The 230,686-nt window shown below is 40.5% G+C and carries 229 protein-coding genes, 1 other RNA gene, 5 pseudogenes and 1 riboswitch (2 of these 236 only partly in view); of the genes and pseudogenes, 27 read left to right on the plus strand and 208 right to left on the minus strand.

What is annotated here, in order from left to right; genetic code table 11:
- Positions 1 to 655, minus strand: partial view of a DNA topoisomerase IV subunit B gene (gene parE / locus ACFPZG_RS08395; protein ID WP_317939998.1) — the start only. 1,319 nt of this gene lie to the left of the window's left edge; 655 of the gene's 1,974 nt are visible here — the first part of the coding sequence; it begins with the start codon at positions 653 to 655; its stop codon lies beyond the left edge, outside the window.
- A gap of 276 nt (positions 656 to 931) precedes the next feature.
- On the opposite strand from parE, the gene plsY reads away from it, so the two are divergent.
- The 3 genes from plsY to ACFPZG_RS08410 all read left to right on the plus strand — a co-directional run bounded on the left by plsY (position 932) and on the right by ACFPZG_RS08410 (position 3,461).
- A complete protein-coding gene (gene plsY / locus ACFPZG_RS08400) occupies positions 932 to 1,534 on the plus strand; it encodes a glycerol-3-phosphate 1-O-acyltransferase PlsY (protein WP_283731914.1) in 603 nt (200 codons plus the stop codon).
- 37 nt (positions 1,535 to 1,571) lie between these two features.
- The gene (locus ACFPZG_RS08405) at positions 1,572 to 1,865 is read left to right on the plus strand and encodes a HesB/YadR/YfhF family protein (RefSeq protein ID WP_283731913.1); all 294 of its coding nucleotides are present in this window, start codon (positions 1,572 to 1,574) and stop codon (positions 1,863 to 1,865) included.
- A gap of 213 nt (positions 1,866 to 2,078) precedes the next feature.
- A complete protein-coding gene (locus ACFPZG_RS08410) occupies positions 2,079 to 3,461 on the plus strand; it encodes a C40 family peptidase (protein ID WP_317939999.1) in 1,383 nt (460 codons plus the stop codon).
- A gap of 48 nt (positions 3,462 to 3,509) precedes the next feature.
- On the opposite strand, the gene ACFPZG_RS08415 is transcribed toward ACFPZG_RS08410, so the two are convergent.
- The 4 genes from ACFPZG_RS08415 to ACFPZG_RS08430 all read right to left on the minus strand — a co-directional run bounded on the left by ACFPZG_RS08415 (position 3,510) and on the right by ACFPZG_RS08430 (position 8,228).
- Positions 3,510 to 4,889, minus strand: coding sequence for a UDP-N-acetylmuramoyl-tripeptide--D-alanyl-D-alanine ligase (locus ACFPZG_RS08415; protein WP_283731910.1), 1,380 nt, complete (start codon positions 4,887 to 4,889; stop codon positions 3,510 to 3,512).
- A complete protein-coding gene (locus ACFPZG_RS08420; protein ID WP_317940000.1) occupies positions 4,886 to 6,217 on the minus strand; it encodes a YheC/YheD family protein in 1,332 nt (443 codons plus the stop codon). Before ACFPZG_RS08420 ends, ACFPZG_RS08415 begins: the two co-directional genes overlap by 4 nt.
- A 50-nt stretch (positions 6,218 to 6,267) precedes the next feature.
- Entirely contained in the window at positions 6,268 to 6,705 is a 438-nt protein-coding gene (locus ACFPZG_RS08425) for a hypothetical protein (protein WP_283731908.1), read from the minus strand.
- Between the two features lie 101 nt (positions 6,706 to 6,806).
- The gene (locus tag ACFPZG_RS08430; RefSeq protein ID WP_381426704.1) at positions 6,807 to 8,228 is read right to left on the minus strand and encodes a Mur ligase family protein; all 1,422 of its coding nucleotides are present in this window, start codon (positions 8,226 to 8,228) and stop codon (positions 6,807 to 6,809) included.
- 126 nt (positions 8,229 to 8,354) lie between these two features.
- Here ACFPZG_RS08430 and ACFPZG_RS08435 point away from each other — a divergent pair, with 126 nt between their 5' ends.
- Positions 8,355 to 9,584, plus strand: coding sequence for an ATP-grasp domain-containing protein (locus ACFPZG_RS08435; protein ID WP_283731906.1), 1,230 nt, complete (start codon positions 8,355 to 8,357; stop codon positions 9,582 to 9,584).
- A 47-nt stretch (positions 9,585 to 9,631) separates the two neighbouring features.
- On the opposite strand, the gene ACFPZG_RS08440 is transcribed toward ACFPZG_RS08435, so the two are convergent.
- The 5 genes from ACFPZG_RS08440 to ACFPZG_RS08460 all read right to left on the minus strand — a co-directional run bounded on the left by ACFPZG_RS08440 (position 9,632) and on the right by ACFPZG_RS08460 (position 14,373).
- Positions 9,632 to 11,803, minus strand: a complete 2,172-nt coding sequence (locus tag ACFPZG_RS08440) for a YheC/YheD family protein (RefSeq protein WP_317940002.1) — start codon at positions 11,801 to 11,803, stop codon at positions 9,632 to 9,634.
- An 89-nt stretch (positions 11,804 to 11,892) separates the two neighbouring features.
- The gene (locus ACFPZG_RS08445) at positions 11,893 to 12,303 is read right to left on the minus strand and encodes a CotY/CotZ family spore coat protein (RefSeq protein WP_283731902.1); all 411 of its coding nucleotides are present in this window, start codon (positions 12,301 to 12,303) and stop codon (positions 11,893 to 11,895) included.
- Between the two features lie 36 nt (positions 12,304 to 12,339).
- Positions 12,340 to 13,536 carry an ATP-grasp domain-containing protein gene (locus ACFPZG_RS08450; RefSeq protein WP_283731901.1) on the minus strand — a complete coding sequence of 399 codons (1,197 nt, stop codon included), beginning with the start codon at positions 13,534 to 13,536 and terminating at the stop codon, positions 12,340 to 12,342.
- Positions 13,537 to 13,630: 94 nt separating this feature from the next.
- Positions 13,631 to 13,948, minus strand: coding sequence for a hypothetical protein (locus tag ACFPZG_RS08455; protein ID WP_283731900.1), 318 nt, complete (start codon positions 13,946 to 13,948; stop codon positions 13,631 to 13,633).
- Positions 13,948 to 14,373, minus strand: coding sequence for an acyl-CoA thioesterase (locus tag ACFPZG_RS08460; protein WP_283731899.1), 426 nt, complete (start codon positions 14,371 to 14,373; stop codon positions 13,948 to 13,950). Before ACFPZG_RS08460 ends, ACFPZG_RS08455 begins: the two co-directional genes overlap by 1 nt.
- A 553-nt stretch (positions 14,374 to 14,926) precedes the next feature.
- Here ACFPZG_RS08460 and ACFPZG_RS08465 point away from each other — a divergent pair.
- On the plus strand, positions 14,927 to 15,352 hold the full coding sequence (locus tag ACFPZG_RS08465) for a DUF4183 domain-containing protein (protein WP_317940003.1): 426 nt from the start codon (positions 14,927 to 14,929) through the stop codon (positions 15,350 to 15,352).
- 499 nt (positions 15,353 to 15,851) lie between these two features.
- Here the strand turns inward: ACFPZG_RS08465 and ACFPZG_RS08470 are convergent, their stop codons facing one another.
- The 11 genes and pseudogenes from ACFPZG_RS08470 to acnA all read right to left on the minus strand — a co-directional run bounded on the left by ACFPZG_RS08470 (position 15,852) and on the right by acnA (position 31,449).
- Positions 15,852 to 16,073, minus strand: a complete 222-nt coding sequence (locus ACFPZG_RS08470; RefSeq protein WP_283731897.1) for a hypothetical protein — start codon at positions 16,071 to 16,073, stop codon at positions 15,852 to 15,854.
- A 435-nt stretch (positions 16,074 to 16,508) separates the two neighbouring features.
- Entirely contained in the window at positions 16,509 to 17,705 is a 1,197-nt protein-coding gene (thrS, locus tag ACFPZG_RS08475) for a threonine--tRNA ligase (protein WP_317940004.1), read from the minus strand.
- A gap of 753 nt (positions 17,706 to 18,458) precedes the next feature.
- Positions 18,459 to 18,830: pseudogene (locus tag ACFPZG_RS08480) on the minus strand (aconitate hydratase); the annotation flags it as partial.
- 32 nt (positions 18,831 to 18,862) lie between these two features.
- Positions 18,863 to 19,864 (minus strand): hypothetical protein, encoded by a 1,002-nt coding sequence (locus ACFPZG_RS08485; RefSeq protein ID WP_317940005.1) that lies wholly within the window; start codon positions 19,862 to 19,864, stop codon positions 18,863 to 18,865.
- Positions 19,861 to 20,547, minus strand: coding sequence for an ABC transporter ATP-binding protein (locus ACFPZG_RS08490; protein WP_317940006.1), 687 nt, complete (start codon positions 20,545 to 20,547; stop codon positions 19,861 to 19,863). Before ACFPZG_RS08490 ends, ACFPZG_RS08485 begins: the two co-directional genes overlap by 4 nt.
- 22 nt (positions 20,548 to 20,569) lie before the next feature.
- Entirely contained in the window at positions 20,570 to 23,128 is a 2,559-nt protein-coding gene (locus ACFPZG_RS08495) for an FtsX-like permease family protein (protein WP_317940007.1), read from the minus strand.
- Between the two features lie 296 nt (positions 23,129 to 23,424).
- Positions 23,425 to 23,907 (minus strand): annotated as a pseudogene (locus ACFPZG_RS08500) (aconitate hydratase); the annotation flags it as partial.
- A gap of 118 nt (positions 23,908 to 24,025) precedes the next feature.
- Positions 24,026 to 25,009 (minus strand): hypothetical protein, encoded by a 984-nt coding sequence (locus tag ACFPZG_RS08505; RefSeq protein WP_317940008.1) that lies wholly within the window; start codon positions 25,007 to 25,009, stop codon positions 24,026 to 24,028.
- Positions 25,009 to 25,695, minus strand: coding sequence for an ABC transporter ATP-binding protein (locus tag ACFPZG_RS08510; protein ID WP_317940009.1), 687 nt, complete (start codon positions 25,693 to 25,695; stop codon positions 25,009 to 25,011). The genes ACFPZG_RS08505 and ACFPZG_RS08510 overlap by 1 nt, the downstream gene beginning before the upstream one ends.
- 30 nt (positions 25,696 to 25,725) lie before the next feature.
- Positions 25,726 to 28,299: an ABC transporter permease gene (locus ACFPZG_RS08515; RefSeq protein ID WP_317940010.1), complete on the minus strand. Its 2,574-nt coding sequence runs from the start codon at positions 28,297 to 28,299 to the stop codon at positions 25,726 to 25,728.
- 435 nt (positions 28,300 to 28,734) lie between these two features.
- Positions 28,735 to 31,449 carry an aconitate hydratase AcnA gene (gene acnA, locus ACFPZG_RS08520; RefSeq protein WP_317940011.1) on the minus strand — a complete coding sequence of 905 codons (2,715 nt, stop codon included), beginning with the start codon at positions 31,447 to 31,449 and terminating at the stop codon, positions 28,735 to 28,737.
- A gap of 221 nt (positions 31,450 to 31,670) precedes the next feature.
- Between acnA and ACFPZG_RS08525 the strand changes: the two genes are divergently transcribed.
- Both ACFPZG_RS08525 and ACFPZG_RS08530 read left to right on the plus strand, forming a co-directional pair.
- The gene (locus tag ACFPZG_RS08525) at positions 31,671 to 32,216 is read left to right on the plus strand and encodes a cysteine hydrolase family protein (RefSeq protein WP_283734638.1); all 546 of its coding nucleotides are present in this window, start codon (positions 31,671 to 31,673) and stop codon (positions 32,214 to 32,216) included.
- A 112-nt stretch (positions 32,217 to 32,328) separates the two neighbouring features.
- Complete coding sequence (locus tag ACFPZG_RS08530; protein WP_283731886.1) at positions 32,329 to 32,583, plus strand: GlsB/YeaQ/YmgE family stress response membrane protein; 255 nt, start codon at positions 32,329 to 32,331, stop codon at positions 32,581 to 32,583.
- Between the two features lie 161 nt (positions 32,584 to 32,744).
- Here the strand turns inward: ACFPZG_RS08530 and ACFPZG_RS08535 are convergent, their stop codons facing one another.
- Both ACFPZG_RS08535 and ACFPZG_RS08540 read right to left on the minus strand, forming a co-directional pair.
- Positions 32,745 to 33,404, minus strand: coding sequence for a lytic transglycosylase domain-containing protein (locus tag ACFPZG_RS08535; protein WP_283731885.1), 660 nt, complete (start codon positions 33,402 to 33,404; stop codon positions 32,745 to 32,747).
- Between the two features lie 25 nt (positions 33,405 to 33,429).
- The gene (locus tag ACFPZG_RS08540) at positions 33,430 to 34,023 is read right to left on the minus strand and encodes an SCO family protein (protein ID WP_283731884.1); all 594 of its coding nucleotides are present in this window, start codon (positions 34,021 to 34,023) and stop codon (positions 33,430 to 33,432) included.
- A gap of 239 nt (positions 34,024 to 34,262) precedes the next feature.
- On the opposite strand from ACFPZG_RS08540, the gene ACFPZG_RS08545 reads away from it, so the two are divergent.
- Positions 34,263 to 34,673, plus strand: coding sequence for a DUF2621 domain-containing protein (locus ACFPZG_RS08545; RefSeq protein ID WP_283734637.1), 411 nt, complete (start codon positions 34,263 to 34,265; stop codon positions 34,671 to 34,673).
- 42 nt (positions 34,674 to 34,715) lie between these two features.
- On the opposite strand, the gene ACFPZG_RS08550 is transcribed toward ACFPZG_RS08545, so the two are convergent.
- The 8 genes from ACFPZG_RS08550 to ACFPZG_RS08585 all read right to left on the minus strand — a co-directional run bounded on the left by ACFPZG_RS08550 (position 34,716) and on the right by ACFPZG_RS08585 (position 41,913).
- Entirely contained in the window at positions 34,716 to 35,231 is a 516-nt protein-coding gene (locus ACFPZG_RS08550; protein WP_317940012.1) for a CcdC family protein, read from the minus strand.
- Positions 35,224 to 35,553, minus strand: coding sequence for a thioredoxin family protein (locus tag ACFPZG_RS08555; protein ID WP_283731883.1), 330 nt, complete (start codon positions 35,551 to 35,553; stop codon positions 35,224 to 35,226). The genes ACFPZG_RS08550 and ACFPZG_RS08555 overlap by 8 nt, the downstream gene beginning before the upstream one ends.
- Positions 35,554 to 35,645: 92 nt before the next feature.
- Positions 35,646 to 36,356 (minus strand): cytochrome c biogenesis CcdA family protein, encoded by a 711-nt coding sequence (locus ACFPZG_RS08560; RefSeq protein WP_283734636.1) that lies wholly within the window; start codon positions 36,354 to 36,356, stop codon positions 35,646 to 35,648.
- Positions 36,357 to 36,478: 122 nt separating this feature from the next.
- A complete protein-coding gene (locus ACFPZG_RS08565) occupies positions 36,479 to 36,676 on the minus strand; it encodes a hypothetical protein (protein WP_381426723.1) in 198 nt (65 codons plus the stop codon).
- Positions 36,677 to 36,685: 9 nt separating this feature from the next.
- Positions 36,686 to 38,467 carry an ABC transporter ATP-binding protein gene (locus ACFPZG_RS08570; protein WP_317940239.1) on the minus strand — a complete coding sequence of 594 codons (1,782 nt, stop codon included), beginning with the start codon at positions 38,465 to 38,467 and terminating at the stop codon, positions 36,686 to 36,688.
- 5 nt (positions 38,468 to 38,472) lie between these two features.
- On the minus strand, positions 38,473 to 40,227 hold the full coding sequence (locus ACFPZG_RS08575) for an ABC transporter ATP-binding protein (protein WP_317940013.1): 1,755 nt from the start codon (positions 40,225 to 40,227) through the stop codon (positions 38,473 to 38,475).
- Positions 40,228 to 40,306: 79 nt separating this feature from the next.
- Positions 40,307 to 40,639 (minus strand): YolD-like family protein, encoded by a 333-nt coding sequence (locus ACFPZG_RS08580; protein ID WP_283731881.1) that lies wholly within the window; start codon positions 40,637 to 40,639, stop codon positions 40,307 to 40,309.
- 20 nt (positions 40,640 to 40,659) lie between these two features.
- Positions 40,660 to 41,913: a Y-family DNA polymerase gene (locus tag ACFPZG_RS08585; RefSeq protein ID WP_317940014.1), complete on the minus strand. Its 1,254-nt coding sequence runs from the start codon at positions 41,911 to 41,913 to the stop codon at positions 40,660 to 40,662.
- 373 nt (positions 41,914 to 42,286) lie between these two features.
- Between ACFPZG_RS08585 and ACFPZG_RS08590 the strand changes: the two genes are divergently transcribed.
- Complete coding sequence (locus ACFPZG_RS08590; RefSeq protein WP_283731880.1) at positions 42,287 to 42,862, plus strand: Uma2 family endonuclease; 576 nt, start codon at positions 42,287 to 42,289, stop codon at positions 42,860 to 42,862.
- Positions 42,863 to 42,967: 105 nt separating this feature from the next.
- Here the strand turns inward: ACFPZG_RS08590 and ACFPZG_RS08595 are convergent, their stop codons facing one another.
- Together ACFPZG_RS08595 and menC are read right to left on the minus strand one after the other, a co-directional pair.
- The gene (locus ACFPZG_RS08595) at positions 42,968 to 43,768 is read right to left on the minus strand and encodes a DUF6612 family protein (RefSeq protein WP_283731879.1); all 801 of its coding nucleotides are present in this window, start codon (positions 43,766 to 43,768) and stop codon (positions 42,968 to 42,970) included.
- 62 nt (positions 43,769 to 43,830) lie between these two features.
- A complete protein-coding gene (gene menC, locus ACFPZG_RS08600; RefSeq protein ID WP_317940015.1) occupies positions 43,831 to 44,937 on the minus strand; it encodes an o-succinylbenzoate synthase in 1,107 nt (368 codons plus the stop codon).
- Positions 44,938 to 45,036: 99 nt separating this feature from the next.
- Here menC and ACFPZG_RS08605 point away from each other — a divergent pair, with 99 nt between their 5' ends.
- Positions 45,037 to 45,576 (plus strand): transcription repressor NadR, encoded by a 540-nt coding sequence (locus ACFPZG_RS08605; RefSeq protein WP_283731878.1) that lies wholly within the window; start codon positions 45,037 to 45,039, stop codon positions 45,574 to 45,576.
- A gap of 80 nt (positions 45,577 to 45,656) precedes the next feature.
- Here ACFPZG_RS08605 and ACFPZG_RS08610 read toward each other — a convergent pair whose 3' ends face one another.
- Complete coding sequence (locus ACFPZG_RS08610; protein ID WP_283731877.1) at positions 45,657 to 47,261, minus strand: ABC transporter permease; 1,605 nt, start codon at positions 47,259 to 47,261, stop codon at positions 45,657 to 45,659.
- Between the two features lies 1 nt (position 47,262).
- Positions 47,263 to 48,165 carry an ABC transporter ATP-binding protein gene (locus ACFPZG_RS08615; protein ID WP_317940016.1) on the minus strand — a complete coding sequence of 301 codons (903 nt, stop codon included), beginning with the start codon at positions 48,163 to 48,165 and terminating at the stop codon, positions 47,263 to 47,265.
- 175 nt (positions 48,166 to 48,340) lie between these two features.
- Between ACFPZG_RS08615 and ACFPZG_RS08620 the strand changes: the two genes are divergently transcribed.
- On the plus strand, positions 48,341 to 48,922 hold the full coding sequence (locus tag ACFPZG_RS08620; protein WP_317940017.1) for a TetR/AcrR family transcriptional regulator: 582 nt from the start codon (positions 48,341 to 48,343) through the stop codon (positions 48,920 to 48,922).
- 376 nt (positions 48,923 to 49,298) lie between these two features.
- On the opposite strand, the gene ACFPZG_RS08625 is transcribed toward ACFPZG_RS08620, so the two are convergent.
- Positions 49,299 to 49,850 (minus strand): DUF4829 domain-containing protein, encoded by a 552-nt coding sequence (locus tag ACFPZG_RS08625; RefSeq protein ID WP_283731876.1) that lies wholly within the window; start codon positions 49,848 to 49,850, stop codon positions 49,299 to 49,301.
- Positions 49,851 to 49,945: 95 nt separating this feature from the next.
- The gene (locus ACFPZG_RS08630; protein ID WP_283731875.1) at positions 49,946 to 50,578 is read right to left on the minus strand and encodes an HD domain-containing protein; all 633 of its coding nucleotides are present in this window, start codon (positions 50,576 to 50,578) and stop codon (positions 49,946 to 49,948) included.
- A 348-nt stretch (positions 50,579 to 50,926) separates the two neighbouring features.
- Here ACFPZG_RS08630 and ACFPZG_RS08635 point away from each other — a divergent pair, with 348 nt between their 5' ends.
- Positions 50,927 to 51,130 carry a cold-shock protein gene (locus ACFPZG_RS08635; RefSeq protein ID WP_283731874.1) on the plus strand — a complete coding sequence of 68 codons (204 nt, stop codon included), beginning with the start codon at positions 50,927 to 50,929 and terminating at the stop codon, positions 51,128 to 51,130.
- Positions 51,131 to 51,179: 49 nt separating this feature from the next.
- On the opposite strand, the gene ACFPZG_RS08640 is transcribed toward ACFPZG_RS08635, so the two are convergent.
- Positions 51,180 to 51,368, minus strand: coding sequence for a zinc-finger domain-containing protein (locus tag ACFPZG_RS08640; protein WP_283731873.1), 189 nt, complete (start codon positions 51,366 to 51,368; stop codon positions 51,180 to 51,182).
- Positions 51,369 to 51,448: 80 nt separating this feature from the next.
- Between ACFPZG_RS08640 and ACFPZG_RS08645 the strand changes: the two genes are divergently transcribed.
- Positions 51,449 to 51,844 carry a ribonuclease HI family protein gene (locus ACFPZG_RS08645; protein ID WP_283731872.1) on the plus strand — a complete coding sequence of 132 codons (396 nt, stop codon included), beginning with the start codon at positions 51,449 to 51,451 and terminating at the stop codon, positions 51,842 to 51,844.
- Positions 51,845 to 51,888: 44 nt separating this feature from the next.
- Here the strand turns inward: ACFPZG_RS08645 and ACFPZG_RS08650 are convergent, their stop codons facing one another.
- From ACFPZG_RS08650 to ACFPZG_RS08705, 12 genes are all read right to left on the minus strand, one after another.
- Positions 51,889 to 52,482, minus strand: a complete 594-nt coding sequence (locus ACFPZG_RS08650) for a metallophosphoesterase family protein (protein WP_283731871.1) — start codon at positions 52,480 to 52,482, stop codon at positions 51,889 to 51,891.
- 20 nt (positions 52,483 to 52,502) lie between these two features.
- Positions 52,503 to 53,324: a sulfurtransferase gene (locus ACFPZG_RS08655; RefSeq protein ID WP_317940018.1), complete on the minus strand. Its 822-nt coding sequence runs from the start codon at positions 53,322 to 53,324 to the stop codon at positions 52,503 to 52,505.
- A gap of 15 nt (positions 53,325 to 53,339) precedes the next feature.
- Positions 53,340 to 56,939: a dynamin family protein gene (locus ACFPZG_RS08660; protein WP_317940019.1), complete on the minus strand. Its 3,600-nt coding sequence runs from the start codon at positions 56,937 to 56,939 to the stop codon at positions 53,340 to 53,342.
- A gap of 152 nt (positions 56,940 to 57,091) precedes the next feature.
- A complete protein-coding gene (locus tag ACFPZG_RS08665) occupies positions 57,092 to 59,005 on the minus strand; it encodes an ATP-dependent DNA helicase (RefSeq protein ID WP_317940020.1) in 1,914 nt (637 codons plus the stop codon).
- A gap of 65 nt (positions 59,006 to 59,070) precedes the next feature.
- Entirely contained in the window at positions 59,071 to 60,198 is a 1,128-nt protein-coding gene (locus tag ACFPZG_RS08670; RefSeq protein WP_317940021.1) for a THUMP domain-containing class I SAM-dependent RNA methyltransferase, read from the minus strand.
- A 151-nt stretch (positions 60,199 to 60,349) separates the two neighbouring features.
- Positions 60,350 to 60,745, minus strand: an RNA gene (rnpB, locus tag ACFPZG_RS08675) — RNase P RNA component class B.
- 78 nt (positions 60,746 to 60,823) lie between these two features.
- A complete protein-coding gene (gene gpsB, locus ACFPZG_RS08680; RefSeq protein ID WP_283731870.1) occupies positions 60,824 to 61,120 on the minus strand; it encodes a cell division regulator GpsB in 297 nt (98 codons plus the stop codon).
- Between the two features lie 78 nt (positions 61,121 to 61,198).
- A complete protein-coding gene (locus ACFPZG_RS08685; protein ID WP_317940022.1) occupies positions 61,199 to 62,485 on the minus strand; it encodes a ribonuclease H-like domain-containing protein in 1,287 nt (428 codons plus the stop codon).
- Positions 62,486 to 62,684: 199 nt separating this feature from the next.
- Positions 62,685 to 63,143 carry a GNAT family N-acetyltransferase gene (locus ACFPZG_RS08690; RefSeq protein WP_283731868.1) on the minus strand — a complete coding sequence of 153 codons (459 nt, stop codon included), beginning with the start codon at positions 63,141 to 63,143 and terminating at the stop codon, positions 62,685 to 62,687.
- 67 nt (positions 63,144 to 63,210) lie between these two features.
- Positions 63,211 to 63,447, minus strand: a complete 237-nt coding sequence (locus ACFPZG_RS08695; RefSeq protein WP_283734635.1) for a DUF3977 family protein — start codon at positions 63,445 to 63,447, stop codon at positions 63,211 to 63,213.
- 195 nt (positions 63,448 to 63,642) lie between these two features.
- Entirely contained in the window at positions 63,643 to 65,907 is a 2,265-nt protein-coding gene (locus tag ACFPZG_RS08700) for a DEAD/DEAH box helicase (RefSeq protein WP_317940023.1), read from the minus strand.
- Positions 65,904 to 66,272, minus strand: a complete 369-nt coding sequence (locus tag ACFPZG_RS08705) for a YppE family protein (RefSeq protein ID WP_283731867.1) — start codon at positions 66,270 to 66,272, stop codon at positions 65,904 to 65,906. Before ACFPZG_RS08705 ends, ACFPZG_RS08700 begins: the two co-directional genes overlap by 4 nt.
- A 163-nt stretch (positions 66,273 to 66,435) precedes the next feature.
- Between ACFPZG_RS08705 and recU the strand changes: the two genes are divergently transcribed.
- Together recU and ACFPZG_RS08715 are read left to right on the plus strand one after the other, a co-directional pair.
- Complete coding sequence (gene recU, locus ACFPZG_RS08710) at positions 66,436 to 67,047, plus strand: Holliday junction resolvase RecU (protein WP_317940024.1); 612 nt, start codon at positions 66,436 to 66,438, stop codon at positions 67,045 to 67,047.
- Positions 67,048 to 67,066: 19 nt separating this feature from the next.
- Complete coding sequence (locus ACFPZG_RS08715) at positions 67,067 to 69,706, plus strand: transglycosylase domain-containing protein (RefSeq protein WP_317940025.1); 2,640 nt, start codon at positions 67,067 to 67,069, stop codon at positions 69,704 to 69,706.
- 29 nt (positions 69,707 to 69,735) lie between these two features.
- Here ACFPZG_RS08715 and ACFPZG_RS08720 read toward each other — a convergent pair whose 3' ends face one another.
- From ACFPZG_RS08720 to ACFPZG_RS08795, 16 genes are all read right to left on the minus strand, one after another.
- Complete coding sequence (locus ACFPZG_RS08720; protein WP_283731864.1) at positions 69,736 to 70,092, minus strand: YpoC family protein; 357 nt, start codon at positions 70,090 to 70,092, stop codon at positions 69,736 to 69,738.
- Positions 70,085 to 70,735, minus strand: a complete 651-nt coding sequence (gene nth / locus ACFPZG_RS08725; RefSeq protein ID WP_283731863.1) for an endonuclease III — start codon at positions 70,733 to 70,735, stop codon at positions 70,085 to 70,087. Before nth ends, ACFPZG_RS08720 begins: the two co-directional genes overlap by 8 nt.
- A gap of 10 nt (positions 70,736 to 70,745) precedes the next feature.
- Positions 70,746 to 71,456, minus strand: a complete 711-nt coding sequence (locus ACFPZG_RS08730; protein ID WP_283731862.1) for a DnaD domain-containing protein — start codon at positions 71,454 to 71,456, stop codon at positions 70,746 to 70,748.
- Positions 71,457 to 71,487: 31 nt separating this feature from the next.
- Positions 71,488 to 72,783, minus strand: a complete 1,296-nt coding sequence (asnS, locus tag ACFPZG_RS08735) for an asparagine--tRNA ligase (protein ID WP_283731861.1) — start codon at positions 72,781 to 72,783, stop codon at positions 71,488 to 71,490.
- A 24-nt stretch (positions 72,784 to 72,807) separates the two neighbouring features.
- The gene (locus ACFPZG_RS08740) at positions 72,808 to 74,001 is read right to left on the minus strand and encodes a pyridoxal phosphate-dependent aminotransferase (RefSeq protein ID WP_283731860.1); all 1,194 of its coding nucleotides are present in this window, start codon (positions 73,999 to 74,001) and stop codon (positions 72,808 to 72,810) included.
- Between the two features lie 41 nt (positions 74,002 to 74,042).
- Positions 74,043 to 74,522, minus strand: a complete 480-nt coding sequence (locus ACFPZG_RS08745; RefSeq protein WP_317940026.1) for a cell wall elongation regulator TseB-like domain-containing protein — start codon at positions 74,520 to 74,522, stop codon at positions 74,043 to 74,045.
- Between the two features lie 68 nt (positions 74,523 to 74,590).
- Positions 74,591 to 77,365, minus strand: a complete 2,775-nt coding sequence (gene dinG / locus ACFPZG_RS08750) for an ATP-dependent DNA helicase DinG (RefSeq protein ID WP_317940027.1) — start codon at positions 77,363 to 77,365, stop codon at positions 74,591 to 74,593.
- Positions 77,366 to 77,520: 155 nt separating this feature from the next.
- The gene (gene panD / locus ACFPZG_RS08755) at positions 77,521 to 77,901 is read right to left on the minus strand and encodes an aspartate 1-decarboxylase (RefSeq protein ID WP_283731855.1); all 381 of its coding nucleotides are present in this window, start codon (positions 77,899 to 77,901) and stop codon (positions 77,521 to 77,523) included.
- A 16-nt stretch (positions 77,902 to 77,917) separates the two neighbouring features.
- On the minus strand, positions 77,918 to 78,772 hold the full coding sequence (panC, locus tag ACFPZG_RS08760) for a pantoate--beta-alanine ligase (protein WP_381426756.1): 855 nt from the start codon (positions 78,770 to 78,772) through the stop codon (positions 77,918 to 77,920).
- Entirely contained in the window at positions 78,759 to 79,607 is an 849-nt protein-coding gene (panB, locus tag ACFPZG_RS08765) for a 3-methyl-2-oxobutanoate hydroxymethyltransferase (RefSeq protein ID WP_317940028.1), read from the minus strand. Before panB ends, panC begins: the two co-directional genes overlap by 14 nt.
- A gap of 310 nt (positions 79,608 to 79,917) precedes the next feature.
- Positions 79,918 to 80,541 (minus strand): hypothetical protein, encoded by a 624-nt coding sequence (locus ACFPZG_RS08770; protein WP_317940029.1) that lies wholly within the window; start codon positions 80,539 to 80,541, stop codon positions 79,918 to 79,920.
- A 497-nt stretch (positions 80,542 to 81,038) separates the two neighbouring features.
- A complete protein-coding gene (locus ACFPZG_RS08775; protein ID WP_317940030.1) occupies positions 81,039 to 82,019 on the minus strand; it encodes a biotin--[acetyl-CoA-carboxylase] ligase in 981 nt (326 codons plus the stop codon).
- Entirely contained in the window at positions 81,997 to 83,184 is a 1,188-nt protein-coding gene (locus ACFPZG_RS08780) for a CCA tRNA nucleotidyltransferase (RefSeq protein ID WP_317940031.1), read from the minus strand. Before ACFPZG_RS08780 ends, ACFPZG_RS08775 begins: the two co-directional genes overlap by 23 nt.
- A complete protein-coding gene (gene bshA / locus ACFPZG_RS08785) occupies positions 83,181 to 84,317 on the minus strand; it encodes an N-acetyl-alpha-D-glucosaminyl L-malate synthase BshA (RefSeq protein WP_283731851.1) in 1,137 nt (378 codons plus the stop codon). Before bshA ends, ACFPZG_RS08780 begins: the two co-directional genes overlap by 4 nt.
- Positions 84,318 to 84,339: 22 nt before the next feature.
- The gene (gene dapB / locus ACFPZG_RS08790) at positions 84,340 to 85,140 is read right to left on the minus strand and encodes a 4-hydroxy-tetrahydrodipicolinate reductase (RefSeq protein ID WP_317940241.1); all 801 of its coding nucleotides are present in this window, start codon (positions 85,138 to 85,140) and stop codon (positions 84,340 to 84,342) included.
- The gene (locus ACFPZG_RS08795) at positions 85,140 to 85,478 is read right to left on the minus strand and encodes a nucleotide pyrophosphohydrolase (RefSeq protein ID WP_317940032.1); all 339 of its coding nucleotides are present in this window, start codon (positions 85,476 to 85,478) and stop codon (positions 85,140 to 85,142) included. Before ACFPZG_RS08795 ends, dapB begins: the two co-directional genes overlap by 1 nt.
- A 105-nt stretch (positions 85,479 to 85,583) precedes the next feature.
- On the opposite strand from ACFPZG_RS08795, the gene ACFPZG_RS08800 reads away from it, so the two are divergent.
- On the plus strand, positions 85,584 to 86,456 hold the full coding sequence (locus ACFPZG_RS08800) for a YitT family protein (protein ID WP_317940033.1): 873 nt from the start codon (positions 85,584 to 85,586) through the stop codon (positions 86,454 to 86,456).
- 52 nt (positions 86,457 to 86,508) lie between these two features.
- On the opposite strand, the gene ACFPZG_RS08805 is transcribed toward ACFPZG_RS08800, so the two are convergent.
- The 39 genes from ACFPZG_RS08805 to ACFPZG_RS08995 form a co-directional block, all read right to left on the minus strand.
- Positions 86,509 to 87,177 (minus strand): zinc metallopeptidase, encoded by a 669-nt coding sequence (locus ACFPZG_RS08805; RefSeq protein WP_317940034.1) that lies wholly within the window; start codon positions 87,175 to 87,177, stop codon positions 86,509 to 86,511.
- Between the two features lie 69 nt (positions 87,178 to 87,246).
- Complete coding sequence (lhaT, locus tag ACFPZG_RS08810; RefSeq protein ID WP_381427191.1) at positions 87,247 to 87,858, minus strand: lipoprotein heptaprenylglyceryl N-acetyltransferase LhaT; 612 nt, start codon at positions 87,856 to 87,858, stop codon at positions 87,247 to 87,249.
- A gap of 112 nt (positions 87,859 to 87,970) precedes the next feature.
- Complete coding sequence (locus ACFPZG_RS08815; protein ID WP_317940035.1) at positions 87,971 to 88,738, minus strand: menaquinol-cytochrome c reductase cytochrome b/c subunit; 768 nt, start codon at positions 88,736 to 88,738, stop codon at positions 87,971 to 87,973.
- Between the two features lie 55 nt (positions 88,739 to 88,793).
- A complete protein-coding gene (gene qcrB / locus ACFPZG_RS08820) occupies positions 88,794 to 89,468 on the minus strand; it encodes a menaquinol-cytochrome c reductase cytochrome b subunit (protein WP_060208191.1) in 675 nt (224 codons plus the stop codon).
- Positions 89,469 to 89,490: 22 nt separating this feature from the next.
- On the minus strand, positions 89,491 to 89,997 hold the full coding sequence (locus ACFPZG_RS08825; RefSeq protein ID WP_283734632.1) for a QcrA and Rieske domain-containing protein: 507 nt from the start codon (positions 89,995 to 89,997) through the stop codon (positions 89,491 to 89,493).
- Between the two features lie 213 nt (positions 89,998 to 90,210).
- Positions 90,211 to 90,657 (minus strand): DUF2487 family protein, encoded by a 447-nt coding sequence (locus ACFPZG_RS08830; RefSeq protein ID WP_283731850.1) that lies wholly within the window; start codon positions 90,655 to 90,657, stop codon positions 90,211 to 90,213.
- Between the two features lie 54 nt (positions 90,658 to 90,711).
- Positions 90,712 to 91,263 (minus strand): ReoY family proteolytic degradation factor, encoded by a 552-nt coding sequence (locus ACFPZG_RS08835; protein WP_317940036.1) that lies wholly within the window; start codon positions 91,261 to 91,263, stop codon positions 90,712 to 90,714.
- A 1-nt stretch (position 91,264) separates the two neighbouring features.
- Complete coding sequence (locus ACFPZG_RS08840) at positions 91,265 to 92,530, minus strand: tetratricopeptide repeat protein (protein WP_317940037.1); 1,266 nt, start codon at positions 92,528 to 92,530, stop codon at positions 91,265 to 91,267.
- 39 nt (positions 92,531 to 92,569) lie between these two features.
- Positions 92,570 to 93,877, minus strand: a complete 1,308-nt coding sequence (gene aroA / locus ACFPZG_RS08845) for a 3-phosphoshikimate 1-carboxyvinyltransferase (RefSeq protein WP_381426765.1) — start codon at positions 93,875 to 93,877, stop codon at positions 92,570 to 92,572.
- A 15-nt stretch (positions 93,878 to 93,892) separates the two neighbouring features.
- Complete coding sequence (locus ACFPZG_RS08850; protein WP_283731847.1) at positions 93,893 to 95,008, minus strand: prephenate dehydrogenase; 1,116 nt, start codon at positions 95,006 to 95,008, stop codon at positions 93,893 to 93,895.
- Positions 95,009 to 95,010: 2 nt separating this feature from the next.
- The gene (hisC, locus tag ACFPZG_RS08855) at positions 95,011 to 96,105 is read right to left on the minus strand and encodes a histidinol-phosphate transaminase (RefSeq protein ID WP_317940039.1); all 1,095 of its coding nucleotides are present in this window, start codon (positions 96,103 to 96,105) and stop codon (positions 95,011 to 95,013) included.
- A gap of 25 nt (positions 96,106 to 96,130) precedes the next feature.
- The gene (gene aroH / locus ACFPZG_RS08860) at positions 96,131 to 96,496 is read right to left on the minus strand and encodes a chorismate mutase (protein WP_317940040.1); all 366 of its coding nucleotides are present in this window, start codon (positions 96,494 to 96,496) and stop codon (positions 96,131 to 96,133) included.
- A gap of 12 nt (positions 96,497 to 96,508) precedes the next feature.
- Positions 96,509 to 97,600 carry a 3-dehydroquinate synthase gene (aroB, locus tag ACFPZG_RS08865; RefSeq protein WP_283731846.1) on the minus strand — a complete coding sequence of 364 codons (1,092 nt, stop codon included), beginning with the start codon at positions 97,598 to 97,600 and terminating at the stop codon, positions 96,509 to 96,511.
- Between the two features lies 1 nt (position 97,601).
- Positions 97,602 to 98,783 carry a chorismate synthase gene (gene aroC / locus ACFPZG_RS08870; protein ID WP_317940041.1) on the minus strand — a complete coding sequence of 394 codons (1,182 nt, stop codon included), beginning with the start codon at positions 98,781 to 98,783 and terminating at the stop codon, positions 97,602 to 97,604.
- A gap of 130 nt (positions 98,784 to 98,913) precedes the next feature.
- On the minus strand, positions 98,914 to 99,684 hold the full coding sequence (locus ACFPZG_RS08875; RefSeq protein WP_283734630.1) for a CheR family methyltransferase: 771 nt from the start codon (positions 99,682 to 99,684) through the stop codon (positions 98,914 to 98,916).
- A gap of 122 nt (positions 99,685 to 99,806) precedes the next feature.
- Positions 99,807 to 100,253, minus strand: a complete 447-nt coding sequence (gene ndk, locus ACFPZG_RS08880; RefSeq protein WP_283731845.1) for a nucleoside-diphosphate kinase — start codon at positions 100,251 to 100,253, stop codon at positions 99,807 to 99,809.
- Between the two features lie 87 nt (positions 100,254 to 100,340).
- Positions 100,341 to 101,315 carry a polyprenyl synthetase family protein gene (locus tag ACFPZG_RS08885; RefSeq protein ID WP_283731844.1) on the minus strand — a complete coding sequence of 325 codons (975 nt, stop codon included), beginning with the start codon at positions 101,313 to 101,315 and terminating at the stop codon, positions 100,341 to 100,343.
- Between the two features lie 25 nt (positions 101,316 to 101,340).
- Positions 101,341 to 102,036, minus strand: a complete 696-nt coding sequence (locus tag ACFPZG_RS08890; RefSeq protein WP_317940042.1) for a demethylmenaquinone methyltransferase — start codon at positions 102,034 to 102,036, stop codon at positions 101,341 to 101,343.
- Between the two features lie 18 nt (positions 102,037 to 102,054).
- Positions 102,055 to 102,789 carry a heptaprenyl diphosphate synthase component 1 gene (locus tag ACFPZG_RS08895; protein ID WP_317940043.1) on the minus strand — a complete coding sequence of 245 codons (735 nt, stop codon included), beginning with the start codon at positions 102,787 to 102,789 and terminating at the stop codon, positions 102,055 to 102,057.
- 48 nt (positions 102,790 to 102,837) lie between these two features.
- Positions 102,838 to 103,059, minus strand: a complete 222-nt coding sequence (mtrB, locus tag ACFPZG_RS08900; RefSeq protein WP_283731840.1) for a trp RNA-binding attenuation protein MtrB — start codon at positions 103,057 to 103,059, stop codon at positions 102,838 to 102,840.
- A gap of 72 nt (positions 103,060 to 103,131) precedes the next feature.
- Positions 103,132 to 103,695 (minus strand): GTP cyclohydrolase I FolE, encoded by a 564-nt coding sequence (folE, locus tag ACFPZG_RS08905; RefSeq protein WP_317940044.1) that lies wholly within the window; start codon positions 103,693 to 103,695, stop codon positions 103,132 to 103,134.
- Positions 103,696 to 104,021: 326 nt separating this feature from the next.
- Positions 104,022 to 104,294, minus strand: a complete 273-nt coding sequence (locus ACFPZG_RS08910; RefSeq protein WP_301245008.1) for an HU family DNA-binding protein — start codon at positions 104,292 to 104,294, stop codon at positions 104,022 to 104,024.
- Positions 104,295 to 104,477: 183 nt separating this feature from the next.
- Entirely contained in the window at positions 104,478 to 105,956 is a 1,479-nt protein-coding gene (spoIVA, locus tag ACFPZG_RS08915) for a stage IV sporulation protein A (RefSeq protein WP_283731838.1), read from the minus strand.
- A gap of 93 nt (positions 105,957 to 106,049) precedes the next feature.
- Complete coding sequence (locus ACFPZG_RS08920) at positions 106,050 to 106,769, minus strand: hypothetical protein (protein WP_317940046.1); 720 nt, start codon at positions 106,767 to 106,769, stop codon at positions 106,050 to 106,052.
- The gene (locus tag ACFPZG_RS08925) at positions 106,766 to 106,972 is read right to left on the minus strand and encodes a DUF2768 domain-containing protein (protein WP_283731837.1); all 207 of its coding nucleotides are present in this window, start codon (positions 106,970 to 106,972) and stop codon (positions 106,766 to 106,768) included. The genes ACFPZG_RS08920 and ACFPZG_RS08925 overlap by 4 nt, the downstream gene beginning before the upstream one ends.
- A 34-nt stretch (positions 106,973 to 107,006) precedes the next feature.
- Positions 107,007 to 108,026, minus strand: a complete 1,020-nt coding sequence (locus ACFPZG_RS08930; protein WP_283731836.1) for an NAD(P)H-dependent glycerol-3-phosphate dehydrogenase — start codon at positions 108,024 to 108,026, stop codon at positions 107,007 to 107,009.
- A 19-nt stretch (positions 108,027 to 108,045) separates the two neighbouring features.
- Positions 108,046 to 109,356: a ribosome biogenesis GTPase Der gene (gene der / locus ACFPZG_RS08935; RefSeq protein ID WP_283731835.1), complete on the minus strand. Its 1,311-nt coding sequence runs from the start codon at positions 109,354 to 109,356 to the stop codon at positions 108,046 to 108,048.
- A 120-nt stretch (positions 109,357 to 109,476) separates the two neighbouring features.
- Entirely contained in the window at positions 109,477 to 110,619 is a 1,143-nt protein-coding gene (gene rpsA / locus ACFPZG_RS08940; RefSeq protein WP_317940047.1) for a 30S ribosomal protein S1, read from the minus strand.
- Positions 110,620 to 110,699: 80 nt separating this feature from the next.
- Positions 110,700 to 111,281 carry a lysophospholipid acyltransferase family protein gene (locus ACFPZG_RS08945; RefSeq protein ID WP_317940048.1) on the minus strand — a complete coding sequence of 194 codons (582 nt, stop codon included), beginning with the start codon at positions 111,279 to 111,281 and terminating at the stop codon, positions 110,700 to 110,702.
- Positions 111,278 to 111,955: a (d)CMP kinase gene (gene cmk / locus ACFPZG_RS08950; RefSeq protein WP_283731834.1), complete on the minus strand. Its 678-nt coding sequence runs from the start codon at positions 111,953 to 111,955 to the stop codon at positions 111,278 to 111,280. The genes ACFPZG_RS08945 and cmk overlap by 4 nt, the downstream gene beginning before the upstream one ends.
- Before the next feature lie 272 nt (positions 111,956 to 112,227).
- Positions 112,228 to 112,878: a flagellar brake protein gene (locus tag ACFPZG_RS08955; protein WP_381426783.1), complete on the minus strand. Its 651-nt coding sequence runs from the start codon at positions 112,876 to 112,878 to the stop codon at positions 112,228 to 112,230.
- Positions 112,879 to 112,962: 84 nt separating this feature from the next.
- Positions 112,963 to 114,249: a PepSY1/2 domain-containing protein gene (locus ACFPZG_RS08960; protein WP_317940051.1), complete on the minus strand. Its 1,287-nt coding sequence runs from the start codon at positions 114,247 to 114,249 to the stop codon at positions 112,963 to 112,965.
- Between the two features lie 45 nt (positions 114,250 to 114,294).
- The gene (gene sleB / locus ACFPZG_RS08965; RefSeq protein ID WP_317940053.1) at positions 114,295 to 115,080 is read right to left on the minus strand and encodes a spore cortex-lytic enzyme; all 786 of its coding nucleotides are present in this window, start codon (positions 115,078 to 115,080) and stop codon (positions 114,295 to 114,297) included.
- Positions 115,081 to 115,200: 120 nt separating this feature from the next.
- Positions 115,201 to 115,878 carry a glutamic-type intramembrane protease PrsW gene (gene prsW / locus ACFPZG_RS08970; RefSeq protein ID WP_283731830.1) on the minus strand — a complete coding sequence of 226 codons (678 nt, stop codon included), beginning with the start codon at positions 115,876 to 115,878 and terminating at the stop codon, positions 115,201 to 115,203.
- 36 nt (positions 115,879 to 115,914) lie between these two features.
- Positions 115,915 to 116,886: a YpdA family putative bacillithiol disulfide reductase gene (locus ACFPZG_RS08975; RefSeq protein WP_317940054.1), complete on the minus strand. Its 972-nt coding sequence runs from the start codon at positions 116,884 to 116,886 to the stop codon at positions 115,915 to 115,917.
- A 71-nt stretch (positions 116,887 to 116,957) separates the two neighbouring features.
- Positions 116,958 to 117,731, minus strand: a complete 774-nt coding sequence (locus ACFPZG_RS08980) for a metallophosphoesterase (protein ID WP_283731829.1) — start codon at positions 117,729 to 117,731, stop codon at positions 116,958 to 116,960.
- A 60-nt stretch (positions 117,732 to 117,791) separates the two neighbouring features.
- Positions 117,792 to 118,448 (minus strand): LysM peptidoglycan-binding domain-containing protein, encoded by a 657-nt coding sequence (locus tag ACFPZG_RS08985; RefSeq protein WP_317940055.1) that lies wholly within the window; start codon positions 118,446 to 118,448, stop codon positions 117,792 to 117,794.
- Between the two features lie 80 nt (positions 118,449 to 118,528).
- On the minus strand, positions 118,529 to 119,962 hold the full coding sequence (locus tag ACFPZG_RS08990; protein ID WP_317940056.1) for a RecQ family ATP-dependent DNA helicase: 1,434 nt from the start codon (positions 119,960 to 119,962) through the stop codon (positions 118,529 to 118,531).
- Positions 119,962 to 120,999, minus strand: a complete 1,038-nt coding sequence (locus ACFPZG_RS08995) for a helix-turn-helix domain-containing protein (RefSeq protein ID WP_283731825.1) — start codon at positions 120,997 to 120,999, stop codon at positions 119,962 to 119,964. The genes ACFPZG_RS08990 and ACFPZG_RS08995 overlap by 1 nt, the downstream gene beginning before the upstream one ends.
- A 119-nt stretch (positions 121,000 to 121,118) precedes the next feature.
- Here ACFPZG_RS08995 and ACFPZG_RS09000 point away from each other — a divergent pair, with 119 nt between their 5' ends.
- Positions 121,119 to 121,376, plus strand: coding sequence for a ferredoxin (locus ACFPZG_RS09000; RefSeq protein ID WP_283731824.1), 258 nt, complete (start codon positions 121,119 to 121,121; stop codon positions 121,374 to 121,376).
- Positions 121,377 to 121,511: 135 nt separating this feature from the next.
- Here ACFPZG_RS09000 and ACFPZG_RS09005 read toward each other — a convergent pair whose 3' ends face one another.
- The 25 genes and pseudogenes from ACFPZG_RS09005 to ACFPZG_RS09125 all read right to left on the minus strand — a co-directional run bounded on the left by ACFPZG_RS09005 (position 121,512) and on the right by ACFPZG_RS09125 (position 141,528).
- Positions 121,512 to 121,670, minus strand: coding sequence for a DUF4083 family protein (locus ACFPZG_RS09005; RefSeq protein WP_381426793.1), 159 nt, complete (start codon positions 121,668 to 121,670; stop codon positions 121,512 to 121,514).
- Between the two features lie 97 nt (positions 121,671 to 121,767).
- A complete protein-coding gene (locus tag ACFPZG_RS09010) occupies positions 121,768 to 121,968 on the minus strand; it encodes a hypothetical protein (RefSeq protein ID WP_283731823.1) in 201 nt (66 codons plus the stop codon).
- 106 nt (positions 121,969 to 122,074) lie between these two features.
- Positions 122,075 to 122,464, minus strand: coding sequence for an NUDIX hydrolase (locus ACFPZG_RS09015; protein WP_283731822.1), 390 nt, complete (start codon positions 122,462 to 122,464; stop codon positions 122,075 to 122,077).
- Between the two features lie 223 nt (positions 122,465 to 122,687).
- Positions 122,688 to 122,927: pseudogene (locus tag ACFPZG_RS09020) on the minus strand (DUF1646 family protein); the annotation flags it as partial.
- Positions 122,928 to 123,125: 198 nt separating this feature from the next.
- Positions 123,126 to 123,542: a VOC family protein gene (locus ACFPZG_RS09025; protein ID WP_283731821.1), complete on the minus strand. Its 417-nt coding sequence runs from the start codon at positions 123,540 to 123,542 to the stop codon at positions 123,126 to 123,128.
- A 188-nt stretch (positions 123,543 to 123,730) separates the two neighbouring features.
- Complete coding sequence (locus ACFPZG_RS09030; protein ID WP_283731820.1) at positions 123,731 to 124,276, minus strand: DoxX family membrane protein; 546 nt, start codon at positions 124,274 to 124,276, stop codon at positions 123,731 to 123,733.
- Positions 124,277 to 124,494: 218 nt separating this feature from the next.
- Entirely contained in the window at positions 124,495 to 124,758 is a 264-nt protein-coding gene (locus ACFPZG_RS09035; protein ID WP_283731819.1) for a hypothetical protein, read from the minus strand.
- A 271-nt stretch (positions 124,759 to 125,029) separates the two neighbouring features.
- Positions 125,030 to 125,542, minus strand: coding sequence for an RDD family protein (locus ACFPZG_RS09040; protein ID WP_283731818.1), 513 nt, complete (start codon positions 125,540 to 125,542; stop codon positions 125,030 to 125,032).
- A gap of 25 nt (positions 125,543 to 125,567) precedes the next feature.
- Positions 125,568 to 126,188, minus strand: a complete 621-nt coding sequence (locus tag ACFPZG_RS09045) for a hypothetical protein (RefSeq protein WP_283731817.1) — start codon at positions 126,186 to 126,188, stop codon at positions 125,568 to 125,570.
- 2 nt (positions 126,189 to 126,190) lie between these two features.
- Positions 126,191 to 127,225, minus strand: a complete 1,035-nt coding sequence (locus tag ACFPZG_RS09050; RefSeq protein WP_283731816.1) for a protein kinase family protein — start codon at positions 127,223 to 127,225, stop codon at positions 126,191 to 126,193.
- Positions 127,222 to 128,190 carry a hypothetical protein gene (locus ACFPZG_RS09055; protein WP_283731815.1) on the minus strand — a complete coding sequence of 323 codons (969 nt, stop codon included), beginning with the start codon at positions 128,188 to 128,190 and terminating at the stop codon, positions 127,222 to 127,224. The genes ACFPZG_RS09050 and ACFPZG_RS09055 overlap by 4 nt, the downstream gene beginning before the upstream one ends.
- A pseudogene (locus ACFPZG_RS09060) lies at positions 128,190 to 128,312 on the minus strand (hypothetical protein); the annotation flags it as partial. The gene ACFPZG_RS09055 and the pseudogene ACFPZG_RS09060, both read right to left, overlap by 1 nt.
- Before the next feature lie 195 nt (positions 128,313 to 128,507).
- The gene (locus tag ACFPZG_RS09065) at positions 128,508 to 128,984 is read right to left on the minus strand and encodes a hypothetical protein (protein ID WP_283731813.1); all 477 of its coding nucleotides are present in this window, start codon (positions 128,982 to 128,984) and stop codon (positions 128,508 to 128,510) included.
- Positions 128,985 to 129,320: 336 nt separating this feature from the next.
- Entirely contained in the window at positions 129,321 to 129,902 is a 582-nt protein-coding gene (locus ACFPZG_RS09070; protein WP_317940057.1) for an ECF transporter S component, read from the minus strand.
- A 250-nt stretch (positions 129,903 to 130,152) separates the two neighbouring features.
- A riboswitch (FMN riboswitch) is annotated at positions 130,153 to 130,284 on the minus strand.
- A gap of 75 nt (positions 130,285 to 130,359) precedes the next feature.
- Positions 130,360 to 131,556 (minus strand): hypothetical protein, encoded by a 1,197-nt coding sequence (locus ACFPZG_RS09075; protein WP_283731811.1) that lies wholly within the window; start codon positions 131,554 to 131,556, stop codon positions 130,360 to 130,362.
- A complete protein-coding gene (gene sigX / locus ACFPZG_RS09080; RefSeq protein WP_283731810.1) occupies positions 131,557 to 132,084 on the minus strand; it encodes an RNA polymerase sigma factor SigX in 528 nt (175 codons plus the stop codon). It abuts the gene before it with no gap.
- 78 nt (positions 132,085 to 132,162) lie between these two features.
- Positions 132,163 to 133,962 carry an ATP-binding protein gene (locus tag ACFPZG_RS09085; protein WP_283731809.1) on the minus strand — a complete coding sequence of 600 codons (1,800 nt, stop codon included), beginning with the start codon at positions 133,960 to 133,962 and terminating at the stop codon, positions 132,163 to 132,165.
- Positions 133,955 to 134,674, minus strand: a complete 720-nt coding sequence (locus ACFPZG_RS09090) for a response regulator transcription factor (protein WP_317940058.1) — start codon at positions 134,672 to 134,674, stop codon at positions 133,955 to 133,957. Before ACFPZG_RS09090 ends, ACFPZG_RS09085 begins: the two co-directional genes overlap by 8 nt.
- A gap of 102 nt (positions 134,675 to 134,776) precedes the next feature.
- Positions 134,777 to 135,961, minus strand: coding sequence for a c-type cytochrome biogenesis protein CcsB (ccsB, locus tag ACFPZG_RS09095; protein ID WP_283731807.1), 1,185 nt, complete (start codon positions 135,959 to 135,961; stop codon positions 134,777 to 134,779).
- Positions 135,962 to 135,963: 2 nt separating this feature from the next.
- Positions 135,964 to 137,604, minus strand: coding sequence for a cytochrome c biogenesis protein ResB (gene resB, locus ACFPZG_RS09100; RefSeq protein WP_317940059.1), 1,641 nt, complete (start codon positions 137,602 to 137,604; stop codon positions 135,964 to 135,966).
- 16 nt (positions 137,605 to 137,620) lie between these two features.
- The gene (resA, locus tag ACFPZG_RS09105; protein WP_283731806.1) at positions 137,621 to 138,151 is read right to left on the minus strand and encodes a thiol-disulfide oxidoreductase ResA; all 531 of its coding nucleotides are present in this window, start codon (positions 138,149 to 138,151) and stop codon (positions 137,621 to 137,623) included.
- 137 nt (positions 138,152 to 138,288) lie between these two features.
- Positions 138,289 to 139,020: a pseudouridine synthase gene (locus ACFPZG_RS09110; RefSeq protein WP_283731805.1), complete on the minus strand. Its 732-nt coding sequence runs from the start codon at positions 139,018 to 139,020 to the stop codon at positions 138,289 to 138,291.
- 138 nt (positions 139,021 to 139,158) lie between these two features.
- Positions 139,159 to 140,172, minus strand: coding sequence for a D-alanyl-D-alanine carboxypeptidase family protein (locus tag ACFPZG_RS09115; protein WP_317940060.1), 1,014 nt, complete (start codon positions 140,170 to 140,172; stop codon positions 139,159 to 139,161).
- The gene (scpB, locus tag ACFPZG_RS09120; protein WP_283731802.1) at positions 140,169 to 140,780 is read right to left on the minus strand and encodes an SMC-Scp complex subunit ScpB; all 612 of its coding nucleotides are present in this window, start codon (positions 140,778 to 140,780) and stop codon (positions 140,169 to 140,171) included. Before scpB ends, ACFPZG_RS09115 begins: the two co-directional genes overlap by 4 nt.
- The gene (locus tag ACFPZG_RS09125; protein WP_317940061.1) at positions 140,764 to 141,528 is read right to left on the minus strand and encodes a segregation/condensation protein A; all 765 of its coding nucleotides are present in this window, start codon (positions 141,526 to 141,528) and stop codon (positions 140,764 to 140,766) included. The genes scpB and ACFPZG_RS09125 overlap by 17 nt, the downstream gene beginning before the upstream one ends.
- Before the next feature lie 92 nt (positions 141,529 to 141,620).
- Here ACFPZG_RS09125 and ACFPZG_RS09130 point away from each other — a divergent pair, with 92 nt between their 5' ends.
- Positions 141,621 to 142,127 carry a DUF309 domain-containing protein gene (locus tag ACFPZG_RS09130; protein WP_317940062.1) on the plus strand — a complete coding sequence of 169 codons (507 nt, stop codon included), beginning with the start codon at positions 141,621 to 141,623 and terminating at the stop codon, positions 142,125 to 142,127.
- Positions 142,128 to 142,141: 14 nt separating this feature from the next.
- On the opposite strand, the gene ACFPZG_RS09135 is transcribed toward ACFPZG_RS09130, so the two are convergent.
- The 12 genes from ACFPZG_RS09135 to ACFPZG_RS09190 all read right to left on the minus strand — a co-directional run bounded on the left by ACFPZG_RS09135 (position 142,142) and on the right by ACFPZG_RS09190 (position 152,587).
- The gene (locus ACFPZG_RS09135) at positions 142,142 to 142,504 is read right to left on the minus strand and encodes a GNAT family N-acetyltransferase (RefSeq protein WP_283734628.1); all 363 of its coding nucleotides are present in this window, start codon (positions 142,502 to 142,504) and stop codon (positions 142,142 to 142,144) included.
- Between the two features lie 228 nt (positions 142,505 to 142,732).
- Complete coding sequence (gene lysA / locus ACFPZG_RS09140) at positions 142,733 to 144,061, minus strand: diaminopimelate decarboxylase (protein WP_283731800.1); 1,329 nt, start codon at positions 144,059 to 144,061, stop codon at positions 142,733 to 142,735.
- A gap of 63 nt (positions 144,062 to 144,124) precedes the next feature.
- A complete protein-coding gene (locus ACFPZG_RS09145; RefSeq protein ID WP_317940063.1) occupies positions 144,125 to 145,573 on the minus strand; it encodes a spore germination protein in 1,449 nt (482 codons plus the stop codon).
- A 2-nt stretch (positions 145,574 to 145,575) separates the two neighbouring features.
- Positions 145,576 to 146,364, minus strand: coding sequence for a SigF/SigG family RNA polymerase sporulation sigma factor (locus ACFPZG_RS09150; RefSeq protein WP_317940064.1), 789 nt, complete (start codon positions 146,362 to 146,364; stop codon positions 145,576 to 145,578).
- Between the two features lie 3 nt (positions 146,365 to 146,367).
- A complete protein-coding gene (spoIIAB, locus tag ACFPZG_RS09155; protein WP_283734627.1) occupies positions 146,368 to 146,814 on the minus strand; it encodes an anti-sigma F factor in 447 nt (148 codons plus the stop codon).
- Positions 146,804 to 147,154: an anti-sigma factor antagonist gene (locus ACFPZG_RS09160; protein ID WP_317940065.1), complete on the minus strand. Its 351-nt coding sequence runs from the start codon at positions 147,152 to 147,154 to the stop codon at positions 146,804 to 146,806. Before ACFPZG_RS09160 ends, spoIIAB begins: the two co-directional genes overlap by 11 nt.
- A 245-nt stretch (positions 147,155 to 147,399) precedes the next feature.
- A complete protein-coding gene (locus ACFPZG_RS09165) occupies positions 147,400 to 148,713 on the minus strand; it encodes a pyrimidine-nucleoside phosphorylase (RefSeq protein WP_381426816.1) in 1,314 nt (437 codons plus the stop codon).
- Complete coding sequence (gene deoB / locus ACFPZG_RS09170; protein WP_283731799.1) at positions 148,713 to 149,906, minus strand: phosphopentomutase; 1,194 nt, start codon at positions 149,904 to 149,906, stop codon at positions 148,713 to 148,715. Before deoB ends, ACFPZG_RS09165 begins: the two co-directional genes overlap by 1 nt.
- A gap of 39 nt (positions 149,907 to 149,945) precedes the next feature.
- Entirely contained in the window at positions 149,946 to 150,845 is a 900-nt protein-coding gene (xerD, locus tag ACFPZG_RS09175) for a site-specific tyrosine recombinase XerD (RefSeq protein WP_283731798.1), read from the minus strand.
- Between the two features lie 81 nt (positions 150,846 to 150,926).
- Complete coding sequence (gene fur, locus ACFPZG_RS09180; protein WP_283731797.1) at positions 150,927 to 151,385, minus strand: ferric iron uptake transcriptional regulator; 459 nt, start codon at positions 151,383 to 151,385, stop codon at positions 150,927 to 150,929.
- Between the two features lie 86 nt (positions 151,386 to 151,471).
- Positions 151,472 to 151,984 carry a hypothetical protein gene (locus ACFPZG_RS09185; RefSeq protein WP_317940066.1) on the minus strand — a complete coding sequence of 171 codons (513 nt, stop codon included), beginning with the start codon at positions 151,982 to 151,984 and terminating at the stop codon, positions 151,472 to 151,474.
- Positions 151,985 to 152,038: 54 nt separating this feature from the next.
- A complete protein-coding gene (locus tag ACFPZG_RS09190; RefSeq protein ID WP_283731795.1) occupies positions 152,039 to 152,587 on the minus strand; it encodes an NUDIX hydrolase in 549 nt (182 codons plus the stop codon).
- A gap of 104 nt (positions 152,588 to 152,691) precedes the next feature.
- On the opposite strand from ACFPZG_RS09190, the gene ACFPZG_RS09195 reads away from it, so the two are divergent.
- From ACFPZG_RS09195 to ACFPZG_RS09205, 3 genes are all read left to right on the plus strand, one after another.
- A complete protein-coding gene (locus ACFPZG_RS09195; protein WP_283731794.1) occupies positions 152,692 to 153,594 on the plus strand; it encodes an aldo/keto reductase in 903 nt (300 codons plus the stop codon).
- A gap of 103 nt (positions 153,595 to 153,697) precedes the next feature.
- Entirely contained in the window at positions 153,698 to 153,913 is a 216-nt protein-coding gene (locus ACFPZG_RS09200) for a hypothetical protein (RefSeq protein WP_283731793.1), read from the plus strand.
- 215 nt (positions 153,914 to 154,128) lie between these two features.
- Complete coding sequence (locus ACFPZG_RS09205) at positions 154,129 to 154,425, plus strand: KGG domain-containing protein (RefSeq protein ID WP_283731792.1); 297 nt, start codon at positions 154,129 to 154,131, stop codon at positions 154,423 to 154,425.
- A gap of 81 nt (positions 154,426 to 154,506) precedes the next feature.
- Here ACFPZG_RS09205 and ACFPZG_RS09210 read toward each other — a convergent pair whose 3' ends face one another.
- From ACFPZG_RS09210 to ACFPZG_RS09225, 4 genes are all read right to left on the minus strand, one after another.
- Entirely contained in the window at positions 154,507 to 155,277 is a 771-nt protein-coding gene (locus ACFPZG_RS09210) for an exodeoxyribonuclease III (RefSeq protein WP_317940067.1), read from the minus strand.
- A gap of 280 nt (positions 155,278 to 155,557) precedes the next feature.
- Entirely contained in the window at positions 155,558 to 156,469 is a 912-nt protein-coding gene (locus ACFPZG_RS09215; RefSeq protein WP_283731791.1) for a pseudouridine-5'-phosphate glycosidase, read from the minus strand.
- Positions 156,466 to 157,563 (minus strand): PfkB family carbohydrate kinase, encoded by a 1,098-nt coding sequence (locus ACFPZG_RS09220; protein ID WP_317940068.1) that lies wholly within the window; start codon positions 157,561 to 157,563, stop codon positions 156,466 to 156,468. The genes ACFPZG_RS09215 and ACFPZG_RS09220 overlap by 4 nt, the downstream gene beginning before the upstream one ends.
- A gap of 53 nt (positions 157,564 to 157,616) precedes the next feature.
- Entirely contained in the window at positions 157,617 to 158,732 is a 1,116-nt protein-coding gene (locus ACFPZG_RS09225; protein WP_317940069.1) for an NAD(P)/FAD-dependent oxidoreductase, read from the minus strand.
- A 197-nt stretch (positions 158,733 to 158,929) separates the two neighbouring features.
- On the opposite strand from ACFPZG_RS09225, the gene ACFPZG_RS09230 reads away from it, so the two are divergent.
- Entirely contained in the window at positions 158,930 to 160,024 is a 1,095-nt protein-coding gene (locus tag ACFPZG_RS09230) for a branched-chain amino acid aminotransferase (protein ID WP_317940070.1), read from the plus strand.
- Between the two features lie 57 nt (positions 160,025 to 160,081).
- On the opposite strand, the gene ACFPZG_RS09235 is transcribed toward ACFPZG_RS09230, so the two are convergent.
- The 4 genes from ACFPZG_RS09235 to ACFPZG_RS09250 form a co-directional block, all read right to left on the minus strand.
- Positions 160,082 to 160,240: an aspartyl-phosphate phosphatase Spo0E family protein gene (locus ACFPZG_RS09235; RefSeq protein WP_283731790.1), complete on the minus strand. Its 159-nt coding sequence runs from the start codon at positions 160,238 to 160,240 to the stop codon at positions 160,082 to 160,084.
- A 191-nt stretch (positions 160,241 to 160,431) separates the two neighbouring features.
- Positions 160,432 to 160,983, minus strand: coding sequence for a YhcN/YlaJ family sporulation lipoprotein (locus ACFPZG_RS09240; RefSeq protein ID WP_283731789.1), 552 nt, complete (start codon positions 160,981 to 160,983; stop codon positions 160,432 to 160,434).
- Positions 160,984 to 161,094: 111 nt separating this feature from the next.
- Positions 161,095 to 161,346 (minus strand): YqkE family protein, encoded by a 252-nt coding sequence (locus tag ACFPZG_RS09245; protein WP_283731788.1) that lies wholly within the window; start codon positions 161,344 to 161,346, stop codon positions 161,095 to 161,097.
- Between the two features lie 18 nt (positions 161,347 to 161,364).
- Positions 161,365 to 162,567 carry an acetyl-CoA C-acetyltransferase gene (locus tag ACFPZG_RS09250; protein ID WP_317940071.1) on the minus strand — a complete coding sequence of 401 codons (1,203 nt, stop codon included), beginning with the start codon at positions 162,565 to 162,567 and terminating at the stop codon, positions 161,365 to 161,367.
- A 90-nt stretch (positions 162,568 to 162,657) separates the two neighbouring features.
- Between ACFPZG_RS09250 and ACFPZG_RS09255 the strand changes: the two genes are divergently transcribed.
- Positions 162,658 to 163,563 (plus strand): hydroxymethylglutaryl-CoA lyase, encoded by a 906-nt coding sequence (locus tag ACFPZG_RS09255; protein ID WP_283731787.1) that lies wholly within the window; start codon positions 162,658 to 162,660, stop codon positions 163,561 to 163,563.
- 15 nt (positions 163,564 to 163,578) lie between these two features.
- On the plus strand, positions 163,579 to 164,505 hold the full coding sequence (locus ACFPZG_RS09260) for an alpha/beta hydrolase (RefSeq protein ID WP_283731786.1): 927 nt from the start codon (positions 163,579 to 163,581) through the stop codon (positions 164,503 to 164,505).
- Positions 164,506 to 164,576: 71 nt separating this feature from the next.
- On the opposite strand, the gene ACFPZG_RS09265 is transcribed toward ACFPZG_RS09260, so the two are convergent.
- The 4 genes from ACFPZG_RS09265 to ACFPZG_RS09280 form a co-directional block, all read right to left on the minus strand.
- Positions 164,577 to 165,164, minus strand: coding sequence for a kinase (locus ACFPZG_RS09265; protein WP_381426833.1), 588 nt, complete (start codon positions 165,162 to 165,164; stop codon positions 164,577 to 164,579).
- Positions 165,165 to 165,231: 67 nt separating this feature from the next.
- A complete protein-coding gene (locus ACFPZG_RS09270; protein ID WP_283731784.1) occupies positions 165,232 to 165,786 on the minus strand; it encodes an AAA family ATPase in 555 nt (184 codons plus the stop codon).
- Positions 165,787 to 165,978: 192 nt separating this feature from the next.
- Positions 165,979 to 167,313 (minus strand): vWA domain-containing protein, encoded by a 1,335-nt coding sequence (locus ACFPZG_RS09275; protein WP_283731783.1) that lies wholly within the window; start codon positions 167,311 to 167,313, stop codon positions 165,979 to 165,981.
- A gap of 94 nt (positions 167,314 to 167,407) precedes the next feature.
- A complete protein-coding gene (locus ACFPZG_RS09280) occupies positions 167,408 to 168,589 on the minus strand; it encodes an AAA family ATPase (RefSeq protein WP_283731782.1) in 1,182 nt (393 codons plus the stop codon).
- A gap of 156 nt (positions 168,590 to 168,745) precedes the next feature.
- On the opposite strand from ACFPZG_RS09280, the gene ACFPZG_RS09285 reads away from it, so the two are divergent.
- Together ACFPZG_RS09285 and ACFPZG_RS09290 are read left to right on the plus strand one after the other, a co-directional pair.
- On the plus strand, positions 168,746 to 169,222 hold the full coding sequence (locus ACFPZG_RS09285) for a pyridoxamine 5'-phosphate oxidase family protein (RefSeq protein WP_283731781.1): 477 nt from the start codon (positions 168,746 to 168,748) through the stop codon (positions 169,220 to 169,222).
- A gap of 115 nt (positions 169,223 to 169,337) precedes the next feature.
- A complete protein-coding gene (locus tag ACFPZG_RS09290) occupies positions 169,338 to 169,706 on the plus strand; it encodes a TIGR02328 family protein (RefSeq protein WP_283731780.1) in 369 nt (122 codons plus the stop codon).
- 127 nt (positions 169,707 to 169,833) lie between these two features.
- On the opposite strand, the pseudogene ACFPZG_RS09295 reads toward ACFPZG_RS09290, so the two are convergent.
- From ACFPZG_RS09295 to yneA, 13 genes and pseudogenes are all read right to left on the minus strand, one after another.
- Positions 169,834 to 169,920 (minus strand): annotated as a pseudogene (locus ACFPZG_RS09295) (YneF family protein); the annotation flags it as partial.
- A gap of 646 nt (positions 169,921 to 170,566) precedes the next feature.
- The gene (locus ACFPZG_RS09300; RefSeq protein WP_283731779.1) at positions 170,567 to 171,868 is read right to left on the minus strand and encodes an MBL fold metallo-hydrolase; all 1,302 of its coding nucleotides are present in this window, start codon (positions 171,866 to 171,868) and stop codon (positions 170,567 to 170,569) included.
- On the minus strand, positions 171,865 to 173,178 hold the full coding sequence (locus ACFPZG_RS09305) for an ABC transporter substrate-binding protein (protein ID WP_317940072.1): 1,314 nt from the start codon (positions 173,176 to 173,178) through the stop codon (positions 171,865 to 171,867). The genes ACFPZG_RS09300 and ACFPZG_RS09305 overlap by 4 nt, the downstream gene beginning before the upstream one ends.
- Positions 173,179 to 173,281: 103 nt before the next feature.
- The gene (locus ACFPZG_RS09310) at positions 173,282 to 174,106 is read right to left on the minus strand and encodes a carbohydrate ABC transporter permease (protein WP_317940073.1); all 825 of its coding nucleotides are present in this window, start codon (positions 174,104 to 174,106) and stop codon (positions 173,282 to 173,284) included.
- A gap of 12 nt (positions 174,107 to 174,118) precedes the next feature.
- Complete coding sequence (locus ACFPZG_RS09315; RefSeq protein WP_283731774.1) at positions 174,119 to 174,997, minus strand: carbohydrate ABC transporter permease; 879 nt, start codon at positions 174,995 to 174,997, stop codon at positions 174,119 to 174,121.
- 7 nt (positions 174,998 to 175,004) lie between these two features.
- Positions 175,005 to 176,048: an ABC transporter ATP-binding protein gene (locus tag ACFPZG_RS09320; protein ID WP_317940074.1), complete on the minus strand. Its 1,044-nt coding sequence runs from the start codon at positions 176,046 to 176,048 to the stop codon at positions 175,005 to 175,007.
- A gap of 160 nt (positions 176,049 to 176,208) precedes the next feature.
- Complete coding sequence (locus ACFPZG_RS09325; RefSeq protein WP_317940075.1) at positions 176,209 to 177,762, minus strand: bifunctional metallophosphatase/5'-nucleotidase; 1,554 nt, start codon at positions 177,760 to 177,762, stop codon at positions 176,209 to 176,211.
- Positions 177,763 to 178,698: 936 nt separating this feature from the next.
- Complete coding sequence (locus ACFPZG_RS09330; RefSeq protein WP_283731772.1) at positions 178,699 to 178,923, minus strand: YneF family protein; 225 nt, start codon at positions 178,921 to 178,923, stop codon at positions 178,699 to 178,701.
- Between the two features lie 125 nt (positions 178,924 to 179,048).
- Positions 179,049 to 179,495 carry a sporulation inhibitor of replication protein SirA gene (gene sirA, locus ACFPZG_RS09335; RefSeq protein WP_283731771.1) on the minus strand — a complete coding sequence of 149 codons (447 nt, stop codon included), beginning with the start codon at positions 179,493 to 179,495 and terminating at the stop codon, positions 179,049 to 179,051.
- Between the two features lie 165 nt (positions 179,496 to 179,660).
- The gene (gene tkt / locus ACFPZG_RS09340) at positions 179,661 to 181,667 is read right to left on the minus strand and encodes a transketolase (protein ID WP_317940076.1); all 2,007 of its coding nucleotides are present in this window, start codon (positions 181,665 to 181,667) and stop codon (positions 179,661 to 179,663) included.
- Positions 181,668 to 181,774: 107 nt separating this feature from the next.
- Positions 181,775 to 182,008, minus strand: a complete 234-nt coding sequence (locus ACFPZG_RS09345) for a DUF896 domain-containing protein (RefSeq protein ID WP_283731770.1) — start codon at positions 182,006 to 182,008, stop codon at positions 181,775 to 181,777.
- A gap of 90 nt (positions 182,009 to 182,098) precedes the next feature.
- Entirely contained in the window at positions 182,099 to 182,761 is a 663-nt protein-coding gene (locus ACFPZG_RS09350; RefSeq protein WP_283731769.1) for a YneB family resolvase-like protein, read from the minus strand.
- Positions 182,761 to 183,072 (minus strand): cell division suppressor protein YneA, encoded by a 312-nt coding sequence (yneA, locus tag ACFPZG_RS09355; RefSeq protein ID WP_283731768.1) that lies wholly within the window; start codon positions 183,070 to 183,072, stop codon positions 182,761 to 182,763. Before yneA ends, ACFPZG_RS09350 begins: the two co-directional genes overlap by 1 nt.
- A 196-nt stretch (positions 183,073 to 183,268) precedes the next feature.
- On the opposite strand from yneA, the gene lexA reads away from it, so the two are divergent.
- Positions 183,269 to 183,889 carry a transcriptional repressor LexA gene (gene lexA, locus ACFPZG_RS09360; protein ID WP_283731767.1) on the plus strand — a complete coding sequence of 207 codons (621 nt, stop codon included), beginning with the start codon at positions 183,269 to 183,271 and terminating at the stop codon, positions 183,887 to 183,889.
- Between the two features lie 49 nt (positions 183,890 to 183,938).
- On the opposite strand, the gene ACFPZG_RS09365 is transcribed toward lexA, so the two are convergent.
- The 41 genes from ACFPZG_RS09365 to infB form a co-directional block, all read right to left on the minus strand.
- Positions 183,939 to 185,207, minus strand: coding sequence for a methionine gamma-lyase family protein (locus ACFPZG_RS09365; RefSeq protein ID WP_317940077.1), 1,269 nt, complete (start codon positions 185,205 to 185,207; stop codon positions 183,939 to 183,941).
- A 115-nt stretch (positions 185,208 to 185,322) separates the two neighbouring features.
- Positions 185,323 to 185,547 (minus strand): RNA chaperone Hfq, encoded by a 225-nt coding sequence (gene hfq, locus ACFPZG_RS09370; RefSeq protein ID WP_283731766.1) that lies wholly within the window; start codon positions 185,545 to 185,547, stop codon positions 185,323 to 185,325.
- Positions 185,548 to 185,588: 41 nt separating this feature from the next.
- Positions 185,589 to 186,539 (minus strand): tRNA (adenosine(37)-N6)-dimethylallyltransferase MiaA, encoded by a 951-nt coding sequence (gene miaA / locus ACFPZG_RS09375; protein WP_283731765.1) that lies wholly within the window; start codon positions 186,537 to 186,539, stop codon positions 185,589 to 185,591.
- Positions 186,529 to 187,449, minus strand: a complete 921-nt coding sequence (locus ACFPZG_RS09380; RefSeq protein ID WP_317940078.1) for an alpha/beta fold hydrolase — start codon at positions 187,447 to 187,449, stop codon at positions 186,529 to 186,531. The genes miaA and ACFPZG_RS09380 overlap by 11 nt, the downstream gene beginning before the upstream one ends.
- Positions 187,450 to 187,466: 17 nt before the next feature.
- Positions 187,467 to 188,960 (minus strand): glycerol kinase GlpK, encoded by a 1,494-nt coding sequence (gene glpK / locus ACFPZG_RS09385; RefSeq protein ID WP_317940079.1) that lies wholly within the window; start codon positions 188,958 to 188,960, stop codon positions 187,467 to 187,469.
- A gap of 33 nt (positions 188,961 to 188,993) precedes the next feature.
- On the minus strand, positions 188,994 to 190,832 hold the full coding sequence (gene mutL, locus ACFPZG_RS09390) for a DNA mismatch repair endonuclease MutL (RefSeq protein ID WP_283731764.1): 1,839 nt from the start codon (positions 190,830 to 190,832) through the stop codon (positions 188,994 to 188,996).
- A gap of 35 nt (positions 190,833 to 190,867) precedes the next feature.
- Positions 190,868 to 193,423 carry a DNA mismatch repair protein MutS gene (gene mutS, locus ACFPZG_RS09395; RefSeq protein ID WP_317940080.1) on the minus strand — a complete coding sequence of 852 codons (2,556 nt, stop codon included), beginning with the start codon at positions 193,421 to 193,423 and terminating at the stop codon, positions 190,868 to 190,870.
- Between the two features lie 121 nt (positions 193,424 to 193,544).
- Positions 193,545 to 194,096, minus strand: a complete 552-nt coding sequence (gene cotE / locus ACFPZG_RS09400) for an outer spore coat protein CotE (protein ID WP_283731763.1) — start codon at positions 194,094 to 194,096, stop codon at positions 193,545 to 193,547.
- Between the two features lie 577 nt (positions 194,097 to 194,673).
- Positions 194,674 to 195,108, minus strand: coding sequence for a RicAFT regulatory complex protein RicA family protein (locus ACFPZG_RS09405; RefSeq protein WP_283731762.1), 435 nt, complete (start codon positions 195,106 to 195,108; stop codon positions 194,674 to 194,676).
- Complete coding sequence (gene miaB, locus ACFPZG_RS09410; RefSeq protein WP_283731761.1) at positions 195,108 to 196,643, minus strand: tRNA (N6-isopentenyl adenosine(37)-C2)-methylthiotransferase MiaB; 1,536 nt, start codon at positions 196,641 to 196,643, stop codon at positions 195,108 to 195,110. Before miaB ends, ACFPZG_RS09405 begins: the two co-directional genes overlap by 1 nt.
- 202 nt (positions 196,644 to 196,845) lie before the next feature.
- Positions 196,846 to 197,112 carry a stage V sporulation protein S gene (locus tag ACFPZG_RS09415; RefSeq protein ID WP_283734624.1) on the minus strand — a complete coding sequence of 89 codons (267 nt, stop codon included), beginning with the start codon at positions 197,110 to 197,112 and terminating at the stop codon, positions 196,846 to 196,848.
- A gap of 87 nt (positions 197,113 to 197,199) precedes the next feature.
- Positions 197,200 to 197,997, minus strand: coding sequence for a TIGR00282 family metallophosphoesterase (locus ACFPZG_RS09420; RefSeq protein WP_317940081.1), 798 nt, complete (start codon positions 197,995 to 197,997; stop codon positions 197,200 to 197,202).
- A 75-nt stretch (positions 197,998 to 198,072) separates the two neighbouring features.
- Entirely contained in the window at positions 198,073 to 199,638 is a 1,566-nt protein-coding gene (rny, locus tag ACFPZG_RS09425; protein ID WP_283731760.1) for a ribonuclease Y, read from the minus strand.
- Between the two features lie 828 nt (positions 199,639 to 200,466).
- Positions 200,467 to 201,528 carry a recombinase RecA gene (gene recA, locus ACFPZG_RS09430; RefSeq protein ID WP_317940082.1) on the minus strand — a complete coding sequence of 354 codons (1,062 nt, stop codon included), beginning with the start codon at positions 201,526 to 201,528 and terminating at the stop codon, positions 200,467 to 200,469.
- A gap of 172 nt (positions 201,529 to 201,700) precedes the next feature.
- Positions 201,701 to 202,966 (minus strand): competence/damage-inducible protein A, encoded by a 1,266-nt coding sequence (locus ACFPZG_RS09435; RefSeq protein ID WP_317940083.1) that lies wholly within the window; start codon positions 202,964 to 202,966, stop codon positions 201,701 to 201,703.
- Positions 202,967 to 202,978: 12 nt separating this feature from the next.
- Positions 202,979 to 203,557 (minus strand): CDP-diacylglycerol--glycerol-3-phosphate 3-phosphatidyltransferase, encoded by a 579-nt coding sequence (pgsA, locus tag ACFPZG_RS09440; RefSeq protein ID WP_283731759.1) that lies wholly within the window; start codon positions 203,555 to 203,557, stop codon positions 202,979 to 202,981.
- A 74-nt stretch (positions 203,558 to 203,631) separates the two neighbouring features.
- Positions 203,632 to 204,492, minus strand: a complete 861-nt coding sequence (locus ACFPZG_RS09445; protein WP_283731758.1) for a helix-turn-helix domain-containing protein — start codon at positions 204,490 to 204,492, stop codon at positions 203,632 to 203,634.
- An 18-nt stretch (positions 204,493 to 204,510) separates the two neighbouring features.
- The gene (locus tag ACFPZG_RS09450; protein ID WP_317940084.1) at positions 204,511 to 205,308 is read right to left on the minus strand and encodes a YmfK family protein; all 798 of its coding nucleotides are present in this window, start codon (positions 205,306 to 205,308) and stop codon (positions 204,511 to 204,513) included.
- A gap of 191 nt (positions 205,309 to 205,499) precedes the next feature.
- Positions 205,500 to 206,228, minus strand: a complete 729-nt coding sequence (ymfI, locus tag ACFPZG_RS09455) for an elongation factor P 5-aminopentanone reductase (protein ID WP_317940085.1) — start codon at positions 206,226 to 206,228, stop codon at positions 205,500 to 205,502.
- 2 nt (positions 206,229 to 206,230) lie between these two features.
- Entirely contained in the window at positions 206,231 to 207,529 is a 1,299-nt protein-coding gene (gene yfmH / locus ACFPZG_RS09460; RefSeq protein ID WP_317940086.1) for an EF-P 5-aminopentanol modification-associated protein YfmH, read from the minus strand.
- A 2-nt stretch (positions 207,530 to 207,531) separates the two neighbouring features.
- Positions 207,532 to 208,797 carry an EF-P 5-aminopentanol modification-associated protein YfmF gene (gene yfmF / locus ACFPZG_RS09465; RefSeq protein WP_317940087.1) on the minus strand — a complete coding sequence of 422 codons (1,266 nt, stop codon included), beginning with the start codon at positions 208,795 to 208,797 and terminating at the stop codon, positions 207,532 to 207,534.
- 150 nt (positions 208,798 to 208,947) lie between these two features.
- On the minus strand, positions 208,948 to 209,913 hold the full coding sequence (locus tag ACFPZG_RS09470) for an ABC transporter permease (RefSeq protein ID WP_317940088.1): 966 nt from the start codon (positions 209,911 to 209,913) through the stop codon (positions 208,948 to 208,950).
- Position 209,914: 1 nt separating this feature from the next.
- Positions 209,915 to 210,961 (minus strand): ABC transporter permease, encoded by a 1,047-nt coding sequence (locus ACFPZG_RS09475; protein WP_317940089.1) that lies wholly within the window; start codon positions 210,959 to 210,961, stop codon positions 209,915 to 209,917.
- Positions 210,951 to 212,504: an ABC transporter ATP-binding protein gene (locus ACFPZG_RS09480; RefSeq protein ID WP_283731757.1), complete on the minus strand. Its 1,554-nt coding sequence runs from the start codon at positions 212,502 to 212,504 to the stop codon at positions 210,951 to 210,953. The genes ACFPZG_RS09475 and ACFPZG_RS09480 overlap by 11 nt, the downstream gene beginning before the upstream one ends.
- 263 nt (positions 212,505 to 212,767) lie before the next feature.
- Entirely contained in the window at positions 212,768 to 213,829 is a 1,062-nt protein-coding gene (locus ACFPZG_RS09485; RefSeq protein ID WP_283731756.1) for a BMP family lipoprotein, read from the minus strand.
- 160 nt (positions 213,830 to 213,989) lie between these two features.
- Positions 213,990 to 214,718: a GntR family transcriptional regulator gene (locus ACFPZG_RS09490; RefSeq protein ID WP_317940090.1), complete on the minus strand. Its 729-nt coding sequence runs from the start codon at positions 214,716 to 214,718 to the stop codon at positions 213,990 to 213,992.
- A 160-nt stretch (positions 214,719 to 214,878) separates the two neighbouring features.
- Positions 214,879 to 217,257, minus strand: a complete 2,379-nt coding sequence (locus ACFPZG_RS09495; RefSeq protein ID WP_317940091.1) for a DNA translocase FtsK — start codon at positions 217,255 to 217,257, stop codon at positions 214,879 to 214,881.
- 75 nt (positions 217,258 to 217,332) lie between these two features.
- Complete coding sequence (locus ACFPZG_RS09500; protein WP_317940092.1) at positions 217,333 to 219,000, minus strand: ribonuclease J; 1,668 nt, start codon at positions 218,998 to 219,000, stop codon at positions 217,333 to 217,335.
- Between the two features lie 244 nt (positions 219,001 to 219,244).
- Positions 219,245 to 220,135, minus strand: a complete 891-nt coding sequence (dapA, locus tag ACFPZG_RS09505; protein WP_317940093.1) for a 4-hydroxy-tetrahydrodipicolinate synthase — start codon at positions 220,133 to 220,135, stop codon at positions 219,245 to 219,247.
- A gap of 67 nt (positions 220,136 to 220,202) precedes the next feature.
- On the minus strand, positions 220,203 to 221,231 hold the full coding sequence (locus ACFPZG_RS09510) for an aspartate-semialdehyde dehydrogenase (protein ID WP_283731755.1): 1,029 nt from the start codon (positions 221,229 to 221,231) through the stop codon (positions 220,203 to 220,205).
- 98 nt (positions 221,232 to 221,329) lie between these two features.
- A complete protein-coding gene (locus ACFPZG_RS09515) occupies positions 221,330 to 221,917 on the minus strand; it encodes a dipicolinate synthase subunit B (protein ID WP_283731754.1) in 588 nt (195 codons plus the stop codon).
- A 13-nt stretch (positions 221,918 to 221,930) separates the two neighbouring features.
- A complete protein-coding gene (locus ACFPZG_RS09520; protein ID WP_283731753.1) occupies positions 221,931 to 222,710 on the minus strand; it encodes a hypothetical protein in 780 nt (259 codons plus the stop codon).
- Positions 222,697 to 222,972, minus strand: coding sequence for a YlmC/YmxH family sporulation protein (locus tag ACFPZG_RS09525; RefSeq protein WP_283731752.1), 276 nt, complete (start codon positions 222,970 to 222,972; stop codon positions 222,697 to 222,699). The genes ACFPZG_RS09520 and ACFPZG_RS09525 overlap by 14 nt, the downstream gene beginning before the upstream one ends.
- 40 nt (positions 222,973 to 223,012) lie before the next feature.
- A complete protein-coding gene (locus ACFPZG_RS09530; RefSeq protein WP_283731751.1) occupies positions 223,013 to 224,251 on the minus strand; it encodes a M16 family metallopeptidase in 1,239 nt (412 codons plus the stop codon).
- A 124-nt stretch (positions 224,252 to 224,375) separates the two neighbouring features.
- Complete coding sequence (gene pnp, locus ACFPZG_RS09535; protein ID WP_283731750.1) at positions 224,376 to 226,499, minus strand: polyribonucleotide nucleotidyltransferase; 2,124 nt, start codon at positions 226,497 to 226,499, stop codon at positions 224,376 to 224,378.
- Positions 226,500 to 226,800: 301 nt separating this feature from the next.
- Positions 226,801 to 227,070: a 30S ribosomal protein S15 gene (gene rpsO / locus ACFPZG_RS09540; protein ID WP_283731749.1), complete on the minus strand. Its 270-nt coding sequence runs from the start codon at positions 227,068 to 227,070 to the stop codon at positions 226,801 to 226,803.
- Between the two features lie 313 nt (positions 227,071 to 227,383).
- Positions 227,384 to 228,331, minus strand: a complete 948-nt coding sequence (locus tag ACFPZG_RS09545) for a bifunctional riboflavin kinase/FAD synthetase (RefSeq protein WP_283731748.1) — start codon at positions 228,329 to 228,331, stop codon at positions 227,384 to 227,386.
- An 11-nt stretch (positions 228,332 to 228,342) separates the two neighbouring features.
- Positions 228,343 to 229,254, minus strand: a complete 912-nt coding sequence (gene truB, locus ACFPZG_RS09550; protein ID WP_283731747.1) for a tRNA pseudouridine(55) synthase TruB — start codon at positions 229,252 to 229,254, stop codon at positions 228,343 to 228,345.
- 64 nt (positions 229,255 to 229,318) lie between these two features.
- Positions 229,319 to 229,666, minus strand: coding sequence for a 30S ribosome-binding factor RbfA (gene rbfA, locus ACFPZG_RS09555; RefSeq protein WP_283731746.1), 348 nt, complete (start codon positions 229,664 to 229,666; stop codon positions 229,319 to 229,321).
- A 22-nt stretch (positions 229,667 to 229,688) separates the two neighbouring features.
- Positions 229,689 to 229,967, minus strand: coding sequence for a DUF503 domain-containing protein (locus ACFPZG_RS09560; RefSeq protein WP_317940094.1), 279 nt, complete (start codon positions 229,965 to 229,967; stop codon positions 229,689 to 229,691).
- Positions 229,964 to 230,686: the 3' end of a translation initiation factor IF-2 gene (gene infB, locus ACFPZG_RS09565; RefSeq protein WP_317940095.1), read on the minus strand. The gene runs 1,899 nt beyond the window's last position; 723 of the gene's 2,622 nt are visible here — the last part of the coding sequence; the start codon falls outside the window, past its right edge; the stop codon is at positions 229,964 to 229,966. Before infB ends, ACFPZG_RS09560 begins: the two co-directional genes overlap by 4 nt.

Raw genomic sequence — 230,686 nt, forward strand, 5'->3', positions numbered from 1 at the left:
AGATATCGTTTTTTTCCGTTCCTTCTTCCTTTAAAACGATTTTCAAACCTTTCAAAAGGAATGCAGATTCCCGTAAACGCTCTGAAAGAATCTCATATTGATATTTAATCGTAGAGAAAATCACTGGGTCTGGCTTGAAATGTAACAAAGTACCTTTCTCACGCGTCGTGCCGATCTCTTCCAATGTAGTAACTGGTTTTCCCCCGTGTTCAAAGCGTTGGCGGAATTTTTTACCGTCACGAAAAATCGTCACTTCAAGCCATTCCGATAACGCATTAACGACAGATGCGCCAACCCCGTGCAAGCCACCGCTTGTCTTATATCCGCCTTGTCCAAACTTGCCTCCCGCATGGAGGACTGTCAGAATGACTTCAGTTGTCGGCTTTCCAGTCTTGTGCATCCCTGTTGGCATTCCGCGTCCATAATCCCGAACGCCAATACTTCCATCCGCATGGATTGTTACATCTATTTCGGTACCAAATCCTGCAAGTGCCTCATCCACCGCGTTATCTACAATTTCATAAACAAGGTGATGAAGTCCCCGTGAATCGGTTGAACCAATATACATCCCCGGTCTTTTTCGAACTGCATCAAGGCCCTCAAGGACTTGGATGGAGTCATCATCATATGCATATACTTCTTGCTCTTTCGTCAAATTGCAACCCCCATCAAACGAATGTTCTCTTTTTTATATATATTATCGTATCGCTTCCTGTAAAGCTTGTCAAATCAACGTTTCAGGAAGCTTGCTCAATTAATTGTATAGAAGAAAGCCATTTATTGCAATTAGATAAGGAAAAACTTAGTTTTAGAAGATCATAACAAACCGCCTATCATGCTAAATTATTTCAGTGGAACCTTGAATCCTTCCATTGTAGGAGTCTTCAGGTTCTGTTAGACTTGAACCAAAGAAACTAAAAGGGGATTTATTATGGAAATTTTCATTTTAATACTATGCGCTTATTTACTTGGCTCCATCCCTTCGGCATTATGGGTGGGCAAGCTCTTCTACAAAACAGATGTGCGGGAACACGGCAGTGGGAATCTTGGTGGTACAAATACATTTCGCGTACTTGGTAAGACTGCGGGACTTGTCGTTACCATTCTTGATATCCTGAAAGGTACAGCTGCTGTCCTTCTTGTACTGATACCTATATTCAGTAATTCAGGAATCCATCCACTTGTTCTTGGCTTTTGTGCTGTACTCGGCCATATCTTCCCTATCTTTGCGGGATTCAAAGGCGGCAAGGCCGTTGCCACTTCGGGCGGAGTACTGCTTGGCTATAACTGGCCGATTTTCATCATCGTACTACTTACTTTCTTACTCGCATTAAAAATCACTAAGATGGTTTCATTATCTTCAATGATTGTGGCAGTTGTAGCATTTATATATTGTATTGCTTTTTACGTTTGGTCCGGCGATTTCTCGTTGATGATTATCGTGGGTCTTATGGGAATCTTCATTTTCTATAGGCACCGTGCAAATATTACAAGAATCAAAGCAGGAACTGAGCCTAAAGTGAAGTGGTTGTAAACAAAAAGAGGTATCTACCGAAAGGCGTGATGATCAATTGAAAATCATATTATCAGATGATGCATTACATTGGTTTAGAGATGAGATGGAAGCGAAATCTGGCGAATACATTAAATTTTTCGCAAGATATGGCGGTTCAAGCCCATTGCATGACGGCTTTTCCCTCGGCGTTACAAAAGAACATCCCGACGAGGCAGAAGCAGAGACAATAAAAGAAGACATTCACTTTTATATCGAAAGAAGAGACTACTGGTTTTTCGACAAACATGATCTCCATGTCAATGTCGATTCATCGATTAATGAATTAGTTTACTCCTACAAAAAAGCGTGATGGCATAAAGCCACACGCTTTTTATATTATTTCCTTCCTTAATTCCCCTTTTTTCGCTTGTAATCTATTTGTAAAGAAGAGGGACGAGACCAGAATGCGCAGGCATTTCGGAAACATGTTTCGTTTGTTGGTGAATATTCCCTTCAAATACCCCACTTTTACTATGCTACTATCAGTGCGTAGATAAAGAAAACTATTTTAGGAGGATTCATAATGAAACGTAAACTGTTATCCGCTGCATTAATCACATGCGTCACTGCAACATCACTAACAATGCCAACATTTGAGCATAACTATAATAATGTCTCAGCAGCCACTATTACTACGCAGCAATCACAACAAGTAGTAGATGCTAAAGCCGATCAATTGATCCAATTAGCGAAAAGCCTGATTGGAAAGGCAACATATAGTACAGCTGAGTACAAGCAAACTTACCCGTATAAATTCTCTTGCGCAACATTTCTTATGTACATTTTCGAAAAAAGTGGTGTAGACCTAGCAACATACAATGAAAACTATATGATGCAACAAGGTACCCCTGTTGCCAAAGGGCAATGGAAAAAGGGAGATTTGCTATTCTTTAAAAGCAAAAAAACGGGAACGGATCCTGACCACGTCGCAATGTATATTGGTGACAATAAAGTAATCCATATGGCCGATCCCAAGCAAAACATCGTTATTTCCGACTTGAACAGCAAACCGTATTACACAGATAATTATTACGGTGCAACACGTGTCATTCCAAGCCTACTTTCATCTAATCCCCCGACAACAGGAGATAAGATTACAGAATTAGCGTATGAGTTAAAGGACCAAGCTACTATTGGTTCAGTAAACAATGAAACTACCAAGAAGTTTACAAGTACCGGTTTTGTGAATTATGTTTACAAACAAAACGGTACAACGTTAAATGCTAAAAGCATAAAAGATTTACAAAGTAAAGGAACAACTGTATCCCGTTCCAATTTAAAGAAAGGGGATCTTGTTTTCTTTAACAGTGTAACAGGTTCAACAACCGCAAGCTTAGTCGGAATTTATGCCGGTGAACATCGCGTTGTAATACCAACTTCTGGCGGTGTTATTACAAGGGTTCTGCTCGCAGATTATTATAATGACCATTATATCACTGCAAAACGGGTGTTTAATGAGTCTGTTTCATCTACACCATCTACACCATCTACACCGACTGCACCTTCAACTCCAAGTGCATCTTCGGCAGATAAACTTGTCGATTTCGCAGAAGGTCTAACGAGTAAAGCAAAATTCGGATATGTATATAATGAAAAAACATTAACATTCACCGGTGCTGGTTTCACGTATTATGTCTATAAACAACACGGTATCGATTTAAAATACAAACTCGCAGCCCAACAGGCGCAAGTTGGTAAGTCCGTATTAAAATCAAATCTACAAAAAGGAGATCTTCTATTCTTCTCCACTGATAATAAAGGTACTCGAATTACACAAACTGGGATTTACATGGGCAACAATCAATTCATCAGCCTATCTACAACAGGCAAAGTGGAAAAACAAAGTCTTTCCTCTACATGGGCATCCAAAAACTACGTACAAGCCCGTCGTGTAATTACTAACTAAGAAAAAGAAGCATCTTCGCATTTGCGATCGATGCTTCTTTTTTAGCATTTACTTTTTTAGTCTTTTAGCAAATTCAATCATTCCACGGCTTGACATCGGTCCTTTAATAAGGACAATCGATTTTTCATCAAATAGATGATCCACTTTATCACCGATCTCATTTACATTTTCAAAACTCATGATATTTGCGGTGCTGCCATCCCTACTTGCCTGTCTTGCGATTTCTACAGCTTTTTTCCCGATTGTGATTAATGCACTAATATTTCTTTTTGCAATCATACTACCAATTTCCCTGTGGTATCGTCTCTCGAAGTTTCCTAATCGATTAATATCTCCTAATATCAAAATAACGTTTTTATCTTTCCCAACTGAATCGAGCACCTTTAATGCAGCCTCTACTGATGTTGGATTATTCGTCCACGTATCATCAATGATTGTGCTACCTTGGATGCCTTTAGAAAACTCCAAATGGCGATTCATATTTTTGAAAGTCTTCAACCTTGAAATCGCTGTATTCACATCCATTCCCATTTCGTGGACAGCTGCGAGTGCCGCGAGTGCATTGCTAACTTGATGCTCCCCGTATCCCGGGATGAAAGCCCTATGTGTTCGATTACCTGTATGGAGGATAAAATCCATTCCCCCAATACCATATTTAATTTGTGATGCCTTAAAATGAGATTTATCAGCGGTCCCAAAATAGATGATTTTTCCCTTGAAATTACTGATCCGTAATTTCTTTGTGTTTTGATCATCAGCATTCAATATTAAAGTTCCGCCTTCTCTAATGCCACCCACAATTTCTTCCTTCGCTCGAATATACCCTTCCAAGTCTCCACAACCGTCCAAATGATGGACCCCTATCGTCGTTATGATCCCGATTGTCGGCTGATAAATCATGCATTGATGTTTGATATTGCCCGTATTGCCGAGTCCATGTTCAAAAACAGCTGCTTCTGTATGATCATCAATCCCCATCAAATATGGGAGTGAGCGTCTTGGTTCATTTTGACTGCTGACAGATGAATGGACATTCCATGTTGACTGAAGAATATGTCTGATCATGTCTTTTACTGTTGTTTTTCCACAAGTTCCTGTTATTGTCACAACAGGAATTTGAAAAAGATTTCGATAGTAGTTCATAAACTTCCAATACGACTGCACCAAGCTATCTACTTGCATGACAGTGACATTCGGATAGACGCCAGTTAGTTTAACCACTTTATCAGTAACAATTAGAGAAGGTCCCTTTTTATTCATCATAGCCCAGTTTATTTCATCTGACCGGCTTACGAAGAGTAAAGTGTTTCGATTGACATGCTCATGACGTTTGTAATAAATGACGTCTTTCACTTCCCAGTCAACGGCGCCAGTAATAATTCTGCCTTTTAACACTTTGAGAATTTCACTTACAACTAATGGTCTCAATTTTTTTCCTCCTCTCGATCGGACAGCAATAATTTCCTTTTTTTATTTAAAACGATATATTTATTAATGGTTTCATACATTTTGTTCCCAGCAAATTTGTAAAACATTGAAGTGGAAGGAACATAGTTTCCTTCGATAATCCAAATCGCCCCATACCTATCTATTGCAATATCAAATCCGATAATCGTTATACCGTTGTAATTCTTCATTAGGATCATAGATGCGTCCTTACAAATTTTATCTATTAAAAATACACATTTATCAATATAAATGTGACTATCTATCTCGTTAAAAGCTTCTTCCAAAGTAAGTAACCTACTTGCCCGATTTGAGATGAAATATTCTCTTGCCGCTACTTTTACTAACTTGCCCGTTATGATCCATTCATCCTCATGCAATTGCGACATGACACGCACATCAAAAAAACGACCATCGATTTTGTTTATATTAATAAATTGTTGAACGATATAATCATTTCCATTTAGATACTGTTCATGAATATAACTGAATAGGTCAGAAAAACTGTTTTTGACTATTTTTGTTCTTTTCTCATGTATCTCAAAAGTGTTATCGTCTAACACTGTTATTTTTATAATTCCTTTCCCTTGTTGCCCAATACAAGGTTTCAAAACAACTTGTTGAAATGAGTTTAAAAGTTTTTTCATAGTTTCCTTCGTACAAAGTTCTGTTCGGGGAATGTAACTGCGTAATACTCTACTGCTATATAAAGAATGGTATTGGCTCCATTTACTATTTTTTTCATGTAGAACCGAATCGGTAATCCAAAGTTCTCCCATCTTATTTTGCATGACCTCTATTACAGTCGTATTGCAACTGGAGTAGAAGTTTCCTAATACGTTAGCTGCATGTACCACTAATTTAAAAGCTTTCCAAATAGGAATAGATTTTAGTGTCTTTCCAAATCCATAGTCGCCTGACATCGTATGATGGACGACTTTCCAATTAGAGGAAGGAGATATTCTATGAAGGGTAAATCGGTGAACATGAAGGACGGAGTGTTTCGGTACAGGAATCGTTTGTAGGACATAATGCTTTTTAATCAATACATGCTCAGCAAGATATTCATATATTTCTTCTTTGGTTGAATATTGGATATGTGTATCAGCTAACTCGACGATTTGATTAACAGGATCCACCTTGATTTCTTGAGGACCCATTACTGGCATGATGGTAATAACTTGATTGCGGGTTAAGGCTTTGAAAAAATTGTCTTTCGAAAACCTTGTGATTTCAGCTAAGTTAACTGTTGCATCAAGTTCCGCCTTTAACATTTTCATCTGACCAAAACGGCCTCTTATCCCCTTCATAGTCTTACCTCCCTCTTGAAGAATGATGAATAGCTTTCGTTTATTAATGATTAAACACAGCCAACTGCTACGATTGACCCTTGTGGAACTGTTGCAGGCCCGTTTTGATCAAAGAATCGAGTGATTACAAAGCTTTGAACGGTATCTTTGTTTGAGGTTGCAACCTGATCCCGGAAAACGGCTACAAATGGATATATGTTTTCCCCAACAGTACCAGTTCCAGTTACAGTCACTTCACAGTTCTGGCAAATCTCTCTGCACTCAACTGAAGTGATTGTCCGAGCGACAAATTCGAAGCTCCGATTTACCGCGTTTCCTGACCTGTCAGTAAAATGTAACGTTAAAAAGGATGCTGATAAATTATTATCACAAGCATTTGCCATGTACTGTAAATCACCTTTAATTTTGCATTTTACACCTGCAAATTTGACATTATTATCTTTGGACAAGCCGTCGACGACCACACGGCAATTACAAATTAACCCCATTATTCTTCCCCCCCTCAAATTGATCTACATTACTATATTACTTAGTGAATGATTGAGCTTGGTGTTTGTCCCATTTTCTTAAAATTAAAGATCTGTCGATACTATTTATTTTTTTTTCGTAATAGCATTGATATTTTTTTAATGGGTTCGCTATACATATCCCCTTTGATAAGTACAATTGATGTTGGGTCAACAATATTTTTTAGGAAGGGAAACGCTTGGATATGATTCATAAATGAATATACCTCCAATGTATGATTTAGGATTTTTGCGGTTTCTCCCATGATCTTTGCATGCATTCCAATCGTAATAAGAACGTCTACATCACTTGAGGCAATTATCTCACCTGCAAGTTCATGGATTACATATCCCCAAGAGCCTAAATCAGTAATTGTTCCGATCACCGCTATTTTCCTTTTGCTTTTTCCTACGTTTTCCAAAACTTTTAATGCAGCTTTTAGAGAAGTAGTTGTAATACTCCAAGAATCATCGATGAGAGTCGATCCATTAGGCCCGTTATATACTTTCATTTGTCTGTTAAATGTTTCAAATGACATCAAACGTTCCTTAATGGCAAGAAAGCCCATGCCAATCTGGTGAACCGCTACAATTGCTGCAAGCGCATTGTATACTTGATGTTCACCAAGCCCAGGTACGTACATTTGGTGCTTCTTTTGATCATGTTCAAGTGTAAACTTCATACCGTTTGTTGAATATTCAAGATTGCTTGCCCGATAATCACATGTTTTGTGAATCCCGAATGTAAGAATTTTTCCTGAAAACTGTTTAAAATCAAGTTTAGTTGTTTTTTCATCATCTGCATTGATGATGAGAATTCCATTCGGTTGAAGAGAAGAAATCATCTCTCCCTTTGCTGCGATATAGGCTTCCAATGTCTTACAGTGGTTAAGATGATGTTCTCCTATGTTCGTAATAATTCCGATTGTCGGCTTTAAATAAGCAGCTGCTTTTACTATGTCGTTAGGCGCTCCCACAGCTGTTTCGAATACTGCCGCTTCAGTAGTTCCATCGATACTAAGCAGATTCGCTAAATGGACTGTGCGGGAATTGTTCGTGCTAATTGTAAAAGCGATATTTCTGTTGGCCATCAAAAAGTGCTTGATCATCTCTTTCGTTGTTGTTTTGCCGGAAGTACCGGTAACAGCAATGATTGGAATATCAATGCTATCCCGGTAATCATTGATGAATTTCCAGTATGCCTCATCTAAATTTTCGACTTTAATAATTGTTATGTCTTCAGCATATTCGGGCGATTGCATGAATTTTTCTGCTACAATTGCAATCGGAAAAAATGGCTTTAAATGATCCCATTTAATGATTTTTCCTTTTAGAAAAAGGATTGTATGTGAATGTCGAACTTGTTTAAGGCGATAGGCACCATAATGAATTTGTAAATCATCAGATCCTTGGAGCTTTTCTCCGTTTATAACATGCCTAATGTATCCTGTCGTTAATGGTTTCAATAGTTTCACTCCCTTCTCCTCTACCATTTTATGCAGCAATTATCATGCAGCTTGTACGAAATACATGAGTAACGGAGAAATGTTTATCAAAACCCATATGATGTATAACCATGTATCGGTAAAATTCCTTCATAACCTATAAAGAGTCGTCTTAATTATGAAGGAGTGGGCTTTTTGAAAACAATCATTTTTATCGGTACAAATAAATCGGGTTCAAGTCGGGAAGCAATTAGAGCGGCTGTTCTGCTTGGTTATTTTACTGTGCTATTTACAAGCAACGAAAAGCAGATTCAACAACGGAAAGAGTATTTGGACGTTCATGAAATGGTGTACGTCGATGTAACTAACTTATTAGAGATGAAGAAAGAGATTCTGACATTGAAATCCAAGGGAAATGAAATTATGACAATTGCAAGCTTTGTTGACTCCAATGTTGCTCGGGCTCTGAAATTATGCGAAGAATTTTGCCCGAATGGTACATCTTCAAACGCAGCACTTATTATGGAAAATAAGGCAGGGACAAGAGATAAACTAAAAGGCCTTCCTTACTCCCCAAAATACTTGACAATCGACCCAGGAGGTAAACTGGATACAAAAAGTATTGAAGAGTTACCCGATTTCCCGCTGATTGTGAAAACAGCTTCATCCACTGGTTCAAAGGACGTAATACGCGCAACCAATCTACAACAATTGGAGCGCCATGTCCTTAAATTCCAAGAGAGGAACCCCCTGGAAGCTGTAATTATCGAGGAATTTATTGAAGGGGATCAATATTTGGTGGAAGCGATTGTCCACAATAAAGAAATAAAGATTGCGGGAGTTATCAAACAAGAAATAACGTTCGTGAAGAGGTTCATAATTACAGGATATGGGGTTCTCGCCGTCGTTCCGAGACAGGTGAACGATGGCGTTAAGGAAGTTTTGAAATCAATTATTGGAGAGTTAGAGATTCAAAACGGTGCTCTCCATGTAGAGATGCGGTTGACAGCAAATGGCTGGCGCTTAATCGAAATAAACCCCCGAATTTCGGGTGGTGCGATGAATAATATGCTGAAAGCGGCTTTCGGCTATGACCTAACTGAAGAAACCTTAAAATTATACTTAGGTGAACGACCTTCACTTGTTGTAACACAGCGGAATTTTGTATTTACTCAATACGTTATCGTCGAACAGAAAGGGGTTTTGGAAAAAGTTACTGGTAAAAATAGAGCCCGTAAATCGCCTGGAATTGTAGAAGTGTATATTAAGCCTAAAAAAGGGACTTTACTTATACCGCCACTATCGATGGGACACAGATACGCCTATGTCATCGCGCAAGGAAGAACACTTGAAGAAGCAAAAAGTTTTGCCAAAAAGGCTGTGGAGGAAATAGAATTTCATGTGAAAGAACAATAACAAAGAGGACTTCCATAAAAGGAGTCCTCTTTTGTTATTCAGCCATATTAATTATCACCATACTTTTTATCGATGAATTTTACCGTTTCGAACATATTCGTTTTACTTGCCCCTTTGATGAGTATTGTGTCATCTTTCTTAATCAGATTAGACAATAAATCATGCAATTTCTCTCGGTCTGTAAAATGATAGATATTCTGAGCGGGCATTCCTTGCCTTTTCGTTTGTTCCCCGATTTCCTCAGTTCTAAAACCGTATGTGATTAACAAGTCAATCCCTTGCTGCTGGATATAGTCCCCTAATTTCCGGTATTCCCTCTCCCGAATATCACCTAACTCCCTCATTTGGCCGATAATGGCGATTGTTCGATGCTTTGCAAGGTTCGTCAAAACGTCTAATGCTGCTCGAACTCCTTCAGGATGCGAATGGACAGTATCGTCGATCATCGTAATATTGTCCTTGCAATTATAAATCGTCAGCCTTCTTGGTGGTTTTTTGAATAGAAGACCGGTCTTGATTTCCATCGGTGAAAAGCCTAAATGATCTGCAATCGCAATTGCAGATAGGGCGTTATACACATGATGCTCCCCAAATATTGGGATGAACAATTCAATTTCTTCATTTTGCAGTTTCATCTTAAAGTTCATGCCTTGGTCAGTATATTTGATATCGTATGCCCGATAGTCCGCAGGTTTCTTTATGCCGATTGTTATCGTTTTTCCTTTGAAATTCTGTGTCTCCAAAAATCGTGAATTATCATTATCTCGGTTAAGGCACAGCACTCCCGATTGATCCATCCCGTGTATCAATTCGGATTTTGCTTTTGCCACTCCTCGTGGATCACCATTAAAGTTTCCGACGTGTGCAAGTCCAACGTTTGTTACAATGGACATATTCGGCTGGATAATTTGGCAATGTTCTGTAATGACACCAGGATAGGCCATCCCATACTCAAGAACGACTGCTTGATGTGAGGAATTGATTTCCGCAGCATGCTTTTTTGTATGCTCCGTCGTATTCCAATAATCTTTTGACTCAAAGACATTCCACTTTTTTGAGAGAATGGATGATAAAAATGCTTTTGTCGTCGTTTTACCTGCACTTCCTGTAATGGCGATAATAGGGGTACCTTGCTCCTTCTTTGCCCCTCTACGTTTTGCTGCCCTAATTTTCTGTTGGATGGCTTGTTGATTATTGGCGATATACATTGCATACTTTATCGTGTTTTTTACAACATCCAATTCCAAATAGAATGCAGGAGGGCACCCTGGACGCCAGTTCACTTCATAAATCCATAGCTTCAGGTCTTGATCCATTCCGATATCAATACCTATTTCGTCAATCACTTCTCCATATTTCTCTATTTGAAGTTCATCTAAATGTTTTGCGAGTGACAGAGAGAAATACTCCAATTTCTTTTTAATATTAAATGCATCATCCTTAAATTCCTGTTCCAAGAAAGGCTCCAAATAATTCGTATAGCCGCCACTATTTATATTTGCAATAATTGAACCTTTCGGAGCAACACGTGGATAAATTGTCGTAATTACCCATTCACCTTCGCCATTTTTTTGAACATGCAATCTGAAGTCAAACACTTGCCCAGATTTTGTGACCGATTCGATATAGGGCTGGATGATGAAAGTACCTTGTGACAATTTCTGTTTGATGAATGCATTTAATTGTGCAACTGTATAATTCTTATTCGACCCATCCCCTCGCACTGAAAAACGGTTGACTTCCTGTATGATGAAAAAGATACCTTTCCCTTTTCGCCCATCAATCGGTTTTATGACGACTTTTTCAAATGCTGCAATGAATGTCATGAAGTGATCTGAATCTTTGATGACTTCGGTTGGTATTAGATAACTGGCGAAGTCCTTCGCCTCTTTTAGACGACGATTGACACTCCATTTATTTCCGATTGAATAGGTTGTAAAAGGGATTTCTTTTCTTAATTGATTGATGATTTCTTTTGATTTAGATAGTTTTTCGGGGCTACCCGCATTGTAGATGACATTCGGAAATGGCATTATTTTCGTTTGCCATTTTCCTTTTTCATACACTTGTCCTCTGATTGTTCGATTTACTAAGTTTACTTCCCCCGGAGAAAAGTAAAAAAACTTCGCACCCTCGGCTTCAGCTACCGCAGCAAATGCATACGCCTTCATAACAGTTTCCGGCTCTTTCCGATGATGTAACATTCCTATTGTTATCATAGTCTATCTCCTTTTTAGTGGCTCTATATAATACATTCATTTGAATGTAGAACGATAAGGACAGGAGTTTACAAAACAGGATTTAGTTTTCAGGTTTTTGATTCGATAATTGGTAGAGGTCTGTCAAGTAGGTCTGTGGAAAGTGGAGTGAATGCGCAGAAGCAGCAAAGATCTACGTGGATGCAGTGGGATGTTTTTTTCAATGCGTAAAGATCTTTTTCAGTTAATGCGAGCCTGCCTTTAAAATCGACTGGTTTGAGCAATCTCAATTGAGCGCAGCAACTTGATTCATCAATTTTTTCTAATCTAAAATAAGGAGTCGTCCCGCTGTCAATAATCGCTGTAAAATAGTCGAAATTGTCCGACGACTGTAACGTAAATGGAATCGTATCCTTACATTTGGGCATATGAACAAACTTGAAGCCTTTCCAAAATTCAGATAGCAACTTCTGCTCCTCCCAAAGTGCCTTCATAACATTGCAAATACAGCATTTCGTCATCTTTTTCCCCTCCCTTTATGTAGATTGTCTAAGGCTTCATATCAGTTCAACATAGAATTTTATATACCTAACAGCCAATTCCGCCCTTTCCTTTGCTTCAACTGAAGTATCACCTATTGCCATTACATAGCCATACCGCTGCCCCATCGATATAGGCGGCATCATCATAGTTCCGATTACCGGCCTTAGATGGATGTCGACAACTCCGGAAGATGAAACTGCTTCTTTTTCCCCTTCAATCTCGAGTAAAATCCCATAGCTATTAATCGTAATAAAAGATGTATAGACCGGCTGGCATTTTATTCTAAGGAGATCCGGTTCCTTTCCAAGATAAAGTTTGATCGTCTCCTGAACGAGATTGATGCCAAACGCTTCAAAGATCATTCGGTTCATAGCACCACCAGAGATCCTTGGATTAATCTCTATCAACTTCCATCCCTTTCTTGAATGACGCATTTCAAGATGGCAAGCACCATGGTCTAACCCAATTTCTCCAAGGATTGAAATGACGGATTTCCGTAAATCACGGTAGATTGTTTCGTCCATTTTGATGACTACTTCATAACCCGTTACGATGAATGTATACTCCATTGTTATTTCCTGCTTTATAATCGCGGCAATCATTGGAAAACCTTTACAAACAAGGAGTTCAATGACGTATTGGTCTCCATCTACAAATTCTTCAATGATTACTGGATTTTGTGTTGCCAATTTTTTAAACGCAATATCAAAGTACTCTTCACTTTCAATTAAATAAACGTCTTTTGAACCATTGGAAACTGGTTTTTTCAACACGAAAGGATATTTCATGGATGAATGGATTAACTGTTTTCCATTTATTATTTCAAATTCACAAGTTGCAGGATGATCTTTTAAAACTTCGCGTGTACTGGATTTATCTTCAATTATTTGTAGAGCATCGGATGAGATGGAGGAATTGCAAAACTCATTGGAAAGTCTTGCAGCTAACGAGGTATATGGATCTATAAAGCTGATGATCGCTTGGAGGGTATATTCTATATTTATGGACTCAATAATTTGTTTCCGTATAGTATTTTCATCCATAACATTCAAGTGAATTACTTTATTAAGGAAAGGAAAATCGTTTTGGTTATAGATAAATGTCTTGCGATTTGTCATTAATAGGGTTCGATAGCCTAATCGATTGGCAGCTTCAATCGCATCCATACTTGAACCGGAAGTCGCGGATCCGATAAATAGAATTGTTTCCATCTCTACGGCACCCTCTTCCTCAAGACATTCCCCTACTATTAGTTGTATGCAATTGCAGGAGTTCGCTTTAGGCAAAGTAAATAAGCATGAAGGGCTATCCCTCATGCTTATCCATTAGATTAAATCGATTTACTTGTTCAAATAACCCAGCATCGAGTAATGCTTTCAGTTCAATTTTGCCGAATAAATCATAATGGGGATAGTCTTCCCGGTAGTCGATCCATTCAGGCTTTAACCCATATGTTTTTCCCCATTCAATCAATTTATCAAGATCCGTACAACCCGCTTTTGTCACGGTTTTACAGCCCGGAAATCGATCATCAAGCCAATAATGGGTAAGAAAAGCAATCTCGCCTTTCCGGACTTTTTCCTTCCAAGCTTTCAACTCAGCACGATTGATACCGAACGCCATCAGTCTGTCACCCGGCAGATTTCCATATACTTAGCATCCCATGCAGGATCAATTTTTCGCAATGAAACCGGTCTGAAACTTTCCCTTTTCACTAAAATATGTTCGGAAGTGGCGGTTGCCGCAACAGTTCCATCTTCATGAAGAATTTCATAGCCGTATACCGTCCGGAGCTTTCCATGCGACTCAACCCATGTACGCACGGTCGCCTTTTGTCCATACCGCATAGCAGCCTTATATTGGATTGATAAGTCAATAACTGGAGAAAGATAGCCTTCCGCTTCAAGACCCGCATATGTAAAGCCTAAATCCTGTATCAGGCTTGTTCGCCCGATTTCCATCCAGACTAAGTAATTCGCGTGATAGACGACCCCCATCTGGTCGGTTTCAGCATACCTGATTTCTATTTCTTTTTCACTGATAAACATGTAATCACCTCTCTTGAACATTATACAAAAGAGAGGTAATTATTGCTGACCTTGGAACTTACTAATAACGGAATTTGGCAGACACTACCATATACATTTGCTACATACTCAAAAATGTGTTCTGCGCCCATAAAAGCGTATTCCTCATCACAGTTGCACATCCCGCGCTCAAGGAAGAATGTATATGGTAATATAGAGATAGATTGTCAAGGGGGCTGTTGGAAGTGTTGATATGACAAGGTTTTGAAGTGCATTGCCAATATTTCAGTTTCAAGTTGGCAGTATGAGGGCATCGGCTCGAACCCGGAATGCTCCATTCGAGGAAACCTCATCAAATAATACTTGATAAGGTTTTTTTTTATTTCGGCCGTGTTCCGGATCTTTTCAGTAACTTTTGTTTGAAAAATCAGTAGATTTTCTATGACCTATAGACATACCTCCATCTCATTCCAATTTCAATTCATATGTTAGTAGTGGAGGAGCTATTAAGACAATCAAAATGAAACGACTTTGGTTTAGGTCAGAGTAATTCTAGAGGTGGTGACAAATTACCATGAATAAAATAAATCCCAGAAAATTTAATTGCAACTATTGTTGTGAAAACAGAAGATTTTATTGGCCACGTATAATAGCTAGTACTACACCTTCTGTTCCTTTTCCACCTGTCATTGTCCCTGATCAGGCGATTATTCCAACAATAAATAGGTATTTCTATATTGTTACAGAAGATATAAATCTAACAAACGGAGCAACCCTCCCAGCCAATTTGTTTACTGATGATAATAGTAATCCAATAACAGAATTTACAATCTACAATCCTAATGGATACGTTAATATTTACATCAATGCTATGATGCAAGAAGGTGGGATATATTCTGTAACTCCAGATGCACTGACTATTGAACCGGTAGCTGCAACAATATTTGCTGGAACGCCAATCATTATAGAATCTTTGGGATTCTCTACTGCTGCAATATAAAATAGTACACCAACTGGGTTTGTCACACAGTTGTATTTGAACCTTATCAAATCAAATTTGATGGGTTTCTTTTTTACTTACCTGGTAAAGGAGCAGGGCTCGTATACATACAGATGAATATCTTTTAGGCGAAGTCATTATAATTACGGAGGATCGTTATTGGAAATTTTGTCAATGTAGAACCGGGCGTCAATCTATATATGGAAGATATATAACTCGCCAATTCTCGGATTGGTTTTTTCAAATGTAAATGCAGGTGTAGGGTGGTCTACTGCGGTCTTCAATTTATTAAGAGTAAAGAATCCGTATCCAAAACTTCTGAAAATAGTTACCCCTTGTTGTGAGCCGCATTGGGAAATTGGTCTCCCACATCAGTTCCGACTTTTACTAGAATCTGTTTAGCCATACGAGTGGCAATATCGGGAATAGAATCCAACCTTTCAATATCTTCCTGATGGGAGGATGGTCTAGTAGCCACCTCTTGGTTTAGCAACGCAACCTAATCAGTTTGAAAATCAATATGAGTGAGAATGGTTTTTATCATTAACCGTTTATGTTGATTGATATACCCACGAAGAACGAGTTCAAGTTCAGCCCTTTTTTTTTCATTGTTCGGCGAGTGAACCCCGCTAACTTTTTCTAGATTTTCTACGCCAGCGGCGATGGTACGAAGCATATCAAGAGCAGAGACGCCCATGACGTCGGAGACAACAGAGCCCAATTTGACTTTCGCTCCTTCTTAAACCTTTTGAATCCGATTATGTTTTCTAACACGCTCTTCTATGGTATCGAATTTCGTTAACGCACCGTAGTCGTTGGAGTCAGACTAACGGATAGGCTCTATGGCACCATAGGTGATCAAACTTTCCTCTCCCAGCTGTAGTATCCAATACCCGTTCTGCACACATTTTCATCTTGCGTGGCGCTGATTTTGCGCTACATGGATGTCAAACGGGTTTAAATGAATTAGGATACCCGCCAATTACCGTATGCAACATACCCGTCTGTTATATTTCCAGGCACGAGCCGAAAGCTATTATAAAAATTATACACTGATTGAAAAAGTTTCCAAGACTGTTTAATCGGTGCGTTAGCGGAACAATTGTGCATTGCACGAGGTTAATAAGGAAAGGGTGCTCATGTCAGCACTCTTTTATTATTCCACTTTTAATAAATTCAAGACTTCATCAATGAGCAGCTGACCAAGGTCCCCTTCTTTCCGCTTCCGAACAGAAACCATTTGTTTTTCAACTTCCTGATCTCCAACAATCATCATATAAGGAACCTTCTGTTTCTCCGATTCCCTGATTTTCAACCCCATCTTTTCAGCTCGATCATCCACTTTTACTCGGTACCCATTTGCAGCAAGCGCCTTCTTTACTTCTTCAGCATAAGCAACATGCTTATCGGCAATCGGAATGATTCTTACTTGCTCCGGTGCGAGCCATAATGGGAACTCTCCCGCATAGTGCTCAACCAAAATTGCAAGGAACCTCTCTACGGAGCCGAAAATCGCCCTATGGATAATGATTGGAAATTCAAGTTCATTCTGTTCATTAATATATCGGCAATTGAACTTCTCCGGCATTTGGAAATCCAGTTGCACAGTTCCGCATTGCCAGCTCCGTCCTAACGAATCCAAAATGTGAAAATCGATTTTCGGACCATAAAATGCTCCATCCCCTTCGTTAATACGATAAGCCATTCCCCGCTGTTTCAACACCTCTTCCAATGACTGTTCCGCTTTATCCCATAAATCAATGGAGCCCATATAATTTTCCGGTCTTGTCGATAATTCGACTTCATAACTGAAACCGAATTTCGAATAGATGTCGTCAATCAAATTCAATACATGATCTACTTCCCGTTGAATTTGATCTTTCCGAACGAATAAATGTGCATCGTCTTGTGTAAATGCACGTACTCGCAATAGTCCATTCAAGGAGCCTGATAATTCGTGGCGGTGTACCAATCCTAATTCTGCGTATCGAATTGGAAGTTCTCGATAACTTCTCCGTTTATGATTAAATACAAGCATCGCACCCGGACAATTCATCGGTTTCAATGCATACTGCTGTTCATCCACATCCGAAAAATACATGTTCTCATGATAATGATCCCAATGGCCGGATTGTTCCCATAATCCTTGCTTCATCATGATTGGTGTTTTAATCTCTTCATAGCCCGCTTCCTGATGCTTCCGTTTCCAAAATTGCTCCAACTCATTCCTCAAAACCATCCCTTTTGGTAAATAAAACGGCATGCCCGGCGCTTCCTCTGACGCCATAAACAATTCAAGTTCTTGACCTAATTTTCGATGATTCCTTTTTTCGATCTCCAGTTGTACTGACATTGTAATTCCTCCTTTTTTTATATAAAAAGCTAAGGGCGCTTGCTCAGCTGCGACAGGCATAAGACGGACATGCGAAACGGCGCTTTTTGCCGTGAAGCAGGGCTGGCTTATGACCCGAGCAGTTAGCGCCCGCAGCTGGATTAAAATAAAAAAACCGCATTCTTCCCCTAATAAAGGGACGAATGCGGTCGTGGTACCACCCAAATTTCGCCGTGCTTAAAAAGCGCAGCGCTCTACTGATAACGGTCTCCCGATCATAGTTTCCTACATATGCAGTCCCCTACGATAGCTCAAAGGTGGTAAATCACATCTTCCGCTACAGGACTTCCAGCCAAGGTCCCGCTCTCTGGTAAAGCTTCCAAAATGATTCATGTCCTCTCAACGCTTCATATAAAATAAAAAAAACCGCATTCTTCCCCTATAAAGGGACGAATGCGGTCGTGGTGCCACCCAAATTTCGCCATGTCTAAAAAGCACAGCGCTTCAAATGATAACGGTCTCCCGATCATAGTTTCCTGCCTAATGCAGTCCTCTATGATAGCTCGAAGGTGGTAAATCAATTTTTCCGCTACAAGGCTTCCAGCCATGGCCCTGTTCTCTGGTAAAGCTTCCGAAATGATTCATAGCCTTCTCAACGCTCGTTTATAGAACCTTAATTGTATTGTATTATATGTGAGTATTCTTAATCCGTCAACAATGAAAATAAGTATGTAAAAAAGCGCCCGATTTAATCGGACGCTTTTTAGGTACAAATTAGTTATTTTTCATTTTATCACGAAGAACCATTTGAAGGATTCCACCGTGACGGTAGTAATCTACTTCCACGTCAGAGTCGAAACGTGCAAGCACGTCAAATTCTTTAACAGAACCGTCTTTCGCAGTTGCAGTTACTTTTAGGATGTCGCGTGGTTTTACGCCTTCCGCGATGTTTACGCTAATTGCTTCTTCGCCTGTAAGGCCAAGTGTTTCAGCGCTTTCTCCCTTCATGTATTGAAGAGGAAGAACACCCATCATGACAAGGTTTGAACGGTGAATACGCTCGTAGCTTTCCGCGATAACTGTTTTGATACCTAATAGTGAAGTACCTTTTGCAGCCCAGTCACGTGAAGAGCCCATCCGGATGTCGGCACAACTTGAAGGGCGTAGAATAAAAATTGCTACATGTTGTTTTCTCGATCTAATCTCTTTTGCAGCATTTCCTTAGCCTCTTCCACCTTGTCTAGAAAGCCAAATTGAGTACCTTTCTCAATAATTACATGGAATGTCTCGTCTTGATAAAATGGAAGGATTTGCAATTGAGATAATATGGATTTCATTTTCGGCTCGTCTTGATTGGAATTAGCTATAATAAGTGCTATTTCCAAATGAGGAGGAGTAGTTAAAGTTTGCATTTCTTCGGATAGAAGAGGCTCAACGATGTCTAGTTGACGGTCAAAAAAAGTATAATAGTAACATTTTGTGTAATTGTAAGCATTTACTTCACTTTCCAATTGTTTCTCATCAATGATGTTAAGATAAGTACGTAAACGTTCCCCGTCATTCCCGTAATAGGCGTCACTAGAAAACATTTCCAAATAGCGTACTGAGCTTTCTAATTCTTTTTCTGTTACTTCACCAACATTATAAGGAATGAATGCATCAAAGACATTTACAGTAGATAATCGATTTCTATTCAACACTCGATCCTTACCTGTCGTCAAGTCCATCATCATTAATTCATCATCTGAATAGCCGTAAAATATCACATTAAAACTATTATTTCCAATCAGATTAAATTTAGCATATACCGGTTTTCCCGCAAAAACAGCAGTTTCAATGTCATCGTATGATGCATATTTTGGATAAACAATTAATCCTTTCGCCCGATAAATATCAAACACATCCATGACAGAATAATGTCCATCTAAATATCTAATTCCGATCTCCGGTAATTCATTTTGTGTAACTTCGACATCATAATAACGCGCCAATTGATTTACCGCACTTATCCATAAGTCTGACTTAAATACATTATCAAATTCGAACATTTTCTCCGGCTGATCTAAAATCGTAAAAGTCTTTTCTACTTCCACGTTCGGCTCTACTACTTCCGGCTTCGGGTTGCATGCAGAAAGTAGTAGAAGTCCAGACAAGATTACCGTAAGACATAATCGAATCATCGTATTGCAACCTTATAAGGTTTCAGTTCGACTCGACCATCCAATACATGTATCGATTCTTCTGCACGCTGTGCCAATTCCGGATCATGAGTAATTAGAATGACCGTGACACCGTCTTCATCATGGATTTTCTCTAACAGATTGATAATTGTCTTCCCTGTTTCTGAATCTAGATTTCCAGTCGGTTCATCAGCAAGGATGATTTCAGGTTTCGTGACGAGTGCACGTGCAAGTGCCACTCGTTGTTGCTCCCCTCCAGATAACTTGGATGGGAGATGATTTAATCGATGTGCGAGACCGACACGTGTCAACGCTTCTTCTGCGTCTTTTTTAATTTGTGGAGAAGAAAACATCGTTAATAAAGGCATCATTACATTTTCAAGAGCAGTTGCAGTCGACAGCAACTGGAATTGCTGAAAAACATACCCGATTTTTTTAAGTCGAAGTTTTGCCAAGGCATTATCTTTCATCGTGTGAACCGGTTGTCCATCAACCCAAACCTCACCCGAATTAATCGGTTCAAGTCCACCGATAATATGCAATAAAGTAGACTTTCCCGATCCGGAAGGACCTGTTATTGAGACGTATTTTCCTTTGTCGATTTCTAACGAGACATCTTTCAAGATTTCCGTCTCTTCTCCTCCCGTTCTATAGCTTTTTGATACAGATTTGAGTTTTATCATTGCCAATGACCTCCGGTTTCTATCAAGCGTAATGGTTATTCACAATCCGTTTCATATTTAATGAGCGCACGATTAACAAGGAAAAAATGAGCATTAGGATTGGCGGTGCCAAGATTATCAGAACTAACAACCAAACCGGAAGCCAAATGGTCGAATAATATGTTAGCAAAGCATAGGCGCCGATTCCTCCTATTACGGAACCGATGGCGGCAACCAATAACACTTCGGATCCGATGTAAAGTTGGATTCGCTTAAGTGACCAACCGATGGAGCGAAGAACAAAGAACTCTCTTTTCCTTTCCGTTATATTCAAAAAAAGGAGCAAGAAGACAATGGAAGCTGTCAAGAGGACACCCGCAACTAAAAATACTGTCTGAAATCCCTTCAAATTCAAATCGATTGTTTCGCCTAAAAAACTGAGAAACAGAAAATCGGACAGGCTTTTTTGGGTAGCAAGAAACAGAATGACCATAAAAGAGGTCATTGCGAGCACAATAGATAACAAACCGAAACGCAATGGTCGTCTTATTAGTTGATGAATGACATAACTGAACAGACCTTTAATCGAAAACACCCGCATGAACTTCCATTCAGTACCTTCCCCTTCAAGACCTGCGCGTGGTGAAAGTTTCAATGCCTTTCTGCTACCAGTGACGTAACCAATCGCAATTAAGCAGAAGGAAAACAGAATAACTAAAAGTACTTGTTCCCATATGAGTGTTTGGACAAAAATGTTCATAATGACGACAGGTACAATTGAAAGTAGACATAAGGTTATTATTTCAAGGAACAAAGAAGCGATAATTTTTCTACGAGACCAGCCAATCGCTCGCAGCATTGCAAAGTCTGTCGATCTGGCCAATAAACTATGTGTAATTACGGTATAGCAAAAGATAAAACTGACTATTGATAAGTAGATAAATAAAATGATGTTCGATTTTTCAATCTGCTCTTGTATTGACCAGCTAACACCGGTTTGTTGCCAACCTTCTTCAACTACACCAGCAGCTTCGGCATTATTGGAGTCAAGATCGATATGGACTTTGGAAGAGGAGGAACCGAGCATAATTTGAACTTGATGTCCAGTACGGTCCATAATCTCTTTTGCTATCTTCTCTACTTTCAATTGACTTGCATCAGTTCTCTCTTCAACGCCATCTACTACGACACGAATGGATGATATAATGTCTTCATCCTCAAAAAATATGGATGCTGCTTCAATTGTAGTAATTGCATCAGGTGAACCGGTATAATATGTGTCTTTATAAGGCAATGGGAGCAACGGTGTAGGATCAATATTTTCTCCAAAACCATTTTTAAGGATCATGCTGTGATGCGGTGTGTAAATTTCCGTAGGATCACCATGTTGCCATGAACCTTTGTAGACTGGAGTAATTTTGGTAGAATCATAGAAATCAATGATTGTATAATTGAAGCCTAGAGGTCCGTCTTTTTCAGGCTGACTTCGATAAATTGGAAGTTCTCTATTATCCCAAGAACTCTTTTCAACTATATTCGCTTTCATTACCGGTATACCAGCATCTTCTCCCATCGAAGTGAAGGTAATCGGTGTCAAACGAGAAACCCACGTTTCTGTACTTAGACCTGGAATTTCACTGAAATTATAATTACTGCCACCTGTTAAATTCATTTCGCCTGTTGCGTAGCGCCATTTCTCTGAAAACGTATTCAGTGATAAATCCACGAGGGTTGTTCTGGGTAATCGTAATAGGAACTCTGTAGCACTTTCTTTATATTCATCTTCACTTACAAATTCGGGAACATGAATTCGCTCAATCGTTATTTTTTCATTTAATTGAGATTGATTATTTCCAAGGGCAAGAAACGGCAAAGTCGGTACACCTATTTTATTGCTAACTTCCGCTTCACTTAGTGAATTTCCGAGCAACAGACTGTCATCTAATGAATATAACTGATTTTCACTTATCGGATCTACGGCAATGACCATTAGACTATTCGGTTGCCTTATATGAAATCCTGCGGGCATGTAGGTTCTCCAGCCTTCGTTTTCCCCAGCAAGTTTGTTGGATAACCCACCGTAATTTGTTGGATCCCATTCATACGGATTGCGTCCATAATTTACACTATATTCCCGGATACCCTTATAATCATAAACAACGATTTCAGAAAGCCCGTCAAAAGTAGTCGTCAGTTGTTTGGAATATGAATAAGCCTCTTTTTCATCTGCATTATAATAAGCTCCAATTCCATTTACTTCTACATACCCTAACAGGGAAAGCGGGGCTGCAACCCTTACACCTGGGATATCCCTTATGCTTTGCAAGTCGACCAATGATATTCCACCATAGCTTGCAATGCTTGATTGTGGAGCAAGCCAACCATCTTCAAGTCCTTTTGTTGGGTCTACCTCTTTAGGTATAACTAATAAATCATATTGATATCGCCAATTTTTGTCTAAATCTTCTTTCGCCTGAATGACGATTTTATCAGATATTGTTAGTGAACCCATATAACCTAAACCAATTGTGCTAAGTATAAGTAGGATAGTTAAAAACAACCGCCATCGTTCACGAAATGATGATTTCGCATATTGGAACATTTAGATCCTCCCTCTATAAGAATTGGAAAGTGAGCCAACTTTCCTTTCACTCGATATTTGGTATTTCCGTTCATATGTCTATGCTGAAAAAGTGCTAGTGCTAACAAACCAGCGGAATGTTTTTTCAATTTGCCTTCTTCAATTAGTGAAATGATATTTGGCTTCTATTGTAAACTTTAGCATAATATCATATTTAATCAATGCGATATTCATAAGTTTCTAATATTATCGAAAATGGTGATTTTTTGAATGAAAAAAAAGACGTCCAATGTAAATGGACGTCTTTTTAATCTTTATTATTCAGTTTTCATTTTATCACGTAGAACCATTTGAAGGATTCCGCCGTGACGGTAGTAGTCTACTTCTACGTCAGAGTCGAAACGTGCAAGTACGTCAAATTCTTTAACAGAACCGTCTTTCGCAGTTGCATTTACTTTTAGGATGTCGCGTGGTTTTACGCCTTCCGCGATGTTTACGCTGATTGCTTCTTCGCCTGTAAGGCCAAGTGTTTCAGCGCTTTCTCCCTTCATGAATTGAAGAGGAAGAACACCCATCATGACAAGGTTTGAACGGTGGATACGCTTGTAGCTTTCTGCGATGACTGTTTTGATACCTAGTAGTGAAGTACCTTTTGCAGCCCAGTCACGTGAAGAGCCCATTCCATAGTCCTTACCTGTAATAATTGCAAGACCTGTGCCATCTTCTTGATACTTCATAGCTGCATCATAGATTGGCATGATTTCTTTTGTAGGCCAGTAAGTTGTGAATCCGCCTTCAGTATTATCTGTTCAAAACGTCATCCGGATAATAACTTCAATGATTGTTCCATCACGACCGAAAAATGCTCCTTAGGCTTATCCATTACCATCGGAATTGCTTATATTTTTTGATTAACTTCTATTTTGTTTTATTTTTCAACATTTCTTCAGCATCAGTGACAAGCTTTGTAAAGCCGAATTCCGTCCCTTTTTTCACGATAAGTTCAAGCGTTTCCGTGCGATGGGAAGCTAATAATTGAAGGTTTGCTAATTCGGATTTCAGTTTATCTTCGTCCTCATTATAATTGGCCAATGCGATTGAAATTTCCATATTTGCTGGGTTTTTCATTGATGCAAGTTCTTTTTCCAGAATCGGTTCAACGATTTCAGGCTGGAAATCATAAAAAGTGTAGTAATACATGAACAAATAATTATAGAAAAAGATTTCTTCTGTTAAGTTTTCGTTTTCTATTGCAGTTAACGCATTCAAAATCAGTTCCCCATCATCTTCATAATATGCATCGCTAGCAATGATTTCTAAGTAATAAGCGGATTGTTCAAGGTCTGATGCCGCTAGCGTTTCTCCTTTATATGGAATGAGTGTCGTAAATTTGTCTACAGTGGATAGTCTCGTTCGGTCGACTGATTTCTTTTCACCTGTTTCAAAATCCATGTAAGCCAATTGCTCATCGGAATACCCGTAAAATATGACTTTCCACATATTATTGCTTATTAATGCAAATTCAGCATATACGGGTTTCCCTTTTAGCACCGCTTCTTCTATAACATCATAATCTGTATATAAAGGTAGAATGGGAACCCCTTTATCTTGAACAAGATTTAAGACATCCAAGACTGATTCCTTGCCGTACATTTTTGTTTTACGGACTTTTTGCAACTCAGCATCGGTTAACGGGGCATCATAATATTTCATGATTTTGTCTACCGCTTCAAGTATCGGTGAATCGGTAAATTTGTTTTCCCCTTCAAACATTTTTTCGGGGGTTTCAATCTCAATGAATTCCTCATCAACTTCCACGACTACATCTTCTTCTGGCTTCGGATTGCAAGCGTTTACGATAAGTAATAATCCCGCGGCCAACAGCAACCATTTAAAGCGCATTAAACCGTTGCTGCCTTTTGCAATGATTGCTCGACTTTTCCGTCAAGGACGTGAATTGTTTCCACTGCCCGTTTTGCAAGATCCGGATCATGTGTGATGAGAACGACAGTAACACCATCTTCCTCATGAACTTTTTCTATCAAGTCTATGATTGCCATGCCTGTTTCAGAGTCCAAGTTTCCAGTCGGTTCGTCTGCTAGAATGATTTCAGGCTTCGTGACGAGTGCACGTGCAATTGCAACACGTTGTTGTTCCCCGCCTGAGAGCCTTGAAGGTAAATGGTGAAGCCGATGGGCAAGCCCGACACGCGTTAATGCTTCCTCGGCGTCTTTTTTAATTTGCGCGGATGAAAACATAGTAAGTAGCGGCATCATCACATTTTCAAGCGCAGTAGCGGTCGACAGCAATTGAAATTGTTGAAAAACGTATCCGATTTTTTCAAGCCGAAGTTTTGCTAACGCATTATCTTTCATTTTATGGACAGGTTGCCCGTCGACCCATACTTCTCCTTCATCAATGGGCTCTAATCCCCCGATTAAATGAAGAAGCGTTGATTTACCCGAACCCGAAGGTCCAGTGATCGACACGTACTTTCCTTTATCTATATCAATCGAAACATCTTTCAATACTTCTGTGTGCTCTGCCCCTGTTTTATAACTCTTTTTTACGGATACAAGTTTAATCATGATAGTATTTCCCCCTCTTGATTTCTTAAATTAAGCAGAATAATGATTGTTTACAATTCCTTTCATTCTCATGGACTGGACAATCGCCATGGAAAAAAGAAGCATCAGAATAGGCGGTGTAATAACGATTGTGATCAACAACCATATCGGCAACCAAATCGCCGAGAAGTAGGTCAATAATGCATATGCGGCAATCCCCCCAATAATCGATCCCACAACCGCGACTAATAGAACTTCAATCCCCATATAAAGTTGGATTCGCTGCAGAGACCAACCAATCGAACGCAAGATAAAGAACTCGCCTCGTCGTTCCGTAATGTTTAAATAGAGTAAAAGGAACACTATTGACACTGTCAAGATGATTCCTGCAACTAAAAACACAGTTTGGAACCCTTTCAAATTAAGGTCTATTGTTTCACCCAAAAAGCTGAGTAATAGAAAATCCGATAGACTCTTCTGTGTGGCGATGAACAGAATAACCATAAATGAAGTAAGCGCTAACACAATCGATAATAAACCAAAACGTAAGGGGCGTCGCATGAGTTGATGCGTTACGTAAGTGAATAAACCTTTAATGGAAAAGAATCGCATAAATTTCCACTGCGTTCCTTCCCCTTCAAGCCCGGCACGTGGAGAAAGTTTGAGTGCTTTACGGCTTCCAGTGAAATAGCCAATTCCGATAACGGGCAGGATGATGAGAAACACAAACCCTAGTTGATACCAGGCCAATATATCTAATTTTGCATTCGCAATAACAATTGGAATGAACGCCAACAAGCTTAACGCGAAGATTTCAACAATAAGTGAGCCAATGATTTTTCTTCTAGACCAGCCAATTGCCCGTAGCATCGCAAATTCCGTAGAACGTCGGAGCAAACTATGTGTTATAACCGTATAGCAGAATACGAAACTAACTAGAAGTAAATAGATGAAGAGAACGACATTTGACTTCTCAATTTGTTCTTGAATAGACCAGCTAACGCCTGTTTGTTGCCAGCCTTCTTCGACGACTCCCGGTTCATTATCGCTTTCTGCCGCTAAATCTATATGAACTTTTGATGCACTTGATCCAAGTAAAATCTCAACATGAAGACCTGTTTTGTCGATAATCTCTTTCGCAATCATTTCGACCTTTTGTTGACTTGCGTTCGTGCGCTCTTCCACCCCATTGACTACAACACGGACAGAAGATAAAAAGTTTTGGTCACCTTCGTAAAATATCTTTGCAGCGTCCAAAATTGTAATCATATCCGGTGATCCCGTGTAATAAGTATCCTTGTAAGGAAGTGGGATTAACGGTGTAGGATCGACCTCATTTCCTGTACCATCTGCTATAATCATGCTATGTTGTGGCGTATAAACATCCGTCGGTTCTCCAACATTCCACGAGCCTTTATAAATCGGTTCAATTTCATCTGGAACATAATAATCGACAACATTCAAACCAAAATCCGCAAACTTTAAATCCCCAGACACTCTTTCTCGATAGAGTGTTAAATTTCGTGTGTCATGCTCATTCTTTTTTACAGGTATCGCTTTAAGTTGAGGGATTCCTGTACTATTGGTCGTATCCCCCGACTCAAATTTGATTGGTGAATAATGATAGTACACCCCAAAAAATGAATCGAGATATGGTTGTTCTTCATATTTATCTTCCCCAGTTAAATTAATACTTACATTCTTATACTTCCATTCCGGAGAAAAAGGTTCCAATGTAATATCTGCATACAAACTTCTTGGTAAATTCATTAAATAATCAGTTGCACTTTTTCCAAAATCAGATTCACTTACATTTTCCGGTACTTGAATATCATAAACTTTTAGGGATTCCGTCATTTGTACTTTTGAATCTGCAAGCGCTAATACGGGGATCAAATCAAACTGATCAACTTTAGATATTGCTAAATCATTCAAAGGATTTCCCAATACTAAACTATCATTTAATGAATATAACTTATTTTCCTCAATAGGATCGATTGCAATCAACATGAGATGATTGGGTTGTCTCATTGATACTGTCGCGGGTCCATACATCCGATACAAATTTTCCTCTTCATTCTCGTAAGCTAACTTATTCGATAGCTCAGAGTAGTTTTCAGGATTCCACTCATCTCCACCGAAATGCAAGGAATGCTCTAAAACTACTTCAGATTCATAAATTGTATAATGTGCAAGCCCATTAAAGGCGCTGGATTTTCTTTCACTATACGTGTAAGTTCCCGGAGGTTGGTTGTTATTACTGACGCTCAATATATCTCCTTCAGGATAAGCGAGTATGGATATTGGTGCAGCTACTTCCACTCCCGAAATCTCCCGGATTGTCTCTACATCCTTTAAAGATATACCTCCGTAATTAGAAATACTTGCCTGTGGAGCTAGCCAACCATCGCCTAGAACAGTAGAAGTTTCATCCTTATTTGGCAATACTAAAATATCATATTGATATCTCCAGTTTTTATCTAAATCACCTTTTGCTTGAATGACCATTCGTTCTGATACCGATAGAGCCCCCATATAGCCGAGTCCAATCGTACTTAAAATAATCAACACAACTAAAAATAACGGCCATCTTTCCCTTAACGTTGTTTTCAAATAATAAAACATCAGTTAATTCCCCCTTTCTTGAGAAGATTAAGTCTATTCAATCATAGCATTATCGGATAAGAACGGTTCACAATTTCAAGTTTTCGAGTTTTTATTCTAAATAAGGTGCTCAATTTATAGAGCACCTCAGAGTGTAGACAAAAGGGTTGGAAATCAAAATGATTTCCAACCCTTTTGCTAACATCAAACATTTTCTTAAGTTGACGTGTATGGAGCGGCGACTCCTGCGGGAACAGCACGAGCTGAAGACCCTGGACTGAGCGCAGCGAGGGAAGCGGCTGAAGCCGTGCCCGCGGAAAGCGTCCGCTCGCAGTGGAATTCAACATTTATAGCTTTATCTCTATTTTAAAAGAAAAAAGACTGTAGGCAACACCAAAAATCAGGCTGTTTGTCTACAGTCTGAGGTGCTCAATTTATTGAGCACCTTTTGATAAATTAGTTAGTTTTCATTTTATCACGAAGAACCATTTGAAGGATTCCGCCGTGACGGTAGTAGTCTACTTCTACGTCAGAGTCGAAACGTGCAAGTACGTCGAATTCTTTAACAGAACCGTCTTTCGCAGTTGCAGTTACTTTTAGGATGTCGCGTGGTTTTACGCCTTCCGCGATGTTCACGCTGATTGCTTCTTCGCCTGTAAGGCCAAGTGTTTCAGCGCTGTCCCCATTCAAGTATTGAAGTGGAAGAACACCCATCATGACAAGGTTAGAACGGTGAATACGCTCATAGCTTTCAGCGATAACTGTTTTGATACCTAATAGTGAAGTACCTTTTGCAGCCCAGTCACGTGAAGAGCCCATTCCGTAATCTTTACCTGCAAGAATTGCAAGACCTGTTCCGTCAGCTTGGTATTTCATCGCTGCATCATAGATTGGCATGATTTCTTTTGTTGGCCAGTAAGTAGTGAAGCCACCTTCTGTGCCTTTTGCAATTTGGTTACGGATACGGATGTTCGCGAATGTACCGCGCATCATCACTTCATGGTTACCACGGCGGGAACCGTAAGAGTTGAAGTAACGTGGCTCTACGCCGCGTTCACGCAAGTATTTACCAGCTGGCGTATCTTTACCGATTGCACCTGCAGGTGAGATATGGTCAGTCGTGATTGAATCTCCGAATTTACCTACAACACGAAGTCCAGATAGAGCTTCGATATCAGCAGGCTCTTTTGATAGACCTTCGAAGAACGGTGGGTTTTGGATATAAGTCGAGTTTTCATCGAAATCATATAATGAATCGTCAGTTGTCTCGATTGCATTCCAAGCTTCGTTCTCTGTGAATACGCGAGCATATTCTTTACGGAATAGGTCAGGTGTTACAGTAGCTTTAACAACTTCCTTCACTTCTTCCGATGTTGGCCAGATATCTTTAAAGTATACATCTGTGCCGTCTTTTGCTTTACCAATTGGATCTTTTTCGAAGTCAATATCGACCGTTCCAGCAAGCGCATAAGCAACAACAAGTGGCGGTGAAGCCAAGTAGTTCGCTTTCACAAGTGGGTGGATACGCCCTTCAAAGTTACGGTTACCGGAAAGCACTGAAGAAACTAAAAGGTCGTTTTCCGTAATCGTTTTTTCGATTTCAGGAAGAAGTGGACCGGAGTTTCCGATACATGTCGTACATCCGTAACCAACTGTGTTGAATCCGATTTGATCCAAGTATTGATTAAGACCGGAGTCTTCCAAATAGCCAGTGACGACTTTTGAACCTGGTGCCAGTGAAGTTTTCACGTATGCAGGAGGTGTAAGTCCTTTTTCAACAGCTTTCTTCGCAACAAGTCCAGCACCTAACATAACGTATGGGTTGGAAGTGTTTGTACAAGAAGTGATTGCTGCAATTGCAAGGTCACCTGTTTTCATGCCAACAGTGCGGCCGTCTGCAAACTCAACTGTTCCTTGCTTTTCGAATTCCTTCGGAGTAAGACCGAAGCCTTGGTTTCCTTCAGGAGCTACAACGGAATCTTTGAAAGAATGTTGTAGTTCTGTAAGAGGGATCATATCTTGCGGACGCTTAGGACCAGCTAGATTCGCTTCGATTTTAGTTAGATCAATTTCAATCACTTCTGTGTAAGTAGGATCTTCGTTATCTGGTGTGAAGAACATATCGTTTTCCTCAAGATATTTCTTAACGACTTGGATATGGTCTTCTTCACGGCCAGTTAGGCGCATGTAGTCAAGGGACTCTTCGTCAACTGGGAAGAAACCACAAGTTGCACCGTATTCAGGAGCCATGTTTGCGATTGTTGCACGGTCCGCAAGTGGTAATTTAGATACGCCAGGTCCGAAGAACTCGACGAATTTACCAACAACACCATGTGCACGAAGTGTTTGAGTCACTTTAAGCGCAAGGTCAGTTGCAGTTGTACCGTTCGGAAGCTCACCAACAAGTTTTACACCGATAACTTCTGGAATTGGGAAGTATGAAGGTTGGCCAAGCATTCCTGCTTCAGCTTCGATACCACCTACACCCCATCCAAGAACACCGATACCATTGATCATTGTTGTATGAGAGTCTGTACCAACAAGTGTATCTGGATATGTTTCGAATGTGCCATCTTCGTTTTCAATTGCATGGACTACGCTTGCAAGATACTCCAGGTTAACTTGGTGAACGATACCTGTAGCTGGAGGAACAGCACGGTAGTTATCATATGCTTTTTGTGCCCAGCTTAGGAATTGATAACGCTCAGCGTTACGTTCGAATTCAAGTTCCATGTTCAAACGAAGTGCATCTGCTGAACCGTAACGGTCAACTTGTACGGAGTGGTCGATAACAAGGTCGACTGGAATTTCAGGATTGATTTTGTTCGGGTCTCCACCCATTTCAGCCATAGCTGAACGTAGAGATGCAAGGTCAACGACAACTGGAACTCCAGTGAAGTCTTGTAGGATGACGCGGGAAGGTTTGAAAGGAACTTCAGCGTCCTTATCAGCATCCTTGCCCCATTTTGCCAAGTTTTCAACGTGTTCGTCTTTGATTACATAACCGTCATGTTGGCGCAAGACGGACTCTAAAAGTACTTTTACTGAATAAGGTAGTTTGGAAACGTTCGCAACGCCTGCTTCTTCAAGAGCTTTTAGTTGGTAATAATTATATGTCTTACCATTCAGCTCGAAAGATTTACGGCTGTTGTGCAAATTGCTTTTTGCCATTTGTAATTCCTCCTTTTTCGACAGAAAAGGCTGTAAATAAGCATCTTTTCTCTACTCCATCATAGTACACCTACGTTCATAAGTAAAATACTTAAAATTTATAGTCTTACATAAGAAAATGTAATGACCTTGTCGTCAAGAATGAATTTAATCTTTTTTACTGAAATATCTCCTTGCGTGTGTCATGATAGCAGTATAGACATTTGGAAAGGGTGGGAATGATGAACAAAGCTTTGTTAGTAATTGATTATACGTATGATTTTGTTTCGGAAGATGGTGCCCTTACATGCGGTCAGCCGGGTATTGATTTAGGGGGCTATATTACAGAATTGACAAGAAAATTTTTGGATGATGGAGAGCTTGTCATCATACCTGTGGATATACATGAGAAGGATGATCCGTTTCATCCGGAAACTAAATTATTTCCTCCACATAATATTAAAGGAAGCCAAGGGCGAGATCTATTCGGTACTCTCCACACATTGTATGAGGAAAGAAAAGATGAGATTTTAATGATGGACAAGACACGCTACAGTGCCTTTGCCGGTACTGATCTTGAACTGCAATTGCGCGCTCGCGGCATTAATGAATTGCATTTGGTCGGTGTGTGTACGGATATATGCATCCTTCATACATCGGTTGATGCTTACAATAAAGGGTTCGACATTGTGATCCATGAAAAAGGGGTTGCAAGCTTTAATCCTGCGGGTCATGAGTGGGCACTTGGCCATTTTGAAAACTCCCTGGGTGCTACAGTCATCCGATAATTCATCCCTTTTTTTAGTATTTTTTTCGCCTTAAATGTTTGATGTATCGAAATAACGGATATTCATATACTACAGAGGCAATCATGAATTACTAAAAAGGAGATGAAGTAATATGAGCTTTATATGGTTTTTAATTATCGGTGGAGTTATCGGTTGGCTTGCGGGCCTAATTTTAGGAAAAGATATTCCAGGCGGTATTATTGGTAATATTATTGCAGGTATCGTCGGTGCTTGGGTTGGTGGAATGCTTCTTGGTAAATGGGGACCACGGATTTCTGATTTTTATATCATCCCTGCCTTATTAGGTGCGCTAATCCTTGTATTTATTGTGAGCCTGATTATGAAATCGATGCGTAGAGCATCGTAAAATTAAAAGCGAAGGGCGCCTGCCTTGTCCCGACAAACGCTGGAAGACATGACGGAAAGGCGCTCTTTGCCTTTTTGGCATGTCTGAAGCGTCTCGAGGGACTGGCGCCCGAAGTCTAGACGAATAAAAAGAGCGTCGAGGATTCCCCCTCGACGCTCTTTTTATTTTCCATCTTGTCGTTGATTTTCAAATTCATTGTAAAACCACATTACATCTTCAACGTATTTATCACTACGGTTATAAAGGAAAATTGCTTCTTTAATCTTACCGTCGGCTGCCCCGCTTCTTGATAAATAATTGGCGGCACTGAAAATTGCATCTTCAATATCAAAAGGATCTGCTTTCCCATCGCCATTTGCATCTACGCCATACCCACCGTGCTTTTTGATAATTGCTGGATTGGTCTTTTCTTTTTCAGGGATATCGCCTTTACCAAGACCTTCACATCCCGGATAGCTCCAACCGACAAATGTGCATGGCATGAATTGCATATGGCCTTCGGCTCCCACTGGCGATAATAATGGGTCCATCGTTGAGAAGCGGGTCTCGATTCGATGATGTGCTGCAAGTAGCGTCCACGGAACACCGTATTCCTCAGCCGCTGCCTTATAGATTGGAATGTATTCTTCAGGAATTACAGTTGCCGTATGCCTATCTTGAAATTCAAGCAAAGTACTCGCAGATTTCTTTAAAACGTCTGGATTTTGAATACCTGTCCAAATAATTGCTGACAGGGTGAAGGTGACTACAGCTATAGGGATCAGTAAAACGATCATGAATAGCTTCGTTTTTATAGACAATCCCTTTTTCTTCTTCTTCACTGCATCACCCTTTTCTGTTTATCAGTTATGATTTTGCTTCTTCTTTAATAAGCGCCTTTATATCTTTTACCATTTGATCGTACGGCACATCTTCTGCACCGTTATATGTTTTTACAGATACTCCATCTTTGTTGACCAAACTAAATCCAGAACCGTGGATGACATCATTAGGTGTCTTCGTTACGAATGTCTTGAAAGATCCAATTGCAAGGTTTTCGATTGTTTCCTGGCTATATCCAGTCAACATTTCCCATTTGCTTGGATCTACTGGGTCGAACGCCTCTAAGTAGTCCTGTAACACTTCCGGTGAATCGAACTCAGGATCAACACTGAAAGAAACGATTTTATAATCTTCAATTCCCTCGTCTTGCAGTTGCTTTTGAAGATCCGCCATATTCGCCATCATTGGCAAGCAAACATTATCACAATTTGTAAAGACAAATTGTGCAATCCATACTGTCCCTTTGAGATCGTCCAAGGAAACTTGTTCATTATGTTGGTTTGTCGAGTCGAATGACTCAATCTTATACTTGTGATCAGGCTTGAATCCGCCCATTGAACACGCACTCAATAGTAACATGAGTGGTAAAAATAATGAAAGTAAAATTTTTTTAGGCATAATCAGACTCCTCCACTTTCCATACTTACTTTATCATAGTAGAAGGGTCTATTTCAAACAACCGCACTACACTATCCTTCTTGTCCAATTTTTGACTTTTAAGTGAAGTTCACTTCACTTTTAATGAAATAAGTGCATGATGAATGATGAAAAGGATACTTTCTTCGTGTGTTTTTTCGAAAAAGCTTTTATAATGGGGAGTAGAATGGAAGAGGTGAAGATAGTTGCAAGATTTCTTTATGTGGTTCATCGTTTTCTGGTGTTTCGTTCTTATCGGTCTTTTCGGTATAGGTGGCTTTTTCATGTTCCGTAAATTCCTCAAGGTATTCCCAAAGGCTGACGGCAAATCTACACTTGATTGGGAAGAACATTATGTAAATGAATCCCTTCATCTCTGGAATGATGAAGCAAAAGCTATGTTAAATGAACTTGTCAGCCCCGTTCCGGAACTGTTCCGAGATGTTGCCAAACAGAAAATAGGTGCTAAAATTGGTCAAATCGCGTTAGAGGACCGTGCGAAGACAATCAGCTTCGACCATATTATCCGTGGGTATATCGTCGCTACACCAAAGCGCGACCATAAATTTCTGCGCAAGAAATTGGATTCGATGAAGGTTGATATGAGCCCTTATGAGCATTTATTTGAATAATAAAAGAGGCCTTCCTATTTATAAGTAGAAGGCCTCTTTTGTCTATTTCCTTGTATTTTTAAGTTTATAGTATTTCACAAGCATACCTATTCGCCATGGAAGGATCATTGCGAAAGCCAAAATCCAAAATATCCCCGCAAGCTCCCCGACATTAATCGTACTGCTCAATATCAACTTTGCAATGACACGAAAAACCAGTAATCCCCCTAATATGAACAGGAAAGTCTTTGATTTCTTCAAATATAGCTTTTCCTCTACAACTTCAAAATTTGTTGTTTTGATCAAAACCAAAGAAAACAATAGACCGACGAACACTGATTCTATCACTTGAGGCAACGGCACCCAAAACTCTTCAAATACAAACATCAATGCCCCAGTTGACATAAATAATGGTGGCAAGATGATCCTTTTTGGAGATATTGGCTTTTTAGCTGCCTTCGCGCGTATGAAAAACGCCAACGTTCCCATGAATAAGAAGACTAGGGTTGAACCGACTATTAGGTAAACAGAAGGGATTTCTGTAAAAACATATTCAATGATTTCACGTAACTTAAGCATCGCCCTTTCCCCACTCGACCAATTCAGCCATTCGATGTTTCAGTTCTTCCATCGGAACAAATCTTGCGAATCGTGCTGTTTCTTTCTCTTGATGGAATAAAAGAATAACAGGTGCCGTAAATAGGGATAATTGTCCCGCCATCTCAGGTACTTGTGCTACATTCACTTTATAAAAAGGAAATGAATAGTCATCTTCAAGTTCTGCCACTTGTGGATACAGCCCGTCACAAACTGAGCAATGATCCGTTTTTACAAACAGCAGCAATTGAGGTTCCATTGTCATAATATCCAACCACTGTTCAAATGATCCGACCTCTTTCATCGGCAATTCCTCCACTTCAATGTAGAACCCAATTTGCCCCCATCTACATTATTATAATGGATGGAGGCAAGTGTGGTGAGCGTTTGTATTAATTAAAAACCTTGGAAATCTCCAAAAATCGGGCTTAGCAAGCTTGTTAGGTATGTGATGCCGTCGAAAAATAAAACAAGACCGAATACAATCATGATATAGCCACCGATTTTCATAATGAGATTGCTGTTTCTGCGGATCCATCCAAGTCTTGTGATGAAAAATGACAAGACGAAAAATGGAATCGCAAAACCTAATACATACAGCATCATGTAAAGCATGCTGGACCCTGGATTTGCTGCAGCCAATCCAATAATTGCCCCGATAATTGGCCCCATACATGGTTGCCAGCCTGCGGAAAAAGCAAGACCGATTAGAGCTGTACCTAGAAAGCCCGCCGGACGATTTTTGAATTGCAGCCTATGTTCTTTCATTAAAAACTTTGGTGTGAACAAACCGATGACCATAAGTCCAAATATAACTATGAAAATGGCACCAATCTGTCTAAGCATATCTTTGTATTGTATGAAAAAAGTGCCAACAAACGAAGTACTGAACCCTAAAAATACGAACACAACTGAAAACCCAAGTAAAAAGAAAAGTGTGTGAAGCATACCGTTTCGGTTCATCCGTTTAGAATCCGATTTCAGCTCTTCAATCGACATCCCGGTAATGTATGATATGAATGCTGGATACAATGGCAGGACGCAAGGTGATATGAAGCTTAGGAAACCCGCCCCGAATGCAAGAAAAATATTCAAATCAGTGCCCATCATTCTCTCCCCTTCATTTTTCTAACTCCATCGTAACAAATCCCGAACCAAATTTCGCTGATTTGAACTGTGAAATGTTTATGACAATATAGAAAAGCGGAGGGCACCTGGAGCTGGACAAGTTATTTCGGGTAAGTTAAAGGTCCCAAGACGAGCAAAACTTGTTCAAACTCGAGCATAACTCCCCCAAACTCGAGCAAATCGACATCAAACTCGAGCAAAACTACGCCCAACTCAAGCATATCCCCGCCTAACTCGAGCAAAACTTTTGCTTCCAAAGAAAAAACGGCTTGCAACGCATTGTTTTGCCATGCGTGCAAGCCATTTTTTTAAATTGCGTCATCCATAATTCCATTTTGAAGCTGGTACATCATATAATACAAACCTTTTTGAGCAAGGAGATGCTGATGGTTTCCACGTTCAACGATTTCACCTTGGTGTAATACAAGGATGAGCTCAGCATCTTGAATTGTACTCAATCGGTGAGCAATCGCAATCGTTGTTCTGCCTTTACGCATTTTCTCCAAGCTTGCCTGGATGGCGACTTCTGTTTCAGTATCGATATTGGCTGTCGCTTCGTCCAGGACAAGAATTTTCGGGTTCGTCGCGATTGTCCTTGCGAATGCAACAAGTTGGCGCTGCCCGCTGGAGAATGTTGAACCACGTTCCGTTACTTTTTGTGCATATTTATCTGGCAGCTTTTCGATGAATTCATTCGCTTGAACAAATTCAGCCGCGGCACGTACCTCTTCCGAAGACATCTCTTTATTATGGAGACGGATATTACTTTCGATATCCCCGTAGAACAGGAACGGATCTTGAAGGACCAGACCAATTTTCTTTCGAAGTTCCTCTTTCGGCAAATCCTTCAAAGAAACCCCATCGATCAGGATTTCCCCTTTATTGTATTCATAGAAACGCATAAGCAAGTTGATGATGGAACTCTTTCCGCTTCCCGTATGTCCGACCAACGCCACTGTTTCGCCGGCATTTGCAGTGAATGAGATGTTTTTCAATACATCATTTTTTCCATCATACGAAAACGTTACATCCTTGAATTCAATAGTTCCTTTTGGAATTTCCTTATTAACCGTTTCTTTTTGCGCAGGCTCCATATCAGGGTCATCCATCAATTTAAACACGCGTGATGCTGAAACTAACGCCTGTTGGAAGATTGATAACCTCTGCATTACTTGCTGAACCGGTTGGAACAAACGTCCGATCAACGTCGTGAATGCGTAGATGATTCCGACTTCGACTGCACTGTCGAGTGACATGAATCCAAAATAGCCAAGGACGCAAACGATTGCGAGCGCATATAGCAAGTCGATGAATGGCCCAAGCAGGACACTATCGAATTTGATATTTCGCATACCTGCCCGGTAATGGCCTTCGTTGATGTTGTCAAATTCTTTCGCCAAGCGTTCCTCTTGTCTGAACGCTTGCACCATTCCCATACCAGACAATGACTCTGCGATTTTGGCATTCAATTGACTTAAACGCTCCCGCAAATCCTGATAGAAATCGGCACTGTAACGTCGGTATACAATAATGATTGTCAGGAATAAAGGAAGCAAGAGCATGGATGCAAACGTCAATTTCACATCCAATGAAAATAATGCGATGAAAACACCAATTAAGACAAGAATCGCTTGTAGGAACGTAACAACGACACTTGTAAACATTTCCTTGATGGATTCCGTGTCGTTTGTTACACGTGATACAATGCTTCCCGCTGGTGTCCTGTCAAAGTAGCGCATACCTAAGCCGTGTACTTTTGTAAAAACGTCAATCCTCATCTGCTGAATAATTTTCAAAGAGATATCTTGAAATCGCAGCAGTTGAAAATACGATACGGTTACGATGAACACTTGTAATCCGATATAGACGAGTGCAAGTGTCATTACTTCGTTTTTCGGAAAATAGAGCGGTGTTAGATTATTATCAATGAATGATTGAATGATAAGAGGTCCTACAATGCTTCCGGTTATCGTCAAAATAAGCAAGGACAATGCGATTGTAATGCTTACTTTATGCGGGATTGTATAGCGCATAAGTCGCTTGAACACCTTGAATTGGTCCTTCGCCGTCAATTTGGGCTGTTTTTCCATCTGCATTATTCTTCCCCTCCTTGCTCGACAAGCACTTCCAATTGTTGCAAGTCATACATTTCTTTATATCTTCCGTCCAATTCAAGCAATTCTTCATGTGTACCTGCCTCAACAATCGTCCCTTCATGCATGACGATAATCTTATGGGCATGCTGGATTGCACTTAGACGATGTGATGTTATGATTGTCGTCTCCCCTGTCCGCATCTGTTTCAGCGATTCAAGGATAGCCTCTTCTGTTTTGGCGTCGACCGCTGAAAGCGAATCATCCAAAATAAGCAATTCCGGTTCCATGATAAGTGCGCGGGCAATTGAAATCCGTTGCTTTTGTCCTCCGGATAATGATACGCCGCGTTCCCCTACAACCGTTTCATATCCTTCAGCGAAACCTTTAATATCTTCATGGATTTGTGCAAGGCTTGCTGCTTCATAAATTTTTTCGCGATCGATTTTCGGATTTGTGAATGCGATATTTTCTGCAATCGTAGTTGAGAATAGGAAATGATCCTGCGGCACATAACCGATTGATTCCCGTAAACGTTGCTGTTTGTATTTGTTAATTGGGTTTCCGCCATAGACAATGCTTCCCTTGTACCCTTCAAATTCCCTTAGAAGCAACTTCAAAATAGCAGTTTTCCCCGATCCCGTTTTCCCGACAATTCCTAACGTTTCCCCGCGTTTTAACGTGAAATGTACATCACGAAGCGCTGGAGTTTCGTCATCAGGGAACTTGAATTCCTTAATGTCGAAGTGAAGATCCCCTTCTGGTCGATGATTAATGGCTCCTGTGACATCCTGAATATCAGGATTGATTGATAACAATTCAGTAATCCGGCTATAGGAAGCATTTCCGCGTTCTACGATATTGAATAGGAATCCGAATGCAAGCATTGGCCATGTAAGCAATCCAAGGTATGTACTGAATGCAATCATGTCACCGATAGACATATCACCGGCAATGATGAATTTTGTTCCGAAATAGAAAGATAGAATATAAGATACGGCAAAAATTCCAGTAATCGTCGGATCGAAAAGTGCATCGACTTTTGCCACCCGCATGTTCCTAGCAACCACATCCGTTGATAAATCCGTGAAATCTTCAATATCTTCCTTTTGCTGTCCAAATGTTTTGATTACTTTAACGCCGGAAATGCTCTCCTGCGTCTTATCATTCAGATTGGAGAAAGCCTCTTGCGCAAAACGGAAACGTCGGCGCAGCAATCTACCATAATAGCTTGTTAGGAAAATCATAACTGGAAAAGGAACAAGTGCGATTAATGTCAGTTTCCAGTTGATGGTTAAAGCCATCGTCAAGATGACGAACCCACCCGTGGAAAGGGAGTCGACCAGCGTCAGGATCCCCATTCCCGCTGTCTGTTGCACTGCATTGATGTCGTTTGTCGCGTGGGCCATCAAATCCCCGACCCGTCTCTTTTGATAAAAAGAAGGCGACATTCTTGTAAAATGATTGAATAATTTCTCACGCATTGTCCGCGATAATAGTACCGCCGAGCCAAAAATCATGACGCGCCAATAATAGCGCGATACGTACATCAGAGTTCCCGCAACAGCCAAAATAATAAGCCACTTTGTCAGTTGAGACCCCGTCAATGTCCCGAGTGTAATGTCATCGACGATATAGCCGATGATTTTCGGAGGAAGCAATTGTAATAAGGAAACGAACATAAGCGCCGCAATTCCTAGTCCGTATTGTTTCTTCCGTTGTTTGAAAAACCAGCCAAGCTGCAGTAAGACTTTCACGATATTCCCCCTACTCTTTTTCTATGTCCTTGAATAGTCTACCAAAATTCTGAACAATAGAAAAGGTACGAGACTCAAATTATTCGAAATCTGAAATACTTTTTAGGTTGACAAAGGGAATTGTGTATGTCCGACCTGCTTGAGAATTCAATTGGAACATGCCTCCTTGTATATCGATTTTGCCGATAATCCCGCTCACTATCATGATTCTTTGATCTTGCCAATAATGAACGGTAAGCTGCAAATTCCTTTCGATTGCCTCTTGGATTTGATAGTTCCATTCTTCCATTTGTTGTTCGTCGGGCTGTTGCCTTAGTTGATGTTGATCTTCCTTTTGCCAGTCTCGCAGCTGTTCGACGTGTTCCGGAAGCATCATCGCCGTCCATTTGATACGCCCTCGGTCACGGATCATTCGATCATCTCCTTAACTACTTACTTGTAATGCCCGCCAATCAGCTTCGATCGATGGACGGCTGTTCCTGCGTCTGTGTAGGATACGGCCCGTAATATGGCTGTGGGGCCGTATTTTTTACGCAGTGAGTCCATTGCCTTTCCAAGTTGGCGGTTGCGCCATTTATGTTGATCAAAAAGGCTAAGTTGCATGGCGTATTCGTCTTCTAAATTTGCCAAACTGATGGCGATGCGCCTAACGGGACGGCCATCATGGAATTCGTCTAAAAGCTTTGTGCAAAGCCTGTAAATGGCCATCGTGTCATTTGTCGCTTCGTACATCGAACGGGATCGCCCGAAGCCGCCACCAAGGGAATTTTTAGAGTAACCGATGGACAAATGGACTGTACGCCCTGCCTTCCCCGCTTCCCTCGCCCGTAATGCGACATCTTCACACATCTCAAGAATGACTGTCAGAATATCTTCCCGCTTCGTATAATCACGATAGAGGATCTGCCCTTTCCCGAAGCTGATTTGTCCTTCGATAAGAGGCGCACCAAGATCAGATAGATCGATACCGTGCGCATGGTGATACAATTGGTTTCCCATGACTCCAAATTTCTGTTCCAACCGTTCAAGAGGAGTATGTGCCAAATCCCCGACCGAGAAGATCCCCATATTATTTAATGTTTTTTCAAGTCTGCTGCCGATTCCCCACATGCGGCTCAGTGGTGCAACTGGCCAAAGCCTTGATGGAATGTCTTCATATGTCCAGCGGGCGAAGCCGGTCTTCTTGGCATCGAGGTCGAGGGCCAATTTCGACATCAGCATATTCGGTCCCATTCCACATGCCGACCTCAACTGGAACTGATCGACAAGCTCGTCTTGCATCCGTTGAACTGTCTCTTCAGGCGGCCCCCAGAGCCGCTCCGTCCCCCCAAGGTCAATGAAGCTCTCATCGACAGAATAGACATGGATTGCCTCTTTCGGCACGTAGCGGTTCAAGAGCCTGGCGATTTCCATTGAAACATCGATATAAAACTGCATTTTCGGCTCAATCAGTCGGATGGACGGATCGTCAGGAATTTCATATAGCCGCATTCCCGTCTGTACGCCAAATTCCTTTTTCAAGGCGGGCGAAGCAGCGAGGACAATTCCTCCTTTCCGCTCCTTATTGCCGATGATAGCAATCGGCGTATCCATGACATCAAGCCCTTCCATCACCGCCGCACAGCTGGCATAGAAACTCCGCATATCAAGGCAAACAATTTTCCGGTCCGGTAAGTCAGTGTACATATCGATTTCCCCTCCACTTAAGAACACTCGTTCTTTATAGTATACTCAGAACAAGTGTTCATATTCAATGGGCGTTATTGGAAATGAAAATAAAAAGCATCCATCCATGGGATTGGCCCTTGGACAGATGCTATTTAATTTTATTTACTCAACTTTTGATTTCCGCCAGAAGAATGTACCTCTTAAACATATGAGAAAGTCACCAATACTGGAATATCGGCAATAAATCACAATCGTTAGGACGCCAAACCATTATATCAATATATACATCCTCTTTCAGAGTATTTCGATTGTGTATAGGTTAACTGCACGGCCCTCTTATGTTAAAATGGAATTTACCGGGCACATATTAATATGGAGAGGATAAGATACAATGAGCATTCAAAGAAATGAAAACAAGCATTTTACATTTCAAGATTTCCTATCGTGGGATGAAGGTAGTCGATATGAGATTTTTGACGGTGCTCCTGTTTTACTTGCTTCGCCCACTACGAAACACCAAGGGGTCGTCTCCTTTTTAACAATCGAGTTTGGAATGCACTTGAAAGGTAGAGAATGCAAAGTCTTCCCTTCCCCGTTTACAGTTCGGTTTTCGGAAGTAGATGATTATGAAAATGCAGATAATGTATTTGAACCAGATATTTCTATTGTCTGTAATAAGAATCAGCTTGATTTGTATGGATGCAAAGGAGCTCCTAACCTAGTTGTAGAAGTCTTATCACCTTCCACGAGTAGGAATGACAGAATAAAAAAATACAATGCATATCAAAGATTCGGGGTTAGCGAGTATTGGATTGTAGATCCTTTGAATGAAACTGTAGAGGTATATGTCTTAAATACGGGAACATACAAACGCGGGAATGTGTATGGACGGGAAGATGTGATTAAATCGCAACAATTTGAAAGCTTGGAGATTATAGGTGAAGAAATGTTTTCATATGGAGAATAATATGGCACTATCTGTTCAAATTTGAACAGATAGTGCGCCTCTTTTCTAATACGGAAACGAATAATGTCCGCGGTTTGATAGATTTATTCCGGTTCGAAAGTTGAGTTATTTTGATGTCGGATCCTTAACTTCCTTCGGTAACTCAAAGTTCTCTGCGTCGTTGAAATAACTATATGTGGCATTCAACTTCTGTTGGGACCTGTACGAATTGCTGTCTTTATATGTCTTGATATAAGAAGACATTGTAAAACCGGTTACGTAAAGAGTTCGGTTATTGAATGTAATGACAATATCCAATCTGTCAACCATGTCGAACCCTTCTTGACTTGAACCGATATCAGGGAAAATCTCCTTAAATTGCTTTAACTGATTACGGTCCAATGATAATTTCAAGGCATAGCCATAATCGATTGGTTGAAGAATGAAGTCATCCTCGAACTCTTTGAACTTGGATAGATCAACGATTGGGTTGACGCCCGATACTAACGTACCGAACACTTCAGCAATTGAGCCGGAAGATAGTTCATCCCATTTGTTATTTTTGTTGTCTGTTACAAACACACGGTCGTCAACTCGGTATACATCCATATTCCATGGCGCAGTGCCGCGAGGAGTGACCTTCGTCTCTGTATGAACTTTTACAGGGTCAAGGAAAGCAACCGTATTCATATCGAATTTGACACCGGCTCTTTCTGGATTCTCCAGATCACCATCGAAAACAGTTACTTCAGTTTCGTCATAGACGATATGCGACTGGACGGATTTCAAAGAAGTTTCCATCGCTTTTTGCGATTTATCCAACAAATCTCCAGCCGTCATTACATTCTGGGCCTTTCCCGTATAGCTACAAGCAGCAAGCAGAAGCAGCATAGAGCTTACCGCGAGAGCGTTAATTATTTTTTTCACATTAAACTCCCTCTCTACAAAAACCTAGATTCATTTTACTGGAAAAACTATCATTCATCAATCTATTCGAAATGATAGCTTGCAGTGGTAAATTCATCGATTGTCTGAAAATCCGGTGTATAACCAATGCCAGGCTCATCCGGAACAGTAATGAAACCATCTTCCACAACCACTTCAGGCTTAATAATATCCTTTTCCCAATAACGGGAAGAGCCCGCAGTATCTCCCGGAAAAACGAAATTCGGTAGTGTAGTCAAGGCAATATTATGGGCGCGCCCAATCCCAGCCTCAAGCATGCCCCCACACCAAACGGGAATCCCGTTCGCCATACAATAATCATGGATTCTCTTTGCCTCCGATAACCCGCCTACTCTTCCGATTTTCACATTGATGACTTTTGTACTCCCCATCTCAACCGCCTTCCGCACATCTTCCAATGAAAGAATGCTTTCGTCAAGGCAGATCGGTGTTTTAAGCTCCTTTTGTAAGACAGCATGATCGAAAATATCATCATAAGCAAGCGGCTGCTCAATCATTAGGAGGTCAAATACATCTAACTGCTTCAGCAAATCGATATTGTCCAACGAATAGGCCGAATTGGCGTCTGCCATAAGTGGGACATTCGGAAACGCTTCCCTCAACCCTCGAATTACATCAATATCGGCACCCGGTTTGATTTTCACCTTAATTCGTTTATACCCTTCATCTAAATAACCTTGTACTTTTTCGATTAAACGTGCCAAGTTTTCTTGAATTCCAATGCTAATCCCGACTTCAATCCGCTCCCGATTCCCTCCTATTGCCTCGGCCAACGGGATTCCCTTACGCTTTGCATAAAGATCCCAGACAGCACCCTCAATAGCGGCCTTCGCCATATTATTTTTTCGGATAGGAGAAAATAGAGCCCCTACTTCGTCCGGATGGGTAATTTCCTTCCCAAGAAGTACAGGGATGAGAAAATCACGGATCATATGTAAATTCGTCTCAACTGTTTCTTCTGTATACCACGGGGCATCGAAAGCAACTGATTCCCCCCAGCCGGTATTCCCCTTTTCATCTTTGACTTCCAACAATAAAAATTGCTTGTCCTGCATCGTTCCAAAACTCGTTGCAAAAGGCTCCTTCATTCTCATTTTCATTTTACGAACTGTGACTTTTTTAATTTGCATGCAGGTTCTCCTCCATTTCGTTCAGGTGAACTCTATCCGTGTTATTATACACTAACTACATAGTGGATATGGTAAAATTGAAGTAATGGAGGGATGAGCTTGAACGGAAATGAAAAAATGCCCGGAGAAGAACGCCGGGAACTAATTTTGGCTACATTGCAAAAAGCAGATAGACCGATGACCGGAAAAGAACTTGGAGAATTGACAAATGTCAGCCGTCAAGTAATTGTGGGAGATATCACTTTATTGAAAGCTAAAAACGAACCAATCATCGCTACGAGCCAAGGCTATCTGTATATGCATGCTCCAGTCGGTCCCGGAAAAATTGAAAAAACACTTGTCTGTCAACATGGTCCAGAGCAGACTGAAGAAGAATTGAATATTCTTGTCGACCACGGCCTAACGGTGAAAGACGTAAAAATCGAACATCCTGTTTACGGTGACTTAAGTGCATCAATCATGGTGTCAAACAGGCAGGAAGTAAAAGAATTCATCCGGCAAGTCCAAGAAGCAAATGCTGTGTATTTATCGAAACTCGCGGAAGAAGGCATTCACCTTCACACAGTTATCGCGGAAACTGAACAGCAAATCGAAAAAGCAAAAATCGCATTAAAACAATCGGGTATCCTCGTCGAATGAAGGATACCCGATTAATATTGAAAGGTTAAAAGAAGATTGATTTGCAGTCTATCAAGGCAGATATTTATGACAAACATAAATTAACTATAAATATCCCTCTTGTTATATCCTATAAAACCAACAACAATTAACAGTACCCCCACGATGGTAAGAATGGAAACGTTAATAATATCCATATCTCCAACAGGAAGTTCAGGGACATAACCAAACGGCGATAGTTTACCAAGCCATTCCGGCAATTGGAGTAACTTGCCTACATACAGAACAAAGAAGGAAAAGGTCAAGTAAAGCCACGTGAAGCCGGACCGTTTTGGAGCAAATCCGATAAATAGCATTGCAATGCCGATCATGATCAACAGCGCAGGAAAATACACGATTGCAGATTGATAGAAGACGCCAAAAGGGATCGCATCATCCATTACCGAATTTGCGGCTGTACCTAAACCGACGGAAGCAAGTGAAAGCATCGCGAACCCGCTTATCACAGAAACAGTCAAATAGCTCCCCAGTAACCGTGAACGTGATACAGCACGGCTTAACAAATGCTCCGTAAAATTCCTCTTCTCTTCACCTTTAAGCTTGAGTATGGCTAGTAACGGCGGCACCGTGCACAATATGGCGATCACCTTCATCAGCGTCGTTAAAAATTGTTCCATTAATGAAAATCCTTCTCCATGTGCAAACATTTTTTCCATCATTTCATTGTTTGTAAAAAAGGCTTCCAGATCACCGAAAACCGCCCCATACGATGCGCCAAGGATGAGCATTCCAACAGCCCAGGCAATGAGCCCAGTACGCTGAAGCCTCAATGCAAGACCAAATGGATTTTGTAAAAACTTTGAGGCATTTTTTCTTCCGGGTCTTGCCGGGATAAATCCAGCTCCCAAGTCGCGAATGACGTTCAAATAAAAGGAAATGGTAATCAAGACAAGCGCAACACCGATTATTGCTGCAATTGGCCACCAGTAATTATTCACATATGTTTCTGTTCTTAAAATCAAGCCAAGCGGCGACAACACGGATAGTATTTCATTGCTGACATCGCCAATCGCACGCATCAAATAGGAAAGGAGCAATACAGTAATCGAGAACCCTATTGTTCCCCGAGAGTTCTCCGTGAGTTGTGCAAGAAACGCAGTTATTGCCGAGAAAATGATACCTGTTGCGCCCAACGATGCTCCGTACAAAAGCGAACCTTCCAAATCCATACTTTCGATTTGTAGTGCATACAATCCAAATCCAGCGAAGAGCGCCAACACTATATTGACTCCAAACGATAAGACAATCGTCGCTTGCAACGTAGCTAACCGACCGACAGGCAAAGAGCGGATCATTTCGATGCGCCCATCCTCTTCATCTGCCCTTGTATGTCGCGTAACGATTAAAATGCTCATGATTGCGACAGCCAAGGCGGTGAATAGCAGCATTTGATGGGCCAGCATCGCGCCGTTTGTATAATTGTCCAAGCCATACCCCTGGCCAACCATTGCAATCATGGCAGGGTTCCTCATTGTTTCTCCCATCGATTGCCTTTCCTGTTCTGATGCGTATAGATTCGCAAATGCATTGGCAACAGCAAATGTAAGAAAAGAAAGAGATAGGATCCAAACAGGGATGCGAATGCGGTCTTGCCGTACCATTATCCTAACAAGTCTACCCGAATTATGGACTACCAGATTCGCCATGTTACACCCTCCTCGAAGCATTTTCCGCCCCTTCATAATGGCGCATGAACAAGTCTTCCAATGTAGGCGGTGAACTTTCCAGTTTCATAATCCCATATTGACTTATCTCCATCATGACTTTGTCCATTGCATCCGCATCTACTTGAAATGAAAGCGCGTGATCCGTCCTCTTGATATTATGGATCCCTACCAACTCATGTAAAGAATCTATTGGCAGCTTCGTCTCAACTAGCAAATTAGTTCTCGTTAAATGACGCAGTTCAGTTAATGTCCCTGTTTCAATCATTTGCCCTTGCCGAATAATCCCCACCCGATCGCACAACTTTTCAACCTCAGATAAAATATGACTGGAAAGCAATATGGTCTTCCCTTCCCTTTTTGCATCCATCACACATTTTTGAAAAACCTTTTCCATCAATGGATCGAGACCCGACGTCGGTTCATCGAGAATATACAAATCTGCATCCGATGAAAAAGCTGCAATAAGCGCGACCTTCTGCCGGTTTCCTTTTGAATACGTCCTGCATTTTTTGGTAGGGTCCAAGCCGAACATGTCGATCAGTTCTTCGCGCCTGCCTCCTTGATCCACCCCGCGCAGCTTCATAAAAAGATCAATCACTTCTCCGCCCGTTAAGTTGGACCATAAGTTGACATCCCCAGGAACGTAGGCAACTCGTTTATGAATTTCAACCGCATCTTTCCATGCGTCCATCCCAAATATCTTTGCCTCGCCTTCTGTCGCCTTTAGAATACCGAGCAGGATACGAATGGTCGTTGACTTTCCGGCGCCGTTCGGTCCGATGAATCCAAACACCTCGCCCTTATTCATCTCAATGTTGACGCCATTTAAAGCTGAAAACTTTCCAAATCTTTTCGTTACATTCACCGTTTTTACTACGGACATTTTGTAGCACCCCTCTTGTCAGAATTTTAATTCCCCTTCCAGACGTGCAAAATATGAAATATCTTCATTGTTTAAGTTCATAATATATCGAAGAAACATCCTTGGCAATAGTTTATGAACTATTGTTATTGTTTTATTACATAACTTTGTCTACACTAACATTGAGGTGACCAATATGAATGGATTCCAACTTCGCAGAGAACAAAAAAAACTAGCAATTTTAGAGGCGGCTTTATCTCTATTTTTCGAGCATGGTGTTAAAAAGATTTCAATTGCAGAAATAGCAAGTAAAGCAAAGGTCTCCCAAGTAACCATCTATAATTATTTTGAAAGCAAACATAATTTAGCCCACGAGGTTTTTATTTACTATTTTAAAAAGGTATCTAATGAATTTGACGAGATATTAAATAGCGACATCGCTTTTCCTGAAAAAATCAAGGCGGTCATATTTACTAAAAATGCGGCAGCAAGGGAAATTAATGAAGATTTTTATGAATATATCATGAATGAATTTACGACGGACAAAAGCAATGCAGAACAGCTATATGAGAAGCAGGCACTCCCACGCCTAATTCAATTATTTAATGAGGGAAAAGCACAGGGGTATGTAGATCCGAATTTGTCTAATGAAGCCATCCTCTTTTATATGAAGGCGGTGAATGAATTTATAAAAAGAGAAGATGTTTATCACCAAATACTACCCTTAACCGAGGATATTATGTATATATTATTTTACGGCATTGTCGGTAAGAAATGAGGGATACTTAAGCATGTTCATCGACAGAACAAGCAGACAGCGTATCTAAATACACTACCTGCTTGATATGGGTCAGTTTAATTTGAGAAGGTCTAAACTCACAAAACGATGATATATTTCGAGAAATGATTGATGAATTTTTCGAGCTGACTAGGTGAATACAAAAAGGATCTTTTCCGCTTTCAAGAAAAGACTCCGAAATCACATTGTCAGTAACATCTGAAAAGTGTTTATACTCGTTGTTTGGTGATTGATTCCGATCTATCAAGACGGAGCGGACACCTTCAAATAAGAGATTCTTGAAATAAACGAGTGCTTTCCGGAATAAACGAGCGGTTCCAGGGATAAACAAGCGCTTCCTTATCTGTTCCCTTCATCAATCCAAATACTTCAATCTTCTCTCATCATAGGTTTTCTCATCCTCAGTACCAAACCCATAACCGTCTGAAATAATTGACCTTACCGGGACATGCGGAGTCAAAGCTATTTTCCATTCTCCATCTTCCCGAACTAAAGCCATTAAAAAATAATTCATGCCATCAATGAAGTATTCGTTCTGGGAGTACACTTCAAAATCCACACCAACATAATACACTTTAATGTTTTTGAATTTCTCCATGTAATGATACGGTACAAACTGTTGGCCGTATTCAATAGGCAGCTCTTTCCACATAACAAGGCTGGCCTTTTCAATATTTAACAATCCAAGTCTCTGGATTTGATTTTCCCTATCGGCAATAAAGTCCAATAAATCCTTTTCAGTTTTCTTATCCCACCGGGAAATCGCTTTTTCCAACTGTTTCTTATTCAACTCATCAAAATAAGAACGGATGACTTGTTCTGGCGACCCGATTTCTTCCGCGTTAACAGGAAAAGAATAGGATGAAAAGCAAATAACTAATGCAATAACTAAAATTCTAAGTTTCATACCACACAGCTCCTATAAAAAATTAATCATAGGTTGCCCTGTTTAGTTCTTTAAATCCGTGCAATAAAGCTATACTACCCTATCAATTAACAAATCTATAAAAGACCCACTTCCCTCTTCAACTGTTCAAGGAAATCAAGCATGAACTTATGCCGCTCTTCCGCCAGCCTTTTCCCTTCCTCAGTAACCATAAGGTCTTTTAATAGTAAGAGCTTCTCATAAAAATGAGTGACGGAAGAAGTGTTTTTGGAACGGTATTCAGATTCGGACATAGTTGTTCTCGCTATTTCATCCGCATCATACAACTTTCTTCCCCTTGCACCACCAAAAGCGAAAGCCCTTGCAATCCCTATCGCACCGATTGCATCAAGGCGATCCGCATCCCTCAAAATTGCCCCTTCAATTGAAACGATTTCTTCCTCATTTCCTCCATTGAATGAAACACTCTTAATCGTTTCCAAGACACGAAATGTCGTTTCATCATCAACACCTGACGATTGTAATAATTCAAGAGCTGTAATATGATTCACCATTTTATATTTTGGGTCATCCACATCATGAAGAAGAGCCGCAAGCCTTACAATCGCCATATTAGCTTCCGGCAAAGTCTCCGCAATCGCCTTTGCATTTCTCATTACTCGCAAAATATGATCAAAATCATGACTCGCATCAAACTGCTCATAAATCTCAATCACTTGCCCCGTACATTTTTCAATAATCTGTTCCATCTAAGCACCAACTTTCTATATACTGAAAAGCTATGGTTTTCATATTATCTTGGTAAAAAGAACTTGTTATCTATTGGAATTTCCGTTGATTGAAGCGAAAGGCGGCGACTCCTGGGAAAGCCCCTGCCTTAATTTCTGCAAAAGGCTCAGAAATACGGCAAATCGAACTCTTCGTGGTTCGATTGGAAAGCGTCCGTCTGTAGCGGAAATCAACAGTTCTACATAGCTTATTTAACACTCGTTAGAAAATTCAAACCATATCATTGACGTATATTGTCGATTCATGTATAGTAAATTCAACCATGTCAATAATGGGATAGACATTGAATTGCCGAGGGAGGAATAAACATGTACCAAGGTAAAGTAAAATGGTTTAGCAACGAAAAAGGATATGGTTTTATCGAAACCGACAATGGCGAAGATGTATTTGTACACTACACTGGTATTATGTCAGATGGGTTCAAGACGTTGGATGAAGGCCAGACAGTCTCCTTCGAAATCATTGAAGGCAACCGTGGTCCCCAAGCGGCAAATGTCTTAAGTATTAGCTAAAATGAAAATTGAATTGTAAATATCCCGCCATGTAATTTATGGCGGGGTATTATTTTGTCAATTTATTCATTTCATTTCCAAGAAACTGCAGTTGTTCCCCTATCGTACATGTCCGAATACAAAATTGATGTGCAGACGTTTTCCCAATATCCTTCACTTGTTGCCTTTTCACGAAACAACCTTCACAATACGTATCAAGCACTTTATTTATTTCATTCATGATTGTTAATTTGTCCATAATAACCTCCCGTGCGGGTCATTCATTCATTTTAATGTCCATTTAATGAAATTGCAACTAAGTCCAAGGAGTGATGAAAAATGATAGAGTTATACGTAGATGGCGCGAGCGCCGGTAACCCTGGAAAAAGCGGAATCGGAATTTACATCAAAGGAGAAGGAACACAAGTAAAGCTATCAGAACCGATCGAGCCAACAAATAATCATACAGCTGAATTCATCGCACTCTTGCGCGGTATGGAAGAAACAGCAAAATTGACGACCGGAATCGTATCAGCACGCTCTGATTCAAAAGCAGTCGTTTCCGCAGTTGAAAATGAATTTGTGAAAAATGAACTTCATAAAGGATATTTGAATGAAATCCTGTCAATCGCGAAAACATTCGAATTCTTCTTCATTAAATGGATTCCGGATACTGAAAACCGTGCAGCTGATGCCCTCGCAAGAGAAGCAATCCATCAGCAAAGCGATGCTTGACCCAATAAAAAATAGTCGCCGCCAAAAGGGTTGGCGGCAAACACTTATTCCACTTTCATAAATGACACCGTATTATGGGTACTGTCGAACAGAACCCATTCCCTATCATCGACAACCGCTCCAACATTGACAAGCGTCTGTCCAGCTCCAATAAAATACGGGTGCTCGAACAGCACATCTTCTTTCTTTCCATTATGCATCAACCCCGAATTATGGCTATGCCCATAGAACGTCAGCGACTTCACTGTATCTGCCTTCAGTAAAGACCAAGGTTCCCCGCCCCATGTCCATTGATGTCCATGGATGACTTCCGCATTTCCAAGTTCCATTTTCTCCGGCATCTCGGATAACATTTTGAGCAAAGGGTCATCAGCTTCAGTAATCAGTAAAATTCGCTCCTCCTGATTCCCTTTGACAGATGGAAAAGTAAGTAATTCTTTAAAGCCATCAGGCAGTAACATCACTTCAGACAAGCTGGTATACTTACGTTCAGTTATATTACGTTTACTGATTGTACATTCAAACAAGTCACCCGTGCCGATTAAAACGGCATCAGGCGCTTGTTTATTTATATGGTAAAGCACTTTTTCCAAATCTTCTTTAGAGGAATGAATATCCCCAATTATCGCGTATTGCATCAATGGTACCTCCACTACGTTCAACCTTTTTCTACATCTATGGAATCTCTGGAAATCCAATCACTGTAACTTCCAATATATAGCTTTACATGATCATATCCATTATGTTTCAGCATGGCGTATAACGGCGTAGCCGTAACTCCGCTGCCGCAATAGACAGTAATTTCGTCTTCCTTACTAACTACTTTTGAAAGCTGATCTTTCACGTCACTCCCCAAGTCATAGGCTCCATCCTTTTTTAGCTGTTCCCAGTCGAAATTCAATGCCCCGGGAATATGCCCCGCAATCGGGTCGATCGGTTCCACTTCCCCGCGATACCTCTCCGCAGATCGCGCATCCACAAGTACATTTTTCGTTTCCCCAGCCACGGTCTTTTCAACGAATTCGCGGGAAGCGAAAATGGATTCATTCCATTCCGGGTTGACTTTCGAAGGCTCAGGCTTTGTGAATTCATCGGAAACTGGGACACCCGATGCCTTTAACTGATCAAAACCTTCATGGGAAATGAACGCGTTCTTAAAACCAGCATATTGAAGAATCCACCAAGCCCTTGTTGCAAAAGGTGCCCCACCGTCATCATAGACGAGTATTAGATCATCTAATTCAAGTTCACTTTCCCTGAACAAAGACGTCAATTCATCTTTATCTGGCAAAGGATGTCTACCCGACTTTTTATTCAAATCGGATAGGTCTTTCCCGAGATCCCAATGGACTGCATCTTTAATATGCCCCTCTTCGAATTTCTTTTTCCCCCAATTTTCATCTTGCAATGAATAACGTGCATCAATCCATTTAACCCCCTTGACAGTAACGTCGGTGATTGATTTAAAAACTTTCCCCATTGTAAAACATCCCCCTTAACGAATTTGTTTGTAAACTGTACGCCATTCATCCAATTGTTCAGTATCTTGTAATAAAGAACGTTCTGATTCGATTTGCTGAATACTTTGTTTCAATAAATGAAGTCGTAACCCTTCTGCTTCGGCCTCAATCCATTGATCGGCCCAAAATTCAAGTCGTTCTTTTTCTTTCCCTAAATAGATTGAAGCATCTTGCTTCAAACGCTCTTCAAGCTGATCTCTTAGAACCAATCGATCGCCTCTTTCGAAAAACGATTTCTGGTTTTTAAATAGACGGTTAACATCTTTATACACCGCTGGATTCTCATAAGGAGTTGCGAATGAAAGCATCTCTTTATCTTCTGTCTCATATGGTGACGGTGAAATAGAGGAATCCTTTTCACCAAGGAATCGCACTTCCGAACGCTGACGCTCTTTCAATTGTTTATTCATAAAGTTAAGCATGCGTAAGTTCGTGACCTTCAATTCTTGTGTCAAGTCAAACCCGACCATTTGCACGGTTTCAGCAAGAGACATTGACAATGCCTTATCAGCAGGGTAATTAGCAAATGTTGACGGACTATAACCTTCCTTGAAAAAGTCTCCGAAACACAAGAATACACGTTGTAAAATATAGTAAACCAACTCATTCAACTCATTAGTCGATGCTTTTCGAATAACTTCTGCAAATCCATGTGAGAAATGAGCACGAATTTCCTGTTCAAAACGGTCAAGCTCAAGCATACGTTCCGCTTTTCGGGATTGGTTCAATTCTGTTCTTTCGATCAAAGTTGCAAGACGGTTAACCGTTTTTTCAGCCTCTTCTTGGAGTGCCTGAACAGCAAGACCCTTTAAATCATCTTTCAAGAAACGCTCAAAATGGCTTTCAAATTCTTGCATAAAAGGATCCTGTTGACCAGAAAGTTTCGCTTCCAATGCTTGCAAGCTCGAAATTCCATGGACGCGGGGATGACGGATTCCAAATGACGTCAACTCCTGCTCAACAAATGATTTTACAGCTTCAGCTTCTTCATCATTTGAGGCTAAGTCGATTGCATTGACGACAAAGAACATTTTGTCCAATTCGAAAGCATCTTTCACCCGTCCCAGTTGAATGAGGAACTCGCGGTCTGCTCTTGCAAAAGCGTGATTGTAATACGTAATGAAAAGAATCGCATCCGCATTTCTAATATAATCGAAAGCGACATCCGTATGTCTCGCGTTAATTGAGTCGGCTCCTGGTGTATCAACAAGAGTAATCCCCTGCCTTGTCAATGCACAATCGATGAAGAGATCGATTGAGTCTACGAAACAGCTACGTTCTTCTTCAGCTACAAATCGGGTAAATTCACTTTCTTCCACGTTCACAGTTGTTCCAAGTTTTTCCCCGTAGACAGGATACCCTTTTTCGAATGCACGGATGAACGTTTTATGGATATGAAGGCTTTCATCCTCCAACTCCCGCTTCAACACTTCTTCGGATTTCCTAAACGCTTCTTCAAGTGACAAAATCGGAATACCTAACTTTTCGAACGAGAACGCAACGTCTTCTGTCATCTGTTTGACTGATTTCAAATGAACATCCGCTGTTCGATCCTCTTTTCCAGAAGATAACGGTCGAATTCGATTTATAGCAGCAGTCGTCGGATTTGGAGAGACAGGTAAAATACGGTCACCGATCAATGCATTCGAAAATGAGGATTTCCCTGCACTAAACGCACCAAACAACGCTACTGTAAATTCCTGCTGGGAAAGCCGGTCAGACTTATTCCGCAAATAATTTGCCGTTTCCAAAAAGCCCGGAATGTCCGTTACTGCTTCTGCAATATGTAATGCTTGTTCAATCACTTGACTAGCCTCAGTTGTATTAGACTCCGTTTCTTCTTCTGTCTGTTCGTCTAACTTAGACTCCTCAGCAACAATTTCACTTTCCACTACTTCAAGATTATCAAGGTCAATCAACTTAATTTCAGATTTCTTTTCCCATTCACTAAGGAGATGACGGCTTTTCTCTTTCAAACTTGCAGATGGAGTTGTAACGTCATCGTTAAGAGTAGACAATTTTTCGTTAATCTCTTCAACTTGCGAAATGGCTGAAAGTTTTTGCTCAAGTGAATGAATAGTTGAAAATAGTGATTCTGATTCTTCATTTCCAATTGATTCGGCGATGGTAGACATTTCTTTTTTCCAGTCATCCGTTCGTTTCCGGATGACTTGTTGGATGGCCGATTTCATCTGTTCCGCCATATTAAGAACAGTATCACCTGTCAGGACATCGGAAACATTCAGATAGGAATCAATTTCCTCAAATGGGACAGTCAAATCCATTTCATCTATTTCAATCGACCGTTGATCGGTCATGAAACCAGCATCTTTCAGCACTTTTTTCATTAATGCCTTCATATGCACTTCAATTTGGGTATGTATAAGTTTGGATAAATTAGCTGTCAAAGCATTCTTTCTATTTTCTCTTTCCTCTGCAGTCTTTTTAGCTCCGAATAGAAAACCTACCTTGAATCTAGAAGATTTCGATTCCAAATACTCTTTTAGCAATTCCCTCGTTTCGAAAGGACTAACTGATGCGTTTCGCAGCAAATCATTTCGTTCCCTTTCAAAAACGGCATAAAATTCATCACCCGTCAGAAGGGCTGCACGCTTTTTCAACTCTTTCACTTCGGTTAAAAGTTCCCCATGTTGGGACCATTCGTCTTCAGAGATCAACTCCGCATAAGCCTGTTTACGTTCTTCTTTTTCTGTTTCAAGGTAATTAATATGCTCTTCTTTTAACTTAAAGAGGGAAAGTTCTGCGTTTTCCAAGAAATGCTCTTTCCAGTTTTCCATTGAGCCTTCTACAATCTTTTTCACCTTTTCAAAATCATTATATGAAAGGTCTTTATCTCTTAAAGATGTGTAAAAAATGCCTTTTGGTTCAACTCCCCATAGACTAAATGAGTCTTCGACCGACTTCTTGAACGCCTCAAAAGGCAATTCGCTTTCCCGATGTTTATCAATCTGGTTAATGATCAAATAAACATTGGGATTATAACGCAATAGCTCTTTTGTAAACTTGAAATTCAGTTCTGACTGGACATGATTATAGTCCATCGTATAAAAAACAAGATCCGCCAGATGTAGAGCCGATTCTGTTGATAGGCGATGTGCATCATCTGTTGAATCGACGCCAGGCGTATCCATAACAGTTATAGCTTCAGGTAATTTTGAAGCGGGATGACCTATTTCAACAAGCGCAATTTCAGCACCGTCTTTGCTGAAAGACTTAATCGCTGGCGAAAAGCCATGCCCTTCGTATTTATATACTGTACCGTCAGTCCTATGGATAATTGCATATTCACTATCTGTCTTTTTCACTTTTACAATATTGGCGCTCGTCGGGATAGGACTGGATGGCAATAAATCATCACCTGTCAGCGCATTGATCATTGATGATTTCCCTGCAGAAAAATGACCTGCAAAACCGATGACAAATTCCTCATCTACTAACTTTCGCGCTAGTGATGCAGCTTTCTTCACACGGTCTTCGTCATGATTTTCTTTAAATAATTGACCGTAAATTGCCACCTGCTGTAAAACATCTACTTGTTGTAAATTATGTGACATTGTATTCTTTCCTTCCCTAAAATTCTGTTTCTATCATACCATCTTTTCCAAATGAAATAAGCAATTAGAAAGTTGCGAAATTACTCAAATTATTCTCGCATAGAAAAAGCTGTCTCTAATTGGATTTACCTAAATTAGAGACAGCTTGATAATTATTTAATGATAGTTGTTTGGATTTCTACTGGAAAAATACCTGAAATTACGCTCTTCAATTCCTTGTCTTGCCCTTCAAGTGGAATATGGATACTTCCGTAGTCATCGCTTGTTCGTATGAGTCGTCCCGCACCTTGGCGTAGTCTTAGCAACATGAACGGAAGGTCGACCTCTTTGAATGGATTTTCTGCATGCTTTCTACGTGCATCAAATAAAGGATCTTGAGGTGGAAATGGCAAATCGTAAATGATGACACGTGTTAAGGCATCATTCGGAACATCTAAACCTTCCCATAAATGATACGAGCAAAGAACCGATATTTCCTTACTTTGGAAGTCTCGAATCATTGAAGATAATTCCCTTTCCCCTTCAAATGCAATTTCCTTCTGTTCTTCTCCAACCTTCTCTTTAAATTCCTTCATGGATTGTTCGGATTTAAACAGAATAAGTGTTTGTTCATCCTTTTGCAGTAAATCAAGGACATAATCATTCTTATCCCCTTCTTCTAGTTCCGCAACAATTACGTCCATCACTTCTTCATAATCAAAAGGTGATTCAACAGAAAACGACAGAAAATCATCGATTCCAAGGCTATCCAGTAAATACGTAAAATCTTGCCCGACTGATAGAGTTGCGGATGAAAAGACAATTGGAAGGTTAGAGGAAAATAGTTTTTCCTTTAGTATATCCGTTACGAGTCGAGGCATAATGATAAGCGTCATTTCCCCTTCAGCCTCTTCGACCCAATCCACCGCATCGTTTTCGGAAGTGAATAATTCCATCGAGAAAATATATTGTTCCAAGTATTCCTCAACCATTGTCAAATCATATTCTGGAATAATATAAAGTTCGCCTTCGAAAACAAATTCTTCCAATAATGCGTTGGAAATCGCTATTGTTTCCTTTCCTACAGAAAGAAGTTCAACGCTTTTATTGATAGCTTTCCGTTCTGTGGTATTTCCATTCGAATTCGCGCGGAGTAGGCGGAAAAATTCTTCATGCAGGTCAATCAATTGTTCCATTAACCGCAGTGTCTCTTCCCGAACCCCGTCAACCATGATACGTTCCAATAAGTTCAGCAATGTATTATTTTGAACTTCATATGTGAGTGCCCGTTGAGCTGAATATTCAAGAAGATGTCCTTCATCGAAAACAATCATGGATACATCAGGTAGCAAAGGGAGCTGTCCTTGACGCTTTCTTGATTCCTTCGTCCAAATATGTTCCATATAGAAGTCATGTGAACAAATGATCACATCAGCTGCCTCACGATAATGATTGCGGTGGATTGTCTGACCGCATCTGTTTCGGATATCGCAGGCTGCACATTGTTGAACCGGATGGAAATTAATTGTTTTCCATTGTTCATCATTTATGTCAGGATAATCGGATCTCTCTCCATATGGGGAAATAGATTGCATGGATAGATTGCCTCGAACAAAGTCAGGCAGACTACTTTGAACGTTTTCTGCATACACTTCGGAAGTTGCATCCACCGCATCTTCCAATCTTTTTAAACATAAATATTGGTCTCTCGCCTTCGCAAGACGGACATCGATATCGATTTGAAGAGCATCGCTGATTTTTCTGATATCGCCCTCTTCTTTAACAAGCTGATCGATTAGTGTTTCATCCGCACAAGAGATAAGGGCTGGCTTTCCTGTGTATCTCGCATAAGCAATGGCTGGCAATAAATAAGCAATTGTTTTCCCGGTTCCAACTCCCGCTTCAGCAAGGAGAACTTTCTTCTCTTTTAGCGCTTTTTCAATTTGGAATGCCATATAGATCTGTTCATCCCTGCATTCAAATCCTTTTTCTGTCAGATCATCATATAATGTATCACCAATCCAGTCATTTAAGGATTCGTAGAATGATTTCTCTTTTGACAATGAAAATGGCATTTTTCTTTTCATCTGCGCTTCCCCTTTCCTTTACACATGGAAACGGAAGAGGGGCATCCTCTTCCGTTAACTAAATCTTATTTCCGCTGACCCCAATATTGATAAAGGTCCGTTCGGATAAAGCCATTGAATAATTTACGTTTCTTAGTCGCTTTTTTACCATACATCGTTTCGAAGTTTTCCAAGGAGGAAAGCATGTAAACGGACCATGAAGGATACTTATCCATAATATGGCCCATAATCTGCGTTAGTTCCTCTGCTTCTTCAACTTCCCCCAACCGTTCTCCATAAGGAGGATTACCGACAAGAACGCCGTTCAAACCTTCAACCGATAAATCTTTAATGTCCCGTTGTTCAAAACGGATCAAGTCCATAAAACCGGCCTCGACGGCATTTTGCTGGGCTACTTTTATCATTCTTGAATCGACATCGAATCCTTTAATGTCCAGTGGTTGATCGTACTTTGCTATGTCTTCTGCTTCTTCTCGTATACGGTCCCAAATTGTAGAATTCATCCATGGCCAATGTTCGCTACTGAATTCACGGTTATAGCCCGGTGCAATATTCTGGCCAATCATTGCCGCTTCTATCGGAATTGTACCCGATCCACAAAACGGGTCGACAAATGGCCGATCGGGATTCCAGCGTGTCAATTTGACGAGGGCGGCTGCCAGCGTTTCTTTCAGTGGTGCGTCCCCTTGTCCGATACGATAGCCGCGCTTATGCAAACCGGTACCACTCGAATCAATTGTTAGAGTGACCTTATCTTTTAAAATTGATACTTCAAGTTTGAATAATGGACCCGATTCGTCTAAAAAGCCTGTCCTGTGATAGGCAGTCTTCAACCGTTCGACAATTGCTTTTTTAACGATTGCCTGGCAGTCAGGGACACTGAAAAGCGCGGATTTGACTGATTTTCCAGCTACTGGGAAGTTTGCGTCGACTGGTAGATATTGTTCCCATGGAAGTGCTTTTGTTTGTTCGAATAGGTCATCGAATGTTGTTGCGTGGAATTCTCCGACTATGACGCGTACGCGGTCAGCGACACGAAGCCACATATTCGTTTTTGCGATTGCTGTTTCGTCGCCTTCAAAGTATATTTTTCCGTTTTCTGTTTTAGTTTGGAAACCAAGTTCCTTCACTTCATCCGCAACAATTGACTCAAGGCCCATTGCAGACGTAGCTACCAATTTATAATTAGCCATTCATGTCCAACTCCAATTCATAACGTATGTATAGGCAGTTGCTATATACTTATATAGTCTGTGTAAGTTTTATCAAATAATTTCCCAATTAATGAAGAAATGCTCTCCAAGCGTACGGAGAGCATTGATTGTTATGTTGAACCATCGTGAATTCGATAAGCCATGTTTTGTTCCCGTGTACTCAAACGGCTTGCGCCTCGTACTTAGGGTGGTAATCATCTATCTACAGACCCATCTAAAATGATGTCTGTCCCTTCATCTGTTAAATTCCTTCAGAAGAGTGCCCCTACCATAATTTGGGTTTCTCGCTCGTGGGGTTTACCGCGTTCCATCTGACCCGTTTCCGAACCAGCTACGTCACTGTGGCACTTTTCAGGGAACCTCGCCCATATGCGGCAAGCGCACTTAGGACTTATCCCCGCCGTCAATGTGCTATGCACAAAGCCACGGCTTATTTTTTCGCCGAGCACGAACACTACGGTCATCTCAGAACCGTGCGAGCATGGACTTTCCTCTACAACGTATGTTGCAGCGATTACCTGAATTCACACTATGGTCTTAACAGTATACAGCTTTTTTCATTAAATATCAATTGATTAATTTATTGCTTTTCTTTGCAACGTGTTCACTCGTAGTCGTATAGTTTACTACCGAAAACATGCTTTTCTAAATTCGAAATCCGCTTTAACAAGTCAAAGTTAGTTGTATTAGTGTTAGTGGCAGCTGGACGTTTAGCCTGTGCAGCCAACTCATCTTTCAATCTTTCGTTTTCCATTCGCAATTCGGAAATCGTTTTTTTGAAAGCCTCATAATCCTGTATAACTTGGTCAAGGAATAAGTCAACATCTTCCTGATTGTATCCGCGTAGACCCGTTTTGAATTCTTTTTCAAGAATTGTTTTCGTATCGAGTTTTATTTCCATAAAATGACGCCCTTCCATCTGTGTTTACGTATCGCAAGTATAGCATATTTTGTATATCTGTGTCTTTTATTTTCAGTGTTAAAAGACGGTTTTTGTCGGTTGATGCGCTTCCCCGGGAAATAGCTTCTTCCGCAATCTTATTTCCCTGTATTCGAAGTCATTTCCCATTCTCTTTTTGAAACGTTCTGGGAAGTCGGAATTGTTGTTCAGCAATTTAATCGCCATCCTTGTATAACGCAATGCCGTGTCCAGCTCTTTTACCTTATGCTCGTACAGCTTGGCTAATTCCTCGAAAGCTATAATTCTTTCCCTTCCGTCTATACCATCAGCAGCAATTTTAAACGAACTAATTGCCTCCGTATGACGATTCTCTTTCTTAAGGATGAAGCCAATATGGAAATGTGCCATAGGTTCCTCTGCTCCGAATTCGGCAATGACATCGCCAAGAACCTTTTTGCTTCGGTCAAAGGATTTTAAATCTCGATACCATTTCCCGATGTTTGTTTTGGAATTAGCCGAAGATAATTGCTGTTCTTCAAGAAGAAGGTTGGTCGATCGGATATATAATGTAACAAGTGAAAGGATATCCCATTCATTATGCATAAGCACTTTCATCAGCATCTCTGGACGTCCGTTTTTTACCGCGTCTTGGTAAATAATTGGGGCCATATATCCGGGGATGTCTCCTTCGCGGAAGAAACCAAGCTGTTCTTCCTCGACGGCAGTGAGTTTGAACGTATCCATTTCGTTTTTCCAGATCCGTTTCGATCCATGTAGCAAATCGATTTCCGTATGTTTCAATAAAGGCGGCAGATGATCTCTATTCATCGTCCATCTTGTCTCCACTTGAGGCATGTCAAAACTTTTCCCATTATACATGACGACCGACATTGGGATTTTCCAGAAGTTCGATGCGTAAAGAAAGGCAGCCTCGTGATCAGGACCGGGTAAAACATATTGGGTTAACGTGAATTTCGTTTCAGTGTATTCGATAAAGCCCATCAGGAAGATTAGTGTCCCTGCACCCTTAAGTCCAGTAGTTTCTGTATCGAAGAAAACAAGGGGCCGGGATAAATCCGGAGCGAGAGGATGAATTTCATTTGCTTCTCGCCAACTTTCCACAGTACCCAATAAACTTGATAGTTTGTACTTTCCATGAAAGTGTTCCGGTCCGTAAGTAACTACACGTTTATAGATAATTCCATACTTATTTTCTTCTTTCGTCAGGCCAGCCGCAAGCCAATTCTCTTCGTAAGGTGGAGAAGGTGGTCTTTTTCGTTTCGGTTCCTCTGGCTTTTCATTCGATTCGGCAGGTTTTTTCTTCAGAAGCTTCTTCATCTGCATCAATTTGGCTTCATATGACACTTGAAGTACCTCCAATTAAAGGTCTTAATACTGAGGATATATGCTGCAAGTATTTATGTTGGCGCATTGATCCCCCACCTTTCTATCTTTCTTTTATGGATATCGTAACATAGAAAAGAATGGAGAGGTGTAGTATTCAATGGCTTATTGTCTTGACCGGCCATTCAGGAATACTCATTACTTTAGAAGAAAAACTAATTTACTCCGACAAATCTTGCGATAAACGAATCATATCCCTACACTGAATACCGTTTTCGAAAATTGCTTTGGGATAATGTCTAACAAAAAAGTCAATATCGATACCAACAATCCTAAATCCACATTTTTGATAAAGGGCCAGTTGTCCGATGCTTGAATTTCCGGTTCCAATTTCAATTGTTTTATATCCTTTTTTCTTGGCAACATTTATAGCATCCATCACCAACTGTTTGCCTATGCCGCTTCCATGTTGCTCTTCCACGACTGCAACATTCACCAGCTCCACTGTCTTTGGTCTTGTTGGAAGTAATACGTAAACACCAACAATCTGTTGTTCAATTTCAGCTATATAACATTCGCCCCTGTTGACATACTCTTCTATACTTTCTCTTGAAGGGTCGGCCAATAACAACAAGTCTAAGGGGATTTTTTCACCGTTATTTAGTTTTCTAATATCCATTTTATAACTCACATTTCCTTTACAACAAAATTATGATAGATTACCGTCCTACTTCAATACAAGGAATTCAAGTACTTGATATACCCACAATTAATTTAATCGCCTTTCGAGATTTTTGTGTCCGTTTAAAACCTTCTTTTGAGTCAAGTATAAAAACGGTTTTACCAATCCAAATTCTAAAGTATAAAGAGTGGTATTGTATTGGACCCACAACCCCTTTTTCCTCATATTCGGTTCCATTCTCTAATTCTGTCTCTGTCCTAATGAGCCATGTATTACCAATTCCAAACTCAATAAATTTCAAAAAACCATCTCCTACCGAACCTGTCTTATACGTATCCCTTTTTGAGCGCGATGGTCGAACATTAATTACATCGATAACTTCAGCGTTATCGTGAACCAAATAATCATGCAAAGGCAATTCAAAAGATAAAATGCGAAAATGTAATTTGCCTATTAAAGGGGTTGAAGCCATGTAACAAAGCTTCAACCCCTCTTTTTATTGCACTAATTTATGCAGCAACGCACTAACTTGCCGTTTAGCAGTTTTCACGCCTTCTTCCTGAGCACCGATACAAACCGGACAGCCGTTTTCACAAACGCAGCCAGCGACATGTTTTGCTGTTCTGCCGATCAGTTCTCTCCACCTGCCATAAAGCTTTTCGCTTAACCCAATGCCTCCCGGGTAACTATCGTAGATGAAGATGGTCGGTTTACCTGTATGGATCGCTTTTACTTGCGGAACTACATGGATATCTGTTCGATCGCATCGGACGAATAACGGAATGAATGATTGAATCGCATATGCTGCCCCTGTCAACGCATCCGTCAAATCGGATTCCTTCCAGCCTTCAGGGGTGTCGAATGTGTACCATGTGGATGAGGTATGCAATTCTTCTGCTGGTAGAGTGATAGGGCCAGAGCCGATATTATCATGTGTATCGAACCGGATTTTTTTGAATATCGTCGGGATGGCCAGGACCGCAATATCGCCGAAAGCGGTCGTAGCTTCGCCTAATTGCTCTCTTTCATCCTCACTGATGACCTTCAACTCAACCGCAAGATTTGCATCCGTATAGTAATCCACGTCCACTTCTGTGACATATGCCTTCTTCTCTTCCCAATCTAACATCTCCACCTGATACTGTTTTCCCTGATGGATATAAATCGCCTCTTCATGCAAAAGGGTCATCGCGCTATAGCGATCCATCTCCCCTATTACGACTGTCCCTTTCGGAATCGTTCTGTCTATGATGACGACATTTTCCTGAGAGGCGGAACGGAGGCTGATTTCGCTTGCTGGGAATCGGTCTGTCATCCAATGCCATTTATCTGAAGTTCGGACTAGGACGCCTTCGCTTTCTAAAAAAGCAAGTAGTTCTTGGACTTCGAATTCACCATATGTTTCGGTCAGTGTGAAAGGCAATTCAAATGAAGCGCATTTCAAATGATCCATTAGGATAAGCATATTATCTGGATGAATCCGAGCCTCTTCTGGAGTTTGTCCCAATAAGTAATCTGGATGTTGAATAATGTATTGGTCGAGCGCCATAGATTGAGCGACATAAATGATTAAAGCATCATCTTGCCTTCTCCCTGCCCTTCCAGCTTGTTGAAAAGCGCTGGCGATGTTTCCTGGATAACCGGTCATTATGCATGCCTGAAGTTGCCCAATATCAATTCCCAATTCAAGCGCATTTGTACTGACCACTGTTCTGATTTCGCCTTCGCGTAATCGTTTTTCGATTTTCCTGCGCTCCGAAGGTAAATAACCGCCCCTGTAGCCCATGATTGTTTCATCGAAAAGTTTTTTCTTCGTTAATTCCTTCATATAGGTTACGAGCATCTCAACACGTACCCTACTTTTTGCAAAGATTATTGTTTGAATACCCTCCCTATAAAGGAAGGAAGCGATATCTCGTACTTCAAGAATGGCACTTCTCCGAATCCCGAATGTTTTATGGACGACTGGAGGGTTATAGAAAACAAAATGCTTAACCCCAGCCGGAGCACCGTTGTTCGAGATAAGTTCCATTTCAGTACCCGTCAATGATTCAGCCAACTCTTTCGGATTGGCAATTGTTGCGGATGTACAAATGAAAGTCGGGTTACAGCCATAATAATTGCAAATACGTTTCAACCTTCTTAAAACATGCGCAACATGGCTACCGAACACTCCTTTATACGTATGCAACTCGTCAATGATGATATATTTCAAGTTCTCGAAGAGTGAAACCCATTTCGTGTGATGAGGTAAAATTCCAGAGTGCAGCATATCCGGATTCGTCAAAACGATATGGCCGGACTTCCGAACTTTTGTCCTTAGACCGGGTGCTGTATCTCCATCATACGTATAGCTCAGTATCGTTTCTCCACTTGCCTCGATCAATCCATGTAAATCGGCCAACTGATCTTGTGCTAAAGCTTTTGTCGGAAATAAATAAAGAGCGCGTGATGAATCGTCCTCCAAAATGCTTTGCAGGACCGGCAGATGATAACATAATGATTTACCTGAAGCGGTCGGCGTCACCGCTGTTATCGAATTGCCTGAATCGGCAAGATCGAAAGCAACACGTTGATGGCTATAAAGTTTTTCGATCCCCTTCTCCTTAAGCGCCTTTACAATTGAAGGATGAAGACTTGACGGAAAAGGTGCGTATGTGGCAGACTTCCCAGGAATCTTTTGATAGTGGCTAATGTTTGGCGATAACTCAGGATCCGTTAAGAGATGATTGACTATCTCACGGACACTTCCCTGCTTCATTCGCTGTAACCCCTCTCAGATTCCAATGCTTCTAACACCGTTTTAAGTGTGTATGTGGCAGAATTTATGGAAAGCACAAATCGCTTCTTTCCCGTTTTCGCATAAAAGGATTGTACAATGAATTGTTTCATCGATTCATTCAACGATTCAACTTGATGGATATGGACGTATCTTGGTTTTTCAGTGCGAATATATGTCCTCATTTCCTCCGTCCAATCGTCTACTAATTTATGGTTTTCATCTGCATATGGCTTCACTTCATTAAAAAAATCGGGCTCCTCTTCCAATTCCCGCATAGCTAAAAGTCTTGGTAGGCATTCTTCACATACCGAAAGGAGCCGTTCCGTTTTCTCTATAAGATTCAAGTGATCTCTTCCTTCCCGGATTCTTTCCTTTAGTCTATCAAAATTTTACGGAGACACCAAGTTCAACGAACGTATATTCTTTGGGAATTCATGTTAACACGGAACTTTTATAAGGATAATCCGTCCAATCATTATGGTATGATAGTGATACGAGGTGGTAGGTATGACGATACGATATCCGAATGGGAAGAAATACGTCCCTGTTCAACAGTTGGAAACCGGAAGAAAAAAAACAAATCCATCGTTCAGCAACCGCGGAAAAACGCTTGAAGATGAATTGAATGATACGAATGAATATTACTTGTCCAACAACATAGCGGTTATCCATAAAAAACCTGTCCCTATCCAGGTCGTGAATGTGAAATATCCTGCCCGCAGTGCCGCTGTTATTACGGAAGCATACTTCAGGTCACCATCGACAACGGATTATAATGGAGTGTGGAATGGAAAATATATTGATTTTGAAGCGAAAGAGACTAAAAATCGAACTTCTTTCCCTTTGCAGAACATCCACGAACACCAAGTAGAGCATATGAGGAAAGTATCAGAGCAAAATGGAATCACGTTTCTCTTGGTTAAATTCACGGTTTTAGATCGCTATTTCGTTGTGCCTTATGAGTACTTCGAAAAAAAGTGGGAAAGAATGATAGAAGGCGGAAGAAAATCTATAACACTCTCTGAAATTGAGGAGATGTCCATAGAAATAGAAGCTCGTTACAATCCACGGCTTGACTATCTATCAGCCTTAAAGAAACTACAAAACAATTTCAATTGATCGAAAGGCAGGAAAAAATATGAGTGATACTTTAAATTCACGCGCAGCCCGCCGTCAAAAAATGGAAGCGGAACGGAAACGCGGAAAAAATAAAAAACCTAAAAAAAATGGCAATGTCATCAAGAAAATTATTTTAGCAATAATTGCCGTCGGACTTGCGGTATTTATTGGTGGGCTCGCACTCTTCGCTTTTTACGCAAGCAGTGCACCCGATTTGGATGAAAGTCTTTTGAAAGATCCGATTACAAGCAATATTGCCGATCGTAACGGAAATGTTTTCATGAAATTAGGAGCTGAAAAGCGGGAGTTTGTCCCTTACAATGAAATACCAAAAGAAATGGAAAATGCAATTCTTGCGACTGAAGATGTACGATTTTACAAACATCATGGTATGGACTTTTGGAGACTCGGCGGAGCAGTTTTAGCGAACTTTAGAAGTGGATTCGGTTCGCAAGGTGCTTCAACGTTAACGCAACAGGTTATTAAAAACTCTTTTCTAACCGATGAGAAAACCTTAAAGCGAAAAGCACAGGAAGCATGGCTCGCGCTTAAATTGGAAAGGGAATATGAAAAAGAAGATATTTTTGAAATGTACTTCAACAAAATCCTGATGTCCGGGAGGGTACATGGTTTCGGCACTGCCGCACAATATTTCTATGGAAAGAAGTTAGATGAACTTGAGCTTCATGAAATGGCGATGTTGGCTGGTTTACCACAATCTCCAAATGGATATAATCCATTCAAAAATCCAGAGCGTGCGGAAAAACGTCGAAACACAGTTCTCAGCTTAATGTACAAACACGAGAAAATTACAAAAGAACAGATGGAAGAAGCAAAAGCAATTCCTGTTACTCAGACCCTTGTTCCTGAAGATCAACGAGAAGATTCCAATTCTCAATATCTTGCTTATGTAGATATCGTATTGGATGAACTGGAAGCTGCCGGCATGATGGATCTTCTATCAGAAGGCGTAACAATTCAAACTGCGCTTGATCCTAAGGCACAACAGTCGGTTGAAAGAGCTATCAATTCAAATATTTACGAATCAGATGAAATGCAAGCTGGAATGACTGTATTGAATACAAAAACAGGTGAAATTGTTGCGATTGGCGGCGGTCGTAACTTTTCGGGTCGAAACCTGAATTTCGCTTCAGATAATCGTAGACAGCCTGGTTCGGTTATTAAACCTATCCTTTCATACGGCCCTATTATCGAAAACGAAAACTGGTCAACAGCTCATACAGTAGTGGATGAACCTTATAAATATAGGGGAACGAATATATCGATACGGAATGTCGATGGTAAATTCTTAGGCCCTATTACAACAAGGGAAGCATTATATAAATCTAGGAACATCCCCGCTGTCAAAGTTTTTGAAGAAGTTGGAGCAAAAAAAGCCGTCCAATTCGCAAGCAAACTAGGGCTTTCTTATGATAAGTTGGAATCCGTCATAGCTATCGGTGGTGGACGGGGCCAATTTTCTACAATTGAAATGGCAGGAGCTTATTCCGCTTTCGGTAACGGGGGTATCTATACGAAACCCCATGCGGTTAAAAATGTAATTTTAAGAGATGGGAAAACAAACATAAAACTTTCCCCTGACCCGGTAACTGTCATGAAAGATTCTACAGCATACATGGTGACAGACATTTTAAGGGATGTTGTCACAATGGGAACAGGGAAAACAGCAAATGTTTCAGGCTTAGATATGGCTGGAAAGACGGGTACGACAAACTATGATGCCGATGCTAAAAAGAAACTTGGCTTGAAGAACTCTGATGTTCCCGACAGCTGGTTCACCGGCTATACAACAGAATATACAATTGCCGTTTGGGGAGGTTACAAAAATTATACGACCCCAATTACAACTTTCGATCGTGGTCGCTATGTACCTCAAATCCTATTCAGAACGGTAATGACTGATCTTGTCGCGGGCAAGAAGACGCCACATTTCAAACAACCAAGCTCAGTGGAAGAGGCAACAATTGTGAAAGGTTCGAATCCTACAATCCTTGCAAGCAGGTCAACTCCGGATGCATTAAGAAGCACCGAACTATTTGTACGCGGAACTGTTCCAACAAAAATGGATAAGGAATACCTGACTGAGTTAGATGCACCGGCTGGATTATCAGCGGAATACGACAATGAGACAAATTCAGTAATACTTAACTGGACACATAAAGGTCCAGATACAGAATTACTTCTTGGACCAGTCCAATTTGAAGTTTCTGTCGCGATGGACGGTAGCGAAGTGCAAAAAATGACGACGACTACCGATCAAACCGTGACATTCTCTGGAGTAGAGTTGGGTCATACGTATGTCTTTTATGTCAAGGCAATCGCGGGCGATATTGAAAGTAGTCCTGCCTCCACTTCACTTCTGATTGAAGGGCAAAAAGAACCTGAATTTAACAATGAAGATGGCAATCAAGGCAATGATCAAGGCGAAGAAAATAACGGGAATAACAATGGCAATAATAAAGGAAACAACAATAAAGGTAATAATGGTAACAAAGGCAACAATGGAAATGACGGCAACAACAACGGTTCAGACAACAACCCGGATGAAGACGGGAGTGACTCCGGTAACAGTGGAGATGATTCCGGTTCCGGAGATGATGGCGAACCAGACAATGGAACCGATGATGGTAGCCAGTAAATAATAAAGCCGGTAAAGGATTGAATCCTTTACCGGCTTTTTATCATGTTTCTTGCCAATAAGCTGACAGCTTTTTTCTGTGCTTCGGAATATAAGGCTTTTAATTGAATATAAGCAAACTCCCTATTCATCTTTTCACGGATAAACAGTAATCGTTCATGTCCATTCAATGGTTCAATGGCTTGCGATGTATCTTCAACCGCAGTGGGCTCAATAAAAACGAAAGAACTAAGCATTTCTGAATAGTTATTAATGGCAGTTTCCATCAATGGCACTACCTTCCGATCCTTCTGCTTCAGAGCTGCCGCAATCTCATCACTTAACCCAAGCCACTTATCCCAATAAGAATTTAACACTTCATGATCCCTATTTTTATAGTTAAGCAAGGTTTTTCATCCGTTTCTTCCCTTCCCTGCATAACGGTAAAAGTGGACATTCTGGGCAGGCGGGATTTTGCGCTTTACAATGATATCTTCCAAAGAAGATGATCTGGTGATGTGTATCAGTCCATCTTTCCCTCGGCGTCCAGCGCATAATTTTTTCTTCCACCATTAATGGTGTATCCTTCCAACGATTCATCCCAAGTCTCTTTGCTACACGCTCTACATGTGTATCAACAGCCATTGCGGGAATTCCGAACGCATTGGATACAACAACATTTGCTGTTTTCCGACCTACTCCCGGGAACGTCGTCAGCAAATCACGATCAGCGGGTACTTCCCCACCAAATTGTTCGATTAGAAGAACACTTAATGCTTGAATATTTTTTGCTTTATTTCTATATAGACCGATTGACCGAATGTCATTTTGCAATTCTTCAATTTCAACAGCCAAATAGTCTTCAGGTTTTTTATACTTACGAAATAGATCAGCTGTCACCCGGTTCACAAGAACATCTGTGCATTGTGCTGAAAGTAAAGTTGCAATAAGAAGTTCAAAAGGATTATCATGCACTAATTCACAATGTGCATCTGGGAACATCTTACCAATTTCTTCAAGGCAGATTTCCCATTCTTTCTTTGTCAACATGTCCCATCACCTATTCCCGTTCTTCCAACCAATTATAAAACGGCACCTTCTTAACGCTGCTATCCTGCTTAGATGCCGGACGTATTATTGCGGTCCGAAATGATTTAGATTGCTTTTCCACATCTGATAATGTTTTTATATTCTTTTTCTTCCACTCGAAAAGAATTCGATCAATGTACCGTAAACTTAACTTTTGGGCAAGCACTGCTTCCTTCAAAGCTTGTCTTATAATTTCCGCGGAATGTCGATCATCATCCAGCCACATCGTAATTGTTTCGCATTCCATCGGGGAGAGCAACCTACCAAATTCCTGTTCAAATAATGTAAAGATCTCTCCCTCATCATTCTGAGAAGTTTGCTCCTCAACGATTGTCTTTTTTTCGGCAAGGGCAACATTTACAAGTTTAATCCATAAGGAATGCATAGATATTTGTTCGTAAAGAACACCATTAGGATCTTGATCTTGCTTGATTTCTATTAATCCTCGTTGCATCAGCCGTTGCATGATTTCAGATACTTGATTCACATTTAAATGCATACGTCCAGCGAGTTCCAATGGTGTAGGAAACTGTGAACCTTCCGTTTGAAAAGCAAGCATATGCATGATTAACATTGCATCCAAATCTTTTATATCCAATGCTTTATAATACTGAAAAAAAAGCTGGGAAATGGTAACATTTCCCTGCTCAATCCAAATTCGGAGCCGTTCTTCGTCTTGCATTCCGAACACCTCACTATATATATCTTTCCGATTAAGGGTACAAACGATTCAACAAACGTGGGAATGGAATAGTCTCCCTAACATGCTCCACTCCTGAAATCCAAGCGACTGTCCGCTCCAATCCAAGGCCGAATCCGGAGTGTGGAACAGCACCATATTTACAAAGATCCAAATACCAGCTGTATGCAGATTCATCCAAATTATGATCTTGAATACGTTGCTTCATCAATTCATAATCATAAATACGTTCAGAACCACCAATGATTTCGCCATAGCCTTCAGGCGCGATCAAATCAGCGCAAAGTACGACATCGTCGCGATCCGGGTGCGGCTGCATATAGAACGATTTAATATCTTTCGGATAATGCGTAATGAATACTGGCATATCGTAGTTTTCAGCGATCGCTGTTTCATGCGGTGCACCGAAATCATCGCCCCACTGGATATCATCAAAGCCTTTACCATGAAGGAATTCAATTGCGTCATCATAAGTGATTCGTGGGAATGGTGCCTGAATCTTTTCAAGCTTCGACACATCCCTACCGAGCCGCTCAAGTTCCAATGGACAGTTTTGTACAACAGATTGAACGATATGCGATACATACTGCTCTTGGATTTCCAAGCTTTCCTCGTGTTGGACAAACGCCATTTCTGGCTCAATCATCCAGAATTCGATTAAATGGCGACGTGTTTTCGATTTTTCTGCACGGAATGTTGGTCCGAAAGAAAAAACTTTTCCAAGCGCCATTGCAGCAGCCTCCATATAAAGTTGGCCGGATTGTGATAAATAAGCGTCTTCATCAAAGTATTTCGTATGGAATAGTTCCGTCGTTCCTTCAGGTGAAGAACCAGTTAAAATAGGAGGATCTATTTTCACAAAACCGTTCATATGGAAAAACTCATATGTCGAGCGGATGATTTCATCCCGAATTTTCATGACGGCATGCTGTTTACGAGAACGCAGCCATAAATGGCGGTTATCCATCAAAAACTCAGTTCCGTGCTCCTTCGGTGTGATTGGATAATCCACTGCTTCATTGATGATTTCAATATCCTTCACTTGCAGTTCAACACCGAATGATGAGCGCTCATCTTCCGTAACTTCAGCAGTGACATAAAGTGAAGATTCCTGATGAACGGATTTAGCCTTTGCAAATACCTCTTCGCCTACTGCTTCTTTTACGACAACTCCTTGAACGAAGCCTGAACCGTCACGAAGTTGCAGGAATGCGATTTTACCGCTTGAACGTTTGTTTGCTAACCATGCTCCGATGCGGACTGTTTCCCCTACATGATCGGGCATTTCGTGAATCATAATTGTTTTCATAAGTACCTCCGTAAATATCTGCTATTATTCTTTCCAATTCGTTTCTACATATGAATGGATTCGTTTTACTGCTTCTTCTAATAAGTCAATAGATGTTGCATAGGATAATCGAATTGTTTCAGGTGAGCCAAAGCCCGAACCTGGGATGACTGCAACTTTCGCTTCGGTCAATAATGCGGAAGCGAATTCATCAACAGAGGAAAACCCTGTTTTTGCGGCTGCTTCCGAAACTTCCGGCAACAAATAGAATGCCCCTTGTGGTTTGATGACCTTGAAGCCCGGGATTGCCTGAAGCAGTGGATAGATGCGCTCGAGTCTTGATTCAAAATCCTTTCGCATACCTTCAACAGTATCTTGAGGTCCGTTATAGGCCTCTATCGCCGCATATTGTGAAGTAGTAGTAGGATTGGAAGTTGAGTGGCTTGCCAAGTTTGTCATTGCACTGACGACTTCCTGATTACCAGCAATATAACCGATTCTCCAACCTGTCATAGAATGCGATTTGGATACCCCGTTGATAATGAATGTCCTTTCCTTAGCGTCATTGGAAATTTGTGCAATCGACACATGTTTCTCGCCGCCATAGATAAGTTTTTCATAGATTTCATCCGAAATGATCCAAATATCTTTTTCTTTGCAGACTTCTGCGATTCTAAGAAGTTCTTCATGGGAATAAATCATCCCTGTCGGATTACCTGGAGAATTGATGATGACTGCCTTTGTTTTTGAAGAAACTGCTGCACTTAACTGCTCTGCAGTGACCTTGAATTGAGATTCAGGAGTACTTTCCACAAACACTGGAACACCGCCTGCCAACTTCACCTGTTCTGGATAGCTTACCCAGTAAGGGGTTGGAATGATCACTTCATCTCCCGGATCCAAAATTACTTGGAATAATGTATAAAGGACATGTTTTGCTCCGATGCCAATCATAATCTCTTTGCGTGTAAAATTCAATTGCTGGTCTTTTTTCAGTTTCTCTATGACAGCATCCTTTAATGCTGGTAAACCGCCAGAAGGAGTGTACTTTGTTTTTCCTTCTTTCATGGAGGCAATTGCCGCTTCGAGAATGTTTGTTGGAGTGTTGTAATCAGGTTCTCCGGCGCCGAGGCCGATTACATCAATCCCTGATTCTTTCATCTCTTTAGCTCTCGCAGTGATGGCCAGTGTTGATGACGGAGATAATGTGCTAACCCTATCGGCTAATTTCTTTGTCAATTGAATCGTCCCCCTAGTATCTTTATCAGTGAATGGATAGGTTATAGGTTTAAGATTCGTTTCCACCATTCGCCATTCTCAAAAAATACATACACATAATTCAGTTTGCCGTTTTCACTTTTGAATGCGACTTCCCATACAGGATGCCCCTCTTCCAGGCCTAATACTACATGCAGGATTTTCTCCATTTGAAGTTCGGATTTGACTGTTTCAAGCGCTGTTTTTGCATCAATTCCGTCTTTTAAATCTACTTCATCAAGAACCTTTTCCGTTTTTTCTTCAATAAATATCGCTTTTTCATTACCATCGGCATCTTTTCCGTAAACAGTCACCATGGAAATGGTACCGTTGTAAATTTCCATGCGGTCAACCGTTTGGAGATTCCCATTCTTTAAGGCAATATCTTCCGCATTTTTCTGTACGGTAGAAAAAGGTTTATTCGCATTATATAAAACGATGACGGTGATGAAAAGTGATAAGGCAAGAAGGAAGGCAACGATGAATTTGACCCAGTTCAGCATAGTGCATCATTTCCTATATACGAAAAAACAAATTCCAAAACTTTCCCATCCCGCTTTCTTTTGGATTCCTATTCATTATAACAATCTTCGAGGTTCTTAACCATATGTTCGAGTGAGACGTTCTTAATAGGAACTGAAGGCAAAGCATTCAAAAAGCTTTTCCCATAAGACTTCGTTTCAATTCTCCTATCTAAAATGATGAAAAATCCTCTATCTTCAGACGAGCGGATCAATCTGCCGAACCCTTGTCGAAAACGTAAAATCGCTTCTGGCAACGCAAGTTCAGTGAATGGATTCCCACCATTTGCATTTAGCTTTGCCGCACGTGCCTTGAATATCATTTCGTCAGGAGATGTGAATGGTAATCGGACAATGATAACGGCAGATAGCGCCTCGCCTGGTACGTCGACACCTTCCCAAAAGCTATTTGTGCCGAATAAAACCGATTTGTCGAATTGGCGGAACGACTTCAATAGTTTCAACCGACTACCCGAACTAACTCCCTGTGCAATTAATGCGTATTCCCTTAATAATTCACTGTCTAAAATCAGTTCATACGTTTTTCGAAGCATATCCTGGGAAGTGAACAGAACGAATAATCTGCCCCCAGTCGCTATCACCGTTTGGACGACTGCGTCGGCTACAGCTTCGATATAATCGTTTTGCGATACATGTTGAATGGATGGCATATCGTCGACAATGAATATGGCTGCTTTATCATAAAAATGCTGAGGGGCAGCAAAAGTCTTAATAGGAACACCGTCTGAAATTCCAAGCTGCTTTACTACAAATCGTTCATTATTAGTAATCGTCATAGTTCCTGATGTCCATATAATACCGATGTTCTCTTTCTCCATCCGTGTAGTAAATTCGTTTATCATTACCGAAGCATCAATAGGACTTTTTACAATACTCAGACTACCAGGTAGACTCCGTTTATCTTTTTCAATCCAAACGGTAAAGTTATCATTACGATCATCTAAAAATATTTCGACCCATTCTCCAGCTTTGATCTTCAATTCCCTTAGCCAATATTCCCATTCCGAGAGAAGTGCCACTTCACGATTCGACATCTTTGATTTGTGAATTATTAGCTGTGATTGGATCGTTTGGAGTACCTCTATATATTCAGCCATTTTTTCAGCTACTTTTGCAAAAATCGGCTCATTCCGTACTTCATCAAGTGCAAAAATCACACGGTTTCCATGCTGCCCGCCGCGTGCTTTTGTTCGATGATTTGACAACTTATAAGCAACATCATCAAATACATGGGTGAATTTTTCATAAGTTGTGCCAAGCTTATCAAATACATGACTCCCAAAATTACTGAAACGATTGTGAAGTTTCATTATTTTATGCAGCAATTGACCTTCCGCGTCCGATCCTATCTGACCTATGACATATTTCCAGTTCATATAGGAAAGTACAATTTCATTTGAGCGTATGGCTGTATGAATGAATTGATGGGCCTCATCAATGATCAAGCCCGAAAACGAATGGAAAATCTTCTGTTCTCGATTCGAATCGGACAGTAACATTGAATGATTTGTAATGACTAAATTGGAATTACCACAGGCATCAATCATCTTTAGATGATAGTCCGCCAATCTTTCATCTTCCAACATTTTAGACGTCCGTTTGCGGATTCGGTCAATAAATAATTGTCCGCCTCCAGAAACATTCAATTCGTTGACATCCCCGGTAACGGTCTCTGTTAACCAAACAAGCACCTGCATGATTGTAAATGTCTCATCATACGATTCATCCGTTATTCGAAGGAGTTCTTCGAATTTGCCGAACGAAATATACTGTTCTTTGCCTTTCAAAACCGTTGCAGTACAATCAATATCTAAAATTTTGCGGATACGCTTCACTTCATCTTCCAATATTTTATCAACTAAATGATTTGTAAACGTACTTATGACGACCGGTTTTCCAGTTTGAAGCGAGTGAATTACCGCAGGTAGCAAATAGCTTACAGTCTTCCCGATTCCTGTCGGTACCTCGGTAATCACTTCTTTGTTTGATTGAAGGGCTTCCCAAACAGTGTCCATGAATGATAGTTGAGATTTTCTATATTCAAAAGAAGGATATCCTTTTTTCAATAATTGTACTTTTTCATCGTCCTTAATAGGAAACGTCGTACGAACAGTTACAGAACTAAGCGGTTTGTTCACGTCGCGATATGGAATCCCTCTGAACATCGGTAATTTTGTGGCATTACTTCCCTGCCTGACTGATTTCAAGGCTTCATAAAACAAGGAAGAAATATCCGATCGTAAAGAAAACGAGCGTCTGTGTAGAAGGTTCAATGTCTCTTCCGGCAATGTTTGCAGTTTAGATAGGGCTGCCAATAATAAGTGTGCTGTTGCTTCTGCATCATCATCAGCCCGATGCGCGGTTGAAAGCGGGATATCTAATTCTTCCGCTAAATCCTGTAATCTGTAACTGGAAGAGGAAGGGAATAGAATTTTGGATAATTCAACTGTGTCAATTTTCTTCCCGGACCATGTTGCAACTTTGCACCGTTTGAATTCGCTTTGTAAAAATGATAAATCAAAGTCAGTATTATGCGCGACAAAGACAGTTCCTTGTAGTAGATCGGAAACTTCTTGTGCGATTTCTTCAAATGTAGGAGCCGAAATGACTTCATTATCCGTAATTGAAGTCAATTGTTGGATAAATAAAGGGATTTCACGTTCCGGGTTTACGAAACGGGCATATTTTCGAGAGATTATGCCGTTCTCTATGAAGACAATTGCGATTTGAATGATCCTGTCCCCTTTTGAAGGCGAGTGCCCGGTCGTTTCTAAATCAACAACTGCGTATGTACGGTTATCCATTCAATCATCAACTTCCTGTATCAAATACTACAGCAGATTGTATCATATTCCAGGCTGTGATTGCTTATTTAGGTGTTCGGTTCATATAAACTTTCCTTAAACTTGAAAAGCTGATGATTTGGCTATGCCATTTCACCAGCTTTTCTCCTAATAGCTTACGCAATTACTCCAGGGGCTTCTGTGATTATTTCTTTGATGCTGTTTTTCTCATCCATTAGAAGGACTGTTGGTTGGTGAGTTTTAGCTTCTTCATTCGAGACATACACATAGGAAATGATGATGACGATATCACCCGGTTGGACTAATCTTGCTGCGGCTCCGTTCACGCAGATTTCGCCAGTTCCCCGAGCTCCGGCGATGATGTATGTTTCAAATCGGGCACCATTGTTGTTATTGACAATATGGACTTTTTCATTTGGCAGCATTCCAGCAGCGTCCAATAAGTCACTGTCAATTGTAATACTTCCTACGTAATTGAGGTTTGCCTCCGTGACAGTTGCTCTGTGTAGTTTACTGTTCATCATCATTCTGAACATACGAACCATCCTTTGTTTACATAATAATATTATCTATCAATCTGGTCTTTGAGAATTTGACGGCAACAGCTAAAATGACTTCATCTGTTTCGCTTGTTATTGGCTGAAGGCTTGGATAAGACAGCAGCTTAACATAATCAATTTCCCCCGTGCTACCATCTGTTATATAGCTTGCCACTTCATCCTCAATTTGTTCAGGCTTTAAGCCAATTGAATGAAGCTCAGCACCTTTTAATAATGCTTGATGGATAATGGGTGCTTGGGCCCGTTCATCTGGCGTTAAGTTGACGTTCCTTGAACTTTTAGCCAAGCCGTCGTCTTCACGGACGATGGGAACACGTACTATCTTTGTTCGTAAATTAAAATCACGGACAAAAGTTTCAATGATTGCAAGTTGCTGTGCATCTTTCATTCCGAAATAGGAGCGGTCAGGGTTAACGATGTTAAAAAGTTTTAAAACGACTTTCAAAACTCCGTCGAAATGCCCCGGTCTAGATGCGCCGCAAAGTTCGTTAGCTTGTGGTCCCGGAAGAATCCGAATACCGCCCTCGAACGGATACATTTCTTTAACGGATGGGATGAATACGATATTGACACCCGCTTCTTCCGCCAATCTAACATCTTTTTCAAGATCACGTGGATAGGATTCGAAATCCTCGCCCGGTCCAAATTGCGCTGGGTTAACAAAGATGCTCATCACGACAATGTCATTTTGCTCTTTGGCATGTTTGACAAGTGAGAGATGTCCTTCATGCAAAAAGCCCATTGTCGGTACTAAGCCAACTGTTTTACCGCTTTTTTTATTGATCAACTGCTGAAGTTCTTCAATTGTTTCTACAACTTTTATGCTATTTATTTCAGTGTTCAGCATCCTTCATTCCTCCGTAAAGTGCCACCAATTCATCTTCTTTCATCGTAAAGCGATGTGCCTCAGACGGGAATGCCCCGGATTTGACTGCCGCCACATATTCTTCCAATCCAGCCCGAATATCATCCCCGACATTGGCATAGGTTTCGACAAATTTCGGGATATGATGGTTGCCGTATTTAATCGTATCATGGAAAACTAACACTTGGCCGTCTGTTTCAGCGCCTGCCCCGATACCGATTGTCGGAACGGAAACCGCTTTTGACACTTGCTCCCCCAATTGGTATGGAATGCATTCCAATACGATCATACAAGCACCTGCAGCCTCACAAGCAACAGCATCACGGATAAGTTGTTCCGCAGCCGCTGCCGTCTTTCCTTGCACTTTGTAACCGCCTTCAACTGCAGCGGACTGAGGCAGTAATCCGAGATGAGCGACGACTGGAATTCCTGTACTTGTCAAAAGACGTATTGTGTCAATTACCTTGCCGGATCCTTCCAATTTCAATGCATTCGCACCGGTCTCCTGGAAAATTCTTACCGCGGCTTCCAGAGTGCGATCTTCGGAACCATGATAAGAACCGAATGGCATATCGACAACAACAAAAGTCTCTTTCGCTCCCCTTCTTACCGCTTTGCCATGATGAATCATGTCATCGACTGTTACGGCCGCTGTCGTTTCATAACCCAAAACGACCATGCCTAATGAGTCCCCCACAAGGATGACATCAATTCCGGCTTGCTCCGCCAATTGTGCAGACGGGTGATCATAAGCGGTCAGCATGACAACCTTTTCATTTTTTTGTTTCATTTTCTTAAAATCAGACGTACTTTTCATTTCTTCCCCACTCCCTTTCATATTAATTGAAAGGAGAAAACCGAAAAATAAAACCCTTCAAGCCAAATTGGACAGAAGGGTTGCGTATGATAGCAGATTGGTTTCCTCCGTCCCTGTCTTTCGCAAGATCAAGGCAGAACCTATTGAGTTGGATGTTTCTTTACTATTTGAAAGGTGCAGTTCCGATTGATACTGCCCTTCGCCACTACTATAGCAAATGAAAGTTTATTTGTATAGATTCTATTTGAAGCAATTTAAAGATAGGAAAAGTAAATCAACGTGGAAAATTCACCATCCACTCCTGATTAGATTAATAAACTGTAGCTCCGTCGGACTGTATGAATTTTATCCTTACTTTTTGATTGTACATTTTTTCTAAAATAACCTTAAATTCTTTTTCATTCTTACGGTTTAAAACTAACAGACCTACTATTAAGGTATCGGTTTCCTCTTCCACCCACATCTCTGAGACAAATATTTTTTGTTGTTCAAACAAGTTATTCGGAACACTTAATTCTTCAAATACTTTATCCATAGCTAATTTCGCAACCATATATTCTGACTTTTCTATATTATAAAAATGAATCGGCAGACCCCCTACAAGGTCTTTTATAACTTTTTCATGTTTTTTTTGCTTGCCAGTTAAACCTACATTCAGTACTTGGTTGTCGTCAATAAAAGCACCAATATATTCAATCTGGTCGTGCTCATTCATATACATTATGATTTTTTGATAGAGTTCAACAGCTTTAGCGTTTTTATCATATCTATCCCTATCAGATCTCGAAATTCCTTTTGCAATATCACTTGCACTTAATTCCTCACTGATATTCTTAGTCTCATTTGCATGGGGAACCTTAACAAGCCGAATACTGGAGAATACTATAAACACCAAAAGAAATGCAGAAATAAAAATCATAGACTTCTTCTCCAAAAGCTCTCCCCCTCTGCAATCTACCTCTATTCATTATAACATCATAAGAAATAAAAAATTATATAGTTAAGAAAATTCATTTTTTAATATTTACTTCCAAGAATTGGGCATGCAGTTTGGGGATGTGTGGTAGGTGAAAAGTAACAAGACGAGCAAAATGAGGCTGAACTCGAGCATAACCACCTCAAACTCGAGAAATAACCTGCCGAACCCGAGCATAACGATCCCAAACTCGAGCATAACTTACCATGATTCTTTGAGGCGAACGTTTTTCGGCCAGAATTTCCCCGGTTTGGACGAACTTCCCGTAGAACGCATGCAACTTCCCATAGAACGTATCTTACTTCCCATAGAACGACGATGACCTCCCATAGAACACTCACAACTTCTCATAGAACGTCGATGACTTCCCATAGAGTACTAAAAACTTCCCATTGACTGCCGGCAATACAAAAAAACAGGCAAAAGGAAAACTAAACGTTTTCCCCCGCCTGCTCCTACTGAATCTGAATATCCGCCGAATAAATCCCTCTCACTGACCCATCATCCAATTGAAGTTCAAGCAATCCTTCTTCGGAAATGCCCAACGCGACACCTTCAATCGTTTCATTCAACATCACCGCACGAATCCGTTTCCCTGCCGTGTTCGAATACCCTTCCCACAACAGCTTGATCGGCCCGAAACCGTGTTTTTCATACATGTTTGTATACTGTTCTAAATACCTTAAAATGCCTGCAATAAGTTTTGCACGGTTGATGTGCTGACCTGTTGCTATTTTCAGCGAAGTTGCAATCGATTGGAGTTCATCCGGGAAATCTTCCTCATCTTGATTGACGTTCATCCCAATCCCTATGATGATTGCCTTTACCCGATCGGGATCTGCTTGCAGTTCCGTCAAGATTCCTGTCATTTTTTTACCGTTGATCAAAATATCATTCGGCCATTTTATCGTCGCTTCAATCCCCGTGACCTCTTCAATTGCGCGTATAATCGCCACAGCGGTTACAAGAGTCATTTGTGGAGCTTGCTGTGGTGTTAGGGTAGGTCGAATGATTAAACTCATCCAAATCCCTTTACGAGCAGCTGAGGACCAAGGTCGATATAACCTTCCTCTCCCCGCGGTCTGTTCTTCCGCTACTATAAGGGTTCCATCAGGCACTCCTGCCTGTGCGGCATCATGTGCTAAAGGTTGAGTGGATTCTACGCTTTCGTAATAATCAACACTTCTTCCATACATCGATGTTTCAAGATGGTTTAGGATATTGGCTGAATTCACCCGATCTGGCGAAGAAATCAGTGCGTACCCCTTTTTGCGAATCGAGGTGATTTCATAGCCTTCTTCTTCAAATTCCTTAATGTATTTCCAAATGGCTGTTCTTGATAGCCCGTATTCATCTGCAAATTCCTGGCCTGATACTGGTTCGCCTTTCGCTTCAAAGAGTCTGTTCAATAATTCATTCTTGACGTTTGTATTCATTGAAAAACCATTCCTTTATCTTTTCCGTGTCGTTCGGGCATTCACGATGGAGAACCGCCTTTTCGATTCGATCCATCCATTCACCAAGCCAAGGACCGCCCCGTTGCTCAGTCCATGCCATAAGATCTTTACCATTCACTTGAAGTTCATCTTTCGAGCGTATTGGCAACTCTCTTTGCTTCATGGCAATTTCATGTTGAGGGATACCGTCTTCCGAAGGATTGAATGCTTGCCAGATATTTTCCGCCGCGCATATCACGTCGAACGGAAAGCGATAATAATCATCCGTCGTATATCTTCCCAACTGTCTACGGTCGAAGGCAACATGAACTGCTGATAAAAACTCCTTTTCGCGGTTGGACAGTTTATAGGCCCTTGCAACCTCGGAAGCCGTAAAACCACCTGCAAGCATCAAGGCAGCCCATCCTTGAAGCGCATCTTCAAAAGGAACACTTTCGGATAATATGCGGATATCCTGCGGGAAAACCGGAAGATGATGTGAAAGACCAGTTTCGGCGATTAACGCGAACCCCTTGTTCGGCTCTTTCCCTTTCATCAACTTGTCCATCTCCACTTTGATGCGTTCAACAGAGACATGTCGGATTTTTTCAGCGTTGCCTGAAATGGCTTGACGCGTACCAGCTTCCACTTCAAACCCTAAAACCGAGGCAAATCGGACTGCCCGGACCATTCTTAATGCATCCTCCGTAAAGCGGTCTTGCGCATTGCCAACAGCCCGAATCACTCGCCCTTTTAGGTCATCCCTTCCACCGAATGGGTCAATCAGTTCTCCGGACACTGTTAATGCCAATGCATTTATTGTGAAATCCCTTCGCCTTAAATCTTCCTTTAGTGATTTTACAAATTTCACTTCATCAGGTCTTCGATGATCTGTATATGTACTTTCCGTCCGGTAAGTCGTTACCTCGATTGGCTCCCGGTCCATTAAAACCATCACGGTTCCGTGTTCAATTCCGACATCTATTGTATTGGGAAAAACCTGCTTCACTTCCTCGGGCGATGCAGATGTGGCGATATCTATATCAGAAGCATCCTTACCCAAAAGATAATCTCGAACGGAACCTCCAACAAACACCGCCTCATAACCCGCATCTCCTAAGAGCTTGATGACCTTCCGACTTGAAGCTGATCCAAATTCACTCATGAGTTCAATCCCGCAACTTTGTAATAAAGTTCCTCGTATTCATTAACAATGGATGTTGAATCGAATTTTTCATGCACAGTGCGCAATGCGTTTTCACGGAACATTTTATGTTTAACTGGATCTTGCAGTAGCCCAATTGCTTTCTCTGCTGCAGCTCTGACATCACCTAATTCAACGAGGTAACCGTTTTCCCCATCCTCAATCACTTCAGGTATGCCGCCAATATTGGTTGCAATTGCAGGTACCCCACAAGCAAAGCCTTCTAACAGAACGAGACCGAATGCCTCTTTCTCCGATAATAGAAACATTAGATCACTGATTGCCAACAACTCAGGGAGGTCGTCACGTTTACCCGTGAAAATGATCTCGTTTTCCAAACCTTCTTGTTTTACCTTCTCCCTCATTTCAATCTTTTCGGGACCGGTACCAACTAATACTAATTTTGCATTGATTGTTTCACGGATGATCTTAAAGCTATCAATTATATCATCCACGCGTTTGACTGCCCGGAAATTGGACACATGGATAATGACTTTTTCCTCTTCACGGATTCCTAAGTCTTTTTTCAGCGAACCGGGATCGACCGGCTTGTATTTGTCTTCATCGATGAAATTATAGATCGTTAAGATCTCTTTATCGGGCTCGATCAGCGAAAACGTATCTTGGCGAAGTGATTCAGAGACAGCTGTCGTTATTTCCGACTTTTCAATTCCATAGCGAACAGTGTATTTCAGCGCGGGATCATGACCAAGAACCGTTACGTCCGTTCCATGTAAAGTCGTGATCACGCCAATAGACGATTTTGCCATATCCTTGGCGAGTGCCGCTGAAATTGCATGTGGCACTGCGTAATGGACATGCAATAGGTCGAGTTTCTCCTTTTGGATGACATGTGCGATCCGATTCGCTAATGCGATGTCATAAGGAGGATATTTGAATACCGCATAGCCGTCTATTTTCACCTCGTGGAAATGAATATTCGGATGGACGTCAATTAAGCGGAACGGCTTCTCGGATGAGATATAATGCATCTCATGTCCTTTCTCTGCCATTTTCATCCCCAGTTCAGTCGCAACAACACCTGAACCTCCTAATGAAGGATAACAAATTACACCGACTTTCAATTTGTTCATGTGATCACCTCTCGTACCAAACTTAATCGATTATATTTTCCAATCCGTAAATTAGATCATTACGTCCTATTACATTTCGAATCGCCATCATGATGCCAGGCATGAAACTTTTTCTGCTTAATGAATCATGTCGGATTGTAAGCAATTCTCCTTCTCCCCCTAAAAGCACTTGCTGATGCGCAAGCAAGCCCGGTAGGCGGATACTATGGATCTTCATGCCTTCTACATCACCGCCACGGGCTCCCTCTAAGTGGATCTGTTCTTCTGGATGGCCTTGTATATGCGGAGGTCGATTTTCCATTATCATTTCCGCTGTTTTCACTGCCGTTCCTGATGGGGCATCGAGTTTTCTATCATGATGCATTTCCAATATTTCTACATCCCCTAAATAACGGGAAGCTTGAGCGGCAAACTTCATCATCAGTACTGCACCAATCGAAAAGTTAGGTGCGATGATTCCACCAGTTTTTGTCGTTTCCACCATTTCCGAAATCTGCTTTAATTCTTGCTTTGTTAAGCCTGAAGTTCCGACTACAGGATGTATACCCAAAGACAATGCATCTTTCACATTAGTAAACACTGCATCCGGATCCGTAACATCAAGAAGGACAGTAGGATGGTGTTCTTCAACTAATTTGGAGAGTGATGTGTAAATTGGGATTCCTTGTTTCTCTTCATTCACAGAAGCATTATGTAAATGCATTCCATCAAATTTATAGTCTAATGCTGCAACAACTTCAGCATCTACCGCTTCTTCAATCGCTTCGATAGCTGTAGTTCCCATTCTTCCTCTGGCACCCGCTATAGCTACTTTAATTTTCATCAATCAATGTTCTCCTTTCTAGTCCAACGGTTTGCATCACGATCGTTAAATTTCTTTAAAACCGATGTTAGTGCATCTTGAAGGTCAATTCCTTGTGAATTCGCAAAGCAGATGAGGACAAATAACAAATCCCCAGTCTCCTCCGCAAGGGATCCGATTTCTTCGCTCTCTTTTTTCTTTTTCATCCCGTGCACATGTTGTACTTCTCTGGAAAGCTCACCTAACTCTTCGGTAAGTCTTGCCATTAATTCCATTGGTGGAAAATACCCTTCCTCGAAACCCGATATATATTCATGGACCTCTTCCTGAAGACTTTTCAACGTTCTAGCTTGTTCCATTTGCTTCATTCTCCTTCATTTGCTATCGTATTCATTCATAGGACTGTTGTCAAAAAAACTGGAATCATAGATAATGTAAAATGTGCCAAGAAAGGTGGTTTTTCTATGTTTCGTGGAATAAAATTTAAAAATATATTCTTCATTATACTTGGAGCCGCAATTTTCAGTTTTGGGCTTGTGCACTTTAACATCCAGCATGAGCTTGCCGAAGGTGGCTTCACGGGAATTACACTTATCCTGCTATTTGCTTTTAATTGGGATCCTGCCATTATGAACCTTTTGTTGAACATTCCGATGTTCATCATTGGATGGAAGCTGTTAGGCAGAAAGGTGTTCATTTATACAGTGATTGGAACAGTCGCTGTGTCCGTCTTCCTGAAAATCTTCATGAAATACCAGTTCAATATACACCTTGAAGGTGATATGTTTCTTGTTGCTTTATTTGCCGGTGTTTTTATTGGGATCGGTTTGGGGATCATATTCCGATTCGGTGGAACAACTGGCGGTGTAGATATTATCGCACGTTTGGCGCATAAGTACATAGGCTGGAGCATGGGAAAGACAATGTTTTTGTTCGATGCGTTTGTTATTTTACTTTCCTGGGCAGTGTACTTGGACCATCGTTCCATGATGTATACGTTAGTCGCCCTTTTTGTAGGCGCCCGTGTCATCGATTTTGTCCAAGAAGGTGCCTATGCAGCAAGAGGTGCTTTTATTATTTCCGATTCCCAGGATGCCATCGCTTCCAAGATTACACTGGAAATGGATCGTGGCGTTACTGTTTTTAGAGGCTATGGACATTTCACAAAATCCGACAGGGAAATTCTTTATTGTGTAGTCGGAAAAAACGAAATCATGCGCCTGAAAAACATCGTGACAGCGATCGACCCACATGCTTTTGTTTCTGTAACTGAAGTTCACGACGTCCTTGGAGAAGGCTTTACGTTGGATGAGCAAAAACAACCGATAGAAAAATAATGACAATCGTCAAATTGAAAAACCCGACCATCCAAAGGTCGGGTTTTTGCTATTAGTCCCTGTTTGTGAAGATAAGAATAAGGCGTAGCAATTCAAGAACAGCGACTGCAGTAGCCGCCACATAAGTCATTGCCGCAGCACTTAACACTTTTTTCGCATGTGGTTCTTCTTCATTACGAATGATTCCGAATTCGACAATTTGGTTCATCGCACGACTGGATGCATTGAACTCAACAGGCAACGTTACAATTTGGAATAGAACTCCAACTGCCATTAAGACGATCCCGATGCCAAGCAAGGAATTCATACTTGAGAAGATTAGACCTATCATAATGAAACCCCATGAAGCATTGGATGTAATATTTGCAACAGGTGCCAATCGATGACGGAAACGTAAAAATGCATAAGCTTCTGCATCTTGGATTGCGTGTCCTACTTCGTGGGCTGCGATAGCTGTCCCCGCAACTGAAGCTTCATGGTAGTTCTGAGATGATAATGCGACCGTCTTCGTTAATGGATTGTAATGATCACTTAGAAAACCACTGCTTTCTACTACTTTCACATCTTGTAATCCATTTTTATCGAGAATGAGACGAGCCACTTCCGCACCCGACATACCGGATGTCGAACGTACCTTCGCATATTTTTTATACGTGCTTTTCACTTTGAATTGTGCATACAATGGTAGCAAAATGATGATACCGAGGTAAATCAAAAACATTCTTCCTATCCCTCCCTTTTCTCTATTTCTATTTTATAATGTACATCGAACAACCGCAACTTATTGATATTATACTATAACAGTTTTTCGTTTTACTCTTTTTCTCCAAACGATATAAGCCAATGTAATACAAGCGATGGAGAGCCAAAATGTAAAGTAACCAATTTGTTGCATATGCTTCATCAAATCATAGTAAATCGGCATTTGGCCAAATACATAATCGATGACGTCGTTATGCAAAGTCCAGATGGCGGCTATTACAATATGTTTGAAATCGAATTTATACATTCCACTATAAAGGATTGCTTGAACTGCCATTGCGAAATGCGATCCGATAAGCATCCAACCTACCTTATCGATTGAACCAAGCTCATTAAGTGTTAGAAGATTCATGACTACAGCCCATAATCCATATTTGACAAGTGTAATGAGAGCAAGTGCTTCAATCAATTTAAAATTTTTGCCAATCAGCCACCCAATAATAGCTATTGAAAAAAACAGGCTTGCGGTAGGACTGTCAGGTACAAATATCCAAAAAATAGGATCAGTCATTTCCAATTGCCACATATACCAGTCATAACCGTAAACTGTTCCAAAAATATTGACAAACAATAAAATCCATAAAAAAGACTTATGGGTCAAAATGAGCCATGCCATATTTTTAAGAGAACTCAAAGACATCTCTCCCATCACTTGTTTATATGTTATGTATAGCGGGAAAACAGTTTTACCCACATGAATTAGTATAGCAAAAAAGAGTCAGTCTCCTGACTCTTTTTATTTGTTAGTACTATTATTCAGATTTCAAGCTTTCAAGGAACTCAGCAAGTACTTGCAAGTCTTCCTCGGAGCCAGTCCACTGATTAGCTGGCATTGTCCCAATACCGTTATGAGCGATATCGATTATTTCGTCAGCAGTTAGTCCAGTATTAACTAGGGTTGGTCCAAGACCGCCTTCGAATTCACCGCCGTGACAGCTGATACATGATGAACCTGCGTAAATCTGATACCCTTCAGAATCTGGGTCAAATTGAACTTCTTCACGAATAGCACCTTGTGCTTTTGCTTTTTCCCAGTCATGGTTCACAACAGACTCATATGTCAAATAGAAGATTGCTGCGAATGCAAGAAGCATAAAGCCTGTCGGAAGAGGGCGTTTAAATGGACGACGCTCTTTCGATGTATCCATGAAAGGAACAAGCATTAATGCACCCACTGCCAATCCAGGGATAACGATAGCACCGATGACGTTATACGGTCCGGAAGCAAATTCATATTTCAGCAATTGATACATGAATAGGAAATACCAGTCAGGAACCGGTATGTATGTTGTATCCGTAGGGTCTGCTTGTCTTTCAAGCGGAGACGGATGGGCAACTGTAATGATTAAATACCCGATAAGGAAGATGGCACCAATCATCCACTCTTTCAAGAGGAAGTTAGGCCAGAATGCTTCTGTTTTACCTGGATATTCTGAGTAATCCTTCGGGACGTTCGGCATCTTACCTTCGGCTTTGATGCGCGAGTCACCAACAAATTTCATGCCTTTTCCGCGTTGCATTATGTCCCCTCCTTATTCTAATTTCAGACAATCAACAACAAAGTGGATGTTGATCTTATAGCGGTCCGGAGATACCTTGTCTTCTGATCATGATAAAGTGTGCTGCAAGCAACCCAAGCAAAGCAGCCGGTAGGAAGAATACATGAATCGCGAAGAAACGAGTCAAAGTTTGCGCACCAAGAATTGTAGAGTCACCTGCAAGAAGGATCTTGATCTGTTCACCGATAAACGGTACAGATGCGGCGATTTCAATACCAACCTTAGTTGCGAACAATGCTTTCATATCCCATGGCAATAAGTAACCTGTGAAACCAAGACCCAACATTGTAACGAAGATAAGAACTCCGACAATCCAGTTCAATTCACGAGGCTTTTTATACGAGCCTGTAAAGAATACACGCAGCGTATGTAGGAACATCATAACAATAACAAGAGACGCTCCCCAGTGGTGCATCCCACGCACAATTTCACCGAATGCTACTTCGTTTTGAAGGTAGTAAACGGATTTCCATGCATTTTCAATATCCGGGGTGTAATACATTGTAAGGAACATACCTGATAGAATCTGGATGACCGTTACGAAAAACGTCAAACCACCGAAACAATAGATGAATGCAGAAAAATGATGTGCAGGGTTTACGTGCTCAGGTACTTCATGGTCAGCGATATCCCGCCAAATCGGGGTGATATCCAACCGTTCGTCAACCCAATCATAAATTTTATTTAGCACTTCGGTCGTACCCCCTTACATTTTAAACTAATGTGTTTGGAACCGTTTTTCCAAGATAAACATAGCCATCCACAACATTTACCATATACTCATCGAGTGGTCCAAGTGGTGGAGATCCAGGTATGTTTTTACCGTTTTTCTCGTAACGTCCATTATGGCAAGGGCAGAAGAATTCATTCTTATGCTTCTCGTCCCCTTCCCAGCTCACCGTGCAACCAAGGTGTTTACAGACAGGAGAAAGTGCGATGACCGTATCGCCTTCTTTATAGACCCAAGCAGTGTTCGATACATCAGACTTGTACCATGCATCTTTACGATCTTTAATAGTAAAGTCAACACGTACAGGAGAATCGGTCAATTGATCCACTTTTTGCGGAGTTGGAATAAATTCACCTTCACTCTTTGGTTGCAATACTGGATCGACCGCAAATCGTACCATCGGCATTAACATAGCTGAAGCCATGAATCCGCCGACACCCATCAACGTATAGCTCAGGAATTGGCGTCTAGACACTTTGCTGCTCATCAGTTTCCCTCCTCTTACTCCAAAATCAGTCCAACGGACATACTTTTGCTAATTGTAATACTAGGACATATCTATGATATATCAATCGTAGTTTAAATTCAATCATGCGTTCCACTGTAAAAATAGAATGTGAACAATTCATGAATTTTACATTAATCATTTTAGAACAGCTATAATTAAAACTCATTATTTTCGAGAAATTATTTTTTATTTAAGTTAAACCGACCATTTCTCGATGAATTTCGGAAGCACCTGTCGTAATTGATCTTCAAGGATCGATTGACGTAACGAGGCTTCCATACTTTCGAGAGGGATGGAAGGCATCCATATAACTTGTCCAGGCAATTTTAGAGTTGACCACGCATGATCCGTCGTTAAGAAGAAAACATGCTTAAATGGTGTATCCGAAAATTCCAGTAATGTCGTTTTCGCCATACTTGGCAGATCCGTTGCGGATGAATAGCTGAATGGTGGAACAAACATCATGCGTCCTTTAAATTGAGTTTCAATTAGAGATGATAGATGCATGATAAATTCTGCCGAAGATGCACTTGCCTTCATATTATCCAATTTCAACTCAATTTTTACAAGCGGTATCACTAAAGTATCGATATATTCTTTCTGCGATAGATATGTATCCATGTCCTTGCCTGTCCAATTCATTTCAATTCCCCCTAAAAAAGTCAAGCAAATGACTCCATCAAGAAGATGGAGTCATTAGTCTTTTATAATTTTCATATCATTCAACATTGCTGATAGTACAAGAAAACGTTCCCGATCATTTGCATCAAGGGCTTCATCTACCCGTTTCATAAGTAGATCCAACGACATAGATGCGGCACTTTCCTCTAACAGTTTTTCGGCAATTTTCCGGTCCCTAGCACTTACTTGCAGTTCTGCAGGGAGAAATGGGTTTTCCTCCCGAACACTTGCATAATGCGGACACGTATTGCTATTAGGAAAGTTCAGCTGTATAAACATTTTTTCGTCCGGATGAAGTCGTAAATCATGAAATGACTTTTCTGCATCTGCCGTCATCAGATTGCCTTTGTAAAAACGAAATGGGATACTCTCGGAATTTATCGTGGAGATCACCATTGCGCGAGGACAGTAATGCACCTCATCCGTGAAGTGTACGTTTTGAAGAAGCTGTTCATGGCTTAGAAGATAGTTCAGAATCCAAACACATTCCCGACGCTTTAATTTATAGCGCTTTAAAAACCACCGAACAAAGTCTTTTTTGGCAGCGACAGGAACCATGGCTGTCATATCACACCTCCTTGTCATTCAACATTTCAAGAAAAGCGGCCCATTCATCATGCTGTGTTAGCGACACAAGCGTCTTAATTACCTCGATTGCTTCATCCCGTTTACCCTCATCCAAAAGGAATCTCGCGAATTTATCCAAAAATGATGGATCATCTTTCAATCCAGTATATGCCTTACGGTAAGATCGGTATGCATCGTCATATAGTTCCTCCCTTTCTAAAGCAAATGCTTTAAATGCGGAAAGGAGTGGGAGATCCATCTCTTCCTCTTTCATCTCAGCCAAAAGACCAAGGAGTTCCTCATCCTGCTCTCTTTCATTATAAATCGAAGCGAGTGTGATGATAGCATCAATATATTCAGGGTCAAGTGCAATGGAATGTTTTAAATGCTCCTCCGCTTCATCGGGAAGAGATAACTTTAACGCGGACTTTCCTGCAGCCAAGCGCAATTCTTTGTCGAATTCATCACGTGCAATGCCTTGAATGTATAACTCATAAGCTTTTTTGTCCTCACCCAATTGAGATTGGGCCTGCCCAGCAAGCATATAAGCAGAAAAATAATCCGGATCCATTTGTATAAGGTTTTCGAGTAATTGAATCGATCGTTCTGGTTGTCTGCTTTGATAGTACGCGTACGCAGCACCGAAAAGCGTATCAGGACTTTGCTCATCCACCAATAGATCCTCATAATAGGGCAGAGCTTCTTCATAAGCAGCGCCTGCACTAAATGTTTCTGCTATTCGAAGTGGGATGCTAATACCAGCTATCTCCTTGTTTCCCTCATTAAAAAGCTCGGAAAATAGCTTGGCAGCTTCGATATACCTTCCCGCGTCAAGTAAAAGTTCCGCATAAGCAAAGCGAATGACCGGCTCATATGGGGCTAATTCAATAGCCTCTTTCACCTTACCAAGTGCGGCTTCCGCCATGCCTATCATTTGATAGTAATCAGCTAATGCCATCAACGCTTGAACATATTCATCCTGGTCGGGCGTCACCTCAGATAACAAAAGCAACGCTTCGTCTTCATCACCAAGTTCAAGCAATGTAGATGCCCTATCGATTTTCAGTTGTGCTTCGTCCGGCATAACCTGACTCAACGTTTCATAAATATGATCCGCCTGGCCGATATAACCGTACTCAACCATTAACCCCGCAACATCATAGAGAAGGTCAAATTCCTCCATTTTTTCTGCACGATCAATTAACTCATTCATTAAGCGAATATCACCTTCAAAAATCGCTTTTTCAAATTCATGTAACTGGTTCATATTTTCACCTGTTCCTTCATGTTGTATACATTAGGAAAATTATTCATCCTCACCTTTTTTGATGAGATCAGATAATTGTTCAAAGAAATTCGGGTAGGATATTGCGATGCAGGAAGGATTTTCAATTTCGACTGGCCCTTCTGTTATAAGTGCCGCTATGGCTGCCATCATACCTAATCGATGGTCGCCATAGGATTTCAAATTTGATCCCTTTAGTGGAGTTGGTCCTTTAATGATCATTCCATCTTCCGTCGCTTCTATTTCTGCCCCCAATTTAATCAACTCATTGGTAACTGCAGCGATACGATCTGTTTCTTTCACGCGTAGTTCCTCTGCATCCTTAATGATCGTTACGCCTTCAGCCTGTGTTGCCAGTAATGCAATAATAGGCAATTCATCAATTAGTGTCGGGATAATATCCCCTTCAATCACTATTCCTTTTAATTGTGAATTGGAAACCCTTATTATACCATATGGCTCCTCGTTTTCCCCGTATTGTTCAAGAATCTCTACCGAGGCTCCCATTTTCTCCAAAACTTTGATGATTCCGGTTCTCGTTGGATTCAGTCCGACATCTATGAACTTAATGGAGCTTCCTTTTATCATAGCCGCCGCCGCCATGAAAAATGCAGCGGAAGATATATCCCCAGGAACGACTACATCTGTTCCCTTCAATTCTTGACCGCTTTGTAAACTTACTGCATTTCCGTCTTGTTGGATATTCGCTCCAAATTGTTTGAACATACGTTCTGTGTGATCTCTTGATATTGCAGATTCTCTTACGACTGTGATTCCTTCGGCATTTAAACCAGCAAATAGGATTGCAGATTTCACCTGTGCACTTGCTACGGGCATTTCATAATCGATCCCCTTTAATGCCCCACCTTTAATAGAAAGTGGTAGGAAGTCACCTTCGCTAGCTCCTGAAATTGAAGCTCCCATTGCCTGCAAAGGATTTGTCACTCTTTTCATCGGCCTTTTTGACAGTGAGTCATCCCCTGTCAAAACGGAGTTGACTGATGAGCCCGACAATATACCAAGTAATAATCTTGCGGTTGTACCTGAATTACCTGCATACAATTCGCCTACGGGTGTTTTCCACTGATGAATTCCAGGACTTTCAATCAATACATCGGTTCCATTCCGCTCTATGGAGACGCCCAATTGCCTAAAAATATCGATTGTCCGTAAACAATCTTCCCCTTCAAGAAATCCCTTAACGGTCGTCTTTCCAGTAGCAATTGATCCCAACATGATTGCCCGGTGAGATATGGATTTATCTCCCGGGACTTTTAACGAACCTGCTACAACCGGCTTATCGAACTGTATTGTTTTCAATTCACCCACAGTCATCAACCCCTTTTAAAGAATATGCATGCTATAGTCAGTCGTTCTTGAGAGAACAGCCCTTGCTGCTTTGCGATCATCTGTATTCTGGAAACTGATCACAAGAATTCCATACACATCTGTTCTCGTTTCTACAATTCGGATATTCGTAATGCTGATTTGTTCATCGGCAAGTATTTTCGTAATTTCTGATATGACACCTGGATGATCGGGAATATCGATATGTAAGTCAAATGTCATATACAGGGCCCCTTGTAGAGCTCCTTCAGAAGTTGAAGGCAATCGGTCCCTGAATTTCTTAGCATCTTCAAAGAACCGGAAAATTAGCTCCGGGTCATTTTCGAATATAAGTGTTCGGATAGACTCCATTTCCTGTAACCATCCATCAAGTTGGATTAATAATTCTTCACGATTTTGCATTGTTATGTCGCGCCACATAGTAGGATCAGCCGAGGCGATACGCGTTAAATCACGGAAACCTCCGGCTGCCAGTTTTTTAACGAATGGTTGCTGTTTTTCCTGATCAGCCAGTCTACCTACAAGTGAAGATGCGATTATATGTGGGAAATGACTAACGATGGCAGTCATTCGATCATGCTCATCAGCATTTAATACAACAATTTTCCCTTTTGTTGGTTGCAGTAAGTTTGATAATTGATTGATTTGTTCTGAACTTGCACCCTCATGAGGTGTCAAAATATAATAGGCATTTTCGAATAAATGCTCTTTCGCCGCTGAGATACCACTCTTATGGGATCCTGCCATTGGATGGCCTCCAATGAAAGTTAGTCCCTTATCGGTGAGAACCTTTGCAGCTTCCATAATAGGTTTTTTCGTACTTCCTGTATCAGATATGATGACCCTATCCTTGAAATCCCATAAGGACGCCTCTTCTAACAATACAGCTGTAGTATTAACTGGAGTTGCAAAGATAATGACATCTGCTTTTTCACAGGCGGATTTAGCGGATGGAGCAATCGAGTCGATTATCCCACGTCGGTAAGCTTCATCCGCTGTTGCGTAAGATCGGTCAAACCCTATGATATGTATATCTTGTTTACTGCGTTTTAGAGCAAGGCCAAGGGAGCCCCCTATTAGCCCAAGTCCCACGATTGCAACGTTTTGCGTCATATTTATCTACCTTTTTCTTTTAATAGAAGATCGAATGCATGAAACACTCCTGTATTCTGCTCTTCTGTACCTATTGTGATTCTAACATGCATTGGTGTACCTAATGCATTGCCACTTCGAACGATAAATCCTTTTTTCAATAGAAATTCCGATGCTTCATCTGCGTCCATTGGAACTTCCATTAACACAAAATTCGTTTGCGAATCATATACATGGAGGCCATTCAGTGAAGCATACGCCATGTAGCGCTCTCGTTGAACCTGGTTCTTCTGACGGCACTCTTCTATGAAACCGTCGTCTTCAAGAGCTACATTTGCAACAGCTAGTGCAAGTGAATTATTATTGAACGGGTTACGTACTTTATTCAATTCTGTAATAATTGCGGGAGAGCCAATTGCATAACCAAGTCGGAAGGCAGCCAACCCATACGCCTTAGAAAATGTTCTAAGTACTAAAATATTCGGAAACTGATCCAATAGGCGAATTGAATCAGTATGATGTGGATCGGTCACATATTCAAAATAGGCTTCGTCTAAGACTACAAGGATATTTTCTGGAACCTTGCTTAAAAACTCAATCAATTCTTCACTTGGTATTAAATTACCAGTAGGATTGTTTGGGTTGCAGATCCAAATGACTGCGGTTCGTTCATTGACCGCTGATAGGAATGCATTGAGGTCATGAAGGCCATCGACCAAAGGGATCTCTATAAAATCTGCTCCCTCAATTTTTGCATTATGTGCATATTGTGGAAATGTTGGAGCTGGCATAATTGTGTGGGTGTTATCATCAAGCAAAGCCCGTGAAATAAGTGAAATAATTTCATCTGAGCCGTTCCCGAAAAGAATGGAAGCTTCATCCACACTGTGTTTAATAGCCAATTTACTTCGAAGATTTGTTGCATGACCGTCAGGATAAATTTGAAACGGCATAGAAGAACTTGTTAAAAACTCCGTTACTGATGATGCACAGCCGTAAGGATTCTCGTTTGAAGCTAATTTTACGACTTCTTTCAGATTGTATAAATCCTTAACCTCCTCAATCGATCTTCCAGGTTTATAAGGTTTCATTTCTTTCAGGGCTTCTTTCCATTTCATATGAATTCCTCCAGTCTTTGTGTGTTTATTGTTGCAAGTCGGGACGAAGCTTAACCGCTTCACTATGATAAATATGTCGAATATCTTTTTGCGAAATTTCACTGTTTACATGCATAAGAACTCTTATGCAAAGTGGCATGGAACCTTGAACGTCCATTTCATGCGTACACATGACAGGGACAAACTTCCAACCATCCAACGTTCTTACCGCCTTAGCTGGAAAGGCTGATTTTACGTCCCGAGTCGTTGAAATAATAACCGAAATAATGTCTTCCGGGTCTACACCATTCGATTTAGCCATTTCAATCACCAAAGTCCTTGTTGCTTCGTGGACACTTTCCATATGATCCGATTCTACTGTGGTAGCTCCCCTAATCCCTCTAACTGTCATTCTTATTTCCCCCTAATCTAGTCTAAGCTGCAACTCATTAAAGACACGTTTGCATTCTATTTCTGTAACTTTCTGTACAAAAGGGATGCCTACTTCTTTTAGCACAATAAAATTCATCTCGCCAAATGTTGCTTTTTTATCTTTTTTCATATAGAACAAAAACTCGTTGAATGAATGATTTAAGACTGGTTCAAATGAATAACCATTCTTTTTGGCAAAGTCAATGAAATGGTTAGTAAATGAAGAATCTATATTGCCGTATTTCTCACTTAGAATAAAACTATAAGCCATGCCAATTATGACACTTTCTCCATGACTAAGACCGCCGAATCCGCAAACAGCTTCTACAGCATGACCAAACGTATGGCCGAAGTTTAGATATTTTCGAATAGAATGTTCAAACTCATCAGCTGCAACAATATCCGCCTTCACTTGAATCCCCTTTAAGAGTTCTGTTGAAAGCCACTCTATAGATGGATTGGAAAAATTTCTTTCTTCCATTAACTGATTCGCCCAGTTTGCATCTGTAATAAATGCATGTTTTATCAATTCCGCCATCCCTGAACGAACCTCTCGCGAAGGTAATGTTTTTAGTAAGGCTGTATTGAATAATACAGCTGAAGGTTGGTGAAAGGAGCCAACCATATTCTTCCCTTCCGGCAGATTGATGGCAGTCTTGCCGCCTACAGCGCTATCATGGGCTAGTATAGTTGTCGGGCATTGTATGAACCGGATTCCTCTCATAAATGTCGCAGCGACAAATCCGGCTAAGTCTCCACAGGCCCCTCCTCCAAATGCAATCACCAATGAATTCCGGGTGAAATTCTCCTGCAGCAAAAACGATTGACATTCAATATAGACCATTGAAGTTTTACATTTTTCACCTGCTGGAACAATTTTGACGCTTGGAGATACTCCTGCATTTTCCAAAGCTTCAAGAAGAACTGGTAAATGATTGGTTGCAACCACATCATCAGCAATAATCCCGATCCTGTCAGCTGTATTCAGCAGCTCTCTGAAATCGGATGAAAAAAGTTCATAAACATGGTCTCCCACATGCACATCATATTGAGCATTCGGTAATTGAACGGTCAGTTTCCCCATATTAGAACCCCTTCACATATTCTTTATACCGATTGATTTCGTCCTTTAAGCCATCCATCGTATCAGAACGGAATTCATCCATGATTGCTTTAGCTACTTCAGTTGCGATGACATGTTCCGCGACTACAGAGGCTGCAGGCACAGCACATGGATCGGATCTCTCAATCGTTGCTACAAAAGGTTCTTTTGTTTCAATATCAACACTTTCAAGCGGCTTATATAAAGTAGGTATTGGCTTCATGACTCCCCTAATAACGATTGGCATTCCGGTTGTCATACCACCTTCCAGCCCCCCAAGTCTATTCGACTTTCGGTAGTAACCAAGTTCTTCCGACCAAGCAATCTCATCATGGACCTCGCTTCCGGGGTTTTGAGCCATCTTAAAGCCCATTCCAAATTCAACACCTTTAAAAGCATTGATACTCATCATAGCTCCAGCAAGTCTGCCATCCATTTTACGGTCGAACTGAACGTAGCTGCCAATCCCAGGCGGGCATCCTTCCACAACAACCTCCACGACGCCTCCAAGTGTATCCCCGCGGCCTTTGATATCATCAATTGCCGCAACCATCTTGGAAGAAGCAACTTCATCCGCACAATATACTGGGTCTTGCTCAATGATTTCACGGATTTCATCAACGTTTAAAGCTGCATATGATTCAGGATCAGTTGTTATTCCACCGATTTCTGTAACATGTGCAACTGTCTTTATCCCAAGTTGACGAAGGAACTGCTTGGCTACTGCGCCTATCGCAACCCGCATCGTCGTTTCCCTTGCGGAAGACCTTTCCAATACATTTCGTAAATCACGATGACCGTATTTCATGCCTCCTACAAGATCTGCATGACCTGGTCGCGGGCGAGTAATCCGTCTCTTAATATCCTCAGGATTGATATCGTCCGGAAGTGGTTCAATCCCCATAATATTTGTCCAGTGCTTCCAATCATCATTCATAACGGTAAGTGTTACTGGCGATCCTAAAGTCAAGCCATGCCTTACACCAGATGTAATGAGTACCTGATCCTTTTCAATCTGCATTCTTCGGCCACGCCCATGACCGCCTTGGCGTCTTTTCAATTCTGTATTGATCATTTCTACAGTTAAAGGCATTTGAGCTGGTAACCCTTCAATAATTGCTGTCAATTGAGGACCATGTGATTCTCCTGCTGTAAAAAACCTCATTCCAAACTCCTCCTTTTCTCTCTCTTTTAAAGGTTGGATAAATATCCGCTTCATAGCACCTTATCAGAGTATAGCAATTTTGACTATAGTTATTATAAAAAAAATCTGGATTATTGCTACAAAAAGAATATCACTTCTTCTTGTAGAAAAAAGTCTCCACAGGCTCAAGACCATATTTAGATGGGGTGAATATTTGTTCTGTACTCCCAACAAAAAGAATCCCCCCAGGTTTTAGAGCCTTAGCAAAGTTTATGTACAGTTGTTCTTTAGCTTTATCAGTAAAATAGATCATTACGTTACGACAAATAATAAGGTCAAATCCGTACCCGTATGGATCGTTCAGTAAATTATGTTGTTTGAATTTAACGGTTCGCTTAATTTCATCTACTACTTGATAATGTTGACCTTGATTTATAAAGTAACGATCCAACAACTTTTGTGAAAGTTCTTTTAGTGATCTTTCGGTATAAAGACCGACACTCGCCTTATCCAAGACACTTGTATCAAGGTCAGTTGCTAAAATGGAAATATCTTTAAGTGGTAAATGCGATGATAAAACCATGGCGAGCGAGTAAGGTTCTTCTCCTGTAGAACACGCAGCACTCCAGGCTTTCAAATTTTTATTCATGGAAAGAAGTTCTGGAAGAATTATTTTATCGAGCACTTCCCAGCGCTGGGAATTACGATAGAATTCCGATACATTGATTGTTATCCTATCTAAAAACTCCTCTAATAATTGCAGATCATTATGTATAGCTAAATAATACTCGGTAAAATTGGAATACCCTCTTTTTTCATAAAGTGAAGTAATTCTTCTTTTCATTTGAGCCTCTTTATACATGGATAGATCTATCCCAGTTTTGTTCTTTATATGAAAAATGAAGTTGGTGTAATCTGACAATCGTATCCCCCCAATACCAACTTTTTTCTATTATACCGAAAAACACAGTAAAATTGGTAAACAAAAACAGCCACGCATTATTTTGCATGACTGTTTTTAAAGTTGACGTTAATAATCTTTTATTAGTTGATCCAGCTAACCATTGATTTGTCATAGCTGACAAGCTCTTCTTCTTTAAAGAAAAGGTTGATTTCACGAACTGCAGATTCTGGTGAGTCAGAACCATGGATAATGTTTTTGCCAACTGTTACTGCGAAATCTCCACGAATTGTTCCAGGAGCTGATTCCTTAGGGTTTGTTGCACCCATCATCAAACGTGCTGTAGAAATGACATTCTCACCTTCCCAAACCATTGCAAAAACTGGGCCAGAAGTGATGAACTCTACAAGCTCTCCAAAGAATGGACGCTCTTTATGCTCGCCGTAATGTTGTTCTGCAAGCTCTTGGGAGATTTGCATCAATTTACCGCCAACTAACGTGAATCCTTTACTTTCGAAACGGCTTACAATCTCACCGATCAAGTTACGTTGTACGCCATCAGGTTTTACCATTAAAAATGTCTTTTCCATTTATAACACTCCTTCATATATGTATCGGATTTTATCCTTACCGATCGTACCAAACAGAAGCCAATCTTTCAACTAGCAACCCTTCAATCAGAACTTTCTTTTGCCGATAAATGCCGCGATTTGAAGTAAGGCTTTCTTTGCGTCACCATCCGGCAATGATTGAACTTCTGAAATCGCCTTTTTAAGGTACAGTGCACTTACTTCCTGAGCCTTCTCTACTGCGCCAGATTGACGAATATAGCGAAGCATTTGAACACGCTCCTCCTCTGTCAATGTACCATCAAAAGAGCGAATTAAAAATGGTTGGAATTCGGGATTATCTTTTATGTATAATGTCGGCAATGTAATATGACCATTCAGCAAGTCACTACCAGCAGGTTTACCTAACTTTTCATCAGTCGATGTGATATCCAAAATGTCATCGACAATCTGAAAAGCCATACCTGCAAAATAACCGAATCGTTTCAGCTTTCCTACAGTATCTGCACTTGCATTTGATACAAGCGCGCCTAATTCACAGCTGGATGATAATAATAGTGCCGTTTTCCTTTTGATACGGCGTAAATAATCTCGAAATGTTTGGTCCGTTCTTTGCTGATATTCAAGCTGAATGATTTCCCCTTTGCAAATTTCCAACATTGTTTTAGCCAATAGTTGATGAACAGTTTGCATCTCGATTTCTCCGATGGAAACGAGCGCACGGGAAAAGATATAGTCACCAGTATACATCGCAATCCTATTATTCCACCTTGACTTAACCGTCTCAAAACCTCTACGGAAGTCGGAGTCGTCGATGACGTCATCATGGACAAGGGAAGCCATGTGAATAAGTTCCAAAGATACTGCAACCTTTGCTACATTTTCCATCGAATATTCACCGAATTTTGATGAAAGTATAACAAAAATCGGTCGTATCCTTTTTCCTCCAGCCCGCAATAAATGTAAGGAAGCTTGTCGGATGACCGGGGAAGAGGAGTCAACGGATTTTTCAAGTTCCTTTTCGATATATGACAGATCCTTCCGGAAATCTGCGTAGAGCGACATTAACTTCAATTTCTCCAAGATGATTACCTTCCCCTACCTGCAATTATTTGAAAGCGATATGCCCTGCTGCTGCACCACCGCTATATTTCTTGAATGACACTTCCCGAAAACCGGCGTCAACAAACATTTGCGCAAGTTGTTTCGCTCCGGGGAAATCATCTGCCGATTCTTGAAGCCAAGAGTATTCTTTATAACTTTTCGCAAAAATTTTACCGAATAACGGCATGATGTATTTAAAATAAAAGCGAAACATTTGACGGTAAACCGGAATTTCTGTTTGAGAGGTTTCCAAACACGCTGCCATGCCTCCCGGTTTAAGAACCCTGTGTAACTCCCTCAATACTTGTTCATAATCAGGCACATTACGTAAACCAAATCCTATTGTTACATAATCGAAGCTATTATCCTCGAATGGCAGCTCCATTGCATTTCCTTGAATGAGATTGATGGAGGGATATCCTTGCACTTTAGGCCGTGCAGATGCGAGCATCCCTTCACTGAAATCAAGGCCTGTTACACTACCCTCTTTACCGACTGCTTCCGCTAATGCAATCGTCCAATCTCCTGTTCCACAACATACATCTAAAGCTCTTGAATGAGGTTTAACATTCATGCGCTTCATAATATCGTTTCGCCATTTTTTGTGTTGATTGAAGCTGATGACTGAATTCATCTTATCATAGTCATCTGCGATTCTTTCGAAGACGTGATGGACTTTCTTTTCTTTGGATGTCTCCATATGTCTTCCCTTCTTTCCTTAGAGAGGCTTTCCTGATAAAGGATGTGCCAACCTATGTATTTCCTGCTTTAAAAATGGAGCTAAAAAGTCGGCATTTACAAGTTCATTCCTCATCTTTGAGGACAATATTGAAATTGCCGATTCAATCTCTTCCTTTTTCAGCCTGTTTGTTGATCGATCCCAATTGCAGTTAACACCTTTTGTCAACTGTTTGAAATACCAAATTAGACACAATGCAGTTTCAGATATCGTTTTATATTTTGTAAAACCATATCTCTGTTGGAATTCACCAATGCAACCCGATTCAATTACAGTCATCGAGTCAATATGCCAACATGTATCTTCAACAGTTTCCATGAATAGATCTGTTTTAACCTCGTTGATACGACCTATCATTTCCGACATCGCTGTAATAAATTCGAAATCAGGAATAGATGATAATAAACGATAATGGATTCCACTGAAATGATCTCCGGATAATACCATAAGCTGCTGTTTTTTCGCAGAGGCATCAAGTAGGTCAACCCGATCATGTATATCAAATGCAGCATGAACAGCACCAACAGCAATGGCTGATATATTCAGCATTGGTGACCAATTTTCGCCATTCAGCAATGGCAAAAGAAGGAAGAAGGCTTTCGCTTCATCCAAAGGCATCTTTCCAAGTTCCCTATAAACAATCGGTTCTTGGATTGATTGCTCAACTTTCTTTATATAATTTTCGACGTATCGATTAATTGTTAGTCTGTCCATCTTCGGTTCTCCATTCAAAGACAATGTGAAAGGTCGATCCGTTATGATTTATTCTTTCCCATCGCTGTAAACAATACCATGCGCGGAGTGAATTTCTGCCTTGCCACGTATTTTCATGGCGGATGTATGTTCAGTGAATTGGGCAATCATTACTTCTCCACGATCCAATTTTTCGGTGTGATGAAATTTTGTATCATTGCCTCTAGTAAGTCCAATGACATTTACTCCGTCTTCTTGCGCTTTTATAACGATAAAATCAGGTTGTGGCATATTTTCATCTCCCGTCATTCATATACAATTCATCATATCATAGAAATGAATTGAACCGCAAAGTCATCGGTCTTATTTAAGAAGAGACAGAATTTCTGCTCTTTTCACATCATCGTGTTCATAAATTCCTCGAGCTACTGTTGTTACAGTTTTAGCTCCAGGCTTTTTGATCCCTCTCATAGTCATGCACATATGTTCAGCCTCAATTATTACGTAGACGCCGATTGGATTTAGCATTTCCATCATTGCGTTGGCAACGGTGGAGGTGATTCTTTCTTGCAGTTGTGGTCTTTTAGCGGTCGTTTCCACGGCTCTTGCGAGTTTGCTAAGCCCAGCAACTACTCCATTTCGTGGTATGTATGCGATATGTGCGTGTCCGAAGAACGGTACCAGGTGATGTTCACACATTGAATGAAATGGTATGTCTTTTACCAATACCACTTCATCATGATTTTCATGGAATACTGTTTCGAAATATTGTCGGGGGTCTTTATCCAGTCCTTCGAATACTTCGGCGTACATTTTAGCTACACGTTTCGGTGTGTCGAGCAACCCTTCCCGCCCGGGGTCTTCCCCTACGGCTTCAAGAATCATCGTTATTGCTTTTTCTATTTTTTCAAGATCCATCTGAGACATATTGATAACCTCCCTAACCCAATCAATGCTATTCCTTCAAAGATAGTAGCACACTCCCACCAATACGTACAGTTGATAGATTCGACGAATGTACCGTTGCTTTACGTTTCAGGCGGACGCTTTCCGTGGGCACGGCTTCAATCTCCTCGTCGCTTCGCTCCTGCGGGGCTTTCAGCTCGCGCTGTTCCCACCGGAGTCGGCGCCTTCCACTTCAAGCAACTGGAGTTACCAACTCATTAGTTCAGCTTATCAAAAATGAAAAGGAGTCCGCCACTATGATCTGGTTAGCCAGATGTAGCGGACGGACTCCTATGTAAACTTAAAGATTACTTAACAGCATCTTTAAGCGCTTTACCTGCTTTGAACGCAGGAACTTTGCTTGCAGCAATTTCGATTTCCTCACCAGATTGAGGGTTACGTCCTTTACGTGCAGCACGCTCACGCACTTCAAAGTTACCGAAACCGATCAATTGTACTTTATCACCATTAGCAAGTGCTGATTGGATTGTATCGAAAACAGCTTCAACCGCTTTAGTAGCATCTTTCTTAGTCAATTCTGCCGCTTCAGCAACTGAGTTGATCAATTCTGTTTTATTCACACCATTCACCTCCTCTCAAAGGTAAATTACATTTGCTTTTAAAAGAGTAACACACTAAAAACCGCGGTGCAACAATATTATCGACGTTTAGCTTGGATTTTGTTCAATTTCGGTAAAAAAAGAAAAAGACCCGTGAAATACGGATCTTTTAAGGTTCTTTCGACTTATTGAAAGCTCTATTTTTTAAACGATAAATGTTATCATGCCTTTATTACCATCGTTGACCATCTGCTCAATTGTTTCGCGTAGGCGTTTTCGCGCATTTGGTGGAACGGAAGACGTTTTAAAGCGGATGCTTTCCTTCATCACTTCGTGCAATGGTGTACCGAAGAGCTGTGTCTGCCATAAGGCATCCCTGTCATGAAGATAGGCATTCTTTAATTCCTTCAGCAAATGATGGCTATGGAATTCCGAACCGATAAGCGGTGCGAACTCCGCATCCATATCGATACGGATAATATGAAGCGATGGTGCAGACGCCTTCATTCGTACACCATAGAAATTATTTTCTTTAATAAGTTCAGGTGGCGATGGTTGGAAATCATCAATTGTCGGCAATGCAACACCATAACCGCTTTTCTTCGCAGTATCAATCGCTTCTGCGTACATATCATATGACCTTTTGGCTTTTACAGCATCTTTGACGAAAAGGAGCCAATCCTTTTTCGTTTTCATCTCCTGTTGCATGATTTCTTCGCAAATCTCACGGAATGCTTGTTCATCCATCACAATATTGACTGTCGCTTTACCCTTTCCTGCATCGACATCAACAACTTCAGCATGCCGTACAAACCTTTCATCCTTCAATCGTTCAGCAAGCTCTTGAATTTTACGGATTTTAGAAGCTTCGAGGAATCCTTCATTGATAACTTTGTCAATAGCTGCATTCAACTCATGATCCGAACCAAGCACGTCCATCCAGTCAGGCTTTTGCAATTCGATATCCGTGATAGGGAATTCGTAAAGTGCCTCTTTTAGGATAAGTTGGATTTCTTGGGCGTTTAATTGGTCCGCGCTAATTGCGATTACAGGGACCCCGTGTTTTTCATGCAACTGATCCTTTAAAGCTACTGTTCTTTCATTGGCAGGCATTTTCGAATTCAGGACAATGACAAAAGGCTTCCCAATATCCTTCAACTTCCCGACAATTTCTTCTTCAGCAACTTCTGCTGCCGCTCGTGGAATGTTGTTAACCGTTCCATCAGTTGTTACAAGAATGCCGATTGTTGCATGGTCTCGGATAACTTTGTCCGTTCCGATTCGAGCCGCCTCTTCAAACGGTATCGGTTCATTATGCCAAGGAGTATGGACAAATTTCGGACCATCTTCATCCTCATATCCTTTCACTCCGTCAATCACATAACCGACACAATCAGCGAGCCTAACTTGAAAGGACAATTCCCCATCCCCGATGGATACTTGGGTACCTTGTGCGGGGACGAATTTCGGTTCAGACGTCATAATAATCGGACCTGGCGAGCTTTGAGGCAATTCGTCCTGCGCCCTTGCCCTATCGCCTGCATCCGTCATATTCGGTATGACCACCTCCTCCATCACCCTTTTGACGAATGTCGATTTACCGACACGTACAGGGCCGACAACACCGATATAAATATCCCCATCCGTTCGTCTTGCAAGATTTTCATATAACTCCTCTTTCATACTTAGCCCTCCTTTTTTAGCGCATATTAGTTTATGTAAATGAAAAACGTTTCATGCTAAAAACACATGAAACGTTTTAGATACTCTATGAAATTATTTCTTTTTCATAAACACCGGTTCATTTTGATCATTTACAGTATATGGCAATGAATAGGCCGGTACGATGGGAAAGTCATCAGAAAGAAGATGCCTTATGTCTTCTCCTTCATTGACATTCGGTTTCTTCTCTTGAAGAATTCTGTTCAGATCGATAGAGTAGTCCACATAAAACTTCCCATCCCCACCGACAACAATCGGAAGTAATGCGTCAGAATACGGGCTTTCTATCTTTAAAGGGTCTTTAAAACCCATAGCTTCGAAATCTATCTCATAAACATTTTCACCGACAGCTTCTTTAAAAGGCAGCTTTCCGTTTATATGTTTACGTAAGTTCAGTTCACGTATTCGTTCAGCAATTCGTAAATCTACTAGTTTAACGGTTGGATTTTCATCTACATCCATTAATACATATTGATAAATTCCCCCCGTCTCAAATGCATTGGATGGAATTTTTTCCGTATATGCTGGAACAAGCTTTGAAAACTCAATTGGATACTTTATGTACTGATCTGTTTCATTTTCCCTTGTCTTAATAGGTAATAATCCGCCAGTGTTTTCCTTATAAGCATTAACTGCCTTTTGAATCGTTTCAATTTGATCTTTATACGGGATTTCCCTTTTTTCTTTTTCATCACCAGGATACATGCAGCCAGATAAAATCATCATGAAAAATAGCGAAATTAATAATGTTAATCTTTTTTGAATCCCCCTCATCTTGCTCCTCCTGTTGGCCCGCTGAATACAAGATAAACCATAGCGAAAAAAGAAAATATCAATAACGCATACGCGATTAGGGCAAAAATGAATTTCAATAATTTGTTCGAAATCTTATGTCGGCTAACATAGATGAGTCCCATGGAAATCGCCATGAAACCCATCGCATAAAACGATAGCCACATTTTATCCAAAGAGGACAAAAGGATCATCCTTTCGTGTCATAAGGGACATCTATTATTTATAAAAAATATCTTCTATCTCTTGTTTTTTCATTCTGTTCATTAATTGATCCACCGCTTCTTTCGGTGGAACACCTTCAAATAGGACTGAATACAATGCCTCTGTTAAAGGCATTGAAACATCATATTGAATGGATAGCTGATGAGCAGCTTTTGTTGTTCGAATTCCTTCGATGACCATTCCCATTCCGGAAACAACTTCCTCAATTGACTTACCTTGGCCCAAAAGGCTACCTGCTTTCCAGTTACGTGAATGGACACTCGTACATGTGACAATTAAATCACCTAATCCCGTCAGGCCTGAGAACGTAAGAGGGTTTGCACCTATTTTCATGCCAAGTCGAGTGATTTCCGCAAGGCCACGGGTTATTAAAGCCGCCTTTGCATTGTCTCCATAGCCAATACCATCAATGATACCAGCAGCAAGCGCAATTATATTTTTCAAAGCTGCACCTAATTCAACACCGATTAAGTCATCGTTCGTGTAGACACGGAAATATTGATTCATAAAAAGGTCTTGAACCTGTTCTGCGGCTTTTTGATCATTTGATGCCGCGGTAACCGTTGTCGGTTGGCGAAGGACAACTTCCTCTGCATGGCTCGGACCTGAGAGTGCCACGATTGAACGAAGTTTATTCGGATTGATCTCTTCCTCAATCATTTCAGAAATGCGCTTCAATGTATCCGGTTCGATTCCTTTCGAAACATGTATAATCAGTTTTGGTGTGTCGGTTAACTTATCAATTTGCTTCGAAATTTCCCGAATAGCCTTAGTCGGCACTGCAATGACAAGGATTTCAGCATGTTGTATAGACCCCTTTAAGTCAGTTGTCGCCTTCAAATTACCGGGCAATGAAATGCCTGGCAAGTACACAGAATTCGTATGCATTTCATTAATTTCATTAGCTTGTTCAGACCTTCTTGTCCATAAAAGACAATCATGTCCATTTTCTGCAAGAACGAACGCGATAGCGGTTCCCCAACTGCCTGCTCCTAATACAGAAACGTTTTCCAATAATTCCACCTCTTTTTAATCAGCTTCTTGCTCTTGTAATAAGACGTATAGGTGTACCCTCGAAGCCAAATGATTCCCTCAAGCGATTTTGCAGGAAGCGTTCATATGAAAAATGCATGAGTTCAGGTTCATTGACGAAAACAATGAAGACTGGAGGCTTTACAGCCACTTGCGTTGCATAATAGATACGCAGTCTACGGCCTTTATCTGATGGAGCTGGATTACGCGCCACAGCATCTTCAATCACTTCGTTCAACACGCTTGACTGGATGCGTAATGCGTGGTTTTCACTTATCATTTTAATGGTATCGAATAAAGTCGTAACACGTTGTTTCGTTTTCGCAGAGACGTAGGCGATCGGAGCGTAATCTAAGAACAGGAAATTCTTTCGGATATCCTCATTGAATTTGTTCATCGTCTTGTCGTCTTTTTCGATAGCATCCCATTTATTCACGACAAACATGACTCCTTTTCCTGCTTCTTCTGCATATCCGGCAATACGCTTATCCTGTTCACGTATCCCTTCCTCACCATTTATAACAATTAACACGACGTCTGAACGGTCTATTGCTTTTAATGCTCGTAAAACACTATACTTCTCCATGTTCTCATACACTTTACCCTTTTTGCGCATTCCGGCAGTGTCGATGATCTTGTACTTTTGCCCTTCGTACTCATAGGAAGTATCAATTGCATCTGTTGTCGTTCCTGCTACATCGCTGACGATGACCCGTTCTTCTCCAAGCAATGCGTTCACTAAGGACGATTTGCCAACATTCGGTCTACCTATCAATGAAAAACGGATGACGTCATCCTCTATGACTTCTTCCCCAGGTTCCGGGAAACTGGCTGCAACTGCATCAAGCAGATCACCCAGCCCGATACCGTGTGATCCAGAAATCGGATATGGGTCGCCAAAACCAAGCGAATAAAAGTCATAGATCATATCACGCATATCTGGGTTATCGATTTTATTTACAGCGAGAACGATAGGTTTCTTTGTTTTGTAAAGGATTTTGGCAACATGCTCGTCTGCGTCGGTTACACCTTCACGTCCGTTAGTCAAGAAGATGATGACATCGGCTTCTTCGATTGCGATTTCAGCTTGTGCCCTGATTTGTTCAAGGAATGGCTCATCGCCAATATCGATGCCACCCGTATCGATTAGATTAAAATCATGGGAGAGCCAGTCAGCGGAGCTATATATCCGGTCTCTCGTTACGCCAGCTACGTCCTCGACGATTGAAATACGTTCTCCGACGATTCGGTTGAAGATAGTCGATTTTCCGACATTCGGTCTTCCAACGATTGCAACAGTTGGTTTACTCATTATTTAACACCCTTCCAATATATCTCTTGTGTATTATACACAAAAAAGATGATGATGCCTATGTAAGCACCATCACCATATGAATCGTAATTCAATCATCTGTTCAAAAATTAGTCAAACTTACTCAGTAAATTTTTTGAGTTGGTCTCCGATGACGTCGCTTAGGGAGAATCCTGTTTCTTCTTTCATCTCGTAATCGCCGTATGAATTGTCTTCTTCTTCTTTTTCCACCAAATCTTTAATGCTGAGAGAGAGTCGCTTATCGTCTGCATTGACTTCTACCACTTTGACGTCAACTGTTTGACCTTCTTGCAAGACCTCGTGAGGTGTTCCGATATGCTGATGAGAGATGCGTGAAATATGAACAAGTCCTTCCACACCCGGGAATACTTCTACAAACGCACCGTAGGAAACGAGACGTTTAACAGTACCCTGCAACACGGATCCTCTTGGAGCACGATTTTCGATATCTTCCCATGGTCCAGGCAATGTTTCTTTGATCGACAAGGAGATACGCTCGGAATCACGATCTACTGAAAGCACCTTGACGTTTACTTTGTCTCCTTCTTTCAGGACATCTGAAACTTTTTCGACATGTTCGTGTGAAAGTTGTGAAATATGGACTAACCCATCAACTCCACCAATATCGACAAAAGCACCGAACGAAGCGATACGCTGTACTGTCCCTTCCAGAACTTGACCCTCTTTTAGTTCAGTAAGGATTTCATCTCTTTTATTCGCTTTCGCTTCCTGTAGGACGGCACGATGAGAAAGGATCAGGCGGTTTTTCTCCTTGTCCATTTCCACAATTTTGAATTCCATTGTACGTCCTTTATAGTCTTCGAACGACTCAACAAAATGATCTTCAACAAGGGACGCCGGGATAAACCCACGTACACCAAGATCTACTACAAGTCCACCTTTTACAACGTCCTTAACTTCTGTTTCAATTGTTTGTTGGTTGTTAAACATCTCTTCAAGAGAATCCCATGCATTTTCTGCATCCACTTTTCGCTTCGATAAAACATAGTTTTCATCTTCCACTTTTGTGATAAGCAATTCAAGTTCATCTCCGACTTGCACTGCATCTGATGCTTTTTCAATGTGAAGGCTTGACAGTTCGCTAATTGGGATGACACCGTCAAACGGCGCACCAGAAATTTCGACCATCACCGATTTATCCTCGATTTTTGTCACCTTACCAGTTACACGGTCACCTTCTTTATAACCGTTCAATTCATCCAAATTCATCTCTTCAGTCATATGTAGTCCTCCTCCATAATGAATCCTATCTCTATATTATTCGAATCGATTCATAAAAACAAAAAATTACTCTTATAAATTTATTTATTCTGTTCTAAAAGGGTACGAATTTCACTCATAATCACTTCTGTCACTTCTTCTGCGGATGCTTTTGTTTCCCGATAGCTCGTCATGTCGATAGGCTTACCAAAAATGACTTTTAACATTTTGAATGGTTTATAAGGACCGATGATTGCACATGGCATAACGACTGCATCGCCTTTAAGAGCGAAAAATCCTGCTCCTGCAAGTCCCTTTCCAAGTTCTCCCGTCTTACTCCTTGTCCCTTCAGGAAACATGCCAACAACATGACCGCCTCGCAACAATTTCAGGGTAGTTCTGAAAGCCTCACGGTCGCTCATGCCCCGTTTAACAGGAAATGCATTCACACTTGGTAAAATGGATTTCAGGATTGGTACATTAAACAATTCTTCCTTTGCCATGAAATGGACTGTTCGCGGACTAGACATTCCAACAACCGGCGGATCGAAATTATTAATATGGTTTGTACAAAGAAGCACTCCACCTTCTTGCGGAAAGTTCTCTTTGCCAATAACTTTGACCCGATAAAGAGGATAGAAAATAGTACTAACTAAAAATTTACCGAACGGGTATAGATTCATTGGTTCATCCTCTTTTCCGCCAGCATAATTACCTGATTAGCCACCTCTTCGATTGACATGGATGTGGTATCTACCAAAATGGCATCGTCCGCCATTTTCAATGGAGATAATTCCCGCTCACTATCAGCACGGTCTCTCTTCTCGATTTCCTCTTTTAATTGAGCAAGAGGGATATGAATTCCTCGTTTTTCGTTTTCGACAAAGCGCCTTTCAGCCCTTTCATCTACAGAGGCAGTCATAAATACTTTTAACTCTGCCTTTGGAAGCACTGCAGTGCCGATATCGCGACCGTCCATCACAACGCCAGTTCCTTCAGCTAATTCTCTTTGCTTCTCCACCATTAGATGTCTAACTGTACTATGGGCAGCTACTTCAGAAACATTTGCTGTTACTTCTTGTGAGCGAATTTCCTCGGAGCAATCGACACCGTCAATCCAAACGGCTTGGCCATTTTCTTCAGGAACCAATACTATTTCAGTATGCTTTAGTAAATCTGCTAAATCCTTATCACTACCCATATTTATGTTCGATTGGATAGCTTTATGCGTCAAAGCCCGATACATCGCACCAGTGTCTATATACGTATACCCTAATTTTTGTGCTATCCTTTTTGCAATTGTACTTTTGCCTGCAGCTGCAGGACCATCAATTGCAATAATAATCCCTTTACTCATATCATCTACCCCCGTATTCAGTTCGAAAACATTGTATCATAATCCAGCTTAAGGTGGCAGCTACTCGGGTCATAAGTCAAAGTTGCTTCGTGGCAAAGAACGCCACTACGCGCCTGCAAGGATGCAGGTGTGCAGTCGTTGCGACAGGACGTCGCGAACTTAGACTGCCTTCAACTATTTGTCTAACGCCTGTCGTCGCTAAACACCACCTTCCGCTTTTTAATCAAAAAGGGAAAAGTCCTGATTGAATAGGACTTTCCCCGTGAACTACGCTATGCATCATTCCTTGCCTGCAATTGTCTTTCAAAGCAAAATCGGATAATGTCCTGTCTATCCTTGGATGTTGTTTCCAAAAACTGCAGGGATGCAATGGCACGCTCATTCTTCTTCCATGTACGTACGGCTTTCGCTTCAGTATTAATATACTTAATCTCATCATTTATGAAAGGTAAGGCAATCGTTAATTTCACCTTTTCACCATCTTCGAACGTGTCATTCGGTCCGAGGTTTAAAGCTATGCCTCCAGCACTAATATCATCTGCGACAAATTGTTGAATAACTCCCCTATAATCCACAGCGACATCTACGGCCGTTTCCACACGCACATATTCACGTCTTTGGATTTTAGTTAGTTTTTTATCCCCTGGATAGGAGATTTTCAACATCGGGATGTCTTTATTTGCCCTACCTGTCACTTCAGTTTTAAAAGAATAAGAAATATTATTTCTGACAAAAGAAACATGCAATTTTGTACCATCGATGAAAAACGTAGTCCGGTTTGTTTCAATATTCACGGGATAATCAATCATGACAAAGTCATCGCCCGTGTCAACCACCTTACTTTTAAACTGCTCATTATTTTCTTCATTGCTATCTTTACTGATGGTTAACGTTGTACCGATAGTAAGGAACAATGCAAACACCTACCCTTGAATGGTTATTACCATTATGTCATGGGTAGGCAATAATTCCAATATATAATTTTCAGTTCAATCTTCCTATCGAACTCAATCCAGTTTTTCCGTCTTTATAACTTCAGCTGTTTCAGTATCAACAATAACTGTGTAGGTGCCAGTATGGCCGTTTTCATCACGGGTTACTGTTAGATAGTGAGTAAGTCTTTGTTCCAGTCTCTCGTTTTCAACATAGGCAAGTTCATCTTCAACGACCTGGACATCCTTATGGAAAAACTCTTTCCAATCAATCTTTTTAATTGCTTGTCTTGCCAATTGTTCTTTTCGGATGTATTCGGATGCATCCAATCCGATAATGTCCCCATTATCTTTAGCGACTTTCAAATGGATTACGTCCGAAAATACTTTTGCTCCGTAAAATGGTTCTTTCCTGACAAATACGAAATGCCATGCTGTATTGTTTTCCCTTGATTCTTGATAGACGAGATCCTTGTAGTCAGCATTCTTTAAAAAGTCTTCCGCCCTCTTTTTTATATCATCAAATGATAATGATGCCTTTCCAAAAGGTCTTTCTGAAAGATAGGAAAGTACATGGCCACCTTTTTCTGTAATATCGATATAACCGATGGATTCACGATCGGCAAACCGGATATGAAAAAATGGGTAAGGGGAACCTGGTTTACTCATCTCAACACCAATTACATCATTGGAGACATTTGGGAATAATGTCTTGAATCGGTCAATCGCTTCCGCTTGTGTGACCTTGGCGTCTTCAATATGTTTTAGTTCTTTTTTCTTCATGGCATCAGATTCACTTGCAGTTAAAGGAAAATCGCTTTCCGTGTATGATTTAATGGAAGCCCCCATATTGGACCAATCAAAATTAGGATTCGACGTGTCCAATTTACGTGTCCATTCGCCCATGGAATATTGTCCATCCAGCAATCCTGCCGTTGCGAGTTGCCAATCACCCTGCATGGCTCCTAAGTTATTCGATGCCTGCGACATTACTTTATAATACTCATCGGGCTGTTCCGCTCGGTCAGCTTCCTTCGCGTAATTTCCTATTCTGCTTAAATAATTCATCCAGGAAGTTGTAAAACTTGCATCAAGCGGTAATGACGCAATCGAGCTTTTTATATCTGAAGAAAGTCGCCAGATGTCTTCCCGTGCCTTCTTTGACCCTTCAGAATGATTAAATAAAAGTGTTTGTTTTACAGCCTTATCAAGTTCTCCAAGTTTATCGGATGCGTCCGCCATTTTCATCGCGTACTCGTTACTTAATGCCAAAGAAAGTTTATTATTTTCCGTTGTCTTAGTAAAAGCAAATATTGAAACAGCAATCAGCGCGTATGCAAGAACAAATACAGTTTTTTTCATTTTGGATATAAACAGCGTTAATAGCTGTTCTTCGATCCTCCTTTATCAGTTGCAAAAGATATGCAGGCCAATCTTTTTAATTTGTGGTCGGGACCAAATCCATTTACTTGTAGCTGTAATCGGATTGAAATAATAGATGGCATTTTCTGAAGGGTCCCACCCATTTAAGGCATCAAGTACAGCCTCTTTTGCCCGCTCATTAGGGGTTAGCCAGATTTGTCCATCTGCAACAGCAGTGAATGCTCCCGGCTGGAAGATAACTCCACTAACAGTATTAGGGAAATCGGCATGTTCTACCCGATTTAAAATGACAGCTGCTACTGCTACCTGCCCCTCATAAGGCTCCCCACGTGCTTCACCATATACGGCATTAGCCATGAGTTTAAGATCTTGCTCAGTGTACTTAGAAGGCAGATGGATATTTTCCGTTTTACCGCCTCCTTTTTTTACTTGCGAGGCCAGTGGTTTTCCGCCATAGTGGGTAAACTTATTTCCTTTCTTCAAATTCTCCATTACAAACTTTTCATCGTAAGAGGAAGCAGCTGTAAGTTTCTTTTTTGTTTGCGACCCAGCAATTCCGTCAATCGGTAATCCGTATTTATCTTGGAAGTTACGTAAGGCCCAATAGGTTCCATAGCCGAACTTTCCGTCGATATCACCTCTGTAGAATCCAATGTATTGAAGCCTTGCCTGTAGTTCAATAACATCGTCTCCAGTTGCTCCCCTTCCTAAATCCCGCGAGCTGAATGCGTCGGTATGGATAGGGGATGTTGCGTATACAGAACCAATTAGCAATACAAGTATTAATAAACGTTGTACATTTTTTTTCAATACAATTCCTCCTTTCTCTCAGTTTGTCCAAACAATTTCTTTTTAGTATCAAGAAAAAACAAAAAAAGATCCGGATTTACTCCGAATCTTGAATGGCCTTATATACGTAAGTGATTTACTTCATTTTAACGAGGTCTTTTTTCTGAATTGTTGCATTGCAAAGGTATGTGCATATTTCACCCGTGTCAATCCGAACCACCATAAAAACAACATGAAAGGAATGATTAAGTATAAAGAATGGTCATTCACTCCAATGATACCGTTGTATATGAAATGTAGAATGAATGGTGCAAAGAATGCGAAGAATAACATGCCTTTTTTATTGGATTTAGTTGTGAATTTAGCCCTACCGAAATAATATCCCATTACGACACCAAATAACGCATGACTTGAAACAGGCAATAAAGCTCGTAAAAAAGCGGTATCTAATCCGAAAATGAGTAAATAGAGAATGTTTTCGACTGTGGCGAATCCGAGAGATACACTTGCACCGTAAAGAATCCCGTCATATGCATCTTCGAACTCCATATGTTTATATATTGCTATTAAGAGGATTAGCCATTTGAAAAATTCTTCGATCCAACTGGTAAAGATGACATTGCGGAAGAATTCGTTTGGGATGATGCTTTCTTCTTTGAATACATGTTGGATGAACATGATTGGGAATGTCATCATTGCACCGTATATGAATGTATGAAATAGGGTGTGCGACGGTTCTTTCGCTATTTGTTTGCGTAGGTAAAAGTAGCTGAAGAGTGCCAAGCCTGGCGCAATCGCTACTGTAAGTAATATGATCATACCCGACCGGCCTCCTTCCTGCCACTCATTCTCCTGTTAGTTATTTTCCGCTATATGTTCGGCTATTAATTCACCATGGTGGCGTCCGTTTTCGATAAAGATTTCGTTTGTATTGTTGCCCGCTGCAATGACACCCGCAATATATATTCCTTTGATATTGGATTCCATTGTAGATTCATCATAGACTGGCCGACCAGTTTCTTCATCGACTTCGATGCCGATTCTACCTAAAAAACTATGGTCAGGATGGTAGCCGATCATGGCGAATACATAATCGTTCTCTATTGAAAGTCTTTCGCCATCCCTTTCAAATACAACTGTATTGGGGGTGATTTCAAGGACATTCGAGTTAAAATGCATGTCGATTTCACCATTACGAACAAGGCTGTCAAAGCCCGGTAGAATCCATGGTTTTACACTTGGGGAATAGTCTGAGCCCCTGTAGATCACAGTAACAGAGGCACCTGCACGAAATAGTTCTATTGCTGCATCCACTGCGGAATTCTTGCCCCCAATAACGACAACCTTTTTTCCAAAGTATGGATGGGCTTCCTTGAAATAATGGGATACTTTCGGCAAATCCTCGCCAGTTATTCCAAGCTTGTTCGGATTGTCATAGTAACCTGTTGCAATAATTACATATTTAGCAGAATAGTTGTTCAGATTCGTCTTAACGATAAATACATCGTTTTGTTTTTCGACATCCTCGACAGTTTCATAGTTATTAATGGAGAGTTTCTTTAACTCCGCCACTTGACGATAATAGACAAGTGCATCGTTTCTTTTAGGTTTTTCTTTCGCGGTGATGAAGGGGATATCTCCAATGGATAGCTTTATGCTTGAACTGAAGAATGTTTGATGTGTTGGATATCGATAAAGCGAATTTACAATATTTTCTTTTTCAATTATTAATACATCCAACCCTTTATTTTGTATTTCAATTGCGGCGGATAGTCCACAAGGTCCTCCGCCGATCACTATGGCGTCTTTCGTAATCATTTCTATCAATCTCCTTAAGTACTTTTACAGCGAGTGAATCTCACCGACTAATTGATGTTGAGTTGAAAAAAGACCCAACATCAATAATTTATTTTAATAACATGGCTTTCCGGGGCTGCCCCTAACCGGAGTGGAACGATGGATGTCCCGTACCCATTGCTTACCAATTTTGCTTTTCCTTCTTGCTCACTAAATCTACCTAATGCATGCAATGAAAATTTCCCCATTCTAATTTGTCCACCATGGGTATGGCCTGCAAGCATCAAGTCGGGGCTACAAACTTCCTCTATTTTTCTGAACATATATGGATTATGTGCCGCCACAATCAAATATGGATAGGATTTGGCATTTTTCAGTGTAGCCTTAATATCGACGCGGCCACTGGATGGATCATCAGTACCACAAATTCCCCATAATGGATTGTTCGGTATTGCTGCATCCGTGTTATCTAAGATAACACCGCCATGCCTACTGATTATTTTCCGAATTTCATCTTCCCCGACTTCCCGATCATTATTGCCCCAGATAAAAAATAATGGACCAAGAGTGGAAAGTGCCCTTATATTTCGTTCAATACGGGGCAACGGAACACCTGCCTCCGCAAGATCTCCACCTATGACGACGATATCAATTGACCCATACGATTTAACTTTTTCCAATAATCGTCTATCAATATGGCGCCTGTGTATGTCCGATATAAAAAACAAGGAAAGCTCCTTGCCCTGTTTTATTTCTTTTCCGACAGTGTAGGAATGACTAATTACATTTCTGCGTTTCGCAAAAGCGAACATATACAGTAAAACTGCAATTATTAAACCCGCAATCCCAAACAAACTGTTCAATATTATTCTCATTACACACCTGCCATAAGAAAAAGGCAAAGTACACGGCTTTGCCTCTTTCAGGATTTCATTTTATGGAATGATCAACTTTTGTCCAGCCATTATATTATTTGAAGTCAGACCATTCGCATTCATAATCTTTTCAATGCCTGCAACGCTTCCATAATAATTCATCGAAATGCGATAGAGCGTTTCGTTTTCGGCAACGATATGGGTTTTAGCTATTGTTTGCTCAGTTGTTTTTCCTTCATCTTTCGGTTTTTCTGTCACCTTTGATGAATCTTCTTTTTCAGATGCCGGAGGATTAACGTTTACAACAGGTTTTTTAGTTTCTGATTCGTCAACAGCTTCTTCATCAGCATTCCCTTCAGAAGCATTTTCATCCTCTTCTTCTTTTGGTGAACCAATAACGACCGAGTTAAGATTATCAGTCTTCCCTGAAGAAGAATTTGTGCCCACTTGTACAGGAACCTCTGTATTAGCAACTTTAGCGGAGCCACTATCTGGTCCATAATAGTAATTATATATAACATATACGAATATCAATATGGGTATGAATGTAAAAACGCCAAGGATGACATTGATCATTGTATATCTTGACGTTTTTTTCTGCTTTCGCTGGCGTCCATATCGTTCTACGCGCGAAGGCAAACTTGCGTCCTCATTATGATCAAGCTCTATCTCTTTGCGATTATTCTCGAATTCTACTTTATAATCATCATTTTTCATCGACAAATTCTCCTATCCAACGATGCTCTTCCTTATATTATGACGAATATTGTCGTAAAAGTAAACGTTCATCAGACATGTTAGCCAAGAAGATTGGTAATTCTATCATCCCAAGTGACTTTTACACTCATATTTTTCTTATTTGTTTTTTCTGTAAGCCATTCCATCTCTTTCAGACCGCAAGTTGAACAACATGCTTGAGGCTTTTCTTTGCACCGTTCACCAAAATACGACAAAACGGTTTCCCGTAAGCATTTGTCAGAATGTACAAGGTTGAGCATCTTTTGAAGCTCTGTTTCTTTTTCGGCGGAGAGAGTTTTCATTCGCTCATTTGTTTCATCCAATGAATATCTTTCCAAATAATAGTCTACTATTCTTCTTCCCGTATCCGATAAGCCTGCTAATTCAGCCGATGTAGAAGGTTCTTGACCTTCAGCGAGCATCTTTACATAATGTCGCATCTGACTTTCATCCGGTCTATCCGATTGGATGATGAAACTTGTCATCCTTTCATCAGCTGGCATATAAAGCAGCGTTGCGGCGGAAGGTAGACCATCCCTTCCAGCCCTTCCCACTTCCTGGAGATAACCGGCAATGTTGGACGGGAGATGTTCATGAATAACTTGACGAATATCACTTTTATGTACGCCCATACCAAATGCATTTGTTGCACATATCCATTTTAGTTCATTATTTAGGAATTGTTCTTGGATGATTGCTCGTTCATCTTGTTCTTTTCCCGCATGATACGACTGAATAGCATATCCAGCCCACTGTAATTCAGCCGCCAATTCGTCAGCGCGTTTCCTTGAAGAAGTATAGATTATCCCAGGACCGGTAGTTTTCATAATCCTTTCCTTAATCCAATCCGTTTTCTCCAAGGTTGAGTTAAGTTGAATGATTGAGTAAGAGATATTCGGTCGATCTAAAGAGTGTCTTTCGATGGCTGGTTCATCCATTTTCAAATAGCTCGTTATGTCATTTATCACTTTTGTATCGGCTGTTGCTGTCAAAGCCAATATTGGTGAACTCCAAGAAGATAAAAACTCGCCAATACGTAAATAATCAGGACGGAAATCAAACCCCCACTGCGAAATGCAATGGGCTTCATCTACAACTATGAGGCCAATTTCAATTCTTTTAAGATGAGACTCAAAAGATTTATGTGAAAGCATCTCAGGCGAGACGAAGATAAACTTATATTCTCCAAGGCGAGAGATAACTCTGTTTCTCTCAGAAAAAGGGAGAAAAGAATTTAAAGCTACAACCCGCTTTTCACCATTCTTCCTCATTTGCATGACCTGATCCTCCATTAGGGAGACAAGCGGTGAAATGATTAAAACAGAACCGGGCAAAATATATCCAGGTAATTGATAACAGAGTGACTTCCCCATTCCTGTAGGCAAGATAGCTACGCAATCGCGTTTATTCAATACATGATGAATCACTTCTTTTTGCCCTGTGCGAAAATGAGTGTAACCAAACCGTTCTTTGAGTAACAATTGTAAATCCATCACAACTCCCCCTCCCTAGTAACGGTTAATATTAATCGAAGTTCGAAATAGGAAAGCTTTTCGAATTCATTTTTCAATAGCTTAAGTCTTTTTGTCCCCAATTCTTTGGATTTAGAGAGGACTGCCTGAATAGAATCTTCTGAAATGAAATGAGTTACGGGGAATAGCTCATCATTCATCGCCATCTCGATAATATGATCTTCAATCGTACTCATTTTCAAATTGCGGACCCTTACTATGTCCTCCATCGAATATCCTTGGTCAAAAAGCTTTTTTGTTCTTAATGCAGATTCGGTTAAATAGGAATGGACTTTTACATCCGTTGCGCATGTTTTTAAAAATGGAAAGTTATCGGTTGATTCAACGGCCGGCAACAGCATATGTAAACTCTCTATGAATAACAGATAAATCCCTGAAGGTGAACTATTCAATTCGGAGGCAAGCTGATCCAATGTTTTCGCTGTTACGCCATTTCCTGTCAACCTGTTCGAAAATATGTATTTATGTCGATCACTCATCCCGCTTGCTACAAGGGCTCGTTTAAGTTCATCGCCAATTCTCTTCCCGAACTCCGGTTCAGTTAGCGGTTTTCCCTCAAGAAGACGTTTTACAAAAAGTTGAATTTCACGATCTCTTTGTATGGGAGTGAATGATGTGGAACCTGAACGAAAATGAGATATAGTTTGGACTGCCAATGCAATTCTCCCAAAAAATATGACTTCCCTTCCACGATAATCCCACCCTTTAAATTGGGGACACCGGAAACCATTCACTTCCTTTTTCCCTTTTTCAGTAAGACGACAAAATTTCTGATCGGTTGTGATCAGTTCATTTTTCACCAATTCATCTACTGTCTGTTGGTATAAAAACTCATCCAATTTTGGCCAAATTCCGAAAAAAGATCTCAAGTCGAAATACTCAACATCTTGTAAGGTCTGACCTGATTTTTTCCCACGCAAGAGATGTAGACCTGCATTCAATGTCCGTTCTCCGTTCATCTTGTCTATGATAAATAATAGGATTGAAGACAAATTCATGTCAGATTCCTCCTAAGTCAACGTTATATTAATGTTTTTCTGTTGAAAAGTAGTGAAAACAGCTTTAGAATAGTAAGGGAACTAAATAGATTGTGCGGAGAAAAGAGGAGAGAACGTCAATGACTAGCAAAAAATACACCATCGTTGACCAAGATACATGTATTGCATGCGGAGCTTGCGGCGCTGCGGCACCTGACATCTACGATTATGACGATGAGGGAATTGCCTATGTTATTTTAGATGATAACACGGGTACAACTGAAGTTCCAGAAGAACTATTGGAGGACATGGAGGATGCATTTGATGGCTGCCCAACAGACTCTATCAAAGTCGCTGATGCACCATTCGATGGCGATCCATTAAAATATGAAGACTAAGTAAATGAGTGGCTGCCCTTTTTGAGGCAGCCTTTTTTTATTCTTTTAAACAATATTGTAACACCCAGAGGGATTTCCGCTTCATTCCCAAACTAGAACATAGAAAATTCCCTAAATCCATATTCATTTGCCGCATCACTTATTAATTTTTTCACTTTCTAATAACTCTATAAGCTTATCTAATTTCTGTTCTATTCTTTTATTGCCTTGAATTTTTTTATTTTGATTACTTAATACAGAACTAAACATTAATGCCAGAAAGCAGACAAATAAAATAAATAATAGCAACTCCATATATATCACCTTTAACTACCTTAAGTAGTTACCTTTCCAACTCAATGTATTCCCTTAATTACTTCCACTGATTTTCTTCTTTCACATGATTAATCGTTCACTGTCCTTTTTCGCTCATCCGTTTAAGGGACAATAACACTACCAATATTGCAATAAAGCCCCACCAAGTGCTTAGCAAAAATTCATTTAACGAACCAGGTTGTTCTCCCTCTAATTTATATGAGGAAAATAATCCTTGTGTTATAAGAATAAAGCCACAAAATACCGCAGTAAACAACCAATACCACCACCGTTTCATTGCTCCCCCAACCTCCCGATTCAAACTACTGTTTACAATTACATTCATATTCTTTGAACTTATACATACGCATCCCCTCTTATATCATAGGTCTCTGTAGTTACTTCTATATTAATTGCTCCAATAGTAATTCTAAATCCTCAGGATAGACGTGGTTTATCGCATTTAATTCAGCTAAAGACTTCCAATTAGCTTCTGCAATAATTTCATCAGGATCATTAATTCCGCTACTTTCACCAATCTTTTCAACCCTAAAATAATATGTAGTTACATGAATGTCGTTAATGGTTGTTTCTTTCACCCTTATAAGCTCTATGACCTTCACGTCATATCCGGTTTCTTCTTTGACTTCCCTAATGCAACATTCCTCGGGACTTTCCCCTGCTTCAATACCACCAGAAGGTACTGCCCACCCCTCTGACTCAAAACTTTTTACCATCAATACTTCCATTTTTTCATTGATACAAATACCTGCTGATCCTGACCAGCTTTTCATTCGAATATTCCCCCGCCTTTACCGTTCTATAGTTTTGTAATAATAATCTCGAATACCATTAATTCTATTATATCATGAATTCTCCAACCACTTTCAAAAGGTTCAGATAAAATAATCTCGAACTTGTAAGTATTTAAAACAGTCCCAAGTGCCCGTGATTCACAAAAAAACCACCTCAACTGATATCTAAATCAGTTAAAGTGGTTTTTCTTAGCTTTATTCATTACCCAGTTATAAGAATAACAATAAAATAAGCAACCATAGCAATCAAGCCAACAGGAAACGCAAATTTCGCGTATTCTAAACTAGTAATTTTAAGCTTTCCTGCAGCGATGATATTAGGAATGTTTCCAGGAATAAGCATTCCTTCACTAATAATGAGGCCTAATAGTACGGCTTTAATGGTTGGTTCACTCATTGCTGGACTGATTTCTGCAGCAGCGAGCGTGGCATTGTCCAATAAAAGAGTCCATCTACCAAAGGGCATACTACTCCCTTGGTGACAGACTCTTCCTAAAAAATTACTGAATATTCAATTTAAGTAATTGGCCTATTGGTGATAGTTTAACATAACAATCGCAAGAAGCAAAGGTTTATTAAAGGAGTTGCCTTCTAAATTCAATTAGAAGCTAACACTGGAGATCACCTTTAACCATGAATTTTATTTTTGGTTAATTGCACTTTCATCAATATAAGCAACTTCCCATAAATGACCGTCTAAATCCTGAAACCCCCGTATATACATAAATCCATGATCTTGAACATCACTAAAAGATGTACCACCAGATGCTAATGCCTTATTTACTATCTCATCCACTTGATCCCGACTTTCAGCTGAAAAGCTTAAAATTGCTTCAGCAGAAATAGTAGTATCCACAATTTCCTTCTTACTAAATCCTTTGAAACGTTCCTCAATCATTATCATAGCAAAGATATTGTCACTGATGATCATACAAGACGTGGTATCATCTGAGAATTGTGGGTTGAACTCAAACCCTAACTCCTTGAAAAAAGTTGTGGACTTGTTCACGTCTTTTACTGATAAATTGATAAAGATATTTTTGGATGTGAATGCCATTTTTCATTACCTCCTTTAAAAATTACTGGCAAGAAAGCCATGTCAATTAGTCTTTCATTAAATGTTGCTAAATATTCCATCTGAAATTGTAAATATACGAAATGAAAGTCGGCCATATACGTAAATGGCCGACTTTTCTTATTGTCATATATGCCCTTTGCACCGACACAATTCATATTCGGGATAGGTTATATGGATTTTCTCCCAGTCCAAGGCGTTCCTAATTTCGGTAGTGCCCAACGATCGAGTCCATACCAGCCAGCCACTTTCCATGCAAGCACTAGCCAGGTTGCAAGGATGAACAGCAACGGATTGGCGCTTAATGTCCCAGCGAATAAGAAACTGACATTCATTAAGGCTCCAAAGAAGGCGGCTATTCCTGTCAATAGCCCAAGTATTAGGCCAAGACCGACTAATAGTTCGCCGTATGCAACCATGACGCTAAATACTTCTGCATTGGGCAAGACGGTGTTTTCTAAGAACGACGCATACCATCCCGAAACATCTCCGCCTCCCTCTGCCTTTGTCAATGCTCCGTTTATGAAGCCTTGAAGTGCAGTCCCAGCGTTTTCACCTGTCCACGCATCACTTCTTACTTTTCCCCATCCTGCTTTCAACCATTCAAATCCAACGTACAAACGTATGATTAACCAAAAGAGTCCCGAGCGGGTGTCACTGAATAAAAACCGTGATACCGGGTTTTCTGGTATTACTATTGTTTTATTGTTTTTCATTCGAATATCCTCCTTTTTTTTCAGTGTATCGCAGAAAAAGTTCAATCTCTAATGTGTTCATAATACTGTAATGATTTACAACTCATCTTATGTATATTTGATTACAAGTTGATTCTAAGCTTGCATTTAGATTTTGACGTATAATACCCACGGTGAGATCATGTATTTTGGCAGTTGGGTGAAATAATACTTCACAAAAAGTATTTCAAGGGCTGAGATCAATTCTGATAGTATTCCCGACCCAAAATAACTAAGCCCAAAATCGATAAAATCACACCAATAATTAGAGGAAACCCTAAAAATAACGAGTCAACAGCGTCATTACCATATTGTTCGCCACCAATAATCGCGAACCAAAACTTCGACCTGCCAGACCACCACGACGTCGAATCTGGTACATATATAGCACCTGTTAGCAAAATAGTCGACACAATGAATAACCCGCCCATCATTACGAATCCACCAATTAGAGCTCTTTTCAAAGTTGTCTCACTCCTCTGCTACCTGGCTGAACCCACTTCTGAAGGATGCCGTGAAAGATGCCAGTTTCTGTTAGAATTCCAAACTCTATATGAACTAAACACTGGAAACACTTCAACATTTTTTTCAGAAAAACGTAAAGGGAAAAAATAGTCATAAGCCTTTTTCCAGCATTAATTTTGCTCCTAATATTCGTTTAACTGTTCATACTAAAAGCAGCATTGAATGGAGGAAGGTTCACTATTTATAAAAAAAGGTCGCATATTACTTACGTTAGTGAACAACTTCCGTACCGGCCACCCAATCATAAACATTTTTCCTTTTTTTATTTGTGAAGGGGATAATTAGATAGGCTACTATTGCAAGATTGACAGCATTTAATATTATATAAACGGTAATTTCAGAAAGGCTTGATGGAAGCATTAATCGCCATATCCCGAAGTGAGCAATCTCCCAAGGAAGAAATTTGATAGCTGTTCGCACTGCCGAACGACCAATTCCAATACGTTGGCCGAAACCGTCAACTACCCGAATACCCATTATTCTTTTCCCCAATGTTCCCTGCCATTTTGAACACTCGCATAAAATAAAGTAAAGTGAAACTGGCAAGGTAATCATAAAAAAACCTGTCAGTTCTGCCGTTACTGGGGAACTTGAAAATAAAGGGTTAATATATTGTCTAAAAACAAACGAAATGGTACCAACAACAAATACACCGTATATAACAATAACAAGATAATCTAATAGGAAAGCATAAACACGGGTTCTAAATAACGAATAAGACATAGCCCCCCCCTTTTTAACAACATTCTTACTGTCCTTTCCCATGTTTTTCCTCGAACGCTTCAATCCATTCCATATCGATTGGCCCATTAAGAACTTTGTAATACGAGGTTTTATTGTAGGATAGGATTCGATTTTCATATATGGACGCGCCTGTCGTTTTACCCTTCAAGTAAACCATGACCTGAAATCCTTTTTCTCCGGAAACATTACTATTCCACTCGGAGTCCTTCATCTTCTTCACTCTATACTGGCTTAAGAATTCCAACATTTCTTCAACGGGTTCTTTCTCTTCAATTCGCCAATCGGAGAAATTGAATTCCATAGCTTTGAATTTATTGTCTTGATATTTGATTAATTCATCCAAACTCTTTTCCCTATGGTCGTCAAATATACTCCATGAAAAAAACAACATGACACCGATGATCCCAATCATGTGATACGTCATCGGTATTTTAATCACAAGAAATCTCGAGGTTAAAAACGCTGTAGGAATGACGATCAATAGGATTACGAGAAGTCCGAGTGGTTCCGGTATAATGCTCCCGAAAAACCACCGATTCCATACAAAAGCAATAATTTTAAAATATAAGAAGAAAAATAGGATTCCCCAAAAATAAAACGCAAATTTCCCCTTCGTTGTATCCACTTTTACTCCCCCTTGTCAGCTAAAATCTCATGATCATCTTCGTGTAACCTAACATAGATTTCCTCTAATAGCCGCCTCACTTTATCATGTTCTTCACGCTCAACAAGCTTTTCCAATGAACTATCATTATATTTAATCTTGGTAAACCATAAAGCAGATGATATTGAATAAACGTCACTTAACACCGCGTTTTCATCATCCGACAAAGGTCTTGCAGTAATATAGCCTTTATAGTAGGTCTTGAATAATTCTTTTCGATCATTATCAGTTAATCCATCGGCTAAATCCATTTCACAAGCTGTCAACAATCCCTCAAGTACCATGTCTCCTACAAGGGTTTCATCTCCAGCAATGTTGTAATCGAATATCCCAATATTCCCTTCTATGTACGATAAATTGTTAATAGAAATATCACCTTGTGTGGCAAACCTCGGTAACTTACCCCAAGACAACTTTACTTTCTCAAGCTTCTTTGTATATAACTCTATTATTTTCCAATACATTACCGTATCAATTGCCCCCGCTTCACCAAGCTCACGAAATGCATTGTATCCACTGACTTCGTTATATCCAACAAGATTAAAAATAGTACTATTTCCAATAAGACAATTTCCCTTCTCCGATATTTTGTGGATTTTCCCCATTAATTGGCCCAATTTATAGGCAAGATTATAGTCAATCGCTTTGATCTCTTCCCCTAAATAATCCTCAACAGTAACAGCAACATCCAAATGATGCAATTTGTAATTTTGGCAGTACCTTCCCTCGCTGACATACCTTCTTGGCGTCAAAATGCCGTGATCCCTTAAATACTCAGAAAAGAGACTTTGAGACTCAATAATATGAGATGGATGTTCTTTTTCTTTGACAAATTTCACAACAACCGGATTTCTATCAGTGAATTCCACCTTACATATTATTTTGACTTCCGCATTTTTTTCATCATAGTAATGAATAAAATTATGGATGTTAGATATTTGCCCTTTAATCGTGTACAGTGCCAAAACTTCATTTATCGTTTCCAACCCGATATTCATGTTGTACCCCCGTTGCGCCAGTCGATGCTGTTTAACTCAGGGACAAATTGAAACAAATCGTCTACAGCCGCCCCGTCTGGCGTATGAATGTGGAATAACTCAATTATTTCTTTTTCATCTCTATTTATTTTCCATACTGAAGACAAATACAAGGACAGTCCATAAGTAGTAATGGTAACCCCATTTTGAAGTGCCGACTGAAACAGCTTAATGCTTTCTTCAAATCTTTCAATCTTATGAAATGTACAAGCACCATTATGAAGCAAAACAGTCATCGAACTCTTGTTTAACCGAGAACTATTAAGGTCATCCCAACTCCCAAACAAATCACTTTCCTTTTCATCTGCTTTCGCATCGAGCACTCCCTTAATTTCATCATCTAACAGGTTTATATTTTTTACAGCCTCTATTACCAGCTCAGTTTCGTCTAGGATAAAAGCTTTCTCAGCCACAAGCGTCCAATATGTAAACTCAGCAAAAATTTTATTTTCCCAGTTCTGATCCTCTTCTATTACATCCAACATATTTCTTAATGGCATGTCAATCTCTGAAAGCTCGTTCAGAGTTAAGAGTGACCAAACGGCCGCACGATGACTTTCAAACCGTACACCTCTATTGTCCTTAATCCGGGAAGAATGTTCACAGGCATACATATACCAATCAAACCATTCGCCAAAGTAGTCACCTAAAGAAAGTGTTAAAGCTTGAGTTGCATCCGACACAAACCAATGCAGCTTATGGGGAAACAAAGATTGCTTGCCCCACTCTACAAATTCAACATGGTTTTTATAAACAGTCTCAGCTTTTCGCAAAATGGCTGGGATATCCGAAAGATTCCAATACATCCAGCCAATTTCATCTACTGTCAATGTTTTCGACTTTTCTTTTAGATCAAGTATCAGCTGAAATGCTTCTTCGTTTTTGTTGTTTTTTAGTAGAAAGTCAATATGTTTAAAAGCCCCCATTATTCATTCCCCCATACATAAAAGCGTTTTTCAGTGAAGAAAGCTAAATAGATTATTAAACGAACTATTATTAAATGAATGAGTATTCCTACACCTTTCCTGCCTATACCCTCCACTAAATCTTGAAGCCCTCCCCATTTTTAATGGTTAAATGACAGTATTGCTACAATTAATGTTACGTATTGTGCTTGAAGTAATAATAGTTGCGATAGGATGTCGCGAATTTAGATTGATCTTCTTAGGGAAGTAGCAGACCATCCTTGAACCACCTATTCTTTGATCAAATTTCCATCCAAATCGTAATATTTGTAATTTCGTTATTCATAATGATCTTTATTTGTTTGAGGATAATCAACCCAAGTAACAGTTGCTTGATACGGAATAAAATGTTCTTCTATTGTTATCCCATTTATATCTACTACCAGTTTAGCAATTTCATTTTCATAGTTAGTCACAAACATCATTTTAGAGTTTTCAAATTGGGTTAAGAACATACTAAATGATTCATCTTTACGGGTCTCAACATACCTCCAGACATAATTACCTTTTCGATTTTTATTAAACTCTATGATAGACGGACTATTATTGGATAGGAAACCAGCAATTCTGATATCATCAAAATCGGTGATTTCCATGATTTCAATGTCCTTATCCTTATAACCATCAATTGACTTAATGACATTTACGATAGAAGCCTTATCATTTCCATATAACTCTTTTGTATTATAAAAATAATAAAATACTACTAAGACTAAAAGGCATACACCTATAATGAACCCTATTTTTTTCTTCATAGTAATTACACCCCTACTTTAAGGAATAATCCTCTTTTGTTACAATCACCTTCTTACTTGTATTCTACATTCTCGTATAAATACCTTCATTGTGTAACCTGCACATGAAAAAGTGAGGATTCGCTTGTAAATCGCATAGAAAACGGCTGAATTGTTGAGAGTCGGTGATAAACCCGTGCGAGTCGGTGATAAACCCATTCAAGGCGGTGATAACAGCACCCAAGTCGGTGATAAACGCTTTTCGAATGTAAAAAAGCGTCCGCCTGAAAGGAAATCAACAATATCGCATATTGTTGTATACTAAAAGGCTATCCCATATTCGGGATAGCCTTTTCTTTACATCGATAATTTATGCTGTTGTTGGTTAATCCATTTATACATACTCTTATATAACAATAACGAAACGACCATTAGCATGATTCCTTTTATGAGATTAAAAGGAAGGATCCCTAATACGATTACATTAAACATTGCGTCGCTCGTATAAGCTGGCATATTTAAAAAGTAAACGTACATCGGCAGGAATACTGCATAGTTCAATACGCTCATACCGATTGCCATTGAAGCAGTTCCTGCAATTAGACCCACTGTAAGTCCTTTAGTAGATTTAATTTTATTGAAGATGAAATAGATTGGCATAATGAATAGAATTCCTGTTACAAAGTTTGCCATCTCACCAACTGGTACGCCTGTCGGACTTCCTGATAAAAACCAATGCAGTACATTCTTCAGTAGTTCTACGGCGATGCCTGCAACTGGACCCATCGTCATGATTGCTAATACTGCCGGGATTTCACTGAAATCGATTTTCAGGAATGCCGGTAGAGCTGGCAGCGGGAAATTCAACTGCATTAAAACTGTTGAGATGCTCCCTAACATTGCGATGAGAATCATCTTTCTTAACTTCTTGTTGTTCATTTTGTTCCTCTCTCCTTTTGCGATTCACTTCAAAAGAGGAAAGGTCTGACCGAATATTGTGTGTCCTTTACATCCAGCTTCGGCGGTCGCCTCCGCTTTAGATATAAAAAATCCCCAAAGCTAAATAAGCTTTAGGGAGAGTTTAAAAGGCATCATTAAATAAGGGGTCGGCTACAAAGAAATTTTCTTCATACATCCCCACACTTAAATAAGCACCCTTTTTGTAGACGACACAAAAAGACGGCTGCACCTTCACCTTCTCCCATCCAGACTATACTGTCGGCTCTGGAATCTCACCAGAATCAGCTGTTAAGCTCGCGGGCTAAGAAGTATATCTTCTATTTCCGCCGGTCGGGAATTACACCCTGCCCCGAAGATGAATCAATATTATATTACTACTCTATTGTAGATCAAAAAAAGCATTTTGTAAACTCACCTGTTTACAAAATGCTTTTCATTATGGTAGCCAAATTGGATTTGCACCAACCGGCTTGGGTAATGGTTTTGTCAGATCATAGTTTTCGAAATGACTCTGTTCAATATTTTTCAATTGGACCTGTACGTCGTAATTACTTGCCGTCAACATGAATCCCTCTATCATTTGCAATACATCTTGTTGAGGTATAGTTGTAAAATCTACAGGAGAATCGAAAGATACAACAGCAATTCCATCGACCTCGGTAACTTGGTAGTCAACTCCTGCAGGAATGACCTCTTTCACAATGTCATTTTCAGCCTTTTTCATTGACAGTAAAGCTTCAGTTACAGTAGAAGAATCCCCATTCTCATACGGAACTAAATAAACTTCCCCGGAAGGCATGACATACTTGAAATAAGGCAGTTGACGTTTTAAGGGAAAGTCCATAGCTTTTCCGATATAATCAAATACCAATGGCATTCCGTCTTCATCCACCACTTTTAAATCCTCATAATCAGTAAATGTTGACCTCGCTGAATCTTCATACGAGGAGAATGTAGCTGGTGCCATATCATACCCATGATTCTCCGGAAGCTTATGAATTACAGTCTTTTCTGATGTCGTCAAGTCCCCTTTATATGGATGATAATTATCGAACCCATAACTCTCTTCATCAAAAATTCCTGCATATTCCTTATAAAGTTCCACACTATCCGGTTTATCGATCCCTAAATCAGCCTTAACCCTGTCACTTCCGATAAGAATAGTGACAGGTATAACATTCGCTTCATGAATGAGTCCAAGATTTAATGAAAACGTGTTATTTTGATTCGCGAAGACGACATGACTTTTCATTCCCATAATATCCATTGATGAAAATGTCGTTGCATCAACTGATTCAGCGTCACTATCTTCTTCAACTGATGCTGATTCAGCTTTACTATCCGTCGTAATCGCTTGCTTCCCAGCTGATCTTGCATTCTCCATCATAGGTTCGGATACCATGTCTTGGTTACCTTTTAACATAGATGGCAGAAGCAAGCAGAGCAATAATAAGGCGGCAACAGCAACGATACTCGGGATCCACTTTTTCACTTTTGGTCGACGATCCTTTTTCAATCGATCATCTTTTTTCAGACGCTCCAAGATTTCCGATGAAGGGCGGTCATCCGAGATTTTCGGCATTGAATGAAGGAGTTTATTAAGATTGTCGTCATTCCATTGATTGTTTGCCATTCAACTTCCCCCTTCTTCCGAAAGAGCATTCATTTTCTTTTGTAATGCTTTTATGGCACGGTGCTGGGTTGTCTTCACTTTCCCTTCCGTCCAACCAAGAGTTTCTGCAGTTTCGGCAATGGACAGCTCTTGGAAGTACCGTAAGACAATTACCATTTTTTGATCGCCCGTGCATGTGTTTAATACTGAGAGCAATTGTTTCATGTCTTCATTCAATGATAATAATTCTTCAGGAGTACTGCCGCTAGATACAAGCTCGCTTTGCTCCCAATCAAACTTATCGAAATGATGTTTTTGCCTAACAGATTTCTTTCTGAAATGGTCAATAGCAACATTTTTCGCGATTGAAAACAACCAAGTTTTTTCTGAACTTTTACCTTCAAAACCGGAATATGCACGCAGCACCCGAATATATACTTCATGCATAAGGTCTTCGGACTGAGTACGATCTCCGGTTAAATAGATAAGAAAGTTGAATATATCCTGATGATATTGCTCATATAGCCTGTGGAAAACGGAGTCATCCACGAAATCCCCCCGTTCAATACATTAGTCGTAATTCAAGATGAAAAGTTTCAACTTTGGGTATTGATTTTTGTTTGGTAGTTAGGAATTTGAATCGGCTTGTTCCGGGCCTAACGGCAATGTGCAATTAAAGATAGTCCCTGAAGGATGAGCCAATTCTGCAGTTATTCGGCCATCATGTGATTCGATTATTGTTTTTGCAATGGCCAAACCTAAACCTGTTCCGCCCTTTCCTCTTGTCCTTGCTTTGTCCGCCTTATAGAAACGCTCGAAAATGAATGGCAAATCTTCTTTAGGAATCCCACTGCCTGTATCTGCTACCGTAATGTCTACGGTCTCCTTCTTCTTTTCGACACTTATTACCACTTTTCCTCCATCTTGAGTATGTCGAATTGCATTATCAATTAGATTTGTAAAGACTTGTTCCAGTCGATCATCGTCAGCAAACAAAATTGTTTCATTGTCACTTTCATCATAGTTTATATAGAGTTCGACATTTGTGTCTCTTGCAATTTGCATGAATTTGTTCAAAACCCTATTTAAAAATGGAATTAGTGAAAAATGATCTTTATACAATCGCATATGTCCAGATTCCATTCTCGCCAAGTCAAGCAGATCCGTAACAAGACGACTCATCCTTTTCGATTCATCGTGAATGATTTGCACCATCTCATTTCGTTCCTCTTCACTCGTCACCACATTGTCAATTATTGCTTCACTGTAGCCTTGAAGCAGCGATATAGGAGTTCTAAGCTCATGTGACACATTGGCGATAAAATCAGATCTCAGCTTATCTAATTTATGCTGTTCCGTCATATCACGTAACACCGCAACGGCCCCACGGATACTATTTTCACTATAGAGCGGGCTAATCGAAACACCATAGAACTGACCAGCCAATTCCAATTCATCTTCCACTTCTTCTGAAAAAGAAATGGCATGTTCTAACATATGGAATATTTCAGGTGGTAGTACCTTATCATTCGCCCCATTTGCAAAATACCACTTTTGTAAAAGTCGTTCCGCCTGGGGATTGCTAAGTAAAATTGAATAATCTCTGTTAAATGTAATGACAGCATCTGTCATGGACGTTAAAATACTTGATAATTGTTCTTTTTCCTGCTTGATTAACTCCATTTGGTATTTCAGCTGTCTTCCCATTTGGTTGAAAGCAGTGGCCAACTGGCCTATCTCATCATTTTGGGTTGCTGGAAGCCGGGTGTCAAAATTACCCTTAGACAGTTCAAACGCCGCCTGTCTCATTCCTCGTAAAGGAGAAGTGATTCTTGTTGAAAGGAAAAAGGCAAAGATCGTTGTTAAAATGAAAGCGATAAAAGCTGAAAGGAAAACAATATGTGTAGTTCTTTTCGTTGTTCGATGAACGGCGTCTAAACTTTGGTACATGACAATGGTGTTGAAAGTGCCACCCATCTCTTCGAAAGGATATACAATGACCAAGTATTGTTCCATGACATCAGGATCTTTAACGGATGGTAATATCATTTCTTTCACAATCTTTTCGTTCACTTTCAAATTTGTGAAAAACTTTGGTTCCGATAAAATCTTCTGCTCGATTTTTTCTCCATTCAACCCTTTATGAAATGAATATTGAACTTCCTTATCGGAGCTCACGATTAATGCATTTGTTTCGTTATCTAAAATATCTTGGATAATCAGTCGCAATGCCGATTCACTTTCATGATCGATAACAATTTTTCCGATTGTCGTTGCTTCTCTTCGAAGCGAATCCTCTGCTTGGTTTGTATGAAAATTGTCAAGGAACTCTAAAAGAAGTACGGTAACGATAAAGAGGACAAAGGAAACGAGAAGCAATATGGTTGCCCATAGCTTCCCGACGATTGAATGCCATATCCTATTCATTTGGTACCTCGAATTTATATCCGACACCCCAAACTGTTACAATCATTTTAGCTGCACTTTCAGATACACGGCTGAGTTTTTCCCTAAGCCGTTTTACATGTGTGTCAACTGTACGTAAATCTCCGAAAAATTCATAATGCCAAACTTCCTTCAATAATTGTTCACGGTCAAAAACTTTGTCCGGTGCCTTCGCTAGGAAATACAATAACTCATACTCTTTAGGAGTTAAATTGACCTCCTTCCCTTCCGCTGTTACTCGATGGGCATCGTGATCTATTGTTAATTGAGGGAAGACGACAAGATCTTTTGAGCTATTTGTTGCGGTAGCATCAGGGAACGTTACAGATCGTCTAAGAATTGCTTTCACACGAAGAACAACCTCTCTCGGACTGAAAGGTTTAACTATATAATCATCTGCCCCTGTTTCAAACCCTGCAACGCGATCTGACTCCTCACCTTTTGCTGTTAGGAGGATAACAGGTGTCATTTTTTTAGCATCTCGTAATTCCTGCAAAACTTGAAGACCGTCTTTTTCTGGCATCATTAAATCAAGTAAAATGCAATCATAATGATTCGCTAGGGCTTTCTCAATTGCCTCTGCTCCATCAATTGCCTCTTCTATTTCAAAACCTTCTCGGGAAAGATACATATTCAGAAGGCGACGGATACGATCCTCGTCATCCACCACAAGTAATTTTACAGTTTCATCCATAATTATTATCTCCTTTCACAACTCTCCTGCTATTATTGTACAAGCTGTTTGAAAAAAAAGAAAGACTGCACAGCCCTTCATTAGCTGTGCAGTCCAATCGGTTTATGCATACGAATGCAAACCGGCTATAATCAGGTTCACGGCAATTAGGTTGAACATGATGATAACAAATCCAATAACCGCGAGCCACGCTGATTTCTTACCTTCCCACCCTTGTGATAGGCGAACGTGTAAGAATGCTGCATAGAAGAGCCAAGTAATAAGTGCCCAAACCTCTTTGGGGTCCCATCCCCAGAATCTTGACCATGCTTCATGAGCCCAAATCATAGCGAAGATTAATGCACCTAAAGTGAAAACAGGGAATCCAATTAGAACGGAACGGTAACCGATTTCATCCATAAGTTGCGAATTGGCTTTTTTAGCAAACGGTTGGAATACACTCGCAATCGGTTTGCGGAAAATTAATCGTAACAATAGATATAGGATTGTACCTGTAAATACCGACCAAACAAATGTCGTCAATGTTTTCGCATTGACAATAGCCGGCATTTCAAACCATGGCGTCATTGCTTCAGATGTTTGTGCTTCATATTCATTCATCCCGAACAATGGCGGGTAATTATACTCGATTTTTGCAGGCATCTGATTCTTATCAATATACGTAAAGTGGGCTTCATAGCCTGTCACTTTGAATGTTGTAGAGGATACTACAAATCCAAGTACAAGTATAAGTGTAAACATGACCGCTTCAAGCCAAAAACGTTCTTTCGACTTTTTTGTCAAATCTACGTTCTTCAATAAATAAATCAAACCCGCTACTGCACTTATTGCAAGGATTGCCTCGCCTAATGCTGCAGTTATTACATGAGTTGCCAACCAATGGCTTTGCAGCGCAGGAATTAATGGAGTAATCTCTGTCGGGAACATACTGGCATAGCCAATAATAATGATGGCTATCGGCAATGCGAATAGGCCGAGCGACGGCGTTCGATACAAGTAGAAAATAAGAATGAAAGCCCCTACTAACATCATGCCAAACGCAGTAGTAAATTCAAACATATTACTCATAGGTGCATGTCCAGATGCAATCCATCTTGTAATGAAATAGCCGACATGTGTGATGAAGCCGATAATCGTTATCGAAATACCGATTTTACCCCATCTATTATTTTTATAAGAAGCTTCCGATTTTGCACCTTTCACCGCACCACCGAAGAAAAGAGTGGCTACCAAATAGGCGATGAAAGAAACTAAAAGCAGATTAGCGCTTAGTGATGCAAGGCTCATAATTATTTTTCTCCTTCCTCTTGCTCAATGGACTCGTTATCCCGTCTATCTTCATATTTTGGTAAGTTGGCGAAGTTTTTCACTTCATCCAATTCCTTTTTCAAAGTGAACCAGTTTTTATTTGTATGGGCAGCGACAAGCAATTCCTCGCCTTCCCCTTTTTGAACCCAAATTCGTCTATGGTTCCAGAAGGATCCTTGACAAACACCGATCATGAAAATGAGTCCACCAAATAGAAGTATATATAAAGTCTTATCTTTACGGATTGTCAAACCTGATATATCACGAGTATCTGCACTGACAAATTTAACAGCATACGCATTTTCTTCAGTCTCTAGAGTTTGCCGAATGGCAACAAAACTTTTTTCACCTTGTGGTTTCTCAAGTGTTTTCATATCAAATATGAATGCTGGGTTGTTTGGAATTGGAGATTTCGAGACAGGTTCACCATTTTCGACGCCGTCATAGTCCGCGTAATATCCTATCAAATTAACCTGCGCACCATCATTCAACTTATAAACACCTTCGGGATCATCAAGATCAATCGTAAACTCACCAAAAGACTTATTAGTTTTCTTTTCTACTAATTGCATCGTCATTGATTTAAGTTCATTTAATCGATAGTCCATTTGGAAAATGCTGTATCCATCAAATTTCAGTGGCTTATTGACGATTATTGAATAATCCTTCACAAGATCCATATCCGTAGAACCAGGGAGAAGATCCTCTTTCAATTTGTATAGAGTTACATCTGTTTGGTAATTTTTAACGATAGTGCCTACTCTATCAAGGGCATCCCCGAAGACTTCGGAGGCCTCTTCTTTTGTATAATATTCCATACTAAAATCATTACTCTTCAAATAGAACTCCGGTGCACCGGGTATCGAGCGTAATTCACCCTCCCGAATCCACATTGTCTCATCGACATAGAAGCCTGGAATGCCGCGTAACAGAATACCAAATAAGAAAATGATCAATCCTGTATGATTGACATAAGGACCCCAACGAGAAAAACGTCCTTTTTCGGCTAATATCGCGCCATCTTCCATCTTCACATTATATTTCATTTCTTTCAGTTTTTCTTCTGCTTTTGTCAAAGCCAAATCCGGGTTTTCAGAAGAGCCTATGCCGTAGACACGTTGCCTTTTCATGAAAGAAGTATGACGCTTCGTCCGCTGTTTCTTCAGCGATTTATAGAGTGGGATAACCCTATCCACACTCGCGATAATGATGGATGTTCCAAGCATTCCGATGAGTATCTTAAACCACCAGCTATTGTACATATCATAGAAGCCTAATTTATAATAAAGCGTTCCAATGAAACCATATAGCCGTTCATAGTAAGCTAACATTTCTTCTTCACGTACGGGTACATAAAACTTTTGAGGGAATAATGTACCGATAGCTGACGTCGCAAGTACTGCGACAATTATGCTTACACCAATTTTTACACTTGAGAAAAAGTTCCATATCTTATCGATAATTGATCTTTTATATGTTTGTGATCTTCGCGCTGATCCCTCATATCGCATATCAACGACATCGGCTTTTTTCGCTTCCTCAGTCATTGGTCTGCCACATTGTTCACAGAGCACTATTCCAAATGGATTTTCGTGACCACATTGGCATTTGATTTTACTCATGTTTATGAACTCCTTATTAAGGTTGGATGCTTTCCATGTAGGAAATTATTTCATCCCTAGTCATTTCCGTAATGATGATCTTTTTTATTCTTCCGTCTTTATCGATAAGGAATGTCGTTGGAAGTGGTTGAATATTGTAAAGATCTCTGATGTCCTTCGCCTTGTCTATAACGATCGGAAAAGTAAGACCATATTGATCCCGGAATGTATCCACCTTTAAATTGGATTCACCACTGTTTACTGATAAAACATGAACACCTTTTTCTTTGAAGGCATTATACTGTTCTTCCATATCTGGCATTTCCCGTTTACACGGCGGACACCATGTGCCCCAGAAATTCAAAAATACACCTTCACCTTTATAGTCAGATAATCGTTGTTTATTTCCATCTAAGTCAACAAGTTCAAAATCCGGCGCTTTATCACCTACCGCAAGAACTTTCACCTTGTCTTTTGAAACTATAGAAAATATAATAGCTGCCGCCAATAACAGAAGAACTACGCTTCTAAAAATAAGGCGTGACTGCTTTTTATTCGCCTTGGACAATTTAAATAGCCCCCCTAACGATAATGGTACTCCTATTCTATTATAGCAAACCAACCATAGGTAAATTTAAGAAGTAATGATAGGTTTGTGACAAAATCAAAAATGCTGGGTGGCTAACCGCCACCCGCGAAGTACATTTATCCGATTTTTCCGGTCTCAGCAAGCACTCTTAGTTGCTTTACTTCATGAGTAGTCAATTCCCGTGCTTCACCCGCATTTAATCCGTGCGTAGTCAGCATCGCGAAAGACTCCCTTCTCAACTTTTGTACAGGACAGCCGATAGCGTCAAACATCCTACGGACTTGTCGGTTTCGTCCTTCATGTATCGTGATATCAACAATTGCCGTACCCGTTTTTTTGTCAAACGATTGCATCTTAACTCTTGCTGGTGCCGTCATGCCATCTTCCAGCTCAATTCCCCGTTCAAGCTTTTTCAACGCGCTACGTTCAGGAATCCCCTTTACTTTTGCCACATACTTTTTGTGAATACCAAATTTCGGATGTGTCATCAAATACGAGAAATCACCATCATTCGTTAAAATGATTATTCCGGACGTATCAAAATCAAGTCTGCCGACTGGGAATATCCGTTGTTCCACCATCGGGAGCAGATCGAGGACAGTCTTTCTACCTTTGTCATCACTTACAGTCGATATGTATCCTCTCGGTTTGTATAGTAAATAATAGACGAACTCCTCCTTAACAAGCTCGACTCCTTCAACTTCTACCCTGTCGTTACGGGTAACTTTCGTACCTAATTCAGTAACAACGATTCCATTCACTTTCACTTTTCCATCGACGATTAGCTTTTCCGCTTTTCTACGGGATGCAACGCCGGCTTGGGCCAACACTTTTTGTAGTCTTTCCAAATCGTCACCTTCTTTCTACCTCAAAAAATTATGTCATATTTCCACGCAAATGAAAAGAAGACCGACCTGTATACAGTCAGTCTTCCCGAAATTTTCTAGTCAACACAATTATTTATCATTGTTTTTGATTCTTTTTCGTTATTTTCTTATGTCTACTTGTGTTGTAATAAGAAGTTCATTGTCCAATGAGACGGTCCATGTTCCGGTGCCTTTTTTTCCTTGGTTTCGTGGAATGTATACGACATGGGATACTCTTTCCGCCTCGTCCTTATTTAACAATAAGACGATGGGTTTTTTTAACTTGCCGGTAATTCCGGGTAAAATGCGGTATTCGCCTTTTTTGGCAACCGTAACAAGATCATACGTATTAAATGTTTCACTCGCCAATTGTTCATGTATATTCCAGTCATTCCCGTTATTCAGCGTGACAACTATCAGTTTTTTGCCATCCTTTTCGAAATAAGTTGCGAGTGTTCTTCCAGCCGCTTTTGTGAAACCAGTCTTCCCGGCAATGACCGTTTTATTGGTATGAACAAGACGGTGTTTGTTTCGCCAACTTCTTACTTCGTCTCCTTTTCGATAGACAAAGTTCTCGGTTGATGCAATTTTTCTAAACTCATTATTTTTCATCGCAAAATAAAGCATAAGACCTGTCTCATAAGCAGTTGAAAGATGTTCTTCATGATGAAGTCCGGACGGATTTTTGAAGGTTGTCCGTTCGAAACCATATAACTTTGCTTTTTCATTCATTAGGTCAACAAAGCCATCAACAGATCCTCCAGCATGCTCAGCCAATGCAAATGCGGCATCATTTCCCGATCGTAACATCAACCCGTAAAGTAACGCATCACTATCCATTATTTCACCTTGTTGTGTATAGATGGACGAACCTTCCGCTGATGCTGCTGCAGGTGAAATAGTAATCTTCTCGCCTGCCGAACCACTTTCAAGAAAAGTTAGGGCAGTCCATATTTTAGTCAAACTGGCTATTGGCAACTGAAGATTTTCATTGGACCCATTCAACAAACGGCCCGTGTCTGCGTCGATTACCGCCCATGCACTTCCACCAAATGCGGCATCTTTTCTGTCATTTGGTAGTGGTGTTAATACAAGGGATACGAAAAGGACAATTGCAATTATCGTCCGCTTCAATCACTGTTTCCTCCTTCGTCAGTCATTTCGAATGCTTCTTGGAATTTTGTCATAAACAAATCAGTGTCTCCAAACGGTTCATCATTACTTTCCACCAATGGCGGCAACATATCGATTGACTCTAACCCGAATTTATCCAAAAACAATTCGGTCGTCCCATAAAGGATTGGTCTTCCGCTACTTTCTAAGCGCCCCTTTTCCATGATGAAACCTTTTGCTACGAGTGTTTGTATTGGACCATCGGATTTCACTCCTCGTAGATCATCTATTTCTACCCGTGTCACGGGCTGTTTATACGCTATAATGGCTAATACCTCAAGTGATGCCTGTGTAATAGGATTTCTTGTCGGATTTTCGAGCATACGCAAAATATCGTCTGCAAATTCAGCTTTCGTCACAAGGCGATATGACCCTCCATATAACCTCAACGTAATGCCCGAACTCAACCGATTTTCATAATTTAAACGAAGTTGCTCGGCAATGATAACGGCTGTCTCATCATCGGTTTGAAGCAATGTTGAAATGTTTTTCAATGTTAAACCGTCATCTCCTGCTATGAATAAAAAGCTTTCAAGCATGCCGATGATCCGATCATCGATTGTTTCCATAACTCTCCTCCATCCCGGTCGTAACAGTCATTTTCTCGAAATTACCATCTTGTAAAACGACGATATCTGACCTTTTCATCAACTCTAATAACGATAGAAATGTTACGACTAATCCTTCTATATCTCCTACTTCGAATAGTGAATCAAATTCGCAGCTGCCGCCTTGCCTTTCAAGTATAATCATAATATGATCCATCTTTTCACTAACAGAAATCTCAGCCCTCATAATACTGGCAGTCAGTGGTGCACGAAGTTTTTTCCTTTCAAGCATTTTTTGAAATGCTCCGATTAAGTCAAACACATTAAGTTTGTCCTCTGTTTCAGGGACAGTCAATTCCCCGTATTGCGATAAGTCCCCAGGAAGTTTCGTAAAATGAACAGAGCGTTCTTCTGCAGATTCTTTCAGTGAGATTGCTGCTTCTTTGTACTTTTTGTATTCGATCAATCGAGCAACCAGTTCGTCCCGTGGATCCTCTTCCATTTCAAAGTCGGATGATTCATCTATCTCTTCTCCTTCATGTACCGGCAAGAGCATTTTGCTTTTTATTTCAAGTAGGGTGGCGGCTAACACCAGATACTCGCTTAGTTCATCCAGTTGCAAAACACGCATAGTATGGAGGTGATCGATGTATTGACTAGTGAGTTCTGCCATCGGTATATCATAGATATCAATTTCAAGTCGGTTGATTAAATGTAATAATAGATCAAGAGGCCCTTCAAAGGCTTCTAGTTTCACTTTATATGTCATATAATTCCTCCATGCATTTATTGCGTATTTTTATTATGTATATATCCACTTGTTGCTTTTTCATAGTTAAATTGAAAGGATTTGATTACAAAATGGAACTATATTATCATCCGTTATTCTTAAAGTTTATTGGTTATTTCAATTGGAATCAAGACTACTTCGAATGCCATGAAGTACTAGAAGAGTATTGGAAATCAATACCTAATTATACGAAAGAGGATCCTCTTACTGCGTATATTCTATTGTCTACAGGACTTTACCATTGGCGAAGAGGTAATTTTAATGGCGCTAATCGAACACTTGTAAAAGCTCAAAAAAGGATGCTTGCTTTTCCCGCTTCTAAAGATACCAACTGCATCGATTATAAGAAACTTTTAAATGACATTGATCATTCCATAGAAAGAGTGAAAAAAGCCGAGTCGTTTTTACCTTTCACACTATCTTTGAACTCAAAAAGATTAAAAGCGTTGGTCAATGAAACTGTATCTACGATGGATCTTCTTCCTCTAAACAGTGATGCTGTCATTCATAAACATATGCTAAGGGATCGTAATGATATTCTTCTTGAACGCGAAAAGAAAAAGGGCAGACCAATTTGATCTGCTCCTTTTTGTTATTTCGGGTTATCTTCCCTGTTCAAACACTTCGTCATAAAGGATTTTGTATATTCATTACTCTTACATTCCAAATCGGGATAGAGTTCCCCAAGCTTCAAAATCATTTCTGTACCGATTCCCTCTCCGCGGAACGATGGATTAACCGATAAATGCATGACCGTATAAGAATTTTCATCCATTTTTAGCCCGACAAGGCCAATGAAGTCTTCACCTTGTTTTAGAAGATATAGATGCCAATGTTCATCATTCTCATACTTATGAATCGTTTCCTGCAGTTTTTTAACGACCTTTTCTCCAGGCATATACGAGAGCAAGCCCATTGCAATTTTTTCATATGCCTTTTTATATCGTAAAAGTATCATTAGGAATCCCTTCTTTTCAAAAAATCCTCATTTGTTAGCTAACCATCATGGTAATGGCAACTTCCGCTGAACAAAACTAATCGTACATGATATATGAGGATATATCAATGACCGAGGAAGTTTATTTATCCAATCCTGTTAAAGGGGCGATAAAATACCAGTACACTGCCCCCCAGATAAGCGCGATGAAGATTATGATTAAGAAAAGGATTAAATTTCGCTTTCTCATAACGATACTTCCTGCCCTGTCTTTTGAAGCGGTACATCCAGTCTAATTATATCTTCATATGTTTCCCTTCGGACAACTAATTGGTCGTGCCCATTTTCACAAAATACAATGGCTGGCTTCGGGAGACGATTATAGTTGCTGGCCATGGAGTATGTGTATGCACCTGTGCAAAAAACAGCTATGAGATCACCTTCTTCAGGATCAGCAATGAAGGCGTCCTCAATGATTTTATCACCAGATTCACAACATTTTCCGGCAATCGTCACTCTATCGGAATGTGGAGCCATCATCCGATTAGCCGTAACTGCCGTATATTTCGCTCCATAAAGCGCTGGTCGTATATTATCCGACATACCTCCATCGACAGCAACATAAGTCCTTACGCCTGGCACTTCTTTCATACTTCCGGTCGTATAAAGTGTAGTTCCAGCATCCCCTACAAGAGATCGACCCGGTTCAATCCAGATCTCCGGTACCGGATAATTATGCTTTCTCGTCATCGATAAAACGACATTTTCCATTTCCTCAACGTACTTTGATGGGGCGAGCGGTTTATCATCAACTGTATAGCGTATTCCAAATCCGCCTCCAAGATTAAGAACAGAACAAGTGAATTTGAATTTTTCGCGCCACTCGATCATTTTATACATTAATGCCTCCGCAGCGATACGGAAAGCATCTGTTTCGAAAATTTGTGAGCCGATATGGCAATGCATCCCTAACAATGTAATGTATGGGTGGTTGTACAATTTCAGGAATGCATCATCTGCCTGTCCGTTCTTTAAATCGAAACCAAACTTAGAATCTTCCTGTCCAGTTGTGATGAAATCATGCGTTTCAGCATTGACCCCAGGAGTAACACGTAAGAGGATTTGCATCTTCTGTTGACGAGCTTCAGAAATTTCCTTAATCATTTCTATTTCCAAAAAGTTGTCAACTACAATACATCCTATTTTTTCATCAAATGCATACTGTAGTTCCGTATAGCTTTTATTATTCCCGTGAAAATGAATCTTCTCACGTGGGAAATCAGCCGTAGCCGCTGTATATAGTTCTCCTCCTGAAACTACATCAAGAGAGAGGTCCATCTCTTTTGCAATCTCATAGATCGCAATGGAAGAAAATGCTTTACTCGCATATGCAACCTGAGCTTTGATGCCAGCTTTTTTGAATGTTTCTTTAAATGCTATAGCACGTTCCCTAAATAAAGCGATATCGTAGACAAGCAAAGGCGTCCCATATACTTGTGCAAGGTCGACCGTATCCACGCCGCCTATCGTCAAATGGCCAAGTTCATTCACCGATTGAGTACCATATAGGTGCATATTCCATTCCTCCAAGTCTTATTGATAAAACTTTATCATATCTGGAAGGTTGGAAGCAATCCCCTACGAAAGCCTATCCCTGTTAGGTGAGTCTGTTATGAAAGGTCTTGGTGCATCCAATGTCATTGGATATCTAATGATTACACGCCGCATCGCGGCTGGAAAGAACGGTAAGAGTGGCCATAGATATGGAACACCCATTGGCTTAAGGGATGCTAAGTAGTAGACAAGAAGCACAATCCCCAAAAAGAACCCTGGTGCTCCCAAAATACCGGTTAAAACAAGTATGAAAACCCTAAACACCTTCGTCGTTAAACTTAATTCAAATGAAGGGATTGCAAACGTAAATATCGCACTTACAGCCACGTATAAAATTACCTCTCCGGTGAACAATCCTACATCAATAGCTACCTGACCAATAACGATTGCTGCAACGAGTCCCATTGCGGTCGACATCGGATTCGGTGTATGAATGGCCGCCATTCGTAGTACCTCGATACCGATATCCGCCATAAGTAGTTGGACGATCAACGGTACAGACCCTGGATCATTTGGTCCGATATAATTCAGCATAACTGGCAAATATTGCTGATGGGTTGCAACCAAATACCAAAACGGAAGAAGAACCATACTAATTAGCGCACCGAACAATCTTATCCACCTAACAAAGGTACCTGTAAATGGGGATTGACGATATTCCTCGGCATGCTGTAAATGATCAAATAAGGTTATAGGAACTAAAATTACAGAAGGAGATGTATCGACAATTACAGCAATATGTCCTTCCAAGAGGTAGGCTGCAGTAATGTCTGGCCTTTCCGTAAAACGAACAAAAGGCATTGGATGAAATCTCTGTTTGAAAAGAAACTCCTCCAAAGACTTATCAGTCATCGTCAGGCCATCGTGTTTGATCTCGTCAAGTCTTTTGCGAATAAGTGAAAGATGCTCCTCACTGGCAGCACCTTTCATATATGTGATTGCCACATCCGTTTTTCCATTTACTGTCGTTGAATGCATTTCAAAACGAAGATCTTCTGTCTTTAATCTTCTTCTTACAAGCGCGGTATTAACGATAATGTTTTCAGTAAAACCGTCCCTTGAACCTCTTATAACCTTTTCGGTGTCGGGTTCCTCAGGATTTCTTCCCGGTGAGCTTCGTAAATCGGCAAGGAAAGCATAGCCATTCGGTAAAATAAAACCGACTAAACCACTTAATATAGATGTAAGTAATGTATCCCGTTCATCCACATCTTCCAATGCGTAGTAAGGGAAATAATTTAAAAACCATTCAGGGTCATCTTTATGGCCCTCTTTTTTGTCGAACCCTTCTTGCATTTCAGCTAATAGAATTGTCAAAAGCTGTCCATCCATAAGTCCGTTAATATAAAACATCATAACTGGCATTTCCCAAAGATGGACTGTTTTTGCGGTTGCATCAAATGTTTCATTCTTGCCAAATTTACTTTCAAACCATTTTTCTGCTTCTTTCAAAGATGTGAATAACTTCGCCATGCTTAGTCCGCCCTCACTTTATTGTCACTTTCATCTTGTTGTGAGCTCATCCATGTCTTTAATTGGGCAAGTATCTTTTTTTCTAATCGGGAAACCTGTACTTGGGAAATGCCGATTCTTTCGGCAATATCACTTTGTGTGTAGTCAAGGTAATACCTCATATAGATGATTGTCTGATCACGTTTATTAAGTTTTGAAACTACATCTCTTAGAGGTATATGATCGAAGAATCTTTCAGAACGATCGTCCCGAAGTTGATCCATCAATGTCAAACTATCTCCTTCGTTTTCATATAGTTGCTCATGAAGAGAAGCAGGATCTCTTAATGCGTCTGAAGCTAAAATCACTTCATCTACAGACACTTCCAATGCCTCTGCAATTTCAGAGACGGACGGCGATTTACCATGGTTTTTAATATAATTATCAGTTGCATGGCGGATTTTAAAACTTAATTCGCGAATCGATCTACTTACTTTCACCATGCCGTCATCCCTTAAGAATCGTTGGATTTCTCCTACAATCATGGGCACAGCATAAGTGGAGAATTTCACGTCATAGGACAAATCAAATTTGTCTATCGATTTCATAAGTCCAATGCATCCGATTTGAAACAGATCTTCAAGATCCGCTCCTCGCGTTGAAAAACGTTGCACGATGGACCAAACTAATCTTGTATTCCCTTCAACCATCATGCGCCTTGCGTCCTTATCCCCCTCCTGGGATTGCTGGATAAGAACTCTCATTTTTTCCTGGGACAAAAGAGCATCTTGTCTTTCAACAGATGTATCCATCGGTCACCTCATTCTGCTTACTTCCGTGACCGGAGAAAACGTTTTCTCAAATCGAACTACCGTCCCATTACCAAGCGTAGATTCTACGGAAAGACTGTCTGAAAAACTTTCCATAATCGTGAATCCCATTCCGGATCTTTCCATTAATGGCTTTGTTGTAAACATGGGCTCCATAGCTTGTTCCACATCAAAAATACCTTCGCCATTGTCCTCGACGGTCATCATAACCTTGTTGTCGTCAATCACGGCATGAATCGTAACCAAACTTTTACCATCACAATTATATCCATGGATAATTGCGTTAGTGACGGCTTCCGAGACAATCGTTTTGAACTCTGAAATTTCTTCAAGTGTCGGATCGAGTGGTGTGATGAAACAAGTCATCGCCATTCTCGCCAACGCTTCATTCTCTTCAATCGCAACGAAAGATAATGTCATTTCATTTCTCATATAAGACCCCTCCGATTTCACCAATTACACTGTCGATTGAGCCATGCCTGATATTGGAACCCAAACCTGAAAAGTTAAAAATCTTTTCCATCGTAGGAGACGGATTTACGATGATGGTTTCCCCATTGAATGGTGCAAGATCGCGCATTCTTCCTAAAATAAGGCCAATCCCCGCGCTATCCATGAATCCAAGCCGGCTTAAATCCCAAACGATTCCCCGTATTTTCCCCGTGAAGATAGAGGAAGATATAGTGGAACGAATCTTGTTTGCTTCAAGATTGTCCAACTCCCCTGCCAACGTTACTACCATAATGCCATCAATTTGTTTAATTTCAGCCATGCTGAATCCCTCCTTTATGCGGAACTATTCAACACGGGAAGTGGAAAACCCTTTTGCTCGACAGAAGTAGTCATACAATTCTTAAATCTCCTATCTTTCGACATTGCGTTCTACCTTAAAAGCCTATCCATTTTAAGGACGGTTTACACATGAAAGGAAATAAATTCTTATAGAATCTTTTGAAACGGATACCAAATAAAAAAACCATTCCTCGAACATTTTTGCTGTTCAAGGAATGGTTTATTTCATTCAGTAATCATTTTCTTAATTAACTCAGGTTTTTCTTGTATGTTATCTGAAACATGAATATGTTTTTGGATCAATTCGATGGATTTTGCTACATTTTCATTATTTGAATGAATAATAGCTAACGGCTCGCCCGCTGTAACAGTATCCCCTATTTTTTTCTCCAAAATAATGCCTACAGCCAAATCGATTTCGTCTTCTTTGGTCGCTCTTCCTGCTCCAAGTAGCATTGCAGCTACACCGATTTCATCTGCTTCCATTTTTGAAATGGTACCGGTAACAAGCGCCGGAACTTCGATTTCGTATTTTGCAGTTGGCAATAACGATGTGTCATGAATAATGCGAGCGTCTCCGCCTTGCGCTTCGATTAACTTGCCGAATAACTCCAAAGCCGAGCCGTCCGCAATGACGGCCTCCAACATTTTCCGAGCCTCTTCAAGCGAATCAGCTTTTTTGCCAGCCACAATCATCTTACTGCCTAAGACAAAACAGAGTTCGGTTAAATCTTCTGGTCCCTGCCCTTTTAGTGTATCAATCGCCTCTTTGATTTCAAGTGCGTTTCCGATTGCAAACCCTAAAGGCTGGCTCATATCGGAAATAACCGCCATCGTATCGCGACCAACCTGATGTCCGATTGATACCATCGAGTGAGCCAAAGCTTCAGCGTCTTCTTGCGTTTTCATAAATGCGCCATCACCTGTTTTGACATCCAAAACAATGGCATCTGCACCTGCAGCAATTTTTTTACTCATAATTGAACTTGCAATTAGCGGGATGCTGTTTACTGTAGCAGTGACATCACGCAATGAATACAGTTTTTTATCCGCAGGAGTCAGATTGCCGCTTTGCCCGATTACGGCAAGCTTAAGATCATTCACCTGTTTGACGAATTGCTCTTCCGTAAGTTCAATATGAAAACCTTCTATAGATTCAAGCTTATCAAGTGTACCGCCAGTATGTCCTAATCCTCTTCCGCTCATTTTGGCTACAGGTACACCACATGCCGCCACTAACGGTACTAAAATAAGAGTTGTCGTATCCCCTACTCCACCTGTGGAGTGCTTATCCACTTTGACACCTTCAATGGCAGATAAATCGATTTGATCGCCTGATTCAACCATCGCCAACGTCAAGTGCCCTTGCTCCTCGGCTGTCATTCCTTTAAAGTATACTGCCATTAAAAATGCACTTGCTTGATAATCCGGAATGGATCCATTTGTATATCCATCGATGAAAAATGTTATCTCATCTTTCGTAAGTGTTTCCCCGTCCCTTTTTTTCTCGATAATGTCAACCATTCTGAACACAGTCATCACACCTTTTCCGTTAATAAACTTAAAAAGCTTTCTCCAAACTGAGGTAGCTTCACGCCAAAGTTATCGGCAATTGTTGCACCAACATCCGAGAATGTATTCCGTAAAGGCAATTCGCCACCCTGTTTAAACAACGGTGAGTAAATAATAAGTGGAACATACTCCCTCGTATGATCAGTTCCGCTATGCACAGGGTCATTCCCGTGATCCGCCGTTATGATTAGCAAGTCGTCATCTTTAAGAGCCTTCATGATTTCTGGAATACGAGCATCAAAATCTTGTAATGCATTTCCGTAACCGATTGGATCTCTGCGGTGGCCATATAAGGCATCGAAATCAACAAGATTTGTAAAGCTTAGCCCATTAAAATCCGATTTCATGACGTCAAGCAATTTATCAACGCCATCCATATTACTTACCGTTCGTACCGCTTCCGTAACACCTTCTTCATTGAAAATGTCGGAAATTTTACCGACTGCAATAACAGATTGACCCACATCTTTCAGTTCATTCATGACGGTTCGATCGAAAGGCTTTAATGCATAGTCATGACGGTTTGTTGTACGTATGAAATTTCCAGGTTCGCCGACAAACGGTCTTGCGATTACCCTTCCAACAAGAAATTCAGGTTTTAACGTAATCTCGCGGGCTATTTCACAAATACGATATTGCTCTTCGATTGGTATGATTCCTTCGTGGGCAGCAATTTGAAGAACGGGATCGGCTGATGTATAGACAATTATTGCACCTGTTTTCATATGTTCTTCACCAAGCTCCTGGATGATTCCGGTTCCACTTGCTGGTTTATTGCCAATAACCTTCCTACCCGTCCTTTGCTCCAACTCTTCAATCAGTTCCCGAGGGAATCCGTTCGGATACACTTTAAATGGTTTATCGATATTAAGCCCCATCATTTCCCAGTGTCCTGTCATTGTATCTTTACCGACTGAGGCTTCTTGCATTTTTCCATAAAGCCCGATTGGATTTGGTTCGACATCGATTCCTTCAATTTCCTTTATATTCGATAAACCCAATTTTCCCATGTTCGGCATCTTCAAGCCGCCCATTCTTTCTCCAATATGTCCAAGTGTATCCGCACCCACATCACCGAAAAGTTCGGCATCCGGGGCTTCTCCGATCCCTACCGAGTCAAGAACTATTAAATGAATACGTTTAAATTGTTGTTTTTCCATATCGATTCCTCCAGTTTGTGTCACTGTATCTTTGAGTCTTCAAGCTCTTGGATGGAACTTTACATAAACATCCTTAAGCCTTGCCTTACTTACATGTGTATAAATCTGTGTTGTTGAAATATCCGCATGGCCAAGCATTTCCTGTACTGCACGGATGTCAGCACCATTTTCAATAAGATGAGTCGCAAAAGAATGACGTAAAATATGCGGCGTCAGTTCTTTTTGTATACCCGCTTTAACAGCATACCCTTTTAATATTTTCCAACAACCTTGCCTTGTCAAGCGGGTCCCCCTCATATTAACAAAAAAGGCATTTGTCCCTTTTGTTTTTGCAATGAATTCAGGACGCGCTTCCTTTAAATATGTAGAACATGCTCTTAATGCACCGCCGCCAAGTGGTATAATCCTTTCCTTACCACCCTTGCCAAATACGCGGACGAATCCCATTGACAAATGGACATCCTCGACATCAAGACCTATTAGTTCACTGACCCGCATTCCAGTACCATAAAGCAATTCCATAAGGGCGACATCTCGTTTCCCTTGAAATTTACTGCTCTCCGGCATTGATATTAGCTTGTCCACTTCTGCAACTGAAAGTACAGATGGTAATTTTTGCTCAAGCTTAGGCATTTCAAGGTGAACGGTCGGATCTTGTGTCGTCACTTTTTCACGTAATAGGAATTGATGAAAAGACCTCACCGAAGATATATGACGAGCTATCGTCCGAGAAGATTTCCCTTCTTCTTTCAATTTATGCAAATGTCGTAAAATGGAAGAACGATCTATTTTGTCAATCGATTCCATACCAATCTTTTCCATTGCATCAATATATTCAACAAGATCCCGTTTATAGGACGAAATTGTGTTTTTGGAAAGTTGCCTTTCTACCTTTAGAAAGTGCATATAATCTTCCAACGCAAATTTTCCATCTTTCATATTAAGCAGGCAAAATCGTTCAAGCCATTCCCTCCCTTACACTTAAATGACAAAAAGGGACAGCATCTCGCCATCCCTCTTTCACTTTTTACTCTCATTGCCTGAAGACTTACAACTTTGACAAACACCATGGAATGTCAACCAGTGGTCCTTAACAGTAAAACCATATCGGCTTTCGACAATTTTCTCCACATCGCCCAATAGATCTTCTTGTATTTCAGCAACTTTACCACATTCAATACAAATAAGATGATGGTGAAATCGTGATGCTCCTTCTTGTCGTAAATCATATCGGGAGACACCGTCACCAAAATTAATCTTGTCAACAATTTTCAATTCTGTCAGCAGTTCCAATGTCCGGTAGACAGTGGCCAAGCCAATTTCTGGTGCCTTCTCTTTAACAAGTAAAAAAACATCTTCAGCACTTAAATGATCTTCTTCGTTTTCAAGAAGGACCAAGACCGTAGCTTCCCGCTGAGGCGTCAACTTATAGCTGGCCCCGTGCAATTGCTTTTTGATCCGTTCAATCCGGCTCTCCATATGACGCCCCCCTCAACACTAAATCCATTATATCAAATGGGCCTTCAGTGTGACAACAGAAAGGGAATATGAAACTATTAAATGAGTTATTTGATAAGAAAATGAAAAATGGTCATTTCTATTAAAAAGATCAATAAACATAGGCCAGCTAAGAAAGGAACCGCTTGTAAGTTCCGTCCTTTCCTTGAAATCCGATTGAAAAATGGGGGACTTAAAACATTGCAGTAAACCAAATAAAGATAGCTAGACACTAGTTGGAACGGGAACCACCAAATTGTATATGCCCATAATTTCATCCCTGAAGAGAGAAGATATGAAGATGATAATCCAAATAAAACGCACTTTACTGCACCGACAAAAAGAATGGCATGTCTTGTTTTACTATTCATCGAAAGAAGAAATGCAACAACGAAAAATATAATTAATGTCAATAAAGGTCTTATAAAACTTCCTTCACTGGACGAGATAACTCTTGGATCGAAAAACCCGATCCAGTTTTCGGATGCAACGACTGGAATTTCTCTAAACAACAATGCCCCGCCGATATAACCGACGGCTAGTACGATAAATAGATGGATAAATGATAAGGAACGGACCATAGGTTTCACCTCCGCATCGTTTCTATAACGTATGCTTGTCCGTTCCTAAATAGCTCATTTATTTAAAAGTATTTTTGCGTAAAGGATCCCAAAAGCTGTTTTGGCATCATAAATCCTTTCATCTATCACCATTTGCTCGGCTTCTTCGAGTGTACATTCTATTATATTAATGAATTCATCCTCATCCCCCATTGCCGGCTTTTCTATTTTATATAATCCTTTCGCAACGAAAATATGAATAATTTCGTTTGCAAAACCAGGTGACGTGGCAAATGACTGAATATAGTTGAAATGATTAGCCCCGTACCCCGTCTCTTCCTCCAATTCACGGAGGGCAGTCACTTCAATATCTTCACCGGGTTCGATCTTGCCAGCGGGGATTTCGATGATGGAACGGTTCAATGCCTTTCTGTATTGCTCAACGAGAACAAGTTTCCCATCTTCTGTAATTGGAATGATGGCAACAGCCCCCGGATGACCAACAAGTTCCCTTTTCGCTTGCTTGCCGTCGGGTAATTCGACTTCTTCAACACGTAGCGATATAATTTTCCCTTCGAACAATACATCGGATGAAATAGTTTTTTCCTCAAAACGATTATTCATTTTGACACACTCCTTTTCTCTTCCCAAGCAACAATTCTTTCCCTATTAACCTCTACATTGTACAGTGAAGTGAAGTGGATGAAAACAATTGTGGAGGTGCTCTGATGAAAAAAAGAGAGATTGGTAAGAGTGGTTTATATGCATCGGAACTTGGACTCGGGTGTATGTCGTTCCCTGACGACTTGGATGAAGTGAAAAACATCGTAGACGCGGCGCTGCACGCGGGCATCAATTTCTTTGATACTGCGGATTTATATGCTGGTGGCAAAAATGAGGCTTTGGTCGGAGAAGCGTTAAAAGGCCGACGTGATGAAATCATCCTTGCGACAAAGGTCGGCAACCGAATGCTTCCTAACGAGGAAGGCTGGCGCTGGGATGCATCGAAGAAATATATAAAAGAGGCTGTAAAAATGAGCTTAAAACGCCTTAAAACGGACTATATCGACCTGTATCAATTGCACGGTGGAACAATGGAGGATAATGTGACTGAAACGATTGAAGCATTCGAGGACTTGAAAAAGGAAGGACTCATCCGGCAATACGGAATTTCTTCGATTCGACCGAATGTCATCAAACGTTTTTTAACAAGCAGCTCCGCCGTATCCGTCATGATGCAATACAGTCTGTTGGATCGCCGGCCTGAGGAATGGTTTCCCATGATTCACGAAGCGGGAGCATCCGTAATCACAAGAGGGACATTGGCAAAGGGATTATTAACGGATGAAGGTGTAGCAAGGGCGGAAAAAATGAACAGCTTTGCTGAATATGGTCCAGAAGATTTAAAGAAGACTGTTCGGAAAGTACATGAATCCACGAATGATGTGCATGCGTCCGCTCTTTCATTCAACTTAAACGAAGATGTTGTTGCTTCCGCGTTAATTGGGGCCAGCTCAACGGATCAACTCCTTGATTCGATTCTCGCTTATGAAAAGTTGGTGGAGCAATCTGAGGTGGACTCCATCACGCAATTGACCGAATCACATCAATACGTGCAGCACCGACCGTAAGTCTGTAACATTATCGAAATAAATCTGTAATGATTAGGAAACTATTTCAAGGGTATCTAACAAGTAGGCAACAATTAAAGATTACACCTTGGAGGAGATTTCAATGAAATTACTAACTGAAGACAAGAAATGGTTAAAACTTGGAGCTGCAACATTCCTATCCGTAGGATTACTCGCAGCATGTGCAGATGGCGAAGACGATACGGACGTAGATATCAATAATCCACCTGCCGATGTAGAAGATGGCACAGATACAAATGTCGATCTTGACGTGGATGATGGTTCTGATACGGACACGGATACGGATGACAGCAAATAATTCAGCAAAAAAGAGACCTCATTCAGGTCTCTTTTTTTACGTAGAAACTCCGAATAGTATACAAACATCATAAATTCAAACCTTTTATCTCGTAATCATTACCAATATTTCAAAAGGGTTAAGTCCACCTAAAAACCGTTTATTCTTTTCAACTTCGGCTATATATGGACTGTAGGCCACTACAAAAATATCAAACTAAAAGGAGAGATATTACAATGGCTAAAAACAACAATAATAATAACAATCGTGGAAAAATGTCGTTAGAGGAAGCTGGACGTAAAGGCGGAGAAGCTACTGCAAAGAATCATAACAGGGATTTCTATGAAGAGATTGGGCGTAAGGGTGGAGAGGCCACAGCCGAAAACCATGATAGGGGTTTCTACGAAGAGATCGGGCGTAAAGGTGGAGAAGCTACCGCTCGAAATCATGACAGAGATTTCTATGAAGAAATCGGACGTAAAGGCGGAGAAGCCCGTGCTCAACAAAATGAAAACAATAATAACGGCCGTTAAATAGCAAAACACAAATAGTTTACAGGCCTAAACAGCCGGAAGAGTTTAGCATTACCTCTTCCGGATGTTTTTTTGTATAGCTCATGCAGTTATTCCAGTAACGTCTAATTCCAATACAATCGGGCAATGATCGCTTCCCATTATATGTGGGTGGATATCAGCAGTTTTCAATAAGTGATTTAAACGCTCGGAAACGATGAAATAATCAATGCGCCAACCGATGTTTCTCTCCCTTACATTTCTCATATAGGACCACCAAGTATAGGCATGTTCAACTTCTGGATTTAAATGACGGAACGTGTCGATGAAGCCCGCATTTAATAATGCAGTCATTTCCCCTCTTTCTTCATCGGTAAAGCCGGAGTTCCCAACATTCGTTTTAAAATTACGGATATCGATGTTTTGATGAGCAACATTTAAATCTCCACAGAAAATGACTGGTTTTACTTGATTCAGCTGAATTAAGTAGTCTCTCATTCTTGCTTCCCAGTCCATTCTGAAAGGAAGCCGGGCCAAATCCCTTTGTGCGTTTGGTGCGTAGACATTTACTAAGTAGAACTGTGGGAATTCCAATGTTAGAATTCGTCCTTCATCTTCTGTATCCAAATCGCCTACTCCATATTTGACGCTTAGTGGCTTTTCTTTTGTGAAAACTGCCGTACCTGAATAGCCTTTTTTCAATGCATAGTTCCAATACTGGTGGTACCCCTCCAGCTCGAGCTCGATTTGTCCGCTTTGCAATTTTGTTTCTTGAATGCAGAAAATGTCTGCGTCCTGTTCTCCGAAATAATCGAGAAAGCCTTTCTTGACACAGGCTCTTAATCCATTAACATTCCACGAGATCAATTTCATGATAAAAACTCCTTCATTAAACACTACATTTCATTGTACTAAAAAAGAGAGTGTCCTGAAAGAATAATAGCGGTAAGATGATTTGCTTTGGACGCATTGGAATTCTCGTTCTTCGATGAAAAGTTCTCGTTTACGTATCCAGAGTTCTCGTTCCTCATTGGAAAGTTCTCATTACCACTCCTGAATTTCTCGTTCTCCATTAAAAAGTTCTCATTTACCAAATGCTACACAAAAAAATGCTGTCCAGACTATTTCCTGGACAGCTTCTTTACAAGTTCTATTATTTTGCGTTAAATGCAACTGCGATTTTCGCACCAACCACAGCGTTATTTTTAACTAAAGCGATATTCGCTTCAAGGCTACGGCCTTCTGTAAGATCTTTCACTTTACCTAACATGAATGGTGTAACGTCTTTTCCTGCAATGTTTTGCTCTTCTGCTTCTTTAAGCGCCGTATTAATGATACCGTCGATGAACGACTTTTCCATAGCATCTGCTACTGGAATTGGATTAGCGATAACTGCGCCGCCTTTTAAGCCAAGGTCCCATTTCACACGAAGAATGTCAGCAACTGTCTCTGGGTTGTCCACGCGGATGTTAAGTTTGAAATCACTTTCACGCGTAAAGAATGCCGGAAGGACATCCGTGCCGTAACCAACGACTGGTACACCATTCGTTTCCAAATATTCGAGTGTCAATCCGAGATCAAGGATTGATTTCGCACCGGCACAAATGACAGCAACATCTGTTTGCGCAAGCTCTTCCAAGTCAGCAGAAATATCCATTGTCGTCTCAGCTCCACGGTGGACGCCGCCGATTCCGCCAGTTACGAAAATTTTAATGTCCGCAAGAGCTGCAGCAATCATTGTAGTCGCAACTGTTGTCGCTCCAAGTTGTTTTGTTGCAAGTAGATACGCAAGGTCACGTCTTGATGCTTTTGCAACTCCTTGACTATTACCGAACATTTCAAGTTCATCATCTGAAAGACCGATTTTGATCTTCCCGTCAATAAGGGCAATTGTTGCAGGAACTGCACCGTTGTCGCGGATGATTTGCTCTACTTCGCGTGCAGTTTGCACGTTTTGCGGATAAGGCATACCGTGTGAGATGATTGTAGATTCTAATGCAACTACCGGTTTTCCTGCAGCAAACGCCTCTTGTACTTCGTTTGAATACTCTAGATATTGTTTCATGATAATTCCTCCAATTCTTTTTTAAGAAGTTCTCTGTTCAATTCTGGTCTTACTGTAAAGGGGCTCTCTAGTGTTTTTGCCGCATTCATTAATCCCATACGGATATTGTCTTCCAAAGAACCTTCCACTAAATGTCCATGAAGCAATCCTGAGACAAACGCATCCCCTGCCCCGGTCACATCTTCTACATGCACATTTTGCACGGCAGGGAAACGGATTGGTTCCCCCCCAGATGCAGCCGCCATGATTCCTCTCGATCCGGCTGTGACAACAACATTTTCAGCACCAAATTTTAGTAATTCCTGGACAGCTTTCTTCCAGTCCGCTTCATTGTCGATTGTTAGACCTGTATAAGTCTCTGCTTCATCCTGATTGCAGATGAACCATGTCACTCCTTTTAGGTCACTCGGCATCCTATTCATCTTTGGTGAAGAAACGGGAATGATTACAAGTTGGTTTCCTTTTTGACTTGCTAAGTTTTTAATATAATCGACAGATTCTTTTGGACAGTTTAAATCAATGATGATCATAGATGCGTTTGAGATGACCCTCGATTTTTCCTCTAAGTAGACAGTATTCAGCGAATCATAGATTTCCATATTCGCTAAAGCGATGACAAGTTCTCCCGTCGGATCCAAAACTGCTGAGTAGGAGCCCGTTGATTTACCAATCAATTGGCCTACATCCGAAACGTCCATATAGGACGAGGATACCCTCGAAATTACATCCCAGTCACTATCATTTCCAGCAACCGTCAAAAGTCTGACATGATGCTGTAGGCGACCTAAGTTTTCAGCAATGTTTCGAGCTACTCCTCCGACAGAAACAGTCATCGAAGCAGGATTGGAAGTTCCAAGTTTAGTTTCTTCATTTAAATGGAATTTCCTATCTATATTTGCACCGCCAATACAGATAATTTCCTTTTCTTCTGGGATAATATATGCTCGACCCGAAATCTTCCCCTGTTTAATCAAACCGGAAATGAGATTTGCTAACGTTGGTCTTGACATGCTAAGGGCATCAGCCATTTCTTGTTGCGATAAATAAGGGTTGACTCGAATTAAGTCAAGAACAGCCCTTTCCTTTTCATTCAATTCCATCACCCTTTAAACATTTGTTTTTATTATAAACTTTTGTTTTATATATTTCAAGAAAAAGTTTGATCGACACTATATAAAGATAAGTCAATGTCTACAGTATGCCCAAGGGCCATGTTAGCTAACTGCTTTCCAAGGTATGGACCGACAGTTAACCCTGATGCACCTAAACCATTAGCAAATAGTAGCTCGGGATGTCCGGGCACTTCACCGATTATCGGCAAAAATCCTGGCGTAAACGGCCGTAAACCAACCCGTACTTCTTCAAATGTCGCTTCTGCCAAACCCGGCACAACTTTCATCGCCTTATCTAAAACTTCATACATTCCACCCGCTGTAGGTTCAAAAATGTTACGGGCCTCATCTTCATGTGTAGCGCCAACTATAATTTTCCCGTCATCTGACGGCACGATATATTGGTCGGTGGGTGGCATGACGACTGGCCATTCTGATGTATCTTGAATCGGCAACCGCAAATGAACGATTTGTGCCTTCTGTCCAGTCACCGATACATTTAACCCAAGTGGTTCCAACAGGTTACCAGCCCACACTCCAGCAGTAATGATCACTTTAGATGCTTTAATTAATTCCCCATCCACTATGATGCCATCTACTTTATTTCCCTCTGTAGTCAGTTTCGCAGAGCCAAACCTCACCGATGCTCCATGCTTTCTTGAAGCATTGATAAGTGCATCCCTCAATGCTCTCCCATCGACCCGTGCAGCTCCCTCTACAAAGATTGATGAAAATCCTTCCGATAATGGCGGAAATAGATTTGTCGTCAATGTTTCATTCAACAGTTTGACTTCTCCGATTTCCGGTGCTTCTGTCCTTCTTTTTAGTGCTCGCTCTTGTATCTTCTCAAGCTTACCCATTTCACTATGTAAACTAATCGCGCCTACCCTTCGGTACCCCGTTTTAGTCTCGCCGTCTTCCTCCAACTGTTTTATCAATTCCGGATAATAGGATGCTCCTCCTTTTGCCAAAGCATACCAGGCTTTATTTCTTCGTTGCGAAATCCAAGGGCAAATGATCCCTGCTGCGGCATCTGTTGCCTGTCCTTTATCCTTTCGATCGACAAGTATTACTTCCGATCCCGTTCTCGCCAAAAAGTAAGCAGTTGACGCACCTAAGATTCCCCCACCGATTATGATGAAACGTTCCATATTAAACACCTTTTCTCTTTTTAGGTATAGTGTACAAGCTAAAATTCATACATACAAACATAGTCGAAATGAAACCGTTTTCATAATTGAAATAATAATGAAATAATTCCAATCTTTATTTTCTTTTCGAAAAGAAGTATAATTATTCTTATTAATTAGTACATAACAAAAAACTAAAACGAGGAGATTTGATCGGCATGAGAAATTTACCCATCCAGACTATACTGAGCGATTCAAGAAAAGAGAAGCCGAATCCAGAGACACTTGTTTTCGGTAGAAGTTTTACCGATCATATGTTCACCGCGGAGTATGATGAAGGGATAGGATGGCATAGTCATCGAATTGTACCATATGCCCCTGTCACTTTGGATCCTGCTGCAATTGTTTTCCACTACGGTCAAACAGTTTTTGAAGGTTTAAAAGCGTATCGGTCAAGTGATGGAACGGTAAGGCTTTTCCGTCCTGAAGAGAATATGAAAAGGATGAACCAATCATTAGACCGCCTATGCATGCCTAAAATTGATGAAGAAATGGCATTACAAGCGCTAACTGAACTTATCCAAATTGAAAAGGATTGGATTCCTACCCTAAAAGGCACTTCACTATATATCAGGCCATTTGTGATAGCAAATGAGGCTTTTCTTGGAGTTGCTCCATCTAAAAAGTATCAATTCTTCATTATTCTATCCCCAGTAGGCTCATATTATAAAGAGGGCATTCACCCTATTAAGATTCTTGTTGAGAATGAATTCGTCAGAGCAGTAAAAGGCGGTACGGGCGGGGCAAAAACTGCTGGGAATTATGCATCCGGATTAAAAGCCCAAGAAGTTGCAAATGAACGCGGGCTTTCCCAAGTTCTTTGGCTGGATGGAGTTGAACGTAAATATATCGAGGAAGTCGGCAGTATGAATATCTTCTTTAAAATAGATGGGGAAGTTGTTACCCCTGCCATCAATGGCAGTATCCTTGAAGGTATTACCCGTAAATCGATTCTTCACTTGCTCCATCATTGGAATATCCCGGTTGCAGAGAGAAAAGTTTCAATAGAGGAAATCCAGGAAGCTTTTGAAGCAGGAAAGCTTGAAGAGGTATTCGGAACAGGAACTGCGGCCGTCATTTCACCTGTTGGAGAATTGAATTGGGACGGTTATAAAATGGTCGTAAACGATGGAAAAACTGGCCCCTTGGCAAGGCAGCTATTCAATACGTTAACAAATATTCAAACCGGACTTGCAGAGGATCCCTTTGACTGGGTCTTGGAATTGAAAAACGAGTTGGCTAAGCTCGCATAAAAAAGGCAGAGAGGAAATTGCACAATTCCTCTCTGCCAATTTCTATAGGCTTACAATCTATGCGATCTTTTGATATCGATTCAATAAAATATCAAGTTCTTGGCTACAGGCGACCACTTCAGGATGTGTCAGTCCACGATTTTTTGCTTTTTCTACCATCTCGGTCCTTTTGATGAAAATCATTACAGATAAAATCTGTTTATCAATCAATCCCATTTGCAACTAATCCTCCATCAATTTATTATCCTTGCTCATCATAATTGACTTTCACTGAAAAAAATGTCGGATTATGTAACGACAATCGAAAGTTTAGACACTTGTCATAAATCTGTCACAATTAAAAAGGATAGGCATGTATATTTTAATACATACCCATCCTTATAGGATATAAACTTATATTTGACGAATTATCTTGCTTCAGGGAACATACGATTAATGCTTGTCGTCACTTCTTCAAAGAAGCCTGCCACAGGATGACCAGCCCGTATTTGATTTCCATATTCCGTAAAACTTTGTGCCACTTCTGGATTAAAGGAAATGTACACATTATTGAAATCAGTACGAACTTTCCTTACTTCATCCGCAATCTTGGTCTTTAATGCCTCATCTTCTTTTACACCCTTCTTCAAGACAACTCCAATATACGCGTTGCGGTTAGTCACTAATACATTGGAACTTTCCACTTCTTTAAGCGCAGTGATTTTATCTGCAACATCGTCAGCAACTTCGACATTCGTCTCTCCGGTTGTGTTGTTCACAGTACCGTTATTGTTAGTACCGTTATTGTTCATAGTACCGTTATTATTTAATGTACCGTTTGTTCCTGCAGCGCTCTCTCCAGTCCTATTTACGTCATTGGCAGCATTGTTATCCGTTGTAGTCTTAGGATTATTTGTTCCGCATCCAATTAATAAAACCGTCAAAACCAAAGATAATGGAACCAAAGCTATTTTTCTCATCGTTAATCACTCCTTATTTTTTCTTTCAACTGTATGATGTGTAAAATACGCTTTTCTATTCACAAAAAAAAAAAACGGATGACAAACCCATCCGTTTTCAGTAAAAAATCATTAAAATTTCGAACCACTATCTCCATATTCGTCCAAAAGTTCCGCAAAAGATTTATTCTTTTCCCGCTCTAATTTTTCTTTTCGTATTTTTTCGAGACGCTCTTCTTCCTTCGCCTGTGCACTTGCCAACAACTCTTTTTTCGCCTCTTTTAATTTATCTACAATATCATTATCGAGTGAATCCATAAGAGTTGCCTTTTCGTTCTCTTGCTTTTTCGGCGAAAGCTGTTTCTTCGTTTTTTTCTTTGCCATACGGTTCACCTTCTTTCTTTATGGAAGTTGAACGATTGTGGCCACACCTTGTCCCCCACCGATGCATAGTGTAGCAAGGCCGGTTTTTGCCTCACGACGCTTCATTTCATGCAGCAATGTGACGAGAATTCTTGCCCCACTTGCCCCAATTGGGTGTCCAAGGGCGATTGCACCACCATTGACATTCAATTTTTCTTTATCAAATTGAAGTTCGCGATCTACCGCAAGTGATTGAGCGGCAAATGCTTCATTTGCCTCAATCAAGTCTATATCCGCCAATTCCAATCCTGATTTTTCTAATACATTTTTCACAGCTTGCACAGGTCCAATACCCATAACAGCTGGATCCACGCCCGCATTAGCATTTGCTTTGATGATTGCCAAAGGCTCAACACCAAGTTCTTCTGCTTTCTTCTTTGACATGATGACGAATGCCGCTGCACCATCATTTATGCCGGATGCATTACCTGCTGTTACACTGCCATCCTTTTTGAATGCCGGACGTAATTTCGCAAGCTTCTCAACTGTAGTGCCGCCTTTCACATACTCGTCTGTATCAAAGACCATTGGATCGCCTTTACGTTGAGGTATTTCAACTGGAACAATTTCTTCTTTGAACTTTCCACTTTCAATTGCCACTATAGCTTTTTCCTGTGAAGCAGCCGAAAACGCATCTTGTTCTTCCCTCGTTAAAGAATAGCGTTCACATAAATTTTCCGCAGTAATGCCCATATGATAATCGTTGAAGGCACACCAGAGTCCGTCAGAAATCATACTGTCGATAACTTTTTGGTCACCCATTTTAAACCCATCCCGTGCATTTTGGAGTAAAAATGGGGCTTGGCTCATATTTTCCATTCCACCCGCAACTACAATATCCGCGTCACCCGCGATAATTGCCTGTCTTGCGAGATGCACGGCTTTCAATCCTGAACCGCATACTTTATTGATCGTCAATGCGGGCACAGTTTCCGGTAGACCAGCTTTAATAGCTGCTTGGCGTGCTGGATTTTGACCAAGGCCAGACTGTAGGACATTACCCATGATCACTTCATCAATATCTTCTGCTTTAACACCTGAACGCGAAAGAGCTTCCTTAATAACAATTCCGCCAAGCTCAGTAGCAGATACATTTTTCAAGGATCCCAAAAACGAACCAATTGCTGTGCGCACTGCACTGACGATTACGACTTCATTCGACAAAACGATTCCCCCTATCATTTGATGACGCTTTCAAATTCCCAAAAATGTCTTCATTCTGAATTGCCCTTTATTGCATCCCTTCAGTACAATAGAAGTAGGAGGGATGATATGTTCATTTTACCAAAGAACGTTACAATTATCGAGGTTGGACCGCGGGATGGTCTTCAAAATGAAAAGAAACATGTGGAAGAAACTGAGAAAATAGGATTCATCCACGCACTTCAAGAGTCTGGAATTACAGAAATGGAACTCACTTCATTCGTCTCGCCGAAATGGGTACCACAAATGGCGGATGCTAAAAATATTGTAGGTAAATCTAATAAAGTCGGTCGTCAGTTTGTCCTCGCACCAAATGAAAAAGGTGCTGAACTTGCTATGGAAGCCGGTGCAAAAAGTATCGCAGTCTTTGTGGGAGTTAGCAATACTTTCAATCAAAAAAATATTAACCGGACAACTGAGGAAAGCATGGATGCACTTGAACCAGTTATCGATCGGTTGAAAAACGAAGGTGTTTTCGTGAGGGCATGTATTTCGACCGCATTTTATTGTCCGTATGAAGGGAAGATTAATAAAGAGGATGTTATCAATTTATGCCGACGGTTCGTTTCAATGGGAGTAGATGAATTAAGTGTTGCGGACACAATTGGAATGGCTAACCCTGTCGAAAGCTACGAATTATTCAACCAGCTTAATGAGGAATTGAATGGTAAAGTTCTGTTAACCGCCCATTTTCATGATACGCGTAAAATGGCACTTGCCAATATTTTTGCAGCATTGCAAGCAGGCATTGACCGGTTCGATACTTCTGCCGGTGGCCTTGGTGGTTGCCCTTTCGCACCAGGCGCAACGGGGAATATCGCGACTGAAGACGTCGTGAACATGTTAGAAGCAATTGGCATAAAAACAGGAATCGACGTTGAAAAAGTATGTCAGGCTGTTGAAAAAATCGCTCCACATGTTTCACAACCGATTGAAACAGGTATGTACAGATTATACAAAAACCGCGATTTTTAGAGGAGTTGAATTAAATTGAAACGGCGCTTCCTTTATTTAACAGGTATTATAGGAAGCATTTATACCGCAATTCTCACAGTTTTAGGCTTTTATGCAACAAGTAGATTGATGTACATGAAATTGAAGGATACTGATGTAATCATTAAACGCGAAATCATTGCAAAGCGTTTTGACGAACAATGGTATGAAACTGTGCGAAAAGAAAACTTTTGGGTAAATTCTCCGAATGGATATCAGCTTCGAGCGGTTTTTTTGCAACCTTTGGATACAACAAGAACAATGATCATTTGCCATGGCGTAACGGAGAATAAGATTAACTCGGTAAAATATGCGAGATTATTCGAGCGGTTAGGATTCAATTCTGTTGTCTACGACCACCGACGCCATGGCGATTCCGGTGGAAAGACAACAAGTTTTGGCTTTTATGAGAAAGTCGATCTAAACGCTGTCGTTACGGAAGTTCGGAATCGTATCGGAAGCCGGGCACTCCTTGGAATCCACGGAGAGTCAATGGGTGCTGCGACAACGATTTTATATGGGGGCGATTTTGAAGGCGAAGCCGATTTTTATATTGTCGATTGCCCGTTCTCTGATTTATCCGAACAGGTTCTTCATATTTTGCGAACAAGCACACCCCTACGTTCATCGATGACACTGCGTGCTGCTAACCTCATCTTGAAATTCAGGGACGGCTACACTACAAATCTGATCTCACCTCGAGAAGCAATCACGAATATTTCACTTCCAATGCTTTTCATCCACAGCATAGAAGACGAGTTCATCTTGCCTGAAATGACAAAGGAACTGTTCGGATTGAAAAAGGATAAAAAGATGATGAAACTGTTCCCAAAAGGGGCTCACGCAAAATCATTCAACGAAAATCCTGAGGAATACGAAAAAGTCGTGATTCAGTTCTTACATGAGTTTGGATTTACTTCATAGAAATTGCAAAAGACCCTTTCTTTCAGGAGTTATTGAAAAAAGGGTTTTTTTGTGGTCTTTTTTAGCACGTCTTATGATATGGCTATCACTAAATCTGCAATGCTGACGGGTTTTACTTTGTCCATATAATATTTTTCTCCCTGCCAGTATCTTTCCGTATACTTTTTCAATCTCTCTTGGTAATTTCCGATATACGAATCGCGATTTAATACCCTTTCTTTTCGTATTTCGTGAGGGCAATCTATAAAGATAACAAAATCAAAAAAGCTCCTCCACTCCTCCCTTTGCAGGAAGATGCCTTCTATGATCACTATACTGTCCGGTATTATTTTGATGTGACTGGCAGAAAAAGAATCATTGAATTTATCATAGAACTGTAAAAGTGTATAATCATGTGAATGCAAAGGTTCAAGCAAGTTTGTTCTGATTCCAGAAAGATCCCATTGCATGTAATAATACTCATACCATTCGTCTTGCCCGGTTTGATAACGTTTGTTCTTTTCAACAATATGATTATCAAGATGTAATGTAAGTAATTTACAGTTTTTACGTTTTAACTCCTGCACAATCTTCGTGGAAAAGGTAGTTTTACCGGCCCCACCCATTCCATCTACCCCGACAATAAAAGGTCGTTCTTTAAAGGAACGATTAAGAAACATTGAATATAAAATTTCTGCCGTCTCTTTACTACACATTGTTTTCATTTCAACTTTTCACCTGTTTCGTCTATTTTGAAAGACCAACAATTTCTTTTATAACAGAACCAACTTCATCACTATCTTTAATTACGAATAAAAAATCCGCTTCCCCTTCTTCCGGGTCCACAACATCTTCCAATTGAGATTCTTTCTGCTGCCTCAACAGTACTTCCTTAAAAGTAGTGTAATTACCTCTAAATATGTTTGTACTACGTTGACTATTGGCAATTCGTTCAAAAAGAATTTCATCCGGAATATCGAAATGGACTAAGATGCGGACAAATTCATCTTTAGGATATATTTCTTCCAATAAGTACCTTCTTCCTTTTCGATTTGCATTACTTGCAATGATATGGAAATCAGTATGTTCCTTTGCGTAATCAACGATTAACTTTGAAATGGAATGCTTAAGCGTATTAGGAACTGATTTAGGTTGCAACTTTTTATAATGCAAATTAATAAATTCAGCGTGGTTGTCTTGGTCCATAACAAAGGAGTTGTCCAACGCTCTTTCCAAATCCCTTGCAAATGTACTTTTTCCACTGTGTGTCTTTCCAACAGTAATAATCGCTAACCTTTTCACATGACCACCCCATTGCTAAACAAGGGCACACTACCCCTGTTAATATATTCCTATGATAGCATGAAAGTAGAATCAATTTTTGAATAATTTAACGGAGTCAATATCTATACCTATCTACAAGGAATACTGAACCACAAAAAAGCAATCCCAAACGGAATTGCTTTCCAAGCCCATACTATAAATACAGGTTGCTCACACTTCAAACGCTGTAAAACTTCCTTCGTCATCAAAATCTTTAACTGTGATTAGCCTATCGCTGAACTGTTCCACAGTATTACTGTTGTTTCCTATGATCAGGGAAAGTACATTGAAGGCCTTCTCTCTTTTCACCTTATTGAATAATTTAAGGAATGTATCCGTTACTCGATCTTCTCCATCTGTGATAAAAACGATATCAGCTTGTTTAAAACGACTTTTACTTATTACACGCACTGCAGCATCCAGTGCATGTGCAAAATTAGTTCCTCCTCCTAAAAATGTCCGTGCAAGTCTAACCATTTGAGAAGTTGCTATTTTCCCTTTTCTGTATTCAAAGATTTGAGTAGTCGAAGAGAATAATACCAAGCAAAAATCTCTTTTTTGCTTCTTTGCAATTGACATTAGAGCTAATGCAAACCCTTTTGATTTGGTGTCAAGGCCGCTCATACTGTCGGATTGATCAAGACAAAGTACAATTGGACCCTTTTTCAAATCCTCACAACCAATAATTTCAAATTGCATCGTTTCGCTTTCCGCAAAGCGACGAAGGAAATCCATTTTCGTCAGCCGATGCGCAAAGAAGCTTAATTCAACTGGAAGCAAATTTTCAATGTCGTTTCCAATAGTCACTCCTTTTCTTTCTACAGATTGGTCTTGTTTTGTCTTTTGTTTTTTCTGTGCAATCTGTTTGAATCGACCGGCCCAATCAGCTATTTCTCTCATCTTTTTTGAAGATGCAAGTTTCTCTGCTAATATGATCTGATCGCGTAAAGGCACTTTCTTTAATGTTGTTTCAGCATTACCAGCACTTATGCCACATAACAATGATTTTAAGCCATCATTTACTTGCTTCGATTCTTTTCGGGCTTGCTCCATCGACTGAAGGAAACTATCGCTATTACTTTGAATCGTCTGCTGTAATTTGGCATTAAATTCACTCATTGCATCGGCAAGTTTTTTCTGGTGAACATCTTGAATTTGCTTTTTTTGTGGTTTTCTTAATAATAGTTGAACATGTCGCACTTGTTCTTGAAGATTTTTGTCCTCTTTTAGTTTCTGATTCAACCAATCATTTATCATTTCTCCGAATTTTATTGTACTGATGGCAGATGCTAAATCATTTAATCGTGTAAAATTCCTGAAATAAGTAAAGTATTCATCCGTCATAACGACTTTCATAAATGATTTATTTACCAAAAGAATGTCATCAATCTTATTAACGCTTATTTCCGGTTTCATCTTAAACTGGGAAGCCCATATATCACTCAGCAATGGTTCAAAAGTAGGTAATATAGCCTCATCTCTTAACTGTTGTAGCCTTTGTGACATTTCAAGAATCTCCTTGAAACGTCTTCTATCGAATGTATCCGTATTCAACACTGAACTGTTCTCTTCATAGATCCTTCTCACTCTGGCACGCCCTTCACATTCTGTAAAATATACCAGATGACTCCTCTATTTCATTTTTGACGTGTAACGCATCAAAAAACATCGGCTCTAATACTGAGTTAAGGATTTCTTGCTGAATCGATTTCACTTTAACAAGCATGGCATCAATTTCTACATCCCGACCCTGTTGACTCATTTTAAGCCTGTTCAAATCCCTCTCCAATGCCTTCATTTTTTGTGTCGCTTCCATTCCAGCTTCTACCGAATTATCATGCTTTATAGCATTGTACACATCACTCACTTCACTTTGTATTGAATCAAGCTTTTGAATAACATTATCTTGAGCATGTCTACGAACAATGAAAGACACTGTATCTTTTTGGTCAATTGTTTCCCAAACAACATTTTCAAGGATAACAATGTCCTCTACCCTCACGACATTTCTATTACGAATCAACGCTCGAGCCTTCAGAATGCTTAATGACTGTTTAAACCGTCGATCTGACGGTCGTATCCCCTCATCCCGCAACTCTTTTCTTATTTTTGAAATAGCCTTGAATACTTCATCCGGGATGATTACCGTATCTGATAAAGTTTGAAAATGTTTCAAGTTCTCCATTGTTATGGTTGGTATTTGCACATTTTGTCCAGCATTTTTCATCATAGAAATAAAATTCGAATCATCCACTATATATTCCACTTCAAAGCGTAGCAGAAAACGGTCGAATAACGCTTCAAGTCCTTCTCCTTCTTCCGGGTATTCATTTGAAGCACCTATTACTGATATCAAAGGGACATTAACGGGAGACCCGTCATTGTAAAAAAACCTTTCATTAATGATTGTCAGTAAACTATTTAAAATAGCGCTGTTTGCCTTGAAAATTTCATCTAAAAAAACTATATTTGCCTCAGGCATTTTTGCTTCCGTATTCCGCTTATATACACCCTGTTCCAGATCCTTCAACGATAAGGGGCCAAATAACTCCTCCGGTGTGCTAAACCTGGTTAGTAGCCATTGAAAATAGTGTGAGCCCTGTATTATTTTCGCGAATTCTATCGCTAATGCAGATTTTGCAGTACCTGAAGGGCCAACCATGAGTACATGTTGTCGAGATAATAAAGCAATCAGAATTGCTTCAACCTCGGCTTCGCGCTCATAAAATTTCGCATTTAACGCGTCCTTAATTTCTTTTAATTTCGAGAAGCTGTTCTCCATTAACCACTACTCCTTTAACTTACCGATGTGTTTCCATTAAGCTTTTCCATCTCTATCATCTGTTATTCTGCTGCTTATACCTGTTAATTCCCCTTCTCTGATTAATAATTGCTGCAGAGGGTACTATATCTTCATAAACATTAACGAGGTGATGTAATGAAACAGAATGAAATTGAAACATTAAGAGAGTTAATCAAAGACGTGGACATTGCAATGCTTACAACACAATCTGAAGAAGGGCTTATTTCCCGTCCGATGAAAACACAAGAAGTAGAATTTGATGGCGACTTATGGTTTTTTACAAAGAAAGAGACAGATAAGTATAAGGAAATATTACATGATAAAGATGTGAATGTGGCATACGCAGGTAAATCCTACGTTTCCGTCCGTGGACGAGCGGAAATCATTGATGATCTTAACAAGAAAAAAGAATTATGGAACAAAGCATATGAGAAATTCATGCAAACCACGTATGATGATTCTGACCTTGTCTTAATAAAGGTAAAAGCTGAAGCCGCTGAATATTGGGAAACCGGAAACTTCACAAAGAAAATCTCCTTTTTCTTTAAACGAATGACAGGGCAAAATGCCGAATCGACAAATATCAATGAAACGCTGAAGTTAAATGACTAAAAGCAAAATGGGTTGTCTGGTAATGAGACAACCCATTTTGCTTTTAGCATATACTGAGTAATGTTTGAGTGACCTCGAATTGACATGAAAAACAATAATAGAAGTGGGTGTCTTAATGCGTTTATGGCATGAGGATTTGATCTCAAAACTTCCAAGGCAACAATTGCTTGGACAACATCGGGAGTGCTGCGCTTTAAGAGGATTGGGGTGGAAAAAGAAACATGCTACAGTAGATTATGTATTCGAATATCCCCCGTTTAAACTATATCATTACCATATGAAAGTAATGAAAGAAATGAAACGAAGAGGCTATCAAAATGATCGAAAATGGGAAGATCCCGCATACCGAGGAAAAAACTGCCCCGCATACGATGAACTAATTGAGTGTCCAGATGATACACTTAAATACCCTGAACATGATGGAAATTACCTAACTGAATGTCTTGAAAACTTAGCCGGTAAAGGTATATATATTCCACAATGAATTTGTTAGATATACAATCAATAACGATGCAAGCGATAACGGATCACTCAAACGTCAGTATTTACTAAATTACAAAAAAAGTAAAAAAGACCTTTTATTCGTTTAGAAAAAGGTCTTTTTGTGTCGATTATTTTTTATCATTCATTTTGTTCATCTGATTCATCATCTGGTTAATCTTCTTTTGTGAAGGTTTTTGTCCCATTTGCATCAAAACGTTGAGATGATTGGATTTACACCAACCATACCAACTACTTTTTCTAGTGAGAAAAATATACCACTATCTATCAATTTGTCGAGTATATAATTGGGTACATTTAGTATGTGTTTAATCTTTCTCCCACTTTCAAGAACTTCGTCCATGTTAGAAGCAGAAAAAACGGGTCTGGTCGATTAGTTCAAGAAGCTTGTCAAGTCAGATTCCTTTGCCCCCTATATAGATGGGAGGGGTCAAAAAGGATACTCAAAATTGAATTTTTTTATAAATAGATATAAATACCTATTTTAAAGAAGTAACGATATTTAAAGTAAAAAAATCGGTTTCGGGAATATTTAATGGATAATTAAAAAAGCGGAAGAATGTCTTCGAACTTATTGGAGCGGAAGGCGGCGACTCCTGTGGAATTAGCGTCAGCCTGAAGCGGAAATCAACTGTTTTTCAGATTTTCTAATTAGTCTTCTACAACAAAAAAACCACCTCTACTGATTTATATTTCATCAGTAAAAGTGGTTTTCATTTCGTTTGATATACGTAAAGATCGCCTGTTATTTGTATGCCCTGGTTCAATGAACTAGCTGTCCCTAAGAAAAAACAGCGTAGGCGCCTTTCAAGTGGAAGAATTCCACAAAGCGGGGTATTATCATTATTTTTCTCCCAAAAGAGTTGAAATTGGATAAATTTCCCCTTTTTCAGGTAAGAATGTTTGATTTGGACCTTGCAACAATTCGGGTGTAAAACCATGTAACGGAATGGTCACTTTTGCTTGCATAGCATCTGCTAGCCATTTTATTTGTGCAGCAGCTGCATGACCAGATACGCCTAATACAACGAGCTCCATACCAAGTTTCTCAATCCACTCCAACAACTCAGCATACACGGGATCAAAGCTTCCTAGTGGCACGCCATTCGAGTGAACGTACGTGGCACCTTTTACAGGTAGGTCCAATAAAGTCATCATATGATGATAAGAAGATTGAAGCCACACTTGCGAAAACTCGCTATTCAATTCCGCTACTGTTATCGGCTGAATTGCGTGGATTTGGTTGCTGATTTTTGAATCGTATCGTTCATCCAGTAAATAACGTACATGTGGTGCTTCCAGTTTGTAGGCCTGCACCAAATAAGCTGTTTCAGGTTCGAAGACAATCGTTTTTCCTTTTTGCCTTGCAGCTTCGATCAATATTTCCAAACGCTTCAAGTTTCGATGATAAATATTGAAAACTAAAGGAGACTTAATTTCTAGTAAACCTGCTGTTAACTTGTCCGCTTCACTTTGAATGACAGGATTAATATCAAGAAATTCCTCTTGCACATTGGTCGTCTCAATAATTAATAGATCTGGAGATCCTGCAATCGTTGGTAAGTTTGCCGTATCTACATCGGCTTCATGTAAACGTACATCACCAGTGTAGACAATCGTTGTATCAGGTGTTGTAATCCGCATTGCGGAAGCACCTGGTGCATCGTGATTGACCGGGAAAAACTCGACTTGTATATGCTCAGAAACGAATAGTGCCTGATGAAATGGAACACTTTTTACTTGTTTCGCCACATCTACATTAGGCTCTTCACCAATTGTATGCAAATGTTCGTATAAGGTTTTGCTACCCTCACTCATGATTATTGGTACATCTGGGTGTACATATTGTAACAAGCCTATATGATCTAGATGTAAATGAGAAATTGCGATGGTCGCATTTTCATCAATCTCATCCGTTTTCAACACACCACTAATCAGGGGAATCACGCCGATTGCTTGTAACTCTGAAATTATATTTTGAGGGCGCGCTTGCACACCCTCTTTATTTTGAAAAACCATCCCAAAATCAGCTATAAATCTTTCCTCTTTGTACTTCACCTCAAAAATAGTCCCACCGATTGTTTTTAAGCCAGCATAAAATTGAATCGTAGTATCACTATTTTTAATTGCATTTTCTGTACTCATTTCGCTTTATCAAGTGCTTCTTGAGCTTTTGTACTCATTGATTTTAGTGTTTCCGCTGGCGTTGCGTTTTCATATAACATTTTATCTAATTCCACTTGCATTGCATTTTTCATTGCAAAGGAACCAGGTAAACGGACATCAATAAATCCATATGCATATTGTGCATTACCTGCTTTAAATGGCTCGTTCGCTTTAATGAATGAAATCCAATCTGAACTTTGTTGAGCAGATTCGCGAACTGGAAGGTAACCTGTTGTTTTTGCCCAATCAACTGTGTTCTCGGGAGTAATAAGGAATTTCATATACTCAAATGCAGCTGCTTGTTCTGCTTCAGTGCTATTGGAGAACATTGTAATATTTGTTCCTTGGAAAGGAGCAGCTTGTTTAACACCCTTTGGAAGTGGAGTTGTTGACCATGCCATATCTCCAGCATCTTTTGCTACAAATGCAATACCTGCACTTGAACCGATATACATAGCAACGTCACCTCTTGTGAAAGGACCAGACATGTAACCATCTTCACCAGCCATACGAGCAGAACCGTTTTTAAGCATTGTATCGATAAACGTTAACGCATGTAAACCAGCTTCTGAATTAAACAACACTTTTCCTTGCTGCTCATCAACGAATTCTCCCCCTGCTTGTTCAATCCACATACTAAGTTCAGTAGCCATTCCATTTTCAAAGCCCATTCCAATGACTTTTTTTCCATCAATTTCTTTTGTTAATGTTTTAGCAGCAGTGGCTAATTCATCCCATGTTGTAGGAGGTGTTAAGCCGTTATCCTCAAAATACTTTTTGTTGTAGAAAAGTACGCGTGATGATTTATTAAATGGTAATCCTAAAATTTTATCGCCAAATGTATTGTCGTCACGGAAAACTTTGCTAATATCTTCATAGCTCTGGTCTGCCGGGAATCCATTCTTTCCGTTAATCATCGGAGTTAAATCTACTACAAGATTGTGCTGATTATAATCTGTCATCCACTCAGCATAAGCTTGTGTAATTGTAGGTGATGTTTTAGCTTTCGCAGCAGCTAATAGCTTTTGTGACAAATCACCGTAGTTACCCTGGTTCACTAATTTAACTGTAACATTTTTATGTTCGGCAATGAATTTAGCTGTTGCTTCTTCTAACCATTTTTCATGTGTGTCACTCATGGCATGCCAAAATTCAACTTCTACCGGTTTGTTTGCCTCCGTTTTTACTGTATCTGTAGTTTTTGTTGAAGTATTATTTTTATTGTAGTTACAAGCAACTAGTAACACGCTCACCATCATTATAAATACTAATAAAGATAATTTTTTCATGTTTAATTCTCCCTTGTTTTTAATGGAAACATGTAGAATTTAGTATTAGCAATGATTAATACTTCGATATCCCTAAGCAACACCTCCTTTAATATTCGCTCCCTCAACCTTTAATCCCTGCTCCTGCAATTCCTTTGACGATATACTTTTGTAAGAAAATAAATAAAATTATCATCGGCAATATAATCATTGTAGATGCTGCCATAAGCAGCTCATACACAGTTCCTGCTTCTGTTGAAAAGCTTGTTAATCCGACAGGTAATGTTCTCATTTCTTTTGAATTTGTTACTACCAGAGGCCATAAAAATGCGTTCCAGGATCCAATTGCTTTTAATAAAATAATCGTAACTAACGCTGGTTTTGCAATCGGAATCATGATTGACCATAAAAATCTGAAATTTGTACACCCATCCACACGAGCCGCATAGTTTAATTCTTTAGGAATTTTCATGAAAAACTGTCGCAATAAAAAGATGGAAAAGATGCTGGCTGTCCAAGGGATGATTAGAGCCTCGTAACGATCAATCCAGCCTAAATTAGAAAGTAAAACAAAATTAGGTACAAGTAAAACCTCGCCAGGAACCATCATCGTTGCAACCAATAGGGCAAATAGTGCATCTTTTCCCCGAAAGTTTAATCGGCTAAATGCATAAGCAGCTAAAATAGTTGTAATGACTTCACCCAGGGTACTCAAGACCATGACAATGACTGAATTCACAAAGTATGTTGCAAAAGGTGCTTTATCAAATGCCTCTACATAGTTATTGAAACGAAACGTTTCTGGAATCCATATAGGTGGCATCATCATCACTTCGTTCCCACTTTTAAGCGATGTGGAAATCATCCAAACGAAAGGTAAGAGCATTAAAATGCTGCCGATCCCTAGCAGACCGTAAATAAATGTCTTCGAAAGTGGACTCGTTTTCATGTTCTTTCTCCCTTAATAAGTGATTTTTTTCTTACTGATGTAAAACTGCAGTAATGTAAAAATGAAGATAATGGCGAATAAAACATACGCAGCAGCTGAAGCAACTCCAAAGTCCCATTCTCCGTAAAATTTATTGAATACATAATACACAACGGTTAACGCGCTATTAGATGGACCTGCTTTCCCATCAAACAATGCATAAATTTCATCAAACACTTTAAATGAATTGATAATCGAAATGATGGATATGAAAAATGTCGTTGGTGCCAATTGAGGCAGTGTGACATGTATAAACCTACTCCAGCGCTTGGCTCCATCTATTCTTGCGGCATTGTAATAAGTGTCCCCAATCGTTTGTAAACCCGCTAAAAAAATGATGATGTTATAGCCTAATCCTTTCCAAATAGCCAGAATGATTAGGGAAGGCATAGCCCACTCTGTACTTGCAAGCCATTGAATAGGTTCAATACCGAAGAAACCTAAAAAGTAGTTCATAATTCCATAGTTGGAATGAAAAATCCAGCGCCATACGATAGACACCGCCACAACACTCGTAACGAATGGAATAAAATAAATGGTTCTAAAAAACTTATTGAGCGCGTTAATCGAGTTCAGCATTAGGGCTATCCATAATGAGATAATAATGGAAATGGGTACAACACCTAATACAAAGACAAACGTATTTTGCAGTGCTTTATGAAAGACTGTATCATTCCACAAATACACAAAGTTATCAAAACCATATCGATGAACGACATCAGTGAAAAAATCATAATCCGCATAAAAACTCATTAAGAACGACTTAATTATTGGATAAATGACAAATGTCCCGACAATGAGCAGTGCTGGGAATAGGTAAAGAGCCGCTTTAGTTGTATCATTGAGTTTCATCGTCCGATTACCCCTTTAAATAGATTCTTTCCCCAGTTTTTCGGAAAATTCGAATGTCAGCTTGATTCGCTTGAACATGTACTGCTTGTCCCGCTTCTACATGCTCCTCTTTTTGTAGGAAGAGCCGTGTTTTGTCATCTTCGGTGCCGACAACAGCAAGTGTATCTTTTCCGATTCGCTCTACATACTGTACTTTTTTGGAGATTCCAGTATTAGCAAGGTAGAGATTTTCAGGGCGAACAGCAATTTGTACTGGTTGATCAGCTGCTTCAACAGCAACGTCATACCCAAACGGAGTTTTTAGTACTCCGCTAACAATTTCCCCTTCAAAATAGTTCATCGGTGGAGAGCCGATGAAGCTTGCCACAAATTGATGATTAGGTTCATCGTACAGATTTTCAGGAACATCGAATTGCATGAGCTCTCCTTGATTCATCAACATAACATGATCTGAAATACTAAGTGCTTCTTCTTGGTCATGTGTAACAAAAACGGTTGTAATTTTAAGTGCTTGTTGAATTCTTCTAATTTCTTCCCGCATCGTTAACCGTAAGCGGGCATCTAAATTCGACAGAGGTTCATCTAATAATAAAATTTCCGGTTCTCTCACTAAGGCACGTGCGATCGCTACACGTTGCTGCTGTCCACCTGATAACATACTCGGTTTTCGATCCAATAAGTGGTCGATTTCCACAAGTTTAGCCATTTCAATCGCCTTTGCTTTTGCTTCTGTTTTTTTCACTTTATGCATCTTTAAAGGAAACATAATATTTTGTAATACAGTCATATGGGGATAGAGGGCATAGTTTTGAAATACCATCCCAATGCCGCGTTTCTCCGGTGTTAGTTTTGTGACGTCCTTGCCGTTAAACAAAATCGCTCCATCAGTTGGTTCATAAAGGCCGGCGAGCATATATAACGTCGTACTTTTCCCACAGCCGCTAGGTCCCAAAATAGAGACGAGCTCCCCTTTCGGAATCGTAATATTCAGTTGATTCACTGCAGTTGTATTTAAAAATTTCATAGAAATATTATTCAAAGAAATGGTCATCATAAATCTCCTTTAATAATTATTGTGTAGCACGTCAGTATTTCAATGAAAACCAATAGGGTTGAAGTTATGTAAAGATTCGATGAATACTTTGTAAAGAAAAAGGAAAGTTGATAAGCTCAACTCTCCTAAATGTGTAATCTCCCCCTTTTTATCGCCGCTACCAAATAACTTTCCAATTATGATTAACGGTTGCTTTAACAGTTTGTCTATCGAGAATATAAGTTGTGAGGATTTCCGTCATATCCATAGGTATATCTTTAATAACTGGTTTATCTTTAAACATTGTGAAATTCCCCCCGCCTCCAGCACGATAATTATTCATCACGACATGATACTTCCCATCCAAATGTATAGGGTCTCCTTTATAAGTTAAAGTAGTTACTCGTTTTCCAATAGGGTTACGAATATCCAAGATGTATTCAATTCCTTCCCACATATCGTAGTTATAATGTTGAGGTTTTGGATAGATAAACGCTGGATTTACTTCAAGAGCTCCTGTTTCATTCAACGTAAAATAACTGGCACTCTGTTCAAGTGCATCTCTAATATCTTGCCCATTTAAACAAAGAACTTTCAATGTATTAGGAAATATGTAATTCGAAATAATATCGCGCATAGTTACATTTGTTCTGAATCCTGGAGAGAGGTTGTTAAATAGGGAGGTGTTAGAAATATCCACACCAGCAACCTGCATTTGTACTTTGTTAATAAATTCAATTGCAGGATGCTCACAAGTTCGAACTGAAAGAGAATCAGTGATTAACATATCCCCCTCTATTTTTCCGATAGGTTGGTCGAGCCATTTTTGTGTTTGTGCTTCCAAATCTGAAGTAAGCTTTAGAATTTCCTGATCTGCCTCTAAATCATCAATTCGTAATAACTCAGAGGTTTTATTGATAATTTCATTTTGCGCATTTAAAGTAAGGGTTACTTTTCCCATCATTTTCCCATTATTAGACGGTTGAACAATTTCTACACCATTAATATTGCCTGTTAAAGAGCGGTGTTGATGTCCTGTTAATAAAACATCAATCCCTTCAACTTCGTGACATATAGCATAACCTTGATTTTCCCCTGTTAAATTTTCAGTTGGTTCGCCAGTTTCGAGATCCCGTTCAAAACCTCCGTGATAAGAAACAATAACTACGTCGGGACGTTCCTTATCTCTAATATATGCAACCCATTTCTTCGTCTCTTGAAGACAGTCCTTAAAATTGAGCCCAGCTATATTCTGTTCGCTTTCCCAATTTGGTATGTAATGGGTCGTAACACCTAAGATAGCTATCTTTACAGAATTTATCATTTTAATGATATAAGGGTTTCCGAAATAAGGATTACCTGTATTTGCAGCTATAATATTGGCAGATAACCAAGGAAAATTAGATTCATGTACAGCACAATCTAATACGTCTAGGCCGTAGTTAAATTCATGATTTCCAATGACAGCAGCCTCATAGGATAAGTGATTTAAGAGGCTGATCATCGGATTATTTTCATTTTTTAAAAACCGGACATAAAAATAGGTTAGAGGAGTACCTTGGATGAGATCTCCATTGTCAACTAAAATGAGTTGTTCATCTAAAGCACGTTCTTGTTTTATTTTTGTAGCAATCTTCCCGAGTCCGACGTCTGCTTTTTCGTTATTTCCATAGTTTAGAGGATAGATGCTCCCGTGAATATCGCTTGTTTGTAGTATGGTTATTTTTTTCATAAATAATTATCTCCAGTTTCTTTTAGGATTGGGAAAAAAATTGAAGCTAGAAAAACCTAATTCATCATAACAAATCCAAATTGGAATCTAACACAAAAAGATTACAGAAGATTACAGTGTTAGATACCAGAGTTCTAAATAATTATGTGAACTTGGTGCTTTTTTTATTCAACCGTGAGTACTTTCGGTCTTCTATATTCCTCCAACACAGCCTCTAACTCCAACAAAAAAACCACCTTTGCTGATTTATATTTCATCAGTAAAAGTAGTTTTCATATCGTTTGATATACGGAAATTCATAAGTTGGAGCAAAATAAACCGGGTAGCATAAATGCTTGTCTTCTCTAATTTTGCATAAAAAAGAAGAGAAAATGAAAAGAAGAAATCAAATAATAACATAACATGTAAATGTCTATCTACTTTCAGCCCACTTTACAACTGCTATCTCCAAAAAAGATTGTTGCTATATTATCAATACTCCATCCTTTTCAATTGCTTAGAGTTTTAAACAACCACATTCTATGATACTCGAAGTGACCCACAATAGAATCATCAAGTATGCCTATAAGTTTTTCACTTACTGTTTCTTTTTCCGAATCAGTTAATTTCAGTTCATTTAGAAACACGAAGATATGTTTAAAAGACTCTTATTTCTCATTGTTTTTTCCGTAAACCCTTTTGCTAAACAATGGTAACGATATTCCTCCAATACATCTTCCAAATTCAACAAAAAAACCACCGCTCCGGTTTATCTTTCACCAGAAAAAGTGGTTAGTTTGTATTCATAAAGAAAGATTAAGCACAAAATGTGATTTTAGGAAGAATGATAACCTATACAACAATGTAACAGGCAATAATTTATAAGAACCATTAGCGAGCATTTGTTGATACGCTCACAAACTGCGTTAACTCAACAATTTTTGCTTACTTGTCCAATTATTTCTTATCGCTCATTTTGTTCATCTGATTCATCATTTGATTAATCTTCTTTTGTGAAGGTTTTTGTCCCATCTGCATCATCATCATACGTAACATTTGCTCATTAATCGGCGGGTTCTCTTTCAAATATTTCATCATATATTGGCGTGCGATGAAAAATCCGAGGGCCACACCAGCAATTAATGCAACGACTGCAATAAGGATTACCCAAGTCGTGCCCATTCGCTATTCCCTCCTTCACTTCCCTTAATTCAGGTTTACTCTACCAAGATGGATTATACAACAAAGGGATGGGAGATAGCAATGACTGGCACCAAAATTATTCCATGAATACCTACAGTTTCTTACTAAAAAAGGATTGTCCCTTCTGTCATCAACCGGTTATCCTGTTTAATCGGCTTTAGCCATCCCCATTCTCCACGCTCGTCCATCACCGCAAAAAACCGATCGTCTGATCCGGATAATGCAACAAACAAATCAAGATCCAGCATTCTTGACCCATCGCAATAAGCTTGAAGAGAATAAGGAGTTAGTGAAATGTGAATGGATCCTTTCATCGGGTGGGATAGCTTATATTCACCATCATCACTTTCCACTTTTGTAAAACTTTTTCCCAAGTTACCGAGGATTGCCTGGTCAATCGTTGATTCTTCAATTTCATCACATAGGTATTTCACTTCCTGCAAAGGTTGCTGCTGCTCATAATCCTTTAACAAATTGTAAAGAAGCCCTTCTCTTCCAAGTATGAATGATTGATATCTCTTTTTCACTTTATAGATATCATAAGTCCTCATGACGGCCACCTCCTTATTTCATATAATACCTCAACTTATGTGAAAAGTTTGTCAAAATGCGTTAAAAAAAGGCACTATTATTGTCGGATGTTTCCAAATAGTGAATTTAGTCGACAAAAAACGCTTCGGGGCAAAATTTATTCTTTACCCGAAGCGTTAAATTAATTATTTCGATAAAATGTCTTTCATTTGCTGAACAACGTTTTCTTCTGTGAAACCATATTCCGCAATAACCTTTTCACCTGGTGCACTTGCTCCAAACATATCGATTGCAAGGCTCGCACCTTCGTCTCCGACATATTTATGCCAGCCGAGGGAAACACCCATTTCGAGAGATAGACGTTTCTTAACTGCCTTCGGTAAGACACTTTCCTTATAGGCTTCGTCTTGTTCTTCAAAAAGGTCCCATGAAGGCATAGATACAACAGCCACATCGATCCCTTCTTCGCGAAGTTTTGTTTGTGCAGAAACAGCAAGGTTAACTTCAGATCCAGTTGCGATCAATATACCATCCGCCAAATCCTTTTCTGAAGGCGAAACTGTATAGGCACCGCGTTTCACTCCGTCCATAGCAAGTTCTTGGGATTTTTCCAATACATCCAAGTTTTGACGCGAAAGGACTAAAACTGTCGGTTTGTTTTTAGACGTCACTGCAATATGCCATGCCGCAGATGTCTCATTACCATCAGCTGGTCGAATGACAGTCAAGTTAGGCATTGCACGCAACGATGCAAGGTGCTCGACTGGTTCATGTGTCGGACCGTCTTCCCCAACAGCAACGCTGTCGTGAGTAAATACGTATGTTACAGGCACGCCCATGAGTGCCGATAATCTGATTGCAGGGCGCACGTAATCACTGAATACAAAGAACGTACCGCCGAACACATTCACTCCACCGTGGAGAGCCATTCCGTTCAATGCAGTACCCATTGCAAATTCACGGACGCCGAACCAGATATTTCGTCCTGAGAAATCCCCAGGAAGGAAATCACCTGCTCCTTTAATTGTAGTCTTGTTTGATCCCGCTAGGTCAGCACTTCCTCCGAAGAAAGAAGGTACCGCTTTAGCGATTGCATTGATTGCGTCTCCTGAAGCGGATCGTGTAGCATGGGACGAGCCAACTTCATATTTCGGCATTACATCTTGCAGCCCTTCAGGCATCTTACCTTCAATCGCAGCTTTAAATTGTTTGGCAAGATCTTCATGGGAGCTTTCATACTGTGCGAACAATTCATTCCATTGTTCCTCTTTTTTAACACCCAATTCATCTGTTGCTGCTTTAAATGCTTCATAGACTCCTTCAGGTACACAGAAATCCTCTTCGTAAGTCCATTTATAGTATTCTTTGGTAAGCTTCATTTCATCCTCACCAAGTGGTGCACCATGAACATCAGATTTTCCGGATTTATTCGGAGAACCGTATCCAATGACAGTCTTGACTTCAATGATTGTAGGACCGCCACTATTGCCCTTAGCTTCTTCAATCGCTTTAGAAACAAGGCCAGTATTATTTCCGTCATCGACACGGAAATAATTCCATCCGTATGATTCGAATCGTTTTCGTATGTTTTCAGAGAATGACTTATCAAGGTCACCATCCAAGGAAATGTCATTGCTATCGTAAAGGACAATCAATTTATCTAACTGAAGATGTCCTGCTAAGGAAATGGCTTCTGCAGCTACACCTTCCATTAGATCGCCATCTCCACAGAGTGCAAATGTATGATGGTCGACAATGTCAAAATTAGGACGGTTATAAACAGCTGCCAAATGTTTTTCAGCCATGGCCATTCCAACTGCCATACCAATCCCTTGTCCAAGTGGTCCAGTTGTAGCTTCCACACCGACTGTATGGCCGTATTCAGGATGACCAGGTGTTTTGGAGCCCCATTGTCTAAAATTCTTCAATTCGTCCATTGGCAAGCCATAACCGCTGAGATGGAGCAGGCTATATAACAGCATTGACCCATGTCCCGCTGATAGAACGAAACGGTCCCTATTGAACCAATCCGGATTTGAAGGGTTATGATGCATATGCTTCGTCCAAAGTGTATAAGCCATCGGAGCTGCCCCCATTGGCAAACCTGGGTGCCCGGAATTAGCTTTCTCAATTGCATCGATGGACAATGTTCGGATTGTGTTAATTGCTAACTGATCAATCTTTTCGGTCATTAATTAGACATCCTTTCCCGACTTTCTCTTATCTTCATTATTACCTTCTATAGTGTAGTCAAAATAGGGATGAATTACAATCCACGATATGTGACTCTATATGGTTATTAGTTCAAATACTTATTTGTTCGTGCATCTTTCACTTTTTGGGGTGTTACATCTTTTCCTTCCGGATCGATCACTTTAACATGTTCAATTGTATCACGCATGGATGAACGGAAAGTTTCTAGGTACTCTTTCCGTAATTGAGTCTGTTCTTTTGCCTCTTCAATCGATAATCCTATTGTCTTCGATTTTTTAGATAGCTCATTGATTCGTTTTATCTTATCTGGTGTTAACATCAAATTCCTCCAATAATAGTACTTAAATAAAAGCGTTTCGCGCTTTATTATACTTTGAAGGTATACAAAAAAAGCAGGAAGTGCAACCAATCAGCCTTCCTGCTTCATTTCATATTCCTTATATCTTCGATGTACCGTTGCTTTACTAATATCGTGACCAAGCCCCCTCAGTACACTCGCAATCTCTTCAAACGTTAAACCTTTTGTTCGCAGCGATACAATTTCCTCTAACGGGACGTCTATTCTTTCCCGTCCTTCAAGGTTACCTTTATTCTTTAAGTTTTTTTCGGGTCTATAGCCTTCCCGAACTGCCCTTTTCATACCTCTTCTGATTTTGGCATTATGTAATTTACGTTGATACTCCTCAACAATCGCAAGAATCTCAAGGAGCATTGTATCCATTTCGTTCAATTTCAATGCCCCGTTGTCATGATTCGTAATAATCATTGTATTTGTTTTAGCCAATAAATGAAGAATGGCGACCCTTGCATTACCCCTGCCAAGTCTCGTCTCATCCTGAATAAGGACAGCGTCCACTTTCTCATCTTTGATAAAATCCAATAAATTAAGCAGGCCCTCACGATCCATATCATAGCCGCTATGTTTTTCCTTAAAAACCTGTAATGTTTTCAACCCAAGACTGTTGGACAGTTTGACTAATTCTTCTTCCTGCCTTGATAAGGAGGTTTCCTGCGCTTCTTTGTCTGTGCTAACTCTGCAATAGATAACACAAGTCTTTAATTCATCTGCCATTATTTTCCCCCTGCCATTTCAACAAGCTTATCATCGATTGATATAGGAGCGGGTACAGGCAATTTAAGTTTTTCTCCGGTTTTAATCATTGAAGTCTCTAAATTATTGAGCACCATCACCTCATCAATCCATCTATGCGTTCGTTTATTTTCCGAAAAATCTTGTGCTAATCCCCATAACGTATCACCATCGTTAACCGTAATCTCAATGAATGTATTTCTTTTTGACTCTTTTATCACCCCTGCAATAGTGAAAGCTGTGCAAAGAAATACTATTAATAGGATATAGCCGTATTTTTGAAATAAAGACATGATTTATACCTCCAGGAATATATGTTCGGAATACTTGTTCCCATTATAAGATAAGTATTTTTAGAAGTCAACAAAACATTCGAACCTTTGTTTGCTAACGACCCGAACACCTGTTATACTATTCTTAAGCAATAAAACGGACGCGGGATACCAATCGCGAATATCCTAACTATTTATTTTCTGGAGGGGCGGAAAAATGAAGAAAATTTCAAAACGACAGCAGGATATATTATCATTCATTAAAGAAGAGGTTAAAATCAAAGGGTATCCCCCTTCCGTACGGGAGATCGGGGAAGCAGTAGGATTAGCATCCAGTTCAACTGTTCACGGGCACTTGGCACGTCTAGAAAGCAAGGGTTTCATACGTAGGGACCCCACTAAACCACGTGCAATAGAGGTATTGGATCCTGAAGGTCTCGAAGCTATGAAGTCCGGAGTAGTACATGTACCTCTCGTTGGTAAGGTAACTGCCGGCCTTCCGATAACTGCGATTGAAAATATCGAAGAGTATTTCCCATTGCCAGATTCATACGGAACTGCTGATGAAAATCTATTCATGTTAGAAATTGTCGGCAGCAGTATGATTGATGCTGGAATATTGAATGGTGACTATGTAGTTGTTAAACAACAACAAACAGCTAATAATGGTGAGATTGTTGTTGCCATGACGGAAGAAGATGAGGCAACTGTGAAGAGATTTTTCAAGGAAAAAGATTATTTCCGTTTACAGCCTGAAAACGAATCAATGGAACCAATTATCGTAAATAATGTTTCCATTCTTGGTAAAGTCGTAGGCGTATACCGACAAATCCATTAATAAAAAGAGGGAGTCCCAGTCTAATAGCCTTGACGGGGACTCCCTCTTTTTATTTTCTTTCAATCAATTTATCTTCAAATAATTTCTCTACAGAGGACATGACAGCAGCCTTTACGTGTTCGTACGTTAATCCACCTTGGACGTATGCAGTATAAGGAGGTCTAATCGGGCCATCAGCTGTTAGTTCTATACTCGAACCTTGTATGAATGTGCCTGCAGCCATGATCACATCATCGGAATAACCTGGCATATATGATGGTTCTGGCGCATAATGTGCGTTTATTGGAGAATTTTCTTGAATGGTTCTGCAGAATGCAATCATTTGATCTGCATTACTAAAGTTAACTGATTGGATCAAATCTGTTCGCTTGTTCGTATAATGCGGAGTTGTGTCAAATCCGAAACTTTCAAGGAATGCCGCAGTGAAAAGCGCTCCTTTTACAGCTTGGCTTACGACGTGCGGGGCGAGGAAGAAACCTTGGTACATTTCGAGTAATGTATCAAGTGATGCTCCTGCTTCTGCACCTATTCCCGGAGAAGTCATTCGATAGGCACATTTTTTCACAAGATCCTCACGACCCGCAATATAGCCACCAGTTCTTGCAAGTCCCCCACCCGGATTTTTAATGAGTGAACCTGCCATTAAATCAGCCCCAACTTCGGTTGGCTCTGTCGTTTCCACGAATTCACCATAACAATTATCAACAAATACAATTATTTCGGAGTCAATCGATTTAATAAACCGTACCATTTCCTCAATTTCACTTATACTAAAGGAAGGACGGTCTGAATAACCTTTCGAACGCTGAATTCCAACCATTCTTGTCTTGCTATGAATGTTCTTTTTCACTTCTTCAAAATTAACCGATCCATCGTTGTTCAAGTCGATATGCTTATAGGAGATACCAAAATCATTTAACGAACCCGTATCCTCTCCATGACCAGTTACAATCGAGTCAAGAGTGTCATATGGTTTCCCTGTTATGTATAGGAGTTCATCCCCTGGTCTAAGTATACCGAATAAGCTGAGCGATATAGCATGTGTTCCTGAAATAATCTGATTGCGAACAAGGCATGATTCAGCTCCAAATACATCTGCATACACTTGTTCAAGTACATCACGACCACTATCATCATAGCCGTATCCAGTGGAACCGGTTAAATGAAAATCACTGACCATGTTCTTTCGGAAAGCCGACAGAACCTTCCTTTGATTGAAAAACGCTATCTTTTCAACTTCTTTAAAATATGGAGTAAGTTTTAGTTCAGCCTCTTCAGCCCTTGAATCAATTTCAGTTGTAAATTCGTGAATCCTCATTGTTTTATCCTCTTTCCTACTAATAGTCACCTCATTATATTATCAGTCTGACGGTAGAGGTCAATGAGAAAGAAAAAAGAACAGGATGTATGCCCCCTGTTCTTTGGTCTATTAGTTATTCTTCATCCTTCAAAAGAACCGGTTTTGCAGGTACGTAAGTTGAAATCGCATGCTTGTAAATCAATTGTTGCTTACCATCGGATTCAAGTAGAACGGTGTAATTATCATATGATTTGATAAGACCTTTTAATTGAAAACCGTTCAGCAGAAAAACAGTGACAAATGTATTGTTTTTCCTTAAAGAATTCAAAAACACTTCTTGCATATTACCTTGTGACATACACCCCAGCCTCCAATTACTTCTATATTTCTATTGCTCTTTTACTTATTCGATTCGATTCGATTAAAATCCTTTAAAATTATTAAAATTCCCTCAACATTTTTTTTCGTATCTAAAAGGGCATCCACCCAAAAAATATCCATTTTATTTCTAAAATAGGTCATTTGCCGTTTTGCATAATGACGTGTATTTTGTTTTATTAAGGCAACAGCATCATCAAACGACAATTTCCCCTCTAAATACTGATGAATTTCTTTATATCCGATTGCCTGGACTGATTGAACATCGCGGATTCCCTTATTCCATAAAGCACTCGCTTCGTCCAGTAATCCTTCCTCCATCATTTGATCTACCCTTCGATTGATTCTATCATAGAGGACTTCACGATCCATATCCATTCCAATGATCACATGATCATATACAGGGACGCGTCCCTTTCCTTTTTCATGTTCGTTTTTGGTCTTGCCTGTAACTTCAATAATTTCTAACGCACGTATTAGTCTTCTGTGATTATTCGGATGAATTTTTTCTGCACTATTGGGATCTAATGTAAGTAGACGATTGTACAAGCGTTCTGGCCCGCCGTCAGTAGTTAATTCATCTTCGAGGGCCGTCCTGACAGTTTCATCGGAAGCCTCATCCGTAAATCTGAAATCGAATAGGACAGACTGAATATATAGTCCAGTGCCTCCAACGATAATTGGTTGCTTTCCCCTTTTCAAAATATCATCGATACAGTTCCTGACTGCATATTGGTATTCAGCAACAGAAAATGACTCCGAAGGCCCTTTCACATCAAATAAATGATGAGGAATTCCATCTTTTTCTTCTTCTTTTATTTTTGCTGTTCCGATATCCAAACCTTTATATACTTGCATTGCGTCCCCATTAATTATTTCTCCGTCCAACATTTTGGCAAGCTCAATACTTAATGCAGTTTTGCCTGATGCTGTGGGACCGACGATCGCTATTACTTTAATTTCATTTTTCATTTTTATCGATCCAGCCTTTTATAAAATCATATACTTCTTCACGATTTACTTCTTGTAACATTTCATGTCGGCCGCCTTCGTACAGCATGACAGTTACATTTTGTAGTCCCTCATTTACAAGTTGACGTGCAACCTTCCATATACCTTTCCCTTGTTCACCAACAGGATCTTGTAAACCCGATAGTAGCAAAATGGGCAAGTTTGCAGGTGTTTGACGGATTAGTCCTCGATTATGGATTTTGGATATCCCATTAAAGAGTTCAAGGAAAAAACCAGTCGATGGCACAAAGCCACAAAGTGGATCATTAATATACTCTTCTACAGTTTCTCTCCTTGAAGACAGCCAATCAAGGGGAGTTTCCGGAGATACAACTGAATTTTTAAAGGCGCCAAATACTAATTTATTGATAAAGTAATCCTGTTTTTCAAAATCTGTTACTTGCCCCTTCAATTTCGCAAGAGCTTGTCCTCCAAGTCGACTCACCCTTGAATCCGACGCAGTTCCCGAACAAATCATTAAATCCAATTCGATCCCGAACATTTGTGCATATCTTCTTGCAATAAAAGATCCCATACTATGACCTAAAAGTATGAAACGCGGTGCTTGAAACTTACTCTTAAAATAATTTGCAACTTCAAATGCATCCTCAACGATGCAATCGAATCCGACGGAAAGACCAAAGGATCCCAATTTGCCATTCAATTGGGCAGTTTGGCCATGCCCGCGATGATCATGGCCAGAAACAGCAAATCCATTTGCAACAAGATAATGGATGAAATCCTTATACCTTCCAATATGTTCTGCCATCCCATGAAGGAGATGAATATGTGCGATTGGATGACTTGCGGGCTCCGCATAGATTGAATGGATGGTAAAACCATCGTTCATTTCCAATTGAATTTCATTCAATTTTGCTCTCCTCCAGTTCAATGCTTGAACACTCTTGCAGCCTCGACAGCTTTTTTCCACCCTGTATAAAGTGCCTCTTGCGTTTCAGGTTCCATTTTAGGCGAGTAGGTCCTTTCTTTCGCCCATAACGCCTCAACCTTTTCCTTCGATTCAAAAAATCCAGTCGCAAGCCCCGCGAGATACGCAGCACCTAATGCGGTCGTTTCTAAAAATGCCGACTGCTCTACTTCTATTTGCAATAGATCACTTTGAAACTGCATAAGGAACGTGTTGGCGACCGCGCCACCATCAACTCGTAAGATATTTATCTTTTTCTCGGCGTCTTTTTCCATAGTCAACAGGACATCATTTGTTTGGTAGGCTAATGATTCAACCGTAGCCCTGATGAAATGCTCTTTTTCAGTGCCGCGTGTTAGTCCGAAAACTGCCCCTCTTGCATCGGAATCCCAATATGGGGTGCCAAGCCCAACAAACGCTGGAACAACATAGACACCATCAGTCGATGCGATTCGTGTCGAATAGGTCTCAGAATCCTCTGCTTTCTGAATCATCCTCATGCCATCCCTTAGCCATTGGATGGCAGATCCAGCAACGAAAACGCTGCCTTCTAACGCATAGGTCACTTTCCCATCTATTCCCCATGCTATCGTTGTAAGTAAACCATTTTTGGATTGGACAGGTTTTTCACCAGTGTTCAGCAACATGAAGCAACCCGTGCCATACGTATTCTTTGCCATTCCCTCATGGAAGCATGCCTGCCCGAATAAAGCGCATTGCTGATCACCCGCAGCACCCGCGATTGGTACTTCTGCTCCAAAAAAAACCGATGGCGCTGTATGTGCATATATTTCAGACGACCCTTTGACTTCAGGTAACATATTCATCGGAATATCTAACAAGTCACATAAGTCTTTATCCCAAGCAAGTTCATTTATATTAAAGAGCATTGTCCTAGACGCGTTGGAATAATCAGTGACATGGACTTTACCGTTAGAAAGCTTCCAGATGAGGAATGAATCAATTGTGCCGAAAAGCAATTCACCTTTTCGGGCACGTTCTCTCGCACCATCAACTTCATCCAAAATCCATTTCACTTTCGTTCCAGAAAAATAAGGATCCAATTGCAATCCTGTCTTTTCACGAATGCTTTCTTCAATACCCTTTTCACGAAGCTCTTCAACAATCCGTTGGGTTTGCCGGGATTGCCAAACAATTGCATTATAGATGGGTTGGCCCGTATTCTTATCCCAAATGACTGTCGTTTCCCGTTGATTTGTAATACCGATTCCGTCAATATCCTCCGGCTGATGCCCACTTTCCGTAAGAACTGAAGCAATGACGGACAGCACCGAACCCCAAATTTCATTAGCATTATGCTCAACCCAACCTGGCTTAGGGAATATCTGACTGAACTCCCTTTGTGCCAAATGAACAATTTTACCTTCTTTATTAAAAAGAATTGCCCTTGTGCTAGTCGTTCCCTGGTCGATGGCTAAAATGAATTTCCCCATTCCCTACTCCACTCCCCTTGTTTCAACTGAAATTCACATTACTCTTTTGAACATTTTCTCTATCTCATATGTTGAAAAGTGAACAAGTACTGGCCGTCCATGCGGACATGTATATGGGTTTTCGGCATGTGATAAGTCTGATAGTAATTTTTCCATATCATTAAACGATAGATGATGATTAGCTTTTATCGATTTCTTACAACTCATCATAATGGCCGTTTCTTCTCGGAGCTTTCCTATATCGGTTTTCCTTGTCGTTAAAACTTGTTCAATCAGCTCTTCGATAAGAGATGTAACTTCTCCTGCTGGAAACCAAGCCGGGTATTCTTTCACTGTATAGGAAGACGGTCCAAATTCCTCAAGGAAAACACCGACCTCATGCATTGCTTCCATGTTTTCTTCAAGTTTCACTTTTTCATTACCAGAATAATGGAATATGAGTGGCATCAAGAGCATTTGCCTTTCATCTACTTCAACTTTACTCAATTTATCTCTAAAGAATTCATATTTTATGCGTTCCTGGGCGGCATGCTGGTCAATCATGTAAAAACCATCTTCATTTTGTGCGATTATATAAGTACCGTGAACTTGACCGACGGGAACAAGTGAAGGGAACCTCTTTTCCGGTTCTTCTATTTTCACACTAATAGGTTCTTCTTCATGCTCTTCCATTACTTTTTCCGGCTGTACAGTGTTTATTGTTTCAGTTGGAGTGGGCGGAACATAAACGGTTTGGGCGGGAAACGTTTCTTCAACAACTACCGGGCTCTTTTGTTCAACTTCTCGTTCTACCTCTTTCCTAACTGGCGAAATACCGCTCCATATCGTTGTTTGTTCTGATTGTATTTTTGTGACAGGTTCTTTTTTAACGGCATTCGGAACGATTATAGATAGTTTGACTGCATCACGGACTGCAGATTTAATGATTGAAAGTAATTCGCCCTCTTTGCTAATACGGATATGCTGTTTGGAGGGGTGGACGTTTACATCGGTAAGAAACGGATCGCTTTCTACATTTATGACAGCGATCGGATACCGTCCAATTGGCAAGTATGTATGCATGCCATCAAGGACGGCCTGGTTTACCGCATAGCTTTTTACCCATCTACCGTTCACAATAAGAGTCATATAATTTTTAGAAGCCCTTGTCATCTCGGGTAATGTGATAAAGCCGTTCACTTTGAAATCGGCGTTCTCTCCACTGAAGGGGACCATTTTTCGCGCTACCGCCATGCCGTATATATCATTCAACACTCTTCTTTGGTCCCCACTACCGGTCGTTTGAAGGATCAACTGGCTATGATGGGATAGTTTAAAAGCAATATGCGGATGGCTTAAGGCTAGTCGGTTCACAAGATCAATTGTATGACCAAGTTCAGTCTGTATCGTTTTCATATACTTCAATCTTGCAGGTGTGTTGTAGAAAAGTTGTGCAATCGTCATGTCTGTCCCTTTTCTGAAGGCTGCATCCGATTGATCTAAAACAACACCGCCATCAATTTGCACTTTTGTCCCTTCCGTTTCGCCATCAGATGTCCAAAGGCTGATTTTTGAAACGGAAGCGATACTTGCCAGTGCTTCTCCTCTGAATCCGAGGGTTTTGATTCTGAATAAATCATGTTCGTTTGAAATCTTGCTTGTTGCGTGACGTTCAAATGCGAGGACGGCGTCATGTCGGGACATCCCTTTCCCATTATCAGTTACTCGTATGGAGGTGAGACCAGCTTCTTCTAATGCGATTTCAATTGATGTACTGTGTGCATCGATTGAGTTTTCGACGAGTTCTTTGACGATTGAGGCGGGTCTTTCTACGACTTCACCTGCTGCAATTTTGTTTGATAATGAATCATCCATTACTGAAATGATGTCCATTGCAATCCCTCCTCGTTGCTTAATTGAATCTATTTTTAACTATTTTTAAGTTCTTTTTGCCAATCCATGATTAGATGCATTGCTTGCATTGGGGTTAGGTTCAGTAGGTCAGTATGCTCCAATGCGTCGAGTACTGATTTATCTTTTTCTGTCATCTGATCAGATTCATCGGGCAAGTCGAAGAACGACAGTTGTGTTGCACTTGTCTCATTATTCATTGTCTGTTCACTTTCGAAGTTGTCCAATAGCTCCTTGGCACGGATTACGATTGAATCCGGAAGGCCGGCAAGTTGTGCAACATGAATCCCATAGCTTTTATCCGCTGCTCCAGCCATCACTTTATGAAGAAAGACGACTCTCCCTTCTCGTTCCATCGCTGCAACATGGACATTCACTAAACGATTCAAGTTCTCATTGAGTTTTGTCAGCTCGTGATAATGGGTGGAGAATAGTGTATTGGCGCCAATTTCATCATGGATGAACTCCATCATTGCTTGGGCAAGTGACATTCCGTCGTACGTTGATGTTCCCCGACCTATTTCATCGAATAGAAGAAGGCTTTTTTCCGTGGCATTTGCAATGGCATATCTAGATTCCATCATTTCCATCATGAATGTGCTCTGCCCTGAAGCAAGGTCGTCTGCTGCACCTATTCTTGTAAATATCTGATCGGTAACTGGTAGTTTAGCGAACTCGCATGGTACATAACAGCCGATTTGCGCCATAATAACCGTCAAAGCAACTTGTCGCATGAATGTACTTTTACCTGACATGTTTGGACCGGTGATTAACAACATATTGGCGTCTTCTGCCAATACACAGCTATTCGGTACATATAGTGACTGATCCATCATTTTCTCAACAACGGGATGACGACCATTTTTAATTTCTAAGGCTCGTCCATTATGGAATTGCGGTCTTGTATATCGATATTTTTCCGAAACTGTTGCAAAAGAAAGAAGTACATCTAATTCAGATAATACGCTTGCTAACTTTTGCACTTTCCGTATATGGCTTTTCATCTCATCGCGAACATTGCAGAATAAGGTATATTCGAGATCCTGTCCTTCAGCTTCCGCATTTAATATTAAATCTTCCTTCTCTTTTAGCTCAGAAGTGATATAACGCTCCGCATTGGCAAGTGTTTGCTTTCGTTCATATCTTGTTAAATCAGCGAGATGAATATTAGACTTTGTAATTTCGATATAATAGCCAAATATGCGATTGTACCCAATCTTCAATGACTTAATGCCAGTTCGTTCACGTTCATCTCGTTCGAGTCCAGCTAACCATTCCTTACCGTTTCTTGAGGCGTCCCGATACTGATCCAATTTTTCATTAAAGCCGTCTTTAATGATGCCGCCTTCTTTAACCGATAGAGGTGGGTTTTCTGCGACGGAAGCTTCCAATAATTGCAGGGCTTCTTCACATGTATCAAGTCGTTCAGAAAAGCGTTGGAGCCGTTCGTGACCTGATTGGAATAGTGCGTTTTTCAAATTAGGAATGCACCTAAGTGAATTTCTTAATTGAGCCAAGTCCCTTCCGCTTGCGTTGCCCATGGAAATCCGACCTGATAGCCGTTCAAGATCATAAACTTCTTTCAACGATGTCTTCAATTCATCCCGTAGAAAGTAATCATCTATTAAATCGGTTACAAGCTCTAACCTGTCTTCGATTGCAGACTTGTCCGCAAGTGGCTGGTGAATCCATATTCTTAATTTCCTTGCGCCCATAGCAGTGGAGGTTTCATCCAACAACCAGAATAGCGTGCCTTCTTTACTTCCATTACGTATAGACTTAATCAGTTCCAAATTCCGCATCGAGTTTGCGTCAATGGAAAGTTTATCTGTCTTTTGTATGTAATCGAATGGGCGTAAATGATCGAGGCTGGATTTTTGAGTACGTTTGAGATAAGATAGGAGAATTTCGCATGCTTCCATCATCTCAGAAGGAATTTCGGACTGCGTTGCAATTCCGCCTTTTTCTCCTTCTCCATTTTCCATTGAAAGAACGATATCCCTTTTTGCCATGCCTTCATTTAAGGTAATATGTAGACGTTCACGGACAACGATTTCCTTCATGCCTAACGCTTCGATTTCACTAATTAGAGTTCTTTCATCACCCGAAACAAATTCCACTTTACCTTCCCCTGTTGCAAGGTCGACATAAGCAAGTGCATACCGACCATCCTCTAATTGATCTGCCGCTCCGATGAAGTGATTCGCATTTGCATCGATCGTCTTACCTTCTGTGATTGTACCTGGTGTTATCACTTTCACGACTTCTCGCTTTACAATTCCTTTAGCTGCTCTTGGATCTTCGGTTTGTTCACAGATTGCAACTTTATGACCTTTTTGCACAAGTGTTTCGATATATCCTTCTGCGGAGTGATATGGAATTCCACACATTGGTATTTTATCCGCACTACCACCGTCTCTGCTTGTTAATGTGATTTCAAGGATGTTTGATGCTTCAATTGCGTCGTTGAAAAACATCTCATAGAAGTCACCGAGACGGAAAAATAGAAAGGCATCTTCATATTCGGCTTTCACATTTAGGTATTGTTTTATCATCGGTGTATATGTTGTCATTTTAAACCTCACTGTATCTACGTTTTCCCCTATTATATCAAAACTAACCCTATCACAGTAACAAAGCTCAAAAGACAATTAATTTCATATAAAACAAAAAAAGCCGGATGCTTCTTCCGGCTTAGAATGGTCGTGAATCTTTTCCTCTGTCTTCCTGATGATTATCTTCCGCTTTGAAACTTGGTTTGTGATCATGACCCTCATGAGAGGATGACTCATCGGAGATAGCCCACTCCTCTTCAAACTGGTGAGGATGGATTGTAATGGCCACTTTTGTTTCCCCAATGACTTCTGCAACCAATTCCCTTTCAACTTTAACAAGGAATTTTTCACCATCTTCAGAGATAAGTGCTTCAGTACAATTTGGATGTTGGACCACGTTGACAATAATTTCTTCCTGGCCAGATACCGGCTCATCACGGTAATGAATTCTAATTCGATCCTTATACGGAACGGTTTCGGAATAGACAGAAGTCTTTGAGTGGTCATGATGCGAATACCATACATTCACATCAAATTTGCCAGTAACTTCGATGTATTTGCCCACTTTTTTCGCCTGATGTGTGTGGTTAATCACCCAACAGCCCAAAATACTGGATGGATTATTCGGTGGCCTAAGTGTTACAGTCGATTCCGTGCGCTTTCTCCCTTTCGCGATAACAGTCTTCGTCACAATTTGCCGTATGTTTTTCAGTTCTCTTCCTCCTTCATTGACTTCTACCTATCCTATGCAACACGAGCCCAGAAAGTGAAAAAAACCGATAAGGAATTATTTATCCTCGTCGGTTTTTTTATCATTCGGTTACTTGGCGTCATTCGCTTTTGTTATCATCCAGCTGCGGGTGGCAGCTGCTCGGGTCATAAGTCAGTTCTGCTGTACGGCAAAGAACGCCGTTTCGCGCCTGCATGGATGCAGGTGTGCAGTCGTTGCGACAGGACGTCGCGCACTTAGACTGCCTTCCACTGCCTTATGCCTATCGCAGCTAACCGCCACCCTCCGCTTTTGTTATGATCCAGCTGCGGGTGGCAGCTGCTCGGGTCATAAGTCAATTCTGCTGTACGGCAAAGAACGCCGTTTCGCAGATCTGTCTTATGCCTGTCGCAGCTAACCGCCACCCTCCGCTTTTGTTATCATCCAGCTGCGGGTGGCAGCTGCTCGGGTCATAAGTCAGTTCTGCTGTACGGCAAAGGACGCCGTTTCGCAGATCTGCCTTATGCCTGTCGCAGCTAACCGCCACCCTCCGCTTTTGTTATGACAATGGTTTTGGTTTTGTGTTTTCAACGTAGGAACCAGTCTTGCCTCCACGGACATCGCCGCCAGTGGATTCAATGATTTCATCCGTCACGCTGTTTGAAATCGTATTTGAGACCAATTGAAGAAGGTCATTAACTTCAACTTGGGATTGTTTAAATTCCTGAACAATCGGCACTTCATCAATTTCCTCTTGAATTTTTTCGATTTTCCCTTCGATGATTTCAAGGGCACGTGCTTTTTCATACATTTGGAAATTTACAGCTTGTGTTTGTAATGATCTTAAGCTTGCAATTTTCTCACGAATCTTTTGGTTTTCATTGATTTGTTCTTCTGCACGTTTGAAAAATTCAACTTGTTCAGTGTTAGCGATCATATGGGCAATTTCACGTGCTTTTTCAATGATCTCTTCTTTTGTATATAGTTTTTCCATTATGACATCACCTTATCCTCTTCTACAACGCCGATAAATTCGCCGTCGAGTGACCATGTTTTGGCCTCTGTAATTTTCACGTTGACTATTTCACCAATGACAGAACGTGGAGCTCTGAAATTCACAAGTTTATTCTTTTCGGTATACCCCGCGAGAACATCAGGGTTCCTTTTACTTTCACCTTCAACAAGCACTTTAACCACTTTGCCATCATACGGCTTCATTGCTTCAGCCGACATTTCATTCACCAATTTATTAAGACGTTGAAGCCTTTCTTTCTTCACTTCCATCGGAATATTATCCACCATTTTTGCAGCTGGAGTTCCTTCGCGTGGTGAATAAATATACGTATAGGCCATTTCAAATCCGACTTCTTTGTATAAAGAAAGTGTTTCCTCGAATTGCTCATCTGTTTCGTTAGGGAAACCGACAATAATATCAGTTGTTAGCGTTACATTAGGAATGGCTTTTTTAATTTTCCCTACAAGTTCCAAGTATTGCTCCCGTGAGTATTTACGCGCCATGATTTTCAAAATATCACTGGATCCTGATTGGACAGGTAAGTGGATATGGTCAAGTAAGTTGCCACCTTTTGCAAGCACTTCGATTAAATGATCATCGAAGTCTCGGGGATGGCTCGTTGTAAAACGGATTCTTGGGATGTTTATCTTTCGAAGATCATCCATCAAGTCACCCAGCCGGTAATCCAAGTCCTCAAAGTCTTTCCCGTAAGCGTTAACGTTTTGACCAAGAAGCATAATTTCCTTGTATCCATGTGCAGCAAGCTGTCTTACTTCTTGAATAATGTCCTGAGGACGTCTGCTTCGTTCTTTCCCTCTAGTGTAAGGGACGATGCAATATGTACAGAACTTATCACAGCCATACATGATGTTTACCCAGGCTTTAATATTGCCGTGGCGTACTTTTGGAAGGTTTTCAATAATGTCCCCTTCTTTAGACCAAACCTCGACAACCATCTCTTTAGACATATATGCCTCGTGTAGGATATTCGGTAATCTATGGATGTTATGCGTACCGAATATCATATCTACTTGATCGTAGGTTCGAAGAATCTTATTGACGACCGATTCCTCCTGAGACATACATCCACACACGCCAATAAGCATGTCCGGACGCTCAAGTTTCAACGGCTTCAAATGACCCAACTCACCAAACACCTTGTTTTCCGCATTTTCCCGAATCGCACAAGTATTCAGTAGAACGACATCTGCGTCTTCAACTGTATTTGTCGATTCATATCCTAAACTTGTGAATATACCGGCCATCACTTCTGTATCATGTTCATTCATCTGACAGCCATATGTACGGATATAAAATTTACGACCTTTCCCCATGCCTAAAAAACGTTCGTCAATTTTGAAATCATCATGATAAGCGATTTCTTCCTTCCCACGTTTCTTTGCATTTTTCAAGGAAGGTGGTGTATAGACAGTCTCAAAATATTTACTATAGTCTTTTTCCGCAGCAACGGTCGATTTCACAAGCCCCGATTGCAGACGTTGCTCTTCATTCATAAATAACTTCCCCTTTCTTCAAACCTTGTGGGAATTGTATAGACTCGACTACATTATACATGAAGTTCTTTATAGTTTGAAGTGACGGGTTTGTGATTTATGGAAATCCTGTAGATTTAGGCAACCGTGTGACATTATAGTCTAAATGGGAAAAAATGAAGCCCATGGAACGAATGCTTCCGTGGGCTTCAGATAATGATTATTATCGTTTTCGTTTTTCAACGAGCAGCTTTAATGCTGTTCGTCCCTCGCCATTAATTTCAATATCAGTAAATGCTGGTGCGCATACGAGGTCGCTTCCGCTTGGGGCGACAAAACCACGAGCAATTGCAACTGCTTTAATAGCCTGATTCAAAGCACCTGCACCTACCGCCTGCATTTCCGCATACCCTTGATCTCTGATGACCGCTACAAGTGCTCCTGCGACAGAATTCGGATTAGAGCGGGATGATACTTTCAATGGACTCACCATGTTTCCTCCTTGTTTTCACGATGTCTATGGAATGTATTTATCCATAAGTCATCTTATGAAAAGAAGGAGATGATTAGACGCAACTCATGCTTCGAATACATGATCGTCGTTGATCATGATGCGCTCAATCGATAGTGCCTTTCCAGTTTGGTCGTCTAATTCTACGAAAAGACCATTCAATTGACTACGCCCTTTTTTGGGAACTTCAAAACGGACCGGTAGATTTGTTTTAAAACGATAAATAACATCCTCTTTTTTCATTCCCAATATTTCATCATAAGGGCCTGTCATTCCTGCGTCCGTTAAGTATGCGGTTCCTCCAGGGAGAATGCGGTCATCAGCTGTTTGGACATGTGTATGGGTTCCAACCACAACAGATGCTTTACCATCGAGATGCCATCCCATTGCAATTTTTTCACTCGTTGCCTCAGCATGGAAATCAACGAATATAAGTGGAGAAATTTTAGTTGCCTCTTCTATCAACTGCTCGGCTTTTTCAAAAGGATCAGAATGTGGTGGTAAAAATGTACGTCCATGTAAATTTATTACTGAAAGTGTCACACCGTTTTTCGTAATGTTGGTCATCCCCCTACCAGGTGCCTCATCTGAAAAATTCGCCGGACGAATTAAATAATCGGTGTCATCGATGAAATCATAGATCTCTTTTTGATCCCAAGTGTGATTTCCCATTGTTACCACATCAACGCCCGAACGTAGAAGATCGTCGAAAATAGCTTTAGTGATTCCTCTGCCCGATGCAGCATTTTCTCCATTTGCGATGATTACGTCCGCCTGGTACTTCCTTTTTAAACGTGCGATATAGTTAAACACCATATCTCTGCCGATTGATCCAACAATATCGCCTATAAATACTACCTTCATAAATTTATACCTCTTCCTTTGTGAAGATGACAAAAAAAACACTCCTGCACCATAATGGACAGGAGTCATTTCACATCATTTTGCATATTCGACAGCACGTGTCTCCCGGATCACAGTCACTTTGATATGACCTGGATAATCGAGCTCTTCTTCAATTCTTTTACGTATATCCCTTGCCAATCGATGGGCTGTTATATCATCGATCTGATCAGGACGTACAATAATTCGGACTTCGCGTCCCGCTTGAATTGCGAATGATTTCTCGACTCCATCATATGATTCCGATATCTCTTCGAGTTTTTGCAGTCTGCGAATGTAGTTCTCAAGAGTTTCACTTCTCGCACCCGGTCTAGCAGCAGATAATGCATCAGCAGCCGCAACCAATACTGCAATGACCGAAGTAGCCTCTTCATCACCATGATGGGAAGCAATACTGTTGATTACAACAGGATGTTCTTTGTACTTTGTAGCTAATTCTACTCCGATTTGGACGTGGCTTCCTTCAACTTCATGATCAATTGCTTTACCAATATCGTGAAGGAGTCCTGCACGCCTTGCCAACGTAACATCTTCGCCAACTTCCGCAGCTAAGAGTCCAGCAAGATAAGCAACCTCAACGGAATGCTTCAGGACATTTTGTCCATAGCTTGTACGGAAATGCAAACGTCCAAGGATTTTGATAAGATCCGGGTGAAGGTTATGGACACCCACGTCGAAAGTGGTTTGTTCACCTTTTTCGCGGATCAATTCATCCACTTCCCGTCTTGACTTATCTACCATCTCTTCAATCCGGGCCGGATGGATCCTGCCATCTTGTACGAGTTTTTCAAGTGCAAGTCGCGCGGTTTCACGGCGGACAGGATCGAATCCTGATAGGATGACTGCTTCAGGTGTGTCATCGATAATCAGATCGATACCAGTCAATGTTTCCAAAGTTCTGATATTGCGGCCTTCCCTTCCGATGATTCGTCCTTTCATTTCATCGTTCGGCAAGTTCACTACAGATACAGTCGTTTCTGCGACATGATCTGCGGCGAAACGTTGTAATGCAAGAGAAAGGATTTCACGTGCTTTCTTTTCTGATTCCTCTTTAGCACGTTGCTCCGATTCTTTCGTCATTACAGCAATATCCGTGGAAAGTTCCTTCTCAACATCGTCAAGGATAATTCGTTTCGCTTCATCCCTGGTGAGTGCCGAGATTCTTTCAAGTTCCGTCTGTTGGACGGCAACAAGATCTTCCGCCTTGCGTTCCATTTGTTCAATATGCTGTTGTCTACTGGAAAGCGCATCTTCTTTACGCTCCAGTCCCGCTTCTCTTTTATTGAGAGCATCATCCTTGCGGTCAAGATTTTCTTCCCGTTGTAAAAGGCGGTTTTCCTGCTTCTGCAATTCCGCTCTTCTTTCACGGACTTCTGATTCCGCTTCAATTCTCAGTTTGTGATTTTCATCTTTGGCTTCTAAAAGTGCCTCTTTTTTCAAAGCTTCTGCTTCACGTCTTGCATCTTCGATGATTTGTTCTGCAGAGTTTTTGGCACCCGTCACTCTTGATTCATTCACCTTTTTGATAACTAAATAGATAACAACTGCACCGACGAATAGACCTACCAAAGCGGAGATGATGTTTATAATGATGTCTGGCATCCAGGTCACCTCCTCCTGCTATTCTTTTCGTTTTCAGTCGGCCCGTATATCAACATTCAACATACTGCCATAATGATTTCATTGGTGTGAAATTATACAATTCTAATTGTATCTATGAAAAATTAACATGTCAAGGATTGTAAACAAAAGCGGAGGGGGGCGGTTAGCTGCGACAGGCATAAGGCGGATTCGTGAAACGGCGATCTTTGCCGTGTAGCGAAGCTGACTTATGACCCGAGCAGCTGCCCCCAGGAGCTGGATGTAAACAAAAGCAGAGGGCGACGCTTAGGCCCGACAAGCGCTGGAAGACAAGCCGGAAAGGCGATCTTTGCCTTTTTGGCTTGTCTGAAGTGACTCGAGGGCCTGGCGACCGAAGCTGGATGATAACAAAAGCGGAGGGGGGCGGTTAGCTGCGACAGGCATAAGGCGGATTCGTGAAACGGCGATCTTTGCCGTGTAGCGAAGCTGACTTATGACCCGAGCAGCTGCCCCCAGGAGCTGGATGTAAACAAAAGCGGAGGGCGACGCTTAGGCCCGACAAGCGCTGGAAGACAAGGCGGAAAGGCGCCCTTTGCCTTTTTGGCTTGTCTGAAGCGACTCGAGGGCCTGGCGACCGAAGCTGGATGATAACAAAAGCGGAGGGGGGCGGTTAGCTGCGACAGGCATAAGGCGGATTCGTGAAACGGCGATCTTTGCCGTGTAGCGAAGCTGACTTATGACCCGAGCAGCTGCCCCCCGGAGCTGGATGATAACAAAAGCGGAGAGCGATGCTAAGGCACCAAAAAACAAAAAAGCTAACTTGCACAAAGGCATGTCAGCTTTTTCGTATTATTTTTTTTCTTCAAGGAATAATTCAAGTTCTTCATCTTCCTCTTCGTCATGGCCTGCAATTACATAATTAGCAGCAGCCATTCCGTATGAACCACGAATCTTGTTCGCAATTTCAGCACGGATATCTGGGTTTTCCCGAAGGAACTGTTTCGCATTCTCACGGCCTTGTCCAACGCGTTCCCCTTCATAGGAATACCATGCACCGCTCTTTTGTACAATTTCCAGTTCTGCACCAATGTCGATAATCTCGCCTTCCCTTGAGATACCTTCTCCGTACATAATATCCACTTCTGCAGTGCGGAACGGTGGAGCGACTTTGTTTTTCACGACACGAACGCGCGTTTTGTTACCTACGATATCATTTCCTTGCTTGATTGCTTCTCCACGGCGTACTTCAAGACGGACAGAAGAATAGAACTTCAGTGCCCGGCCGCCAGGTGTTACTTCAGGGTTACCGAACATGACACCGACCTTTTCACGAATCTGGTTAATGAAAACGGCGATTGTTTTCGATTTGTTGATTGCTCCAGACAGTTTACGAAGCGCTTGTGACATAAGACGTGCTTGCAAACCGATATGTGAATCACCCATCTCCCCTTCAATTTCCGCCTTTGGTACCAATGCGGCAACGGAGTCAACGACGATGATGTCAACTGCTCCACTTCGTACAAGTGCTTCAGCAATTTCCAGCGCCTGTTCGCCGGTGTCCGGCTGGGATAAAAGCAATTCGTCAATATTGACGCCTAATTTTCGGGCATAAATTGGATCCAACGCATGCTCGGCATCAATAAACGCTGCTTGTCCACCTGCTGCTTGGACTTCCGCTATTGCATGAAGTGCTACAGTCGTTTTACCCGAGCTCTCAGGTCCATAGATTTCAATGACACGGCCCCTTGGATAGCCTCCTACCCCTAATGCCGCATCTAACGCAAGTGAACCGGTTGAAGATGTGGAAACTTGCAGGTCTGTCTTCTCCCCCAATTTCATGACGGAGCCTTTCCCGAATTGTTTCTCGATTTGTTTCAAGGCTTGATCCAAAGCCGCTTTACGATCGCTCAAAATGATTCCTCCCCTTAAAGGTCCTGTTCTGTTGTTCTTTTTCTTCCTGTCTCTACTATACTCCTTTTATGAGAAATACTCAATAAAAAGTCGAACGCTTATTCGATTTATTTTCCCGAAAGTCATTTTTAAATGAGAATACATAGGTAAAAATCATTTTTAATTGAGAATTTCAGTCCAAAATCTTATTTTCAACTATTCTCTTTTTCAATTCTTTTATTAAATAGTAGAGTGCATATTGAGAGGCACGACGACGGTTTGTATTTCGAGTGCCTGATAAATCAAGTTTAAATGTCTTTACATCGCCATCCTGAAGAGCAATACCTATCCAAACCGTCCCTACAGGTTTTCCATCGTGAGGATCGGGTCCGGCGGCACCTGTTAATCCGACCCCTATATCAGAACCGAATTTTAGTTTCGCACTTCTGGCAAGTGCTTCCGCGCATTCAGAGCTAACAACTCCATACTCCTTAAGCAATGAACGTGAAACGCCAAGCTGTTCAACTTTCATGTCGTCATTGTAGACAACAACTCCGCCCTTCAAAGAGGAACTGATTCCAGATTCACCTGCCAACTCGGACATGAATTGTCCTGCGGTCAGACTTTCAGCTGCCGCAATAGTCAATTGGGCCTTTTTTAACAGATCTGCTGCTTTTGATGATAATGTATCATTATTGATTCCGAATATAAATTCTCCGACAAGATCACGGATCTCCTTTTCAACAGGAGCGATCAATTTCTCCGCCTCATCAGTAGAAAGTGCTTTTGCCGTTATTCGAAGAATGACTGCATCTTGGGATGCTAGTGGCGCGATAGTCGGATTGGATTGTTTTTGTAAGATTCCTTGAACGCGATGCTCAAGCTCTGCTTCTCCAATTCCAAAAAATTTCAAAACACGGGAAACTATGACTTCCTTATTACCTAATGCCCCAAGTAAATAAGGGATAGCTTCTCTTTCAAACATGGGTTCCAATTCATGTGGAGGACCGGGTAATAAAATATAAGATACCCCACTTTTTTCAAGAGCCATACCCGGCGCCATTCCGTTACGATTTTTCAATACAACAGAATCCGCCAAAACGAGTGCCTGCTTTTTATTGTTCTCGGTCATCATTCTACCAGTTCGTAAGAAATAGTCTTCAATTGAAACAAGGGCTTCATTATTCATTTTCAGATGGGTTCCCAACATTTCAGCAATTGTTTCTTTCGTCAGATCATCTTTTGTTGGACCAAGTCCTCCAGAAAAAACTATCAGATCCGCACGCTTTTCTGCGATTCCGATAGCCTTTTTTAATCGATCGGGATTATCCCCTACAACCGTATGATAGTATACATCAATTCCTATTTCGGCAAGACGAGCCGAAATGAATGTGGCATTCGTATTCGTAATTTGACCTAATAGAAGTTCAGAACCTACTGCAATGATTTCCGCCCTCATAATGGTGCCTCCTTACATCGAGTCAAGCAAGACACGACGATTCTTATAAAAGTAATCAGCTCCAGACCAAATGGTGAAAAATAGTGCAATGTACAGCATAATTGAACCAAATGGAATGTTAATCATTTCAAAAAAGATATTGTTCATTAGAAGGAAAGTTATTGCGACTAACTGGGTTGCAGTCTTAATCTTCCCTAACTGCTGGGCTGCGACCACTTCGCCGCCACCTGCCATTATCATCCTTAAACCGGTTACAGCAAACTCCCTGCTAATAATGATGATGACGACCCATGATGCCGCATTCCCTAATTCCACTAAAACGACCAACGCTGCGGATACAAGCAACTTGTCCGCAAGCGGATCAAGGAATTTACCCATATTCGTAACAAGATTATGTTTTCTTGCTAAATGACCATCAAACCAATCCGTCAAACTGGCTATTATGAATATGATTGCCCCTATTAAATGCTCAGTTGGAAGTGTGGTACCCCCTACATTCAATGTTCCCATTCCAAAATCGACAAGCATGAAAATGATAAATATAGGGATTAGAAAAACACGGGAAACCGTAATTTTATTTGGTAAGTTCAACTGTCTCATCCTTCCTAAAAATTAATGCGTTATGTATGGTGAATGAAAATAGTCATCCATATAGATGACTATTTTCATTTCTTATATTCAATGTAAATATTTTGTGGAGATACGTTTGATGAATATTCCAGTTTTTCTTCATTCACGTAGATATTCGCAAAGGATGGTACAGCGACTCGAATTCGGACATACTCGACATCTGAAACATCTAACTCAAGTGTTTCCCCATTTTTCATAACGCGAGCCATCGGTGTCAGTTCCTCTTTCTTTTCGTTCTGAACACCAATCCATGTATCTCCTAATGTATCAATTTTAAGCTTGAATTCATCTGCATCTGTCAGGGAGTATTTAAAATCTGATCCAGTTGTACTTTCATATGCAAGAACCTGTTCTTTAACTACTTCTTCCGGTTCTGGATCCGGCTCCACTGTTTCTTCCTCAATTGGATCATCAACAACTTCTTCTTCAGTATTTCCTGGCGTTTGATTGTTATCCATTGTTACTAGCTTATCTTCAGGCTTTACATCGGTGCCTGTTTGCTTCGATGCCGCTTGTTGCGAAAGAACCCAAACTACAACAATGATTACAATAATGAAAAACGCCACAATGATTTTCGGTATTGTTTCATTCAGACGACTGTTGCCTTTTAAGCCTCGGCTCCTTGTCAGTGGAGGGGCGATGTTTTCTTCTTCGAGATTATCATAATTAGCTGATTCCTTATATAATGTCAACATTTCATCAGCATCCAAACCGACTGCCTCTGAATATTGTTTGATAAACGCACGAACGTAGAAAGCTCCAGGCATCATACTGTAATCTTCATTTTCAATACCGGAAAGGTACCGTTTCTGAATTTTAGTTATGGTTTGCAAATCATCCAATGAGTAGCCTTTCGCAGTTCTTGCTTCCTTTAGACGATCACCTAATCCGGTCATTTTAGTCACCTTCCTTGTTTAAAAGTTAAAATTTCCAAATCCACCCATCTGCCCTGTATCGGTCATCATATGGTTCTTCTCCATCATTTCATATGTGATTTCCTGATCTGGATCTGTTCGTAATTCGATAATATAATCAAAGTCTTCCATGTCGTATTCGGAGTGCCGAACAAACATGTCCGGATGTTCGACAACTTTAATAGAAGGCATACCCATCATCTCACGTACAAGCTGCATATGCCTCTCATCTCCCGATTTACGTGAAACAATGCCATCTAAGATGAAAATATTATCTCTGGAGAATTCATCTCCAGCTAGGGTGCTTCTAACGGTTTGTTTTATCATCGTGGAAGAGAGGAAAATCCATTTCTTATTCGCACATACACTCGCGGCAACTACTGACTCCGTCTTTCCGACCCGTGGCATTCCACGTATTCCGATTAACTTATGCCCTTCTTGTTTAAACAATTCCGCCATGAAGTCAACAAGAATACCCAGTTCACTCCGGAGGAATCGGAACGTTTTCCGGTCATCAATATCCTGTTGGATATATCTTCCATGCCTTACCGCTAAAATATCGCGTAATTTCGGCTCACGGATCTTCTTTACTTGAATGGTTTCCATTGTGGATGCAATCAATTCAAAACGTTTGATTTGATCATCATTTTCTGTCCTGACCAGCATTCCCCGATGGCCACCATCCACACCGTTGATCGTAATAATATTAACGCGAAGCATCCCTAAAAGTGAAGCGATATCTCCAAGCAAGCCAGGTCGATTCACTTGTATCTCGTACTCGACATACCATTCACCCATTCGACACACTCCTATCGTTCCCTATATCCAATTTAGGATAACCAATAAAATAGAAACCGTTCATTTGCAACCCTTATGAAAGTACCCAGGGTATAGGACGCGCGAGTCGCAACTTAGTTCTATAATAACGGATAAATGGGATGAAGAAAAGTAAAAAAGAAAAAGGGGAACAATATCTCCCCTTTTTAAATTCAAATATACCACCCACCATTTAATTTCACTATTTCACCAGTTATATAATCCGCTTTTCCACTGACTAAGAAACCCGTAAGTTCTGCAACTTCCTCAGGCGATCCAGTTTTTTGTAAGGGGATCTGCTCAATAACCATCTGTTTATCCTCTTCCGACAATTCATCATTCATTTCCGTATCTATCCACCCAGGAGCTATTGCATTCACACGAGTACCCGTATATGCCGCCTCCTTAGCATACGCCTTAACGAAAGCATGTTGGGCACCTTTTACGGCAGAATACATGACTTCACCTGCAGCACCTGTGTTGCCCCAAATCGAACCGATAAAAACAATATATGATACTTTGTGACTTCGTAATTGAGATGATATGTAACTTATGAACAAGGATGGATTTTGCATATGCACTTTCCAAAGGGCATCCATGTCTTGTTGCGTTGTATCCGTCAAAAGTTTAAGCATTGATTGTCCAGATGCGACGATAACTGTCTGGACATGACCTACTTGGTTAGCAAGTATTTCAGCACCATCATCTTTTGAAAAATCCGATTGAACGAGTTGGAAATCCCCGTTCGGATATGACTCGGACAATTCTTGTTGAAGGAGCGAAACCCGCGTTTTACTTTTGTTGAAATGAAGGTACAAGGACCAGCCATCAGCTGCCAACTTACGGCTGATGGCTTCTCCAATACCTCCCGATGCCCCAAGGATTACTGCATAACGTTTCATGTTCAGTTTTCCTTCGCTCCAGGAACAATCGTCATAACTGTATGACTGTTTAGGTCTGATATCGTAGAGAAGGCGTCTTTCAGGTGGTCAATAGTCATCTTTTCAAGAGTTGGGACAACGTCGAATAAATTCATATCATTAAAATTATAAGTTGTGAATTGGTTGGAAATGAATTCAATCGAATTCAGCGAGCGCATAAATTGGCCGATTCTCCGCTTTCGCGCACGTTCCAAGTCCGCCTCAGTAACTGTCCAATTTTCAACTTGAGAGGATAGTGTCTTCCGAATTACCGCTTCCAGATCAGTCGGATTCTCGGTATCAGACTCCACCATTGCAAATCCAAATCCCTTTTCCAAAGTGAAATCATAATTATATGTTTCATCGATCAGATTGTCATTATAAGCTTTCGTGTAAAATTCGGATGTTCTACCAAACAGAATGTCAAGCACAAGATGGACTGCTAAATCTTGACGAATCATTTCATCACCTTTAAGATCTGTCCGGTTACATTTCATGCCAAAATTGAATTTCGGTCTTTGGACATCCATTTCAAGTACAGTTTTCTCCGTTGTAGCCTCCAACGGCTCTTTCGGAAATTCCCTTGTAATCTCTTCAGGTTCAGAAAACTCCTTCCCCTTCTGATCTTCCTTGATGAAATTCATCATTTCTTCCGGGTCAACTGCTCCAATTACGAAAACTGCCATATTCGAAGGGTGATAAAATGTTTCGTAACATTCATACAAATGTTCAGCAGTAATTTCCTCTATTGTTTCAATAGTCCCCGCAATATCGATTCTGACAGGATGTTCTTTGTATAGGCTTTCAATTGTTCCGAAATAGTTTCGCCAGTCCGGATTATCATCGTACATCGTTATCTCTTGAGCAATAATCCCTTTTTCTTTTTCAACCTTTTCTTTCGTAAAATATGGCTCTTGGACAAAATCTAACAATACCTTCGTGTTTTCATAAAGGTTTTCAGTCGTTGAGAACAAGTATGATGTCCTTGTAAATGATGTGAACGCATTCGCACTTGCACCAAGAACTCCGAATTTCTGGAAAACATCCCCTTCTTTTTTATCGAACATCTTATGTTCTAAAAAGTGGGCGATGCCATCGGGGACTGTTACAAAATCCTTCTTCCCTCTTGGGATGAATGTTCTATCAATCGAACCGTATTTCGTTGTAAATGTGACATATGTTTTGGAAAATCCTCGTTTAGGTAAAATATATACACTTAACCCATTATCAAGCTTTTCGTGGAATAAAGTTTCTTGTAAATTGTCAAAGCTTATCTTTTCCATCATTATGCCTCCCTTCCGGATAACAAGTAGATGAGTTCCAATTTAATCTGTGAAGCCATCTGTTTAATATCTTCGATGGTGACCGACTTCCACTGTGCAATCCATTTATCGGCAGTGAAATCCTCATCAAAGTATTTATATTGATCATAAATTTCGATTTGCCCTCTTGCGGAATCAAAGGCGCTTCGAATACTGTTTGATAATAAAGCAACGGTTTGCTCAAGTTCCATATCCGTCACATTACCCTTCTGTAAAGCGTCAATTTGTTCTCCAATCAATTTAACAGCTTTCTCTTCAAGCTCTGCATCAATCCCTGCCATTACGTACACTACGCCATAATACGCAGCGTAGGCGCTATTTACAGTGTATGCCATGCTCTCTTTTTCACGGACATTCATGAATAATTTACTATGTGCAAATCCACCGAATACCCCATTTGTAACTTGCATTTTAGGATAATCTGGATGATAAAAGGAAACAGGCGTACTATATCCTACTTGCAATTTCCCTTGCTTCATATCCTGTTTCTCAAAAACCGTTTGGATATCTTTCACTTCATTCGTATCAAGTTCGGAGGGCTTACGGACAAACTCCCTCTCTTGAAAATTAAACATCTCTTTAATTTTCTCGATTAATTCTTCCTCTTTGACATCTCCAACAATATAAATGTCAACTGCATCATTCTTCAACATGTTCTCATATGTATCGAGAAGCGTTGCACTTGTAATGCTTTCTACGTCTTCTTCAGTTCCGTTAGCCGATATCGAAGCTGGGGTATTTGGGCGCATTAAATCGAACATGCGCTTATGGGCATATCTTGCTTTATCATCATAGATAGAACGGATTCGTTCAATTACTGTTCGTTTTTCACGACGAACGATTGATTCATCAAATGAGCCATCTTTGAAATTCGGTTTAAAAATAACAGTTTGTATCATTTTCAATGCATCATCAAAAACACCGTCAGTTGACAGATACTCGTCGTTAACACACTCCATATTTAGAGAAATAATATGTGTATTGTCACGTTTACCCGCATCCAAGTAAAATACGGTGCCATAAAGTTCATCCAATGCCTTTCGTAGCTCACTTTGTTGCGGATACTCAGCATTTGAATCTTGAAGTACATTCGATAATACGGCACGATGCGCGGCTTGTTTTGCGTCTAATTCTGAAATCCATTTAATAGACATCGTAATTGTCTTGAATTGTTCCGTCTTTCGAATATATAGATTGACGCCCTTTTGCAGCACAATTTTCTTAAACATATGAACACCTCGTTTTTCCTTTATTATACGAATACCTTTCTACACTATACATTCCACAACGTTGCCAGAGCAAAATAAACGCATTATTTATAACTTTGCACAAAAAAACTGCCCAGAATCCATAGAGGAATCTGGGCGACTGATTGTTATTTATCTACTACCCTTAATATACGGCACACCACTAGCCTTCGGTGCGTTCGCTTTTCCAATAAATCCAGCGAGCGCTAAGATCGTCAAGACGTACGGTAGTATATGGAAGTATACAGTTGGTATTTTTTGAATGAACTCTATATCGATTGACCCTGCACTGATTGCAAGTGTTTGAGCGAACCCGAAGAATAAGGCAGCTCCCATTGCACCAATCGGATGCCATTTACCAAAAATCATAGCAGCCAACGCCATGAAACCTTGACCATTTATCGTCGCGTGACCAAAATCGCCTGTCATCGTTTGGGAATAAATTGCCCCACCAATACCTGCAAGACCACCGGAAATGATAACGGCAGCATACCGGATTTTCGTGACATTGATCCCCATCGTATCTGCAGCCATCGGGTGTTCACCTACTGAGCGAAGACGGAGGCCGAATGGCGTCTTGTATAGGACGAACCATGCGATAAACGCAACAACGACTGCCAATACTGAAGTTCCGTAAAGGGATTTGAAGAACATCGGCCCGATTATCGGGATATCCTGCAAAATTGGAACGTTAACGCGCGGAATTTTTTGCTGAATGAAATCAGTCTGCCCTTTTCCAAACATCATTTTTACAGAAAATAACGCAATTGCAATTCCTAACATATTGATCGCTACCCCGGAAACAACCTGATCTGCCCGGAAGGAAACGGAAGCGACAGCATGCATGATGGAGAAGATTGCAGCAACAAGCATCGCAGCAAGCAGGGCAATCCACGGTGTCCATCCGCCAAATACATTAACAAAGGCTAAATTGAAAACAATACCTACAAACGCGCCCATTACCATAAGACCTTCAAGTCCAATATTGACAACACCGGAACGTTCGGAGAAAACGCCACCTATTGCTGTAAGGATGAGAGGGGCTGCATAAGCGATTGAAGTCGGGATGATAAAATATAGTACTTCTAAAAAGCTCATGTCATTTCGCCTCCTTTTTCTTTTTCAGACGTTGCAGTCCAACACGGATGATATATCCTGAAGCAACAAAGAAAATGATAAGTGCAACGACGATTGAAACGATTTCAAGCGGTATATTTGCAGCATTCGGCATATTATTCGCACCATACTTAAGTGAACCGAACAAGGAAGCTCCGAAAATGACACCAAGCGGAGTGTTTGCACCAAGTAGGGCAACCGCAATACCGTCAAATCCAATACCAGTGAAACCGCCTAGACTAGTCATGCTTCCAAAAGTCCCCAGACCTTCCATTGCGCCAGCAAGCCCTGCAAACGCACCGGAGATGACCATGGAAAGGACAATGTTCTTTTTAACATTCATCCCTGCATACTGGGAAGCATTTTCGTTGAATCCGACTGATTTTAACTCGAAACCAGTTTTTGTTTTTTCCAAGATGAACCACATTACAATAACCATCGCAAGGGCAACAAAAATACCATAGTGAAGCGTTGAGTAATCTGTTAAATTTGAAAGGAAATCTGACCGCAATGATGCTGTCGGCTGGATTTTTTCCGTTTTATAGCTACCGTTAGAAACTGTTTTGATTAGTGCATTCACAACATGAAGGGCAACGTAGTTCATCATAATCGTTACAATAACTTCATGCACCCGAAGTGTAGCCTTCAAAATCCCTGGGACAAGTCCCCATAGGGCACCTGCCAATGCTGCTGCGAGTAAAGTAATTGGTAGATGGATAATCATAGGTAATTCAAATGCTGCACCCACATATACTGCCGCAAACCAACCGACCATCAACTGTCCTTCAACACCAATGTTGAAAAGACCTGTACGGAATGCGAATGCTACAGCAAGTCCGGCAAGGATATAGGGACTAATTTGCCGAATCGTCTCACCAATAGCATAGCTGTCTCCAAATATTCCATTCCAAAGAGCTATATATCCGTTTACCGGATCATAGCCACTGAAAAGCATAACAATCGCTCCGACAAGTAAACCAAGTAGGATCGAAATGACTGGAACTAAAATATTAATAACTCTATTTGACATCTCGATCCACACCTTCTTTCAATGCATCTTTTCCTTTGATGGCATGACCTGCCATCAAAAGACCTAATTCCTGTTCATTTGTCTCAGCTGGGATAACAGTGTCTACGATTTGTCCATCATGGATAACCGCAATACGATCCGAAACATTCATAACCTCATCCAGCTCAAATGATATTAAGAATACTGCTTTCCCGTTATCACGCTGTTCGATTAGCCTTTTATGAATAAATTCAATCGCACCTACATCGAGACCCCTTGTCGGCAATGCGGCAATAAGCAAATCAGGATCTCTCGATACTTCCCGTCCGATGATCAATTTTTGTTGGTTTCCGCCTGATAGGGCACGGGCAAGTTCCCATTCCCCTTGCGTACGTACATCATATTCTTCTATGATGTTATTAGCATTTTCGGAGATCACACCATAGTTCATGATGCCATTCTTTGAAAATGGCTCGTGGTAATATTCTTGCAATGCGGCATTATAGCCAACAGAAAAATTAAGTACAAGTCCATGCTTATGTCTGTCTTGCGGAATATGTCCCAAGCCTGATTGAGTTATTTCCCTCGGACTCATGCCAGTAATATCTTTCGAATTAATAGTGATTTTCCCGCTTTTAACTTTTCTAAGGCCAGCAATCGCTTCGATCAACTCGGTTTGTCCATTTCCGTCAATACCTGCAAGACCAACAATTTCTCCTCTACGGATTGAAAGATTTAAACCTTTTACTCTTTCAATTCCCCTATTATCCGTAACAACAAGATCTGTGACGGACAATACTTCATTAGTTGGATTCGCCGGCCCTTTTTCTGTTTTAAACGTAACTTGTCTTCCGACCATTAATGTTGCCAACTCTTCCGGATTCGTTTCTGAAGTAACAACTGTCCCGACTCCTTGACCTTTTCGGATGACGGTGACTCGATCAGATACGTCCATAATCTCCTGCAATTTATGAGTGATCAAAATAATCGACTTGCCTTCAGTTATCAACTTCTTCATAATGGTAATCAATTCTTGAATTTCCTGAGGAGTTAGTGAAGCCGTTGGTTCGTCAAAGATTAGAATGTTCGCTCCACGATAGAGTGTTTTTAAAATTTCAACGCGTTGCTGCATCCCAACAGATATATCCTCGATTTTCTCATATGGATCTACATTCAAACCGTAAAGTTTAGAGATTTCTGCGACTTTTTTCGCAGCATCCTTGATGTTTACGACACCCATTTTTTTCGGCTCACTGCCAAGGATAATATTTTCGGTAACAGTCAAATTTTCCACAAGCATGAAATGTTGATGAACCATACCGATTCCTAAATCATTTGCTACGTTTGGATTCGAGATATTGACCTTTTTTCCATTGACACGTATTTCTCCATCTTCAGGTTGATATAGCCCGAATAATACGTTCATCAATGTAGATTTCCCTGCGCCATTTTCACCTAATAACGCATGGATCTCTCCTTTTCCCAATTGTAGAGTGATGTTGTCATTCGCCCGGAATTCACCAAACTTCTTTGTAATGTTCAACATCTCAATGACATATTCCAATGGTTTCACTTCCTTGTATAATAATATAACGTTAATCTTCAGGAAAAAATTAATACAATAAAAGATTCTGTTTTACCACAATAAGTGGAATTACCCAATATAAAAGCGTATGACCTAATCATAAGCTCATCTATATTGATAAAGAACCTTTTACTCTATTAATTTACTACTAACTCTCGTTAATACATTAAATAAATGTATCCCACAAAATCCATATCCACAACAAAGGCCGGACTAAACCGGCCCTTATTGCTGTTTATAAATTATTTTAGGGATTCAGATACTACGATTTCACCATCAGCGATCTTTTTAGCGTATTCGTCAATTTGCTTAAGAACATCTTCAGGAAGTGCACCACGTGAATCTGCAAGTTTTACGCCATCATCATGAAGACCGTAAACTTTTGTTTCTCCACCTGGGAATTTACCTTCCTTAGCAAGTGCTGAGATGTCTTGAACCGCTACGTCAACACGCTTAAGCATAGATGTTAATGTAATGTTGTCATCACCAACTTGACCTTCGTCGTATTGGTCGGAGTCAACACCGATTACCCATACATTTGCATTTTTATCTGCTTGTTTACGTTCTTTCGCTTCAGAGAAGACACCGTTACCTGTTCCGCCAGCTGCGTGGAAGATAATATCTACGCCTGAAGAATACATACGAGCCGCTTCAGCTTTACCAAGTTCAGCTTTGTCAAAGAATCCAGTGTATTTAACGTCTACTTTAATATTAGGATTTACTGCTGCAACACCTTCAACAAATCCAGCTTCGAAACGGTTGATAACCGGGATATCCATACCGCCGACAAATCCGATCTTATCGGATTTTGTCATTAAAGCTGCTGCGACACCCGCAAGGAATGCACCTTCTTGCTCTTTGAATAGAATGCTTGCTACGTTCGGCTCATTAACTTCACCGTCAATGATTGCAAATTCCTTGTCAGTTTGTTGACTAGCAATCGTTCCAATCGCATCTTCCATCATGAAACCAACGCCAAATACGAGGCTGAAATCACGGCGGGCAAGCGCATTTAAGTGAGTAGTGTAGTCTGCTTCACCTGTTGACTGAAGATATGTGTATCCGTCTCCTTCAGTTAACCCATTGTCTTTCCCGAACTTTTGGATCCCTTCCCAAGCTGATTGGTTGAAGGATTTATCGTCAACACCACCGACATCCGTAACCATCGCTACTGAAAAGTTTGATTCATTTCCACCTTTTGATGATGTAGAATCTTTTTTGTCTTTGTCCGTACCACATGCACCAAGTAATGTACCTGCTGCAAGAACCAATGATAATGCAAGACCGTATTTACGTTTGCTCACTGATTGGACCCCCCTGTTTTTTATTTTGGTATAAAATATTGACGTATGAACGTCTATTTAAAGACTCTTGGAAAATTAGCAACCGCTTACAGAATCAGTACAGGTGAGAATTGCCACCTGTAATTGGATGAAGGGTTACCTAATATTTTTCCAATTGACCTTATACCCTTTTTCGAACTACATGAAAGCTGAACTTATCGGCCCTAAAATAATTTTTAGAGTAAAGGACCATTTCGCCTTCTTCACTATAATGATACTGAATTAATACGAGCAAAGGAATGTCCACCCCACATCTTAAAATTGATGAGGCTTCATCATCATACCCAACAGGTTCAATATTCGCTATAGCTTGGGCAATTTTAATCTTACCCGATTTTTCGAGCGAATCAAAAATAGATTCTTTCAATAAGTCTTCTGCCCCAGCATTTAAATTCCTGGAAAGCACATGATCGATACAGTATACAACTGGATCTCCATCTGCTGTTCTAACCCTTTTAATTGTAACAAGACTATCTTCCGTTCCGCAATCAAATTTTCCCATCATTTCATCAGTAGGGGGATTCTCTTGAACCTCCATAAATATGGTACCTGGTTCCATTCCTGCATCACGTATCATCGAGGAGACGCTTGAAAGTTGTTCGATACCGGACGAAAATATTGGGCGCGGATTAACGAAAGTACCTACTCCGTGTTTACGAATAATCACTTTCTCTTCTTCAAGAACACGCAAGGCTTCCCTTAGTGTCGCCCTGCTGACGCCTAAATTCCTCGCTAACTCAAATTCCGAGGGGAATTTCTCATTTTCTTTGAAAATACCGGAGTCAATATCACCCTTTAAACGTTCAATTACCTGCACGTATAAATGCCTTTGATCCGTCTTAACCAACATGTTCAATCCCCCCTTAGTGAGGTTAGACCTCAGACGTGTTACATCTTTCCTAATCATTCATACTATATCATCTTCATCCTACAAAATAAACAGTAGATTTTATATAAACAAGATTTTTAGATAGTAAATTGTTACAATCTTGTTTCTATAGTCATAATAATCATTGATGAATATCCACTTCACTTTGGGAAACAAGGACTTGTCTCGGCTTACTACCCTCCGGAGGACCTACGACCCCACGCATTTCCATTTGATCTACAATCCGGGCAGCCCTAGAATAACCAACTCGGAAACGGCGCTGCAACATAGATACAGATGCCGTCTGCATCTCTATGACCAATTGAACAGCATCATTGTATAGTTCATCTGTTTCTTCATGTGGCTGTACTTCCTCGATATCAGTCGGGATCATTTCTTCTTGATATTGAGCCTTTTGTTGTTCTATGACAAAATTGACAATACTCTCGACTTCCTGATCGGAAACGAAAGCCCCTTGAATTCTTACTGGCTTCGATGCACCAGCAGGCAGGAATAACATATCTCCTCGACCCAAAAGCTTCTCGGCACCGGATCCGTCTAAAATTGTCCTTGAATCTACAGAGGATGAAACAGCGAAGGCGATTCGTGACGGAATGTTCGCCTTAATGATCCCTGTAATGACATCTACACTTGGACGTTGAGTCGCAATGATTAAATGGATGCCCGCAGCTCTTGCCATTTGAGCAAGACGAGTAATCGAATCCTCGACATCACTCGAAGCAACCATCATTAAATCCGCAAGCTCATCAACAATAACAACTATATAAGGCATTTTCGGATGTTTTTCATCGTTTTCTACATTCCATTGTTCAATGTGATCATTATACCCCTCAATATTCCGGGTTCCTGTATGCGAGAATAATTCATATCGACGTTCCATTTCTGATACGACCTTCTTCAAAGCTTGGGAAGCTTTCCGAGGATCGGTTACAACCGGTGCCAACAAATGAGGTACTCCATTGTACACATTTAATTCAACCATTTTAGGGTCGATCATCATCATTTTAACTTCATGTGGCTTGGCACGCATTAAAATACTAATGATGATGCCGTTGATGCAAACACTTTTCCCACTACCCGTCGATCCCGCAACAAGGACGTGAGGCATTTTATTCAACTCGGCCATCATTGCTTGTCCAGTCACGTCGCGACCTAACGCAATCATCAATTTCGAATCAGGTCGATTGTTTTCCTTCGCTTCAATCACTTCCCGCAAACTCACAATAGCGACAGAACTATTTGGAACTTCAATTCCGACAGCTGATTTCCCTGGAATCGGTGCCTCGATTCTAATATCACTTGCTGCAAGGGCAAGGGCAATATCATCCGCTAGACTAACGATTCTACTAACTTTTACACCTGTGTCCGGGAGCACTTCATACTTTGTAACTGCAGGACCTAAATGAACTTGTTCAACTGTTGCTTTCACACCAAAACTTAAAAACGTTTTTTCCAGTTTTTCGGCATTGGCTTGGATGGAAACAAATTCAGCTGATTGGTCATTAGAAGGGGACTGGAGTAGTAATGAAGGCGGCGGAAGAATATATGAAACATTCTCCTCCTCCCCCGCAACACCAGAATATGTGTCCATCTGATTTTGCTCAGGGCTGCTCGTTTCTTCTTTTTTCTGCTCTACTGGCCTTTCCATCTCTGCTACAGCGGCTTGTTCATCAAGGGTTGACTTATTAATATTTTCCTTGAAGTTAGAAATAATCGGTTTAGAAATGATTTCTTGTTGTTCACCCACATCAGGTGTGAATTCTTGCTCCTTATCATTATCAGTTTGTTTCCCTTTTTGGGAACGCGACATTCTTGATGGTACAGACGAATCTTGTTTTTCTTTTGGTTTCTTTTCGTTCTTTCTGTTCTTTTCGTTCCTTTCGAATTTCGACTTAAAGGATTCTGCTATTTTTGGATACAATTCCAATAAATATGGAACAAATGCTTTACCGGTTAATAGAATAATACCAACCAACAATAGGAGTACCCCTGCGACAGTCGCACCGGAGGAATCGAATAATGTATGGAATAAAGCAAATAGGATGGCACCTATTAATCCCCCGCCAAGTGCCCCGCTTCTGGAAACTATTCCTCCATTAGTTACAAGGACTTTCCATGTTTCTTTAATTGCTGAATTCGTCATAAGTACTTTGCTTTCATATAGTTCTTTGAATAAATGGATATGGCTAAATAGTAATAAACTTGCAAGTATGAACAGACTACCCCCAACAATACGATTTTTCCATCCTACTGTTTTACGATTGATCATGAAAAGAAGTGCTTGTACGATCAATAAAAATGGGACAGCTCCATGCCAATTACCAAATAGCAGTCTCGCAAATGAAGACAGACCCCTTCCTACCATTCCAAATTCAAAAATAATAATAATAGCGAAGCCAATCATTGTTAAACCTGAAACTTCATACACTAATGGATTAATGCCATCCTTCTTTTTCCGTGAAGCACTGGCCTTTTTTCGTTTCTTCGATTTTTTGGACATGTTTCCTCCTCCTTTCACAAAAAGGATTTCCCGCCGTACGGTCGGCATGGAAATCCTTTTTCGTTTTTAGTTGAATTAGTACTCCATAATGATTGGAATGATCATTGGTCTTCTTTTTGTTTGTTGGAACAAATACGAACTCAACGTATCACGGATCTCTTGTTTTATGTTTGTCCATTCGAATGTATCTTTATTCACATACTTTTCGACAATCTTATGGACAAGCTTTCTGGACTCCTCAAGTAGCTCCTCTGATTCACGGACATATACAAAGCCCCGTGACACAATTTCAGGACCTGCGGCAATTTTTTTCTGTCTACGGCTTAGTGTAATGACTACCGTAAATATCCCATCTTGTGACAATAGCTTTCTGTCTCTTAAGACAATATTGCCGACATCTCCTACCCCGATACCGTCAATAAGGATATTTCCAGCCTGTACTCTGCCGCTCATTCTCATCTTGTCATTTTTATATTCGACAATGTCGCCCTTATCAGCAATGAAGATCTGGGATTTTTGCAAGCCGACCTGCTGTGCAAGTTTGGAGTGAGCAATCAGCATCTTGTATTCCCCCTGAATAGGGATGAAATATTTAGGTTGCATTAGATTCAACATTAATTTCAAATCTTCTTGGCTCCCATGCCCGGAAACATGAACGTTACGGGATGAAGTAAGAACGTTTGCCCCGGCTTTCGACAATTCATTGGCCATCTTGAACATAGATACTTCCATGCCAGGAGATGGAGTAAAGGTGATTAGGACTGTGTCGGTCTCTTTAATCTTAATATCTTTATGGTATTTCCGTACAATTTTTTCAAGCGCATCAAGTGGCTCGCCTTTGTTTCCTGTCACAATGATCACAATTTGGTCATCGGTGTATTTTCCAATGTCCTTCACTGAGATGACCACATCTTCTTCTATTTGCAAATAGCCTAAACGCATTCCTACTTCGAAATAGCTTTCTAGACTTTTACCAACTACCGCTACTTTTTTGCCTGTTTCCAAGGCTTTATCGAAAACTTGCTGAATTCTTATGAAATTCGATGCATAAAGTGCAACAAGGATGCGCCCCTCTGCTCCATGGAACGTCGTAGAGAGCTTCTCTTCTATAACCAACTCAGATGTCGTATATCCAGGGCGCTCCGCCTCATTGGAATCAGACAGTAGAATGAACACACCTTCTTCTCCAAGTGCAGCCATTTTTGCAATATCGGGACGGTATTTTCCTTTTGCCGACTGATCAAATTTGAATTCTCCCGTGTGGACAATCGCTCCTTCACTTGTATGGAATACGATGCCAAGAGTGTCGGGAATGCTATGAGTTGTATGGAAAAATGTCACATATGTCCGTTTGAAATTCATACGACTTTTATTTGTAACTTCGAAAAACTTAACACTAGAAGGTGCCGGCATATCCTTCAAATGTTCTTTCGCAAGTGCGAGAGTCAGTTTCGATCCATAGACAGGTGCTTGCACTTTTTGCAGAAGGTAGGCGATGGATCCGATTGCATCCTCATGACCATGAGTCAGAAAAATCCCTTTAACCCTCTCTTTATTTTCCTCTATATAAGTCAAATCAGGAATCACAATATCAATCCCAAGCATTTCTCCCTCCGGGAACATTAGCCCAGAATCCACTATAAAAAGTTCATCGTCAATTTCAATGACGTACATCGCTTTTCCAATTTCCCCAACTCCTCCGAGCGGGATTACTTTTATCACTTCATTTTTTATCTTTGTCACTTTATTTCCTCCTATACTGTTTATAAAAGACTGATTTTGTAATATCGTCCGTCTATGTATGTTTTTATGGGATTAGTGTTTTTACATTCAATAAACATGTCCACTCTTTTATCCCACTTAACCATTATCCATCAAACCTAACATATTTGTTGAGTACCCGTCCACAACGACTAACTTTCATTATACGTGAGAACGCCCCTACTACACAAACAAAAAAAGCCGGTAATCCGCAACCGGCTTTAGTTTATTGAGAAATTTGTAGTTTATTTTTAAATTCGTTCCAAATGGCGTCGAATGATGCGGACTCCCTACCAAATTCTGTTAACGGCATTCTTACCCCTCCGGTATTAATCCCTATTTTCTTTAAAGCATATTTAATAGGGACTGGGTTTGGCGCGGAGAATATTGCTTGAAATAATGGAAGGAGCGTACGGTGCATTTCTGCCGCATTGTTCGTGTCACCTAACTTGAATGCACTCATCATTTGTTGCATTTGTGAACCGACAATATGGGATGCAACCGAAATGACTCCATCACCACCAATCGATAATACTGGTAATGTGAGGGCATCATCTCCACTGTATACTTTGAATCCCTTATCGGTGCCAGAGATGATATTTGATATCTGATCAAGGCTTCCGCTTGCTTCTTTTACAGCTCGGATGTTCTTGATCTTTGATAGCTCGATAACCGTTTCTGACTGCATATTTACTGCCGATCTTCCGGGGATATTATAAAGCATGATTGGAAGGTTCGTTTCACCCGCGATATGGGAAAAGTGTGCAATAATCCCCTTCTGGTCAGGCTTATTGTAATAAGGCGTGACAAGCATTATGCCGTCTGCTCCCAAAGTTTCGGCCTGCCTCGTCAACTTGACGGTTTCCGCAGTATTGAATGTTCCCGTACCTGCAATAACAGGTATTCTCTTGTTTACGATTTCGATTGCGTATTTAAATAGATTTGATTTTTCTTCATGATTAAGAGTGGGCGACTCCCCTGTTGTACCACATACAATCAGGGAATCTGTCCCAGTTGCTATAAGATGTTCAATTAGGGTCTCTGTCAAGTCATAATCGATGTATCCTGTTTCGGAAAAAGGTGTGACCATTGCCGTTCCTATATATCCAAGATCCATACAGATCATTCCTTTTCGTAGCTTACTCTTGATGCAACTCACTGATAACCAAGGAACAAGAAAACCTTTACTTAACTAGTTCCTCTGCGATTTGTATTGAATTCAAAGCTGCTCCTTTAAGCAAATTGTCAGCAACAATCCAAAGATGGAATCCGTTTGGATGATTTGGGTCTTTTCGAATTCGACCAACAAAAACCTCATCTTTCCCTTCTGAATATAAAGGCATTGGATAGACTTGCGAAGATGGGTCATCTTGCAAGACAACACCGGATGCACTCTCAATTGCTGAGCGGATATCTTCCACAGTTGTATTCAAATCCGTTTCGATATAGACAGACTCGGAATGTCCCGTGACAACAGGTAGACGGACACAAGTTGCAGAGACAGCTAATTTTTGGTCCTCAAATATCTTTTTAGTTTCGTTCATCATTTTAAGTTCTTCCAACGTATAGCCTGAATCATCGAATAGATCGATTTGAGGAATCGCATTAAAAGCAATTGGGAAATGACGGTCAGCGGAAGCTGAAGGAAGTATTTCAGCCTTGATACTTGACCGGCCTTCGAATTGTTTACTTTGTTCCCCCAACTCGTCTATCGCTTCAGAACCTGCTCCAGATACAGCCTGGTATGTCGATACGATAATCCGGCTGATACCGAACTTTTCCTTCACTGGTTGAAGTGCCGCAACCATTTGGATTGTTGAGCAATTTGGATTCGCGATAATTCCATTATGCCCCTTCAATGCAGATGGATTTACTTCTGGAACAACTAATGGCACATCTTCATCCATCCTGAATGCACTTGTGTTATCTATGACAACAGCCCCTCTTTTAACGGCCTCATGTGCAAATTTTCGGGAGATGGATCCCCCGGCGCTAAAGAAGGCGATATCAATCCCTTCAAAAGATTCGGGGACAGTTTCTTCTACGATGTATGTTTGCCCACCAACGGAAATCTCTGTTCCCGCAGAACGTTTCGAGGCAAGCATTTTAATGGTTTTTGCCGGAAACTTGCGCTCTATAAGCTTTTCAAGTATTTTCGAACCGACCGCTCCAGTTGCTCCGACAATTGCCACATTTAGATTTTCATTCTTCATTTCTGTCTCCCTTTCATTACAAATAGTAATTCTCTTGAATAAATATACAAGAGTTCATTGGGGAAATTATATCATATACATTAATAATCTGCTTTGGATTATTTTTCATGAATGATCAAGAGAGGTTGAAGTTGCTTATGCTCAAGTGCTGCAGCAGCCGCAGGTACCATTTTTGTGAAGTCGGAGATAAGGGAGTTTGGTTTTTTGTACGGGTCATCCTGTCCGAAAGGGATGAAATACACATTTTTCGTGTTAAGAAGTTTCATAACGTTATATCCGTTCAAGCCTAATGCATCATTTGTTGAGATACCAAGTAAAACCGGACTACCATTTCGTAAAGTAGCTTTTGCCGCCATTAAAACAGGCGAATCCGTTGCGGCATTCGCAAATTTACTCATGGAATTTCCAGTCATCGGAGCGATAATCATAATATCTACTGGAGAAGTCGGGCCAAATGGCTCAGCACCTACAATTGTTGAAATAACTTTCTCTCCAGTTGCATCCTCAATCCTTTTTATCCATTCTTCACCTGTACCGAACCTTGTCGCTGCCGTCAGTACTGAATGGGTAATTACCGGCACTACAGTCGCCCCATTTTCTTGCAATTCACTAATCACAGGTAGTATTTGGTCATACGTGCAATGTGATGCCGTTATACCAAGGCCAATCCTTTTACCTTGTAGCATCTATTTTCCCCTTTCATCTACTATTCATCCTCAGTAGTGCATCAGCAAGTGCTTTTGCCGCATCAACCGGAAAATGCTTACCGGGTAATCCGAGGTGTATTGTATAGTATTCAACAGGGTCATTGTCCTTTAGGCAGCCCGGTGCCGAAGCCAAGTCAAAAATGCGGATTTCGGCATTTTCGCTGGCCCGCAACCATTTAGCTGGGATTGTATTAATGAAGTTCCCCTGCAAATTCACATCACCCGGTGTTAATGGTAATGTATTATAACCAATAGCAGAGGCTTCACCTAATTGGTCTTGGGAACGAGCCAAAATTGTTACTGATGCCCCCAGTGAAAAGAGAACATCGGCTGTCATTTTCGCTACCTTCCCAAAACCTGCAATATAAAAATGGTCACCCGATATTCGGCGTTTGGTTGAAGAGTAGTATTCGATTAAAAATCCTTCCGCCGTTAACCTCGCATTCTCCCAAACGTATTCAACTTCTTTCAGATAAGGTTTTACAGTAATTCCCGCTTTACTGAAATGTTTTAGCCAATCTTCTGTAGCCACTCCAGGATAAAGAATGGTTCCCTCATTGATTTTATCCACTGGAATGGTACCTTCCATTTGAAGAACCGGAAAAACTATATGGGTAGGTGCGAACTTCTCAAGCGCATTAGATAACTCGTTTGTATACGCATTTCCATTATGATGATACGTTTCAGCACCCAATTCCTTCATAATTCTACAACATTCCGATAATCGCTTATCCGTTCCGATGAACAGCCATTTTCCGTCAATTGTCGTCAATGTCAAAATCCCCCATACTATGTGTTTTCCCGAAAAGGATACGATGTTCACCTATCAAAACAATTTCACTCCATGGAATAAATTCCGATGATTCCTGTTCCCGATTTCGAAATGGGAAACGACCGAATTTCTTCTTCACTTCAAAACCAATGATTTCACCAGTTTTCCGATTAAAAATTAAATCCGTATCTGCAAGAAACCCATAACGGATTCCTTCCTCTACTTGGATAAGCTCTTTTTGTGCCATTTCTGAGAGCAGCATATCCTTCCCCCTTTTTTACAGTCCTTCTTCATCATATGATTCAAAAAGGCAAAGCTGCACTTTTTGGTGCGATAATGGAAATGGCCCGTTTATCGGTGAACGTCTCGTACGCTATTTGATTAACATCAGTTATCTTCACGCTGTCAATTATACTTTGAACTTCATCTATTCCCTTATGCTCGTTAAGGACTAATTCATTCTTTCCATTCCGATGCATTCTCGATTCTGTACTTTCGAGGCCAAGCAAAATGGTAGCTTTTAATTGTTCCTTCGCATTAGACAACTCCAATTCAGTCACACCTTCAGATTTTATCTGAGCAGTGATTCTATCCATAGTAACGACCATATTCTCCAATTGTTCAGGACTCGTTCCGCCATAAATTACGAATGAGCCTGCCATCGTATAGGATGAATAATAGGAGAAGACAGAATACGCAAGTCCTTGTTCTTCACGGATCTCTTGGAATAAACGCGATGACATTGTGCCGCCAACAATACTATCAAGGAGGATCAAATCATGCAGTCTCTTTTCGTTCAGGGCCAAACCAGGATAACCGATACATATATGAGCTTGTTCAATTTCTTTATGTTTTGTCGTCAATCCACTTTTAAAGATGGGTTGCACGTCTGATATCGAATCTATCCCCTTCGCATTCCCGCTAAATGCCCCAAACTTGCTTTCAATGAAATCCACTAACTTTTCATCATAATTACCTGCAATTGAAATGACAATATTTTCGGGAGTATAAAGACGAGACATATAATCATCTATCATTTTCCGATTGAATTTGCCTAATGTATCTTTCACTCCGCCGATGGATCGGCCAATTGGATGATTGGGATACATGACAGACCAAAGTCTTTCATCGACATCGTCATCCGGTGTATCTTCTACAGATGCAATTTCATCCAAAATAACTGACTTTTCCTTTTCAATTTCAGTTTCATCAAAAACAGAATGGAAGAACATATCTACAAGTATTTCCATCGCTTTCTCTGCATGATAGTCAAGAACTGTTGTATAAAAACAGGTCATCTCTTTCGATGTATAGGCATTTATATCACCGCCAATACGATCAAATTGCTCCGCAATCGCTTTTGCGCTTCGGTTGGTAGTACCTTTGAAAAGCATATGTTCAATGAAGTGAGATAGGCCCCACTCGGCTTTGTTTTCATCCAAAGAACCAGCCTTAACCCATATACCGATTGCGACTGAACGAGTGTATGGCATCTTTTCATGAACGATCCTTACGCCATTCGCACATATTGTTTTTTTCATTAAAATGATTCCCCCGTTTTTCTACTCCGATTAAATTTTATATAAGAATGAACAAAAAGCCTCCATCTTTACGTCATCGTAAAAGAGGGGCTTTCTATTTTATGACTAGAATTCACTTTTTATATTATTCTTTTCCTTCTTTTTCTGCAGCTTCCTTTTGCTCCTTAAGAACAATCTTTCTTGACAGGTTTACGCGGCCTTGGTTGTCAATTTCGATGACCTTTACAAGAAGTTCATCTCCCATTTTCAATACATCCTCAACAGCCTTCGTGCGTTCTTCTTGGATTTCCGAGATGTGAAGAAGACCATCTTTACCAGGGAATATCTCAAGGAATGCTCCGAATTTCTCAATTCTTTTCACTTTCCCTAAATAATATTCTCCAACTTTTGCTTCGCGAACAATATTTTCAATCATTGTTTTCGCCTTTTCATTCATATCGGATTCAGGGGATGAAATGTAGATTGTACCGTCTTGTTCAGTGTCAATCTTAACATTAGTTTCTTCAATGATCTTATTGATCACTTTTCCACCTGGTCCAATTACATCTCGAATTTTATCCGGATTAATGCGAATCATAATGATTTTCGGTGCATATCTCGAAAGTTCCTCGCGTGATGTGGAAATCGTTGAAAGCATATGATCAAGGATTTTCATCCGGCCAATCTTCGCTTGAACCAATGATTCCTCTAAAATTTGTCGGGATAATCCTTCGATTTTAATGTCCATTTGTAATGCTGTAATTCCTTTTTCAGTACCTGCAACTTTGAAGTCCATATCACCTAAATGGTCTTCCATGCCTTGAATGTCAGATAGGATTGAATAGTTATCCCCTTTTTTCACAAGCCCCATTGCAATACCAGCAACTGGCGCTTTAATCGGGATACCTGCATCCATCATCGCCATAGTTGACGCGCAGATCGAAGCTTGGGATGAAGACCCATTGGATTCAAGTACTTCTGCTACGAGACGGATTGTGTAAGGGAATTCTTTCTCATCCGGAATAATCGCTTCAAGAGCACGTTCTCCTAATGCTCCGTGACCGATTTCACGACGGCCAGGTCCACGGATAGGACCCGTTTCCCCTACGCTGAAGTTCGGGAAGTTGTAATGGTGCATAAAGCGTTTTGATTCCTCTAAGCCAAGTCCATCAATGATTTGAACTTCACCAAGTGCGCCAAGTGTACATACGCTAAGTGCTTGAGTTTGTCCACGTGTGAACAAGCCTGAGCCATGTGTACGCTGTAAGATACCGACTTCAGATGCCAGCGGGCGGATTTCATCCAGACCACGGCCATCCGGGCGGACCTTTTCATCAGTGATGAGTCTGCGGACCTCATTTTTAACAAGGTGATCCAAGATGTTTTTTACTTGTTTGAGCGTATCATCGTTCGCTTCTTCACTCTTATAATGTTCCATCACTTCGTTTTTCACTGTATTTATCGCATCTTCACGGGCATGCTTCTCTTCCGTTTGGATTGCATTGATAAGATTAGTCTCACATTTGTCTTTCACTTCAGCAAGTATTGCTTCGTCAAGCTCGAACAAAGTGATTTCCATTTTTTCCTTACCGACTTCCGCGATAATCTTCTCTTGGAATTCAATCAGCTTTATAATCTGCTCGTGACCGAACATAATTGCTTCCAGAATAACATCTTCTGCAACTTCTTTGGCACCGGCTTCAACCATATTGATGGCATCCTTAGTTCCGGCAACTACAAGATCCAACTCACTTGCATTTAGTTGTTCTGGAGTCGGGTTGACGATGAATTCACCATTAATACGTCCGATTTGAACACCTGCAATCGGGCCTTCGAACGGGATGTCAGAAACGGATAATGCAAGGGATGAGCCAAGCATAGCAGCCATTTCGGATGAGCAATTCTGATCAACTGACATGACGAGCGAAATGACTTGTACATCATTACGGAAGCCGTCTGCGAATAATGGGCGGATTGGGCGGTCAATTAGTCGGCTAGTTAAAACCGCTTTCTCTGATGGACGTCCTTCACGTTTGATGAAGCCTCCAGGAATTTTACCGACTGCGTATAGTCTTTCCTCGTAGTTTACAGTTAACGGAAAGAAATCAAGCGCTTTCGGTGTTTTAGATGTTGTAGCTGTCGACAATACCGTTGTATCACCGTATCTTACAAGTACTGCACCATTTGCCTGTTTTGCAAGCTGTCCAGTTTCAATGGTCAGTTGCCTCCCAGCCCAATCAAATGTGTAAACTTTTTTCTGTTCTGTCATTATGGTACTCCTCTCTAATTCAAGCATGGACATCATACGTAGTATGTATTAACTAGTAGTGTATCAAAAAAGACGGATATATGTAAACAAAAGCGAAGGGCGCCTGCTGAGTCCCGAAAAGCGCTGGAAGAAATACCGGAAAGGCGCCCTTTGCCTTTTTGGTATTTCTGAAGCGACTCGAGGGACTGGCGCCCGGAGTCTGGCCGGAAACACGCTATTTTACAGGTATATTCATACTAAGATTTCATAATTTCTAAAGCATAAAAAAAAGCGGGCAAGGCCCGCTTTCGTATACATCTTATTAACGGCGAAGGCCGAGTTTAGCAATAAGATCACGGTAACGTTGAACATCAGTTTCACGCAAATACTTTAGAAGTCTTTTACGCGTACCGACCATTTTAAATAGACCGCGACGTGAGTGGTGGTCTTTGTTATGCACTTTAAAGTGGTTGTTCAAGTTGTTGATCTCTTCAGTAAGGATAGCGATCTGAACTACTGCAGACCCTGTATCGTTTTCATGAATTTTGAACTCATTGATCAATTCATTTTTACGCTCTTGTGTAATAGCCATCCTTTTCACCTCCTATTGATTAAAGTAAAATAAAATATCCCCGAATCCCGAGCATTCGTTGGTGATTCGAAATGCCAAGGAAAGGTTTGTGCTGTGGCACTGATTTATCATAACATATGTGAAAATCATATACAACAAATATATACATGCATCAGTTGCTTTACGTTTCGGGCGGACGCTTTCCACGGGCGTCGCCTCAGCCTCCTCACTTCGCTACGCTTCGTTGCGGGGTCTTCTGCTGACGCTTTTCCCGTAGGAGTCGCCGCCCTTCACTTCAAGCAACGGAAATGGCCAGGTACTGGCCAGGTACTAATTATAAGTTCCTGCCAAGCAGTTCCTTCGCAGTTTCCTTATCCATGCTGATTTGCTCAACTAATTCGTCAACTGAGCCGAATTTCTTTTCGTCTCTGATGCGGGCGATCCAGTCTACTGAGACTTCTTTTCCGTATAGATCTCCAGTAAAGTCGAGGAGGTGCACTTCGACGCTTGTCTTACTGACAGATGGGTCGTGGAAGGTTGGTTTGACTCCAACGTTGCATACCCCATCGTAGATTTGATCGGCAAGCGAGAATTTAACTGCGTATACTCCGTTGGAAGGGATTATTAGCTCGTCATCAGGCAAGACGTTGGCTGTTGGAAATCCAAGTAGTCTCCCTCTTTTCTCACCATCGACAACTGTCCCTACAGTACGGAATGATCTTCCCAATAATGTAGCTGTCTTTTCGACATCGCCTTCTGAAAGAAGTTTACGTATTAATGTTGAGGAAACCTTTTCGTCTGAGTCTGTCACTTTCTCAATGACTGATGTGCTGTAATCCCCATTCGATAGCGCATCCATTTGTGCCATTGTACCGGCACCTTTGGAACCGAACGTGAAATCGAATCCAGCTGTTACATGTTTAACTCCCAAGCCTTTTATGAAAATTTCTATGAATTGCTCGGGTGAAAGTGAGGAAAGTGGCTGATCGAATTTCACGATGAACAAGGCATCGATTCCCATTTCTTCAATATATTGAGATTTTAAAGGATATTGGGTAATGTAGCCAACTTTATTCTCTCCATCACCGAAAAGATGTGAAGGATGTGGATCAAACGTCATTACTGCAGATTTGATACCAAGTTGTTCTGCTTTTTTCTTTGCCTCTTCAATTACAGCTTGATGGCCTTTATGCAACCCATCAAAAAAACCGATTGCTAGTGAAAAGGGCCCTATATCATCGATTGTCTTATGTTGTGGATATTGCAAATGATAGATTTCCATGTCTTTCTCCCCTACCTGTTAAATGGAAACATTTTCTCTGGTTTCATTAATCCTTTTTTTTCTGGATGGTGACGATAGACTGCCACCGCTTTTGAATTTTTAGTGAAAACGATTTGTTCGTGATTCTCAAGTAATGGATGACTATGTAAAACTTGTCCATTCATAATCTTATCATATAATTCATCATCCAGTTCCTCAAATACGAATTCTCCAAGTGCATCTTCGAGCGGTCGCACATACGTACTAAGATTGCCACTATCTTTCAATTCCTCAACCTCTCGAAGTGTCAAGCAATCCTGCTGCCTAAACTTACCGGAAGAGGTTCGGACTAACTTTGCCATATGTGCTGGGTAACCGAGGATTTCACCAATTTGAACGGATAACGTTCTAATATATGTACCTTTTCCGCAATTAACACGAATTGTAAAAAGGATTTCTTCACCTTCGAATAAATCACGATCATCAAGTAATTCTATTTCATAGATAGTTACTTTCCGTTCAGGGCGTTCTACCTCAACCCCTTTTCGGGCATACTCGTACAGTCTTTTCCCATTTACCTTTACAGCTGAATACATGGGTGGTATCTGTATAATTTCTCCGGTCAACTTTGAAAGAGCTTGAAGAATTTCTTCTCTTTTAATCTTTTTGGGTGAATCATCGAGCTTTATGACTTCCCCATCTGAATCTTCCGTTTCAGTAGCACTCCCTATTGAAACCGTAGCAACATACTCTTTCCCGGAGTCAGTTACATATTCGGCCACCTTCGTCGCTTGACCAAGGCAAATCGGCAATACACCTTCCACATTTGGATCTAATGTTCCCGTATGTCCAACTCTTTTCATGCCTAAAATTTTTCTAAGCTTAAACACGCAATCATGCGAGGTCATCCCTTTTTCTTTCCATAAAGGAAGAATCCCATCCATTTATATCCTCCTAAAAAAGAAAGAAGCCGGAAAGTCCTTTTGGACACCGACTTCCTCCGTTTTGTTATTCTTCGCCTTTATTAACCTGGCGTAACAATGATTCAATACGATTTCCGTATTCAACAGAATCATCAAATGCAAAATCTATCTCCGGTGTTTTTCGGAGTCTAATCCGTTGGCCAATTTCGGTACGGATAAATCCTTTTGCTTTTGTCAGACCTGCAAGGGTTGCTTCTTTTTCCGAATCATTTCCCAATACTGAAATGAAGATCGTAGCTTGCTGAAGATCGCCCGTCACTTCGACGTCCGTTACCGTGACAAAGCCAATGCGAGGATCTTTCAATTTTTGGCCAATAATTCCGCCTAATTCCTTTTTCATCTGTTCAGCGACACGATTCGCACGCATAGACATGGATGGTCACCCCGATTCCGCATCAATAATAGTCAAATAGTTGTTCTGTCATTTCCCATTCTGGATTCGATTCTAAAAAACGAATGGCTCTTCTTGTCTCTCCCTCAGCCGCCTCTTTTGAAGAAGCGACTGAAACGAGAGCAATCGTTGTTCTTTGCCAAAGATCTTGGTGATCGATTTCCGCAACGGAAACATTAAATTCATTTTTAACTCGATCCGTCATTCTTTTTAATACGGATCTTTTTTCTTTCAACGAATGGACATCGGGAATAAAGAATGTACACTCAGCATAGACAATCATGCCCGTTTAATTTCCTCCATTACAAAGGCTTCGAAAATGTCGCCTTCTTTAATATCATTGAAGTTCTTAACGGTAATTCCGCATTCATAGCCTTTTGCTACTTCTTTAACATCGTCTTTGAAACGTTTCAAAGTATCTAACTCACCTTCAAAGATGACGATATTATCACGTAGTACGCGGACACCGGCATCACGTGTAATTTTCCCTTCTGTAACATAACTACCTGCGATTGTTCCGATTTTCGTGACTTTGAATGTTTCACGAACTTCGGCCTGACCGATTACTTTTTCCTGATATTCAGGATCCAATAATCCCTTCATCGCAAATTCAATTTCCTCAATTACTTTATAGATAACACGGTGTAAACGAATATCGACGCCCTCTTCTTCAGCTGCACGCTTAGCATTGACATCCGGACGCACATTAAATCCAATGACAATCGCGTTTGATGCTGCCGCAAGAGAAATATCCGATTCATTAATCGCACCCGCACCAGTATGGATGATCTTAACGTTTACGCCCTCAACTTCAATTTTCATCAGGGAAGCAGCCATTGCTTCAACTGTACCTTGAACATCGGCTTTTACGATAAGATTCAATTCTTTCATTTCGCCTTGCTTCATTTGTTCGAATAAATTATCAAGAGTAACACGTGTTTTTTCAACACGTTGTTCTTGTAAGGCTTCCCCTGCTCGGGATTCACCAATTTGACGTGCAGT

Source organism: Sporosarcina thermotolerans, from assembly GCF_042658975.1.
Classification (GTDB): Bacteria; Bacillota; Bacilli; order Bacillales_A; family Planococcaceae; genus Sporosarcina; species Sporosarcina thermotolerans.

What these genes read in the sequence shown, in the direction of transcription:
- plsY (WP_283731914.1), top strand. Translation starts at nt 932, where the DNA reads ATGGAAATTTTCATTTTAATACTATGCGCTTATTTACTTGGCTCCATC.
- ACFPZG_RS08410 (WP_317939999.1), top strand. Translation starts at nt 2,079, where the DNA reads ATGAAACGTAAACTGTTATCCGCTGCATTAATCACATGCGTCACTGCA.
- ACFPZG_RS08420 (WP_317940000.1), bottom strand. Translation starts at nt 6,217, where the DNA reads ATGAAGGGGATAAGAGGCCGTTTTGGTCAGATGAAAATGTTAAAGGCG.
- ACFPZG_RS08425 (WP_283731908.1), bottom strand. Translation starts at nt 6,705, where the DNA reads ATGGGGTTAATTTGTAATTGCCGTGTGGTCGTCGACGGCTTGTCCAAA.
- ACFPZG_RS08440 (WP_317940002.1), bottom strand. Translation starts at nt 11,803, where the DNA reads ATGATAACAATAGGAATGTTACATCATCGGAAAGAGCCGGAAACTGTT.
- ACFPZG_RS08445 (WP_283731902.1), bottom strand. Translation starts at nt 12,303, where the DNA reads ATGACGAAATGCTGTATTTGCAATGTTATGAAGGCACTTTGGGAGGAG.
- ACFPZG_RS08450 (WP_283731901.1), bottom strand. Translation starts at nt 13,536, where the DNA reads ATGGAAACAATTCTATTTATCGGATCCGCGACTTCCGGTTCAAGTATG.
- ACFPZG_RS08455 (WP_283731900.1), bottom strand. Translation starts at nt 13,948, where the DNA reads ATGGCGTTCGGTATCAATCGTGCTGAGTTGAAAGCTTGGAAGGAAAAA.
- ACFPZG_RS08460 (WP_283731899.1), bottom strand. Translation starts at nt 14,373, where the DNA reads ATGTTTATCAGTGAAAAAGAAATAGAAATCAGGTATGCTGAAACCGAC.
- ACFPZG_RS08465 (WP_317940003.1), top strand. Translation starts at nt 14,927, where the DNA reads ATGAATAAAATAAATCCCAGAAAATTTAATTGCAACTATTGTTGTGAA.
- thrS (WP_317940004.1), bottom strand. Translation starts at nt 17,705, where the DNA reads ATGTCAGTACAACTGGAGATCGAAAAAAGGAATCATCGAAAATTAGGT.
- ACFPZG_RS08485 (WP_317940005.1), bottom strand. Translation starts at nt 19,864, where the DNA reads ATGATTCGATTATGTCTTACGGTAATCTTGTCTGGACTTCTACTACTT.
- ACFPZG_RS08490 (WP_317940006.1), bottom strand. Translation starts at nt 20,547, where the DNA reads ATGATAAAACTCAAATCTGTATCAAAAAGCTATAGAACGGGAGGAGAA.
- ACFPZG_RS08495 (WP_317940007.1), bottom strand. Translation starts at nt 23,128, where the DNA reads ATGTTCCAATATGCGAAATCATCATTTCGTGAACGATGGCGGTTGTTT.
- ACFPZG_RS08505 (WP_317940008.1), bottom strand. Translation starts at nt 25,009, where the DNA reads ATGCGCTTTAAATGGTTGCTGTTGGCCGCGGGATTATTACTTATCGTA.
- ACFPZG_RS08510 (WP_317940009.1), bottom strand. Translation starts at nt 25,695, where the DNA reads ATGATTAAACTTGTATCCGTAAAAAAGAGTTATAAAACAGGGGCAGAG.
- ACFPZG_RS08515 (WP_317940010.1), bottom strand. Translation starts at nt 28,299, where the DNA reads ATGTTTTATTATTTGAAAACAACGTTAAGGGAAAGATGGCCGTTATTT.
- acnA (WP_317940011.1), bottom strand. Translation starts at nt 31,449, where the DNA reads ATGGCAAAAAGCAATTTGCACAACAGCCGTAAATCTTTCGAGCTGAAT.
- ACFPZG_RS08525 (WP_283734638.1), top strand. Translation starts at nt 31,671, where the DNA reads ATGAACAAAGCTTTGTTAGTAATTGATTATACGTATGATTTTGTTTCG.
- ACFPZG_RS08530 (WP_283731886.1), top strand. Translation starts at nt 32,329, where the DNA reads ATGAGCTTTATATGGTTTTTAATTATCGGTGGAGTTATCGGTTGGCTT.
- ACFPZG_RS08540 (WP_283731884.1), bottom strand. Translation starts at nt 34,023, where the DNA reads ATGCCTAAAAAAATTTTACTTTCATTATTTTTACCACTCATGTTACTA.
- ACFPZG_RS08545 (WP_283734637.1), top strand. Translation starts at nt 34,263, where the DNA reads ATGTGGTTCATCGTTTTCTGGTGTTTCGTTCTTATCGGTCTTTTCGGT.
- ACFPZG_RS08550 (WP_317940012.1), bottom strand. Translation starts at nt 35,231, where the DNA reads ATGCTTAAGTTACGTGAAATCATTGAATATGTTTTTACAGAAATCCCT.
- ACFPZG_RS08555 (WP_283731883.1), bottom strand. Translation starts at nt 35,553, where the DNA reads ATGAAAGAGGTCGGATCATTTGAACAGTGGTTGGATATTATGACAATG.
- ACFPZG_RS08560 (WP_283734636.1), bottom strand. Translation starts at nt 36,356, where the DNA reads ATGGGCACTGATTTGAATATTTTTCTTGCATTCGGGGCGGGTTTCCTA.
- ACFPZG_RS08570 (WP_317940239.1), bottom strand. Translation starts at nt 38,467, where the DNA reads ATGGAAAAACAGCCCAAATTGACGGCGAAGGACCAATTCAAGGTGTTC.
- ACFPZG_RS08580 (WP_283731881.1), bottom strand. Translation starts at nt 40,639, where the DNA reads ATGATCCGTGACCGAGGGCGTATCAAATGGACGGCGATGATGCTTCCG.
- ACFPZG_RS08585 (WP_317940014.1), bottom strand. Translation starts at nt 41,913, where the DNA reads ATGTACACTGACTTACCGGACCGGAAAATTGTTTGCCTTGATATGCGG.
- ACFPZG_RS08590 (WP_283731880.1), top strand. Translation starts at nt 42,287, where the DNA reads ATGAGCATTCAAAGAAATGAAAACAAGCATTTTACATTTCAAGATTTC.
- menC (WP_317940015.1), bottom strand. Translation starts at nt 44,937, where the DNA reads ATGCAAATTAAAAAAGTCACAGTTCGTAAAATGAAAATGAGAATGAAG.
- ACFPZG_RS08610 (WP_283731877.1), bottom strand. Translation starts at nt 47,261, where the DNA reads ATGGCGAATCTGGTAGTCCATAATTCGGGTAGACTTGTTAGGATAATG.
- ACFPZG_RS08615 (WP_317940016.1), bottom strand. Translation starts at nt 48,165, where the DNA reads ATGTCCGTAGTAAAAACGGTGAATGTAACGAAAAGATTTGGAAAGTTT.
- ACFPZG_RS08620 (WP_317940017.1), top strand. Translation starts at nt 48,341, where the DNA reads ATGAATGGATTCCAACTTCGCAGAGAACAAAAAAAACTAGCAATTTTA.
- ACFPZG_RS08625 (WP_283731876.1), bottom strand. Translation starts at nt 49,850, where the DNA reads ATGAAACTTAGAATTTTAGTTATTGCATTAGTTATTTGCTTTTCATCC.
- ACFPZG_RS08630 (WP_283731875.1), bottom strand. Translation starts at nt 50,578, where the DNA reads ATGGAACAGATTATTGAAAAATGTACGGGGCAAGTGATTGAGATTTAT.
- ACFPZG_RS08635 (WP_283731874.1), top strand. Translation starts at nt 50,927, where the DNA reads ATGTACCAAGGTAAAGTAAAATGGTTTAGCAACGAAAAAGGATATGGT.
- ACFPZG_RS08640 (WP_283731873.1), bottom strand. Translation starts at nt 51,368, where the DNA reads ATGGACAAATTAACAATCATGAATGAAATAAATAAAGTGCTTGATACG.
- ACFPZG_RS08645 (WP_283731872.1), top strand. Translation starts at nt 51,449, where the DNA reads ATGATAGAGTTATACGTAGATGGCGCGAGCGCCGGTAACCCTGGAAAA.
- ACFPZG_RS08650 (WP_283731871.1), bottom strand. Translation starts at nt 52,482, where the DNA reads ATGCAATACGCGATAATTGGGGATATTCATTCCTCTAAAGAAGATTTG.
- ACFPZG_RS08655 (WP_317940018.1), bottom strand. Translation starts at nt 53,324, where the DNA reads ATGGGGAAAGTTTTTAAATCAATCACCGACGTTACTGTCAAGGGGGTT.
- ACFPZG_RS08660 (WP_317940019.1), bottom strand. Translation starts at nt 56,939, where the DNA reads ATGTCACATAATTTACAACAAGTAGATGTTTTACAGCAGGTGGCAATT.
- ACFPZG_RS08665 (WP_317940020.1), bottom strand. Translation starts at nt 59,005, where the DNA reads ATGAAAAGAAAAATGCCATTTTCATTGTCAAAAGAGAAATCATTCTAC.
- ACFPZG_RS08670 (WP_317940021.1), bottom strand. Translation starts at nt 60,198, where the DNA reads ATGGCTAATTATAAATTGGTAGCTACGTCTGCAATGGGCCTTGAGTCA.
- gpsB (WP_283731870.1), bottom strand. Translation starts at nt 61,120, where the DNA reads ATGGAAATAAAACTCGATACGAAAACAATTCTTGAAAAAGAATTCAAA.
- ACFPZG_RS08690 (WP_283731868.1), bottom strand. Translation starts at nt 63,143, where the DNA reads ATGGATATTAGAAAACTAAATAACGGTGAAAAAATCCCCTTAGACTTG.
- ACFPZG_RS08700 (WP_317940023.1), bottom strand. Translation starts at nt 65,907, where the DNA reads ATGAAGCAGGGAAGTGTCCGTGAGATAGTCAATCATCTCTTAACGGAT.
- recU (WP_317940024.1), top strand. Translation starts at nt 66,436, where the DNA reads ATGACGATACGATATCCGAATGGGAAGAAATACGTCCCTGTTCAACAG.
- ACFPZG_RS08715 (WP_317940025.1), top strand. Translation starts at nt 67,067, where the DNA reads ATGAGTGATACTTTAAATTCACGCGCAGCCCGCCGTCAAAAAATGGAA.
- nth (WP_283731863.1), bottom strand. Translation starts at nt 70,735, where the DNA reads ATGTTGACAAAGAAAGAATGGGAAATCTGCCTTGAAGAAATTGGTAAG.
- ACFPZG_RS08730 (WP_283731862.1), bottom strand. Translation starts at nt 71,456, where the DNA reads ATGCAAGACGAAGAACGGCTCCGAATTTGGATTGAGCAGGGAAATGTT.
- asnS (WP_283731861.1), bottom strand. Translation starts at nt 72,783, where the DNA reads ATGAAAACAATTATGATTCACGAAATGCCCGATCATGTAGGGGAAACA.
- ACFPZG_RS08745 (WP_317940026.1), bottom strand. Translation starts at nt 74,522, where the DNA reads ATGCTGAACTGGGTCAAATTCATCGTTGCCTTCCTTCTTGCCTTATCA.
- dinG (WP_317940027.1), bottom strand. Translation starts at nt 77,365, where the DNA reads ATGGATAACCGTACATACGCAGTTGTTGATTTAGAAACGACCGGGCAC.
- panD (WP_283731855.1), bottom strand. Translation starts at nt 77,901, where the DNA reads ATGTTCAGAATGATGATGAACAGTAAACTACACAGAGCAACTGTCACG.
- panC (WP_381426756.1), bottom strand. Translation starts at nt 78,772, where the DNA reads ATGCTGAACACTGAAATAAATAGCATAAAAGTTGTAGAAACAATTGAA.
- panB (WP_317940028.1), bottom strand. Translation starts at nt 79,607, where the DNA reads ATGAAAAGTACGTCTGATTTTAAGAAAATGAAACAAAAAAATGAAAAG.
- ACFPZG_RS08775 (WP_317940030.1), bottom strand. Translation starts at nt 82,019, where the DNA reads ATGAATACAAACGTCAAGAATGAATTATTGAACAGACTCTTTGAAGCG.
- ACFPZG_RS08780 (WP_317940031.1), bottom strand. Translation starts at nt 83,184, where the DNA reads ATGAGTGAATTTGGATCAGCTTCAAGTCGGAAGGTCATCAAGCTCTTA.
- bshA (WP_283731851.1), bottom strand. Translation starts at nt 84,317, where the DNA reads ATGAACAAATTGAAAGTCGGTGTAATTTGTTATCCTTCATTAGGAGGT.
- dapB (WP_317940241.1), bottom strand. Translation starts at nt 85,140, where the DNA reads ATGAAAATTAAAGTAGCTATAGCGGGTGCCAGAGGAAGAATGGGAACT.
- ACFPZG_RS08795 (WP_317940032.1), bottom strand. Translation starts at nt 85,478, where the DNA reads ATGGAACAAGCTAGAACGTTGAAAAGTCTTCAGGAAGAGGTCCATGAA.
- ACFPZG_RS08800 (WP_317940033.1), top strand. Translation starts at nt 85,584, where the DNA reads ATGTTTCGTGGAATAAAATTTAAAAATATATTCTTCATTATACTTGGA.
- ACFPZG_RS08805 (WP_317940034.1), bottom strand. Translation starts at nt 87,177, where the DNA reads ATGTTTTTGATTTACCTCGGTATCATCATTTTGCTACCATTGTATGCA.
- lhaT (WP_381427191.1), bottom strand. Translation starts at nt 87,858, where the DNA reads ATGTCTTTGAGTTCTCTTAAAAATATGGCATGGCTCATTTTGACCCAT.
- ACFPZG_RS08815 (WP_317940035.1), bottom strand. Translation starts at nt 88,738, where the DNA reads ATGCAACGCGGAAAAGGCATGAAATTTGTTGGTGACTCGCGCATCAAA.
- ACFPZG_RS08830 (WP_283731850.1), bottom strand. Translation starts at nt 90,657, where the DNA reads ATGAATTGGACAGGCAAGGACATGGATACATATCTATCGCAGAAAGAA.
- ACFPZG_RS08835 (WP_317940036.1), bottom strand. Translation starts at nt 91,263, where the DNA reads ATGACAGCCATGGTTCCTGTCGCTGCCAAAAAAGACTTTGTTCGGTGG.
- ACFPZG_RS08840 (WP_317940037.1), bottom strand. Translation starts at nt 92,530, where the DNA reads ATGAACCAGTTACATGAATTTGAAAAAGCGATTTTTGAAGGTGATATT.
- ACFPZG_RS08850 (WP_283731847.1), bottom strand. Translation starts at nt 95,008, where the DNA reads ATGACGCAAAACGTTGCAATCGTGGGACTTGGGCTAATAGGGGGCTCC.
- hisC (WP_317940039.1), bottom strand. Translation starts at nt 96,105, where the DNA reads ATGAAATGGAAAGAAGCCCTGAAAGAAATGAAACCTTATAAACCTGGA.
- aroH (WP_317940040.1), bottom strand. Translation starts at nt 96,496, where the DNA reads ATGACAGTTAGAGGGATTAGGGGAGCTACCACAGTAGAATCGGATCAT.
- aroB (WP_283731846.1), bottom strand. Translation starts at nt 97,600, where the DNA reads ATGGGGAAACTGACCGTTCAATTACCGAATGCTCAATATGATGTGCAT.
- aroC (WP_317940041.1), bottom strand. Translation starts at nt 98,783, where the DNA reads ATGAGGTTTTTTACAGCAGGAGAATCACATGGTCCTCAATTGACAGCA.
- ndk (WP_283731845.1), bottom strand. Translation starts at nt 100,253, where the DNA reads ATGGAAAAGACATTTTTAATGGTAAAACCTGATGGCGTACAACGTAAC.
- ACFPZG_RS08890 (WP_317940042.1), bottom strand. Translation starts at nt 102,036, where the DNA reads ATGGAGACATCCAAAGAAAAGAAAGTCCATCACGTCTTCGAAAGAATC.
- ACFPZG_RS08895 (WP_317940043.1), bottom strand. Translation starts at nt 102,789, where the DNA reads ATGGACAGACTAACAATTAATCGATACGTCGAAAATTATATAAAGAAA.
- mtrB (WP_283731840.1), bottom strand. Translation starts at nt 103,059, where the DNA reads ATGCCACAACCTGATTTTATCGTTATAAAAGCGCAAGAAGACGGAGTA.
- folE (WP_317940044.1), bottom strand. Translation starts at nt 103,695, where the DNA reads ATGTCTCAGATGGATCTTGAAAAAATAGAAAAAGCAATAACGATGATT.
- spoIVA (WP_283731838.1), bottom strand. Translation starts at nt 105,956, where the DNA reads ATGAAAGAGGAGTTATATGAAAATCTTGCAAGACGAACGGATGGGGAT.
- ACFPZG_RS08920 (WP_317940046.1), bottom strand. Translation starts at nt 106,769, where the DNA reads ATGAGGGGGATTCAAAAAAGATTAACATTATTAATTTCGCTATTTTTC.
- der (WP_283731835.1), bottom strand. Translation starts at nt 109,356, where the DNA reads ATGAGTAAACCAACTGTTGCAATCGTTGGAAGACCGAATGTCGGAAAA.
- rpsA (WP_317940047.1), bottom strand. Translation starts at nt 110,619, where the DNA reads ATGACTGAAGAGATGAATTTGGATGAATTGAACGGTTATAAAGAAGGT.
- ACFPZG_RS08945 (WP_317940048.1), bottom strand. Translation starts at nt 111,281, where the DNA reads ATGAATCTATACCCGTTCGGTAAATTTTTAGTTAGTACTATTTTCTAT.
- cmk (WP_283731834.1), bottom strand. Translation starts at nt 111,955, where the DNA reads ATGAGTAAAGGGATTATTATTGCAATTGATGGTCCTGCAGCTGCAGGC.
- ACFPZG_RS08960 (WP_317940051.1), bottom strand. Translation starts at nt 114,249, where the DNA reads ATGAAAAAAACTGTATTTGTTCTTGCATACGCGCTGATTGCTGTTTCA.
- prsW (WP_283731830.1), bottom strand. Translation starts at nt 115,878, where the DNA reads ATGATCATATTACTTACAGTAGCGATTGCGCCAGGCTTGGCACTCTTC.
- ACFPZG_RS08980 (WP_283731829.1), bottom strand. Translation starts at nt 117,731, where the DNA reads ATGAGAATAATATTGAACAGTTTGTTTGGGATTGCGGGTTTAATAATT.
- ACFPZG_RS08985 (WP_317940055.1), bottom strand. Translation starts at nt 118,448, where the DNA reads ATGAAAAATGATGATTATAAAGTAGAATTCGAGAATAATCGCAAAGAG.
- ACFPZG_RS08990 (WP_317940056.1), bottom strand. Translation starts at nt 119,962, where the DNA reads ATGGATTTACAATTGTTACTCAAAGAACGGTTTGGTTACACTCATTTT.
- ACFPZG_RS08995 (WP_283731825.1), bottom strand. Translation starts at nt 120,999, where the DNA reads ATGAATTTGTCTTCAATCCTATTATTTATCATAGACAAGATGAACGGA.
- ACFPZG_RS09000 (WP_283731824.1), top strand. Translation starts at nt 121,119, where the DNA reads ATGACTAGCAAAAAATACACCATCGTTGACCAAGATACATGTATTGCA.
- ACFPZG_RS09005 (WP_381426793.1), bottom strand. Translation starts at nt 121,670, where the DNA reads ATGGAGTTGCTATTATTTATTTTATTTGTCTGCTTTCTGGCATTAATG.
- ACFPZG_RS09010 (WP_283731823.1), bottom strand. Translation starts at nt 121,968, where the DNA reads ATGAAACGGTGGTGGTATTGGTTGTTTACTGCGGTATTTTGTGGCTTT.
- ACFPZG_RS09015 (WP_283731822.1), bottom strand. Translation starts at nt 122,464, where the DNA reads ATGAAAAGCTGGTCAGGATCAGCAGGTATTTGTATCAATGAAAAAATG.
- ACFPZG_RS09025 (WP_283731821.1), bottom strand. Translation starts at nt 123,542, where the DNA reads ATGGCATTCACATCCAAAAATATCTTTATCAATTTATCAGTAAAAGAC.
- ACFPZG_RS09030 (WP_283731820.1), bottom strand. Translation starts at nt 124,276, where the DNA reads ATGAAAAACAATAAAACAATAGTAATACCAGAAAACCCGGTATCACGG.
- ACFPZG_RS09040 (WP_283731818.1), bottom strand. Translation starts at nt 125,542, where the DNA reads ATGTCTTATTCGTTATTTAGAACCCGTGTTTATGCTTTCCTATTAGAT.
- ACFPZG_RS09050 (WP_283731816.1), bottom strand. Translation starts at nt 127,225, where the DNA reads ATGAATATCGGGTTGGAAACGATAAATGAAGTTTTGGCACTGTACACG.
- ACFPZG_RS09055 (WP_283731815.1), bottom strand. Translation starts at nt 128,190, where the DNA reads ATGGGGGCTTTTAAACATATTGACTTTCTACTAAAAAACAACAAAAAC.
- ACFPZG_RS09065 (WP_283731813.1), bottom strand. Translation starts at nt 128,984, where the DNA reads ATGAAGAAAAAAATAGGGTTCATTATAGGTGTATGCCTTTTAGTCTTA.
- ACFPZG_RS09070 (WP_317940057.1), bottom strand. Translation starts at nt 129,902, where the DNA reads ATGAACAACAAGAAGTTAAGAAAGATGATTCTCATCGCAATGTTAGGG.
- ACFPZG_RS09075 (WP_283731811.1), bottom strand. Translation starts at nt 131,556, where the DNA reads ATGGCAAACAATCAATGGAATGACGACAATCTTAATAAACTCCTTCAT.
- ACFPZG_RS09085 (WP_283731809.1), bottom strand. Translation starts at nt 133,962, where the DNA reads ATGAATAGGATATGGCATTCAATCGTCGGGAAGCTATGGGCAACCATA.
- ACFPZG_RS09090 (WP_317940058.1), bottom strand. Translation starts at nt 134,674, where the DNA reads ATGGATGAAACTGTAAAATTACTTGTGGTGGATGACGAGGATCGTATC.
- ccsB (WP_283731807.1), bottom strand. Translation starts at nt 135,961, where the DNA reads ATGAGCCTTGCATCACTAAGCGCTAATCTGCTTTTAGTTTCTTTCATC.
- resB (WP_317940059.1), bottom strand. Translation starts at nt 137,604, where the DNA reads ATGAGTAAAATCAAATGCCAATGTGGTCACGAAAATCCATTTGGAATA.
- scpB (WP_283731802.1), bottom strand. Translation starts at nt 140,780, where the DNA reads ATGGAAACAATCGATGATCGGATCATCGGCATGCTTGAAAGCTTTTTA.
- ACFPZG_RS09125 (WP_317940061.1), bottom strand. Translation starts at nt 141,528, where the DNA reads ATGACATATAAAGTGAAACTAGAAGCCTTTGAAGGGCCTCTTGATCTA.
- ACFPZG_RS09130 (WP_317940062.1), top strand. Translation starts at nt 141,621, where the DNA reads ATGGAACTATATTATCATCCGTTATTCTTAAAGTTTATTGGTTATTTC.
- lysA (WP_283731800.1), bottom strand. Translation starts at nt 144,061, where the DNA reads ATGCACCTATATGGTACTCAATCGGTGAATGAACTTGGCCATTTGACG.
- ACFPZG_RS09145 (WP_317940063.1), bottom strand. Translation starts at nt 145,573, where the DNA reads ATGGCGAAGTTATTCACATCTTTGAAAGAAGCAGAAAAATGGTTTGAA.
- ACFPZG_RS09150 (WP_317940064.1), bottom strand. Translation starts at nt 146,364, where the DNA reads ATGGATACATCTGTTGAAAGACAAGATGCTCTTTTGTCCCAGGAAAAA.
- spoIIAB (WP_283734627.1), bottom strand. Translation starts at nt 146,814, where the DNA reads ATGAGAAATGAAATGACATTATCTTTCGTTGCGATTGAAGAGAATGAA.
- ACFPZG_RS09160 (WP_317940065.1), bottom strand. Translation starts at nt 147,154, where the DNA reads ATGGCTGAAATTAAACAAATTGATGGCATTATGGTAGTAACGTTGGCA.
- ACFPZG_RS09165 (WP_381426816.1), bottom strand. Translation starts at nt 148,713, where the DNA reads ATGACTGTGTTCAGAATGGTTGACATTATCGAGAAAAAAAGGGACGGG.
- deoB (WP_283731799.1), bottom strand. Translation starts at nt 149,906, where the DNA reads ATGGAAAAACAACAATTTAAACGTATTCATTTAATAGTTCTTGACTCG.
- xerD (WP_283731798.1), bottom strand. Translation starts at nt 150,845, where the DNA reads ATGAAAGATGGAAAATTTGCGTTGGAAGATTATATGCACTTTCTAAAG.
- fur (WP_283731797.1), bottom strand. Translation starts at nt 151,385, where the DNA reads ATGGAGAGCCGGATTGAACGGATCAAAAAGCAATTGCACGGGGCCAGC.
- ACFPZG_RS09185 (WP_317940066.1), bottom strand. Translation starts at nt 151,984, where the DNA reads ATGGTCCGTTCCTTATCATTTATCCATCTATTTATCGTACTAGCCGTC.
- ACFPZG_RS09190 (WP_283731795.1), bottom strand. Translation starts at nt 152,587, where the DNA reads ATGAATAATCGTTTTGAGGAAAAAACTATTTCATCCGATGTATTGTTC.
- ACFPZG_RS09195 (WP_283731794.1), top strand. Translation starts at nt 152,692, where the DNA reads ATGAAAAAAAGAGAGATTGGTAAGAGTGGTTTATATGCATCGGAACTT.
- ACFPZG_RS09200 (WP_283731793.1), top strand. Translation starts at nt 153,698, where the DNA reads ATGAAATTACTAACTGAAGACAAGAAATGGTTAAAACTTGGAGCTGCA.
- ACFPZG_RS09205 (WP_283731792.1), top strand. Translation starts at nt 154,129, where the DNA reads ATGGCTAAAAACAACAATAATAATAACAATCGTGGAAAAATGTCGTTA.
- ACFPZG_RS09210 (WP_317940067.1), bottom strand. Translation starts at nt 155,277, where the DNA reads ATGAAATTGATCTCGTGGAATGTTAATGGATTAAGAGCCTGTGTCAAG.
- ACFPZG_RS09215 (WP_283731791.1), bottom strand. Translation starts at nt 156,469, where the DNA reads ATGAAACAATATCTAGAGTATTCAAACGAAGTACAAGAGGCGTTTGCT.
- ACFPZG_RS09225 (WP_317940069.1), bottom strand. Translation starts at nt 158,732, where the DNA reads ATGGAACGTTTCATCATAATCGGTGGGGGAATCTTAGGTGCGTCAACT.
- ACFPZG_RS09230 (WP_317940070.1), top strand. Translation starts at nt 158,930, where the DNA reads ATGAGAAATTTACCCATCCAGACTATACTGAGCGATTCAAGAAAAGAG.
- ACFPZG_RS09235 (WP_283731790.1), bottom strand. Translation starts at nt 160,240, where the DNA reads ATGGGATTGATTGATAAACAGATTTTATCTGTAATGATTTTCATCAAA.
- ACFPZG_RS09240 (WP_283731789.1), bottom strand. Translation starts at nt 160,983, where the DNA reads ATGAGAAAAATAGCTTTGGTTCCATTATCTTTGGTTTTGACGGTTTTA.
- ACFPZG_RS09245 (WP_283731788.1), bottom strand. Translation starts at nt 161,346, where the DNA reads ATGGCAAAGAAAAAAACGAAGAAACAGCTTTCGCCGAAAAAGCAAGAG.
- ACFPZG_RS09250 (WP_317940071.1), bottom strand. Translation starts at nt 162,567, where the DNA reads ATGATAGGGGGAATCGTTTTGTCGAATGAAGTCGTAATCGTCAGTGCA.
- ACFPZG_RS09255 (WP_283731787.1), top strand. Translation starts at nt 162,658, where the DNA reads ATGTTCATTTTACCAAAGAACGTTACAATTATCGAGGTTGGACCGCGG.
- ACFPZG_RS09265 (WP_381426833.1), bottom strand. Translation starts at nt 165,164, where the DNA reads ATGTTTCTTAATCGTTCCTTTAAAGAACGACCTTTTATTGTCGGGGTA.
- ACFPZG_RS09275 (WP_283731783.1), bottom strand. Translation starts at nt 167,313, where the DNA reads ATGTCACAAAGGCTACAACAGTTAAGAGATGAGGCTATATTACCTACT.
- ACFPZG_RS09280 (WP_283731782.1), bottom strand. Translation starts at nt 168,589, where the DNA reads ATGGAGAACAGCTTCTCGAAATTAAAAGAAATTAAGGACGCGTTAAAT.
- ACFPZG_RS09285 (WP_283731781.1), top strand. Translation starts at nt 168,746, where the DNA reads ATGAAACAGAATGAAATTGAAACATTAAGAGAGTTAATCAAAGACGTG.
- ACFPZG_RS09290 (WP_283731780.1), top strand. Translation starts at nt 169,338, where the DNA reads ATGCGTTTATGGCATGAGGATTTGATCTCAAAACTTCCAAGGCAACAA.
- ACFPZG_RS09300 (WP_283731779.1), bottom strand. Translation starts at nt 171,868, where the DNA reads ATGAGTACAGAAAATGCAATTAAAAATAGTGATACTACGATTCAATTT.
- ACFPZG_RS09305 (WP_317940072.1), bottom strand. Translation starts at nt 173,178, where the DNA reads ATGAAAAAATTATCTTTATTAGTATTTATAATGATGGTGAGCGTGTTA.
- ACFPZG_RS09310 (WP_317940073.1), bottom strand. Translation starts at nt 174,106, where the DNA reads ATGAAAACGAGTCCACTTTCGAAGACATTTATTTACGGTCTGCTAGGG.
- ACFPZG_RS09315 (WP_283731774.1), bottom strand. Translation starts at nt 174,997, where the DNA reads ATGAAACTCAATGATACAACTAAAGCGGCTCTTTACCTATTCCCAGCA.
- ACFPZG_RS09320 (WP_317940074.1), bottom strand. Translation starts at nt 176,048, where the DNA reads ATGACCATTTCTTTGAATAATATTTCTATGAAATTTTTAAATACAACT.
- ACFPZG_RS09325 (WP_317940075.1), bottom strand. Translation starts at nt 177,762, where the DNA reads ATGAAAAAAATAACCATACTACAAACAAGCGATATTCACGGGAGCATC.
- ACFPZG_RS09330 (WP_283731772.1), bottom strand. Translation starts at nt 178,923, where the DNA reads ATGGGCACGACTTGGGTAATCCTTATTGCAGTCGTTGCATTAATTGCT.
- sirA (WP_283731771.1), bottom strand. Translation starts at nt 179,495, where the DNA reads ATGAGGACTTATGATATCTATAAAGTGAAAAAGAGATATCAATCATTC.
- tkt (WP_317940076.1), bottom strand. Translation starts at nt 181,667, where the DNA reads ATGACCGAAAAGATTGATCAGTTAGCAATTAACACAATCCGAACATTG.
- ACFPZG_RS09345 (WP_283731770.1), bottom strand. Translation starts at nt 182,008, where the DNA reads ATGTTAACACCAGATAAGATAAAACGAATCAATGAGCTATCTAAAAAA.
- ACFPZG_RS09350 (WP_283731769.1), bottom strand. Translation starts at nt 182,761, where the DNA reads ATGGCAGATGAATTAAAGACTTGTGTTATCTATTGCAGAGTTAGCACA.
- yneA (WP_283731768.1), bottom strand. Translation starts at nt 183,072, where the DNA reads ATGTCTTTATTTCAAAAATACGGCTATATCCTATTAATAGTATTTCTT.
- lexA (WP_283731767.1), top strand. Translation starts at nt 183,269, where the DNA reads ATGAAGAAAATTTCAAAACGACAGCAGGATATATTATCATTCATTAAA.
- ACFPZG_RS09365 (WP_317940077.1), bottom strand. Translation starts at nt 185,207, where the DNA reads ATGAGGATTCACGAATTTACAACTGAAATTGATTCAAGGGCTGAAGAG.
- hfq (WP_283731766.1), bottom strand. Translation starts at nt 185,547, where the DNA reads ATGTCACAAGGTAATATGCAAGAAGTGTTTTTGAATTCTTTAAGGAAA.
- miaA (WP_283731765.1), bottom strand. Translation starts at nt 186,539, where the DNA reads ATGAAAAATGAAATTAAAGTAATAGCGATCGTCGGTCCCACAGCATCA.
- glpK (WP_317940079.1), bottom strand. Translation starts at nt 188,960, where the DNA reads ATGGGGAAATTCATTTTAGCCATCGACCAGGGAACGACTAGCACAAGG.
- mutL (WP_283731764.1), bottom strand. Translation starts at nt 190,832, where the DNA reads ATGGACATCATTTCAGTAATGGATGATTCATTATCAAACAAAATTGCA.
- mutS (WP_317940080.1), bottom strand. Translation starts at nt 193,423, where the DNA reads ATGACAACATATACACCGATGATAAAACAATACCTAAATGTGAAAGCC.
- ACFPZG_RS09405 (WP_283731762.1), bottom strand. Translation starts at nt 195,108, where the DNA reads ATGGAAAAACTATATACAAAAGAAGAGATCATTGAAAAAGCACGTGAA.
- miaB (WP_283731761.1), bottom strand. Translation starts at nt 196,643, where the DNA reads ATGAATGAAGAGCAACGTCTGCAATCGGGGCTTGTGAAATCGACCGTT.
- ACFPZG_RS09420 (WP_317940081.1), bottom strand. Translation starts at nt 197,997, where the DNA reads ATGAAGGTAGTATTTATAGGCGATATTGTTGGATCAATCGGCAGAGAT.
- rny (WP_283731760.1), bottom strand. Translation starts at nt 199,638, where the DNA reads ATGCCAGACATCATTATAAACATCATCTCCGCTTTGGTAGGTCTATTC.
- ACFPZG_RS09435 (WP_317940083.1), bottom strand. Translation starts at nt 202,966, where the DNA reads ATGAGGGCGGAAATCATTGCAGTAGGTTCTGAACTTCTATTAGGTCAA.
- ACFPZG_RS09445 (WP_283731758.1), bottom strand. Translation starts at nt 204,492, where the DNA reads ATGACCGGATTAGGTGATCGTCTAAAGGAAGCAAGAACTGCGAAAGGC.
- ACFPZG_RS09450 (WP_317940084.1), bottom strand. Translation starts at nt 205,308, where the DNA reads ATGGGTGAATGGTATGTCGAGTACGAGATACAAGTGAATCGACCTGGC.
- ymfI (WP_317940085.1), bottom strand. Translation starts at nt 206,228, where the DNA reads ATGAAACGTTATGCAGTAATCCTTGGGGCATCGGGAGGTATTGGAGAA.
- yfmH (WP_317940086.1), bottom strand. Translation starts at nt 207,529, where the DNA reads ATGGAAAAGATAAGCTTTGACAATTTACAAGAAACTTTATTCCACGAA.
- yfmF (WP_317940087.1), bottom strand. Translation starts at nt 208,797, where the DNA reads ATGTTTAAGAAAATTGTGCTGCAAAAGGGCGTCAATCTATATATTCGA.
- ACFPZG_RS09470 (WP_317940088.1), bottom strand. Translation starts at nt 209,913, where the DNA reads ATGAGCTTTTTAGAAGTACTATATTTTATCATCCCGACTTCAATCGCT.
- ACFPZG_RS09475 (WP_317940089.1), bottom strand. Translation starts at nt 210,961, where the DNA reads ATGTCAAATAGAGTTATTAATATTTTAGTTCCAGTCATTTCGATCCTA.
- ACFPZG_RS09490 (WP_317940090.1), bottom strand. Translation starts at nt 214,718, where the DNA reads ATGTTGGTTAAGACGGATCAAAGGCATTTATACGTGCAGGTAATTGAA.
- ACFPZG_RS09495 (WP_317940091.1), bottom strand. Translation starts at nt 217,257, where the DNA reads ATGTCCAAAAAATCGAAGAAACGAAAAAAGGCCAGTGCTTCACGGAAA.
- dapA (WP_317940093.1), bottom strand. Translation starts at nt 220,135, where the DNA reads ATGGATCTTGGATATATAGGAACGGCAATGGTCACACCTTTTTCCGAA.
- ACFPZG_RS09510 (WP_283731755.1), bottom strand. Translation starts at nt 221,231, where the DNA reads ATGAAGAATGAAAATCTAAATGTGGCAATTGTCGGAGCAACTGGAGCG.
- ACFPZG_RS09515 (WP_283731754.1), bottom strand. Translation starts at nt 221,917, where the DNA reads ATGCTACAAGGTAAAAGGATTGGCCTTGGTATAACGGCATCACATTGC.
- ACFPZG_RS09525 (WP_283731752.1), bottom strand. Translation starts at nt 222,972, where the DNA reads ATGCTGCTCTCAGAAATGGCACAAAAAGAGCTTATCCAAGTAGAGGAA.
- ACFPZG_RS09530 (WP_283731751.1), bottom strand. Translation starts at nt 224,251, where the DNA reads ATGAAAAAAACAATATGTGCGAATGGCGTAAGGATCGTTCATGAAAAG.
- pnp (WP_283731750.1), bottom strand. Translation starts at nt 226,499, where the DNA reads ATGACAGAACAGAAAAAAGTTTACACATTTGATTGGGCTGGGAGGCAA.
- rpsO (WP_283731749.1), bottom strand. Translation starts at nt 227,070, where the DNA reads ATGGCTATTACACAAGAGCGTAAAAATGAATTGATCAATGAGTTCAAA.
- ACFPZG_RS09545 (WP_283731748.1), bottom strand. Translation starts at nt 228,331, where the DNA reads ATGGAAATCTATCATTTGCAATATCCACAACATAAGACAATCGATGAT.
- truB (WP_283731747.1), bottom strand. Translation starts at nt 229,254, where the DNA reads ATGGATGGGATTCTTCCTTTATGGAAAGAAAAAGGGATGACCTCGCAT.
- rbfA (WP_283731746.1), bottom strand. Translation starts at nt 229,666, where the DNA reads ATGTCTATGCGTGCGAATCGTGTCGCTGAACAGATGAAAAAGGAATTA.
- ACFPZG_RS09560 (WP_317940094.1), bottom strand. Translation starts at nt 229,967, where the DNA reads ATGATTGTCTATGCTGAGTGTACATTCTTTATTCCCGATGTCCATTCG.